Source organism: Bradyrhizobium yuanmingense, assembly GCF_029167105.1.
In the GTDB taxonomy this organism is placed as follows: Bacteria; Pseudomonadota; Alphaproteobacteria; order Rhizobiales; family Xanthobacteraceae; genus Bradyrhizobium; species Bradyrhizobium yuanmingense_A.
The window spans coordinates 55,039-278,429 of sequence record NZ_JARFML010000005.1; the positions used below are offsets into that span (position 1 = coordinate 55,039).

211 protein-coding genes, 3 tRNA genes, 2 pseudogenes and 1 riboswitch (2 of these 217 only partly in view) are annotated in these 223,391 nt (G+C 65.3%); of the genes and pseudogenes, 111 read left to right on the forward strand and 105 right to left on the reverse strand.

The window, feature by feature from the left end; all coding sequences use genetic code 11:
• Positions 1–1,185: the 3' portion of an acetate--CoA ligase gene (gene acs / locus P0R31_RS08370; protein WP_275513668.1), read on the forward strand. Its footprint begins 762 nt before the window's first position; 1,185 of the gene's 1,947 nt are visible here — the last part of the coding sequence; its start codon lies beyond the left edge, outside the window; the stop codon is at positions 1,183–1,185.
• A gap of 425 nt (positions 1,186–1,610) precedes the next feature.
• Positions 1,611–2,126: a L,D-transpeptidase gene (locus P0R31_RS08375; RefSeq protein ID WP_275513669.1), complete on the forward strand. Its 516-nt coding sequence runs from the start codon at positions 1,611–1,613 to the stop codon at positions 2,124–2,126.
• 53 nt (positions 2,127–2,179) lie between these two features.
• On the opposite strand, the gene P0R31_RS08380 is transcribed toward P0R31_RS08375, so the two are convergent.
• A complete protein-coding gene (locus P0R31_RS08380; protein WP_275513670.1) occupies positions 2,180–2,764 on the reverse strand; it encodes a thermonuclease family protein in 585 nt (194 codons plus the stop codon).
• 201 nt (positions 2,765–2,965) lie between these two features.
• Between P0R31_RS08380 and P0R31_RS08385 the strand changes: the two genes are divergently transcribed.
• The 4 genes from P0R31_RS08385 (at position 2,966) to cysN (ending at position 8,720) form a co-directional block, all read left to right on the forward strand.
• Positions 2,966–4,684: a methyl-accepting chemotaxis protein gene (locus tag P0R31_RS08385; RefSeq protein ID WP_275511779.1), complete on the forward strand. Its 1,719-nt coding sequence runs from the start codon at positions 2,966–2,968 to the stop codon at positions 4,682–4,684.
• Positions 4,685–4,837: 153 nt separating this feature from the next.
• Positions 4,838–5,857 (forward strand): sulfotransferase family protein, encoded by a 1,020-nt coding sequence (locus P0R31_RS08390; protein WP_275513671.1) that lies wholly within the window; start codon positions 4,838–4,840, stop codon positions 5,855–5,857.
• Positions 5,858–5,862: 5 nt separating this feature from the next.
• Positions 5,863–6,825 carry a sulfate adenylyltransferase subunit CysD gene (gene cysD / locus P0R31_RS08395; protein WP_275513672.1) on the forward strand — a complete coding sequence of 321 codons (963 nt, stop codon included), beginning with the start codon at positions 5,863–5,865 and terminating at the stop codon, positions 6,823–6,825.
• Entirely contained in the window at positions 6,825–8,720 is a 1,896-nt protein-coding gene (gene cysN / locus P0R31_RS08400) for a sulfate adenylyltransferase subunit CysN (protein ID WP_275513673.1), read from the forward strand. The genes cysD and cysN overlap by 1 nt, the downstream gene beginning before the upstream one ends.
• Positions 8,721–8,875: 155 nt before the next feature.
• Here the strand turns inward: cysN and P0R31_RS08405 are convergent, their stop codons facing one another.
• Complete coding sequence (locus tag P0R31_RS08405) at positions 8,876–9,085, reverse strand: DUF1674 domain-containing protein (RefSeq protein ID WP_275513674.1); 210 nt, start codon at positions 9,083–9,085, stop codon at positions 8,876–8,878.
• Positions 9,086–9,273: 188 nt separating this feature from the next.
• Between P0R31_RS08405 and P0R31_RS08410 the strand changes: the two genes are divergently transcribed.
• From P0R31_RS08410 to purH, 3 genes are all read left to right on the forward strand, one after another.
• On the forward strand, positions 9,274–10,620 hold the full coding sequence (locus P0R31_RS08410) for an RsmB/NOP family class I SAM-dependent RNA methyltransferase (RefSeq protein ID WP_275513675.1): 1,347 nt from the start codon (positions 9,274–9,276) through the stop codon (positions 10,618–10,620).
• Positions 10,621–10,777: 157 nt separating this feature from the next.
• Entirely contained in the window at positions 10,778–12,496 is a 1,719-nt protein-coding gene (locus tag P0R31_RS08415; protein ID WP_275513676.1) for a heparinase II/III family protein, read from the forward strand.
• Between the two features lie 59 nt (positions 12,497–12,555).
• Positions 12,556–12,637: riboswitch (ZMP/ZTP riboswitch) on the forward strand.
• A gap of 24 nt (positions 12,638–12,661) precedes the next feature.
• Positions 12,662–14,254, forward strand: a complete 1,593-nt coding sequence (purH, locus tag P0R31_RS08420; protein WP_275513677.1) for a bifunctional phosphoribosylaminoimidazolecarboxamide formyltransferase/IMP cyclohydrolase — start codon at positions 12,662–12,664, stop codon at positions 14,252–14,254.
• A gap of 61 nt (positions 14,255–14,315) precedes the next feature.
• Here purH and P0R31_RS08425 read toward each other — a convergent pair whose 3' ends face one another.
• Entirely contained in the window at positions 14,316–15,704 is a 1,389-nt protein-coding gene (locus P0R31_RS08425) for an MFS transporter (protein ID WP_275513678.1), read from the reverse strand.
• A 100-nt stretch (positions 15,705–15,804) separates the two neighbouring features.
• Here P0R31_RS08425 and ggt point away from each other — a divergent pair, with 100 nt between their 5' ends.
• Positions 15,805–17,556 carry a gamma-glutamyltransferase gene (gene ggt / locus P0R31_RS08430; protein ID WP_275513679.1) on the forward strand — a complete coding sequence of 584 codons (1,752 nt, stop codon included), beginning with the start codon at positions 15,805–15,807 and terminating at the stop codon, positions 17,554–17,556.
• Between the two features lie 29 nt (positions 17,557–17,585).
• On the opposite strand, the gene P0R31_RS08435 is transcribed toward ggt, so the two are convergent.
• Positions 17,586–18,251, reverse strand: a complete 666-nt coding sequence (locus P0R31_RS08435; RefSeq protein ID WP_275513680.1) for a glutathione S-transferase family protein — start codon at positions 18,249–18,251, stop codon at positions 17,586–17,588.
• 150 nt (positions 18,252–18,401) lie between these two features.
• On the opposite strand from P0R31_RS08435, the gene P0R31_RS08440 reads away from it, so the two are divergent.
• The 4 genes from P0R31_RS08440 (at position 18,402) to panE (ending at position 22,167) form a co-directional block, all read left to right on the forward strand.
• Entirely contained in the window at positions 18,402–18,995 is a 594-nt protein-coding gene (locus P0R31_RS08440) for a DUF2239 family protein (RefSeq protein ID WP_275513681.1), read from the forward strand.
• Positions 18,996–19,083: 88 nt separating this feature from the next.
• Positions 19,084–20,433: an MATE family efflux transporter gene (locus P0R31_RS08445; protein ID WP_275513682.1), complete on the forward strand. Its 1,350-nt coding sequence runs from the start codon at positions 19,084–19,086 to the stop codon at positions 20,431–20,433.
• A gap of 102 nt (positions 20,434–20,535) precedes the next feature.
• Positions 20,536–21,144 (forward strand): 2-hydroxychromene-2-carboxylate isomerase, encoded by a 609-nt coding sequence (locus P0R31_RS08450; RefSeq protein WP_275513683.1) that lies wholly within the window; start codon positions 20,536–20,538, stop codon positions 21,142–21,144.
• 99 nt (positions 21,145–21,243) lie between these two features.
• Positions 21,244–22,167, forward strand: a complete 924-nt coding sequence (gene panE / locus P0R31_RS08455; RefSeq protein WP_275513684.1) for a 2-dehydropantoate 2-reductase — start codon at positions 21,244–21,246, stop codon at positions 22,165–22,167.
• Between the two features lie 194 nt (positions 22,168–22,361).
• Here panE and P0R31_RS08460 read toward each other — a convergent pair whose 3' ends face one another.
• The 4 genes from P0R31_RS08460 to P0R31_RS08475 form a co-directional block, all read right to left on the reverse strand.
• On the reverse strand, positions 22,362–22,943 hold the full coding sequence (locus P0R31_RS08460; protein WP_275513685.1) for a c-type cytochrome: 582 nt from the start codon (positions 22,941–22,943) through the stop codon (positions 22,362–22,364).
• 182 nt (positions 22,944–23,125) lie between these two features.
• Positions 23,126–24,400 carry a PQQ-dependent sugar dehydrogenase gene (locus P0R31_RS08465; protein ID WP_275513686.1) on the reverse strand — a complete coding sequence of 425 codons (1,275 nt, stop codon included), beginning with the start codon at positions 24,398–24,400 and terminating at the stop codon, positions 23,126–23,128.
• 340 nt (positions 24,401–24,740) lie between these two features.
• Complete coding sequence (locus P0R31_RS08470) at positions 24,741–25,727, reverse strand: NAD-dependent epimerase/dehydratase family protein (protein ID WP_275513687.1); 987 nt, start codon at positions 25,725–25,727, stop codon at positions 24,741–24,743.
• Between the two features lie 75 nt (positions 25,728–25,802).
• Positions 25,803–25,877: transfer RNA gene (locus tag P0R31_RS08475), tRNA-Gly, on the reverse strand.
• 272 nt (positions 25,878–26,149) lie between these two features.
• On the opposite strand from P0R31_RS08475, the gene trxA (P0R31_RS08480) reads away from it, so the two are divergent.
• Together trxA (P0R31_RS08480) and P0R31_RS08485 are read left to right on the forward strand one after the other, a co-directional pair.
• The gene (gene trxA, locus P0R31_RS08480; protein WP_275513688.1) at positions 26,150–27,073 is read left to right on the forward strand and encodes a thioredoxin; all 924 of its coding nucleotides are present in this window, start codon (positions 26,150–26,152) and stop codon (positions 27,071–27,073) included.
• Positions 27,074–27,158: 85 nt separating this feature from the next.
• Positions 27,159–27,836 carry an LON peptidase substrate-binding domain-containing protein gene (locus P0R31_RS08485; protein ID WP_275513689.1) on the forward strand — a complete coding sequence of 226 codons (678 nt, stop codon included), beginning with the start codon at positions 27,159–27,161 and terminating at the stop codon, positions 27,834–27,836.
• A gap of 14 nt (positions 27,837–27,850) precedes the next feature.
• On the opposite strand, the gene P0R31_RS08490 is transcribed toward P0R31_RS08485, so the two are convergent.
• Together P0R31_RS08490 and P0R31_RS08495 are read right to left on the reverse strand one after the other, a co-directional pair.
• The gene (locus tag P0R31_RS08490) at positions 27,851–30,352 is read right to left on the reverse strand and encodes an EAL domain-containing protein (protein ID WP_275513690.1); all 2,502 of its coding nucleotides are present in this window, start codon (positions 30,350–30,352) and stop codon (positions 27,851–27,853) included.
• 208 nt (positions 30,353–30,560) lie between these two features.
• A complete protein-coding gene (locus tag P0R31_RS08495) occupies positions 30,561–30,911 on the reverse strand; it encodes a hypothetical protein (RefSeq protein WP_036003036.1) in 351 nt (116 codons plus the stop codon).
• Between the two features lie 86 nt (positions 30,912–30,997).
• Between P0R31_RS08495 and P0R31_RS08500 the strand changes: the two genes are divergently transcribed.
• Together P0R31_RS08500 and P0R31_RS08505 are read left to right on the forward strand one after the other, a co-directional pair.
• Complete coding sequence (locus tag P0R31_RS08500) at positions 30,998–31,528, forward strand: TetR/AcrR family transcriptional regulator (protein ID WP_275513691.1); 531 nt, start codon at positions 30,998–31,000, stop codon at positions 31,526–31,528.
• A 134-nt stretch (positions 31,529–31,662) separates the two neighbouring features.
• Positions 31,663–31,860, forward strand: coding sequence for a Trm112 family protein (locus P0R31_RS08505; RefSeq protein WP_036003042.1), 198 nt, complete (start codon positions 31,663–31,665; stop codon positions 31,858–31,860).
• Positions 31,861–32,049: 189 nt separating this feature from the next.
• Here the strand turns inward: P0R31_RS08505 and P0R31_RS08510 are convergent, their stop codons facing one another.
• Positions 32,050–33,270 (reverse strand): ubiquinone biosynthesis hydroxylase, encoded by a 1,221-nt coding sequence (locus P0R31_RS08510; RefSeq protein WP_275513692.1) that lies wholly within the window; start codon positions 33,268–33,270, stop codon positions 32,050–32,052.
• Between the two features lie 204 nt (positions 33,271–33,474).
• Here P0R31_RS08510 and tesB point away from each other — a divergent pair, with 204 nt between their 5' ends.
• Positions 33,475–34,338: an acyl-CoA thioesterase II gene (gene tesB / locus P0R31_RS08515; protein WP_036003028.1), complete on the forward strand. Its 864-nt coding sequence runs from the start codon at positions 33,475–33,477 to the stop codon at positions 34,336–34,338.
• 39 nt (positions 34,339–34,377) lie between these two features.
• On the opposite strand, the gene P0R31_RS08520 is transcribed toward tesB, so the two are convergent.
• Complete coding sequence (locus tag P0R31_RS08520) at positions 34,378–35,256, reverse strand: DUF4339 domain-containing protein (RefSeq protein WP_275513693.1); 879 nt, start codon at positions 35,254–35,256, stop codon at positions 34,378–34,380.
• Between the two features lie 260 nt (positions 35,257–35,516).
• Between P0R31_RS08520 and P0R31_RS08525 the strand changes: the two genes are divergently transcribed.
• The 8 genes from P0R31_RS08525 (at position 35,517) to P0R31_RS08560 (ending at position 45,370) form a co-directional block, all read left to right on the forward strand.
• Complete coding sequence (locus tag P0R31_RS08525) at positions 35,517–35,855, forward strand: P-II family nitrogen regulator (protein WP_008142802.1); 339 nt, start codon at positions 35,517–35,519, stop codon at positions 35,853–35,855.
• Positions 35,856–35,989: 134 nt separating this feature from the next.
• A complete protein-coding gene (locus P0R31_RS08530) occupies positions 35,990–37,291 on the forward strand; it encodes an ammonium transporter (RefSeq protein ID WP_275513694.1) in 1,302 nt (433 codons plus the stop codon).
• 309 nt (positions 37,292–37,600) lie between these two features.
• Positions 37,601–37,939 (forward strand): P-II family nitrogen regulator, encoded by a 339-nt coding sequence (locus P0R31_RS08535; RefSeq protein WP_008142813.1) that lies wholly within the window; start codon positions 37,601–37,603, stop codon positions 37,937–37,939.
• Between the two features lie 37 nt (positions 37,940–37,976).
• A complete protein-coding gene (locus P0R31_RS08540) occupies positions 37,977–39,425 on the forward strand; it encodes an ammonium transporter (RefSeq protein ID WP_275513695.1) in 1,449 nt (482 codons plus the stop codon).
• Positions 39,426–39,749: 324 nt separating this feature from the next.
• The gene (locus tag P0R31_RS08545; protein ID WP_275513696.1) at positions 39,750–40,964 is read left to right on the forward strand and encodes an aminotransferase class I/II-fold pyridoxal phosphate-dependent enzyme; all 1,215 of its coding nucleotides are present in this window, start codon (positions 39,750–39,752) and stop codon (positions 40,962–40,964) included.
• 9 nt (positions 40,965–40,973) lie between these two features.
• A complete protein-coding gene (locus tag P0R31_RS08550) occupies positions 40,974–43,454 on the forward strand; it encodes a DNA translocase FtsK (protein WP_275513697.1) in 2,481 nt (826 codons plus the stop codon).
• Between the two features lie 152 nt (positions 43,455–43,606).
• On the forward strand, positions 43,607–44,365 hold the full coding sequence (locus P0R31_RS08555) for an outer membrane lipoprotein carrier protein LolA (RefSeq protein WP_275513868.1): 759 nt from the start codon (positions 43,607–43,609) through the stop codon (positions 44,363–44,365).
• Between the two features lie 189 nt (positions 44,366–44,554).
• Positions 44,555–45,370 carry an exodeoxyribonuclease III gene (locus P0R31_RS08560; RefSeq protein WP_275513698.1) on the forward strand — a complete coding sequence of 272 codons (816 nt, stop codon included), beginning with the start codon at positions 44,555–44,557 and terminating at the stop codon, positions 45,368–45,370.
• Between the two features lie 121 nt (positions 45,371–45,491).
• Here P0R31_RS08560 and P0R31_RS08565 read toward each other — a convergent pair whose 3' ends face one another.
• Both P0R31_RS08565 and P0R31_RS08570 read right to left on the reverse strand, forming a co-directional pair.
• Positions 45,492–45,935 carry a Crp/Fnr family transcriptional regulator gene (locus tag P0R31_RS08565; RefSeq protein ID WP_275513699.1) on the reverse strand — a complete coding sequence of 148 codons (444 nt, stop codon included), beginning with the start codon at positions 45,933–45,935 and terminating at the stop codon, positions 45,492–45,494.
• A 58-nt stretch (positions 45,936–45,993) separates the two neighbouring features.
• Complete coding sequence (locus tag P0R31_RS08570) at positions 45,994–46,680, reverse strand: response regulator transcription factor (RefSeq protein ID WP_008142830.1); 687 nt, start codon at positions 46,678–46,680, stop codon at positions 45,994–45,996.
• A 207-nt stretch (positions 46,681–46,887) separates the two neighbouring features.
• Between P0R31_RS08570 and P0R31_RS08575 the strand changes: the two genes are divergently transcribed.
• Complete coding sequence (locus P0R31_RS08575) at positions 46,888–47,457, forward strand: L,D-transpeptidase family protein (protein ID WP_275513700.1); 570 nt, start codon at positions 46,888–46,890, stop codon at positions 47,455–47,457.
• A gap of 79 nt (positions 47,458–47,536) precedes the next feature.
• On the opposite strand, the gene P0R31_RS08580 is transcribed toward P0R31_RS08575, so the two are convergent.
• Positions 47,537–48,226, reverse strand: coding sequence for a YggS family pyridoxal phosphate-dependent enzyme (locus P0R31_RS08580; protein ID WP_275513701.1), 690 nt, complete (start codon positions 48,224–48,226; stop codon positions 47,537–47,539).
• A 109-nt stretch (positions 48,227–48,335) separates the two neighbouring features.
• Here P0R31_RS08580 and P0R31_RS08585 point away from each other — a divergent pair, with 109 nt between their 5' ends.
• Positions 48,336–50,039 (forward strand): sensor domain-containing diguanylate cyclase, encoded by a 1,704-nt coding sequence (locus P0R31_RS08585; RefSeq protein WP_275513702.1) that lies wholly within the window; start codon positions 48,336–48,338, stop codon positions 50,037–50,039.
• A gap of 170 nt (positions 50,040–50,209) precedes the next feature.
• Here the strand turns inward: P0R31_RS08585 and P0R31_RS08590 are convergent, their stop codons facing one another.
• A complete protein-coding gene (locus P0R31_RS08590) occupies positions 50,210–51,256 on the reverse strand; it encodes a GGDEF domain-containing protein (RefSeq protein WP_275513703.1) in 1,047 nt (348 codons plus the stop codon).
• A 192-nt stretch (positions 51,257–51,448) separates the two neighbouring features.
• On the opposite strand from P0R31_RS08590, the gene leuS reads away from it, so the two are divergent.
• The 3 genes from leuS (at position 51,449) to holA (ending at position 55,716) form a co-directional block, all read left to right on the forward strand.
• Entirely contained in the window at positions 51,449–54,085 is a 2,637-nt protein-coding gene (gene leuS / locus P0R31_RS08595) for a leucine--tRNA ligase (RefSeq protein WP_275513704.1), read from the forward strand.
• The gene (gene lptE, locus P0R31_RS08600) at positions 54,072–54,623 is read left to right on the forward strand and encodes an LPS assembly lipoprotein LptE (RefSeq protein WP_275513705.1); all 552 of its coding nucleotides are present in this window, start codon (positions 54,072–54,074) and stop codon (positions 54,621–54,623) included. Before leuS ends, lptE begins: the two co-directional genes overlap by 14 nt.
• A gap of 64 nt (positions 54,624–54,687) precedes the next feature.
• Positions 54,688–55,716: a DNA polymerase III subunit delta gene (gene holA, locus P0R31_RS08605; protein WP_036024285.1), complete on the forward strand. Its 1,029-nt coding sequence runs from the start codon at positions 54,688–54,690 to the stop codon at positions 55,714–55,716.
• A gap of 135 nt (positions 55,717–55,851) precedes the next feature.
• Here the strand turns inward: holA and P0R31_RS08610 are convergent, their stop codons facing one another.
• The 7 genes from P0R31_RS08610 to hemJ form a co-directional block, all read right to left on the reverse strand.
• Entirely contained in the window at positions 55,852–56,739 is an 888-nt protein-coding gene (locus P0R31_RS08610) for a ParB/RepB/Spo0J family partition protein (RefSeq protein ID WP_275513706.1), read from the reverse strand.
• 148 nt (positions 56,740–56,887) lie between these two features.
• Positions 56,888–57,754, reverse strand: a complete 867-nt coding sequence (locus tag P0R31_RS08615; RefSeq protein ID WP_025033064.1) for a ParA family protein — start codon at positions 57,752–57,754, stop codon at positions 56,888–56,890.
• A 28-nt stretch (positions 57,755–57,782) separates the two neighbouring features.
• On the reverse strand, positions 57,783–58,454 hold the full coding sequence (rsmG, locus tag P0R31_RS08620; RefSeq protein ID WP_275513869.1) for a 16S rRNA (guanine(527)-N(7))-methyltransferase RsmG: 672 nt from the start codon (positions 58,452–58,454) through the stop codon (positions 57,783–57,785).
• 122 nt (positions 58,455–58,576) lie between these two features.
• Positions 58,577–60,457 (reverse strand): tRNA uridine-5-carboxymethylaminomethyl(34) synthesis enzyme MnmG, encoded by a 1,881-nt coding sequence (gene mnmG, locus P0R31_RS08625; RefSeq protein WP_275513707.1) that lies wholly within the window; start codon positions 60,455–60,457, stop codon positions 58,577–58,579.
• A gap of 535 nt (positions 60,458–60,992) precedes the next feature.
• Entirely contained in the window at positions 60,993–62,348 is a 1,356-nt protein-coding gene (gene mnmE, locus P0R31_RS08630) for a tRNA uridine-5-carboxymethylaminomethyl(34) synthesis GTPase MnmE (protein ID WP_275513708.1), read from the reverse strand.
• A 315-nt stretch (positions 62,349–62,663) separates the two neighbouring features.
• Positions 62,664–63,929 (reverse strand): transcription termination factor Rho, encoded by a 1,266-nt coding sequence (gene rho / locus P0R31_RS08635; protein ID WP_008133567.1) that lies wholly within the window; start codon positions 63,927–63,929, stop codon positions 62,664–62,666.
• 254 nt (positions 63,930–64,183) lie between these two features.
• On the reverse strand, positions 64,184–64,618 hold the full coding sequence (gene hemJ, locus P0R31_RS08640; RefSeq protein WP_275513709.1) for a protoporphyrinogen oxidase HemJ: 435 nt from the start codon (positions 64,616–64,618) through the stop codon (positions 64,184–64,186).
• A 461-nt stretch (positions 64,619–65,079) separates the two neighbouring features.
• On the opposite strand from hemJ, the gene P0R31_RS08645 reads away from it, so the two are divergent.
• From P0R31_RS08645 to dnaQ, 4 genes are read left to right on the forward strand one after another with little or no spacing between them, the layout of a single operon-like run.
• A complete protein-coding gene (locus tag P0R31_RS08645; protein ID WP_225151926.1) occupies positions 65,080–65,925 on the forward strand; it encodes a pyruvate, water dikinase regulatory protein in 846 nt (281 codons plus the stop codon).
• A 9-nt stretch (positions 65,926–65,934) separates the two neighbouring features.
• A complete protein-coding gene (locus tag P0R31_RS08650) occupies positions 65,935–66,543 on the forward strand; it encodes a Maf family nucleotide pyrophosphatase (RefSeq protein ID WP_275513710.1) in 609 nt (202 codons plus the stop codon).
• A gap of 23 nt (positions 66,544–66,566) precedes the next feature.
• Positions 66,567–67,166, forward strand: coding sequence for a dephospho-CoA kinase (coaE, locus tag P0R31_RS08655; RefSeq protein ID WP_275513870.1), 600 nt, complete (start codon positions 66,567–66,569; stop codon positions 67,164–67,166).
• A 29-nt stretch (positions 67,167–67,195) separates the two neighbouring features.
• On the forward strand, positions 67,196–67,918 hold the full coding sequence (dnaQ, locus tag P0R31_RS08660; RefSeq protein WP_275513711.1) for a DNA polymerase III subunit epsilon: 723 nt from the start codon (positions 67,196–67,198) through the stop codon (positions 67,916–67,918).
• On the opposite strand, the gene secB is transcribed toward dnaQ, so the two are convergent.
• Positions 67,909–68,397 (reverse strand): protein-export chaperone SecB, encoded by a 489-nt coding sequence (gene secB / locus P0R31_RS08665; RefSeq protein ID WP_275513712.1) that lies wholly within the window; start codon positions 68,395–68,397, stop codon positions 67,909–67,911. The genes dnaQ and secB overlap by 10 nt on opposite strands.
• Before the next feature lie 397 nt (positions 68,398–68,794).
• Here secB and P0R31_RS08670 point away from each other — a divergent pair, with 397 nt between their 5' ends.
• From P0R31_RS08670 to P0R31_RS08680, 3 genes are read left to right on the forward strand one after another with little or no spacing between them, the layout of a single operon-like run.
• Positions 68,795–69,502 carry a Tim44/TimA family putative adaptor protein gene (locus P0R31_RS08670; protein WP_275513713.1) on the forward strand — a complete coding sequence of 236 codons (708 nt, stop codon included), beginning with the start codon at positions 68,795–68,797 and terminating at the stop codon, positions 69,500–69,502.
• Positions 69,480–71,015 carry a murein transglycosylase A gene (locus tag P0R31_RS08675; protein WP_275513714.1) on the forward strand — a complete coding sequence of 512 codons (1,536 nt, stop codon included), beginning with the start codon at positions 69,480–69,482 and terminating at the stop codon, positions 71,013–71,015. Before P0R31_RS08670 ends, P0R31_RS08675 begins: the two co-directional genes overlap by 23 nt.
• Positions 71,012–71,602, forward strand: a complete 591-nt coding sequence (locus P0R31_RS08680) for a Smr/MutS family protein (RefSeq protein WP_275513715.1) — start codon at positions 71,012–71,014, stop codon at positions 71,600–71,602. Before P0R31_RS08675 ends, P0R31_RS08680 begins: the two co-directional genes overlap by 4 nt.
• A gap of 146 nt (positions 71,603–71,748) precedes the next feature.
• Here P0R31_RS08680 and P0R31_RS08685 read toward each other — a convergent pair whose 3' ends face one another.
• From P0R31_RS08685 to hslV, 5 genes are all read right to left on the reverse strand, one after another.
• Positions 71,749–72,873 carry a hypothetical protein gene (locus P0R31_RS08685; RefSeq protein WP_275513716.1) on the reverse strand — a complete coding sequence of 375 codons (1,125 nt, stop codon included), beginning with the start codon at positions 72,871–72,873 and terminating at the stop codon, positions 71,749–71,751.
• Between the two features lie 28 nt (positions 72,874–72,901).
• Entirely contained in the window at positions 72,902–74,206 is a 1,305-nt protein-coding gene (hslU, locus tag P0R31_RS08690; protein ID WP_275513717.1) for an ATP-dependent protease ATPase subunit HslU, read from the reverse strand.
• 49 nt (positions 74,207–74,255) lie between these two features.
• Positions 74,256–74,873 carry a DUF2585 domain-containing protein gene (locus tag P0R31_RS08695; protein WP_275513718.1) on the reverse strand — a complete coding sequence of 206 codons (618 nt, stop codon included), beginning with the start codon at positions 74,871–74,873 and terminating at the stop codon, positions 74,256–74,258.
• Positions 74,870–75,352, reverse strand: coding sequence for a GNAT family N-acetyltransferase (locus P0R31_RS08700; protein ID WP_275513719.1), 483 nt, complete (start codon positions 75,350–75,352; stop codon positions 74,870–74,872). The genes P0R31_RS08695 and P0R31_RS08700 overlap by 4 nt, the downstream gene beginning before the upstream one ends.
• Positions 75,353–75,539: 187 nt before the next feature.
• The gene (gene hslV, locus P0R31_RS08705) at positions 75,540–76,100 is read right to left on the reverse strand and encodes an ATP-dependent protease subunit HslV (RefSeq protein WP_275513720.1); all 561 of its coding nucleotides are present in this window, start codon (positions 76,098–76,100) and stop codon (positions 75,540–75,542) included.
• Between the two features lie 193 nt (positions 76,101–76,293).
• On the opposite strand from hslV, the gene hisB reads away from it, so the two are divergent.
• The 8 genes from hisB (at position 76,294) to P0R31_RS08745 (ending at position 81,403) form a co-directional block, all read left to right on the forward strand.
• On the forward strand, positions 76,294–76,887 hold the full coding sequence (gene hisB, locus P0R31_RS08710; RefSeq protein ID WP_036003156.1) for an imidazoleglycerol-phosphate dehydratase HisB: 594 nt from the start codon (positions 76,294–76,296) through the stop codon (positions 76,885–76,887).
• Positions 76,888–76,951: 64 nt separating this feature from the next.
• The gene (locus P0R31_RS08715; RefSeq protein WP_275513721.1) at positions 76,952–77,482 is read left to right on the forward strand and encodes a DUF2628 domain-containing protein; all 531 of its coding nucleotides are present in this window, start codon (positions 76,952–76,954) and stop codon (positions 77,480–77,482) included.
• Positions 77,479–78,129: an imidazole glycerol phosphate synthase subunit HisH gene (gene hisH, locus P0R31_RS08720; protein WP_036003163.1), complete on the forward strand. Its 651-nt coding sequence runs from the start codon at positions 77,479–77,481 to the stop codon at positions 78,127–78,129. Before P0R31_RS08715 ends, hisH begins: the two co-directional genes overlap by 4 nt.
• Complete coding sequence (gene hisA, locus P0R31_RS08725) at positions 78,126–78,863, forward strand: 1-(5-phosphoribosyl)-5-[(5-phosphoribosylamino)methylideneamino]imidazole-4-carboxamide isomerase (protein WP_275513871.1); 738 nt, start codon at positions 78,126–78,128, stop codon at positions 78,861–78,863. Before hisH ends, hisA begins: the two co-directional genes overlap by 4 nt.
• Positions 78,864–78,866: 3 nt before the next feature.
• Complete coding sequence (gene hisF / locus P0R31_RS08730; RefSeq protein ID WP_018646048.1) at positions 78,867–79,640, forward strand: imidazole glycerol phosphate synthase subunit HisF; 774 nt, start codon at positions 78,867–78,869, stop codon at positions 79,638–79,640.
• A gap of 102 nt (positions 79,641–79,742) precedes the next feature.
• Complete coding sequence (locus tag P0R31_RS08735) at positions 79,743–80,066, forward strand: phosphoribosyl-ATP diphosphatase (RefSeq protein WP_275513722.1); 324 nt, start codon at positions 79,743–79,745, stop codon at positions 80,064–80,066.
• A gap of 36 nt (positions 80,067–80,102) precedes the next feature.
• Entirely contained in the window at positions 80,103–81,059 is a 957-nt protein-coding gene (coaA, locus tag P0R31_RS08740) for a type I pantothenate kinase (RefSeq protein WP_036003185.1), read from the forward strand.
• Between the two features lie 104 nt (positions 81,060–81,163).
• Positions 81,164–81,403 (forward strand): hypothetical protein, encoded by a 240-nt coding sequence (locus P0R31_RS08745; protein ID WP_275513723.1) that lies wholly within the window; start codon positions 81,164–81,166, stop codon positions 81,401–81,403.
• Between the two features lie 45 nt (positions 81,404–81,448).
• On the opposite strand, the gene P0R31_RS08750 is transcribed toward P0R31_RS08745, so the two are convergent.
• The 5 genes from P0R31_RS08750 to P0R31_RS08770 form a co-directional block, all read right to left on the reverse strand.
• Positions 81,449–82,507, reverse strand: a complete 1,059-nt coding sequence (locus P0R31_RS08750) for an AI-2E family transporter (protein WP_275513724.1) — start codon at positions 82,505–82,507, stop codon at positions 81,449–81,451.
• Positions 82,508–82,578: 71 nt separating this feature from the next.
• Positions 82,579–83,208 (reverse strand): histidine phosphatase family protein, encoded by a 630-nt coding sequence (locus P0R31_RS08755; protein ID WP_275513725.1) that lies wholly within the window; start codon positions 83,206–83,208, stop codon positions 82,579–82,581.
• 63 nt (positions 83,209–83,271) lie between these two features.
• Positions 83,272–85,533, reverse strand: coding sequence for a PAS domain-containing hybrid sensor histidine kinase/response regulator (locus P0R31_RS08760; RefSeq protein ID WP_275513726.1), 2,262 nt, complete (start codon positions 85,531–85,533; stop codon positions 83,272–83,274).
• Between the two features lie 117 nt (positions 85,534–85,650).
• The gene (locus tag P0R31_RS08765; RefSeq protein WP_275513727.1) at positions 85,651–86,118 is read right to left on the reverse strand and encodes a hypothetical protein; all 468 of its coding nucleotides are present in this window, start codon (positions 86,116–86,118) and stop codon (positions 85,651–85,653) included.
• Positions 86,119–86,226: 108 nt separating this feature from the next.
• Entirely contained in the window at positions 86,227–87,765 is a 1,539-nt protein-coding gene (locus P0R31_RS08770) for a YifB family Mg chelatase-like AAA ATPase (protein ID WP_275513728.1), read from the reverse strand.
• A 227-nt stretch (positions 87,766–87,992) separates the two neighbouring features.
• Here P0R31_RS08770 and P0R31_RS08775 point away from each other — a divergent pair, with 227 nt between their 5' ends.
• A complete protein-coding gene (locus P0R31_RS08775; protein WP_018644993.1) occupies positions 87,993–88,238 on the forward strand; it encodes a PilZ domain-containing protein in 246 nt (81 codons plus the stop codon).
• 79 nt (positions 88,239–88,317) lie between these two features.
• Positions 88,318–89,115: a tetratricopeptide repeat protein gene (locus tag P0R31_RS08780; RefSeq protein ID WP_275513729.1), complete on the forward strand. Its 798-nt coding sequence runs from the start codon at positions 88,318–88,320 to the stop codon at positions 89,113–89,115.
• Between the two features lie 92 nt (positions 89,116–89,207).
• Here P0R31_RS08780 and P0R31_RS08785 read toward each other — a convergent pair whose 3' ends face one another.
• The 7 genes from P0R31_RS08785 to rsmI form a co-directional block, all read right to left on the reverse strand.
• Positions 89,208–90,494: an AAA family ATPase gene (locus P0R31_RS08785; protein WP_275513730.1), complete on the reverse strand. Its 1,287-nt coding sequence runs from the start codon at positions 90,492–90,494 to the stop codon at positions 89,208–89,210.
• On the reverse strand, positions 90,491–91,222 hold the full coding sequence (locus tag P0R31_RS08790; RefSeq protein WP_275513731.1) for a CpaD family pilus assembly protein: 732 nt from the start codon (positions 91,220–91,222) through the stop codon (positions 90,491–90,493). The genes P0R31_RS08785 and P0R31_RS08790 overlap by 4 nt, the downstream gene beginning before the upstream one ends.
• Positions 91,223–91,271: 49 nt before the next feature.
• The gene (locus P0R31_RS08795; protein ID WP_275513732.1) at positions 91,272–92,789 is read right to left on the reverse strand and encodes a type II and III secretion system protein family protein; all 1,518 of its coding nucleotides are present in this window, start codon (positions 92,787–92,789) and stop codon (positions 91,272–91,274) included.
• A gap of 10 nt (positions 92,790–92,799) precedes the next feature.
• A complete protein-coding gene (cpaB, locus tag P0R31_RS08800; protein WP_036024324.1) occupies positions 92,800–93,621 on the reverse strand; it encodes a Flp pilus assembly protein CpaB in 822 nt (273 codons plus the stop codon).
• Between the two features lie 360 nt (positions 93,622–93,981).
• Complete coding sequence (gshB, locus tag P0R31_RS08805; protein WP_275513733.1) at positions 93,982–94,926, reverse strand: glutathione synthase; 945 nt, start codon at positions 94,924–94,926, stop codon at positions 93,982–93,984.
• Positions 94,927–94,936: 10 nt separating this feature from the next.
• Positions 94,937–95,338, reverse strand: coding sequence for a YraN family protein (locus tag P0R31_RS08810; RefSeq protein ID WP_275513734.1), 402 nt, complete (start codon positions 95,336–95,338; stop codon positions 94,937–94,939).
• On the reverse strand, positions 95,325–96,275 hold the full coding sequence (gene rsmI / locus P0R31_RS08815; protein WP_275513735.1) for a 16S rRNA (cytidine(1402)-2'-O)-methyltransferase: 951 nt from the start codon (positions 96,273–96,275) through the stop codon (positions 95,325–95,327). Before rsmI ends, P0R31_RS08810 begins: the two co-directional genes overlap by 14 nt.
• A 354-nt stretch (positions 96,276–96,629) precedes the next feature.
• On the opposite strand from rsmI, the gene P0R31_RS08820 reads away from it, so the two are divergent.
• The gene (locus tag P0R31_RS08820; RefSeq protein ID WP_275513736.1) at positions 96,630–97,862 is read left to right on the forward strand and encodes a penicillin-binding protein activator; all 1,233 of its coding nucleotides are present in this window, start codon (positions 96,630–96,632) and stop codon (positions 97,860–97,862) included.
• A 192-nt stretch (positions 97,863–98,054) separates the two neighbouring features.
• On the opposite strand, the gene P0R31_RS08825 is transcribed toward P0R31_RS08820, so the two are convergent.
• Positions 98,055–98,195 (reverse strand): hypothetical protein, encoded by a 141-nt coding sequence (locus tag P0R31_RS08825; RefSeq protein ID WP_275513737.1) that lies wholly within the window; start codon positions 98,193–98,195, stop codon positions 98,055–98,057.
• 99 nt (positions 98,196–98,294) lie between these two features.
• Between P0R31_RS08825 and P0R31_RS08830 the strand changes: the two genes are divergently transcribed.
• On the forward strand, positions 98,295–99,827 hold the full coding sequence (locus P0R31_RS08830) for a ComEC/Rec2 family competence protein (RefSeq protein WP_275513738.1): 1,533 nt from the start codon (positions 98,295–98,297) through the stop codon (positions 99,825–99,827).
• Positions 99,828–99,950: 123 nt separating this feature from the next.
• Here the strand turns inward: P0R31_RS08830 and hemW are convergent, their stop codons facing one another.
• Genes hemW through rph form a run of 3 tightly spaced genes read right to left on the reverse strand, consistent with a single transcriptional unit; the run spans position 99,951 to position 102,455 of the window.
• Positions 99,951–101,108, reverse strand: a complete 1,158-nt coding sequence (gene hemW, locus P0R31_RS08835; RefSeq protein ID WP_275513739.1) for a radical SAM family heme chaperone HemW — start codon at positions 101,106–101,108, stop codon at positions 99,951–99,953.
• Entirely contained in the window at positions 101,095–101,730 is a 636-nt protein-coding gene (rdgB, locus tag P0R31_RS08840; protein ID WP_275513740.1) for an RdgB/HAM1 family non-canonical purine NTP pyrophosphatase, read from the reverse strand. The genes hemW and rdgB overlap by 14 nt, the downstream gene beginning before the upstream one ends.
• An 11-nt stretch (positions 101,731–101,741) precedes the next feature.
• Positions 101,742–102,455, reverse strand: a complete 714-nt coding sequence (gene rph, locus P0R31_RS08845) for a ribonuclease PH (protein ID WP_036024340.1) — start codon at positions 102,453–102,455, stop codon at positions 101,742–101,744.
• 168 nt (positions 102,456–102,623) lie between these two features.
• Here rph and hrcA point away from each other — a divergent pair, with 168 nt between their 5' ends.
• Positions 102,624–103,712 carry a heat-inducible transcriptional repressor HrcA gene (gene hrcA / locus P0R31_RS08850; protein WP_036003234.1) on the forward strand — a complete coding sequence of 363 codons (1,089 nt, stop codon included), beginning with the start codon at positions 102,624–102,626 and terminating at the stop codon, positions 103,710–103,712.
• 94 nt (positions 103,713–103,806) lie between these two features.
• Complete coding sequence (grpE, locus tag P0R31_RS08855; RefSeq protein ID WP_275513741.1) at positions 103,807–104,424, forward strand: nucleotide exchange factor GrpE; 618 nt, start codon at positions 103,807–103,809, stop codon at positions 104,422–104,424.
• Positions 104,425–104,481: 57 nt separating this feature from the next.
• Here the strand turns inward: grpE and pncA are convergent, their stop codons facing one another.
• On the reverse strand, positions 104,482–105,204 hold the full coding sequence (gene pncA / locus P0R31_RS08860) for a bifunctional nicotinamidase/pyrazinamidase (RefSeq protein WP_275513742.1): 723 nt from the start codon (positions 105,202–105,204) through the stop codon (positions 104,482–104,484).
• Positions 105,205–105,531: 327 nt separating this feature from the next.
• A complete protein-coding gene (locus tag P0R31_RS08865; RefSeq protein ID WP_275513743.1) occupies positions 105,532–106,473 on the reverse strand; it encodes a hypothetical protein in 942 nt (313 codons plus the stop codon).
• Between the two features lie 394 nt (positions 106,474–106,867).
• Between P0R31_RS08865 and dnaK the strand changes: the two genes are divergently transcribed.
• The 8 genes from dnaK to P0R31_RS08905 all read left to right on the forward strand — a co-directional run bounded on the left by dnaK (position 106,868) and on the right by P0R31_RS08905 (position 114,132).
• Complete coding sequence (gene dnaK, locus P0R31_RS08870) at positions 106,868–108,769, forward strand: molecular chaperone DnaK (RefSeq protein WP_275513744.1); 1,902 nt, start codon at positions 106,868–106,870, stop codon at positions 108,767–108,769.
• Positions 108,770–109,041: 272 nt separating this feature from the next.
• Positions 109,042–110,178: a molecular chaperone DnaJ gene (dnaJ, locus tag P0R31_RS08875; protein ID WP_036024343.1), complete on the forward strand. Its 1,137-nt coding sequence runs from the start codon at positions 109,042–109,044 to the stop codon at positions 110,176–110,178.
• A gap of 88 nt (positions 110,179–110,266) precedes the next feature.
• Positions 110,267–110,866 carry a class I SAM-dependent methyltransferase gene (locus P0R31_RS08880; protein ID WP_225144152.1) on the forward strand — a complete coding sequence of 200 codons (600 nt, stop codon included), beginning with the start codon at positions 110,267–110,269 and terminating at the stop codon, positions 110,864–110,866.
• A 55-nt stretch (positions 110,867–110,921) separates the two neighbouring features.
• Entirely contained in the window at positions 110,922–111,500 is a 579-nt protein-coding gene (locus tag P0R31_RS08885; protein WP_036024345.1) for an NADPH-dependent FMN reductase, read from the forward strand.
• A 6-nt stretch (positions 111,501–111,506) separates the two neighbouring features.
• A complete protein-coding gene (gene pyrF / locus P0R31_RS08890; protein WP_275513745.1) occupies positions 111,507–112,217 on the forward strand; it encodes an orotidine-5'-phosphate decarboxylase in 711 nt (236 codons plus the stop codon).
• A gap of 21 nt (positions 112,218–112,238) precedes the next feature.
• Positions 112,239–112,550, forward strand: coding sequence for a DUF1330 domain-containing protein (locus P0R31_RS08895; protein WP_036046075.1), 312 nt, complete (start codon positions 112,239–112,241; stop codon positions 112,548–112,550).
• 118 nt (positions 112,551–112,668) lie between these two features.
• A complete protein-coding gene (gene dapB, locus P0R31_RS08900; RefSeq protein WP_275513746.1) occupies positions 112,669–113,484 on the forward strand; it encodes a 4-hydroxy-tetrahydrodipicolinate reductase in 816 nt (271 codons plus the stop codon).
• A gap of 24 nt (positions 113,485–113,508) precedes the next feature.
• Complete coding sequence (locus tag P0R31_RS08905; RefSeq protein WP_275513747.1) at positions 113,509–114,132, forward strand: 2,3-bisphosphoglycerate-dependent phosphoglycerate mutase; 624 nt, start codon at positions 113,509–113,511, stop codon at positions 114,130–114,132.
• 151 nt (positions 114,133–114,283) lie between these two features.
• Here the strand turns inward: P0R31_RS08905 and P0R31_RS08910 are convergent, their stop codons facing one another.
• Together P0R31_RS08910 and P0R31_RS08915 are read right to left on the reverse strand one after the other, a co-directional pair.
• Complete coding sequence (locus tag P0R31_RS08910) at positions 114,284–115,180, reverse strand: bifunctional helix-turn-helix domain-containing protein/methylated-DNA--[protein]-cysteine S-methyltransferase (protein WP_275513748.1); 897 nt, start codon at positions 115,178–115,180, stop codon at positions 114,284–114,286.
• A 54-nt stretch (positions 115,181–115,234) separates the two neighbouring features.
• Positions 115,235–115,768, reverse strand: a complete 534-nt coding sequence (locus tag P0R31_RS08915) for a DUF2244 domain-containing protein (protein WP_275513749.1) — start codon at positions 115,766–115,768, stop codon at positions 115,235–115,237.
• Positions 115,769–115,790: 22 nt separating this feature from the next.
• Here P0R31_RS08915 and nth point away from each other — a divergent pair, with 22 nt between their 5' ends.
• The gene (nth, locus tag P0R31_RS08920) at positions 115,791–116,543 is read left to right on the forward strand and encodes an endonuclease III (protein ID WP_275513750.1); all 753 of its coding nucleotides are present in this window, start codon (positions 115,791–115,793) and stop codon (positions 116,541–116,543) included.
• Positions 116,544–116,564: 21 nt separating this feature from the next.
• Here nth and P0R31_RS08925 read toward each other — a convergent pair whose 3' ends face one another.
• From P0R31_RS08925 to P0R31_RS08935, 3 genes are all read right to left on the reverse strand, one after another.
• Positions 116,565–117,305 carry a sulfate transporter family protein gene (locus P0R31_RS08925; protein ID WP_275513751.1) on the reverse strand — a complete coding sequence of 247 codons (741 nt, stop codon included), beginning with the start codon at positions 117,303–117,305 and terminating at the stop codon, positions 116,565–116,567.
• Positions 117,306–117,467: 162 nt separating this feature from the next.
• On the reverse strand, positions 117,468–117,914 hold the full coding sequence (gene nikR, locus P0R31_RS08930; RefSeq protein WP_275513752.1) for a nickel-responsive transcriptional regulator NikR: 447 nt from the start codon (positions 117,912–117,914) through the stop codon (positions 117,468–117,470).
• A 202-nt stretch (positions 117,915–118,116) separates the two neighbouring features.
• Positions 118,117–120,567, reverse strand: a complete 2,451-nt coding sequence (locus P0R31_RS08935) for a heavy metal translocating P-type ATPase (RefSeq protein ID WP_275513753.1) — start codon at positions 120,565–120,567, stop codon at positions 118,117–118,119.
• 63 nt (positions 120,568–120,630) lie between these two features.
• Here P0R31_RS08935 and P0R31_RS08940 point away from each other — a divergent pair, with 63 nt between their 5' ends.
• Positions 120,631–120,906 carry a metal-sensitive transcriptional regulator gene (locus P0R31_RS08940; protein ID WP_275513754.1) on the forward strand — a complete coding sequence of 92 codons (276 nt, stop codon included), beginning with the start codon at positions 120,631–120,633 and terminating at the stop codon, positions 120,904–120,906.
• Positions 120,907–121,116: 210 nt separating this feature from the next.
• Here the strand turns inward: P0R31_RS08940 and P0R31_RS08945 are convergent, their stop codons facing one another.
• The gene (locus P0R31_RS08945) at positions 121,117–122,073 is read right to left on the reverse strand and encodes a YiiX/YebB-like N1pC/P60 family cysteine hydrolase (protein WP_275513755.1); all 957 of its coding nucleotides are present in this window, start codon (positions 122,071–122,073) and stop codon (positions 121,117–121,119) included.
• Positions 122,074–122,262: 189 nt separating this feature from the next.
• Between P0R31_RS08945 and P0R31_RS08950 the strand changes: the two genes are divergently transcribed.
• Positions 122,263–123,651 (forward strand): flavin monoamine oxidase family protein, encoded by a 1,389-nt coding sequence (locus P0R31_RS08950; protein WP_275513756.1) that lies wholly within the window; start codon positions 122,263–122,265, stop codon positions 123,649–123,651.
• Between the two features lie 191 nt (positions 123,652–123,842).
• On the opposite strand, the gene P0R31_RS08955 is transcribed toward P0R31_RS08950, so the two are convergent.
• From P0R31_RS08955 to pheS, 4 genes are all read right to left on the reverse strand, one after another.
• Positions 123,843–124,613 carry a sulfite exporter TauE/SafE family protein gene (locus tag P0R31_RS08955; protein ID WP_275513757.1) on the reverse strand — a complete coding sequence of 257 codons (771 nt, stop codon included), beginning with the start codon at positions 124,611–124,613 and terminating at the stop codon, positions 123,843–123,845.
• A complete protein-coding gene (gene pheT, locus P0R31_RS08960) occupies positions 124,610–127,018 on the reverse strand; it encodes a phenylalanine--tRNA ligase subunit beta (RefSeq protein ID WP_275513758.1) in 2,409 nt (802 codons plus the stop codon). The genes P0R31_RS08955 and pheT overlap by 4 nt, the downstream gene beginning before the upstream one ends.
• Positions 127,015–127,485, reverse strand: coding sequence for an endonuclease domain-containing protein (locus P0R31_RS08965; RefSeq protein WP_275513759.1), 471 nt, complete (start codon positions 127,483–127,485; stop codon positions 127,015–127,017). The genes pheT and P0R31_RS08965 overlap by 4 nt, the downstream gene beginning before the upstream one ends.
• A gap of 80 nt (positions 127,486–127,565) precedes the next feature.
• A complete protein-coding gene (gene pheS, locus P0R31_RS08970; RefSeq protein ID WP_275513760.1) occupies positions 127,566–128,648 on the reverse strand; it encodes a phenylalanine--tRNA ligase subunit alpha in 1,083 nt (360 codons plus the stop codon).
• Between the two features lie 151 nt (positions 128,649–128,799).
• On the opposite strand from pheS, the gene P0R31_RS08975 reads away from it, so the two are divergent.
• Complete coding sequence (locus P0R31_RS08975) at positions 128,800–129,219, forward strand: hypothetical protein (protein ID WP_275513761.1); 420 nt, start codon at positions 128,800–128,802, stop codon at positions 129,217–129,219.
• Positions 129,220–129,227: 8 nt separating this feature from the next.
• Here the strand turns inward: P0R31_RS08975 and rplT are convergent, their stop codons facing one another.
• Together rplT and rpmI are read right to left on the reverse strand one after the other, a co-directional pair.
• Complete coding sequence (gene rplT / locus P0R31_RS08980) at positions 129,228–129,587, reverse strand: 50S ribosomal protein L20 (protein WP_027561620.1); 360 nt, start codon at positions 129,585–129,587, stop codon at positions 129,228–129,230.
• An 80-nt stretch (positions 129,588–129,667) separates the two neighbouring features.
• Positions 129,668–129,868 carry a 50S ribosomal protein L35 gene (rpmI, locus tag P0R31_RS08985; RefSeq protein WP_008539890.1) on the reverse strand — a complete coding sequence of 67 codons (201 nt, stop codon included), beginning with the start codon at positions 129,866–129,868 and terminating at the stop codon, positions 129,668–129,670.
• Between the two features lie 276 nt (positions 129,869–130,144).
• Between rpmI and P0R31_RS08990 the strand changes: the two genes are divergently transcribed.
• A complete protein-coding gene (locus tag P0R31_RS08990; RefSeq protein WP_275513762.1) occupies positions 130,145–130,540 on the forward strand; it encodes a hypothetical protein in 396 nt (131 codons plus the stop codon).
• Positions 130,541–130,604: 64 nt separating this feature from the next.
• Here the strand turns inward: P0R31_RS08990 and infC are convergent, their stop codons facing one another.
• Positions 130,605–131,144, reverse strand: coding sequence for a translation initiation factor IF-3 (infC, locus tag P0R31_RS08995; RefSeq protein ID WP_074447655.1), 540 nt, complete (start codon positions 131,142–131,144; stop codon positions 130,605–130,607).
• Positions 131,145–131,395: 251 nt separating this feature from the next.
• Here infC and P0R31_RS09000 point away from each other — a divergent pair, with 251 nt between their 5' ends.
• Positions 131,396–132,184 (forward strand): alpha/beta hydrolase, encoded by a 789-nt coding sequence (locus P0R31_RS09000; protein WP_275513763.1) that lies wholly within the window; start codon positions 131,396–131,398, stop codon positions 132,182–132,184.
• 201 nt (positions 132,185–132,385) lie between these two features.
• Positions 132,386–132,853 carry a nuclear transport factor 2 family protein gene (locus P0R31_RS09005; RefSeq protein ID WP_275513764.1) on the forward strand — a complete coding sequence of 156 codons (468 nt, stop codon included), beginning with the start codon at positions 132,386–132,388 and terminating at the stop codon, positions 132,851–132,853.
• A 122-nt stretch (positions 132,854–132,975) separates the two neighbouring features.
• Here the strand turns inward: P0R31_RS09005 and P0R31_RS09010 are convergent, their stop codons facing one another.
• Both P0R31_RS09010 and P0R31_RS40850 read right to left on the reverse strand, forming a co-directional pair.
• Positions 132,976–133,359 carry an acyl-CoA thioesterase domain-containing protein gene (locus tag P0R31_RS09010; protein WP_275513765.1) on the reverse strand — a complete coding sequence of 128 codons (384 nt, stop codon included), beginning with the start codon at positions 133,357–133,359 and terminating at the stop codon, positions 132,976–132,978.
• Positions 133,360–133,528: 169 nt separating this feature from the next.
• Positions 133,529–133,690: pseudogene (locus tag P0R31_RS40850) on the reverse strand (acyl-CoA thioesterase domain-containing protein); the annotation flags it as partial.
• On the opposite strand from P0R31_RS40850, the gene P0R31_RS09015 reads away from it, so the two are divergent.
• Entirely contained in the window at positions 133,637–133,924 is a 288-nt protein-coding gene (locus tag P0R31_RS09015; RefSeq protein ID WP_275513766.1) for a hypothetical protein, read from the forward strand. The pseudogene P0R31_RS40850 and the gene P0R31_RS09015 sit on opposite strands and share 54 nt — an antisense overlap.
• Here the strand turns inward: P0R31_RS09015 and queG are convergent.
• Both queG and P0R31_RS09025 read right to left on the reverse strand, forming a co-directional pair.
• Positions 133,916–135,109: a tRNA epoxyqueuosine(34) reductase QueG gene (gene queG / locus P0R31_RS09020; RefSeq protein ID WP_275513767.1), complete on the reverse strand. Its 1,194-nt coding sequence runs from the start codon at positions 135,107–135,109 to the stop codon at positions 133,916–133,918. The two genes, P0R31_RS09015 and queG, sit on opposite strands and share 9 nt — an antisense overlap.
• On the reverse strand, positions 135,058–135,750 hold the full coding sequence (locus P0R31_RS09025; RefSeq protein ID WP_275513768.1) for a glutathione S-transferase family protein: 693 nt from the start codon (positions 135,748–135,750) through the stop codon (positions 135,058–135,060). The genes queG and P0R31_RS09025 overlap by 52 nt, the downstream gene beginning before the upstream one ends.
• A gap of 169 nt (positions 135,751–135,919) precedes the next feature.
• Between P0R31_RS09025 and P0R31_RS09030 the strand changes: the two genes are divergently transcribed.
• The 3 genes from P0R31_RS09030 to P0R31_RS09040 all read left to right on the forward strand — a co-directional run bounded on the left by P0R31_RS09030 (position 135,920) and on the right by P0R31_RS09040 (position 138,903).
• Complete coding sequence (locus tag P0R31_RS09030) at positions 135,920–136,726, forward strand: undecaprenyl-diphosphate phosphatase (protein WP_271543361.1); 807 nt, start codon at positions 135,920–135,922, stop codon at positions 136,724–136,726.
• Between the two features lie 107 nt (positions 136,727–136,833).
• Positions 136,834–138,159: an FAD-binding oxidoreductase gene (locus P0R31_RS09035; RefSeq protein WP_275513769.1), complete on the forward strand. Its 1,326-nt coding sequence runs from the start codon at positions 136,834–136,836 to the stop codon at positions 138,157–138,159.
• A gap of 3 nt (positions 138,160–138,162) precedes the next feature.
• The gene (locus tag P0R31_RS09040) at positions 138,163–138,903 is read left to right on the forward strand and encodes an SDR family oxidoreductase (protein WP_275513770.1); all 741 of its coding nucleotides are present in this window, start codon (positions 138,163–138,165) and stop codon (positions 138,901–138,903) included.
• Positions 138,904–139,083: 180 nt separating this feature from the next.
• On the opposite strand, the gene P0R31_RS09045 is transcribed toward P0R31_RS09040, so the two are convergent.
• The gene (locus P0R31_RS09045; protein WP_275513771.1) at positions 139,084–140,049 is read right to left on the reverse strand and encodes a complex I NDUFA9 subunit family protein; all 966 of its coding nucleotides are present in this window, start codon (positions 140,047–140,049) and stop codon (positions 139,084–139,086) included.
• A 151-nt stretch (positions 140,050–140,200) separates the two neighbouring features.
• On the opposite strand from P0R31_RS09045, the gene P0R31_RS09050 reads away from it, so the two are divergent.
• A tRNA-Leu gene (locus P0R31_RS09050) sits at positions 140,201–140,287 on the forward strand.
• A gap of 209 nt (positions 140,288–140,496) precedes the next feature.
• Here P0R31_RS09050 and P0R31_RS09055 read toward each other — a convergent pair.
• Positions 140,497–141,366 (reverse strand): Bug family tripartite tricarboxylate transporter substrate binding protein, encoded by an 870-nt coding sequence (locus P0R31_RS09055; protein WP_275513772.1) that lies wholly within the window; start codon positions 141,364–141,366, stop codon positions 140,497–140,499.
• A gap of 1 nt (position 141,367) precedes the next feature.
• Here P0R31_RS09055 and P0R31_RS09060 point away from each other — a divergent pair, with 1 nt between their 5' ends.
• The gene (locus P0R31_RS09060) at positions 141,368–141,763 is read left to right on the forward strand and encodes a hypothetical protein (protein ID WP_275513773.1); all 396 of its coding nucleotides are present in this window, start codon (positions 141,368–141,370) and stop codon (positions 141,761–141,763) included.
• A gap of 90 nt (positions 141,764–141,853) precedes the next feature.
• Here the strand turns inward: P0R31_RS09060 and P0R31_RS09065 are convergent.
• Positions 141,854–143,118, reverse strand: a pseudogene (locus tag P0R31_RS09065) (MFS transporter).
• 304 nt (positions 143,119–143,422) lie between these two features.
• Here P0R31_RS09065 and P0R31_RS09070 point away from each other — a divergent pair.
• The 11 genes from P0R31_RS09070 to P0R31_RS09120 all read left to right on the forward strand — a co-directional run bounded on the left by P0R31_RS09070 (position 143,423) and on the right by P0R31_RS09120 (position 155,076).
• Complete coding sequence (locus P0R31_RS09070) at positions 143,423–144,700, forward strand: UbiA family prenyltransferase (protein ID WP_275513775.1); 1,278 nt, start codon at positions 143,423–143,425, stop codon at positions 144,698–144,700.
• 109 nt (positions 144,701–144,809) lie between these two features.
• Positions 144,810–145,424 (forward strand): ribonuclease D, encoded by a 615-nt coding sequence (locus tag P0R31_RS09075; protein ID WP_271543393.1) that lies wholly within the window; start codon positions 144,810–144,812, stop codon positions 145,422–145,424.
• Positions 145,425–145,586: 162 nt separating this feature from the next.
• A complete protein-coding gene (gene lptC, locus P0R31_RS09080) occupies positions 145,587–146,318 on the forward strand; it encodes an LPS export ABC transporter periplasmic protein LptC (RefSeq protein ID WP_275513776.1) in 732 nt (243 codons plus the stop codon).
• A gap of 5 nt (positions 146,319–146,323) precedes the next feature.
• Positions 146,324–147,028: an LptA/OstA family protein gene (locus P0R31_RS09085; RefSeq protein ID WP_275513777.1), complete on the forward strand. Its 705-nt coding sequence runs from the start codon at positions 146,324–146,326 to the stop codon at positions 147,026–147,028.
• A gap of 223 nt (positions 147,029–147,251) precedes the next feature.
• Positions 147,252–148,253, forward strand: coding sequence for an LPS export ABC transporter ATP-binding protein (gene lptB, locus P0R31_RS09090; protein WP_275513778.1), 1,002 nt, complete (start codon positions 147,252–147,254; stop codon positions 148,251–148,253).
• 90 nt (positions 148,254–148,343) lie between these two features.
• Entirely contained in the window at positions 148,344–149,981 is a 1,638-nt protein-coding gene (rpoN, locus tag P0R31_RS09095; RefSeq protein ID WP_275513779.1) for an RNA polymerase factor sigma-54, read from the forward strand.
• Positions 149,982–150,062: 81 nt separating this feature from the next.
• On the forward strand, positions 150,063–150,668 hold the full coding sequence (hpf, locus tag P0R31_RS09100) for a ribosome hibernation-promoting factor, HPF/YfiA family (RefSeq protein WP_275513780.1): 606 nt from the start codon (positions 150,063–150,065) through the stop codon (positions 150,666–150,668).
• A 229-nt stretch (positions 150,669–150,897) separates the two neighbouring features.
• The gene (gene ptsN, locus P0R31_RS09105) at positions 150,898–151,359 is read left to right on the forward strand and encodes a PTS IIA-like nitrogen regulatory protein PtsN (RefSeq protein WP_063681444.1); all 462 of its coding nucleotides are present in this window, start codon (positions 150,898–150,900) and stop codon (positions 151,357–151,359) included.
• Positions 151,360–151,689: 330 nt separating this feature from the next.
• On the forward strand, positions 151,690–152,991 hold the full coding sequence (locus P0R31_RS09110) for an O-antigen ligase family protein (protein WP_275513781.1): 1,302 nt from the start codon (positions 151,690–151,692) through the stop codon (positions 152,989–152,991).
• Positions 152,988–154,007: a glycoside hydrolase family 5 protein gene (locus P0R31_RS09115; RefSeq protein ID WP_275513782.1), complete on the forward strand. Its 1,020-nt coding sequence runs from the start codon at positions 152,988–152,990 to the stop codon at positions 154,005–154,007. The genes P0R31_RS09110 and P0R31_RS09115 overlap by 4 nt, the downstream gene beginning before the upstream one ends.
• 229 nt (positions 154,008–154,236) lie before the next feature.
• On the forward strand, positions 154,237–155,076 hold the full coding sequence (locus P0R31_RS09120) for an outer membrane protein (protein WP_275513783.1): 840 nt from the start codon (positions 154,237–154,239) through the stop codon (positions 155,074–155,076).
• A gap of 36 nt (positions 155,077–155,112) precedes the next feature.
• On the opposite strand, the gene P0R31_RS09125 is transcribed toward P0R31_RS09120, so the two are convergent.
• A complete protein-coding gene (locus tag P0R31_RS09125) occupies positions 155,113–155,739 on the reverse strand; it encodes a GNAT family N-acetyltransferase (protein WP_036009173.1) in 627 nt (208 codons plus the stop codon).
• A 96-nt stretch (positions 155,740–155,835) separates the two neighbouring features.
• Entirely contained in the window at positions 155,836–156,519 is a 684-nt protein-coding gene (locus P0R31_RS09130; RefSeq protein WP_275513784.1) for a TetR/AcrR family transcriptional regulator, read from the reverse strand.
• Positions 156,520–156,786: 267 nt separating this feature from the next.
• Here P0R31_RS09130 and P0R31_RS09135 point away from each other — a divergent pair, with 267 nt between their 5' ends.
• From P0R31_RS09135 to P0R31_RS09145, 3 genes are read left to right on the forward strand one after another with little or no spacing between them, the layout of a single operon-like run.
• Positions 156,787–157,590 (forward strand): SDR family NAD(P)-dependent oxidoreductase, encoded by an 804-nt coding sequence (locus tag P0R31_RS09135; protein ID WP_275513785.1) that lies wholly within the window; start codon positions 156,787–156,789, stop codon positions 157,588–157,590.
• A gap of 38 nt (positions 157,591–157,628) precedes the next feature.
• Positions 157,629–158,759, forward strand: a complete 1,131-nt coding sequence (locus P0R31_RS09140) for a DUF5938 domain-containing protein (RefSeq protein ID WP_036009171.1) — start codon at positions 157,629–157,631, stop codon at positions 158,757–158,759.
• A 57-nt stretch (positions 158,760–158,816) separates the two neighbouring features.
• Positions 158,817–160,355 (forward strand): AMP-binding protein, encoded by a 1,539-nt coding sequence (locus tag P0R31_RS09145; RefSeq protein WP_275513786.1) that lies wholly within the window; start codon positions 158,817–158,819, stop codon positions 160,353–160,355.
• A 112-nt stretch (positions 160,356–160,467) separates the two neighbouring features.
• On the opposite strand, the gene P0R31_RS09150 is transcribed toward P0R31_RS09145, so the two are convergent.
• From P0R31_RS09150 to P0R31_RS09200, 11 genes are all read right to left on the reverse strand, one after another.
• Entirely contained in the window at positions 160,468–161,388 is a 921-nt protein-coding gene (locus P0R31_RS09150; protein WP_275513787.1) for an FAD binding domain-containing protein, read from the reverse strand.
• A complete protein-coding gene (locus P0R31_RS09155) occupies positions 161,385–164,072 on the reverse strand; it encodes a molybdopterin-dependent oxidoreductase (RefSeq protein WP_275513788.1) in 2,688 nt (895 codons plus the stop codon). The genes P0R31_RS09150 and P0R31_RS09155 overlap by 4 nt, the downstream gene beginning before the upstream one ends.
• Positions 164,069–164,731, reverse strand: coding sequence for a TetR/AcrR family transcriptional regulator (locus tag P0R31_RS09160; RefSeq protein WP_275513789.1), 663 nt, complete (start codon positions 164,729–164,731; stop codon positions 164,069–164,071). The genes P0R31_RS09155 and P0R31_RS09160 overlap by 4 nt, the downstream gene beginning before the upstream one ends.
• Before the next feature lie 454 nt (positions 164,732–165,185).
• Positions 165,186–165,458 (reverse strand): DUF1150 family protein, encoded by a 273-nt coding sequence (locus P0R31_RS09165; protein WP_007598581.1) that lies wholly within the window; start codon positions 165,456–165,458, stop codon positions 165,186–165,188.
• A 50-nt stretch (positions 165,459–165,508) separates the two neighbouring features.
• Complete coding sequence (locus tag P0R31_RS09170) at positions 165,509–165,934, reverse strand: Hsp20 family protein (protein ID WP_035704151.1); 426 nt, start codon at positions 165,932–165,934, stop codon at positions 165,509–165,511.
• Positions 165,935–166,202: 268 nt separating this feature from the next.
• Entirely contained in the window at positions 166,203–167,291 is a 1,089-nt protein-coding gene (locus P0R31_RS09175; RefSeq protein WP_275513790.1) for a sn-glycerol-3-phosphate import ATP-binding protein UgpC, read from the reverse strand.
• Between the two features lie 6 nt (positions 167,292–167,297).
• Positions 167,298–168,146, reverse strand: a complete 849-nt coding sequence (gene ugpE / locus P0R31_RS09180; RefSeq protein WP_275513791.1) for a sn-glycerol-3-phosphate ABC transporter permease UgpE — start codon at positions 168,144–168,146, stop codon at positions 167,298–167,300.
• Positions 168,146–169,027: a sn-glycerol-3-phosphate ABC transporter permease UgpA gene (ugpA, locus tag P0R31_RS09185; protein WP_275513792.1), complete on the reverse strand. Its 882-nt coding sequence runs from the start codon at positions 169,025–169,027 to the stop codon at positions 168,146–168,148. The genes ugpE and ugpA overlap by 1 nt, the downstream gene beginning before the upstream one ends.
• 47 nt (positions 169,028–169,074) lie before the next feature.
• Positions 169,075–170,391 (reverse strand): sn-glycerol-3-phosphate ABC transporter substrate-binding protein UgpB, encoded by a 1,317-nt coding sequence (ugpB, locus tag P0R31_RS09190; protein WP_275513793.1) that lies wholly within the window; start codon positions 170,389–170,391, stop codon positions 169,075–169,077.
• 393 nt (positions 170,392–170,784) lie between these two features.
• Positions 170,785–171,987 carry a CaiB/BaiF CoA transferase family protein gene (locus P0R31_RS09195; RefSeq protein WP_275513794.1) on the reverse strand — a complete coding sequence of 401 codons (1,203 nt, stop codon included), beginning with the start codon at positions 171,985–171,987 and terminating at the stop codon, positions 170,785–170,787.
• 178 nt (positions 171,988–172,165) lie between these two features.
• A complete protein-coding gene (locus P0R31_RS09200; protein WP_036009140.1) occupies positions 172,166–172,591 on the reverse strand; it encodes an organic hydroperoxide resistance protein in 426 nt (141 codons plus the stop codon).
• 155 nt (positions 172,592–172,746) lie between these two features.
• Between P0R31_RS09200 and P0R31_RS09205 the strand changes: the two genes are divergently transcribed.
• Complete coding sequence (locus P0R31_RS09205) at positions 172,747–173,205, forward strand: MarR family winged helix-turn-helix transcriptional regulator (protein ID WP_275513795.1); 459 nt, start codon at positions 172,747–172,749, stop codon at positions 173,203–173,205.
• 4 nt (positions 173,206–173,209) lie between these two features.
• On the opposite strand, the gene P0R31_RS09210 is transcribed toward P0R31_RS09205, so the two are convergent.
• The 3 genes from P0R31_RS09210 to P0R31_RS09220 form a co-directional block, all read right to left on the reverse strand.
• On the reverse strand, positions 173,210–173,446 hold the full coding sequence (locus P0R31_RS09210; protein WP_275513796.1) for a GIY-YIG nuclease family protein: 237 nt from the start codon (positions 173,444–173,446) through the stop codon (positions 173,210–173,212).
• A 157-nt stretch (positions 173,447–173,603) separates the two neighbouring features.
• Positions 173,604–173,679 (reverse strand) — tRNA-Ala (locus P0R31_RS09215).
• A 97-nt stretch (positions 173,680–173,776) separates the two neighbouring features.
• Entirely contained in the window at positions 173,777–174,184 is a 408-nt protein-coding gene (locus tag P0R31_RS09220; RefSeq protein WP_036024433.1) for a TIGR02300 family protein, read from the reverse strand.
• A gap of 158 nt (positions 174,185–174,342) precedes the next feature.
• Here P0R31_RS09220 and aroA point away from each other — a divergent pair, with 158 nt between their 5' ends.
• The 14 genes from aroA to P0R31_RS09290 all read left to right on the forward strand — a co-directional run bounded on the left by aroA (position 174,343) and on the right by P0R31_RS09290 (position 187,636).
• Positions 174,343–175,680, forward strand: coding sequence for a 3-phosphoshikimate 1-carboxyvinyltransferase (gene aroA / locus P0R31_RS09225; protein WP_275513797.1), 1,338 nt, complete (start codon positions 174,343–174,345; stop codon positions 175,678–175,680).
• A gap of 10 nt (positions 175,681–175,690) precedes the next feature.
• Positions 175,691–176,296 carry a hypothetical protein gene (locus P0R31_RS09230; RefSeq protein WP_275513799.1) on the forward strand — a complete coding sequence of 202 codons (606 nt, stop codon included), beginning with the start codon at positions 175,691–175,693 and terminating at the stop codon, positions 176,294–176,296.
• Complete coding sequence (locus P0R31_RS09235; RefSeq protein ID WP_275513800.1) at positions 176,274–176,681, forward strand: hypothetical protein; 408 nt, start codon at positions 176,274–176,276, stop codon at positions 176,679–176,681. Before P0R31_RS09230 ends, P0R31_RS09235 begins: the two co-directional genes overlap by 23 nt.
• A 5-nt stretch (positions 176,682–176,686) precedes the next feature.
• Entirely contained in the window at positions 176,687–177,325 is a 639-nt protein-coding gene (gene cmk, locus P0R31_RS09240; protein ID WP_275513801.1) for a (d)CMP kinase, read from the forward strand.
• A 267-nt stretch (positions 177,326–177,592) separates the two neighbouring features.
• Positions 177,593–179,299 carry a 30S ribosomal protein S1 gene (gene rpsA / locus P0R31_RS09245; protein ID WP_036009120.1) on the forward strand — a complete coding sequence of 569 codons (1,707 nt, stop codon included), beginning with the start codon at positions 177,593–177,595 and terminating at the stop codon, positions 179,297–179,299.
• Positions 179,300–179,661: 362 nt separating this feature from the next.
• Positions 179,662–180,642, forward strand: coding sequence for a signal peptide peptidase SppA (gene sppA / locus P0R31_RS09250; RefSeq protein WP_275513802.1), 981 nt, complete (start codon positions 179,662–179,664; stop codon positions 180,640–180,642).
• 172 nt (positions 180,643–180,814) lie between these two features.
• On the forward strand, positions 180,815–181,120 hold the full coding sequence (locus P0R31_RS09255) for an integration host factor subunit beta (RefSeq protein WP_124162406.1): 306 nt from the start codon (positions 180,815–180,817) through the stop codon (positions 181,118–181,120).
• 82 nt (positions 181,121–181,202) lie between these two features.
• A complete protein-coding gene (locus P0R31_RS09260; RefSeq protein WP_275513803.1) occupies positions 181,203–181,595 on the forward strand; it encodes a lipopolysaccharide assembly protein LapA domain-containing protein in 393 nt (130 codons plus the stop codon).
• A gap of 67 nt (positions 181,596–181,662) precedes the next feature.
• Entirely contained in the window at positions 181,663–182,334 is a 672-nt protein-coding gene (locus P0R31_RS09265; protein WP_275513804.1) for a phosphoribosylanthranilate isomerase, read from the forward strand.
• Positions 182,331–183,545, forward strand: coding sequence for a tryptophan synthase subunit beta (trpB, locus tag P0R31_RS09270; protein ID WP_275513805.1), 1,215 nt, complete (start codon positions 182,331–182,333; stop codon positions 183,543–183,545). Before P0R31_RS09265 ends, trpB begins: the two co-directional genes overlap by 4 nt.
• Positions 183,542–184,378: a tryptophan synthase subunit alpha gene (gene trpA, locus P0R31_RS09275; RefSeq protein WP_275513806.1), complete on the forward strand. Its 837-nt coding sequence runs from the start codon at positions 183,542–183,544 to the stop codon at positions 184,376–184,378. The genes trpB and trpA overlap by 4 nt, the downstream gene beginning before the upstream one ends.
• A 109-nt stretch (positions 184,379–184,487) precedes the next feature.
• Positions 184,488–185,429: an acetyl-CoA carboxylase, carboxyltransferase subunit beta gene (gene accD / locus P0R31_RS09280; protein WP_225144105.1), complete on the forward strand. Its 942-nt coding sequence runs from the start codon at positions 184,488–184,490 to the stop codon at positions 185,427–185,429.
• The gene (locus P0R31_RS09285; RefSeq protein ID WP_275513807.1) at positions 185,426–186,769 is read left to right on the forward strand and encodes a bifunctional folylpolyglutamate synthase/dihydrofolate synthase; all 1,344 of its coding nucleotides are present in this window, start codon (positions 185,426–185,428) and stop codon (positions 186,767–186,769) included. The genes accD and P0R31_RS09285 overlap by 4 nt, the downstream gene beginning before the upstream one ends.
• A 126-nt stretch (positions 186,770–186,895) precedes the next feature.
• Positions 186,896–187,636, forward strand: coding sequence for a metallophosphoesterase family protein (locus P0R31_RS09290; RefSeq protein ID WP_275513872.1), 741 nt, complete (start codon positions 186,896–186,898; stop codon positions 187,634–187,636).
• Between the two features lie 58 nt (positions 187,637–187,694).
• Here P0R31_RS09290 and P0R31_RS09295 read toward each other — a convergent pair whose 3' ends face one another.
• From P0R31_RS09295 to ubiE, 12 genes are all read right to left on the reverse strand, one after another.
• The gene (locus P0R31_RS09295) at positions 187,695–188,702 is read right to left on the reverse strand and encodes an ATP-dependent DNA ligase (protein WP_275513873.1); all 1,008 of its coding nucleotides are present in this window, start codon (positions 188,700–188,702) and stop codon (positions 187,695–187,697) included.
• Positions 188,703–188,846: 144 nt separating this feature from the next.
• Positions 188,847–189,167, reverse strand: coding sequence for a thioredoxin (gene trxA, locus P0R31_RS09300; RefSeq protein WP_008540017.1), 321 nt, complete (start codon positions 189,165–189,167; stop codon positions 188,847–188,849).
• 70 nt (positions 189,168–189,237) lie between these two features.
• Positions 189,238–192,747, reverse strand: coding sequence for a double-strand break repair helicase AddA (addA, locus tag P0R31_RS09305; RefSeq protein WP_275513808.1), 3,510 nt, complete (start codon positions 192,745–192,747; stop codon positions 189,238–189,240).
• Positions 192,741–195,887 carry a double-strand break repair protein AddB gene (gene addB / locus P0R31_RS09310; RefSeq protein WP_275513809.1) on the reverse strand — a complete coding sequence of 1,049 codons (3,147 nt, stop codon included), beginning with the start codon at positions 195,885–195,887 and terminating at the stop codon, positions 192,741–192,743. The genes addA and addB overlap by 7 nt, the downstream gene beginning before the upstream one ends.
• Before the next feature lie 209 nt (positions 195,888–196,096).
• Positions 196,097–196,819, reverse strand: coding sequence for a nucleotidyltransferase family protein (locus P0R31_RS09315; protein WP_275513810.1), 723 nt, complete (start codon positions 196,817–196,819; stop codon positions 196,097–196,099).
• A 118-nt stretch (positions 196,820–196,937) separates the two neighbouring features.
• Positions 196,938–197,255, reverse strand: coding sequence for a PilZ domain-containing protein (locus P0R31_RS09320; protein ID WP_225129558.1), 318 nt, complete (start codon positions 197,253–197,255; stop codon positions 196,938–196,940).
• An 87-nt stretch (positions 197,256–197,342) separates the two neighbouring features.
• Positions 197,343–198,860 carry a tRNA (adenosine(37)-N6)-threonylcarbamoyltransferase complex ATPase subunit type 1 TsaE gene (gene tsaE, locus P0R31_RS09325; RefSeq protein ID WP_275513811.1) on the reverse strand — a complete coding sequence of 506 codons (1,518 nt, stop codon included), beginning with the start codon at positions 198,858–198,860 and terminating at the stop codon, positions 197,343–197,345.
• Positions 198,857–201,361 (reverse strand): sensor histidine kinase, encoded by a 2,505-nt coding sequence (locus P0R31_RS09330; RefSeq protein WP_275513812.1) that lies wholly within the window; start codon positions 201,359–201,361, stop codon positions 198,857–198,859. Before P0R31_RS09330 ends, tsaE begins: the two co-directional genes overlap by 4 nt.
• Before the next feature lie 207 nt (positions 201,362–201,568).
• Positions 201,569–202,027, reverse strand: coding sequence for a dUTP diphosphatase (gene dut / locus P0R31_RS09335; protein ID WP_275513813.1), 459 nt, complete (start codon positions 202,025–202,027; stop codon positions 201,569–201,571).
• On the reverse strand, positions 202,024–203,466 hold the full coding sequence (gene coaBC / locus P0R31_RS09340; protein ID WP_275513814.1) for a bifunctional phosphopantothenoylcysteine decarboxylase/phosphopantothenate--cysteine ligase CoaBC: 1,443 nt from the start codon (positions 203,464–203,466) through the stop codon (positions 202,024–202,026). Before coaBC ends, dut begins: the two co-directional genes overlap by 4 nt.
• Before the next feature lie 71 nt (positions 203,467–203,537).
• On the reverse strand, positions 203,538–205,112 hold the full coding sequence (gene ubiB, locus P0R31_RS09345) for a 2-polyprenylphenol 6-hydroxylase (RefSeq protein WP_275513815.1): 1,575 nt from the start codon (positions 205,110–205,112) through the stop codon (positions 203,538–203,540).
• Positions 205,109–205,870, reverse strand: coding sequence for a bifunctional demethylmenaquinone methyltransferase/2-methoxy-6-polyprenyl-1,4-benzoquinol methylase UbiE (gene ubiE, locus P0R31_RS09350; protein ID WP_260373446.1), 762 nt, complete (start codon positions 205,868–205,870; stop codon positions 205,109–205,111). Before ubiE ends, ubiB begins: the two co-directional genes overlap by 4 nt.
• Positions 205,871–205,951: 81 nt before the next feature.
• Between ubiE and mutM the strand changes: the two genes are divergently transcribed.
• On the forward strand, positions 205,952–206,833 hold the full coding sequence (mutM, locus tag P0R31_RS09355) for a bifunctional DNA-formamidopyrimidine glycosylase/DNA-(apurinic or apyrimidinic site) lyase (RefSeq protein ID WP_275513816.1): 882 nt from the start codon (positions 205,952–205,954) through the stop codon (positions 206,831–206,833).
• A 175-nt stretch (positions 206,834–207,008) separates the two neighbouring features.
• Here mutM and P0R31_RS09360 read toward each other — a convergent pair whose 3' ends face one another.
• Positions 207,009–207,752 carry a ParA family protein gene (locus P0R31_RS09360; protein ID WP_275513817.1) on the reverse strand — a complete coding sequence of 248 codons (744 nt, stop codon included), beginning with the start codon at positions 207,750–207,752 and terminating at the stop codon, positions 207,009–207,011.
• Positions 207,753–208,122: 370 nt separating this feature from the next.
• On the reverse strand, positions 208,123–209,481 hold the full coding sequence (locus P0R31_RS09365; RefSeq protein ID WP_275513818.1) for a serine protease: 1,359 nt from the start codon (positions 209,479–209,481) through the stop codon (positions 208,123–208,125).
• Positions 209,482–209,742: 261 nt separating this feature from the next.
• Here P0R31_RS09365 and P0R31_RS09370 point away from each other — a divergent pair, with 261 nt between their 5' ends.
• Entirely contained in the window at positions 209,743–210,546 is an 804-nt protein-coding gene (locus tag P0R31_RS09370; RefSeq protein ID WP_275513819.1) for a HesA/MoeB/ThiF family protein, read from the forward strand.
• A gap of 9 nt (positions 210,547–210,555) precedes the next feature.
• On the opposite strand, the gene P0R31_RS09375 is transcribed toward P0R31_RS09370, so the two are convergent.
• Positions 210,556–211,563: an aldo/keto reductase gene (locus P0R31_RS09375; protein ID WP_275513820.1), complete on the reverse strand. Its 1,008-nt coding sequence runs from the start codon at positions 211,561–211,563 to the stop codon at positions 210,556–210,558.
• Positions 211,564–211,676: 113 nt separating this feature from the next.
• On the opposite strand from P0R31_RS09375, the gene P0R31_RS09380 reads away from it, so the two are divergent.
• On the forward strand, positions 211,677–212,588 hold the full coding sequence (locus P0R31_RS09380; RefSeq protein ID WP_275513821.1) for a LysR family transcriptional regulator: 912 nt from the start codon (positions 211,677–211,679) through the stop codon (positions 212,586–212,588).
• A 3-nt stretch (positions 212,589–212,591) separates the two neighbouring features.
• Here P0R31_RS09380 and P0R31_RS09385 read toward each other — a convergent pair whose 3' ends face one another.
• The gene (locus P0R31_RS09385) at positions 212,592–213,593 is read right to left on the reverse strand and encodes a 2-hydroxyacid dehydrogenase (protein WP_225129577.1); all 1,002 of its coding nucleotides are present in this window, start codon (positions 213,591–213,593) and stop codon (positions 212,592–212,594) included.
• A gap of 319 nt (positions 213,594–213,912) precedes the next feature.
• Between P0R31_RS09385 and P0R31_RS09390 the strand changes: the two genes are divergently transcribed.
• Positions 213,913–214,440: an SH3 domain-containing protein gene (locus P0R31_RS09390; RefSeq protein WP_275513822.1), complete on the forward strand. Its 528-nt coding sequence runs from the start codon at positions 213,913–213,915 to the stop codon at positions 214,438–214,440.
• Positions 214,441–214,613: 173 nt separating this feature from the next.
• Here P0R31_RS09390 and irrA read toward each other — a convergent pair whose 3' ends face one another.
• Positions 214,614–215,102 carry an iron response transcriptional regulator IrrA gene (gene irrA / locus P0R31_RS09395; protein WP_036009037.1) on the reverse strand — a complete coding sequence of 163 codons (489 nt, stop codon included), beginning with the start codon at positions 215,100–215,102 and terminating at the stop codon, positions 214,614–214,616.
• A 347-nt stretch (positions 215,103–215,449) separates the two neighbouring features.
• Between irrA and fabA the strand changes: the two genes are divergently transcribed.
• The 3 genes from fabA (at position 215,450) to fabI (ending at position 218,207) form a co-directional block, all read left to right on the forward strand.
• Positions 215,450–215,971: a bifunctional 3-hydroxydecanoyl-ACP dehydratase/trans-2-decenoyl-ACP isomerase gene (fabA, locus tag P0R31_RS09400; protein ID WP_275513823.1), complete on the forward strand. Its 522-nt coding sequence runs from the start codon at positions 215,450–215,452 to the stop codon at positions 215,969–215,971.
• Positions 215,972–216,010: 39 nt separating this feature from the next.
• A complete protein-coding gene (gene fabB / locus P0R31_RS09405; protein ID WP_275513824.1) occupies positions 216,011–217,234 on the forward strand; it encodes a beta-ketoacyl-ACP synthase I in 1,224 nt (407 codons plus the stop codon).
• A gap of 175 nt (positions 217,235–217,409) precedes the next feature.
• The gene (gene fabI / locus P0R31_RS09410; RefSeq protein ID WP_275513825.1) at positions 217,410–218,207 is read left to right on the forward strand and encodes an enoyl-ACP reductase FabI; all 798 of its coding nucleotides are present in this window, start codon (positions 217,410–217,412) and stop codon (positions 218,205–218,207) included.
• Between the two features lie 129 nt (positions 218,208–218,336).
• Here the strand turns inward: fabI and P0R31_RS09415 are convergent, their stop codons facing one another.
• The 5 genes from P0R31_RS09415 to P0R31_RS09435 all read right to left on the reverse strand — a co-directional run bounded on the left by P0R31_RS09415 (position 218,337) and on the right by P0R31_RS09435 (position 222,198).
• Positions 218,337–218,933 carry a glutathione S-transferase family protein gene (locus P0R31_RS09415; RefSeq protein ID WP_275513826.1) on the reverse strand — a complete coding sequence of 199 codons (597 nt, stop codon included), beginning with the start codon at positions 218,931–218,933 and terminating at the stop codon, positions 218,337–218,339.
• 113 nt (positions 218,934–219,046) lie between these two features.
• Entirely contained in the window at positions 219,047–219,694 is a 648-nt protein-coding gene (locus P0R31_RS09420) for a hypothetical protein (protein ID WP_275513827.1), read from the reverse strand.
• Between the two features lie 180 nt (positions 219,695–219,874).
• The gene (locus P0R31_RS09425; RefSeq protein ID WP_275513828.1) at positions 219,875–220,708 is read right to left on the reverse strand and encodes a hypothetical protein; all 834 of its coding nucleotides are present in this window, start codon (positions 220,706–220,708) and stop codon (positions 219,875–219,877) included.
• Positions 220,709–220,799: 91 nt separating this feature from the next.
• Positions 220,800–221,264: a GNAT family N-acetyltransferase gene (locus P0R31_RS09430; protein WP_275513829.1), complete on the reverse strand. Its 465-nt coding sequence runs from the start codon at positions 221,262–221,264 to the stop codon at positions 220,800–220,802.
• Between the two features lie 7 nt (positions 221,265–221,271).
• Positions 221,272–222,198 carry a hydrogen peroxide-inducible genes activator gene (locus tag P0R31_RS09435; protein WP_271543488.1) on the reverse strand — a complete coding sequence of 309 codons (927 nt, stop codon included), beginning with the start codon at positions 222,196–222,198 and terminating at the stop codon, positions 221,272–221,274.
• 114 nt (positions 222,199–222,312) lie between these two features.
• Here P0R31_RS09435 and katG point away from each other — a divergent pair, with 114 nt between their 5' ends.
• On the forward strand, positions 222,313–223,391 hold the beginning of the coding sequence (gene katG / locus P0R31_RS09440; RefSeq protein ID WP_275513830.1) for a catalase/peroxidase HPI. It continues 1,087 nt past the right edge of the window; the window shows 1,079 of its 2,166 coding nt (coding positions 1–1,079); the start codon lies at positions 222,313–222,315; its stop codon lies beyond the right edge, outside the window.

Sequence of the window (223,391 nt, forward strand, 5' to 3'; positions counted from 1 at the left end):
CCGCTGTTCATCCTCTACACGTCGGGCTCGACCGGCCAGCCCAAGGGCGTGCTGCACACCTCCGGCGGCTATCTCGTGTTCGCCTCGATGACGCATCAATACGTCTTCGACTATCACGACGGCGACATCTACTGGTGCACCGCCGACGTCGGCTGGGTCACCGGCCACAGCTACATCCTCTATGGGCCGCTCGCCAACGGCGCGACCACGCTGATGTTCGAGGGCGTGCCCAATTATCCGGATAATTCGCGGTTCTGGAACGTCATCGACAAGCACAAGGTCAACATCTTCTACACCGCGCCGACCGCGATCCGCGCGCTGATGCAGTCCGGCGACGAACCGGTGAAGAAGACCTCGCGCGCCTCGCTCCGTCTGCTCGGCTCGGTCGGCGAGCCCATCAATCCCGAAGCCTGGGAGTGGTATCACCGCGTCGTCGGCGACGACCGCTGCCCGATCGTCGACACGTGGTGGCAGACCGAGACCGGCGGCATTCTGATCACGCCGCTGCCGGGCGCGACCAAGCTGAAGCCCGGCTCGGCGACGCAACCGTTCTTCGGCGTGGTGCCTGAGATCGTCGATGCCGACGGCAAGGTGCTGGAAGGCGAGACATCAGGCAATCTCTGCCTGACGCGCTCGTGGCCGGGCCAGATGCGCACGGTCTACGGCGACCATGCCCGCTTCGAGCAGACCTATTTCTCGACCTATAAGGGTAAGTACTTCACCGGCGACGGCTGCCGCCGCGACGCCGACGGCTATTACTGGATCACCGGCCGCGTCGACGACGTCATCAACGTCTCCGGCCACCGCATGGGCACCGCCGAAGTCGAGAGCGCGCTGGTCGCGCATGAGAAGGTGTCGGAAGCCGCCGTCGTCGGCTTCCCGCACGACATCAAGGGTCAGGGCATCTACGCCTATGTCACCCTGATGGCCGGCGTGCAGCCGAGCGACGAGCTGCGCAAGGAGCTCGTGACCTGGGTGCGCAAGGAGATCGGCCCGATCGCCTCGCCCGACCAGATCCAGTTCGCCCCGGGCCTGCCCAAGACCCGCTCCGGCAAGATCATGCGCCGCATCCTGCGCAAGATCGCCGAGGACGAGCCGGGCAGCCTCGGCGACACTTCGACGCTCGCCGATCCCGCCGTTGTCGATGATCTCGTCAAGAACCGGCAGAACAAGAAGTCGGCGTAAGGCGAGTTCGTGCCCCGGACGCAGCGCAGCGCTCCTTCAGCGGTGCGCTGCTGAGCCGGGGCCCAGCGATCGACCGAAAGAAAGAACTGGGTCCCGGATCGGCGCTCCGCTTCGCTGCGGTTGTCCGGGACACGAGAGCGCGTGTCGCGCCCCTCTCAACCAACGGCCAGTCACACCCTCACGCTGTTGTCAGCGGGCGCGGCAGCGCGCCTGCATCTTTCCCGTCGAGTGTTGTTTTCTGGTCATTTACTTTATTTCGAACATTTCCTTTGTTCCCCCTGCTGGCCTGCCCTCGGCAGCCGCGCGCGGAAACCATTGGGTTAACGGGCGCGGTTAAGAATGAGCATCGACGAGGGCTTGGTGCGGCGACGATTGCCGGTTCTGCGTCATTTTGGACGATCCGATTTGGGCAAGGGGAAGCATCGATGTCGATGAGGATTGCGGTGGCGCTGGCCGCCACCATCGCGGCTGGGGCCTTGACGTCGACGGCGGCGCAGGCGCGGCCGGAAATGGTGGGGGCGCACCTGGCCGACTATTCGCCGGGCACCATCGTGGTCAAAACCAGCGAGCGGCGGCTTTATCTCATCCTCGGGAACGGCCAGGCCGTGCGCTATCCGGTCGGCGTCGGCAAAGCCGGCAAGCAGTGGGCCGGCACCACGAAGATCGACGGCAAATATCTCAATCCGGCCTGGGCGCCGCCCGCCGAGGTGAAGCGCGACAAGCCTGGTATCCCCGACGTCATTCCGGGCGGCTCGCCGCGCAACCCGATGGGCGTTGCGGCGATGACGCTCGCCGGCGGCGAATATGCGATCCACGGCACCAACGTGCCGGGCTCGATCGGGGGCTTCGTCTCCTATGGCTGCATCCGCATGCTCAACGACGACATCACCGATCTCTACCGCCGCGTCTCCGTCGGCACGACGGTGGTCGTGACGCGCTGATCGCCTGAATCAGCCGAGATGAAATGAAAGGCCGCGTCTTCGACGCGGCCTTTTTATTGCCAGAACCGCCAGCCGCGCGCGCACCAGCCGTCGCGATGGCCGCCATTGTAGCTGCGCACGAAGCCGCCGGCGAGCAGTGCCGCCGAAACGTTCGCAGTCCGCCGGGTCGCGACGTCGGCGAGGACTCGGCCGTATTTGTCGGGAGCGAGATTGGTAATGGTCACGCCGCCCTGGCCGAGCAGATCGCGCAAGGCACGGGCCGCCGCTTCGGCCTTGTCCAGCTCCTCCTGGCAGGATGCTTTCAATTCGGGTGCATCGATGCCGCGCAGCCGAATGCGGACCACGGGATCGCGTCCCTCGTGCAAACGAACACGGGCGAGAAAAGTGTCGCCATCGATGGCGCGGATGAATTCGACGGGACGCACATCCGCGTGGCCGGTCTGCTGAAGAACGATCTCGGCATCTCCAGTGCGATCGGTATCGGGAACAAGCCAGTGCGTTCCATGGCGGAATGTGAGCACGACGGCCAGCCCGATGCCCACTACGAACATCCAGGGCAATAGGCCGGAGAAGCGGCGGCCGAACGGCGAGCCGCTGAACTGCGGCCGATAGGAATTGGGGCGATCCTGGAAACGCATCAGCTCACGCTATGACTGAGTCGGGGGAACTCACAAGCATGAGCGCGTCCATGAACGAAGCCGAATGCGCCCGGAGGCCATGCACGAAAGTTCCGTCTCTCAGAAGTCAGCCGTAGTTCTACTGGGGATTCGCGAATATTTTCCAATTCTCAATCATTGGTTGCGAATAGCTGTTATACGACAAACCGAGGGGAGATCGCCGTGAGGTCATTCAGGTTTCGCATTGGAACAAAGCTCGGCATCGTGACAGGCGTGAGCGTCGTGCTGGTCGGCGGCATGCTGACCAATCAGATGCTCGGCAACCGCTCCATTGCCGAATCCAATCGCCTCGTCACGATCAACTATCTCAACAAGGGCAATGCGCAGGCGGCTCAGACGGCGATGGCACGCGCGCAGCTCGCCGCTCTCGAACTCGGCTCGGCACCGTCAGCCGGAGAGGTGGACAGGCTCCTTGAGCTTCTCCGTACCCGGGCCGGCGAGGCCGGCACCGAAATCGATGCCGCGAGAGAGCGGGCGACCCGCAAGGTCACACAGGACGCTTACCGCGAGACCAAGAAATTCGTCGATGCGTATCTGGCCAGCGGCGTCGAGCTCGCCGCGGCGCAAAAGGCGGTCATCGCCGCCCCCGCGGGTGGCGCCAAGCTTGCAGCAGAGTCGGCCAGGGCAAGCATTCTCGCAGAGCATATGCGTCCGGCAGCGCAGGAAGTCAGCAAGCGCATCGACGATCTCGTCGGCGTCGCCAACGAATTCGCCGCGCGCCGCAAGGGCGAGATGCTGGCCGAGCTGGACCGCGTCGCCAATTTCGCTTTGATCGTCGGCCTATTCGTCGTCCTGACGTTGGTCGGCTCCGCAGTCTTTTCCGTCTTGAACGTCGCCCGTCCGATCCGTCGCATTGGCGATGTGCTCCTGCAGCTCGCCGGAGGCAACAAGGCGATCGAAATTCCCTACACCCGCCGTGGCGACGAGGTCGGCGATAACGCCCGCGCGGCACAGGCCTTCAAGGACAATCTGATCCGCATCGAGCAGATGGAAGCCGAGCAGAAGAACCATCAAGCCGCTGCGGCCGCTCAGCGCAAGCAGGAGATGACGCGGCTTGCCAACGCGTTCGAAACTGCGGTCGGCGGCATCATCAACTCGGTGTCGGCTGCATCCCAGGAGCTCGAATCCGCTGCCGGCACGTTGTCGGGTACGGCCGAACAGACCCAGCAGCTCTCCGGAATGGTCGCCGCCGCCTCGGAGGAAGCTTCGACCAATGTCGGGGCGGTGGCGTCTGCGGCCGAGGAAATGAGCACGTCGGTCGTCGAGATCGGCCGCCAGGTGCACGATTCCAGCCGTATCGCCGGCGATGCGGTCAAGCAGGCCGAGCGCACCGATGCCCGAATCAACGAGCTGCTCAAGGCGGCGGGCCGCATCGGCGACGTCGTCAAATTGATCACGGCGATCGCCGAACAGACCAACCTCCTGGCGCTAAACGCAACGATCGAGGCGGCCCGCGCCGGCGAGTCCGGCCGCGGCTTTGCGGTCGTGGCGAGCGAGGTCAAGGCGCTCGCGGCGCAAACCGCGCGAGCGACCGAGGAAATCAGCGCGCAGATCGCCGGCATGCAATCGGCAACGCAGGACTCCGTCGGAGCGATCAAGGAAATCGGGACGACCATCGGCCGCATCTCCGACATTTCGACGACCATTGCCGCGACGATCGAACAGCAGGGCGCAGCGACGGCCGAGATTGCGCGAAACGTCAGCGAAGCCGCCAAGGGAACGGTCGAAGTCGCGGACAAGATCGCCCAGGTCAGCCATGGCGCGAGCGCGACCGGCGCGGCGTCGGGACAAGTATTGGCGTCGGCGCGTTCGCTGTCGAGCGAAAGCAGCCTCCTGAAGACGGAGGTCGAGAAGTTCCTCAGCACAGTGCGCGCCGCGTAATGCGCAACGAAGCCGCGAGCACGATTGCCGTGCTCGCCGGACATTCATGAAGCCCCCGGGATTGCCCGGGTTTGACCGGGGTCGTAATCAACAATAGGTTGAATACTGAGCCGTAAGCAACTCGCTTGCGGAACCTGTTCAGCGAGTCCCGCCATGAATATCGATGCGTCGTCCCCCGATTCGCTCGAGCGAATCGCCGAACTCGTTCGTCAGCAAGATAGTTCTCTCGACACCACGCTGCTTCCGCCGGTGGAGGGGTTCCAAACCAGGACCGCCGCGCTCGAAACGCTGATGCGCGAGGTGACGGAGTGCCTGGCGGACGGCTTCCGGCATCGCTCGCCGCAAGACTTTCCCATGCTCTATTTTGCATGCGGCAAGGCGCGCGTCGGATCGACGGCCCTGAGCAATCTGTTCGGCATGACCGGGATGCCTTCCTATTATCAGCCTTTGAAGGCCATGCTGCGCGATGCGCTCGTCGGCAAGAGGCCGGCGCCGTGGACCGTGCCGTCGGCAGACGACGAGCCGCACATCTTCAGCAAGGAAACGATCGGGCCCTACGTGCTCGCCGAGAGCCTGTTCAATCCGCTCAAGCTGCTGATCGAGGCGGGCTATCCGCGGCACCGGCTGCATCTCATCATGCTCGACCGTGAGCCGGCGAGTTCACTGGCGTCGTGGCTCGACAAGCTGATCTCGCGCGCGCCTGAAGATGTATTGCTGCGGCACTATGTCGTCGCCGCGCTCAGCGCGGCTCAAGTCGCAAGCTACGCCCAGCGACAGGGCGTTGCCGTCACTCACTACGTCTACGAGGTGAGCAAGGAGGCCGTGACCTCGGTTCGTGTCCTGTTCGAACGGATCGGCCTTTCGGGCAGCTTCAACGAGAATGCCGTCACGTCCTGGCGTGAGCCGGGAGACTCGCACGCGAACAATGCGCGCGTCATCTTCCCGAGCGAAGCGACGATCTACAAGGTGCCCAATTTGCACACCTCCGACAGTGCCTATCGCTACCAGCGCCGTGCGACGGCCTCTCTGAGCGAAGCGCAACGCGAGGCTCTGGAGCGCTGCGGGGTCAATGATGCGTATCGCGCCGCGGTCGCCGCCTGCGTTCGCGATCTCGGCCTGAATGCGGCACTGTCGCAACGTCTGTTCGGCGACTGGTTTGCTGCGGCCGCGTGATCGTCATGCTGGACATTCCCACCGGAGCCGATTCCGCACTCCGTGAAGGTGCTGGCGGCAAGCAGCGTCACGTCGCCAGCCATCTCCGCCGGCTGGAGGCGGAAAGCATCCACATTCTGCGAGAGACGGCGGCCGAGTTCCGCAAGCCGGTCATGCTGTATTCCATCGGGAAGGATTCGTCGGTGCTGCTGCATCTAGCGATGAAGGCCTTCGATCCCGGCAAGCCGCCGTTTCCGCTGCTGCATGTCGATACGACCTGGAAGTTTCGCGAGATGATCGCGTTTCGGGACCGACGCGCGCGCGAGCTCGGTCTCGACCTGATCGTCCATACCAACAATGACGGATTGAGCCAGGGCATCGACCCTTTCACCCACGGCTCGGCCCGCTACACCGACGTCATGAAGACGCAAGCGCTGCGACAGGCGCTGGACTTCCACGGCTTCGACGCCGCGATCGGAGGCGCGCGGCGCGACGAGGAGAAGTCGCGCGCCAAGGAGCGCGTGTTCTCGCACCGCAGCGCCGCGCATCGCTGGGATCCGAAGAACCAGCGGCCGGAGCTGTGGGGCCTGTACAACACGAGGCTCGCGCCCGGTGAGAGCATGCGGGTGTTTCCGCTGTCGAACTGGACCGAGATCGACGTATGGGACTACATCCTGCTCGAGGACATCCCGATCGTTCCGCTCTATCTCGCAGCGTCGCGCCCGGTGGTCGAGCGCGACGGCGCGCTGATCATGGTGGACGACGACCGGATGCCGCTGCAGCCCGGCGAAGCGCCGCAATGGCGCTCCGTCAGGTTTCGCACCCTCGGCTGCTATCCCCTCACCGGCGCAACGAGCTCGACGGCGGCAACCCTGCCCGAGATCGTGCAGGAGATGATGGCGTCACGCACCTCCGAACGACAGGGACGCATGATCGACCGGGACAGTCCCGCATCGATGGAGCGCAAGAAGGCGGAAGGTTATTTCTGATGTCCTATCACGAGGCATCGACGATCGCCGCCGCCGATGCGCCGCGGCTCGAGCAAGACGATCGCCCGACGTTGCGTTTCGTCACCTGCGGCAGCGTCGACGACGGCAAGAGCACGCTGGTCGGCCGGCTGCTCTATGATTCGAAGACGCTGCTCGACGACCAGCTCGACGCGCTCGCCTCGGAGAGCAAGACCGCCGGCACCACCGGCGGCGACCTGGACTTCGCGCTGCTGGTCGACGGGTTGCAGGCCGAGCGCGAGCAGGGCATCACCATCGACGTGGCCTACCGCTTCTTCGCCACGAAGCTGCGCCGCTTCATCGTCGCCGACACGCCGGGGCATGCGCAGTATACGCGCAACATGGCGACCGGCGCCTCCAATGCCGATCTCGCCGTGGTGCTGGTCGACGCGCGCAAGGGCGTGATCACGCAGACGCGCCGCCACAGCCACATCCTGTCGCTGCTCGGCATCCGCCACGTCGTGCTCGCCGTGAACAAGATGGACCTGATCGGATTTGACGGCGATCGCTTCGCTTGCATCACCGCCGAATACCTGACTCTGGCCGGCCAGCTCGGGATCTCCCAGGTTCAGTGCATCCCGGTCGTTGCGCCCGACGGCGACAACATCGTCGCTGCGAGCACGCGCATGCCCTGGTACGAGGGGCCGACCATTACGGCCTATCTGGAATCCGTGGACGTCGCCGGCGACGCCTCGCAGCAGCCGTTCCGGCTGCCGGTGCAGTGGGTGAGCCGGCCGCATGCGAATTTTCGCGGCTTCTGCGGACGGATCGCGAGCGGAACGATCGCGGTGGGCGATGCCGTTCGCGCGCAACCGTCGGGACACCAGACCCGCATCGCGCGCATTCTCACGCCCGCCGGCGAGCGCAATCACGCAAGGTCGGGCGAGTCCATCACCCTAACGCTCGCCGATGAGATCGACGTCAGCCGCGGCGACGTGCTGACCGCCGCATCTGCAGCGCCGGTGTCGGATCAGCTCGCGGCCCATCTCGTCTGGTTCGATGGCGAGGCCATGGTCGCCGGCCGGCGCTATCTGCTCCGGTGCGGCACCGCCTCGACGGGCGCGGTGATCACGGAACTCAAGCACCGGATCGCCATCGACACCATGGCGCGGGAAAGCGCCACCACGCTCGACGTCAACGAGATCGGCTATGTCCATCTCGATCTCGACCGCCCGCTGGTGTTCGAGGCCTACCGCGACAACCGCGAGATGGGCAGTTTCATCCTGATCGACCCGATCAGCCATCGCACTGCCGCGGCGGGAATGATCGACATGTCGCTCCGCCGCGCCACCAACGTTCATTGGCAGCGGCTTGCGGTCGACAAATCCGTGCGAGCCCGGCTGAAGCAGCAACGTCCCTGCGTGCTCTGGTTCACGGGGCTGAGCGGCGCCGGCAAATCGACCATCGCCAATCTCGTCGACAGCCGGCTTGCCGAGCTCGGGCGCCATGCCGCGTTGCTCGACGGCGACAATCTTCGTCACGGCATCAACCGCGACCTCGGCTTTTCCAACGCGGAGAGAACGGAGAACGTCCGGCGCGTCGCGGAGATCGCGGGGCTGTTCGTCGAGGCCGGCTTGATCGCGCTGGTGGCGCTGATCTCGCCGTTCCGCAGCGAGCGCGAGCTGGCGCGCCAGCGGCTCGCAACGGGCGAGTTCATCGAGATCCATGTCGCGACGCCGCTTGCCGAATGCGAGCGCCGCGATCCCAAGGGGCTCTATCGCAAGGCTAGGTCGGGCCAGCTGCCGGCATTCACCGGCATCGATCATCCCTATGAAGCGCCGCTGGCGCCCGACATCACCATCGACACCTCGGAAATGTCGAGCGAGGCGGCCTGCGAGCGCATCATCCGCTACTTGCGAGCGCACAATTACCTGTAGCGACCGGGACGAGTTCTGCCTCGGATGCAACGGCGTCATGGCCGGGCTTGTCCCGGCCATCCACGCCGCCGCAATCGGGTACCCCGAGAGGATAGAGCCCTCACCGGCGCCGTCGGCGCGACCTCTCCCGCAAGCGGAGAGGTTAAGTAAGCGCCTCAGAAGTCGGAAGCGATGCCCTTGCGCTCCCAATCGCCGTAGCGGGTGGGCTCGGGCCCCTGCGGCCCCTGCAGCTCCTTCGCCTTGGTCTCGTTCTTGGCCTCATCCTTGGCCTTGGCGGCAGCAGCCTGCCGGCGCGCCTCGGCCTCGGCCAGCGCGCGCTGGGCGGCCGGCGACAGCGACTTGCGATCGGGAACGGGGTCACTCATCGCCGCGCTTTCTAGCGCAGGACCGGACACAACGCGATGCCCAATAACGCATTCCTGAAATCGGCTCGGAGCGCTGAAAAACTCGCAAGCGATTCTTACATTTGGCATATTCGCGTGTCAGAGATCGCCTTCTCAAGGCATGCGCCCATCGCGGCGGAACTGCCGCTCGTTCAGAACCTTGCTTCCGCATGCCATCTCAACGTTTCGTCCCTCCGTCCGAAGTGCCCGGCCTTGCGGCGCGACGGATTGCCGCCGACATCGTCGACGGCGTGCTGCACAAGCACCGCACGCTCGACGACCAGCTCGACGGCGGCGGTGCCCATCCCGGACTGAAGACGCTGGCCGACCGCGACCGCGCGCTGATGCGGCGCCTGGTCGCCACCGTGCTGCGCCGGCTCGGCACGCTCGGCCATGTGCTGTCCCGCCTGCTCGACAAGGGCGTTCCCTCCGACGCGCCACGCGCGCAGAGCGCACTCTTGATCGGCGCCGCCCAGATCCTCTGGATGGACGTGCCGGATCACGCCGCGGTCGATCTCTCCGTCCGCCTCGTGCAATCCGACCGCCGCGCCGCGCGCTATGCCGGGCTCGTCAACGCCGTGCTGCGTCGCTGCGCGCGCGAGGGCAAGGCGCTGGTCGAGGAGGTCGCGACGCAATCGCTGGATCTGCCGCCATGGCTGCTCGCGCGCTGGAGCGCGCATTATGGCGAGGCGACCGCACGAGACATGGCATCGGCGCTCGGCCACGAGCCCTCGCTCGATCTCACGGTGAAATCGGATCCCGCCCAATGGGCAAGCCGCCTGCATGGTGAGACGCTGCCGACGGGAACGGTGCGGATGCTGCTGCATGGTTCGGTGACCATGCTGCCCGGCTTCGCCGAAGGACAATGGTGGGTACAGGATGCCGCCGCCGCGTTGCCCGCCCGGCTGTTCGGCGATGTCAAAGGCAAGTCCATTGCCGATCTCTGCGCCGCCCCTGGCGGCAAGACCGCGCAGCTGGCGCTCTCGGGCGCGCAGGTCACGGCGATCGACCGCTCGCCGGCACGGGTGGCGCGTTTGCGCGAAAACCTGGCGCGGCTGTCGCTGCAGGCCGAGACCGTCGTCGCTGACGCCGTGGAATGGGCTGGCCCGGCGGAGGCGTTCGACGGTATTTTGATCGATGCTCCCTGCACCTCCACCGGCACGATCCGCCGGCATCCCGACGTCGCATGGCTGCGGCAGGACTCCGACATCGCTACCCTGGCCGCGCTACAGCAGCGGCTGCTGCGCAAGTCGGTGTCGCTGCTCAAGCCGGGCGGGACGCTGGTCTATTGCACCTGTTCGCTGGAACCCGAGGAGGGCGAGCAGGCGGTGGCGGCACTGCTCGCCACCGAGCCCGCGCTTCGCCGCGCTCCGATCGTGGCATCGGAGGTTGCGGGCCTCGACGAAATCCTCAACCGGGACGGCGACCTGCGCACCCTGCCCTGCCATCTGCCGAACGCCGATCCCAGGCTCGGCGGGCTCGACGGATTTTTCGCGGCCCGGCTCGTTAAATCCTGATTTTGCACTGGATTTTGCGACCACGACCCTGATTCGCGCCGTTCAAGGTGGTGTCAGGCGTCCGATTTTGGGATTAATAAGGATTCGTCGCTGATCCTCTCCCCCATCAAGGCAAGGCGTGTCGGTCGCTCAACGCAGACGTATCTCGACGCTGGTCATGAACCGCTTCGCGCGGAACATGCTGGCGCGCGCGGGCGGCGGTTCCGTTGTGCTGTCGCGGGTCTGGCCCGGTCGCACCGACCGGCTGATCATCGCGCCGCATGACCTGCGGACCGCGGATGCGACTCGCGCCGCCGAGATCTATGCCGGCCGCTTCGTCTTCGCCGGCAAGATCGTCAATTGCCACGGCCGCTCGATCTTCGATCTCGAGCCGCCGTCGGAGGATTGGGAGGTTGCGCTGCTCGGCTTCGGCTGGCTGCGGCACTTGCGCGCCGCCGATACGGCGCTGACGCGGGCGAATGCGCGCGCGCTCATCGAGGACTGGATCGCCAACCCCGCCAACAAGCGCCGCCCCGTCGCACGCCGTGCCGACGTGCTGGCGCGGCGCGTGATCTCGCTGCTGTCGCAGGCGCCGCTGGTGCTGAGCGAGACCGACAACAAGTTCTACCGCCGTTACTTGCGGGCGCTGGCGCGCGAGATCCGCTTCCTGCGCTACACCATGGTCGACATTCCGGACGGGGTGCCGAAGCTGCAGGTGCTGATCGCGCTGTGCTATTCGTCCCTCTGCCTCGCCAACCAGACGCGTCACATCCGCAGCGCCTCCAAGAAGCTGTCCGACGAATTGCAGCGGCAGATCCTGCCCGATGGCGGCCACATCTCGCGCAATCCGGGCGCGCTGATCGAGCTCCTGATCGACCTCTTGCCGCTGCGGCAGACGTTTGCCGCGCGCAATATCGCGCCGCCGCCGGCGCTGCTCAATGCGATCGACCGCATGATGCCGATGCTGCGCTTCTTCCGGCACGGCGACGGCAATTTCGCCCTGTTCAACGGCATGAGCGCGACCTCGTCCGACCTGCTCGCCACGCTGCTCGCCTATGACGACACCCACGGTGCGCCGATGGCGAACATGCCGCATACCGGCTTTCAGCGCCTCGATGCTGGCCAGACCACTGTGATCATCGACACCGGCCCGCCGCCGCCGGCCGGCGTCAGTCACGACGCCCATGCCGGCTGCCTGTCGTTCGAATTGTCGTCCGGCATCAGCCGTATCGTCACCAATTGCGGCATGCCGACCACCGGCCGCGACAATTGGCGGCCGTTCGCGCGCAGCACGGCGGCGCATTCGACCCTGACCTATCACGAGACGTCGTCATGCCAGTTCGTCGAGATGTCGGCGATGAAGCGGCTCCTGCACGGCGCGCCCGTCACCAGTGGCCCCGTCGAGGTCGAGAGCTATCGCGAGGTCGTGCAGAACGGCACGCTGCTCACGACCTCGCATGACGGCTATCTCGCCAAGTTCGGCGCGATCCACCGCCGCGTGCTGATGATCGCCAATGACGGCGCGCGCATCGACGGCGAGGACGCGCTGTCGCCGCCGCAGGGCGGACGCTTCAAGGGCGCCGATGCCGATTTCGCGCTGCGCTTCCATCTGCATCCGGCGGTGAAGGCAAGCCGGCTGTCGGATGCGCGCGGCGTCATGCTGGTGCTGCCGAACCGCGACGTCTGGACCTTCGAGGCATTGGACGACAAGGTCGATCTCGAGGACAGCGTATTCCTGGCCGGCAATGACGGCCCGCGCCGCACCGCCCAGATCGTGATCCGTCAGAACGCCCGCCAGGCGCCGTCGATCCGCTGGAGCTTTGTCCGCTCCACCGCCTCGCCCGCAGTGACCAATGCCCGCCGCAACGCCCGGCGCGAGCCGGAACTTCCGTTGTAAACAGGCGCGATCCGGCCCTATCTACCCGTTGAGAGCGACGCCAAAAGCTGCTATCGAGCGCTCGCTCGCGCGACTGGCGACCTTGGATGGAGCACCATCGGGAAGCGCGGGACATATAAGCCGCGCGCCTGGGCATAGACACTCCCTGAACAGAGGATCTTGCTCATGACTGACCATCCCCGCCGCGTCACACGCGCCCTTCTCTCCGTCTCCGACAAGACCGGCCTGATCGAGTTCGCCAAGGCGCTCGCCGCGCACGATGTCGAGCTGGTCTCGACCGGCGGCACCGCGAAAGCGATCGCCGCGGCCGGCCTTAAGGTGAAGGACGTCTCCGACCTCACCGGCTTCCCCGAGATGATGGACGGCCGCGTCAAGACGCTGCATCCGAAGGTGCATGGCGGCTTGCTCGCGATCCGCGACAACAAGGAGCACGCGGAGGCGATGAAGGCGCACGGCATCGCGCCAATCGACCTGCTCGTCGTCAATCTCTATCCGTTCGAAGCGACCGTCGACACAGGCGCGGGCTTCGAGGATTGCATCGAGAACATCGACATCGGCGGCCCCGCGATGATCCGCGCCGCTGCCAAGAACCACGACGATGTTGCCGTCGTCGTCGAGGCGCAGGACTATCAGGACGTGCTCGACGAGCTCGCCGCCAACAAGGGCGCGACCACGCTGAAGCTGCGCCGGCGGCTCGCCGCGAAGGCCTATGCCCGCACTGCGGCCTATGACGCCGCGATCTCGAACTGGTTCAACCGTCAGGTCGAGATCGACGCGCCCGACTTCCGCGCTTTCGGCGGCCGACTGATCCAGTCGCTGCGCTACGGCGAGAACCCGCACCAGACCGCCGCCTTCTACGCGACGCCGGACAAGCGCCCCGGCGTCTCCACCGCGCGGCAGCTCCAGGGCAAGGAGCTCTCCTACAACAACATCAACGACACCGACGCGGCCTATGAATGCATCGGCGAGTTCGACGCCAAGCGCACCGCGGCCTGCGTCATCGTCAAGCATGCCAATCCCTGCGGCGTCGCCGAAGGGCCGAACCTCGTCGAGGCCTATCGCAGGGCGCTGGCCTGCGATTCCACCTCGGCCTTCGGCGGCATCATCGCGATGAACCGCGCCCTCGACGCCGACACCGCGCGCGAGATCACCAAGATCTTCACCGAGGTCATCATCGCGCCCGACGCCAGCGAAGAGGCGATCGCCATCATCGGCGGCAAGAAGAACCTGCGCCTGCTGCTCGCCGGCAGCCTGCCCGATCCGCGTGCGCCGGGCCTGACCGCCAAGACGGTGGCCGGCGGCCTCTTGGTGCAAAGCCGCGACAACGCCGTGGTCGACGACATGACGTTCAAGGTCGTCACCAAGCGCGCGCCGACGGATGCGGAGATGCGTGATCTGAAGTTTGCGTTCCGGGTGGCAAAACACGTCAAGTCCAACACCATCATCTACGCCAAGGATCTCGCCACCGTCGGTATCGGCGCGGGTCAGATGAGCCGGGTGGATTCAGCGCGGATCGCCGCACGCAAGGCGCAGGATGCGGCGGCCGAGCTGAAGCTCGCCGAACCGCTCACCAAGGGTTCGGTGGTGGCCTCGGATGCGTTCTTCCCGTTCGCCGACGGCATGCTCGCCTGCATCGAAGCCGGCGCCACCGCCGTGGTGCAGCCCGGCGGCTCCATGCGCGACGACGAGGTGATCAAGGCCGCCGACGGGCACGGCATCGCCATGGTGTTCACGGGGACGCGGCACTTCAGGCATTGACGCGATTTGCGTAGCCCGGATGGAGCGCAGCGCAATCCGGGCTACAGGACAACGGCGGGAGTTACGACTCCCGCACCCGCATCAACAGGCCCAATCCCGCGACAAAGAACACGACGAGCACGGCCATGCCGGCCTTCTGGCTGGCGGTCATCGCGGTGACCGTGCCGATCAGGAGCGGGCCGATGAAGGACGTCACCTTCCCGGTCAGCGCAAACAGGCCGAAATATTGCGCGATGCGATCCTTCGGCGCGAGATGGATCAGCAGCGTGCGGGAGGCGGCCTGGAGCGGGCCGCCGGCTGCACCGATCAGGCAGCCCAGCACGAGATAGGCGCGCTCGGCCGCACTCGAGAACAGGGCAGCGCCCGCTTGCGGCGGCGCGGTCTTGACGAACAGGACGCTGTCCTTGTCGACCAGAAGAATCGCGGCCACCGACAGCAGCAGGACCAGCAGGCTGCCGGCGATGACGCGCTTCGGCCCGAGACGATCATCCAGCTTGCCGCCGAGCCATGCGCCGAGCGCGCCGGCGATCGCGAGCATGATGCCGAACGTCCCGATCTGGATGGTGTGCCAGCCGAAGGTGCCCGCGGCATAGATGCCGCCGAAGGCGAACAGCGACACCAGACCGTCGGTGTAGATCATGTTGGCGAGCAGGAATGCCGCGAGCGATTTCTGCCTCGGCAGACTCTTGATCGACTGCTTCAGCTCCGACAGGCCCTCGCGCAACGCCTCGCCCAGCGGGCGCTTCGCCGGATAATCCGGCGTGAACAGGAACATCGGCGTCACGAAGATGATGAACCACAGCGCGGTCAGCGGCCCCGCGGCACGATCGCCCTGACGTGTGAGGGGATCGAGGCCGAAGAGCGGCGTGACGCCAAGCAGCGTGCGGCCGGTCTCGGGATTGGCGGCGAGCAGGCCGAGCACGATGATCAGGCTGACGATGCCGCCAATGTAGCCCGTGGCCCAGCCGGTGCCGGAGAGACGGCCGATCCGCTCCGGCGGCACCAGGGTCGGCATCATCGCGTTGTTGAAGAGGGTGGCAAATTCCGCACCAACGCTGGCGAGCGCAACTGCGGTGAGCACCAGCGGAATGACTGCATGATCGCCGGGCTTGCCGATCCAGAGCGTGCAGGACGCCAGCACCAGCACCGTACCGAAACCTGCGATCCACGGTTTCCTGCGGCCCGAAGCGTCGGCGATGGCGCCGAGCACCGGCGACAACAGCGCGATCGCAAGGCCCGCGGCCGCCATCGCAAAGCCCCACAAGGATTGACCGGTGGCGGGATTTGGCGCAATGGCCGTCGCGAAATAGGGCGCGAACACGAAGGTCGTGATCAGCGTGAAATATGGCTGCGCGGCCCAATCGAAGAAGATCCAACTCACGACGGCGGCTCGCGGCGGATAGGTCCGCGCCATGCCGGCCATGCGCGCATCCGGGGCGATTGTCGTCATCACGCAGTACCCATCACGAACAGTTTTGCCTCTCTTAGAGCAAACGGTATAGCATTACGGTGACGGGTGTGAACCGGTTCAACGCCACGGCGGGAATTTGATGATGTCGTCATATTCGACACGGCGGAGATTTTTAGCCGCCATTGCCGTCCTGGTGCTCGGTCTCGCCCCTGCGACCGCTCAGGATGCACGGCAGGGCTATGTTCCGCCCGCACGCGAGGCGGTGCGCGCCGTCGCCGCCGAGCACGGCATGGTGGTAGCGCAGGAGAAGATCTCCGCGCAGATCGGCGCCGACATCCTGCGGCGCGGCGGCAATGCCATCGACGCTGCGGTCGCGACCGGCTTCGCGATGGCCGTGACCTATCCGCGTGCCGGCAATATCGGCGGCGGCGGCTTCATGGTGATCCATTCCGCCGATCGCAATGAAGACATCACGATCGACTATCGCGAAACCGCGCCGGCCGCCACCACGCCGCAGATCTTCCTCGGCACCGACGGCAAGCCTGACGCGGCGAAGTCACGGGATTCCGCGCTGGGCATCGGCGTGCCCGGTACCGTCGCCGGCCTCGCGCTCGCGCTCGAGAAATACGGCTCGGGTCAGTTCACGCTGGCGCAACTGCTGGCGCCCGCGATTGGGCTCGCACGCGATGGCTTCATCGTCAGCGACGACATGGCCGATACGCTGCCGAGCTGGCACCGGCGGCTGGCACGCTGGCCTTCTTCGGCCAGGATCTTCTCGCGTCCGGATGGCACGCCGCTGGGCGAAGGCGATCGGCTGGTGCAGGGCGATCTCGCCGAAACGCTGACGGCCGTCGCTGCACAGGGGCCGCGGGGATTCTACGAGGGGCCGGTCGCCGAGAAACTCGCCAAGGCCGTGACCGATGCCGGCGGCATCATGACGCCGGCCGACCTCAAGGCCTATCAGCCGGTCATCCGCACGCCGGTGCGCGGCAGCTACCGCGGCTATGACATCGTGTCGATGCAGCTGCCCTCATCGGGCGGCGTCGTGCTGATGGAGACGCTCAACATCCTCGAGGGCTTCCCTCTGGCCGATCTGAAGCAGGGATCGGCGGCGTCGCTGCATCTCTTGATCGAAGCCATGAAGCGCGCTTACGCCGACCGCGCCCGCTATCTCGGTGATCCCGCCTTCGTCAACGCACCGATCGAGACGCTCATCGCGAAGGACTATGCCGCCAAGCTGCGCGCGAACATTTCCCCCGAACGCGCCACGCCGTCAAAGGAGCTCGTGTCTGCTCCTGCCGCGCCCCGTGAGGGCAGCAACACCACGCATTTTTCTGTCGTCGACGCCCGCGGCAACGCCGTCAGCAACACTTACACGCTGAACTTCAGCTACGGCGTCGGCCTCGTCGCCGACGGCACCGGCGTGCTGCTCAACAACGAGCTCGACGATTTTACCGCGGCAATCGGCGCCTCCAACGCCTATGGCCTGGTCGGATTCGAAGCGAATCTTCCCGGTCCCGGTAAGCGGCCGCTGTCGTCGATGTCGCCGACCATCGTGCTGAAGGATGGCAAGCCGGTGCTGGTGACCGGCTCGCCCGGCGGCAGCCGCATCATCTCGACCGTTCTTCAGGTGATCGTGAACGTGCTCGACTACAAGATGGATGTTGCGGCCGCCGTCGCAACGCCGCGGCTGCACCACCAATGGCTGCCGGATGAAGTGCGCGTCGAGCGCGGCTTCCCCGAGGGCGTGCTGCTCGAGCTGAAGGCGATGGGGCACCTCGTCCTCGAGCCGATGGGGCAGACATCTGCCAACTCGATTCTGGTGACGCCGAACGGAACGCTGGGCGCAGCCGATCCGCGCACGCGCGGCGCGGAGGCGGCGGGGCAGTAACCTGCTCCCGGAATGACGGGGTAAGGAGCTTACCGCCCGACCTGATACGGCCCGCCCTTCTCCAGCGCGCGCGCATATGCAGGCCGGGCGTGGATGCGCTCCAGGAACGCCATCGCCCTGGGATGGCCCTGCTCGAGGCCGCCGCGAGCTTGGGCAGCTTCGAGCGGAAAGCTCATCTGGATGTCGGCCGCGGTGAAGTCGCTGCCGGCGAACCATTCGCTCTTGCCGAGCTCGCCTTCCCAATAGTCCATGTGTTGCTTGAGCTGCGGATTGACCAGCGCGGTCAGCGCCTGGTTGCAGACCTTGCGCACCAGTGGGCGCAGCAAGGCCGGCGCACGCTTCGGCATCAGCGTGAACAGCAGCTTGAGGAGCAGCGGCTGCATCGCGGATCCTTCCGCATAGTGCAGCCAATAGATGTAGCGCAGCCGCTCCGGCGTGTTCGGCGGCGGGATCAGCCGCCCGTTGCCATAGGTGGCGATGAGATATTCGATGATCGCGCCTGATTCGGCGATGGTGTTGCCGTTGTCGGTGATGACGGGCGATTTGCCGAGCGGATGGATGGCGCGCAGCTCCTTCGGCGCGCGCATGTCCGGCTGACGCTGATAGCGCACGATCTCGTAGGGAACGCCCAGCTCCTCGAGCAGCCACAGCACGCGCTGCGAGCGGGAATTGTTGAGGTGGTGAACGGTCAGCATCGCGGAGTCCTCAAGGCTTGGTCGTGGTCATCGGCCGCGCCGTTGGTGCCAGCCCGGGAACACATTGTCGAGCCGTCGCCGCAGACATTTTCACCCGGGTATATTGACGCGGATAATTTACCCGGGTATTAAACCCGTAACGCGATCAATATGGCAATGATTCCAATGCAAGGGACCTACACAGCCTTCGCCGGCCAGCGCCGGCTTGCCTCCGGCAGTGCGGGCGATGTTGCGCTTGCCGTCAAGCGTGCGACGCAGCCGCTGGCCGAGCCGATCATCATCTTCGACGACGGCACGGGCCGGTCGATCGATTTCGACCTTCGCGGTGACGACCGCGAGGTGCTGGCCCGGCTGGCAACGCTCATGCCGCAGGCCGAGACGGCCGAAGCACCCGCCGAGCCGCGCGGGCGCGGCCGGCCGAAGCTCGGCGTGGTCGCGCGCGAGGTGACCTTGCTGCCGCGGCACTGGGAGTGGCTCAACGCACAGGCCGGCGGCGCTTCGGTCGCGCTGCGCAAGCTCGTCGACGAAGCCAGGCGCGCCGGCGGCGACAAGGACCGCGAGCGGCAGGCGCGCGATGCGGCCTACCACTTCATGTCGACCATGGCAGGCGATCTGCCGCAGTTCGAGGAAGCCTCGCGCGCCCTGTTCGCGGATGACCGGCGACGCTTCACCGGCCTGATCGCCGACTGGCCGACCGACATCCGCGACCACGTCGTCAAGCTCGCCTACAGCGACCGCGCTTAAACCGCGCGCCGCTTCTCACGACCCATCGACGGCCGAGCCGCGCATTGCGCGGCAACGGCTTCGCACGCCCTGATGAAAGGCCAATGCCATGTCTGCCGCAAAGCCGCTCTGGACCACATTCCTCCGCTTTCTCGCACCCCTGATGCTGAGCAACGCGCTGCAATCGCTGTTCGGCACCGTCAGCAACGTCTATCTCGGCCAGATGATCGGCGTCGACGCGCTCGCCGCGGTCTCGGCGTTCTTCCCCGTGATGTTCTTCCTGTTCGCATTCGTCATGGGCCTGAGCACCGGCGCCACCGTGCTGATCGGCCAGGCCTTCGGCGCCGGCGAGCATGGCCGGATCAAGATCATCGTCGGCACGACACTCGCCGTCGGCCTGCTGCTCTCGATAGCGATTGCACTCGTCGGCGGGATCTTCAGCCGGCCCCTGATGGTCATGCTCGCCACGCCCGCGGACATTCTCGATGAAGCCAGCGCCTATGCGCGCATCATGCTGTTGACGATGCCGCTCGGCTTCATCTTCCTGCTGATGACGGCGATGATCCGCGGCGTCGGCGATGGACTGACGCCGCTGCTGGCGCTGGCCTTGTCGACGGCGATCGGCCTGATCCTGACACCGATGTTGATCCGCGGCACGTTCGGATTGCCGGCCGTCGGCATCACCAGTCCCGCTTGGGCGGCTGCGATCGCGAACACGCTCACGCTGATCTTGCTGGCCGCCCATCTGCTGCGGAGAAAGCACGCGCTCGCACCGGACGCGATGCTGCTGCGTCACCTGCGGCTGAACGGCGCCGTGCTCGGCAAAGTCCTCGGCATCGGCCTGCCCAGCGCGATCGGCATGGTGGTGATGGCGATCGCCGAGCTCGTGCTGCTCGGTCTGGTCAACGGCTTCGGCTCGAATGCCACCGCAGCCTATGGCGCCGTCAACCAGGTGATGGGCTACACCCAGTTCACGGCGATGTCGATCTCGATCGCGGTCTCGATCCTCGGCGCCCAGGCCGTCGGCAGCGGCGACCGGGCCCGGCTCGATGGCATCGTGCGGATGGGCCTTGCGTTCAATATCGTCCTGACCGGCGGGTTGGTGGCGCTGATCTACCTCGCGCCGCGCGCGGTGCTCGGCATCTTCATCACTGACGGCGCCGTGCTGGATCTGGCGAAGGGATTGCTCGACATCGCCTTGTGGAGCTCGGTGCCGTTCGGGCTCGCCACCGTGTTCTCGGGCGCGATGCGCGGCGCCGGGGTCGCATTGACGCCGATGCTGCTGTCGATCTTCGCCATTGTCGCAATCGAGCTGCCGGCCGCCATCATCCTCAGCCGCACCGTCGGCCTGACCGGCGTGTGGGCCGCCTATCCAATCGTGTTCTGCGCCATGTTGATTCTGCAGATGGGCTATTACCATCTGGTGTGGCGCAAGCGGGCAATCCGGCGCCTGGTCTGACCGTCAAAGTATTATGACCGTCATTATACGATGGACCTGTGGCGCGCCCTGCGCCACAATGGAAGAAAGCCAACTCGAAAAGCCCGGTCAGGGAGAATGATCTTGACGCGCACCGCTCCGCAATTCCTGTTCGATTTCGGCAGCCCCAACGCCTATCTCAGCCATCTGGCGATTCCGGCCATCGAGCAGCGGATCGGCGTCAAGTTCGAATATGTGCCCATCCTGCTCGGCGGCATCTTCAAGTCGACCAACAACAAGTCGCCGGCCGAGACGCTCGCCGGTATCAAGAACAAGCGAGAGTTCCAGCAGGTCGAAACCGAGCGCTTCATCAAGCGCTTCCATGTCCAGCCCTATGTCTGGAATCCGCACTTTCCCGTCAACACGCTGAACCTGATGCGCGCGGCGATCGCGGCGCAGCTCGAGGGTGTATTCGAGACATATGTCGAGGCCGCCTTCCACCACATGTGGCGCGAGCCGAAGAAGATGGATGATCCCGAGACCGCGGCGAAGGCGCTGGCGTCGTCCGGGCTCGATGCGCAAAAGCTGTTCGCCCGCGTCGGGGAACCCGAGGTCAAGGCCAAACTGATCAAGAACACCGAGGAGGCGGTCGCCCGCGGCGCGTTCGGCTCGCCGACCTTCTTCGTCGGCAGCGAGATGTTCTTCGGCAAGGAGCAGCTGCGCGAGGTCGAGGAGATGGTGTCGGGAAAGTGAAGCATGCCAATGGCGAGTAGCGAATAGCGAGTGGAAATCACACCCACTATTCGCTACTCCCTGTTCGCCATTCGCCAATAATAAAAGCGGAGTTCTCCCATGCGCATCCTCGTGGTCGGCGCCGGCGCCATCGGCGGCTATTTTGGTGGCAGGCTGTTGCAGGCCGGCCGCGACGTCACCTTCCTGGTTAGGCCTCGCCGCGCCGGCGAACTCGCGAGCGCCGGTCTTGTCATCAAGAGCCCGAACGGCGATGTGACATTGAAGAACCCGCCGACGGCTCAGGCCGACGCGATCAAGGACACGTTCGACGTCGTGCTGCTCAGCTGCAAGGCATTCGACCTCGACGATGCCATCAAGTCGTTCGCCCCCGCGGTGGGGCCGAACACCGCAATCATCCCGATGCTCAACGGCATGAAGCATCTCGACACGCTGGATGCGAGGTTCGGCAAGGAGCGTGTTCTCGGCGGCCTCTGCGCCATCGCAGCCACGCTGAACGAGAAGCGCGAGGTCGTGCAGCTCCAGCCGATGCAGTCGATCAGCTACGGCGAGCGCGACGGCACGATGTCGGACCGGGTGAAGGCGATCGACGAGGCCTTCAGGAGCGGCATCAATGGCGCCAGCGCGAGCCAGAACATCATGCAGGACATGTGGGAAAAGTGGGTGTTCCTGTCCTCGCTCGCGGCAAGCACCAGCCTGATGCGGACGTCCGTCGGCAATATCCTCGCCGCGCCCGGCGGCCAGGATTTCCTGCTCGGCATGCTGGATGAGACCAGCGCGGTTGCCACGGCATCGGGCTATCCGCCAGGCGGCCCGTTCTTCGAGCGCGTCAAAGGCAATCTCACCACCGAGGGCTCGCCGCTGACGGCATCGATGTTCCGCGACATCAAGGCCGGCCTGCCTGTCGAGGCCGATCACGTCATTGGCGATCTCATCGCGCGCGCCGACGCCGCCAAGGTGCCGGTGCCGAAGCTGCGCATCGCCTATACGCATCTGAAGGCGTATGAGAGGCAGCGGGCGGGGTAGGGCGCAGCCACACATTCGGTGTCGTCCCGGGGCGCGCGCCGCGCCAGCCCGGGACCCATAACCACAGGGAGTGGTTATGGGGCGAAGTGGTGATTCCAAAGTCTTCGCAAAACTCTTGCCTGTGACTATGGATCCCGGGCTCGCGACTTCGTCGCGCCCCGGGATGACGGCCGTGCTTGCCGCAGCATCCCACGCTATTTCAGATGCGCGAGATAGTGCGAGACGGCGGTGATTTCCTCATCGCTCATGTGATAGGCGACGTCGGCCATCGCGGCGACGCCGCCGCCGACACGCTGGCCGGCCTTGTAATCGTGCAGAGCCTTGACGAGATATTCCTCGCGCTGGCCGGCGAGCCGCGCCACCGCCTTGGTGCCGGCATAGCTGTCGGTATGGCATGAGGCGCAGCGGCGGCCGGCGGCAACCTGCGCGCCCTTCTTCGACAGGTCGGGATCGTTGTCCTCGGGTCCCTTCGGCGGCGTCAGCGAGGCGAAGTAAGCGCCGAAATTGCGGATGTCCTCGTTGGTGATCCCTTCCACGATCGGCTGCATCTGATCGTTCTTGCGCGCGCCGGCGCGGAAGAACACCAGCTGCCATTGCAGGAATTGATCGGGCTGGCCGGCGAGCGAGGGGATGTTCTCGGTCTGCGAAATGCCGTTCTCGCCGTGGCAGCCGGAGCAGGCGGCGGCCTTCTCCTTGATCGCGGCATTGTCGGCGGCCGTAGCAGCCGGCGCCAGCAGGAGCGCCGCAGATAGAATTCCAAACCCAACGACCCGCATGTCTCGATCTCTCTGATCGTCATTGCCGGGCTTGACCCGGCAATCCATCCCTTTTTGCAGAAAGTTTCTCGTTGATGGATGCCCGGATCAAGTCCGGGCATGACGAACGTGTTCCATCGCAAGACTCACAAGCAAACGAAGCTGCGGCCGTCACGCGGTCGCAGCCTCTGCGCCAGGTCGCGCTACTTCTTGCTGTAGCTGATGCGATAGATCGCGCCGGCCCAATCGTCGGCAACGAGGATCGATCCGTCCTTGGCGATGATGATGTCGTTGGGACGGCCGAGATAGCCCTGGTCGCCCTCGAGCCAGCCGGAGGCGAAGACCTCCCGCTTCGGGTTCTTGCCGTCAGGTCCGACGATCACGCGCACGATCCGCGCGCCTTGGTACTTGTGGCGATTCCAGGAGCCGTGCTCCGCGATCAGGATGTTGTTCTTGTAGTCGGCGGGGAACTGGTCGCCAGTGTAGAACTTCATGCCGAGCGGCGCGACATGGGCACCGAGGTTCAGCACGGGCGGCGTGAACTCGGAGCATTTGTGGCCCATCGCGAACTTGTCGTCAGGCAGATTGCCCTGATGGCAATAGGGATAGCCGAAATGCTCGCCGATCCGGTTGATCATGTTCAGCTTGTCCGAGGGCAGATCATCGCTGATCCAGTCGCGGGCATTCTCGGTGAACCAGAGCTTGCCGGTGCGCGGATCAACGTCGCCGCCGACCGAGTTGCGGACGCCAAGCGCCCAGATTTCGGCGTTGCCGGTCTTGGGATCGACGCGCCGGATCTGCGACACGCTGGTCGGCGGAATGCCGATGTTGAAGGGCGGTCCGAACGGCAGGAAGAACCAGCCTTCCTTGTCGACCGCGATGTACTTCCAGCCATGCGCGGCATAGGACGGCATGTCGTCATAGACGACCTTGCCCTGGCCGAGATTGTCGAGATTGGCTTCGGCGTTGTCGTAGCGGATCAGCTTGTCGACGGCGATGACATAGAGCGCGCCGTCCCTGAAGGCGAGACCGGTGGGCATGTTCAGGCCCTTGAGGACGGTCTTGACCTCCTTCTTTCCGTTGTTGTCCTTGATGGCATAGACGTTGCCGAGACCGAACGAGCCGACGAACAACGTGCCCTTGTCACCCCAGGCCATCTGCCGCGCGGCCAGCACGCCGGAGGCGTAGACCTCGATCTTGAAGCCCGGCGGCAGCTTGATCTTCTTGACGATGTTGGCGAGCTCGGCGTCGGAGGCGCCGGTCGGCGGGCCCGACGGCGGCGCGAGGCCCTTCTGCGCCTCGGTCTCGTCGCCGAGGAACCAGTCGTCCGGCGGATGGGTCCAGAACTCCTTGGTGCTGGAATCGTATTTCTTGAGCGGCTTGCTCTTGTCCTGCTGCTGCGCGTTGCCGGCGGCGGCCCCCGCGAGAAGGGCCACGGCCGCAAGCGCCAACACGGATCGATGGAACATCGATGTCATCGCATCACTCCCCTAAGGCAGCCGTCAGGGCTGCGCGTTATTTTGTTTTGCTAGTCGAGAGGCGAAGTCTTGAGCCCGTCGGGACGACAGACGCGAAAAGGTTAGCACATCTGCAAATCGTGAGAAGCGCGACTGATGCAGCGCGGCTGCGCGCATCAAAAATTGAGACGGAATGTCAATGAACGGATGAATGCTGCGACGACTGCGTTCGCGCTGCAACGCGGAATCAGGGGTGAACATACAAAAGCGCGAAAACAACCCCATGCACAGTAGAACGGCGCAAATTGGTCCGCTCGCGGTGACGCCGGACAGTCATTTGAAGCGTCGAGTAAAATAGCGATTACGACGCGACGGGATAGGGTCCGTCGTCGAACAGCGTGTCGTGATAGCCTTTCGATCCGACCTCGCGCGCCAGCGTGCTGCGGAAGTCGCGGCCATCGCGCAGGCTGCGCAGCACATGCGCGAAGTCGAATTCGGGCCGCCAGCCGAGCTCCCGCCGCGCCCGCGCGTTGACATAGACCCGGTCGATCGCGGGGAAGAGCCGCCAGCCCCGCGCCGCATAGAGCTGCGCGCACTCCGGGTAGAGCTCGCGCACGACGCCGGCGGCATCGCGCGCCAGCGCTCCGAGATGACGTTGCTCGAACGGGCTCGTCGCCGAGACGATGTAGCGGGCGAAGCCGATGCCGGGCGCGCGCTCGACGGCAGCGAGATGCGCGCTCACGGCGTCCGCGATATCGAGCCGGCGGTAGAGCAGCTCGTTGGCCTGCGCGTTCTCCGGCGTGTAGGCCGACCGCACCGAGGGATCGTCGTCGTCCTCCGGAAAGAAGCGCGAGGTCCGCAAGGCAACGACCGGCAGGGCGCGCTCGCGAAAGAACAGCTCGCAGAGGTTCTCGGCCATCAGCTTGGTCGTGCCGTAGATGTTCTTCGGCATCGACGGCAGCTCCTCGGTGACCCACACCGCCACCTGTCCCGCCTCGGGCCGCAGCTGCGAGCCGAACGTGCTGGTGGTGCTGGTGAAGACGAAGCTGTTCACGCCGGCCGCCGCGGCCGCCTCGAGCAGGTTCAGCGTGCCTGACACGTTGGTATCGACAAAATCCTGCTTGGAATGGGTCGCGACATGCGGCTTGTGCAACGTCGCGGTGTGGATCACGGCGGTGACGCCGTCCATCTGGCGCCGCACGAAGGTGGGATCGACGATGGAGCCGACGGCATCGGTGAAGGGAGAGGGCTTGAGGTCAAGCCCTCTCGCAGGCAAGCCGCGCCCACGCAGCGTTCGCAGGATGGCCTCGCCAAGGTGACCTGCGCTGCCTGTGACCAGAATTGTCATGTGAGACCCGAACAGCCCCCAGCAGCGCGGAAAACCACGGCCCGATCCGGTTTGGCTGGATGCTTTGGAGAAAACTGGAGCGGGCGAAGGGGCTCGAACCCTCGACCCCGACCTTGGCAAGGTCGTGCTCTACCACTGAGCTACACCCGCATCCTGTGTCGGTCGCGTGACGCGCCGGCAACGGCTGTCGTATGCCAAAAGCGGGAGGGGAATGCAACAGCTACGGGCGGCCTCAATTCGCAATTCGGACCCCGTATGGAGCCCGAAGCCGGCCCAAATCGACCGGAAACGCCCCGGAACCGGCGAATCGGGGTGCCTGGATTGAAATTCGGCCCATTCGGCCCAATTTAGGAGCCGACCACAAGCATATGACGCGGCGGCGTGCTAAAGAGCCGCCATTCCAGACACGACGAGGGAATCCCGTGACGATCATCGACCAGGGTAACGGAGCGGCGGGCCCGGCTGCGGCCGACCTGATCAAGGACACCACCACCCAGACCTTCGTGAAGGACGTCATCGAGGAATCGAAGCGCCAGCCCGTGCTGATCGATTTCTGGGCGGAATGGTGCGGCCCCTGCAAGCAGCTCACCCCCGTCCTGGAGAAGGCGGTGAAGGCGGCCAAGGGCAAGGTCAAGCTGGTCAAGATGAACATCGACCATCATCCGGCGATCCCGGGCCAGATGGGCATCCAATCGATCCCGGCCGTGATCGCCTTCGTCAACGGCCAGCCGGCCGACGGCTTCATGGGCGCGGTGCCGGAGAGCCAGGTCAACGCCTTCATCGAGCGGCTGACCAAGGGCGTCACCGCGCCGGGCGAGGTCAACGTCGCCGAGATCGTGCAGGAGGCCGACGCGGTGCTCGCCGAGGGCGACGCGGCGGCGGCGGCGCAGATCTATGCCGAGGCGCTGCAGCATGATTCGACCAACATCGCGGCGCTCGCGGGCCTTGCGAAGTGCTACGCCGTTTCGGGCGCGATGGAGCAGGCCAAGCAGACGCTGGCCATGGTGCCGGAATCCAAGCGCAACGACCCAGCCGTGAAGGCCGTGCAGACCGCGATCGATCTCGCCGAGCAGGCGAAATCGCTCGGACCGGTTGCCGAGCTGGAACAGAAAGTCGCCGCAAACCCGCTCGATTATCAGGCCCGGTTCGACCTCGCCACCGCGCTCAACGCCCAAGGCAACCGCGCGGCGGCGACCGAGCAACTGCTCGAGATCATCAAGCGCGACCGCAAATGGAACGACGACGGCGCCCGCAAGCAGCTGGTGCAGTTCTTCGAGGCCTGGGGCGGCACGGATGATGCAACCGTCGAAGGCCGCAAACGTTTGTCGACGATCCTGTTTTCGTAACGGCCTTTTTTGAGCATGATCTGTTCGGAAAACCACTCCACACTTTTCCGGATCATGCGCTAGCAACGCCAGTGGGACCGGGCAGATGCCGATCAACATCGAATATCGCGGGCCCGCCGACCTCCCGGAGATCATCCCGGTCTTTCCGCTGCCGGGCGCGCTGCTGCTGCCGCGCGGCCAGATGCCGCTCAACATCTTCGAGCCGCGCTACCTTTCGATGGTCGACGATTCCTTCCGCGACGGCCATCGCCTGATCGGCATGATCCAGCCCGACATCGCGCACTCGCGGAAGGATTCCGACAAGCCGGCGCTGTTCAGCGTCGGCTGCGTCGGCCGCATCACCCAGCTCGCCGAGTCCGGCGACGGCCGCTACATCCTCGAGCTCACCGGCGTTTCGCGCTTCAAGGTGGTCGAGGAGCTCGAGGTGCTCACCCCCTATCGGCAGTGCAAGGTGGACTTCTTCGCCTACGTCGACGACTTCACCGCGCGCATGGGCGAGGAGGAGGTCGACCGCGAGGCGCTGCTGGCGGTGCTGGCGGACTTCCTGAAGGCCAACAACCTCAAGGTCGACTGGGAGGGCGTCGAGAGCGCGCCCAATGAAGCCCTCGTCAACGCGCTGGCGATGATGTCGCCCTATGGCCCCGCGGAGAAGCAGGCCATGCTGGAGGCGCCCGACCTGAAGACCCGCGCCGAGATCCTGATCGCCGTCACCGAAATGGACCTCGCCAAGAAGCGCACCAGCGGCGATCCGCCGCTGCAGTGATCGTCGCGGGCGAGCTATGCGGCATATTCGTCCGCCTCGGCCTTTCGGTCCGCCAACCGTGCGATCGTCGAGGCCCGTATCGGCGGACTGAGGTGGAAGCCCTGGGCCTCGACGCAGCCCTCCTGGCGCAGGATGTCCAGCTGCTCGGCGGTTTCTACGCCTTCGGCGGTGGACGTCTTGCCGAGACTCGTGGCGAACTGGACCACGGCCCGCGCGATGCGATGGGGCTCCTCCATCGGATTGGACAGCTCGCTGACGAAGCTGCGATCGATCTTGATCTTGTCGAAGGGAAACTTCTGCAGAAAGCTGAGCGACGAATAGCCGGTGCCGAAATCGTCGAGGGCGATCCGCACCCCGAGCTCGCGCAGCTGGCCGAGTGCTGCGAATACGGTCCCGCTGTCATGCATGATGACGGTTTCGGTGACCTCGAGCTCGAGCCGGTCTGAAGCAATCCCCGACGCCGCCAGTGCGCTCACGATTGTCGACACGAGCTCCTTGCTCCTGAATTGCGCTGGAGACAGGTTGATCGCGATCTTCAGGTCGGAACGCCATTTCGCCGCTTCGGCACAGGCGGTTCTCAACACCCAGTCCCCCAGCGGCAGGATCAAGCCGGTTTCCTCCGCGACGGGAATGAATTCGCCGGGCGAGACCAGACCCCGCTCGGGATGATGCCAACGCAGCAACGCCTCGAAGCCACAGGTCTCGCCGCTCTTCAAGTTGACGAACGGCTGGTAATGGAGCTCGAATTCGCTCCTCGCAAGCGCCTTCCGCAGATCCCGCTCCAGGTTGCGGCGCGCCTGCAGGAGCTGGTCCAGCTCCGGCTCGAAGAAGCGGAATGCGCCACGTCCGCCGCTCTTGGCCGAGTAGAGGGCAAGATCCGCGCTCTTGAGGATCGTGTCGGAATCGGCGCCGTCTCGAGGCGCAAGGGCGATCCCGATGCTGGTGCCTACAACGACCTGATGATCGCCGAGATCGAACGGCTCGCTGAGCGCGCCATGGATCGTCTCGGCGAGAGAGGCCGCGTCCGCAGCCGGATTGGTCACGTAGTCCACGATTGCGAATTCGTCGCCGCCCAGTCGGGCGACGAATGTCGTCTCCCTGATGCAATCCAGCAAGCGCGCCGCGACCGAGCGCAGCAGCAGGTCGCCCGCCGGATGTCCGAGCGTGTCGTTGACCTCCTTGAAGCGGTCAAGATCGAGCAAGAGAACCGCCAGATGGAGATTTCCGCCACGCGTATCGGCAAGTGCAGGCTCCAGACGCGCCTTGAGCAGCACGCGGTTCGGCAGCTCGGTCAGCGCGTCGTGTTGCGCCATGTAGGTGATCTTCGCTTCGGACCGGCGTTGCTCGGTGACATCCAGGTGCGTGGCCACCCAGCCGCCGCCGGCCATCGGCTGCCGCGTCACGCAGATCAGCCGCCCATCGGCGAACGCATCGATGCGGCTCGAGACGGCATGGATCGGCAGTGCGTCGAGCCTGGCAATCTGCCGTTCGGCGGCGAAATCGCTGGCCTCGCCTTCGAGTATGCCGCTCGTGACGCGATGTCTGATGATGTCGCGGTGCGGAGTTCCCGCACGCAGCAATTCCGGCGGCAGCCGGTACAACCGGACGTAACGCTCGTTGCAGATGACGAGCCGCTTCTCGGCGTCGAACATGCAAAGGCCCTCGACCATGTTGTTGATGGCCGTGTCCAGCCTCAGCTTCTGTTCCTTGAGCTCGTTCTGCGACCCTTCGAGCTGTTGCCGGGCGATGGAGAGCTGGCTGATGATCTCCTCGAACCTCGCAGTTCTGGTCGCCAGACGACGATCGGCCTGCACGCCGATCAGGCTCATGCCCAGCACGGACAATGCGACGCCGGCGATGGCGAGCGCGAGGACGGCCGGAGACAGCGCAAGCGTACCGGTCGCGAGCGCCGGATCCGGTGTGATCTGCACCGCCCCCATCGCCGTGAAGTGATGCGACACGATGGCGAGCGTCAGCAGGGTGGCGGCTGCCAGCGTGCCGCGATAGCCCTGACGGGTAAGCGCTGCCGCCAGCGCAGCGTATCCGAAACACATGCCCAGAACGATGGAGAGGAGCACGAGGTCCACGGACCAGGACACTCGGCCCGGCACTTCAAGCGCCCACATTCCGAGATAGTGCATGCTGGCAATGCCGCCGCCGATGATGACGCCGCCAGCCGCCGCGCGCCAGCGGCCGGACGTGACGACCGCGACGCCGAAGCCGACCGAGGTCAGCAGCATTGCCGCCGCGAGAGAGGACGCCGTCAACACGACGCCATAGCCCGTCGGGACCCCGGGCTCGTAGGCGAGCATCGCGACGAAGTGCGTGGCCCAGATGCCGTATCCGATGGCCGCGCCGGCAATGGCGATCCAGATCCACCGGGTTCTCGCGGCCGTCGCGATCGCGCGGTGAAAGATGCTGACCGCGACGATGCTGGCAACGAAGCAGACCAAGGCAGCGAGCACAACGAGCCGCCAATCGTGCTCGGCCGTAAGGCAGGAGAAAACGCGGAACATCCAGTCTCGCCTCATCATCGATATTGTCGATGCTGGACCGGCTAACCGCCCTTCGCGTTAATTTTGTGCCGCGCCTGATTGCGTGCTTAGCGGCATGCCAACACCGTCCGTAAAATTTGATCTGTCGGGCTAACGCGCCGCGTTGGTCGCGTCGGAAACCGGATTTGCGCCGCCGCTGCGGCCTTCCGCCTTACAGGTGGAAGCGCAGCTAGTACCCGGCAACCGACATCACGACGACCGCACTGAGCGCCATCCAGCCGAAATGCCGGCCCCGCGTCGCCCATGCGTTGGCCAGCGCGGAGCAGCCGAACACGCAGGCCATGGTGGCGACGATCCAGTGGCGAGCCGGTTCCGATTGCATCCACGGCGCCGCGATCAGCAGCACGCCACCGCCGATCCAGGCCACGGTCGAGGCCTGCCACACCAGCCGGATCAAGGTGCGGAGCCGCTCCGGCTCGATGCGCGCGCGGGCGAAGACCTTGGCCTCGCCGAGATAGCCGTGAACGAGCGCAACGGCGATGGTCACGACGCCCGCACACTGGAGCAGCAGATCCCGCATCGACGCCTCCATACACTAATGTATGGATAACGCCTGGCCAAGCGCCTGTCAATACACTAGTGTATGGTGCACTTCCGGGAAACGACATGAACCAGCAGCTCTCCGCCGACGACTGGACTGGCCAGGGCCTCAAGGCCCTGGCGGAGAGCGGTTTCACGGCCTTGAAGGCCGAGCCGCTCGCCAAGGCCATGGGCGTGTCGCGCGGCAGCTTCTATTGGCATTTCGCCGATCTCGCCGCGTTTCACGCCGCAGTGCTGAAGCGCTGGCGCGAGATCGCAGCCGAGCGGATCATCGCCGACGTCGAAGCCGCCGGCGACGAGCCGCTCAAGACGCTGCTGCGGAGATCGTTCGGCGCGCGGCTCGACCTCGAGCGCGCCGTGCGCAATTGGGCGGCGTTCGATGCGAGCGCACAAGCGGCGGTGCGTGCAATCGACCGCCGCAGGCTCGACTATATCGAGGAGCTGCTGCGAAAGCGGGGGCTCGCCCCGGCAACGGCGCAGGCCCGCGCGCAGATCCTGTACTGGACATTTCTCGGTTTCGCCCTGTCAGGCCCGTCAATCACAGCCGCGCGGCTGCGGACCATGCTCGACGAGCTCCTGGCGATGGTCTCCGCCTGAAGCGCGATGCAATCAGGACGAATCGTCATCGCGCTTTAGCTTTTGTTCGAGCATGATCTTTTCGGATCATGCTCCAGGCCGTGCTGGCGAGCGCGAATTTCTATGCTAAAGGCAGGCGAGTGCCGGAGACTCCCATGAACGCGCCCACCGAACGTCCCGAAGCCAGCGTCGATCCAAAATTGCTGGAGATCCTGGTCTGCCCGCTGACCAAGGGCCCGCTGGAATTCGATGCTGAGCGGCAGGAGCTGATCTCGCGCAGCGCCAAGCTCGCTTATCCCATTCGCGACGGCATCCCGATCATGCTGCCGGAAGAGGCGCGCAAGATCGATTGAGGATGGCCGTATTGCGCGACGGCCATTGCAACACGCTCGTTGTCGTCCCGGGGCGCGAAGCGAGCCCGGGACCACAGGGAGTGGTTATGACGCGAGCTGGTAACTCCGGGTCTTCGTCAAACGACATCCTGTAGCTATGGATCCCGGGCTCGCGCTATGCGCGCCCCGGGATGACAGGAGAGGTTGCCCTTACAACGCCTCGCCCTTCAACAGCCGCGGCACCTCGCCGGTGAGGCCTGCGGCCTGGCGGATGAAGAGGTTCTTCAGCGGCGGGGCGCGGTCGACGAGGCCGAGGCCGATGTCGCGCACCGTGCGCAACAGCGTCGACTGGTTGGAGAACAGGAAGTTCAGCGAGTTGGTGGCGACGCCCATCGCCATGGTGTCGAACCGGCGCCAGCGCTGGTAGCGTTCGAGCACGTCCGCCCCGCCGATATCCAGGCCGAGCCGCGCGGCATCGACCACCACTTCCGCCAGCGCAGCGACGTCCTTCAGGCCCATGTTGAGGCCCTGGCCCGCGATGGGGTGGATGACATGGGCGGCGTCGCCGACCAGCGCGAGGCGCTCGGCGATGAAGGACCGCGCGACGAAATAAGACAGCGGAAACGCCCGCGGCTTGTCGAGCACCTTGACCTCGCCGAGATGCAGGCCGAAGCGCTGCTCGAGCTCGGCGTGGAATTCCTCGTCGCCGAGGGCAATGATGCGCGCGGCCTCAGTGCGGCGCTCGGTCCACACCAGCGAGGAGCGTTTGCCGGTGAGCGGCAGGATCGCGAACGGGCCGGCCGGCAGGAAGTGTTCCTCGGCGCGGCCCTCGTGATCGCGCTCGTGGCCGACGGTGACGACGATGCCGGACTGGTCGTACTCCCAGCCATGGGTGACGATGCCGGCGCGCTCGCGCAGCTTCGACCGCGCGCCATCGGCGGCGACCAAGAGGCCCGCCGCGATCACGCTGCCGTCGCCGAGCGTCACGTCGATGCCGTCAGTCCGCGCATCGTAGGACGCGACCGGGGTGGCGCGAAGGTCGATGCCAGCGGCCTCGGCGCGCACCACCAGCGCATCGATCAGGCGGCGATTCTCTACCATGTGGGCGAAAGGCTCGCCCGGCGCGACATCGCCAGCGAAGTTCAGGAACACCGGGCGGGTGGCGTCCTCGAGCTTGGAATCAGTGACGACCATGTCGAGGATCGGCTGGGCCTCGTCCCGGACGTCGTCCCAGGCGCCGATCGTCTCGAACAGGCGGCGGCACGCGGCGACGATCGCGGTGGCGCGGGGATCGCGGCTCGGCCGCGTGCCGAGCGCGGGATCGGCGACGACGATTGGGATCTCGGGCCCGAGCCCCTGGCGTAGCGCCAAGGCCAGCGCAAGGCCGGCAAACGCGCCGCCACCGATGACAATGCTACCCTGTACCGACATACCAAAGCTTCCCGGACAATTCTCGGTCTTGCTAGCAGACTTGAGCTGGGCGAAACAGTGCGGTGAAACGAGGGCCGCTAGCCCTTCGTTCCGTCATTCCGGGGCGCGCAACGCGCGAACCCGGAATCCAGAGGTTTATCAGCTCGAGATTCCGGGTTCGCACCGCGTGCGCCCCGGAATGAGGCATCACTGGAAAGCACCATCATGTCTAAAGGACTGATCGACCTCATCGGGATCCTCGACCTCGAGCAGCTCGAGGTGAACCTGTTCCGCGGCAACAGCCCGAAGACGAGCTGGCAGCGGGTGTTCGGCGGCCAGGTGATCGGGCAGGCGATGGTCGCGGCCTGCCGCACCGTGGAGGGCCGGCTGCCGCATTCGCTGCATTGCTATTTCATCCTGCCGGGCGATCCACAGATCCCGATCATCTACCAGGTCGAGCGCCTGCGCGACGGCAAGAGCTACTCGACCCGCCGCGTCACCGCGATCCAGCACGGCAACGCGATCTTCTCGATCATGGTGTCGTTCCACGCCGAGGAGGAGACTGCGTTCGACCACCAGGACAAGATGCCGGACGTGCCGCCGCCGGAAAAGCTCACGGCGGAGGAGGTGGCCAAGCAGCCGATGTTCAAGGAGATGCCGGACTTCATCCGCCGCTATTACGAATCCGATCGTCCGATCGAGCTGCGCCCCGTCGAGCTCGGCCGTTACTTCGGCCAGAAGATCGACGACGGCCGCATCCACGTCTGGATCAAGACCGCCGCCAAGCTGCCCGACGATCCGGCGCTGCACATGTGCGCGCTCGCTTACGCCTCGGACTTCTCACTGCTCGACGCGATCATGGCGCGCTATGGCCGCACGCTGTTCGACAAGCGCATGATGCCGGCGAGTCTCGACCACGCGATGTGGTTCCATCGCCCGTTCCGCGCCGACGAATGGCTGCTCTATGCGCAGGATTCGCCGAGTGCGCAATCGGGCCGGGGCCTGACCCGCGGCTCGATCTTCAAGCCGGACGGCACGCTGGTCGCCTCCGTCGCGCAGGAAGGCTCGGTGCGCGAACGGAAGGCCTGATCGCTTCAAGCACGACCAGCAGCGCCTGAAGCGTTCAGATCATGCCCCGAGCGAGCCGCGCGGCGCGAGCTCGGTCTGCGAGGCGAACCAGTTCATGATCCAGCGGTACACCCACGGGATCGGGATGATGAAGCACATCAGGATGGCGGCCACGATGCCGCGCCAGAGGATATCGAGGCCGCTGCCCTTGAAGACGATCTCGCGCCGGGTGCCCTCGATGTTGCGGCAGAACCAGCGCATCTGGGCCGCGGCCACCCAAGCCCAGCCGATGATGGTGATGATGGAAATCGCGAACAGCAGATTCCAGCCGATATAGGCCCAGACCGAACCGGTGAAGCTGAGGCCCAGCGGCTGCCCGTTGGAGGCGAGGTTCGCGACCATCCATTTGATCAGCAGCCAGTAGAGCACGATCTGCACGATGAACAGCAGATTGCTCAATATCTCGCTGCCGACGAAGCCGAGCGCGATGGCGAGAACGATGAAGCCGAAATACCACGGCACCAATGTCATCGCATTGCCGGTGAAGCTGAGGTTCGGCCGCCCAGGGACCTTCACGCAGGAGACGATCCATCTGGTGTACCAGACCAAGGCCCAGGGCGCCGGGATGACGAAGATCATTCCGATCAGCAGGACGATGCTGCGCCAGGTGAATTCGAGGATGCTGAAATCGACCGAGAGCGATCCGCCGCTTGCATAGCCGGCAGCGCCGCCATAGCCACTGCCGCCCGTCGGGACCATCGGCGGCGCACCGCCGCCGATCAGGCCGGGAATTTCGGCGGCCTTCTGCCAGCCGGCCATGCCCTCGGTCCAGACCAAGGTGTCCGGACGCACGACGCCCTGGGCAACGAGGTCGCGGAATTGCCCTTCCGGAAAGGGCCCCTGCTGCTTGCCCTCGGATGCGTAAAACCAACTCGCCATGGAACGTCCCCCTCGAACTTACGTATGTACCGGCCGGGACGCTTCGGTTCACGCCTCGGTTCACCGCATCCATGCCAAAAATGCATTGTGAATGATGAACAGCTGCCCTGTACAGAGGCGGCCGTTCACATGACCGCCCTTGGTCAAACGTTTTTCCGCTTCAATCTGCAACTTTTTTGTGCCATTTGCCCGGAAAGATGCCAGATTGACGCAGCGCCGGGGACATGCGGCGCGGCGCATCCCGGGGAATAGGCCTGACCATGAAACTCGTCGTCGCGATCATCAAACCCTTCAAGCTCGATGAGGTCCGCCAGGCCCTGACGGCGATCGGCGTGCACGGCATGACCGTGACCGAGGTGAAAGGCTATGGCCGGCAGAAGGGCCACACCGAGATCTATCGCGGCGCCGAATATGTCGTGAACTTCCTGCCGAAGCTGCGCATCGAGATCGCGGTCGCTTCCGACGTCGCCGACAAGGCGGTCGCCGTGATCACCGCGACGGCGCGCACCGGCCAGATCGGCGACGGCAAGATCTTCGTCACGCCGATCGACCACGCGCTGCGCATCCGCACCGGCGAGACCGACAGCGACGCGCTCTGACTTTTTGTTTCGATGCGTTTTCTTCATGCGAACCGGTATCCACTTCGCTCGAAAACGCTTTGACACGACTGCTTCGATCGCACCGGGCAAATACGCCACAGCGTGCGACGCCAATTGATGCCGGGGGGAACGATATGGCGGGATTGTCGCGCCGCGCAGCTGCCATGGCTGCGCCAATCGGATTTGTGTCCGTCCTGGCTGCGCCGGCGCACGCGGCGGCAAACGAGATCAGCACCGCCGACACCGCCTGGATGATCGTCGCGACAGCGCTGGTGCTGATGATGACGATCCCGGGGCTTGCGCTGTTCTATTCCGGCATGGTGCGCAAGAAGAACGTGCTCGCCACCATGGCGCAGAGCCTGGCCGCGGTGACGTTGATCTCCATTCTCTGGGTGGCGTTCGGCTACTCGCTGTGCTTCGTCGGCGACGGCCCCTGGATCGGCACGCTCGATCGCTGGTTTCTCGCCGGCATGACCATGGACAGCGTCAACCCTGCGGCGAAGACGATCCCGGAATCGCTGTTCATGCTGTACCAGATGACGTTCGCCATCATCACGGTGGCGCTGGTCGCGGGCTCGGTCGCCGACCGCATACGGTTCTCGGCCTATCTGCTGTTCTCGGTCGCCTGGTTCATCTTCGTCTACATTCCGCTGGCGCATTGGGTGTGGGGCGGCGGCTTCCTCGCCAGCATGGGCGTGCTCGATTTCGCCGGCGGTCTCGTCGTGCATCTGTCGGCCGGCACCGGCGGCCTCGTTGCCGCCAAGGTGATGGGACGCCGTCACGGCTATGGCACCGAGAATCTCTCGCCGTTCGATCTGTCGCTCGCGGTGATGGGGACCGGCCTGTTGTGGGTCGGCTGGTTCGGCTTCAACGGCGGCTCGGCAGGCGCGGCCAATTCGCGCGCGGTGATGGCGATCATCGCCACCCATCTGGCCGCCTGCGCCGGCGCGCTGACCTGGGGCGCGATCGAATGGTCGACGCGGCGCAAGCCCTCGGTGCTCGGCATGATCTCCGGCGCGGTCGCCGGTCTCGGCACCATCACGCCGGCCTCGGGCTTCGTCGCGCCATGGCACGGCATCGTCATCGGCATCATCGCCGGTGCGGCCTGCTATTGGGCCTGTACCTGGCTGAAGCACCGCTTCGACTACGACGATTCGCTCGACGTCTTCGGCGTCCACGGCATCGGCGGCCTGACCGGCACCCTGCTCGCTGGTGTGTTCGCGACCAGCGCCATCGGCGGCACCGCCGGCCTGCTGGAGGGCCATCCGCAGCAGCTCCTGATCCAGTTCTACGGGGTCGCCGTGACCTTGGTCTGGTCGGCGGGCGTCAGCTTCATCCTGCTCAAGCTGGTCGGCCTGTTCGTGCCCTTGCGCGTATCCCGTGAGCACGAGCTCGAGGGCCTGGATATTTCGCAGCACGGAGAAGCCCTGCAATAGGCGCTGATACTACGTAAATACCGTCCTGCTGCTCGACGCGTGAGCAACATTGTGTCGAGAGCCTGTCCTGCCCATGTTTTGCGCAGGCGTGACCACGTTTTGAGCGCGACGTAATAGCGCACTGCATCGCAACACCCGCCGAAGGCGAAAACCCCCGTCTTCATAATCCGTTAGGCAATCCGCCTGATCTGGCACGGCATTTGATTCTAGGGGTCCGGCTGTGCCCGCGTAGTGAAACTTCTCCCTCGTGGCGAACCAGTCGAGAACGCCCGGCCACGTCCGGACCGGGCCCAAGCGGGGATAGGACCCATGAAAATTGTTATGGCGATCATCAAGCCATTCAAGCTTGAAGAAGTCCGTGACGCCCTGACCGCCATCGGCGTTCACGGTCTCACGGTGACGGAAGTCAAGGGGTATGGCCGCCAGAAGGGCCATACGGAAATCTATCGCGGCGCCGAATATGCCGTGAGCTTCCTGCCCAAGATCAAGATCGAGGTCGCTGTCGCCTCCGACCAGGTCGACAAGACCATCGACGCGATCACGTCCGCGGCGAAAACCGGACAGATCGGCGACGGCAAGATCTTCGTCATCAACCTCGACCACGCGGTGCGCATCCGCACCGGCGAGGCCGATGCCGCGGCCCTCTGATTTCGCGCTCAACCTTATCCAAGCAGGAGTAAACAATATGACGTTCAAGCGTCCCTATGGCGCGGGACTGGCGGCTCTCGCAGTCGGCCTGTTCGCTGCGACCGCAGCCTACGCCGAGCCAACGGTCAACAAGGGAGACAACGCCTGGATGCTGACATCGACAGTGCTGGTGCTGTTGATGACGATCCCCGGCCTCGCGCTGTTCTACGGCGGTCTCGTTCGTTCCAAGAACATGCTCTCGGTCCTGATGCAGGTGTTCTACAGCGTCTGCGTCGTCACCGTGATCTGGGCCGTGTACGGCTACAGCCTCGCCTTCACCGGCGGCTCCGACTTCATCGGCGGCTTCTCCAAGGCCTTCATGATGGGCGTCACCACCGAGACGAAGGTCGCGACCTTCTCGGTCGATGCCAACGTCACGGAGCTCATCTACATGTGCTTCCAGATGACCTTCGCGGCGATCACGCCCGCCCTCATCGTCGGCGCCTTCGCCGAGCGCATGAAGTTCTCGGCCATCGCGCTCTTCATTCCGCTCTGGGTCACGCTGATCTACTTCCCGATCGCGCACATGGTCTGGTACTGGCCCGGCCCGGATCTGATCCAGGACGCGGCCAAGGCGCTCGCTGCAGCGGGTGATGCGGCGGCGAAGACCGCGGCGCAGGCCAAGCTCGACGAGATCAACGCCGATGCGGGCTGGATCTTCAAGATGGGCGCCATCGACTTCGCAGGCGGCACCGTGGTGCACATCAACGCCGGCATCGCAGGCCTCGTCGGCGCTCTCCTGATCGGCAAGCGCGTCGGCTACGGCAAGGAGCTGATGGCTCCGCACTCGCTGACGATGTCGATGATCGGTGCCTCGCTGCTCTGGGTTGGCTGGTTCGGCTTCAACGCCGGCTCCAACCTCGAAGCCAGCGGCGGCGCTGCACTCGCCATGACCAACTCCTTCGTCGCCACCGCGGCCGCTGCGCTGTCGTGGATGTTCGCGGAGTGGATCATCAAGGGCCATCCCTCCGTGCTCGGCGTCATCTCCGGCGCGATCGCGGGCCTCGTGGCGGTCACGCCTGCGGCCGGCTTCGCCGGCGTCATGGGCGCGATCGTCCTCGGCCTCGTGGTCGGCGTGGTCTGCCTGTTCTTCTGCACGGTCGTGAAGAACGCGCTCGGCTACGACGACTCGCTCGACGTGTTCGGCGTGCACTGCATCGGCGGCATCGTCGGCGCCATCGGCACCGGCATTCTCGTCAACCCCGCGCTGGGCGGCGCCGGCATCATCGACTACACGGCGATTCCGCCGAAGGTCGCCGATTACGACTTCGCCACGCAGATGCTCGCCCAGATCAAGGCCGTCGTCACCACGCTGGTGTGGTCGGGCGTCGGTTCGGCGATCATCTTCAAGGTCGTCGATGTGATCGTTGGCCTGCGCGCCAATGTCGAGAGCGAGCGTGAAGGCCTCGACATCACCGAGCACACCGAGCGCGCCTACAACATGTAACCCTCTCCTCCCGGGCGCGGTCTTTTCGGGGACCGCGTCCACAACTACGGTTCGGGCACATACCCGGCAATGCCCTGACCGTTGAGGGGCTCCAGCGCAAGCTGGAGCCCCTTTCTTTTGATGGCTCCGCCTGCAGACACCTCCAGGGGCGGGTGGACCGTCCATGCACGCTGCTATCTCCGGCCCCATTATTCCCGCTCTGGACGCGGGCGGCGGCCGATGGTTAATCGCGTCTTAACCTCGCCCTATCTATGGTGAACTGAACCGCTTCCCGCCGGCGCCTTTGGTGCGACCGGCCGTTCCAAGAGTACTGGCGCCCAACGAATGGCTCTGACCGCTTCATCCCGTGCGCCGCAGGGCGGTAATGGCTCCGATTCCGAACGCTCGCCCTTCGTCCGGCTGAACGAGCTGCTGGCCCCGCATCAGCCGGGCAAGCCCTTGATTTCGCTTGCCGTCGGCGAGCCCCAGCATCCCGTGCCCGACTTCGTCGGCCCGGTGCTGGCCAAGCACATCGCCGATTTCGGCCGTTATCCCGCGAACAAGGGTACCGACCCGTTCCGCAACGCCGCGGGGGCCTGGCTGTCGACGCGGTTCAAGCTGCCGCGGCCGCTCGACCCCGAGAGCGAGATTCTCGTCCTCAATGGCAGCCGCGAGGGGCTGTTCCTCGCCGCGATCGCGGCCGCGCGCTATGTCGGCCCGCGTCCGGGCAAGCCCGCGATCCTGATGCCGAACCCGTTCTATCCGGTCTACGGCGCCGGTGCTCTTGCGGCCGCTTGCGAGCCGGTGCATCTGCCGACCACGGTCGAGAACGGCTTCCTGCCCGACCTCGACGCCATCAATGAGGCGACGCTGGCGCGCACGGTGGCGTTCTACCTGGCTTCGCCCGCCAATCCGCAGGGCTCGGTCGCGAGGCCCGGCTATTTCAAGCGCTTAAAGCAGCTCGCCGACCGCTATGGCTTCGTGATCCTCAGCGACGAGTGCTATTCCGAGATCTACACCCGCGAGGCACCCGGCAGCGCGCTGGAATGCGCCGGCCCCGACTTCACGCGCGTGGTCGCGTTCCAGTCGCTGTCGAAACGCTCCAACCTGCCGGGCCTGCGTGTCGGCTTTGCCGCCGGCGACAAGAAGTTCATCGGCATGTTCCTCGAGCTGCGCAACATCGCAGCGCCCCAGGTGCCGGTGCCGCTGCAGCATGTCGCGACGGTCGCCTATGGCGATGAGGCGCATGTCGAGGAGAATCGGCGGCTCTACCGCATCAAGTTCGACCTCGCCGACCAGATCATCGGCAATCGTTACGGCTATGGCCGCCCCGATGGCGGCTTCTGCGTCTGGCTCAACACCTCCGAGATCGGCGACGACGTGTCGGTGACGCTCAAGCTGTTCAGGGAAGCCGGCGTGCGCGTGGTGCCCGGCAGCTTCCTGGCGCGACAGCAGCCTGACGGATTCAATCCCGGCGCAGGCTATATCCGCCTCGCGCTGGTGCAGGACGGCGAGACCACGGCGCAGGCGCTGCACCGGCTGGTCGAGACTCTGGGTTAGGCGGGGCCCGTGAGCATGTCGGCAATCGAACGCGTCATTCCTCTGGTCGGCCATCTGCCGCCCTCGATCCGCGAGGGGCTGGCGCGGCGCATGCGCGAGCTCGCCGGCCTCGGCCTGATCGCGCTGGCGGGCGTCGCCACCGCGGCGCTGATGACGTGGTCGGTGCAGGATCCCAGTCTCAGCCATGCCACCTCGCGGCCGATCCGCAACATCCTCGGCTATGCCGGCGCGATCGGCGCCGATCTCGCCATGCAGATCCTGGGGCTCGGCGCGATCATGCTGGTCCTGACCGTTGCGGTCTGGGGCTGGCGCATGATGACGCACCGCCCGTTCGACCGCGAGGCGCTGCGGCTCGGCTCCTGGATTCTCTGCACGGTGATCGCGGCAGGCTTCGTCAGTTGCTTTCAGCATGGCGGGGCCTGGCCGCTGCCGACCGGCCTCGGCGGCGTGGTCGGCGATGCGCTGGTGCGCGCGCCCGCGGTGATCTTCGGGCCGGCCGGTACGATCTATCGCATCGTGCTGGGCACGATCCTGTTCGCCGCGATGACAGCGACCTTCCTGATCGCCTGCGGCTACGGCGCGCGTGAGCAGGACGACGAAATCGCTGAGGTCGCCGATGACGACAAGCCGCTCGACGAAGACGAGGAGAGCGATCGGGGTTCGGTCTCGCTGGGCTGGCTGTTCCATGCATTGATGAGCACCAAGGCGCGGCTGATCTGGCTGTGCGGTGCCGCCTACCGCTCGCTGGTCTCGAGCGGACCGAAGACCAAGGCCGCCCAGTTCAGCCGGCAGGAGCCGAATCTCGGCGGCGGCCGCGCGGCGCCGTCGATCTCGCCGCAATCTCAAGACGAGGACTACGAGGACGAGCACGAAGACGAATTGGAGGACGAGGAGGAGGAAGAGGAGGAGCCCGCCGCGCGCGCCCCGAAGAAGAAAGCCGCGCCGAAGCCAGCTTCCAAGAAATCCTCCGACAAGTTCGATCTTCCCTCCGTCTCGATGCTGGCCGCACCGAAGGCCGGCGATCGCCAGCCGCTCAGCAAGGCCGAGCTGGAGACCAATTCCCGTTCGCTCGAAGGCGTGCTGCAGGATTTCGGCGTGCGCGGCGAGATCGTGAAGGCCAATCCGGGTCCGGTGGTCACGCTGTACGAGCTGGAGCCGGCGCCCGGCATCAAGTCCTCGCGCGTGATCGGGCTCGCCGACGACATCGCCCGCTCGATGAGCGCGCTGTCGGCGCGCGTCGCCGTCGTGCCCGGCCGCAACGCGATCGGCATCGAGCTGCCGAACGCGCATCGCGAGAAAGTCTATTTGCGCGAATTGCTGGTGGCGAAGGAGGCGACCGACACGGTGGCGAAGCTGCCGCTCTGTCTCGGCAAGACCATCGGCGGCGACCCCGTCATCATCGACCTCGCGCGCACCCCGCACATGCTGATCGCCGGCACCACCGGCTCGGGCAAGTCGGTCGCGATCAACACCATGATCCTCAGCCTGGTCTACCGGCTGCGGCCGGACCAGTGCCGCCTGATCATGGTCGATCCGAAGATGCTCGAGCTCTCCGTCTATGACGGCATTCCCCATCTGCTCACGCCTGTTGTGACCGACCCGAAGAAGGCGGTGGTCGCGCTGAAATGGGCCGTGCGCGAGATGGAAGAGCGCTACAAGAACATGGCCAAGCTCGGTGTGCGCAACATCGATGGTTACAACACGCGCCTGCTCGAATTGAAGGCCAAGGGCGAGGAGCCGACGCGCACGGTGCATACCGGCTTCGACAAGGAAACCGGCAAGGCGATCTACGAGGAAGAGAAGCTCTCGCTCGACCCGCTGCCCTACATCGTCATCATCGTCGACGAAATGGCCGACCTGATGATGGTCGCCGGCAAGGACATCGAAGGCGCGGTGCAGCGTCTGGCGCAGATGGCGCGCGCCGCCGGCCTGCACGTGATCCTGGCGACGCAGCGTCCGTCGGTCGACGTCATCACCGGCACCATCAAGGCGAACTTCCCGACCCGCATCGCCTTCCAGGTCACCTCCAAGATCGACAGCCGCACCATCCTCGGCGAGATGGGTGCCGAACAGCTCCTCGGCCAGGGCGACATGCTCTACATGGCGGGCGGCGGCCGCATCAGCCGCGTGCACGGACCGTTCGCCTCCGACGAGGAAGTCGAGAAGGTGGTGCGTCACCTCAAGACGCAGGGACAGCCGGAATATCTCGAAGCCGTCACCGCCGAAGAGCCGACCGAGGACGAGGACGGTGCCGTGTTCGACGCCACCGGCATGGGCGGCGATGGCGGCGGCGATCTCTTCCAGCAGGCGGTTGCGATCGTCAAACGCGATCGCAAGGCCTCGACCAGCTACATCCAGCGCCGTCTGCAAATCGGCTACAACCGCGCCGCATCGCTGATGGAGCGCATGGAACTGGAGGGCATCGTCGGTCCCGCCAACCATGCCGGCAAGCGCGAGATTCTGGTCGAGGAAGAAGACAGCCATATGTGAGGCGAGGAGCCTCTGAGCAACATTTCACGCAAATTCGATATCTGCTTTTGCCCGAAATCACGGTAAAAGGGCGCCCAGCCACACAGGACGACGCGTTGATCAGACATCCGGACATTCGATTCGCTGCCACGATCGCCGCGCGAAGCGCGCGCATGGCCGGCGTGCTTCTCGTCACCGCCGCGATGGTGACCGCTGCGTCGTTCGCTCAGACCGTTCCGGTGCCGAAGCCCGCGCCGAAGGGGCGTGACGGCGGCGCGTCCGCCGGCGGGCCGGCCGTCACCGGCGCGACGCAGGCGCCGCCCAATCCGGTGATCCCGGATCCGCGGCGCAACGTTCCGAGCAGCATCTTCCAGACCTTCGACGCCAACCAGAAAGCGCAGGCGGCCAAGGTCAGTGCCTATCTGTCGTCGCTGCAGACGTTGGTCGGGAATTTCGTCCAGGTCGGTCCCGACGGCAGCAAGACGCAGGGCGATTTCTACATCCAGAAACCCGGCAAGGTACGCTTCGAATATGACGCGCCGAGCCCGATCGACATCGTCGCCGACGGATCCTCGCTCGTTGTGCGCGACCGCAAGCTCGCGACTCAGGACGTCTATCCGCTGTCACAGACGCCGCTGCGCTTTCTCCTGTCCGACCGCATCGACCTGATGAAGGACACCAATGTCGTTGGCGTCTCGGCCGACGACGTCTTCGTCAGCGTCACCATCGAGGAGAAGCAGGCCCTGGTCGGCACCAGCCGTCTGCTGCTGATGTTCGGCGCCAAGGACGGCCAGCTCAAGCAGTGGACCGTCACCGATCCCCAAGGCTACGACACGACGATCGCGGTGTACAATCTGGACTCGAGCAAGAAGCTCGACCCCAACATGTTCAAGATCGATTTCACCAATTACAACACGCCATCTCGGGGTTGATGGTGCGTAGGGTGGGCAAAGGCGCTCTTGCGCCGTGCCCACCACCTCTCCTCTTCACGGCCATCACGGTGGGCACGCTTCCGCCTTCGCTCTTCGAGCTACGGCGGACAAGTCGCTAACCCACCCTACGATTCCACGCCTGTGGACAAGCATTTTCCCCGCGTCAATCCATGCTAAGACGCATTTCCCATGCGTCTTTCCCTGACAACCTGGAACATCAATTCGGTGCGGCTGCGCATCGACCTGGTCGCGAAGTTTCTCAAGAGCGCGCGGCCGGAGGTGCTGTGTCTGCAGGAGACCAAATGCATCGACGAAGCCTTTCCGCTTAAGCGCTTCAAGCGGCTCGGCTACGAGCACGTCGCACTGAACGGGCAGAAGGGCTATCACGGGGTCGCCATCGTCTCGAAGATCCCGTTCGAATCGAAGGACATCCGCACCTTCTGCGACAAGGTGGATTCGCGCCACATCTCGGTGTCGTTCGGTGAAAAGGCGGGCATCGCAAAACCGCTGGTGCTGCATAATTTCTACGTGCCCGCCGGCGGCGACATTCCCGATCCCGCCCTGAACGAGAAATTCGATCACAAGCTCCGCTTCCTCGACGAGATGACGGCCTGCGAGCCGCTGCATCCGCGCGGTGAGGACCGCCACATCCTGGTCGGCGATCTCAACGTCGCCCCGCACGAGAACGACGTGTGGTCGCACAAGCAGCTGCTGAAAGTGGTCTCGCACACGCCGATCGAAACCGAGAAGCTGAAGGCGGCGCTCGAGGCCGGCGAATGGGTCGACGTCGCGCGCGATCGCATTCCGATGTCGGAGAAGGTCTATACGTGGTGGAGCTACCGCTCCGCCGACTGGACCGTCGGCGATCGCGGCCGCCGGCTCGACCACATCTGGGTCTCGCGCGCGCTGAAGCATGCAGTCAGCGATTTCAAGATTCTGCGCGATGCCCGCAGCTGGGAGCGGCCGTCGGACCACGTGCCCGTCACGGTGACGCTGGAGGTGTGAGCCGCGATCGTCATTCCGGGGCGCGCCACTTGGCGCGAGCCCGGAATCCATCGTGCGTCAGCGACGGTGGATGAATGGATTCCGGGCTCGCGACTTCGTCGCGCCTCGGAATGACGAGAGCTCAGCCCGTCAGCTTCGCACCGGCCATCAGGATATCACTGGCGATCTGGCTGGAGCGCACCGCGAACTCGTCGCGCAGGCGCACCGCCGCAGCGGGATCGCTTTCGAGCACGCGCTGGAACAGGCTGCGGGCGACGCGGATGACGGAGGAATGCTCCAGCGCGATCGCGCTCGACGGCCGCTTCATCGGCACCACCAGCGCGAGCTCGCCGATCAGCGCGCCGGGGCCGGCGATCATTTCCGCGCCGGCGCCGTCCTCGACCCGGAAGGCGCCGCGCTGGACCACGAAGCCGGCATCGGCATCGTCGCCGAGATTGAACAGCACGTCGCCGCGGACGAAGTCACGCTGCTCGGAGCCGATCGCCAGCATGCGCAACGAGGCGTCTCCCAACAGGCGCAGTGTCGGGACACGCTCGAGAAGCGCTACATCATCGTCGATTGACATTCAGGTCCGAGGCTCGAAGGCGTGCGATCTAAAACGATTCGCACGCCATCGAAGCGTATCACGGCACCAGCTTGTAGCCACCGGCTTCCGTCACCAGGATCTCCGGGTTGGCGGCGTCCTTCTCGATCTTCTGGCGGAGGCGGTAGATGTGGGTTTCCAGCGTGTGGGTGGTGACGCCGGAATTATAGCCCCAGACCTCCTGGAGCAGGGTCTCGCGCGACACCGGCATCTGGCCGGCCCGGTAGAGGAAGCGGAGAATCGCGGTTTCCTTCTCGGTGAGGCGAACCTTGCGGGCATTGGCCGCGGTCAGCATCTTCGATCCGGGGCGGAAGGAGTAGGGTCCGACCGAGAACACCGCGTCCTCGCTGGCTTCATGCTGGCGGAGCTGGGCGCGGATGCGGGCCAGCAGCACGGCGAAGCGGAAGGGCTTTGCCACATAATCGTTGGCGCCGGATTCCAGGCCCAGGATCGTGTCGGAATCGGTGTCGTGCCCGGTCAGCATGATGATCGGGGCCTTGAAGCCGCCCTTCCGCAGCGAGCGGACAACCTCGCGGCCGTCTGTGTCGGGCAGGCCGACATCCATCAGAACCAGATCGGGGGAGTTGGCCTTCGCGGCGCTGGCGCCCTTGGCGCCGGTATCGACGGCAGAGGCTTCGAATTCTTCGTGTAGCGATAATTGCTCCACCAACGTGTCGCGCAGATCGGTATCGTCATCCACGATCAGGATCTTGCGGGCATTGGCCATGGGGGGTCATCCTTTTGGGGTCCGGCTCGGCGGCACATCCATGCTGCACCCAGCCGCGAGGGGAAGTTTAAGGTCGTTCGTCATTATTATTGTTGTTCGTGTTGAAGTAGTGGGCTGTTACCGATTCACAAGCCGGAAGCACTCTAACCCAAGATAGCAGGACGTTTGGATGAATGTCCTGTAATGAATTCGACATTGCACGTTCACATGAAAAACAAAGCAGCTTCAGTCAGTTACACCAGGAATCGAGGCACCGGTCCGCTCTCGGCGATCCGCGTTAAGCCTGCTGCCGGCAATCCGCGCCGGGGCTGGCTGACGGCGGGAGCGCTGACCATTCCGGTTGCGCTGGGGCGAGGCGGCATTCTCGCCAACAAGCGCGAGGGCGATGGCGGCACCCCCAGAGGCAGCTTCCGGCCCAGGCAATTGTGGTGGCGGGGCGACCGGCACAGCCGTCCCCGGACGTTCCTGCCGGCTCGGGTGATCACCGGCGTGGACGCCTGGTGCGAGGATCCGCGGGACCGCCGTTACAACCAGAGCATCCGGCTCGGCGAGGGGCAGGGCGGTGACCGGCTCCAGCGCGCCGATCATCTCTACGACTTCATCATCGAGATCGACCACAACACCCGCCCTCGCATCGCCGGCCGCGGCAGCGCGGTGTTCCTGCACCTTGCCCGCGACAATTTCGGCCCGACCGCCGGCTGCGTCTCCATGACGAAATCGGCGATGCTGCAATTGCTGCGGCGCCTGGGCCCGCAAACAAAGATCATCATCGGGTGAGGTACACCGCCGTCATTGCGAGGAGCCCCTGCGACGATATTGACAGCGTTCGGGCGGCATCGGCCCTCGCCAACGGCAATTACCGATGCCCGAAGATCGCGCTGCCGACGCGCACATGGGTGGCGCCGAGCATGATCGCGGTCGCGAAATCGGCGCTCATGCCCATCGAGAGATTCGTCAAGCCATTGCGCGCGGCGATCTTGGCGGTGAGCGCAAAGTGCGCGGCGGGCGGCTCGTCGACCGGCGGGATACACATCAATCCGGAGATCGTCAGCCCGTAGGTGTCGCGGCAGCTTGCAATGAAGGCATCGGCCTCGCCCGGGGCAATCCCGGCCTTCTGCGGCTCCTCGCCGGTGTTGATCTGGACGAACAGCTGCGGGTGCCTGTTCTGGGATTCGATTTCCTTGGCTAACGCTTGGCAAATGCTCGGACGGTCGACCGAATGGATGGCGTCGAACAGCGCAACCGCCTCTTTCGCCTTGTTGGATTGCAGCGGCCCGATCAGATGCAGCGCGACATCGGGGTAAGCAGACGTTAACGCCGGCCACTTGGCTTTGGCCTCCTGCACCCGATTCTCGCCAAATACGCGCTGTCCGGCGGCGATAACCGGGATAATTGCATCCGCCGCGAAGGTCTTGGATACGGCGATCAGCGTGACCGAGGCGCGATCACGCTGCGCGTCCCTGCAGGCACGCGCAATTTCGGCTTCGACCGCGGCGAGCGCGTCTGGTGAACGGCCGGTTACCGGCGCGACGTTGGCTTTCGTCATGACGTCTCTTGGTTGTGACCTTAGCCCGAGTTAGGTCCAATTTTACCGAGTTCAAGAAACAGTTTTTGAACCCTTCGCTTTACCTTAGCCCGCGGGGTGGGTAGCGAAAATGGCAAGCGTCAGTCTCAACCGCAAGCGCGCGAAACTCAAGCAGGTTCTCGGTATCCGGGCGCGGCTTGCGTTGCTCGCGGTGATTCTCGTGACGCCCTTGATGATCGAGCGCATCCGTTCCCTCGAAGACACGCGCGCGCGGCAAATTGCGCAGGCCGCGGCCGAATTCATCACGGTGGCAAGGCACAGCGCCGATGCGCAGCGCCAGGTGATCTCGTCGGTCGAGACCATTCTGAAATCGGAGGCCTTCATCCGCGCCTCCGCCGGCGGCATCAGCAAGAGCTGCGACGTGCTGCGCGCGAGCCTGCCGTCAAGCCTGCCCTGGATCCGCACGCTTCTGATCGCCGGCCAGGACGGCCGCATCCAATGCGCCACCAACAACATGTATGTCGGCCTCGATCTCAGTGACCGGCCGTACTTCCAGCAGGCCCAGGAAACCGGCCGCTTCGTGCTGAGCGACTTCATCATGTCGCGACCGGTACCGTCGCCAACGGTGATGGCGGTCTATCCGGTCTCCGCCTTCAGCGGCGTGGCGGATGCCGTCGTGCTCGCCACCGTCAATCTCGACTGGATGTCGAAGGTCATGAACAATCTGGGCGGTCGCGCCGGCATCACTGCGGTGCTGGTCGACAGCGCGGGCACCGTGCTGGCGGCCCCGGCCGATCAGCACAGCGCGGTCGGCCGTCCGCTCGACAACATGCCGCTGATGTCCGCGATCGCCGACAAGGCGCTGCGCTCCGATCAGGATGAGGGCTCGCTGTCCTTCCTCGCCGCCGACGGCTCCCGCCGCGCGGTCAGCTATATCCGCATCGCCGGCACCAATGCCCGCCTGATCGCCAGCATCGACGAAGACAAGGTGTCCGCAGCGGTCAGCCGCGACATCCGCACCGCCTATCTGCAGCTCGCCTTCGTGCTCATGTTCGTCCTGCTCGGCGCGCTGATCGCCGCCGAAAAACTCGTGATCAAGCCGATCGAGATGCTCGCCGACATGGCCAAGCGGCTCGGCGAGGGCGACCTGTCGGCGCGCGCCGCGCGCAATCGCCTGCCCGCCGAGTTCGTGCCGCTGGCCCGCGCGTTCAACGCGATGGCCGCGCAGCTGAGCCAGCGCGAGCGCGAGCTTATCGCAAGCAACGACCGCCTGACGGTGATGGCTTCGATCGACATGCTGTCCGGTCTCGCCAACCGCCGCGGCTTCCAGAGCCGGCTGGATTTCGAATGGATGCGCGCGCAGCAATATGGCAGCGAGCTGGCGCTTCTGATGATCGACGTCGACCATTTCAAGCTGTTCAACGACACCTACGGCCATCTCGAAGGCGATTCCTGCCTGACGCGGCTCGGCGAATCACTGTCCGGCATCGCCGCCGACACGATGGGCTTCGCGGCCCGCTACGGCGGCGAGGAATTCTGCCTGCTGCTGCCGAACACCGACGTGACGCGCGCCGTCGCGATCGGCGAGCAGGTGCGTTCGGCCGTGCTGAGGCTCTGCCTGCCTCACATCACCTCGAACCACATGATCGTCACGGTCTCGATCGGCGTCGCCGCGACCAAGCCGAACGAGTCCTTGCGTCCCGGCGACCTGATCGAAGCCGCCGACGCCGCGCTCTACGCCGCCAAGCATCGTGGCCGCAACAATGTCGTCGAGCACGGCGTGCAGGCGATCGCGACCGGCACGGCCGAGATGATGATGGTGGCGAGCGCCTAAAGCGCTGGTTCTTCACCTCGCCCCGCTTGCGGCGGGGCTATCGCATATGAGATGTGGGCCATGGGCACCGACTCTCTCCACGTCGTCATGGCCGAGCTTGACGCCTCTCGAAAATTCAAATGCGATTGCCCTGCCGCAAGCGGGGCGAGGGAGCATACCGTCGCTGACCGCTAGCCCGCAGCTCCGGCGCGATCGAGCTCGATCTCCGTCACCACACGATTGCGGCCGCCGCCCTTGGCGAGATAGAGCGCGCGGTCGCAGCGTTCGATCAGATCCGTGATCGCCTCGCCGGTCCGGTATTGCGCCACGCCGATCGACACGCTGATGCCGGGCAGGGTCTCGCCGGTCGAACGACGCGTGATCGTGGCTTCGGCGATCGCGCGCCTGATGCGTTCGGCGATCTCGGCGCAGGCGGCCAGATCGGCGTCCGGCAGCACCGCGATCAGCTCCTCGCCGCCATAACGGGCCGGCAGATCCTGCGCGCGAACCTTCTCGCGCAGCACCTTGGCCATCAGGCGCAGCACCTGGTCGCCGACACCGTGGCCGAAATTGTCGTTGAACGACTTGAAGTGGTCGATGTCGAGCATCAGCACGCTGAGCGGCTCGCCCCATTCCGCCGTCGTCTGCGCCTTGCGCAGGAATTCGTCGAGGGCCCGCCGGTTTGCAAGGCCAGTCAGCGTATCGGTCCGGGCGCGCTGCTCGGACCGCGACAGCGAATCGCGGATCACGTCGAGCTCGCGGGTCTTTTCGGCAAAGCCCGCCTCCAGCCGCGTTGCCCTTGTGGCGGCCCGCGCCAGCTCGTTCATGAGCTGGGCAACCAGCAGCTTTGGATCGACGCCGGCCTTGCCCTGGTCGGCCACCTGGCTGATGACCTGCATCTGCGAATGATTGTCGGCGATCGCCGTCGCCAGAAACTCCTTCGCCGTCCCCATCAGCGCCTGCAGCCGCTCGGAGGTGTCGACCACGACGGCACTCACCTGGGGCGCGACGTAGGTCTCGAACAGATCCTGATTGGTTTGGGCGTCGAACGGACGATTGTGGTCGATCAAAAGATCGATCGCGTTGCGCAGATCGTCATGGCTGCCCGCGAAATACTGGAACCAGACGGCAAAGTTGGCGGGGGTCGGTGCAATCCGCTGTTCGGCCATGCTCCGCATCGCCCGGCCGGCGACGGACGCGGCATAGTCGTAATCGGGATCGTCGAAGCTGGAATCCATGTGCGGTAATGCGGGCCCTGTCAGACCGCAACTTGGCATCGACGCCTTAATCACACCCCAACACGGACCCTCGTAGTTATGCGGAGGGCATCGTCAAGGTTCCAAAACGCGGCAACCCATTGACCCCTTAAGGGCTTCTATGGCCTAGTCCGCCGTCTTGAGACGGCCGAACCACGAAAACCCAACGATTCCATGACCTCCGAACGCTATAACGCCCGCGACGCCGAACCGCGCTGGCAACGCCTCTGGGACGAGCAGGCGATCTTCGTCTCCAAGAACGACGATGCGCGGCCGAAATATTACGTGCTCGAGATGTTCCCCTATCCGTCCGGGCGCATCCATATCGGCCATGTCCGGAATTACACGCTCGGTGACGTGCTGGCCCGCTTCATGCGCGCCAAGGGGTTCAACGTACTGCATCCGATGGGCTGGGACGCCTTCGGCCTGCCGGCCGAGAACGCCGCGATCGAGCGTAAGGTCGCCCCGAAGGCCTGGACCTACGACAACATCGCCGCGATGAAGAAGCAGCTCCGCTCGATCGGGCTGTCGCTGGACTGGTCCAGGGAGATCGCGACCTGCGACCCCTCCTACTACAAGCACCAGCAGAAGATGTTCCTGGACTTCCTGCGCGCAGGGCTTGCCGAGCGCGAGAAGCGCAAGGTGAACTGGGACCCGGTCGACATGACCGTGCTCGCCAACGAGCAGGTGATCGACGGCCGCGGCTGGCGCTCGGGCGCCGTGGTCGAGCAGCGCGAGATGAACCAGTGGGTCTTCAAGATCACGAAGTACTCGCAGGAGCTGCTGTCGGCGCTCGACGGGCTGGACCGCTGGCCCGACAAGGTGCGGCTGATGCAGCGCAACTGGATCGGCCGCTCCGAGGGCCTGTTGATCCGCTTCGCGCTGGATGCAGCGACGACGCCGGCCGGCGAGAGCGAGCTGAAGATCTTCACGACGCGGCCGGATACGCTGTTCGGCGCGAAGTTCATGGCGATCTCGGCGGATCATCCGCTGGCGCAGGCCGCCGCCGCAAAGAACCCTGAGCTTGCGGAGTTCATCGCAGAGATCAAGAAGATCGGCACCGCGCAGGAGATCATCGACACTGCGGAGAAGCAGGGTTTCGACACCGGCATCCGCGCGGTGCACCCGTTCGATCCCTCCTGGAAGCTGCCGGTCTATGTCGCCAATTTCGTGCTGATGGAATACGGCACCGGCGCCATCTTCGGCTGCCCGGCGCACGACCAGCGCGACCTCGACTTCGTCAACAAGTACGCTCTCGGCAACACGCCCGTCGTATGCCCGGAAGGCCAGGACCCGAAGAGCTTCGTCATCACCGACACCGCCTATGACGGCGACGGCCGCATGATCAATTCGCGCTTCCTCGACGGCATGACCATCGAGCAGGCCAAGGAAGAGGTGGCGAAGCGGCTCGAGACGGAGCTGCGCGGCAATGCGCCGGTCGGCGAGCGCCAGGTGAATTTCCGTCTGCGCGACTGGGGCATTTCGCGCCAGCGCTATTGGGGCTGCCCGATTCCCGTCATTCACTGTCCGAAGTGCGACGTGGTGCCGGTGCCGGATGCCGACCTGCCCGTGAAGCTGCCTGACGATGCGACCTTCGACAAGCCGGGCAACGCGCTCGACCATCATCCGAGCTGGAAGCACGTCACCTGCCCCAAATGCGGCGGCAAGGCCCAGCGTGAGACCGACACCATGGACACCTTCGTGGATTCGTCCTGGTACTTTGCGCGCTTCACCGATCCCTGGAACGAGACCGCTCCGACCACGCCTGCGGTCGCCAACCGGATGCTGCCGGTCGACCAATATATCGGCGGCGTCGAGCACGCGATCCTGCATCTGCTCTACAGCCGCTTCTTCACCCGTGCGATGAAAGCGACGGGGCATATCGCGCTGGACGAGCCGTTCGCCGGCATGTTCACGCAAGGCATGGTGGTGCACGAGACCTACCAGAAGGCCGACGGCAGCTATGTGCAGCCGGCCGAGGTGAAGGTCGAGGTCGGCGGCAACGGACGCCGCGCCACGCTGCTGACGACGGGCGAAGACATCGCGATCGGCCCGATCGAGAAGATGTCCAAGTCGAAGAAGAACACGGTCGACCCCGACGACATCATCGAGACCTATGGCGCCGACGTCGCCCGCTGGTTCATGCTGTCGGACTCCCCGCCCGACCGCGACGTGATCTGGAGCGACGAGCGCGTCCAGGGTGCCTCGCGCTTCGTGCAGCGGCTGTGGCGGCTGGTGAACGATGCCGTCGAGCTCGGCAAGGCTGCGCCGGCGGCCCGGCCGGCCAGCTTCGGCCCGGACGCCACGGCGTTGCGCAAGGCCGCCCACGGCGCGCTGGACAAGGTCACCGCCGGCATCGAGCGGCTGCACTTCAACGTTTGCCTCGCCCATATCCGCGAATTCACCAATGCATTCTCGGAGGTGCTCCAGCGCCCCGGCCAACCTGCCCCGGATCTCGCTCCAGATTTGGCTTGGGCGATCCAGGAGGCCAGCCAGATCCTGGTCCAGCTGTTCTCGCCGATGATGCCGCACCTCGCCGAGGAGTGCTGGCAGGTTCTGGGCCGAAAGGGGCTGGTTTCGGAGGCCGATTGGCCGCAAATCGAACGCGATTTGCTGGTTGAAGACAGCGTGACCCTGGTGGTGCAGGTCAACGGCAAGAAGCGGGGTGAGGTCACAGTTGCAACAGCGGCCCAAAATCCGGAAATCGAGGCTGCCGTTTTGGCCCTCGATGCGGTAAAGCTGGCCCTGGACGGCAAGCCCGTCCGCAAGGTGATCATCGTCCCCAAGAGGATCGTGAATGTTGTCGGCTAGGACCCGTATCGCAGCCCGCTTGCTGGCAGTTGCCGCGCTCGCGGCGCTGACGGCCGGCTGCTTCCAGCCGATGTATGCCGAGCGCAGCGACGGCACCCCGGGCCTGCGCGAAAAGCTGATGGGGGTCGAGCTGCCCCCGATCAGCAAGCCCAATGCTTCCCGCGAGGCCCGCGTCGGCGTCGAAATCCGCAACGCGCTGGCCTTCAAGCTTTACGGCACGGCGACGGGCATGCCGCCGACCCACCGGCTCGACATCCGCTTCACCACCAGCCGCTCCTCCCTGATCGTCAGCTCCACGACGGGATTGCCGACCAGCGAAAATCTCGGCATCGACGCCCAGTACAATCTCGTCGAGGTCGCCACCGGCCGCTCGGTGATGACCGGCTCGACCTTCTCGCGCGTGTCCTATGACATGCCGGGGTCCTATCAGCGCTTCTCGCGCACCCGCGCCGTGCGCGATGCCGAGGATCGCGCCGCCAACGAGATCGCCGAGAACATCACCACCCGGCTCGCCTCGTACTTCACCGCGGGGACGTAGTACCCTTCCGTCCTTCCAGGTTCGCCTCTGACGAGGCATTCCGGAATGACGAGTATCGGACAATATGGTCGCACTACGCGGAAAAGAGATCGACGCCTTCCTCGCCCGCCCGGATGCGGGCCGTCCGATCATCCTGCTCTATGGTCCCGACGCCGGCCTGGTGCGCGAGCGCGCCGATGCGCTGATCGCGTCCGGCGTCGACGATCCCAACGATCCGTTCTCGCTGGTCAAGCTCGACGGCGACGAGCTCTCCGCCGAGCCTTCGCGCCTCGTCGACGAAGCCATGACGGTGCCGCTGTTCGGTGGCCGACGCGCCATCCGCGTTCGCGCCGGCTCGCGCAGCTTTGCCTCCGGCATCGAGACTCTGGCCGAGATGAACGTGAAGGATTGCCGCATCGTGATCGAGGCCGGCGAGCTCCGCCCGGAATCGCCGCTGCGCAAGACCTGCGAGAAAGCCAAGACCGCCGTGGCGATCGGCTGTTATCCCGACACCGAGCGCGATCTTGCCAAGCTGATGGATGACGAACTGCGGATCGCGAATTTGCGCATCGCGCCGGACGCCCGCGCGGCGCTGATGTCGTTCCTCGGCGGCGACCGTCAGGCCTCGCGGAACGAGCTGCGCAAGCTGACGCTCTACGCCCACGGCAAGGGCGAGGTCACGCTGGATGACGTCATGGCCGTGGTCGCCGATGCCTCGGAGCTGAAGCTCGATCCGATCGTCGACGGTGCCTTCGCCGGGCGGCCCGACATCGTCGAGACCGAGTTCGCAAAGGCGATGATCGCCGGGACATATCCCGGCGTGATCATCTCGGCCGCGCAGCGCCAGGCCGCGTGGCTGCACAAATCCGCGCTGGCGATTGCCGACGGCACGCCTGCCTCCGCCGTGCTCGACGGCGGCTTTCCGCGCCTGCATTTTTCACGAAAGCCCGCGGTCGAAACCGCGCTGCGCAATTTCAGCCCGGCGCGGCTCGCCGCTGTGATCGAGCAGCTGGCGACCGCCGCCCTCGACACGCGCAAGCAGTCCACCCTCGCCGCTGCCATCGCCCAACGCGCGCTGATGGCGATCGCCGCGAATGCGAAACGGCGGGGCTAGTCTAGGCCCCCGCTCTGTCCCCGTCATTGCGAGCGCAGCGAAGCAATCCCGAGTCCCTCCGCGGAAAGATTCTGGATTGCTTCGTCGCTGGCGCTCCTCGCAATGACGCGGTGAGAGAGTGGCGTGAAAATGGCTCTACAGCGCGCCCTTGGCCAGCCGCTTCATCACCTCGTCGAGCTGATCGAGGTTGCGGTAGCTGATCTGCACGGAGCCGCCGGGATCGCGGTGATTGACGGTGACCTTGAGGCCGAGCGCGTCGCTGACGCGCTTCTCCAGATCGATCGTGTCGGGGTCCTTCTCCTTGCCCCCGCTGGCGCGCGCCTTCTGCGGCTTGCGCTCCGGCACGCCCTCTTCATGCGCAAGCGCCTCGGCCTGGCGGACATTGAGACCTTCCTCGACGATGCGCTTGGCGGCGGCGAGTGGATCGGGCACGCCGACCAGCGCGCGGGCGTGGCCGGCCGTCAGCTCGCCGGTCGCGATGAAGGCCTGCACTTCCGCCGGCAGCTTGGTCAGCCGCATCATGTTGGCGACGTGACTGCGGCTCTTGCCGACGACCTTGGCGATGTCCTCCTGGCTGCGTTTGAACTCGTTGGCGAGCGCATGATAGCCCTGCGCCTCTTCCATCGGATTGAGGTCCTCGCGCTGCACGTTCTCGACGATCGCGAATTCCAGCGCATCGCTGTCGCTGATGTCGACCGGGACGACCGGCACCTCGTGCAGGCCGGCCATCTGCGAGGCGCGCCAGCGTCGTTCGCCGGCAATGATCTCGAAGCGGTCCTGCGCGCCCTTCACCGGACGCACCACGATCGGCTGGATCACGCCATGCTGCTTGATGGACTCCGAGAGCTCCTTCAGCTCGGTGTCCGAAAAGGTGCGGCGCGGGTTGCGCGGATTGGCCTTGATGAATTCGATCGGCACCTTGCGCTGCGCGCGCGGACGATCGACATGCTGAGCCTCGCCGCCGACGTCACCGATCAGACTTGCAAGACCCCGGCCCAGTCGCGAACGCGCTTCGTCGGCCATCGCCAGCTCCCTTGGATTCACGGTGCAGCACTCCAGAACTGAATTTCTAATCGTAGGGTGGGTTAGCGAAGCGTAACCCACCTCTTCTGCTTTCGTGGAGATAGTCGGTGGTGGGTTGCGCCTCCGGCTAACCCACCCTACGACAACGTCAATGCGTGGTGCGCAACTCGCGCTCGCGCTGGATCACTTCGGTGGCGAGGCGCAAGTAAGCTTCGCTGCCGACGCATTTGAGATCGTAGACCAGCACCGGCTTGCCGTAGGACGGCGCTTCCGAGATGCGCACGTTGCGCGGGATCATGGTCTTGTAGACCTTCTCGCCCATGAACTGGCGGACGTCGGCGACGACCTGGTTCGACAGGTTGTTGCGCGAGTCGAACATGGTCAGCACGATGCCGTGGATCGACAGGTTCGGATTGAGCGTCGAGCGCACCTGCTCCACCGTCTGCAACAATTGCGACAGACCTTCGAGCGCGAAGAACTCGCATTGCAGCGGCACCAGGATCGCATCCGAGGCCGCCATGGCGTTGACCGTGAGCAGGTTGAGCGAGGGCGGGCAGTCGATCAGCACGTAGGTGTAGTCGGCGTCCGGGGAGACGTTGTTGTTGAGCGCGCCGATCGCATCGCGCAACTTGAAGGCGCGGCCGGGCGTGGTGCCGAGTTCGAGCTCGAGGCCAGAGAGATCCATGGTCGATGGTGCGATGTGCAGCCGCGGCACCGCGGTCGAGACCACCGCCTCGCGCAAGGCGGCTTCGCCGATCAGCACGTCATAGGTCGAGCAGGAGCGGTTGCGGCGATCGATGCCGAGGCCGGTCGAGGCGTTGCCCTGGGGATCGAGATCGACGATCAGGACGCGCTCGCCGATCGCCGCGAGCGCCGTGCCAAGATTGATCGCTGTGGTTGTTTTCCCCACCCCGCCCTTTTGATTCGCCAGCGCGAGGATGCGCGGATGGCCGTGGGGGACCTCGTCGGTCTTTTGGGCCGTCTGTTCTTGCTGCGGTTCGTCAATCACGCTCATCGCAATTCCCCACTCACCCCTCAACGCCTCAGCTGCGCCGGTCGGCGGCATTGAGCTCCACGATCCAACCGTCGCCCGTGCGGCTTTGGTGGAGCTGCGGCCGAATATTCCAATATTTAGCGGCTTCGGTCAATTCAGCCTCTACATCTTGACCCTTGAGAAACAGCGCTTTTGCGCCCTGACGCATCAGCGGCTCCGCAAAGCCAATGAGTTGATGTAGCGGAGCCAGCGCACGCGCGGTGACGCAATCGACGGGGCCGGTGATTCTATCCACATTATCCCCGATCTCAGCGAGATGTACGACTCCCGGAGATGTAGTGACGCGGATCGCTTCGCGCAAAAAGGCGGCCTTCTTGGCGATTCGCTCGACCAGATGGACGCTCGCGCCAGGCGTGCCGGCCATGGCACAGGCGAGCACGACGCCGGGAAATCCTCCGCCGCTCCCGAGATCAGCCCAGCGTTTTGCAGCCGGTGCGAGATCGACCAGCTGGAGCGAGTCAGCGATGTGCCGGGTCCAAAGGTTTGGCAAGGTCGACGGCGCGACGAGATTGGTCTTGGCCTGCCACTCCCGGAGCAGCGCGATGTAGCGATCAAGCCGCTCCTCGGTTTCACGTGAAACGGGAGCGAGCTTGAGGGCGGCGGTCTTGTCCGCGGCGATGATGGAATCGAGCGCCTTGTCGTTGGCCTCAGCTTTGCTGATCTTTGGGCTGGCCGCTCCAGGTTCAGTTCGCCGCCCGGCACCCTCGCCCGCCCCGGGTCGTCGCGATGGCGGCCGATCCCCGCCCGATCCGCGCTGTTTCACGTGAAACGCCTATGGTTGGCTTATGCGATTGCTTTGGAAGTCTTCCGTGCCTCACGGCGGAGATAGGCCGCGAGAATGCCGAGCGCCGCCGGCGTCATCCCGTCGATCCGGCCGGCCTGGCCGACGGTGAACGGTCGTGCCTTCTCCAGCTTGGCGCGCACTTCATTGGAGAGACCGGGAACGAGCTGGTAATCGACGTCCGCCAGCACCATGCCCTCGTCACGCCTGAAGGCTTCGACGTCGGCACTCTGGCGCTCCAGGTAGACGTCGTACTTGGCGTCGATCTCGAGATGGGTCGCGATGACGGGATCGATGGCCGACAGCTCCGGCCAGATCGCACGGACCTGGCTCCAGCCGATCTCCGGATAGGCCATCAGCTCGAACGCCGAGCGGCGTTGGCCGTCCCGGTTCAGCGACAGCCCATGCTTGATGGCTTCGTTCGGGGTGATGGTCAGGGACTTCGACAACGTCCGGGCAGCATTCAGGGCGTCCATCTTGGCGCGATGATGCTTGATCCGGGCGCTGCCGACACATCCCAGAGCGATCCCTTTCTCGGTCAAACGCTGGTCGGCATTGTCGGCCCGCAGGGTCAGCCGGTACTCGGCCCTGGAGGTGAACATGCGATAGGGCTCGCTGATCCCGCGGGTGACCAGGTCGTCGATCATCACACCGAGATAGCCGTCGGCACGGTCGAGCACGGTGAGCGCGGCACCGCTGGCGGAGAGCGCGGCATTCAGGCCGGCGACGATGCCCTGCCCGGCGGCTTCCTCATATCCGGTGGTGCCATTGATTTGCCCGGCCAGGAAGAGACCGCGTAGACGCTTGGTCTGGAGGGTCGGATCGAGCTCGCGAGGATCGATGTGGTCGTACTCGATGGCGTAGCCGGGGCGGACCATCCTCACCCGCTCCAGGCCGGGGATGCTGGCGAGGATCGCGAGCTGGACCTCTTCGGGGAGCGAGGTCGAGATGCCGTTGGGATAGACGGTCGTGTCGTCGAGCCCTTCCGGCTCCAGGAAGATCTGGTGACCGTCGCGGTCGCCGAAGCGGACGATCTTGTCCTCGATCGAGGGGCAATAGCGCGGACCGGAGCTCTTGATCTGGCCGGAGTACATCGGGGAGCGATGGACATTGGCCCGGATCACCTCATGGGTGATGGGCGTGGTCCGGGTAATCCCGCACTGGATCTGCGGCGTCGTGATCCGCTCGGTCATCACCGAGAACGGCTCCGGCGGCTCGTCGCCGGGCTGCATCTCGACTGCGGACCAGTCGATGGTGGTGCCGTCGAGACGCGGCGGCGTCCCGGTCTTGAGACGTCCAAGAGTGAAGCCGGCGCGCTCGAAGGAGCTGGAAAGGCCCATCGCAGGCGCCTCGCCGACGCGTCCGGCGGGCCAGTTCTTCTCGCCGAGATGGATGAGACCGCGGAGGAAGGTGCCGGTGGTCACGACAACGGCCCCTGCCCGGAGCTCCCGGCCGTCGGCCAGGCGAAGCCCGGTCACCCGGCCATCGACTACGACCAGCTCGTCGGCTTCGCCCTCGATGACGGAAAGACCTTCGGTCTGGCGGATCGCGGCCTGCATCGCCGCCGCATAGAGCTTGCGGTCGGCCTGGGCCCGCGGGCCGCGGACGGCAGGACCTTTCCGGCGATTGAGAACGCGAAACTGGATGCCGCCGGCATCGCCGACACGGCCCATCAGGCCGTCGAGCGCATCGACCTCGCGGACCAGATGCCCTTTGCCGAGCCCGCCGATGGCGGGATTGCAGGACATCGCGCCAACGGTGGAGAAACGGTGCGTTACCAGAGCGGTCGTTGCACCCATCCGGGCAGAAGCAGCCGCGGCCTCACAGCCGGCGTGGCCGCCGCCGATGACGATGACGTCGAAGCTCTCTCGCTCTGTTCGCATGGACGGACTTCTAGCTTACAGGCGGACGGGTCGGAAGTGGAAACTCGAGGGCGGGTGTTTCACGTGAAACAAGCGCGGCCCAGGTGCAAAGCACTTTCGCGAAAACAACCCCATGCACAGTAGGAGGGGCATTGAGCCATACGGTGTTTCACGTGAAACAAGATCGGGGAGCTCACGGCGTCGAGATGGCCAAGCACACAAGCCCTACCACGTGCCCCTTGCCTGGTTACCCGAGCTGCCAGTCGAACGCGGGCAACCGCATCCTACTCCGTCATTGCGAGCGCAGCGAAGCAATCCAGAATTGCGCGGCGGAGACAGTCTGGATTGCTTCCGCCTTCGCCAAAAGGCTTCGGCGGACAAGTCACGGCCGTCGCCTTGACGCCCTCTCCGGAGTTCGGAACGGCCGACGACATTCGCCCCCGCGCTGTTTCACGTGAAACAACCGGAAAACCACCGCGCGGGAACCAAAGTCCCCTGTTTTCACGTGAAACAGAAGAAATGGAACAAGCGCTAGTTCTACAATGAAGAACTAGCGCTACTTTCCGATGCAGAACTTCTGAAAGATGGCCCCGAGAACGTCCTCGACGTCTACCCGGCCCAAGAGCCGGCCCAGGGCATAGGCGGCCGCCCGCAGCTCTTCGGCAGCGAGCTCCTCGCCGTGTTCTACAAGGTCCAGACTCCGGCGCAAGCTGTCTGAGGCACGGCTCAACAATTCGCGCTGGCGGACCCGGGTCACCATGGCGCCCTCGCTTGTTCCGAAGAACTCCGAAGCGAATTTCACCAGCGCCTCGACCAGCTCGGGGATGCCGTCGCCGCGGCCTGCCGAGATCCCGAACTCGCTCGGCCTGGCTCCTTCGCCACCGCCCAGATCGATCTTGTTGCGCACGATCCAAACTGAGCCGCCGGGCGAAGCAGCACCGTCCGCCGATGCCCAGCGCGAGCGCATTGTATCCGGATCGACGGTTTGCCCGCCCTCCACCAGCCACAGCACCAGATCGGCGCCCTCGGCGCGCGCGCGGGCGCGGCGCACGCCTTCCTGCTCGACCGGATCGTCGGTCTCGCGGATGCCGGCGGTGTCGATCACCGTGACGGGATAACCGTCGAGATCGAGCTGCACCTCGATCACGTCGCGCGTGGTGCCGGCATGCGGCGAGACGATCGCGACCTCGCGGCGCGCGAGCTGGTTGATCAGCATCGACTTGCCGACATTCGGCTCGCCGGCGATGGCCACCACGAGGCCCTCGCGCAGCCGTTCAGAATGCCCCTGTGCCGCAAGCACTTTCGTGATTTCATCGTGAAGCGCTCTGATCGCTTTCACCGCCGGTGCCCTCAGCTCCGCCGGCACGTCGCCTTCATCGGAAAAATCGATGCCGGCCTCGATCAGCGCGGAGGCCTCGATGATGCGCTCGCGCCAGTCACGTGCGCGGTCGCCGAGCAGGCCCTGCAATTGGCGCAGCGCCTGGCGGCGCTGGCGGTCGGTGTCGGCGTGGATGAGGTCGTCTAGCCCCTCGGCCTCGGTCAGGTCGAGCTTGCCGTTCTCGAAGGCGCGGCGCGTGAACTCGCCGGGGTCGGCCGCACGCGTATTCGGGATATCGGAAATTGCAGCGAAGAGCGCCGCCAGTACCGCCCGACCGCCATGGACGTGAAATTCGGCGATGTCCTCGCCGGTCGCGCTGGCCGGTCCTGGAAACCAGAGCACGACCGCATCGTCGATCGGCTGGCCCGCGCCGTCCCGCAGCAGCCGGCGGCTCGCCTGTCGCGGCGCCGGCAGCCGGCCCGCAAGCGTCGTCAGCGCCGCTCCGGCTTGCGCGCCGGAGATGCGGACCACGGCGATCGCGCTGGGCGCCCGCCCCGATGACAGCGCAAAGATAGTCTGGTCTCGCGGATGCATGGCCTATTTGTCCGGCTGGGGCCAAAAACGCAAACGTCCGTTCTTCGCGATCGAGCCAACCGGGTTTTGCTGCACCAGATTCTGCAGCAAATCTATTTTGCACTGCAATATAACCGCAGCTTTTTTGCTGCGGTTTTGCCTGATCGCAGGCGGGAGGCCGACCAGAATTTCAAGTATTACTTTTGGATATCCAACAACTTAAGGAGAAACGCGAGGTCAAGCACTGGCTGCCGCTCATGCTGCACATTCGCTGCAGCAAAACCGCAGCAAAAAGGGGCGCCCGAAGGCGCCCCGGAAGTCTTTGTTGCAGTGCACTCAGGTATTCATGGAGTCGAAGAACTCCGAATTGCTCTTGGTCGAGCGCAGCTTGTCGAGCAGGAAGTCGATCGCGTCCATCGTCCCCATCGGATTGAGGATGCGGCGGAGCACGTACATCTTCTTGAGCACCTGCGGATCGGTGATGAGCTCCTCCTTGCGGGTGCCGGAGCGCGAGATATCGATCGCCGGGAAGGTGCGCTTGTCCGAGACCTTGCGGTCCAGGATCAGCTCCGAGTTACCGGTGCCCTTGAACTCTTCGAAGATGACTTCATCCATGCGGCTGCCGGTATCGACCAGCGCGGTCGCGATGATGGTCAGCGAGCCGCCCTCCTCAATGTTGCGGGCCGCGCCGAAGAAGCGCTTCGGACGCTGCAGCGCGTTGGCGTCGACACCGCCGGTCAGCACCTTGCCGGATGACGGCACCACCGTGTTGTAGGCGCGGCCGAGGCGCGTGATCGAATCGAGCAGGATCACGACGTCGCGGCCGTGCTCGACCAGGCGTTTTGCCTTCTCGATCACCATCTCGGCGACCTGGACGTGACGCACCGCCGGCTCGTCGAAGGTCGACGACACGACCTCGCCCTTCACCGAACGCTGCATGTCCGTGACTTCTTCTGGACGCTCGTCGATCAAGAGCACGATCAAATAGCATTCGGGGTGATTGTGCGTGATCGAATGCGCGATGTTCTGCATCAGCACGGTTTTACCGGTGCGCGGCGGCGCCACGATCAAGGCGCGCTGGCCCTTGCCGATGGGTGCAACGATGTCGATCACGCGTGCAGACAGGTCTTTCCGCGTGGGATCGTCGATCTCCATGCGGAAACGCTGATTCGGAAACAGCGGCGTGAGGTTGTCGAAATTGACCTTGTGCTTGGCCTTTTCCGGATCCTCGAAATTGAGCGTGTTGACCTTCAGCAGCGCGAAGTAGCGTTCGCCCTCTTTCGGGCTGCGAATATGACCTTCGATGGTGTCGCCGGTGCGCAGGCCGAAACGGCGGATCTGCGAGGGCGACACGTAGATGTCGTCGGGGCCCGGCAGATAATTCGCGTCGGGCGAGCGGAGAAAGCCGAAGCCGTCGGAGAGAACTTCGACGACGCCCTGGCCGACAATATCGGTCTCGGCGAGCGCCAGCTGCTTGAGGATGGCGAACAGCAGCTCCTGCTTGCGCATGGTGCTGGCATTCTCGACCCCATTCTCCTCCGCGAACGAGACGAGCTCGGCCGGCGTTTTGGACTTGAGGTCTTCGAGTTTGATTTCCCGCATTGGGGTGGTCCTGTGGGGTAACCTGAAAGAGGGGGTGCGAGGAGGCTCTGAAATGCGGACGCGAGCAGGTGCAGGTAAGGTCCGCAGGTCTGGCAAGGTGAACGCCGGTGAGGCTTCAATCCTGATGCGGTGTCCGGCCTCTGGAAGGCTCGGACACAACCACATCCGCCTGCGTTGGGTGGGATATCGATAATATAGAAAATCGCTCAACGCTCCGCAAGCCGAAGCGCTGAGCTAATCGCCGCGCGCTCTGCCTAGAACGGCTTCACGATCACCATGATGACGATGACAATCATCAGGACGGTCGGCACCTCGTTGATTATTCGATAGAATTTCTGGCTCCGCGGGCGCCGGTCCGCGGCGAAATCCTTGACCCAACGGGAAAAAAAGCCGTGGACCGCCGAGAGCGCCAGGACCAGTGCCAGTTTTACGTGCAGCCAGCCGAACGAGAACCAATGGCCGGACCAGGCGAGATAGAGCCCGGCGAGCCAGGTGACCATCATCGCGGGGTTGATGATCGCCTTGAGCAGCCGGCGTTCCATGACCTTGAACGTCTCCGACTGCTTCGAGCCGATTTCGGCCTCGCAGTGATAGACGAACAGCCGCGGCAGGTAGAGCATGCCGGCCATCCAGGAGATGACGGCGATCACGTGCAGCGCCTTGATCCAGAGATAGACGTCTTCGAACATTTTCGGGGGTCCGGCTTGCTGACCAGCGCGGGGAACGCTGGGGATAGTAAGAACCCGTTAAGGTCTTACCCCGCACACATATCCCTCCGTAGCGCCTTCCTCAAATCTAGAATCTTAGATTCTTAAGGTTTGAGTCTATGTGACCGTGGATTGGACTCACGCAATTCCGTCCGCGCGTTCACGCGCGCTTGTTCACATCCATCCACATATTCCGGACAGCCTTTGTCGACTTCCGATAAGTCAGCCGGCTTCAAAGGCTTGCGCGATTGTATCGGCAGCTTATCAAGGGACTTGTCCGTGCAATCCCGCTTCCCTCTCGGCGGGGCGTCGGATTTGTCCTGACCGGCAGCGGTGTGAAGAAAATCACGCCTTGTCCCGCCCCTGGTGTCGCGCATCCCTTTCCGAGGGGTTAAGCTCCACAGAAATCCACAAACCACCCCAACGAAATTCAAAGGGTTTTTGTGCCGACCTCGAACAATTATTTCCATCTCCACCTGGTCTCGGACTCCACGGGTGAGACGCTCATCACCGTGGCGCGCGCGGTCGCGGCCCAATACGCCAACGTGACGCCGGTCGAGCACGTCTATCCGCTGGTGCGCAGCCAGAAGCAGCTCGACCGCGTGCTCGACGAGATCGAGGAAGCGCCGGGGATCGTGCTGTTCACGCTGCTCGAGAAGGATCTGGTCGCCAGACTCGAGGACAAGTGCAAGCAGATCAACGTTCCGAGCCTCTCGATCATTGGGCCGGTGATGCAGCTGTTCGAGGCCTATCTGGGAGCAGCGACCACCGGCCGTGTCGGCGCCCAGCACGTGCTCAACGCGGAATATTTCAAGCGCATCGATGCCTTGAACTACACGATGATTCATGACGACGGTCAGCATGTCGAAGGTCTCGACGAGGCCGACGTGGTACTGGTCGGAGTGTCCCGGACATCGAAGACGCCGACATCGATCTATCTCGCCAATCGCGGCATTCGCACCGCCAACGTGCCGCTGGTGCCGGGCATTCCGGTGCCGGCGCAATTGGAGACGCTGACGCGGCCGCTGGTGGTCAGCCTGCACGCGACGCCGGAACGCCTGATTCAGATCCGGCAGAACCGCCTTCTGTCCATGGGCGCCGAGTCCAGCAGCGGCAGCGACAGCTACACCGACAAGCAGTCGGTCACGGAGGAAGTCGCGTTCGCGCGCAAGCTCAGCGCCAAGCATGACTGGCCGCTGCTGGACGTCACGCGCCGCTCCATCGAGGAAACCGCGGCGGCGATCATGAAGCTGTATAGCGACCGCCAGCGCAACCGGCCGTCCGAGTAAGTGTCGCCGATGAGCCTGTGGCGCGGCAAACGTGCGTTGATCCTGGCCTCGCAAAGCAGCGCGCGCAAAATGCTGCTGGGCAATGCCGGGCTCGAATTCGAAGCCGTCACCGCCGATATCGACGAGCGTGGCATCCAGGCCGCGTCAAAGCTCTCCAACCCGCGCGAGATCGCCCTGCTGCTGGCCCGCGAAAAGGCCAAGGCTGTTTCTGCCTGTTATCTCGGACATTATGTGATCGGCGCCGACCAGACGCTGGCGCTCGGGAGGCGTCTCTTCAACAAGCCGGCTGGGCGCGCCCAGGCGCTGGTCCAATTGCGCGATCTCGCCGGTCAGACGCACGACCTGAATTCAGCCGTCGCCGTGGCGCAGGATGGCAGGATTCTCTTCGAGCACGTTTCCGTGGCGCGCATGACCATGCGGCCCATGAGCGAAGCCGAGCTTTCGGCCTATCTCGACGCCGCCGGCGATGCCGTGACCGGAAGCGTCGGCGCCTATCAGCTCGAGGGCCTCGGCATCCATCTGTTCCAGAGCATCGAGGGCGACCATTTCACCATTCTCGGCCTGCCGCTGCTGCCGCTGCTTGCGTATCTGCGCAGCGAGCAGCTAATTGCGGTGTAGATGCGAGAGAAGGCTGGGTGCTGATGCGAATTCTCGGACTGACCGGATCGATCGGGATGGGCAAATCCACCACCGCGACATTGTTCGCGGAGGCCGGCGTCCCCGTCTACGACGCCGATGCCGCCGTGCATCAGCTCTATGAGGGCGAGGCCGCCCCCGCGATCGAGGCCGCCTTCCCCGGTACCACCGCGAATGGCAAGGTCGACCGGCAAAAGCTGTCGGCGCGCGTCGTGCACGATCCCGCCGCGATCAAGCAGCTCGAGCAGATCGTTCATCCCATGCTCGGCGCTTCCCGGCAGAAATTCTTTGCCGACGCCGAGGCCGCCAAGGCGCCGGTCGTGGTGCTGGACATCCCGCTGTTGTTCGAGACCGGCGGCGAGAAGCGGGTCGATGCCGTGGTCGTGGTCTCGACCTCGTCCGAGCTGCAGCGCCAGCGGGTGCTGGCGCGCGGCACGATGGACGAGGCCAAGCTCGATGCCATCATCGCCAAGCAGATGCCGGATGCCGAGAAGCGCAAGCGGGCCGATTTCGTGGTGGATACCTCGCACGGACTTGACCCCGTGCGGGCCCAAATCGCGCACATCCTGGCCGAGGTCGTTAAGATGCCGCAGCGGCGGACCTGATTCGCCGCCTCACACGGCTTCCAAGAGACATGCGCGAAATCGTCCTCGACACCGAAACCACCGGCCTCGATCCGCTGCGCGGCGATCGGTTGGTCGAGATCGGCTGCGTCGAGATCTTCAACCGCATGCCGACCGGACAGACGTATCACGTCTACATCAACCCCGAGCGGGACATGCCGGCGGAAGCGTTTGCGGTGCACGGATTGTCGTCCGAGTTCCTGGCGACCAAGCCGTTGTTCCACGAGGTCGCCGACGAATTTCTGGCGTTCATCGGCGACGCCCCGCTGGTGATCCACAACGCCTCGTTCGACATCGGCTTCATCAATGCCGAGCTCGACCGCATCAAGCGCGCTGCGATCCCGCGCGAGCGCCTGGTCGATACGCTGCTGCTGGCGCGTCGCAAGCATCCCGGCGTGTCCAACCGGCTCGACGATCTCTGCTCGCGCTATTCGATCGACAATTCACACCGTACCAAGCACGGCGCGCTGCTGGACGCCGAGCTGCTCGCCGAGGTCTATGTCGATCTGGTTGGAGCGCGGCAGTCGCAGCTGCTGCTGGCCTCGGACGCCGAGGAGATCAGGGTCAGTAGCGCCGGCGATGCGCCGCGGCGGCAACGCCCTGTGCCACTCGCGCCGCGGATTTCCGAAGCCGAGCGCGAGGCCCATCGGGCCTTCATCGCAACGCTCGGCGACAAGGCGATCTGGAACGAGTACCTGCCCGCTCCAGCCGCGCTGGCGGCGGCTCAGGCCTGACCGACCTGTCCACCCTGAGCGGCCATTTGCCGCTCCATGTTCTGGCGGTAGAGGCCGACGAAGTCGACCGGATCCAGCATCAGCGGCGGGAACCCGCCATCGCGCACCGCCGTCGCAATGATCTCGCGTGCGAACGGGAACAACAGGCGCGGGCACTCGATCATGACCAGCGGGTGCAGGTTCTCCTTGGGCACGTTGACGATCCGGAACACGCCGGCATAGGCGAGCTCGAACGAGAACATCACTTTACCGGCGGTCTCGGCCCTGCCCTCGACCGACAACGTCACCTCGAATTCCTGTTCACTGAGATTGTTGGCGTTGACGTTGATCTGGATGTTGATCTGCGGCGGCTGGCTCTGCGGCTGCAGCGAGCTCGGCGCGTTGGGATTTTCGAACGAGAGGTCCTTGGTGTATTGCGCCAGCACGTTGAGCTGGGGAGCCTGGGCCGCCTCGGGAGGGATGCCGTTACCGTTGGTCATGAAAGTGTCTCCTTACCCGATTGGGGCTGAATTTCGCGGCGGTTGGCTAACATAGGGCCGGCTCGTTCCACAAGGACGAACGGTCCCGGACCGGGAATTCGGGCTGCGCCCGCGCCTTTGACGTTCCTCCTGCCTTTTCCGCGAAATTTCGCCTTAAACGATTGAAGATGCGCCATTTCCAGGCAGGATCGGGTTTCCCCTTAAGCATAAAACGCGCTACACTTGGCGCTGTGCCAAAAGGCGCCATTGGCCGGGCCAGATTTCGTGCCTACATCCCACGGACCTGACGTGGACCCAAAATGGTGATGTAGACTTGCCGTTTACGTAAGGAACGGTCTACTGGCCGGATTGATTTTCCCGGCAACGAGCCCTGCAAAGACCAGAAAGCGAATACGACGTGGACATCTACACCATCATATTCCTGGCGCTGGCCGTGTTCATCTTCTTGCGGCTGCGTAGCGTGCTGGGGCAGCGTACCGGCAACGAGCGGCCGCCGTTCGATCGCACCGCCGCCCGCAACGCGCTCGGAGGCGCCCAGGACAACAACGTCGTGACCATGCCGGGCAAGGTGATCGACCAGGCCCCGCTGGCGCCGACGGCTGAGCCGACCGCGGCGGCCGATCGCTGGAAGGGGCTGACCGAGCCGGGCACGCCGCTGGCGCAGGGTCTCGATGCCATCGTCGAGAAGGATTCCAGCTTCGACCCGCGCCATTTCCTCTCGGGCGCCCGCGGCGCCTACGAGATGATCGTGCTGGCTTTTGCCAATGGCGACCGCCGTGCGCTGCGCGATCTGTTGTCGTCGGACGTCTATGACAGCTTCGACGCCGCGATCAAGGAGCGCGAGAAGAACGAGCAGAAGACCGAAACGCGGTTCGTGTCGATCGACAAGGCCGAGCTCGTCGGCGCCGAGTTGCGCGATCGCAGTGCGCAGCTCACCGTACGCTTCGTCTCGCAGATGATCTCGGCCACCCGAGACAAGGCCGGCAACATCGTCGACGGCAGCGCCGACACGGTCGCCGACATCACCGATATCTGGACTTTCGCCCGCGACACCTCCTCTCGCGATCCGAACTGGAAGCTGGTTGGCACCGGAAGCGCGAATTAAGATCTTCCTGAAGAACGGCGCGACGGCGCTTTGCGCAGCCGCCGTCGCGCTGTCGTCGTTTTCGCTCGGTGCCGAGGCGGCGCGGCGCCACCACCGCAGCCACCACCACCATCTGCCGCGAACGCCTGCCGCTCCGCCGAGGGCCTTGCCCTATCCGCAGCTCACCCTGCCGTTCGAAATTCCCGGCGCGCAATATCTGCCGCTGGCCTGGGCGGACGTGAAGGGGTGGGGCGACGACAATCATCTCGCGGCCTACAAGACCTTCCGCGCCAGCTGCAAGCCGATCAATGCGCAGAACGGCGAAGCCAAGGCCGAGCCCAAAGCTTTGGGCACCTCGCTAGGCGAGCCCTGCCGGGTTGCCAAAACCCTCGAGCTCGTCGACGACGGCAAGGCGAAGAGCTTCTTCGAGGAGAATTTCACGCCGCTGCGGATCTCGCGGCTCGGCGAGCCCGAAGGCTTCGTCACCGGCTATTACGAGCCGGTGCTGGAGGGATCGCGTACGCAGACCGATGTCTACAACGTGCCGGTCTATCGCCGTCCCTCGAACCTGTTCGTGCGCGGCTACAAGCAGGATTCGCTCAGCCTGCCCAACAAGGGCCCGGTCTATCGCAAGATCGGCCGCCGCAAGCTGGTGCCCTATTACGACCGCGGCGAGATCGAGGACGGCAAGATCGCCGGCCGCGGGCTCGAGATTGCCTGGCTGAAGGATCCGACCGATCTGTTGTTCGCGCAGATCCAGGGCTCGGCCCGCATCAAGTTCGACGACGGCAGCTCGGTCCGGCTCAATTACGACGCCTATAACGGCTATCCCTACACGGCGGTCGGTCGCATCCTGATCGAGCGCGGCATCATCCCGAGAGAGGAGATGTCGATGCAGAAGATCAGGGAGTGGATGGCGCAGAACCCCGACGGCGCCAAGGAGCTGCGCCGCGCGAACCGCGCCTACATCTTCTTCCGCGAGGTCAACCTCTCCGACAAGGAGGAGGCAGTCGGCGCGCAAGGCATTCCCTTGACCGCGGGGCGCTCAATCGCGGTCGACAAATCGCTGCATGTCTACGGCACGCCGTTCTTCATCGAGGGCGAGCTTCCGATCGAGTCGGAACGCGCCAAGACGCCGTTCCGCCGGCTGATGATCGCGCAGGACACCGGCTCTGCCATCATCGGGCCCGCACGGGCCGATCTGTTTTTCGGCGCCGGCGCGGATGCCGGCCGTGTCTCCGGCCGGCTGCGCCACCCCATGCAATTCGTGATGCTGGTGCCGAAGAGTCTCGATCCCGCCCCGCGCGCCGCAAAGCTGCCGATCCCGGACCCAAGGCCCGCCGAGAAGATCGCAAAGCTGTTTCCGCAGACCGATCCGGCGAAGACCGGCACGCCCGTCGCCGCGGCAACGCAAGGCAAGACCGAAACGATTGCCGCCGCCGGCCCGGTTCCGCTGCCGGTGCCGCGTCCCGCGATCGAGCCCGTCCCTGAGCCGCGCCGTCCGGCAAAGAATCGTCCTCATCGCCCGCAATGAAACGGCCGTCCCGTCCGCCCGTGCTGGAGCCTCGCCCCTCGCCGCGCCGTCGCGCGCTGAGCGAGGAGGAGCGCGAGCTGTGGAATCTCGTCGCAAAGCATGTCAAGCCGCTGCGAAAGCATCGCGCGGCCAAGGCGCATGCTACCCCGCGCGCCGAATCTTCGCCCGGGCCCCAGGTGACGAGGACTTCGCCACCGCCAAGGCCGGTTGCCGCTGCACCGGCGCCGCGCCCCGCAAAGCCGTCGATTCCGCCGCTTGCGCCGCTCGGCAAGCGCGAGCGGACCAAGCTGTCGCGCGGCCGCAGCGAGATCGAGGCGCGGCTCGACCTGCACGGCATGACCCAGATGCGCGCCCATCGCGCGCTCGCCGGCTTCCTGCACCGCGCCCACCAGGACGGCCTCACCTTCGTGCTCGTCATCACCGGCAAGGGACGCAGCGGCGGCGAAAGCGGCGTGCTCCGCCGCCAAGTGCCGGAATGGCTCAGCCTGCCGGAATTCCGCGCCTTCGTGGTCGGCTTCGAGGAAGCCGCGATCGGCCACGGCGGAGAGGGGGCGCTGTATGTGCGGATCAGGCGGGCGAGAGGATAGTGGCTCTACACCTCTCCCGCTTGCGGGAGAGGTCGTCGCGAAGCGACGGGCGAGGGTTCTCTCCTCCTGGGGGTTCTCGCTCGAGGAGAAAGCCCTCTCCCGCAAGCGGGAGAGGGAGCGCACCCTCTTCGAGGTTGCGGCTGAATCTAGAACGGCCGGATGATTCCGACGCGTGGGATCAGCGTGAGGATCAAACCGAAAATGTTGGTCTTGCGATCCTCGGCCGGAATCGGCGCAGCATCCCCTTTGGCCGGCAGCATCTTCACCGCATGCAGGATCAGGAACATGCAGACCGCCCAGTTCGAGATCCAGCGCGAATAGTCGAACACCATCGCGAACATCACGAGATAGGCGACACTGATGCCGACCAGTGCTGCGATGACGAGCCGCTTGTGCAGATCGCTGGCGAGCGCGCCGATCAGGCTGGCAAAGAAGCGCCACAGCGGCGCGTGCAGCCAGATCAGAAGCGCGAACACGGGCACGCCGAGGATATTGTGCGGCAGGCGGCCCCAGGTGTCGGCAACCTCCTTCGCCAGCGGCTGGTACCAGATGTAGGCGAATTGCAAGAGGTCGATGCGCGCAGGATCGGCCATCCGGCTCTTGAGATAGGCGACGAAGTCCGCTTCGGGGACCGGCATCGTTCCCAGAAACTGCGCGGCAAAGAACAGCGCGGAGACGACGGCGAGGGCGACCCCGCCGAAGACGACATTGCTGCGGTCCCAACCGTAAGCAAGGTAATGCCGGATCACGACGATGGTGATGATCGTCGGCACATACATCAAGAGATGAATGTGATGGATCAGCACGAGAACGATCGAAAACAGCGCAGCCGTCGCCACGAAGACCAGCGAGCCCGCCGGCATCAGCAGCAGGATGACCGCCAGCGCGCAGCCATAGATGTCGAAATGGCCGAGCGTGTGCATGAAGTTCTTCAGGAAGAACGGCGAGCCCGCGGTGAAGACGAACAGCGGCAGCGTTTTCGCAGAGAAGCCGAACGTGTTCTGGAAGAGCCTGGCATAGAGGCCCAGCGTTGCAAGCCACGTCGCCCCGCCGAGCGCGAACACTGGCCATACCGGCACCTTGTCGGTGAACAGCGCGAAGACTGCCCCGATCAGCGCGCGCTTGATGAAGCCGAAATGATAATCGACCAGGAGATGGATGTAGGGGACGTAAGGCGGCAGCTGGATCTTGTGGACGAAGACGCCAACGATGACCGCGGCGTTGATCGCGAGCAGCAGTCGCCAGGGATTTTGCAGGATGCGTACGGTCACGCCGCATCAATAGCGTGACCGCTCCGAATCACAAAATGAAGCGGCTCAGATCTGCATTCTTGGCGAGGTCGCCGATGTGCTTTTGCACGTAATCCGCGTCGAGCCGGACCGTCTCGCCGTTGCGGTCGGGGGCGGTGAAGGAGATCTCGTCCAGCACCCGCTCCATCACGGTCTGCAGCCGCCGGGCGCCGATGTTCTCGACCGTTGAATTGACCGCGACCGCAATGTCGGCGAGCGCGTCGATGGCGCTGTCGGTGATGTCGAGGGTCACGCCCTCGGTCTGCATCAGGGCGACATATTGCTTGATCAGCGAGGCCTCGGGCTCGGTCAGGATGCGGCGCATGTCGTCGCGGGTCAGCGCCTGCAATTCGACCCGGATCGGCAGGCGGCCCTGCAATTCCGGCAACAGGTCGGACGGCTTGGCGACGTGGAAGGCGCCCGACGCAATGAACAGGATGTGGTCGGTCTTCACCGCGCCGTGCTTGGTCGAGACCGTGGTGCCTTCGATCAGCGGCAGCAGATCGCGCTGCACGCCCTCGCGCGAGACGTCGCCGCCGACGCGGCCGTCGCGGGCGCAGATCTTGTCGATCTCGTCCAGGAACACGATGCCGTTGTTCTCGACCGCGCTGATCGCCTCCAGCGTCAGTTGCTCGGTGTCCAAGAGCTTGTCGGATTCCTCATTGACGAGGATCTCGTGCGAGCCTTCCACCGTCAGCCGCCGCGTCTTGCTGCGGCCGCCGAGCTTTCCGAAGATGTCGCCGATCGAGATCGCGCCCATCTGGGCGCCCGGCATGCCCGGGATCTCGAACATTGGCATGCCGCCGCCCGACGACTGCGTCTCGATCTCGATTTCCTTGTCGTTCAATTCGCCGGCGCGCAGCTTCTTGCGGAAGGATTCCCGCGTGGCCGAGCTCGCATTGGCGCCGACCAGCGCATCGAGCACGCGCTCCTCGGCGGCAAGCTGGGCGCGCGCCTGCACGTCCTTGCGCTTTCGCTCGCGCATCTGCGCGATTGCGACCTCGACGAGATCGCGGATGATCTGCTCGACGTCGCGGCCGACATAGCCGACCTCGGTGAACTTGGTCGCTTCCACCTTCAGGAACGGGGCATTTGCGAGCTTGGCGAGCCGCCGCGCGATTTCCGTCTTGCCGACGCCGGTGGGGCCGATCATCAGGATGTTCTTCGGCAGCACCTCCTCGCGCAAGGAGCCGGTGAGCTGCTGCCGGCGCCAGCGGTTGCGCAGCGCGATCGAGACGGCGCGCTTGGCGTCGCCCTGGCCGACGATGAAACGGTCGAGTTCGGAAACGATTTCGCGGGGAGAGAAGTCTGTCATGTCTGATTAGCTAGGGCGGGAGACGGCCAAGGACAAGCCGCATTTTGGGTCAGATGATCGGCGGGCCGGATTGCCATTGCTTCACGGCCTCGATCGGATGGATCAGCATCAGGATATTGAGCGTCAGATTGTCGCGAATGTGGAGCGCCAGCACGATTTCGAAGGCGATGCCCAGCAGCACGGTCGTGGTGACAGGCAGCGCGCGAGCGGCCAGGAACCCCAGGATCATGGCCAGATTGTCCGAGACCGAATTGAGGATGCTGTCGCCGTAATAATCCAGCGAGATGGTGCCGGCGCGGTAGCGCTCGATGATGAAGGGCGAGTTCTCGACGATCTCCCAGGCGCCTTCGATCAGCATCGCGATGATCAGCCGCGCGGGCCAGGAGAGACGCAGGAACGGCAATCGTGCGAACAGCAGCCAGGTCAGGCCGTAGAACAGGAAGCCGTGCAGCACGTGCGAGAACGTGTACCAGTCGGCGATCTGCTGGGAATTCTCCGAGCTGTTCACCACGCCGTGCCACAGCTTGATGGTGCCGCAGGCGCAGATCGGCACGCGTCCCATCGCAAGCAGGATCGCGGCTTGCAGCGCGAGCAGCAGCAGCGCGATGCCGACCCAGCCGAGTGCCGGAAACGCGGTCTTGACGGTGGGAGTTGCGGCAAGCGTCATGGCTCTCGGATCATCAGGAGTGCGGGACCGTCGGGCGTGACGATCTCGTGCTGCGGCACGAAACCAGCTTTCTCATAGGCACGAATCGCGCGCGCATTGGAAGGACTCGGGTCTATCACGATGCGCGGCACACCGCGCGCGAAGAGCTGGTCGATGAAGGCGCGGATGAAAGCGGAGCCGTGGCCGCATCCGAGCATGTCAGCCTCGCCGATGAACTGATCGAGGCCGCGCGTGCCCACGGGCTGCGGGCCGAAGCTGACGTGCCATTCGCCGAGCCGGTAGCACTGCAGATAGGCGAAAGACCGGCCGTCAAGGCTGACAATGAACTGAGCCAGGTCGGGATGGTCGAGGTCGCCGCCGACGAATTCCAGCGTCTCGGGATCATGCCACCACTCGGCGACATGCGGGGCGTCCAGCCAGCGCCGGATCAGCGGCATGTCGGCCGTACTCATCGGGCGGAAGGTGTAGGTGGGGGTCATCGCGCGCCGACGGTGGTGCGCTCCCTCTCCCGCTTGCGGGAGAGGGCTGGGGAGAGGGTGTTTCCGCAATGGGACAGCGCCCGAGAGGGAAGAGCCCCTACCCGGCGCTTCGCGCCGACCTCCCCCGCAAGCGGGAGAGGTTGCACCGAGCGTAAAGCTAGGCCTTCGGACAAATGACCCCTCCGCCCTACCCCGCCGCCAGGGTCTCGATGGTCACATTCCGGTTGGTGTAGACGCAGATGTCCGCGGCGATGTCGAGGGAGCGGCGGACGATGGTCTCGGCGTCCTTGTCGGTGTCGAGCAGCGCCCGGGCGGCGGCCAGCGCGTAATTGCCGCCGGAGCCGATCGCCATCACGCCGGCCTCGGGTTCGAGCACGTCGCCGGTGCCTGTGAGCACCAGGGAGACGTCCTTGTCGGCCACGATCATCATGGCCTCCAGCCGACGCAGATAGCGGTCGGTGCGCCAGTCCTTGGCGAGCTCCACCGCCGCCCGGGTCAGCTGCCCCGGATATTGCTCGAGCTTGGATTCGAGCCGCTCGAACAGCGTGAAGGCGTCAGCGGTGGCGCCGGCGAAGCCGCCGATCACGTCGCCCTTGCCGAGCTTGCGGACCTTCTTGGCATTGGACTTGATGACGGTCTGGCCGATCGAGACCTGGCCGTCGCCGCCGACCACCACCTTGCCGCCCTTGCGGACCGTTAGAATCGTGGTGCCGTGCCAGCGTGGGGAGCTGTTCTGGGAGTCCTGCATGAATGATCCTCGTTGTCCGGCCTGATTTAGGCGGTCGGGACCAAGGGCACAACGGGCCGTTCCGGGCCGAATTTCGCTCACCATAGGCAGAAGTAGAGGCCCGGCCAGCCGTTCCCGCAGTAGCGAAGGTGTCATTTGGCTGTTAAGAGACTGGCGTTTTCGGCTCCCTAGCTAGGATGAAAGCCAGCTTTCAATGCGCACCGCGACGATCAAGCGCAAGACCAAGGAAACCGACATCGAGGTCTCCGTGAACCTCGATGGCACCGGCGTGGCCAATATCGCGACCGGCATCGGCTTTTTCGACCATATGCTCGATCTCCTCGCCCGCCATTCCCGCATCGACCTCACGGTCAAGGCGGTGGGCGACCTGCACATTGATTATCACCATACCACCGAAGACACCGGCATCGCGCTTGGCCAGGCGGTCAAGCAGGCGCTCGGCAACATGGCGGGCATCACCCGTTATGCCGGCGTGCACATGCCCATGGACGAGACGCTGACGCGCGTGGTGATCGACATCTCGGGCCGCCCGTTCCTGGTGTTCAAGGCCGACTTCCCCCGGCACAAGATCGGCGAGTTCGACACCGAGCTGGTGCGCGAGTGGTTCCAGGCTTTTGCCATCAACGCCGGCGTGACTCTCCACGTCGAGACCCTATATGGCGATAACAGCCATCATATCGCCGAGTCCTGCTTCAAGGGTCTGGCGCGGGCGCTCCGCGCGGCCGTGGCGATCGATCCGAAGGCGGCGGGCGAAATCCCGTCCACCAAGGGCTCGCTCGGCGGCTGACATCTTCCGTCTTGCGGCGAACGCTGCTGGCGGCATCACTGATTTTCGAGAACGGGGCATCACCATGCCTGTCTACACAGTTCACGCTCCCTCACCCGCAGGAGCCGACCCGCGCGCGACCGACAAGTTCGTGTTCGTGCGCGACGGCTTCCATTTCTGGGCGATGATCTTCGGTCCGTTCTGGCTGTTGTGGAATCGGCTGTGGCTGGCGCTGATCGGCTATCTGATCTTCCTGGCCGCGTTCAACGCGGGGCTGTCGAGCCTCGGCGTCGGGCGCTCCTCTATCTTTTTCGCCGATTGCATCGTCGCGCTGCTGATAGGCCTCGAGGCCTCGAGCCTGCGCCGCTGGACCTTGTCGCGCGGCAAATGGCGGCAGCTCGACATCGTCGTCGCCGACGACAGCGATACTGCGGAGCGCCGCTTCTTCGAACGCTGGAGCCAGAAGCAGAACGGCATCGCTGGCGATCAATGGGCCGTCGATCGCGGCGGCCCGCCGCCGACCCGCAATGTGCCGGGTCAGCCATTCTCGAGCCCGCCGCCGCTTCCGGCCGGCGGCATCATTGGATTGTTTCCAGAACCGGGAGGGTCAAGATGAGCGTCGCCATCATCGATTACGGTTCCGGCAATCTGCATTCCGCCGCCAAGGCCTTCGAGCGCGCCGCGCGCAGCCTGGAGAGCCCGCAAAAGGTCTTTGTTACCAGTGATCCCGATCAGGCTTACGAGGCCGACCGCCTGGTGCTGCCGGGTGTCGGTGCCTTCGCCGATTGCCGGCGCGGGCTGGACGCCGTCAACGGCATGGTCGAGGCGATCACTGAAGCGGTGCGCGTCAAGGCGCGGCCGTTCTTCGGCATCTGCGTCGGCATGCAGCTGATGGCGAGCCGCGGCAAGGAACACGTCGTCACCGAAGGCCTGAACTGGATCGGCGGCGACGTCGAGAAGATCACGCCGCGCGATGAAAGCCTGAAGATTCCGCATATGGGCTGGAATACGCTGGACCTGCTGCAGGAACATCCGGTGTTGAACAAGCTGCCGCTTGGTCCGAAGGGCCAGCACGCTTATTTCGTGCACTCCTACCATCTTAACGCCGCCAGCGAGGCGGACGTGCTCGCGCGCGCCGATTACGGCGGGCCCGTCACCGCGATCGTCGGCAAGGACACCGCCATCGGCACGCAGTTTCACCCCGAGAAGAGCCAGCGTTTCGGCTTGGCCCTGATCTCGAACTTCTTGCGATGGAAACCGTGATTCTCTTTCCCGCGATCGACCTCAAGAACGGCCAGTGCGTGCGCCTCGAGCAAGGCGACATGGCGCGCGCGACCGTGTTCAACCTCAATCCCGCAGCCCAGGCGCATAGCTTTGCCGCGCAGGGTTTTGAATATCTCCACGTCGTCGACCTCGATGGTGCCTTCGCCGGCAAGCCGGTGAATGCTGCGGCTGTCGAGGCGATGCTGAAGACGATCAAGATCCCGGTGCAGCTCGGTGGCGGCATTCGCGATCTCGCGACCGTCGAAGCCTGGCTCGACAAGGGCATCACGCGCGTCATCATCGGCACCGCTGCGGTGCGCGACCCGGAACTGGTGAAATCCGCCGCGAGAAAATTCCCCGGCCGCGTGGCCGTGGGCCTCGATGCCCGCGACGGCAAGGTCGCGGTCGAAGGCTGGGCCGAGACCTCTGAGGTCACGGTGCTCGAGATCGCCAAGCGTTTTGAGGATGCCGGCGTTGCCGCCATCATCTTCACCGACATCGCGCGCGACGGCCTGCTCAAGGGCTTGAACTTGGAGGCGACGATTGCGCTGGCCGACGCCATCTCCATTCCCGTGATCGCCTCCGGGGGCCTCGCCTCGATCGAGGACGTGAAAGCCATGCTGACGCCGCGCGCGAAAAAGCTCGCCGGCGCGATCGCGGGCCGTGCGCTTTATGACGGCCGGCTAGATCCGGCTGCGGCCCTCACCTTGATCCGCGACGCGCGCAGGAGCTGACCCATGTTCAAGGTGCGCGTGATCCCCTGCCTCGACGTCAAGGACGGCCGCGTCGTCAAGGGCGTCAACTTCGTCGATCTCAGGGATGCCGGCGATCCCGTCGAAGCCGCCATCGCCTACGACGCCGCCGGCGCCGACGAGCTCACCTTCCTCGACATCACCGCGACCCATGAGAACCGCGGCATCATGCTGGACGTGGTTCGGCGCACGGCGGAAGCCTGCTTCATGCCAGTCACCGTCGGCGGCGGCGTGCGCGAGGTCAACGACATCAAGACGCTGCTGCGCGCCGGCGCCGACAAGGTCTCGATCAACAGTGCCGCGGTATCCCGCCGCGAATTCGTCAAGGAAGCGGCCGAAAAATTCGGCGAGCAGTGCGTGGTGGTCGCGATCGACGCCAAGCGCGTCAAGCGTCCGGGCGGCGACCGCTGGGAGATCTTCACCCATGGCGGTCGCAACTCGACCGGCATCGACGCGATCGAATACGCCCAGGAGGTGGTTTCACTCGGCGCCGGGGAGATCCTGCTCACCTCGATGGACCGCGACGGCACGCGGCAGGGATTCGACATTCCGCTGACCCGCGCGATCGCCGACAGCGTTCCCGTTCCCGTGATCGCTTCGGGCGGCGTCGGCAATCTCGACCATCTCGTCGACGGGATCCGCGACGGGCACGCCACGGCGGTGCTGGCGGCTTCGATCTTCCATTTCGGGGAATTCACCATCCGCGAAGCCAAGGAGCACATGGCCCGGCGTGGGCTGCCGATGCGCCTGGATGCCTGACGACTCCGGTTTGTAACGATGCTAACATTGGCGGACGGGGATGGCCGCCGTGGCCAAATCTGTTGCCAAGCTTGCTTTCAAGCGTGTTTCCGAGTGAGTCCGATGCCGCGTTTCACGATCCATGATCTGGCCGACACCATCGACGCCCGCGCGGCGTCCGGCGGCGAAGCGTCCTATACCCGCAAGCTGCTCGACAAAGGCCCCGAGCATTGCGCCAAGAAGTTCGGCGAGGAAGCAGTCGAAACCGTAATCGCTGCAGTCGAAAACGATCGCGCGCATCTGATCGCTGAAAGTGCCGACCTGCTCTATCATTTCCTTGTGCTGCTGAAGGCACGCGGCATAAAGCTGGAAGAGGTCGAGGCCGCGCTGGACAAGCGGACCTCGATGTCGGGGCTGGAAGAGAAGGCGTCGCGCAAGGGCGGCTAGGCAAGGGCGAATAGATCGCAACGGAAAGGCGGCGTCATGGATATCCGCGCACCCGAGCAACAGTACAATCCCTACCGCGTTTATACGCGCGAGGAATGGGCGCGACTGCGCGACGATACGCCGATGACGCTGGAGCCGGGCGAGTTCGACCGGCTGCGCTCGCTGCACGACCGCCTCGACCTGCAGGAGGTCGAGGACATTTATCTGCCGCTGTCACGTCTGTTGTCGATCTACGTCGATGCGATGCAGCGCCTGTATTACGCCGAGCGCCAGTTCCTCAACATCAGGGACCGCAAGGTACCCTACATCATCGGCGTCGCCGGCTCGGTGGCGGTCGGGAAGTCCACCACGGCGCGCGTGCTCCAGGCGCTCTTGGCGCGCTGGTCGCCGCGACCGAAGGTCGAGCTGATCACCACGGACGGATTTCTCTATCCCAATGCGGTGCTCGAGCGGCACGGCATCATGCAGAAGAAAGGTTTTCCGGAGAGCTATGATCTGCCGATGCTGCTCAACTTCCTCTCCGACATCAAGGCCGGCCGTCGCCACGTCCGTGCGCCGGTCTATTCGCATCTGACCTACGACATCGTGCCGAACCAATGGGCCGAGATCGACCAGCCCGACATCCTGATCGTCGAAGGTGTCAACGTGCTGCAGACCGGCAAGCTGCCGCGCGATGGCAAGGCGGTGCCGGTGGTTTCCGACTTCTTCGATTTCTCGGTCTATATCGACGCCGACGAGGCGGCGCTGCGGCAATGGTACATCAAGCGCTTCCTGGCGCTGCGCGACACCGCGTTCACCAATCCGAAATCATACTTCAACCGCTATGCGCTGTTGTCGGACGAGGAAGCGACCGCGACCGCGATCGCGATCTGGGAGCGTACCAACCTCGCCAATCTCGAGGACAACATCCTGCCGACCCGGCCCCGTGCGACCCTGATCCTCAAGAAGGGCGCTGACCACACGGTGGAGAGCGTGGCGCTCAGGCGGCTATAGGCGCGCCGGTGAGCGTGCCTTCATGGCCGTTCGGGCGGAGTGTCTTTTGATGCAGACCAACGATGGGTATTTCGCTATTCCTTGGAAAACGGCGGGGGCACACCATGGTTGATCGTCTCAGGAGCGCTGCGGAGCAGCTGGAAGCTCCGGTCTGCCCGGACTGCCACGTCGAGATGAAGTGGTTCCGCTCGGAACTGCTCGCGGACGAGCCGACCCCGGTCATCGCGCATCTCTTCGTGTGCCCGCATTGCAAGCGCGCCGCGCAGGCAAATACCGTCTTCCGGGGCGGCCAGACGACGCCCGACAGGCTGTCTGCACCGCGCTTCATTGTCTCTGCTGCATGAGAGACCGCGTCGGCCGGATCGCCCGCTCGAGGCCCGGCATGACGATCATTTCGGGGCCCCCTGTCGCCACTTCGAGCCGACGAAGATGTGCCACGTCGTCAGAAACATCGCGGCGACGAGCGGGCCGATGACGAACCCGTTCGCTCCGAACGTCGCAAGGCCGCCCAGCGTGGCAAGCAGCACGACATAGCTCGGCATCTGGATCGACTGGCCGACCAGGATCGGGCGGAGAAAATTGTCCGCAAGGCCGATCACGAAGGTGCCGAAAGCGAGCAGGATGAGGCCCTTCGTGACCGAACCTGCAACAAGCAGGTAAAGCGCAACCGGAACCCAGACCAGCGCGGAGCCGAGCACCGGCAGCAGCGAGAGCAGCGCCATCAGCGCGCCCGCCAGCAGCGGCGCTGTGAGGCCGAGCAGCCAGAAGATGAGCCCGCCGAGCGCTCCCTGTATCAAAGCGACGAGAACGATCCCCTTGATCGTTCCACGAACCGCCAGGGTGAAGACATCGAGAATTTCGGCGGTATGGTTCGGGCTCAGCGGGAGCGCCTCGCGAATGCGGGCATTGAGCTCGTCACCGTCGCGCAGCAGGAAGAACAGCAGGTACAGCATCACGAGCAGGCTTGCGACGAACTCCAGCGTCACCTGACCGATGTTGATCGCATGCCCGGCCAGCTGTTGGCCGGCAGGGACGACCAGACCCGACAGGCGTTCCCTCAGGGCCGAAAGATCGATGCCGGCCAGACGGTCCCCGAGCGACGCAGCCCAGGCGGGCAGCGCGGATTTCAGCTGCTGCAGGGGATGAGCGAGGCTGATCTCCCCGCTCTGAACGCGCTGATACAGCTCCCCGCCCTGGTCGATCAGCGACGCGATGATGATCGCTACGGGGATCAGGACCATGACGATCACAACGATGACGGTGACGAGGGCGGCAAGGTTGTGCTTTTCGGGCACGGATTTCAGGACCCGCCGATAGAACGGGGCGAAGATGATGGCCAGCAGCGTGGCCCACAACACGGCACCGGAGAACGGCCAAAGCACCCAGACGAACGCGACGGAGATCGCGCCGAGCAGGATGAGGAATGAACGATTCTCCGATGTTCTCACGTGTTCGCCAGCTCTTCGCTCGTTCGCCAGATGATGTCCGTAGCACAACATCGTGGCGGAGCGGCAGGTCCTCACCTGCCCGCTTTCGCGATCCAATCCGCAAGCGTGATGCGCCCTGCGAAGGTGGCGGGGCCCGAGCTGCCGGCCTTATAGACGAAGGCCTCGCCTTCCCCGACGTTGCCGGCGTCCTTGCCGAAGGCATCGGCGATGTTGGTCTTGTGGGTGACCAGGACGGTGTTGGTGCCGGCCTGCGGCGGGGCATCGACGAGCTGACGCACGGCCTGCCCGGCCTTGGCATTGGCGCCGGTCGGGTTTGCCATTCCCGATGCGCTGGCGTTGCTGCTGTCGGTCAGGGCATCGACCGGCTTGACCTCACGGCCGGAGATCAGCTTGCCGGCCTCGGCCGCGCGGTTCAGGCGGCTGGTGTAGACGTCGCCGATCGGGATCGCGAGGTCCTTGATCGCCGTCCCGATCTGGCGCGCCGCCTCCCTGCCCTTCTCGCTGAGTTGACGCTGGGCGCTCATGTCGTCGAACTTGAAGGGGTAGACATCCTTCTGGCTGTCGTCGGTCGCGGTGTGTCGGAAGATCAGGACGTAGCCGCCTTGCTTGAGGGACGAGATGAGGTCCGGTGTGTCGGCGGCTGCGTGGCGGGAGATTCCAGCCAGGAGAACAATCAGGGCGAGGCGGCAAAGCACGTTCATGCGCAAAATCCTTTTGGTTGCAAAATGCCCCCTTTGGGATCGTGACGCGCAACACGCTCGATTTCAATTGCGATCGTCGGACGAGATCAGGTTCCCGTGAGATCCGGAACCGTCTGGTGCCCGGGCCGCGGCGAGGCCCGCCAGCGCCTCCTCGAGCTTCTCACGGTCGACCGGCTTGATCAGAAATCCGTTCATGCCTGCCTCGAAGCAGGCATAACGATCCTCCACCAGCGTGTTGGCGGTGAGCGCCAGGATCGGCGTCTGGGAATCGCCCAGCGCGGCCTCGTGCGCGCGGATGCGCTTTGTCGCCTCGATGCCGTCGAGCTGCGGCATCTGGATGTCCATCAGCACGAGATCGTAGGGCGTGCCGGCCGATGAGGCGGCGAGCCAGGATTCCAGTGCGGCCTCGCCATGGACGGCAATGACGACGCGATGGCCGAGCTTGGTCAGCAGCGAGCGCATCAGCAAGGCGTTGATTTCGTTGTCCTCGGCGACGAGGATCGACAGGCCTGTCGCCGGCGCGGGGCCGGCGGAGGCCGGCTCCGGCGCGAGATCGGGCGAGGCGACCTCCGGCGTCAAAGCGAGGCGTGCGGCGAGCGAGGCCGCGCGCAGCGGCTTCACCAGAAAGCCGGTGAAAGCCGGCGACAGCTTCTCGTGGCGCGAGCTCGACGTCAGCAGCACGAGACGCTGCAAGGCATGCGCGCGGGCTGCCTCACCGAGCTGATCGGCCGCGGCGGGACCGATCGCACGATCGATCAGCACCGCGTGCCAAGAGCGTTCCGGCAGCAATGCTTCGGCGACCGCCGCATCTGCAACCAGGCAGGTCTGGCTGCCCCAGCGTTCGAGGCGCCGCGCGATGAGCGAGGCTTCGATGCCGTCGGCGACGAGGAGCATCGACTTGCCGGTGAGGTCGGGGCTCGGAAATGCGGTCTGCCCGGCGCCGCCTTGCGACGGCGGAAGCGGCACCGCGACCTCGAAGGTCGAGCCTTTCCCCGGCTCGCTCGTGAGCGTGATCCGGCCGCCCATGCGCTTGACGATGCGCTCGCTGATGGAAAGGCCGAGTCCGGTGCCGCCATAGGTGCGGGCGACGCGCTCGTCGGCCTGCTCGAACTCGCGGAAGATGCGCTGCTGGGCTTCGGCTGCGATGCCGATGCCGGTGTCGCGAACCAGGAAGCTGATCTCGTTCGGCCAGATGCCGGGCTCGACGATCAGCGCCACGCCGCCGTTGCTCGTGAACTTGATGGCGTTGCCGGCGAGGTTGAGCAGGACCTGGCGCAGCCGCGCGGCGTCGCCGACCACTTCGAGCGGCAAGCGCTCGTCGACATAGGCGGCGATCTCGAGCGACTTCGCCTGCGCGCGCGGCGCGAGCAGCTCGGTGATCTCCTCGACCAGGGTCGAGAGCGCGAAGGGACGCTGATCGAGGTCGAGCTTGCCGGCCTCGATCTTGGAATAGTCGAGCAGCTCCTCGATTAGCGCCATCAAGGCTTCGCCCGAGGTCTTCACCGCCCTGGCATAGGTCGCCTGCTCCGGCGTCAGATCGGTGTCGAGCAACAGGCCGCCCATGCCGATGATGCCGTTCAGGGGGGTGCGGATCTCGTGCGAGGCCATCGCCAGGAAGCGCGACTTGGCGCGGTTGGCGGCGTCGGCCTGGTCGCGCGCGTCGGACAATGCGCGCTCGGTCTCGGTGCGGTCGGTGACGTCGCGTCCGACGCTCTGCAACTCGGCGGGCTGGCCGGCATCGAGGCGGACATAGCCCTCGCGCCAGGCGATCCAGCGCGCGCCGAGCGGGGTTGCGATCTTCTGGTCGTGGATGCGCGTGCCGCTGCTCTCGCGGGCACTGTCGCCCTGCTCCAGCACGTCGAAATCGAAGCGCGTGCTGACCAGCGCGCTGCGCGGCTGTCCTGCGAGCGCGCAATAGGCCTCGTTGGCAAAGGTGATGCGGCCGTCGGTAGCGCGCAGCACGATCAGGTCGCCCTGCTGCTCGAACAGGCTGCGGGCGCGCTCTTCCGCTTCCTTCAGCTCCCAATTGCGGTCGATCAGGGCCTCATTGTGGGCGGCGAGCGTCCGCAGCCGCTTATTGACGAAGCGCAGGCGCATGCTCAGCGTCGCAAGGCCGAGGCAGGCGAGCGCGAACAGGAAGCTGGCGCCGATCGCAAAGGTATGGGGATCGTAGCCGGAATTGTCGGACCGGCTGCCGGAGACGAAACCATAGGCGCCGCCGAACGTCGCCGAGAAGATCATGAAGGAGCGGATCGCGAAAGCGAGCCTCGGATGCCGTCGCCTGAAACGACGCATGCGCACCTTGATCCGGAACGTCCGACCCATCGCAACCGACCCTTGCCTGAAACCCCCGCCGCCGCGTGCGACGATGGCCCGCCGACCTTGCGAACAAATTGCGGCGGTGGCGCCGCCTCCGAACAGGGTTGACGAGATGTTAACGGGTCAGAGCGAGGCCGCCTGGAAGCGGCCATGGCCGCCGCGGGCGCCGACGATCAGCGCCGCCGCCTCGCGCGGCGAGAACGTCTTCGAGCGCACATAGATGCGGTAATCCGCCGGTCCTTCGCTGGAGAGATAGACTACTTGGCCGCCGTCGACCGGCTGCGCGGCGATCGAGACGAGACGCGTCGAGGAGCTGGCCTGGCAGGTGTCGGGCTCGGAGCCGAGGCCGTCGTCGACCACGGCAAAATCCGCGGCGTCGGCATTGTCGGTGATCTGGACCCGCACCGTGGCCTGCGCGGGATCGTCGGTGAAGGCGACATGCACACCGGCGGTCCAGAACAACGAGGTGAGCTCGACTGATGTGTCGCCCAGCGCGATGCAGGGATGCGACACCGATCCGATCTCGGCGCGGGCGAACACCGCAGCCGCCAACAGGGGAACAGCCGAGGCCAGGAACTTGAAACGCAACATGACGCTCTACTCGCTAGGCCCCGGGAACTCACAACCGAAACGCGTCGGGCCTTATGGTTTGCAGAGCGTAAAGGAAAGTCGTTACCGCCGGGTTGATGCGTGGAATGATCACGCCAGCTGGCGCACATCCTCCGCGAGTGCGCGGTAGGACAGCGCCTCGGCGAGGTGCAGCCGGCCGATCTTGTCGGCATGGTCGAGGTCGGCCAGCGTGCGCGCCACGCGCAGCACGCGGTGATAGCCGCGCGCCGACAGGCGCATGGTCTCGGCGGCATCGCGCAGCAGCTTCTGACCCTGTGCATCCGGCTTTGCGATCTCCTCCAGCACGGAAGCGGGGGCCTCGGCATTGGTGCGGACATGGGGCAGGCCCGCAGCCGCAAAGCGCGCCAGCTGGATGTCGCGCGCCGCGGCGACGCGGGCGGCGACCTCGGCTGATCCTTCCGACGGCGGCGGCAGGATCAGGTCGGCGGCCGTCACCGCCGGCACTTCGATGCGCAGATCGATGCGGTCCATCAAAGGACCCGAGATGCGCGCCTGGTAATCGCCGGTGCAGCGGTCGATGCGGCCGCGCTTGCAGGCATAGCCGGGCTCGAACGCATTGCCGCAGCGGCACGGATTCATCGCCGCGACCAGCATGAAGCGGGCAGGGTAGGTGACGCGGTGATTGGCGCGCGATACCGCGACCTCGCCGTTCTCGAGCGGCTGGCGCAGCGAATCCAGCACGCGCGGATCGAACTCCGGCAATTCGTCGAGGAACAGCACGCCCTGATGCGCCAGCGAGATCTCGCCGGGCTTGGCGCGCGCCCCGCCGCCGGTGAGCGCGGCCATGCTGGCGGAATGATGCGGCGAGCGGAACGGGCGCCGCGCCGTCAGCGCGCCGCCTTCGATCTCGCCGGCGACGGAGGCGATCATCGAGACCTCGAGCAGCTCGCTCGGCGACAGCGGCGGCAGGATCGAGGGCAGGCGCGCGGCCAGCATCGATTTGCCCGCTCCGGGCGCGCCGATCATGAGCAGATGATGCCCGCCGGCGGCCGCGATCTCCAGCGCGCGCTTGGCGCTTTCCTGGCCCTTGATGTCGCGCAGGTCGAGCGTCGAGGCGGCGGCCTCGTGCACCTTCGGCGTCGGCCGCGACAGCACCTGGGTGCCCTTGAAGTGGTTGGCGATCTGGATCAGCGAGTGTGCGGCAATGATCTGGATGTCCGGGCTCGCCCACGCCGCCTCGGAGCCGCAGGACGCCGGGCAGATCAGGCCTTCCTCGCGCATATTGGCGCCGATCGCGGCGGGAAGGACGCCGGCCACCGGCGCGATCGAGCCGTCGAGGCCGAGCTCGCCGAGCACGGTGAAGCCGGTCAGCGCATCCGGCGGGATCGCGCCGATCGCCGCCATCAGCCCGAGCGCGATCGGCAGGTCGTAATGGCTGCCCTCCTTGGGTAGGTCGGCCGGGGCCAGATTGACGATGATCCGCCGCGCCGGCAGCGCCAGCCCCGAGGCGATCAGCGCCGAGCGCACCCGCTCGCGCGCCTCCGACACCGCCTTGTCCGGCAGGCCGACGATGGCAAAGGCCGGCAGGCCGGGCGCGACCTGCACCTGCACGTCGACCGCGCGGGCCTCGATCCCCTCAAAGGCGACGGTAGAAACCCGCTGAACCATGCCGAACCAGCCTGCCCATTGCTGCAATTAGGGGTAGCAGAGCGCGGCCGGTTCCGCAAGAACAATACGGGAACAATCGCTCGGGGCCGGTCAAATCCTAACCAGGCGTAACCGCGGTCCCGACACTACGTCTCGAATGCCACCTTCTCTCCTCAGCACATTCCAACGAATGTCCGCTACTCCTAGGGCTGCGGGATGGGCCGTGGTCTAACGGGTGAACAGTTCAAATGCTTGCAAATCGCCGGAGAAGCGAACGTCGGGTGTGCAGCCGCCTCGCCAAGATCCATTTTGGCGCGGGCTCGCTGCCGCGGGATTGCACGATCACGGACATTTCGGATGGCGGCGTGAAAGTGGTGGCGGAATTTCTGGAAGTGCCGCCGCAATTCACCATCATCTTCGCGCCTGATTATTCCCGCCAATGCCGCCTGCGCTGGCGCATCGGCTGCGAATTCGGCGCCGAGTTCGTCGACTGAACCTGAACACGCGCTCTCCTTAACGGGACTTTAGCGTTAATCGGTAAGCATCTCTGATCAGTTGCCGAGTGATCAGAGTATGCCCAAGCGTTCGTTCCTCGCCTTTTCCCCGGCGGGATATCTGTGTTCCGCCGTCCTGATCCTCGCCCTCGGCGGCTGTCAGACGGCCGGCATCGACGACGTCACCGGTGCGCTCGGCGGCAAGCGGGAGTCCGCCGCCAAGCTTGACGGCAAGTCCGACAGCAAGGCCGACCCCACGCCGGAGATGGACGCACTTCGCGAGCGTTATCGCGCTAAGCCCGGCGATCCCGCCATTGCTCTCGAATACGGCAAAGCGCTGCGTGGCAGCGGCCAGCGCGCGCAGGCGGTCGCGGTGCTGGAGCAGGCCGTGCTCGCCCGTCCCGGCAACAAGGCGCTGCTCGCCGGCTACGGCCGCGCGCTCGCCGACAACGGCAATTTCCAGCAGGCCTTCGACGTCCTCGGCCGGGCGCATTCGCCTGAGGATCCCGATTGGCGCATCCTGTCGGCGCAGGGCGCTGTGCTCGATCAGCTCGGCCGCAACGAGGAAGCCCAGCAATATTACGCCGCGGCGTTGAAGGTTGTGCCGAACGAGCCGACCGTGCTGTCCAATCTCGGCCTGTCCTACATGCTGCAAAATAATCTATCGAAGGCCGAACAGATGCTCGGCCGCGCCCATCAGCGCAATCAGAACGATGCGCGGGTCCGCGCCAATCTGGCGCTCGTGCTGGGATTGCAGGGTCGCGAGGCCGAGGCCGAAATCCTCGTCAAGGCAGACTTGCCGCCGGACCAGGCCGCGGCCAAGGTCGCGGCGCTGAAGCAGTTGCTGGCGAAAAAGCAGCAGCGGGCGGACAGGTAGTCCGCTCTAGAGCATGATCCGGACCCGAAGGGCCGCACTAGCGCAAAGTGTGAAGCGGTTTTCCGAAAAGCTCATGCTCAAATAAGCCACGCCTACGACGCCTTGCGATGCGGGGCCGAGCTGCGTCCCGACTTGCCCTTCAGCTTCTTCAAAAGCGGCTCGAGCAGCGAGCGCTTTGGCTTCTTCATCTCGCCGCGGCCGGCGAGGCGGTTCGCCATATTCTGGAACAGAACGGTGGTGCGGTGGGTCCTGGAGACCTCCGCGATCATCTGGCCGTTATTGGCCGCGGTCGAGAACAGTTTCGAATCGAACGGGATCACCGCGATCGGCTGGCTCTCCATGGTCTTGGCGAAAGCCTTGACCTCGATCTCCGCGCGCTTGTGCATGCCGACCTGGTTGAGGCAATACAGCGGCGGCCGGTCGTTCGGTCGCGCCGCCTTCAGCACGCTCAGCATATTTTTGGTGTTGCGCAAGTTGGCAAGATCGGGCTCGGCGACGACCACGATGTCGTCGGCGTTCACCAGCGCGCGCCGAGTCCAGCCGGACCATTGATGGGGCACGTCGAGCACGATGCAGGGCGTCGTCATGCGCAGCGTGTCGAACACCGCGTCAAAGGCTTCGGCACCGAAATCGTAGACGCGATCGAGCGTGGCGGGCGCCGCCAGCAGGCTCAGGCGATCGGTGCACTTGGCGAGCAAGCGCTCCATCAGCGCCGTGTCCGGCCGGTCCTGCGACAGCACCGCATTGGCGATGCCCTGCACCGGATCCTGATTGTAGTCGAGGCCCGCGGTGCCGAAGGCGAGGTCGAGATCGATCACGACGGAATCGAGCGAAAGGTCGCGGGCGATGGTCCAGGCCAGATTATGCGCGACGGTGGACGCGCCGACGCCGCCCTTGGCGCCGACCACCGCGACGACGCGGCCGGTGATGATGGCCTCGGAGGCCGAGAACAGGCTGCAGATCGAGCGGACCACGTCGAGGGTTTCGACCGGTCCGACCACGTAATCGTTGACGCCGCGGCGCACCAGCTCGCGATAGGGCGCGGTGTCGTTGGGGCTGCCGATCACGACCACGCGGGTGCCGGGATCGCAGACGCCCGCGAGGTCGTCCAGCCCCTCCAGGATGTCGCGCGTGCCGTCGGACTCGATGACGATCACGTTCGGCGTCGGCATCGATTCATAGGCTTCGATCGCCGCGGCGAGGCCGCCGTCCTTGGCGCTGAGATGGGCCTTGGCGAGCCGGCGGTCCTGGCCAGCCGCGGTCACCGCCTTGAGCGTCTGCTCGGTCTCGCAGAAGGCTTGCACCGAAATGCGAGGAACCGGCGCGATGTGTTCCTCGGGGTGCTGCGGATCGTCGCCGTCGTCTTGAATGCCGGTCATTTGGCGGTATCGCTGAGTTTGGCCTTGTCGGATTCGGGATAGCTCGTCGTCGTCGTCGTGCCCTTGCGATAGCGCTCGAACGCGATGTCGCGCCGTGCGGTATAGGCGGGCGTCTCGGCGCGCGGTTGCTCGAGGTCGGCCGGGTTGTCGATCATCGCGGCGAGATTGCGCTGGCTGGCGCAGCCCAGATTGAAATAGGGGCGGTTCTCGGTGTAGCCGGGGTTGAGGATGTTGGGGCCGACGTCTTCGGGCCACAGCCCGCAGGGGCCGGCGACCGCAGTGATCTTGGAATAGCTCAGGCGGATGGTGGGCAGCAGCCCGGGATCATCAGGGCGATAGGGCCGCTGGACGATGGCGCGCGACGGCACGCCGCCGGACGTGAGCACCGAGCGGATCTCCTGATAGGTCGCGGCGGCCGCGCGCGAATTGGCGGTGTCGACCGGCACATCGACGACGACCGAGCCGGTGCCTTCGCGCATCCAGTCCCGCGCGATGCCCGCGACGTCCGAATGCTGCGCAGCCGAGAGGCCGCCTCTGCTCTTGCCGACGAAGATCACGATCGACTTCTTGCCTTCCTGCACCGCAATCGGATGGCGCTGGCGATAATCGGTCGGCACCGTCTGGGTGACGATCTCGGTGGTGTTGCAGGCGCCGAGCATGACGGAGAGGCCCGTCAGTGCCAGTGCGAGCCGCAAATTGCGACGTCGATCGGCTGATGTTGTCGTCATCCCCTGATCCCTCCTGCCCCTGCCTTGCCCGGTCCCCAAACCGTTCGTCTCAGTCGATGATGAAGCCGAAATCGCCCGGCGTGCCGGCCACCGGATCGACACGGCTCGCGATGCCATAGAGGCGGTTGACCCTGCCGAGCAGCGCCCTCTGTGCGTCCGAGGCCGGCGCGAAGCCGTCGTCGGGCCGCGACAATTCCTTCTGGGCAACCGCGCGCACCACGTAAGGCGTCACGATCACCATCAGCTCGGTCTCGTTGTTGACGAAGTCCTGGCTGCGGAATAGCGCGCCGATGATCGGCACCTGGTCGACACCAGGCAGTCCGTTGATCGCCTGCTTGGTCTGCTGCTGGATCAGGCCAGCCATCGCCATCGAGCCGCCCGAGGGAATTTCCAGCGTCGTTTCGGCGCGGCGGGTCTGGATCGATGGAATGGTAATCGAGTTGGTCGAGGACCCGGTCACGGCCTGCGTCAACGTGATCGAGTTGGTGTTCGACAGCTCCGAGACCTCGGTCATCACGCGCAGGCTGATGCGGCCTTCGCTGAGCACGACCGGGGTGAAGTTCAGGGAGATGCCGAACTTCTTGTAGGTGACCTGGGTGGTACAGACGTGAGTGACCGGATCGCAGGCGTAGCCGCCGGGAATCGGGAATTCGCCGCCGGCGATGAAAGTGGCGGATTCGCCCGAGATCGCGGTCAGGCTCGGTTCGGCCAGGGTCCGCATGACGCCGGCGCTTTCCATTGCCCGCATCGTGGCGTTGACGGTGGCGACGCCCTTGGCGAGGCCGGTGACGCCGAGCCCATTGCTGCTGACGATCGGTCCGCCAGAGACCGAGAATGGGTTCGAATTGTTGAAATTCACCACCGCCGTGCCGGCATTCAGGCTGGCGCTGAGATCGACGCCGAGCTGCTTGACGATGTCGCGGCGGACTTCGCCGACCACGACCTTGAGCATGACCTGGTCGCGGCCGCGCACGACGATGTTGTTGACGACCTTGTCCGCGCCGCCGACCAGCTTTGCGGCGACGTCGCCGGCCTGCTGGGCCTCGACCGGGCTCGACACCGAGCCGGTCAGCATCACGCTGTCGCCGACGCCTTCGATCTGCACGCCCGGCAGCGCCTGGCGCAGCGCCGCACGCATGCCGTTGAGGTCGCGCTTCACCGCGATGTCATAGGAGGCGACCTGCTGGCCGTCCGCCGCGAAGAACACGACGTTGGTCTGGCCGACCTGGCCGCCGATGATATAGGCGCGCTGGGCCGAGCGGATCACCGCATTGGCGATCTTGGGATCGGCCACCAGCACGTCCTTGACCTCGCGCGGCAGGTCGATGACGACGGACTTGCCGATGCCGAGCGACAGAAAGCGCGACCGCGCCGGTGCGATCGTCCCAACCGACGATAAGCCGAGATCCGACGCCTGCATCGGCGCCTGGTCGCCGACCGGCGCCTCCGCAGCACTGAGGACACCGGAAGCCGCGAGCAGCCCCAGCACCAACATCGTCCCCGCCAGGACCGAGCGCGCGCGCTTCCCCCGAATGCGCAAGCCGGTCCGATTACCCCCGTAGTTCATGCTCTCCCCATCACTTCTGTGACGTCAGTTGCCGTGCCTGGACGCCGTAACGGATCACGTTCACGCCGCCCGGGCGCTTGATCGCCTGGTCCTCGGGCGTGCCGTCGACTGCGTTGGCATCGACGATGCTGCGCAGCGCGAGTGTCAGAGTGCCGCCCTGGCGTGCGGCCGAAAGCGTGGCGATCTGGTCGGGCCGCAGCTCGAGCGTGACGGTCTTGCCGACCACCGCGTTCTGGCCCTCCTTTTCCTTCGGGGCCTGGTCGATCGCGAGCACGCGGATGTTGGTGAGAATGACCTCGGACAGGATAAGGTCGTTGCCGCCGGTCGGGCCGTTGGTGTTGCCGCCGTCCGGATTCTTCAGCCGGCGGGTCAGGACGATGTCGACGCGGTCATTCGGCAGGATGAAGCCGCCGGCGCCGGTTTCGGCTGAAATCTCGGTGGAGACGGCACGCATCCCGGACGGCAGGATCGCGGCCATGAAGCCGGAGCCTTCGGCCTTGACCAGCTTCTGCTCGCGGATCGGCTCGCCCTGCATCAACGGCACGCGCGCGATCGAGCCCGCGATCTGGGTCGGTGCCTCGGGCCTGCTGTCGCGGCGGATGAAGGCGCTGCTGGCGGTTGCCGCGGGCCAGGCCTGCCATTGCAGGTCCTCGGGCTTGACGGCCTGGCCGAGCTGGATGTCGTTCTTGGCGATGAGGACCTCGACCGTCGGCAGCTTCTCGGCGACGGGCAGGACGGCCGCGGGCGGATTCTGATAGCCGCTCGCCAGATATGCAGCGACGCCGCCGGCGCCGAGAGCGATGACGAGAACGACAATGCGTGCGGTATTCATACGCTTCTACTCTTACGCGGGGCACTCGAACCGCACCTGGCGTGTTCCCCCGCATCGATGAGTAGGGAGCAAAAGTATAAGGGGTGTTGCGGGGCCGAACGCGATCGCCGGCCGCGATGCTGGTTTTCGGCAGATGGTGAACGCGGCGTTATTGGGTCGGCCGGCGGCTCCGTAGTTTCACGTAAGGCGGCGCGTGCGTTCGGACGGGGCGCGCGCCGTTATGGTGAATACGTCGTTAGCGCACGAGGTGGCCGCGAGCGTCGTCCGTAGCCGGGATGGAGCGCAAGCGTAATCCGGGGCCGGTACAAGTGGGGAGCGTCCCGGATTCGCTAACGCTCCATCCGGGCTGCGCGCAGAGCTCTACTTCTTCCGTTTCGCTTCGATCACGTCCCAGATCTTCGCGGCCACGTCAGGCCCACCGAGCCGCGCGATGGCGCGGATGCCGGTCGGTGAGGTCACGTTGATCTCGGTGAGATTGCCGTTGATGACGTCGATGCCGACAAACAACAGGCCGCGCTCGCGCAGCGCAGGTCCAACGGTGGCGCAGATCTCGCGCTCGCGCGGGGTGAGCTCGGTCTCCTGCGCCGCGCCGCCGCGCACCATGTTGGAGCGGAGGTCGTCGGCGGCCGGCACGCGGTTCACCGCGCCGGCGAACTCGCCGTCGACCAGGATGATGCGCTTGTCGCCGTGCTTCACCTCGGGGATGAATTGCTGGATCACCCAGGGCTCCCTGAACGTCACCGAGAACATGTCGAACAGCGAGCCGAAATTCATGTCCTGCGGCATCACGCGGAACACCGCCGCGCCGCCGTGGCCGTGCAGCGGCTTCATGACCACGGCGCCGTGCTTGTCGCGGAACGCGTTGATCTCGTCGAGGTCGCGCGAGATCAGCGTCGGCGGCATCAGCTGCGGAAAATTCATCACGAACAGCTTCTCCGGCGCGTTGCGCACGGAGGCGGGATCGTTGACGACCAGCGTCTTCGGATGGATGCGCTCCAGGAAATGCGTCGAGGTGATATAGGCGAGGTCGAACGGCGGATCCTGGCGCAGCAGCACCACGTCGAACCCGTTCAGCGCCTCGCGCCTGGGCTCGCCAAGGGAGAAATGGTCGCCGGGCTCGTCGCGCACGGTCAAGAGCTGAACCGGCGCGACCAGCTCCTCGCCGACCATCGAGAGCTTGTCGGGCGTGTAATAGGACAGGCCATGGCCGCGCTTCTGCGCCTCCAGGAGCAGCGCGAAGGTGGAATCGCCCTTGATGTTGATGCGGGCGATGGGGTCCATCTGGACGGCGACGTTCAGTTTCATGGGCTGCCTTTCAGGTCGAGGCGTCGAATGCCGCCAACACATGGCGCGGAAGCGAGCGCGGCGCAATCAGCATGGCGTCGAATCGCAATTCGAATTCGGCATGCTCGGGATGCGCTGCGAGCCAGCCTTGCGCGGCGTCGATGATGCGCTGCTGCTGGCGCGGCGTCACGGCGAAAGCGGCCTCGTCCAGCGTGGCGCGGGCCTTGACCTCGACGAAGGCGATCAGGTTGCGGCGCCGCGCCACGATGTCGATCTCGCCATGCGGCGTGCGGTAACGTTTGGCGAGAATGCGGTAGCCCTTGGCCATGAGGTAGGCGGCGGCACGGCTCTCCGCGGAAATACCGGTCTGGAACGCTGCGACGCGATCGGGCGAGGGGACCTTCGGTTCCGCAGGAATCTCAGTCTTCGCCATCGCTGCCCCGCGAATCCTTTGCGAGCGCGAGCGCGCGGGCATAAACCTCGCGGCGCGGCCGGCCCGACAACGCGACCGCGTGCGCCACGGCATCCTTGACGCTGTGCACGGCAAGCTGCTCGCGCAACAGACCATCGAGCGCGTCCGATGTCAGAACCTCGGCGTCGGCGGCGGGCGGAGCGATCACCAGCACGAATTCGCCGCGTGTCTCCAGCGTTGCAGCCTCGCGCGCCAGCTCGCTCAGCGTTGCGCGCGAAACCTCCTCATGCAGCTTGGTCAGCTCGCGGCAGATCGCGGCCTCGCGCGGTCCCATGATCTCGGCGAGATCGGCCAGCGTATCCTGCACGCGGTTGCCGGATTCGAACATCACCAGCGTCGCGTCGATGCGGGCGAGCTCGGTAAGACGGCTGCGCCGCGCGGCTGATTTCGCCGGCAAGAAGCCTTCGAAGAAAAAGCGGTCGGTCGGCAGCGCGGCGACCGACAGCGCGGCCAGCACCGAGGACGGGCCGGGCAGCGCATACACGGCATGGCCGGCGGCGCAGACCTCGCGCACCAGCTTGAAGCCGGGATCGGAGATCAGCGGCGTGCCGGCGTCCGACACCAGCGCGACCGAGCCGCCCTGTCCAAGGGCTTCCAGGATTTTGGGACGCGCGGCCTCCGCATTGTGCTCGTGATATGGCTTGAGCTGGGCCGTGATCGCATAGCGCTCGGTCAGGCGCCGCGTGATGCGGGTGTCCTCACAGGCGATGATGTCGACGCCGGCGAGCGTCTGCAGCGCCCGCAGGGTGATGTCGCCGAGATTGCCGATCGGTGTCGCGACCAGATGGAGGCCCGGCGCGGCCTTCGGCGCCGCGAGCCGATAGGCATCGATGGAGAAACCGCGCGAGGCGGCGTCTTGAGCTTCAGGCGTATTTATGGGGGCCGGCTTTGCGCGCATAATGGAGCCAACTTAGGCACGATCGCTAAGGCTGGGAACCGGCTGGCCGAAAAAGATCGGGCCCAAAGATCGTACCCAGGCGAGGGGCGAGGAACGGGCGGGAATGTGATCGGTCGAGATCGCGCCGGGAGGGAGTGAGGGCCCTCGCGCCATATTCGCGACGGAAACGCCGCCTTGATGAGTGAATATGTGACGGCGAAGAGCTGCCGGGACGGGATTGCGGCCGCGTTAAGCGATTGTTATCCTTTTGTTTTGGTTAACTATTTGCCGACACACTGCCTGAATCCGCGGCCTGTGTCGCGGAAAGCAATGTCGTGATCGGCCGGCGAACGGCGGGTCGGAAGAGAAGCTGCCATGGTCGGCCCGCGTCATCCAAAGTCTCACCCTCCGGGGTCCCGATCGCCAGGGGCGACCCGGCGGACTGCGCTCGGCCTGTTGCTCGGCGCGCCCGCGCTGTCGGCCTGCGCCGGCGTGCAGCAAAGCCTCAGCCAGTTCTCCAACCCGTTCTCGAGCTCCGCACCGCCGGCCCAGCCGGCAGGACCGCAGCAGCAGGCGACGACCGCCGGCACCGGCGGCGTGAAGGTCGGTCTGATCCTGCCGCTCTCGGCTGCCGGCAATGCCGGGCTCGCCGCGCAATCGATGCGCAATGCCGCCGAGATGGCGCTGGCCGAGTTCCAGAACCCGAACATCCAGCTCCTGATCAAGGACGACAATGGCAGCCCGCAAGGCGCGCAGGCGGGCGCGCAGCAGGCGGTCGACGAGGGCGCCGAGATCATCCTCGGGCCGCTGTTTGCGCAATCGGTGCCAGCCGTGGCGCAGGTCGCGCGCACGCGCGGCATCCCGGTGATCGCATTCTCGACCGATTCCAGCATCGCCGGCCGCGGCGTCTATCTGCTCTCGTTCCTGCCGGAATCCGACGTCAATCGCATCGTCGAATATTCCGCCGGCATCGGAAAGCGCTCCGTCGCCGTGCTGGTGCCCGACAACGCCTACGGCAATGTCGTCGAGGCCGCGGTGAAGGCGGCGGTGCCGCGGCGGGGCGGGCGCATCGTTGCGTTCGAGAAATACGGCGCCGATCGCGCCACGCCCGCGCGCACCGTGGCGCAGCAGCTCGGCAGTGCGGACGCGCTGTTCATTGCCGATGACGGCGATGCCGTCGTGTCAGTCGCGGACGCCATGACGGCCGCGGGCGCGAACCTGCGCAACATCCAGCTGCTCGGCACCGGCCTGTGGGACAATCCGCGCGTCTATGCCAGCGCCGCGCTGCAGGGCGGCCTTTACGCCGCGCCCGATCCGGCCGGCTTCCGCGCCTTCTCCGGCCGCTACCGCACTAGATACGGTGCCGAGCCGATCCGCACGGCGACCCTTTCCTACGACGCGGTCGCCCTCGTCGCCGCGCTGGCCCGCACGCAAGGCGGCCAGCGTTTCTCCTCCGACGTGCTCACCAACCCCTCCGGCTTTGCCGGCATCGACGGCCTGTTCCGCTTCCGCGCGGATGGCACCAATGAACGCGGGCTTGCCGTGATGAAGGTGACGCAAGGCGGCGGCGTTGCGGTGGCGGGCTCGCCGAAGAGCTTTGGGGCGTAGCTGGTTCACCTCTCCCGCTTGCGAGAGAGGTCCGCGCATCGTTCGTCTCCGGAGGCGGCAAGCTCGATAGGGCAGTAGGCCGGCTGGTGACAAAGCCAATCCTGTGGGCCACCCAACTCGGCACTTGACTTGTAGTTAGGCAGGCGATCAACTTTGGGTGACGCAACCATATGTTGCGTCTGTTTTTTAGGGTTAGCCGAGCAGAATCTTTTCAGCAGTCGCCGGTATCCCGGCATTCAAGACGTAGACCTGGCCGTTTTCGCGCATCGCCTGACGCGGCTGCAAAATGCGTAGATCATCGAGACCACCACGCGTGTCGATCCCGATGAACACCGCATACGCACAGTCTGATAAACCCGCAGCGGGAGACGTAAACGGCCTTCATGCGTCGCGCTTTCCATTGCAACGCAACCTCGATGAGGGATCGTCATCATGGCAAAGAAGTACGTGATCAACGTCGATCTTGCTGATGTCTGGCAGGAGAAGAACCGCAAAAGCCTCCTGAGGACGTTGGCCTGGGGTGATGAGGTCAGCGTTGTGAAGATGGGCCGGGACTATGCTGAGATCGAAACGGTCGAATTCGTGGAACGCCAGGATGGCAGCATTCTGCCGGAAAAGAGGGTTGGTTACATCCAGCCGAAGAAGACGTCGGGCTTGAAGCTGGCCGATGTACTCATCCCCCGGAATCGCAACCAGGTCCTCAAGGTAAATTTCGTCGATGTTCAGCAGGGCGACGGCTCCGTGATCGAATCGCCGCAAGGTAAGGTGATGCTTGTCGATGGTGGCGACAATCAGCTCTTTGCCCGTTATCTCGCCTCCAGGTTTCGTGGCACGTCGCTCGATAGGCCGAAGGAAATCGAGTGCATTCTCGTCACGCATGGAGACGCCGACCATTTCGTCGGCCTGCCCGCGATCCAAAAATCTGAGCAAAATGAGACGATTCGAAAGCGCCTCTTCATCGCGCCGAAACGAGTCTACCACAACGGAATTGTGAAGCGGCCCGAAAAGAAGGCCAACGATAAGCGACGGAAAGAAACAGAGCTGCTGGGTCCAACAAGGAAGGTGGGTAAGGACCTCTATCTTGTCGGATTGGTGGATAACCTCCTCAAAGTAGCCGACCAGGAGATGAACAAGCCCTTCAAGGATTGGAAGGATACCCTGGCGGAGTACAACAAGAGGTCAAAGATCGAGTTCAGGCGACTTGAGATTGGTGATGACGATGCCTTCGACTTCTTCGCCGAGGAGAACATCAAGGTCGAAGTGCTCGGACCGCTGACGACCGAGGTAGCAGGCAAGCCTGCCCTCAAATTCCTGGGCAAGCCGCCTAAAGGGCCCAGGGTAGGCCACGAGTCGTTGGAAACAGACGATCTTAAGAGCAGCGGCTTTTCGGCCTCACATACGATCAATGGCCACTCAATCGTATTCCGGCTGACCTATGGAAGAATGAGCTACCTGTTCACCGGCGATCTCAACGATGAGTCCAGCCGCTTCCTCACGCGTGAACACAATAGCGGGGCAATCAATCTCAAGGCGGAGGTGTTCAAGGTGCCTCACCATGGCTCGGCGGACTTTTCAGGAGCCTTCATCCAGGCGGTGGCTCCGATCGTCAGCGTGATCTCCAGCGGCGACGAGAATGCCCGCAAGGAATACATTCACCCCAGGGCGACCTTGGTCGGGGCCTTGGGAAAGTGGTCGCGCGTGCCGGAGCCCCTGGTTCTGGTGACGGAGCTTGTAGCGTTCTTTAACGTCGAGGGGCCCTCTAGGGTGACCGACCCCAAGAAGGACAAGAAGCGCGGCGAGTTCTTCGGCTTCAGTCGTACGGCATTCGGCATGGTTAAGACCCGTACCGACGGCAAGAGATTGCTCGTCTACACCGACAGCGGGAATCTCAAGATGAAAGAGGCGTACGCCTACGCACTGGATAAGGCCGGATTGCTAGAACCGTCTGAAGTCGTCCGCGCTTGACTGCGCTGCGCTGAGCTTTGGGACACCGGGTGACGGTTGGGGGATTGTCCCATTGTGGAGATACCCTATCCCAACTCCTCTCCCGCAAGCGGGTGAGGGAGCGCACCGCCAGTTTGGCTGAGACTACGCTGCCAGATCCGCGACCACCGCATCCAGCACCGGAAATCCGCTGCTGGTCACGCGCAGCCGTCCCGTGCCATCCACCGTAATCGCGCCTTCCTCGCGCAAGAGCGCGATGCGGCGGGGGTCGAGTGGGCGGCCGGCGAGGGCCCTGTAGCGCTCGGGATCGATGCCTTCGGCGAGCCGCAATCCCATCAGCAGGAATTCGTCGGCGCGTTCCTCGCTGTTGAGGGGCTCGTCGCTGACGACACCGTCGCCGTTGGTCTCGACCCGGATCAGCCAGGCCTCGGGACGCTTCTCGGTGGCGGTGGCATGGCGCACGCCGTCGATGTCGAGACGACCATGTGCGCCGGGGCCGATGCCGGCATATTCCTCGCCGCGCCAGTACACCAGATTGTGCCGGCATTCGGCGCCGCGCCGCGCATGATTGGAGATCTCGTAGGCGGGCAGCCCGAGCTTGTCGCAGGTCTCCTGCGTGACGTCGTAGAGCGCGCGTGCGACCGCTTCGTCCGGCGTCTTCAGCTTGCCGGCCTGGTGCAGGCCGAAGAAGGGCGTGCCTTCCTCGATCGTCAATTGATAGAGCGACAGATGCTCGGCCGCTTCATCGATGGCGTGCCGCAGCTCGCCAGCCCACATCGCCGGCGTCTGGTCGGGGCGGGCGTAGATCAGGTCGAACGAATAGCGGTCGAACGCGCGGCGCGCGATGGCGACGGCATCGAGCGCTTCGCGCGCGCTGTGCATGCGGCCGAGCGCTTTGAGCGAGGCGTCGTCGAGCGCCTGCACGCCGAGCGAGACGCGGTTGACGCCGGCGATGCGATAACCGGCAAAGCGCGTGGCTTCGACGCTGGTCGGGTTCGCTTCCAGCGTTACCTCGACGTCGCCTGCGACGGTCCAGTGCTTGCCGATCGCGTCTAACACCGCGCCGACGGTGGCGGGCTGCATCAGTGACGGCGTGCCGCCGCCGAGGAAGATCGAGGTGACCTTGCGGCCGGGCGCGCGCTCGGCGGTCGTTGCGATCTCGCGCGCGAAGGCGGAGGCGAAGCGCGCCTCGTCGATCGCGGCGTGGCGGACATGGCTGTTGAAGTCGCAATAGGGGCACTTCGACAGGCAGAACGGCCAGTGCACATAGACGCCAAACGCATCCTTGTTAGCGCGGCTCAAGGCAGATCTCCGCCAGTTTCCGAAAAGCGCGGGCGCGGTGCGACAGGCCGAGGCCAAGCGGCGGCAGGCCGTGCTTCTCGATGCTGGTCATCTCGCCGAAGGTGCGGCTGTGCCCGTCCGGCAGGAACATCGGGTCGTAGCCGAAGCCGGCCGTGCCGCGCGGTGGCCAGATCAGCGTGCCGTCGACGCGCGCCTCGACCTCCTCGCGATGATCGTCGGGCCAGGCCACGCAAAGCGCGGAGACGAAGTGGGCCTTGCGCTTGTCCGGCGTGGTGGCGCCGCGCTCCTGCAGCAGGCGCTCGATCTGCGCCATCGCCGCGTTGAAATCCTTGGTCGGGCCGGCCCAGCGCGCGCTGTAGATTCCCGGCGCACCGTCGAGTGCGTCGACGACGATGCCGGAATCGTCGGCGAAGGCGGGAAGCTTGCTCGCCTGCGCCGCGGCGATCGCCTTGATCGCGGCGTTGCTGCGGAAATCGTTGCCGGTTTCCTCGGGCTCGGGGAGGCCGAGCTCGCCGGCCGACACCGCCTCGATCCCGTACGGCGCGAGTAGCTCCCTCATCTCGGCGAGCTTGCCGGGATTGTGGGTGGCGATGACGAGCTTGTCGGTGATTCGGCGGTGCATGGGCCTATTGACTACGCGACGGCCAGTTTCTGCAAGTCCACCAGACGCGCAATGCCCTTCTGCGCCAGGGCGATCAGCTTCAGGAACTCGTCCTGCGTGAACGGCTCGCGTTCCGCGGTGCCCTGCACCTCGATGATGCGGCCATCGCCCGTCATGACGAAATTGGCGTCGGTCTCCGCTTCCGAATCCTCAGCATAGTCGAGATCGAGCACCGGCGTGCCGTTGTAGATGCCGCAGGAGATCGCGGCGACGTTGTCGCGCATCACGTTGGCCTTCACCATGTTGCGCGCCTTCATCCAGTTGAGGCAATCGGCAAGCGCGACCCAGGCGCCGGTGATCGAGGCCGTGCGCGTGCCGCCGTCGGCCTGGAGCACGTCGCAATCGACCGTGATCTGGCGCTCGCCGAGCGCTTCGAGATCGACGATGGTGCGAAGCGAGCGGCCGATCAGGCGCTGGATCTCGACCGTGCGGCCGCTCTGCTTGCCGGCGGAGGCCTCGCGGCGGGTGCGTTCGGAGGTCGCGCGCGGCAGCATGCCGTATTCGGCGGTGACCCAGCCGCGGCCCTGGCCCTTCAGCCACGGCGGCAGGCGGTCCTCCAGTGTGGCGGTGACCAGCACATGGGTGTCGCCGAATTTCACCAGGCAGGAGCCTTCCGCATATTTGACCACGCCGCGCTCCAGCGTCACGGGGCGCAATTCGTCGGGCGCACGGCGGCTTGGCCGCATGGGAAATCTCCAAAACTCGCGGGAATAGGCTGTTCGCGGTGCTTGTAGGTGGGGCGGGGGTGGGCGGCAAGGGCTTATTCACCCCCTGACCGCCGGCCTGCAAACGCCACGCTTGTCAGAAGCGTCCCGGATGGACAAATTATAAGTATCTGAGAGGAGTTACCGTCTGTGGCCCATCACGATCCGATCCATCTGATCGCGCCGCGCGCAGGCCTTGCCCAGCTCAACGAGCGTTCCCGCGACATCTTTCGACAAATTGTCGAAAGCTATCTCGCGACCGGTGAGCCGGTCGGCTCGCGCAACATTTCCCGCCTGATTGCGATGCCGCTGTCGCCGGCATCTGTGCGCAACGTCATGGCCGATCTGGAACAGCTCGGCCTGATCTATGCCCCGCACACCTCCGCCGGCCGGCTGCCGACGGAACTGGGCCTGCGCTTCTTCGTCGATGCCCTGATGCAGGTCGGCGACCTCAACGAGGCCGAGCGGCAGGCGATCCAGAGCCAGCTCTCGTCCGTCGGCGAGGCGCAATCGGTCGAGGCGGCGCTGGACCAGGCCTTGATGCGGCTCTCCGGCCTGACCCGGGCCGCCGCTGTCGTGCTGACGCCGAAATCCAATGCGCGGCTGAAGCACATCGAATTCGTCCGCCTGGAACCGGAAAAAGCGCTGGTGATCCTGGTCGGCGAGGACGGCCAGGTCGAAAACCGCGTGCTGACGCTGCCGCCCGGAGTTCCCTCTTCGGCGCTGACGGAGGCCGGTAATTTCCTCAATGCGCGGATCCGAGGCCGTACCCTGGCCGAGGCGCGGCTCGAGCTCGAGACCGCACTCGGCGAGGCCCGTGCCGAACTCGATCAACTGACACAGAAAGTGATCTCGGCCGGCATCGCCAGCTGGTCCGGCGGCGAGAGCGAGGACCGTCAGCTCATCGTCCGCGGCCACGCCAATCTGCTCGAAGATCTGCACGCGCTGGAGGATCTGGAGCGGGTTCGCCTGTTGTTCGACGACCTCGAGACCAAGCGCGGCGTGATCGATCTGCTCGGCCGGGCCGAGACGGCCGAAGGCGTGCGCATCTTCATCGGCAGTGAGAACAAGCTGTTCTCGCTGTCGGGGTCGTCCACCATCATCTCGCCCTATCGGGATGCCGCCGGCCACATCGTCGGCGTTCTCGGCGTGATCGGCCCGACGCGGCTGAATTATGCCCGCGTGATCCCGACCGTGGACTACGCCGCCCGCATCGTCAGCCGCCTCTTGGGGGGCTGACCGGCCTTTCCGCCGATCACGGGCGCTTGATTTTCGCGGGCTTAAGCACGATATCCGGGCCAACATCCCTGAAACGAGTTCGAGATCAGAGCCGATGAGCGAGCAAGACCGGCAACCCCAAGACACGAGTACTGCGACCGGCGAGCCCGTGGTGTCGAAACCCTACATCATGCCCGACGATCCCGAGCCGGGTTCGGTCGAAACCCTGCAAAAGGAAGCGGCTGAAGCGCGCGACCGCATGCTGCGGACGCTGGCCGAGATGGAGAATTTGCGCAAGCGCACCGCCAAGGAAGTCGCCGACGCCCGCCTCTACGGCATCACCGGCTTCGCGCGCGACGTGCTCGACATCGCCGACAATCTCCAGCGCGCGCTCGATGCCGTTCCGGCCGAGGCGCGTGCCGCGGCCGATCCCGGCCTGATCGCGCTGATCGAGGGCGTCGAGCTCACCGAGCGTTCGCTACTCAACGCGCTGGAAAAACACGGCGTGAAGAAGCTCGATCCGCAGGGCCAGAAGTTCGACCCGAACTTCCATCAGGCGATGTACGAAGTGCCCGATGCGTCGGTGCCGTCGGGCACCGTGGTGCAGGTCATGCAGGCCGGCTACACCATCGGCGAGCGCGTGCTGCGCCCGGCGCTGGTCGGTGTCGCCAAGGGCGGCGCGAAGGCCGCGCCGGCGGCGAACAACAACGAGTCGAGTAGCGCGGCGAACTGATTGCTGTGTCATTCCGGGTTCGATGCTGCGCATCGCCCCGGAATGACTGATTGGCACCTACGTGCTCACCGCGATATCCGCAGACTGAATCCGCTTCACGCCCGCCTTGGCCATGTCGGCCCAGGCCTTGGCGAGCGAGCCCTGCGTGTCGATGCCGCGGCAGGCGTCTTCCACCACATAGACTTCGAAGCCCGCCTTGCGCCCGTCGAGCGCGGTCCAGGCGACGCAGAAGTCTGTCGCAAGACCAGCGACGAAGACGCGCTTGATCTTGCGGCCCCTCAGGTAGCCGGCGAGCCCGGTCGAGGTCTTGCCGTCGGCCTCGAGGAAGGCCGAATAGCTGTCGACGTTCTTGTGAAAACCCTTGCGGATGATGAGCTCGGCGTGCGGGATCGACAGGTCCTTCGACAGCGCCGCGCCCTCGGTGCCCTGCACGCAATGGTCCGGCCACAGCACCTGCTTGCCGTAGGGCAGGTCGACCGTTTCGAACGGCTTCTTGCCGGAATGAACCGACGCAAACGAAACGTGGCCCGGCGTGTGCCAGTCCTGCGTCAGCACCACATTCGCAAATGCCTTCGAGATCTTGTTGATGACCGGCACCACCTGCTCGCCTTCCTTCACTGCGAGGCTGCCGCCGGGCAGGAAGCAGTTCTGCACGTCGATCACGAGCAGCGCGGACGCTTCGTCCGGCTTGATCGGTGCGGCCGCGAACAGCGCGCTTGGCGCGAGCGTCGCCAGCGCCGTCGTTCCAAGCATTGCCAAGACTTGTCGTCGATCCAGCATTGCACGCCTCCCCTCCAGGATGATCCAACGGGAGGGGAGCCTAGTTCCGTTCGTATACGAACAGAAGCCTGAAAATGCAGCCGGGCTTGATGAGCGGTTGGGCTCTCGCGGCGTGCTCGGTGCACCTCTCCCGCGTGCGGGAGAGCATAGGCCGCCTTCGGCGGCCGTCCTTCAAAAGGACGCCGAAGCGTAGCCTCGGCTATCGCGCTCGCAGAGCGCGGCGGGTGAGGGTTTTCTCCTCTTGGGGGCTCTCGATTGCGGAGACACCCTCTCCCCAACCCTCGCCCGCAGACGGGGGAGGGAGCGCACCTCGCGCGTGGATGCGCCCTACCCCTTCGGCTGAATCCCGTCGCGCACGGCGCGGAAGCGGCTGAAGGCGGCTTGCCATTGGTCGCGCGGGGCGCTGGCGATGATGCGCAACGATGCGCCGCCGCTCGAGAAGCGGATCCACTGCACCACCGTCACCGGGACCTTGTCCTTGCCGCTGACGCCGTCGATCCGGGTCTCGAAGCCTTGCTGGCCGTTGATGCGGATCGGCTCGGACATGGTGATGCGCGACTCGCGCACGCCGGGAATCTGGAGCGCCGCCTCCTGGGCGAAGCGGGCGCGGTCGTCGGCGGCTTGCGGGGTGGCGCCGATCAGGCCGAGGATCATGAACGGCCTCGCCTCGTAGCCCACGCTCTCATCGCCGTCGGCCAGGATGATGCTCGAGCCCGGTGCCAGGGTCTTGATGTCCTTGAAGTCGGCGAGATCGGTGATCTTGAACGGCAGCAGCGCGATCTGCTCCTCGGCCGAGACCTGCCTGCGGGTGGTGGCGCTCGCGAACATCTGTCGCACCGCCTCGTCCGTGTAGATCTTGGTCGCATTCTCCGGGATCTGTACCGCGACATAGCCGGAGAAGCCGGCGCCGGGCACGATCATCGAATAGCGCTTCACCGGGGTATCGCCGGCCTTGCCGCTTTCGGTGGTGAAATAGGCAAGGCCAGCGGGGGTCTCGACCTTGTCCTGCTTGACGCCGCCCGTCCCGCCGGGATTGGAATTGAAGGCGCTCACGACCTCGCCATAGGCGGCCGGCGGCAGCTCGGTGACCAGCACCTTGACGTTGCCGTCCTCGCTCTCGAAGCCCGGAAAGGTCTTGGCCGTGCTGAGGCCGATCAGCGGCACCATGCCGAGACGCAAGCCGGGTGGGAAAACGACGTCGGCGGCGAAGGCCGGAAGCGCTGTTACGGCGAGGAGGGCGAGCGCGGCGAGGGGGCGGATCAGCTTCATGGCCACTCTGATTGGTTCACATTGAGGCCGTTCGATGGTCGGCCGCCGGGCCGCTTTGTCGCGCGAAACAGCTGCGCCGGCTGTGCGGTCGGTCCGCCTTTTAGCCGGTTTGGCCTCGCCGCAACAGGGCGGGCGGGCTTGCGGGTGCGGGGGCTTGCCGAGGCCCGGACCTGTTAATAATTCCTCACCCGCAAGGGCGGTTGAGCCCGGATATCACCTTCCAAAACCCGATGTTTTAGCGGCAGAAACCTAGCTTCGGTCCTTGCGGGCCCCTCCCCCCCTCCTATATGAGCCTCAATCATCGCAATATCGCGGATGTTTGATCTTAGGGGGTTTCGGTTCGGGTGCCTCTTGGGCCCAGCCAACCTGCCGCAAAAAGAAGGATATCAGGACCATGGGAAAGGTCATTGGGATCGACCTCGGCACCACGAATTCGTGCGTCGCCGTGATGGATGGCAAGAACGCCAAAGTCATCGAGAATTCCGAAGGCATGCGCACGACGCCTTCGATCGTCGCCGTCACGGATGACGGTGAGCGCCTCGTCGGCCAGCCCGCCAAGCGCCAGGCCGTCACCAATCCCGAGCGCACCTTCTTCGCAGTGAAGCGCCTCATCGGCCGCCGCTACGACGACCCGATGGTCGAGAAGGACAAGAAGCTCGTTCCCTACAAGATCGTGAAGGCTTCCAACGGCGACGCCTGGGTCGAGGCCGACGGCCAGACCTACTCGCCCTCGCAGGTCTCGGCTTTCATCCTGCAGAAGATGAAGGAGACCGCGGAAGCCCATCTCGGCCAGAAGGTCGAGCAGGCCGTCATCACCGTTCCCGCCTACTTCAACGACGCTCAGCGCCAGGCGACCAAGGACGCCGGCAAGATCGCGGGCCTCGAAGTGCTGCGCATCATCAACGAGCCGACCGCGGCCGCGCTCGCCTATGGCCTCGACAAGACCAAGGCCGGCACCATCGCGGTGTATGACCTCGGCGGCGGTACGTTCGATATCTCCATTCTCGAAATCGGCGACGGCGTGTTCGAGGTGAAGTCGACCAACGGCGACACCTTCCTCGGCGGCGAAGACTTCGACATGCGCCTCGTGGGTTATCTCGCCGACGAGTTCCAGAAGGAGCAGGGCATCAACCTGCGCAACGACAAGCTCGCGCTGCAGCGCCTGAAGGAAGCCGCTGAAAAGGCCAAGATCGAGCTGTCCTCGACGACGCAGACCGAGATCAACCTTCCCTTCATCACCGCGGACCAGACCGGCCCGAAGCATCTGACGATGAAGCTCACCCGCGCCAAGTTCGAGGCGCTGGTCGACGACCTCATCCAGAAGACCGTCGAGCCCTGCCGCAAGGCGCTGAAGGACGCCGGCGTCACCGCCGGTGAGATCGGCGAGGTCGTGCTGGTCGGCGGCATGTCGCGCATGCCGAAGGTCCAGGAAGTCGTGAAGCAGCTGTTCGGCAAGGAGCCGCACAAGGGTGTCAACCCGGACGAAGTCGTGGCGATCGGCGCTGCGATCCAGGCCGGCGTGCTCCAGGGCGACGTCAAGGACGTGCTGCTGCTCGACGTCACCCCGCTGTCGCTGGGCATCGAGACGCTGGGCGGCGTGTTCACCCGCATCATCGACCGCAACACCACGATCCCGACCAAGAAGAGCCAGGTGTTCTCGACGGCTGAAGACAATCAGAATGCCGTCACCATCCGCGTCTTCCAGGGCGAGCGTGAAATGGCGGCCGACAACAAGATGCTCGGTCAGTTCGACCTGATGGGCATTCCGCCGGCGCCGCGCGGCATGCCGCAGATCGAGGTGACCTTCGACATCGACGCCAACGGCATCGTCAACGTCTCGGCCAGGGACAAGGCCACCGGCAAGGAGCAGCAGATCCGCATCCAGGCCTCGGGCGGCCTGTCGGAAGCCGACATCGAGAAGATGGTCAAGGACGCCGAGGCCAATGCCGAGGCGGACAAGAAGCGCCGCGAGGCCGTCACCGCCAAGAACGAGGCGGATGGCCTGGTGCATTCGACCGAGAAGGCTTTGGCCGAGCACGGCTCGAAGGTTGCCGAGAGCGAGCGCCGTGCCATCGAGGATGCCGTCAGCGACCTCAAGGAAGCGCTGAAGGGCGACGATGCCGAGGCGATCAAGGCGAAGACCCAGACGCTGGCGCAGGCTTCGATGAAGCTCGGCGAGGCCATGTACAAGCAGCAGGCCGAGGCCGACGCCAAGAAGGATGCAGCCAAGGACGACGTCGTCGACGCGGAATTCACCGAGGTCGACGACGACAAGAACAACAAGAAGTCCGCTTAAGCCCCGAGAGGGTGACGATGCGGACGGCTTGGACCCCACACACGCTACCGGCCTCCTCCCTCGCGGGGGAGGCCGTCGTGTCGGGACAGGCGGGCCAAGACTTCTTTCATGACTCCTTCAAAGTCGGCCCCGTTACGATCGATCAATTCCCAGCCGTTATTCTCAGCGCTGCCAGGCTGCCCTCTGCCGCAAGGTCGAAGGGCGCTCATTCCGCCGCATGTCAGCGTTGTTCCGCGCCAACTTGAATCGCGATTGGATAGACCGAGCTCATCATGTCCACGTCCACCAAGCGCTGCTATTACGAGACCCTCGAAGTCGAACGCGACGCCGACGAAGGCAAGCTGAAGTCGTCGTTCCGCAAGCTGGCGATGAAATTCCATCCCGACCGCAATCCCGGGGATGAGACCAGCGAAGTCAAGTTCAAGGAAATCAACGAGGCCTACGAGGTCCTGAAGGACAAGGACAAGCGCGCCGCCTATGATCGTTACGGCCACGCCGCGTTCGAGCAGGGCGGCGGCTTCGGCGGCGGCGCCGGTTTCGGCGCGGGCTTCGCCTCCTCTTTCTCCGACATCTTCGAGGACTTGTTCGGCATGGCCGGACAGCGCGGCCGCGGCGGCCGTGAGCGCGGCGCCGATCTGCGCTACAACATGGAAATCACCCTCGAGGAAGCCTTTGGCGGCAAGACCGCGCAGATTGAGATTCCGGTGTCGGTCACCTGCGAGGCCTGCTCGGGCATCGGTGCCAAGGCCGGCACCAAGCCGAAGACCTGCTCGACCTGCGGCGGCGCCGGCCGCGTGCGGCAGTCGCAGGGCTTCTTCACGCTGGAGCGAACCTGCCCGGGTTGTCAGGGCCGCGGCCAGATGATCGAGGACGCCTGCCCGTCCTGCGCGGGACAAGGGCGGGTCACCCGCGAGCGGACGCTCTCGGTCAACATTCCGCAAGGTGTCGAGGACGGCACACGGATCAGGCTCGCAGGCGAGGGCGAGGCTGGCGTCCGCGGCGGGCCGCCGGGCGACCTCTACATCTTCCTCTCGCTGGCCCAGCACCAGTTCTTCCAGCGCGACGGCGCGGACCTGCATTGCCGTGTGCCGATCTCGATGGTGACCGCCGCGCTCGGCGGCGAATTCGAGGTGCCGACCATCGACAAGGGCAAGACCAAGGTGAAGGTGCCCGCGGGCACCCAGTCGGGCCGCCGATTCCGCATTGCATCAAAGGGTATGCCGGTGCTGCGGTCGCGCCAGATGGGCGACATGTACGTTCAGGTCATGGTCGAGACCCCGCAGAACCTCACCAAGAAGCAGCAGGAATTGCTGGCCGAGTTCGAGAAGCTTTCCTCCGGCAACACCCAGCCGGAAGCCGAGGGCTTCTTCGCCAAGGTCAAGGACTTCTTCGGCAATCGGGCGAATTGACTCGTCTTGACCGTACCGCCTCCGGCCTATACGTCTTTATGACCATTTTCTGACACGCCGCGGTCCCGCGGTTCCGTCCGGTCCCGACATGCCATTGCCATCGTCCGCGCGTGCGTTGAAGAAGCCTCGTCTCGATGACGAGGTGCGCTTTCTCAGGTCGTGGATCGAAAAGCCCTTGCACATGGGCGCGGTGATGCCGTCCGGCAAGCTGCTGGCGCGGACCATGGCTCATTATGTCGATCCCGATTCCGACGCACCGGTGGTCGAGCTCGGACCCGGCACCGGTGCCATCACGTCCGCGCTGATCGAGCGCGGGATCGACCAGAAGCGTCTCGTTCTCGTCGAATACAATCCCGGCTTCTGCGCGCTGCTGCGCGATCGCTACCCGCAAGCCAAGGTGGTGCAGGGCGATGCCTACCGCCTGCGCGATACGCTCTGGAACGTCTTGAGCGCGCCGGCCAGCGCGGTCGTCTCCGGCCTGCCGCTCGTCACCAAACCGATGCTGACGCGGCTGCGGCTCATCCGCGATGCCTTCACCGCGCTCGCGCCCGGTGCGCCCTTCATCCAGTTCACCTATGCGGTGGTGCCGCCGATCCCGAAATCGCTGTCCGGCGTGTCCACAGAGGCCTCGGAACGGATCTGGATGAACCTTCCGCCGGCCCGCGTCTGGGTGTATCGCAAGCATTAATTCCGCCGGCTCCTCCTTGCGCGGCGGGCTCGTTTCGCCGAACGCATGGGATTGGATGCCAGCTCCCAAGATCCTGATCATTCCCGGCTCGCTGCGCACCGGCTCGCATAATGCGAAGCTGGCGGCGGTGGCGGCCTACGAATTCGTTCAGGCCGGCGTCGACGTCACCCGCATCTCGCTCGCCGATTTTCCACTGCCGATCTATGACGGCGATCTCCAGGCCAAATCCGGCGTGCCCAAGCACGCGATCAATCTGAAGCGCATGATCGGCGCGCATCACGGCGTCCTCATCGTCTCGCCCGAATACAACGCCTCGGTGCCGCCGCTGCTGAAGAACGCGATCGACTGGGTCAGCCGCGTGCACGAGCTGCACGAGGCGCGCGGAGAGGTGTTCCGCAACCGGGTCTTCGCGCTTGCCGGCGCGTCCCAGAGCCGGTTAGGTGCCGCCCGCGCGCTGCAGGCGCTGCGGCTGATCCTCTCCGCCTGCCACGCCAACGTGATTGCCAGCCAGCTCACGCTCGCTTTTGCCGACCAGGCCTATGACGACAGGGACAGGCTGAAGAACGAGGGCGATATCGCCGCGCTGAAGGAGCTGGTGACGCAGTTGATCGACGTTTCCCAACGCATGATGTGAGGTGACATGACGCCAGCCGAGATCGCCCCGAAGGACCGCCTGATCGTTGCGCTCGATCTGCCGAGCGTTGATGCCGCGGAGGCGATGATCGCGAAGCTCGGCGACAGCGTCACGTTCTACAAGATCGGCTATCAACTCGCTTATGCCGGCGGCCTGCCGCTGATCGGCAAGCTTGCCGACAGGGGCAAGAAGGTGTTCGCCGATCTCAAGATGCACGACATCGGCAATACGGTCGCGCGCGGCACCGAGAGCGTCGCCAAATTGGGCGCGACCTTCGTCACCGTGCACGCCTATCCGCAGACCATGAAGGGCGCCGTCGAAGGCCGCGGCAGCGCCAGCCTGAAGATCCTCGCCGTGACGGTGCTGACGTCCTACGACGACGACGATTTGCATGCGGCCGGTTATCGGCTCAGCGTGTCGGAGCTGGTCGAGGCGCGTGCGCAGCAGGCGCAGGTGCTCGGTGTCGACGGCCTCGTGTCCTCGCCGGAGGAGGTCGGGGCCTTGCGCAAGATCGTCGGCCACCAGATGAGCCTCGTCACCCCCGGAATTCGTCCGGCGGGCGCGGCCAGCGGCGACCAGAAGCGCATCATGACGCCTGGCCGTGCGATCGCCGCCGGCGCGGATTATCTGGTCGTCGGGCGTCCGATCGTGGAAGCCGCCGATCCGAGGGCCGTCGCAGAGGCCATTCAGGTCGAGATCGCAAAGGCGCTTGGCTAATCAGCAACAGGGAGAAGAACAATGGCAAAGGGTTACTGGATCGGGCGGGTCGACGTCAGCAATGACGAGGGCTACAAGCCCTATGCGATCGCCAACGGCCCGATCTTCAAGAAATGGGGCGGCCGTTTCGTCGTCCGCGCCGGCAAGTTCACCACCGTCGAAGGCGCCAGCCGCAACCGCAACGTCGTGATCGAATTCCCTGACTACGAGACCGCGCTCGCCTGCTACAACTCGCCGGAATACCAGGCCAACATCAAGGTGCGCCAGCCGCACTCGATCGCCGACCTCATCGTCATCGAAGGCTACGACGGCCCGCAGCCGCAGGACGGCTGAGGCTCGATCCCGTCTTAGCCTCCCCTGGAGGGGAGGGTAAAGGCACGCGTCGCGCGCGTGGGCCTCGGTTGCCGGAACTGCCTCCCCCCGCTACAACGGCCTCGAAGAGGATCACACCATGTCCGACATGCGCTTGATTGTTGCGGGAGCCGGCGGCCGGATGGGCCGGGCGCTGGTGCGGGCGATTGCCGAAAGCGAGGGCGCCGTGCTGGCGGGCGCGCTGGAGGCGCCGGGCTCCGAGCTGCTCGGCAAGGATGCCGGCGTGCTCGCCGGCCTGCCGGCCAACGACATCAAGCTCTCCGCCGATCTCTGGGCGATGTGCAAGGAGGCCGACGGCATTCTCGATTTCACGGTGCCGGCGGCGACCATCGCCAATGTCGCCATCGCCGCCGAGCGCGGCCTCGTGCACGTCATCGGCACGACCGGCCTGTCCGGCTCCGACAATGCCGTGATCAAGAGCGTCACCAACCGCGCCGTCGTGGTTCAGTCGGGCAATATGAGCCTCGGCGTCAATCTGCTCGCCGCCGTGGTCAAGCGCGTCGCCAAGGCGCTCGACCAGAGTTTTGACATCGAGATCGTCGAGACCCATCACCGCATGAAGGTCGATGCGCCCTCGGGCACCGCGCTGATGCTGGGCCAGGCCGCAGCGAGCGGCCGCGGCGTCACCCTCGATGACCATTCCGAGCGCGGCCGCGACGGCATCACCGGTGCCCGTCGGCCCGGCAATATCGGCTTCGCCTCCTTGCGCGGCGGCACCGTGGCCGGCGACCACAGCGTGACCTTCCTCGGCCCGTTCGAGCGCCTGACGCTGTCGCATCAGGCCGAGGACCGCATGCTGTTCGCCCATGGTGCGCTCAAGGCGGCGCTGTGGGCGCACGGCAAGAAGCCGGGGCACTACACCATGGCCGACGTGCTCGGCCTGTCCGACATCTGAACTGAACAACACGGAAAGCAGTTGATGAGCGAACGTCTTCTCGTGCTCGTGCGCCACGGCCAGAGCGAATGGAATCTGAAGAACCTGTTCACGGGCTGGAAGGACCCTGATCTCACCGAGCTCGGCGTGAACGAAGCCAAGGAGGCCGGCCGCAAGCTGAAGGCACAGGGCCTGGTGTTCGACGTCGCCTTCACCTCGGTCCTGACGCGCGCGCAGCACACGCTGGATCTCATCCTCGGCGAGCTCGGGCAGGAGGGTCTGCCGACTTCGAAGAACCTCGCGCTCAACGAGCGCGACTACGGCGATCTCTCCGGGCTCAACAAGGACGACGCCCGCAAGAAATGGGGCGAGGAGCAGGTGCTGATCTGGCGCCGCTCCTACGACGTGCCGCCGCCCGGCGGCGAAAGCCTGAAGGATACGCTCGCGCGCGCGCTGCCGTACTACGTGCAGGAGATCCTGCCCAGCGTGCTCAACGGCAAGCGCACGCTGGTTGCCGCCCACGGCAACTCGCTGCGCGCGCTGATCATGGTGCTGGAAAAGCTCTCCCCCGAAGGCATTTTGAAGCGCGAGCTCGCGACGGGTGTGCCGATCATCTACCGCCTCAACGCGGATTCGACCGTGGCCTCGAAGCTGGATCTGGCGGGGTAGACTTTGCCGCAAGCGCGGTGCCGTAGGGTGGGTTAGACGGCGACTGCGAAAAGCGCAGTCGCTGGCGTAACTCACCACTTCTGTTCTGCGGAAACCAAAGAGGTGGGTTACGCTGCGCTAACCCACCCTACGAAATCCTACTGCATCTTGCCTACTGCAGCCCCAGCTGCCCGGCCTCCCAGCCCAGCATCGCCTGCTTGCGGGTGATGCCCCAATGATAGCCGGTGAGCGTGCCGCTCTTGCCGAGCGCGCGGTGGCAGGGCACGACGAACGAGACCGGGTTCTTGCCGACCGCAGCACCGACGGCGCGCGAAGCCTTGGGATTGCTGATGTTGCATGCGATGTCGGAATAGGACACCGCGCGGCCCATCGGAATCTTCAAGAGCGTCTCCCACACCCGCACCTCGAAATCGGTGCCGATCAGCACCACGCGCAGCGGCTGATCCGGCCGCCACAGTTTTGGATCGAAGATGCGCGCTGCGAGCGGCGCGGTGCCTTCGTGATCTTCCACATAGGTGGCGTTCGGCCAGCGCCGCGTCATGTCGGCGAGCGCGATCTTCTCCTCGCCGTGATCGGCGAAGGCGAGGCCCGACAGGCCGCGGTCGGTGGCGATCACGATCGCGGTGCCGAACGGCGAAGGGTGGAAGCCGTAGCGCAGGGTGAGGCCGGCACCGCCGTTCTTCCATTCGCCCGGCGACATCGCTTCATGGGTGACGAAGAGATCGTGCAGCCGGCCCGGCCCGGACAGGCCGGAGTCGAGCGCCGCATCAAGGATGCTGGCGGAATCCCTGAGCAGGTTCTTGGCGTGGTCGAGGGTGAGCGCCTGCATGAAGGCCTTCGGCGTGATCGAAGCCCAGCGGCGGAACAGATGGTGTAGCTCGTCCGGCGTTACCCCGGCGGCATCCGCCATCGCCTCGATGGTCGGCTGCGCGCGCCAGTTCGCCGAGATGAAGGCGATCGCCCGTCGCACCGAATCATAGTCGCGCAACGCGGCGTTCTGGGTGCCCGGCCTGGCCAGGCGCTGGTCATGTATCGCAAGGGTCATCATGACCGGAAATGTAGGGGAGCGGCCGGCGCGAAACCACCCGATTTCCGACTGCGCTCAGGTCGCCGGATGATAGGTCGGGCCACGCCGAGCGGCGTTGAGAGCCCCGACCAAAGCATTGTAAAAGCTCGCCTTTTCTTCAGGGCCGAGAAAGCCTGCGATGAGCAGGCGGCGGCCGCGGGAGATCAGATAGAGGTGCTCGATGCCGTATTCCTCATCGACCTCCTGGTCGAGCCGGACCCAGAGCGGATTGAAGGTCCATTCGGCAACCTGGCCACGATGGCTGACGCGCCGCACCCGCAATTCCGACGTCGTCACCACGATTTCCTCGCTGGCCCGTGCGGCGCGAAAATTGACCTTGAAGGCCCACCAGATCACGAGCACGTCGAGACCGAAGAAACCGAGCACCGGCCAAGCGCCCATCATCAGGAAAGCGAGGCCCGTGACGAAGCCGACGGCGCTCAGGAACAGCATCACGGCGAGAAAGCCGGTGCGGTTCAGCGAGCGGTGCGGCGTCAGCAGCGCAGAGAAGATCTGAGGCTCATCCTCGCTCTCTGATCGCGGCCGCGCAATTTCGTTGCCTGTGCTCATCGTCCATCAGTATATCCCGATCATGGCGAAAATCACCCGCAAGCCGGTGCCGCGCAAAGCGGCGGTGCCGAAGAAAACGGCAAGACCGGTCGCGACCAAGCCGAGAGCACCCGCAAAGAAATCACTCAAAGCCACAAAGCCGTGGACGCCGGCCGAGGTCCACGAGGTCTTCAGCCGCTTCCGCAAGGCCAATCCGGAGCCCAAGGGCGAGCTCGAGCACGTCAACCCGTTCACGCTGCTGGTCGCGGTGGTGCTGTCGGCACAGGCGACCGATGCCGGCGTCAACAAGGCGACGCGTGCGCTGTTCGAGGTTGCCGACACCCCGCAGAAGATGCTCGATCTCGGCGAGGAGCGCTTGCGCGACTACATCAAGACGATCGGTCTCTACCGCACCAAGGCCAGGAACGTGATCGCGCTGTCGGCCAAGCTGCTCAATGAATTCGGCGGCGAGGTGCCGCGCACGCGCACGGAGATCGAGTCATTGCCCGGCGCAGGTCGCAAGACCGCCAACGTCGTGCTCAACATGGCCTTCGGCGAGCACACCATGGCGGTCGACACCCATGTCTTCCGCGTCGGCAATCGCACGGAGCTTGCGCCCGGCAAGACGCCGCTGGAGGTCGAGCTTGGCCTCGAAAAGGTGATCCCGGCCGAGTTCATGCTGCACGCGCATCATTGGCTGATCCTGCACGGCCGCTATACCTGCCTCGCCCGCAAGCCGCGCTGCGAGGTCTGCCTGATCAACGATCTCTGCCGCTGGCCGGAGAAGACGGTCTGAGACAGCGCTGCCTCGGCGCCGTTATCGCACCTGCCGCGCCGGCTCGATCAGCTCGGGCCGCGAGCCTGACAGGCGCTTGTGCATGTGGACCATGAAGGCCATGCCGAAGATCGGTGTCGCCAGGTTCACGATCGGGATCGAGACGAAGGCGGCGATGAACAGGCCGGCGGTGAAGACGGTTGCGGCATTGTCGCGCCGCATCGCCTTGGCTTCCTCGGGCGGGCGGAAGCGCATCGCGGCGAGCTCGAAATATTCGCGGCCGAGCAGCCAGGCGGCGGCGAGGAAGAAGATCAGGAAACCGGCGCCGGCGAACAGCACCAGCGGCAGCGCAGCGAGATAGACCAGGATGGCCACGAGCGCGGTCTTGATGCCCTCGAGCATCGCCCGGCTGAACGGCAGTGCGGTGCCCGGCCGCTCGGCCGGATAATGCTCGCGCTCGACGATGTCGGCGACGTCGTCGACGAACAGGCTCGCCACCACCGAGGTGATGGCCGGCATCAGGAAGATGCCGCCGAACACGACGCCGAGACCCGTCGCGATCGAGACGATCCAGGAGAGAACCTCGATCGAGGAATGCCAGCCCGGCCCGAGCAGGCCTTCCAGCCACACCTCGCCGGAGGTCGCAAACCAGCTGAGCAGCCGCTGCAAGCCGATCGCCAGCACGACGATCAGCACCAGCGCCAGCCCGATCGACCGCCACAGGATCGAGCGCATCGGCGGCGAGATCAATTGCGACAGCGCCTTGATGGCGGCATCCAGCATGGGGGACCCTCTGAGGTAAACACCTCGCGAGAGGTAGACACCCAATGCGGCTTCGGCAAGGGCGCGGGGGCTGCCCTCGGCCGCGAACGCGGCGCGAGCTCTTGCTTACCCTCCCCCTCCAGGGGAGGGTAAGAGCCGCTACTCTTCCGAGAGCAGCCTAGACTAATCGTGTCTATGCCCGTGCTTGCGCGTCTTCGCTTGTTTGCTGTCGCCGGTCGGGATCATCACCACGCGGCCGTAGCGCACGCCGCGCTCGGCGATGATGTGGTCGGCGAAGTGCCTGACCTCCGAGGCCGCGCCGCGCAGCGCCGTCATCTCCATGCAATTGTTGTCGTCGAGGTGGACATGCAGCGTCGCCAGCGCGAGGTCGTGGTGGCCGTGGAATTCCTGCACCAGCCGTTTCGACAGATCGCGCGCCGCGTGGTCATAGACGTAGACGAGGCCGGCGACGCATTGGCCGGCCTGCGCGGTGTCCTCGGCGCTCTGCTGCAGGCCGGCGCGCGCGAGGTCGCGGATGATCTCGGAGCGGTTCTGGTAGCCGCGCGCTTCCGCCGCCGCATCGATCTCCGCCAGGAGATCGTCCTCGATCGTGATGGTAATCCGCTGCATCAGGTCCTCTCCGCGGGCGCCGCTCGCTCTCACCTCGCCCCGCTTGCGGGGAGAGGTCGGAATTTAAGCGTAGCTTGAATTCCGGGTGAGGGGGACTCTCCGCGACTCCAATTCTCACCGTGATTGCGGAGACAGCCCCTCACCCCAACCCTCTCCCCGTAAGAACGGGGCGAGGGAGCGCACCTTCCTTGCCGCGGTACATTCACAGCCGCGTCGCACGCAGCCGCAGCGCGTTGCCGACCACGCTGACCGAGGACAGCGCCATCGCCGCCGCGGCGATGATCGGGGAGAGCAACAGACCGAACGCCGGATAGAGGACGCCGGCGGCAATCGGAATCCCGGCGGCGTTGTAGATGAAGGCGAAGAACAGGTTCTGCCGGATATTGCTCATCGTCGCCTGCGACAGTTTTCGCGCGCGGACGATGCCGACGAGGTCGCCCTTGAGCAGCGTCACGCCGGCGCTCTCCATCGCAACGTCGGTGCCGGTGCCCATGGCGATGCCGACCTCGGCCGCCGCCAGCGCCGGCGCGTCGTTGACGCCGTCGCCGGCCATGGCGACGCTGCGGCCGGCCTTCTGCAGTTTTGTCACCACCGCGCTCTTCTGGTCCGGCAGCACTTCGGCCTCGACCTCGGCAATGCCGAGCCGGCGCGCTACGGCCTCGGCCGTGGTGCGGTTGTCGCCGGTCAGCATGATCACCTTGATGCCCTCCGCCGCGAGCGCCTTCAGCGCCTCCGGCGTCGAGGCCTTGACCGGATCTGCGATCGCGAACAGGCCGGCGAGCCGGCCGTCGACCGCCATGTTGATCACGGTGGCGCCGTCGCCGCGCAGCCGCTCGGCCTCGGCGTCGAGCGTCGTGGTGTCGATGCCGATCGTCGACAGATATCTGGCATTGCCGAGCACGACGGTCTTGCCGTCGACCTTGCCGGTCGCGCCCTTGCCCGTCGGCGAATCGAACTGCTCGACCTGGCCGAGCGGGAGCTGCTTCTCCTTCGCCGCGCGCACGATGGCGTCGGCCAGCGGATGCTCGCTGGCGCGCTCGACGGTGGCCGCCAGCCGGAGGATATCGTCTTCCGCAAAGCCGGAGGCCGGCGCGATCGAGACCACCTTGGGCTTGCCTTCGGTCAGCGTGCCGGTCTTGTCGACCACCAGCGTGTCGATCTTCTCCATCCGCTCCAGCGCTTCGGCGTTCTTGATCAGGACGCCACCTTGCGCGCCGCGGCCGACGCCGACCATGATCGACATCGGGGTGGCCAGGCCCAGCGCACAGGGGCAGGCGATGATCAGCACGCTCACGGCGGCGACGAGGCCGAAGGCGAGCCGCGGCTCCGGTCCGAACCAGGCCCAGGCGGCAAAGGCCGCGACGGCGATGACGATCACCAGCGGCACGAACCAGCCGGAGACCTGGTCGGCCAGGCGCTGGATCGGCGCGCGCGAGCGCTGCGCATCCGCGACCATCTGCACGATCTGCGACAGCAGCGTCTCGCGCCCGACCTTGTCGGCGCGCATGATGAAGCTGCCGGACTGGTTCAGCGTGCCGGCGATGACCTTTGCGCCAGCCTCCTTGGTGACCGGCATGGATTCACCCGTCACCAGCGATTCATCGAGCGACGAGCGGCCCTCGAGGATGATGCCGTCGACCGGCACCTTCTCGCCGGGACGGACGCGCAGGCGATCGCCGGCGTGGAGCGTGTCGATCTCGACCTCGTGCTCGCTGCCATCGGCATCGACGCGGCGCGCGGTCTTCGGCGCGAGCTGCAGCAGCGCCTTGATCGCACCCGACGTTGCATCGCGGGCGCGCAGCTCCAGCACCTGGCCGAGCAGCACCAGCACGGTGATGACGGCGGCCGCCTCGAAATAGACCGCGACCGCGCCCTCATGGCCGCGGAACGTGGGGGGGAAGATCTGCGGCGTGACCGTGCCGAGCACGCTGTAGACATACGCAACCCCGGTGCCCATCGCGATCAGCGTGAACATGTTGAGATTGCGCGTCAGCAGCGACTGCCAGCCGCGGACGAAGAACGGCCAGCCGGCCCAGAGCACCACGGGCGTTGCGAAGGCGAGCTGGATCCAATTCGACAGGGTCGGATCGATCCAGCTGTGGGGGCTTGCGAGATGGCCGCCCATCTCCAGCGCGATCGGCGGCAGCGACAGCACGCCGCCGATCCAGAACCGCCGCGTCATGTCGGCGAGCTCCGGATTGGGGCCGGTCTCAAGGCTCGCGACCTCAGGCTCCAGCGCCATGCCGCAGATCGGGCACGTGCCCGGGCCGACCTGGCGGATCTGCGGGTGCATCGGACAGGTGTAGATCGTGCCCGCGGGCATCTCCGGTTCGGGCGCCCCGTCCTTGGCAAGATACTTGGCGGGATCGGCGGCGAACTTGGTGCGGCAGCCGGCCGAGCAGAAATGGAAGGTCTCGCCGTGATGCTCGAAGCAATGCTTCGAGGTCGCGGGATCGACCATCATGCCGCAGACGGGATCTTTGACCTTGGTTGCGGCGTCGCCGTGATGATGGCCGTGGCCGGCATGATCTCCGTGGCCGCCGCAGCACGAGGAAGCCTCGGGTTTCGCCGCCGGCGCTGCAGCTTTCGTGGAACAGCCGCATCCGGAATGCGTTGCCGCGCTGTGACGATGCTCGTGCTCGTTGTTGTTCATTGCCATGTTCCGGCCTTTGCGCCTGGTCTTGAAACCTATACCCGGTAGGGGTATATAGGCCCCATGCGCAAGGACATCAAGGCATCCGTCGGAAAACGACTCGGCCGGATCGAGGGCCAGGTTCGTGGCCTCTCGAAAATGGTAGAGGAAGACCGCTACTGCATCGACATCGTGACGCAAATCGCGGCGGTGCGCGCCGCGCTGCGCCGGGTCGAGGAAGAGGTTTTGAAGGATCACGTCGCCCATTGCGTCGAGCACGCCATCGCGACCGGCGACAAGGCCGACCAGCGCGCCAAGATCGCGGAGCTGATGGCGGTGATCGGGCGGGCGGAGCGGTAGCGCGCTCTACGTCGTTGCGAGCGCAGCGAAGCAATCCAGGCTGTTGCTGCGGCGGCAGTCTGGATTGCTTCGTCGCAAAAGCTCCTCGCAATCACGGTGGAGGCAGTCTCGTAGGGTGGGCAAAGCGCAGTGTGCCCACCTCGATCAGGGGTCGCAGAAGAACGTGGGCACGGCGCTTCGCGCCTTTGCCCACCCTACGAGACGGCGAACCTACGCTGCCATCTCCCGCGCCCGCGCGCGATATATCGCGAGCTCGCTGAGCTGCACGAAATGTTCGGAGAACGCCACGCTGGCTTGCGCGCTCACTTCTTCAGCCGGAATTTCAGCCGGCGTCTCTTTGTCAATCGCCTCAGGAACGAGCGGCGGCGCACGGAGCGTTTCTGGAAACACACTGAAAGTGCCCGCCACCTCCTCGAGCGGCTTTTGCTTGTCGGCCCAATGCAGGGCGGTGTAGTCGAATCCATTGACGATGGTGGGTTTGACGACCTCGAAATAGGGCGAGATGTCGAAGTCGCGGGGCATGTAGAGCGAGGAATCGCGGATGTGCAGGATCTCGCGCCGTGCGGCGCGGCTGCCCGCCTTGGTGATCTTCGGCAGGATCGGGTAGCGCACGGCGTCGAAGGCCTGCGCGATCAGCGCGGAACAGATGATCTTGGTCGGGTCGCCCGAGCCGATCGCGATCATGCGCCGGCGCCAGCGCTGCGGTATCGGCAGCGGGAACAGATAGCGCATGAGGTCGACGATGTTCTTGGTGTCGTAGCCAAAGCCGATGCGGTTGATCGCATAGCGGCACACCGTGGTGCGGTCCTCATAGGACAGCCCGACCGGGCGGCAGAGGCGGGTGTGGTAGGGGAAATATTTCGACAGCGGCGCCGAGGTGACGCCTTCGCCGATATTGGCCTCGATCAGAACATGCGGCTCGCCGTTGGGCTCCTCTGCTCCCTCGATCGGACCGACATAGAGCGCGGCATGCGACCAGGTCGACTGCGTCAGGTATTTGATGATGCCGGAGATGCGGTTGTTGCCCTCGACCAGCAGAACGTCGCCGGGCTCGATGATACCGCGCAGATGCTCGGGGTCGCTCGGCGTGAACGGCTCATAGCCCGGCACCTCCTTCGAGAGGTACGCGGCAATCACCTTGCCGACAGAATCCAGGACCGTCCCCATCTCAACCCCCCACGGCCTTTTCCGGCCGTCTTTTTCCCTTCTCTATCATGGTCGAAACGTGTTGCAATTCGGTTCATCACTCTGTGAGATCAAGCATGATTGATTCACCATGATGGTTGCTGCGCAACATTGGATACGGCAAGGTTCGCGGGCTGTTCACGTTCGCCGCAAGTCCCCGGAAACCATGCCATGACAATCACGCGCCGCGGCTTTCTTTCGGCGTCGGCGGCCCTTGCGGCGATGCCGGTGCTGCGCGCATCCGCCGCGCCCCTGCCGCGCGAGGCCGACATCGTCGTGATCGGTGCGGGGGCGGCGGGAATTGCCGCGGCGCGGCGCATCATGGCGACGGGCCGCAAGGTCATCGTGGTGGAGGCGGCCGCACAGGTCGGCGGGCGCTGCATCACCGACAGCACGACCTTCGACACGCCGTTCGACCGCGGCGCCCGCTGGATGCACAATCCCGACACCAACCCGATGATCCGGCTGGCGCGCAACGCCGGGCTGGACGTGCTGCCGGCGCCCTCGGGCCAGAAGATGCGCATCGGCCGCCGCAATGCCCGCGCGGGCGAGACCGAGCAATTCCTGGCCGCCCTGGTGCGCGCCAACCGTGCCATCGACGAGGCCGGGCGGGGCAAGCTCGACACCTCCTGCGCATCGGTGCTGCCGAAGGATCTCGGCGACTGGGCCGGCGCGGCCGAGTTCATGCTGGGCGCGAGCTTCGCCGGCAAGGACCTGAAGGAGCTGTCCGCCATCGACAAGGGACGCGCGCAGGACCGCAACGCGGCGATCGCCTGCCGCCAGGGCCTGGGCACGCTGATCGCCAAGCTCGCCGAGCAGGCGCCGGTGGCGCTGTCCACCCCGGCGAACCGCATCGCCTGGAGCAACCGCGACGTCAGCGTCGAGACGCAGTCCGGCAAGATCGCGGCGCGCGCCGCCATCGTCACGGTCTCGACCAATGTGCTGACATCGGGCGCGATCAAGTTCGCACCCGACATTCCCAAGCGGACACTGGATGCGGCATCGAAGCTCAGCCTCGGCAGCTACGATCGTATCGTGCTGCAGCTGCCCGGCAATCCGCTCGGCCTGTCGCGCGACGACATCCTCATCGAGCAGAGCAATTCGACCCGCACGGCGCTGATGTTCGCCAATATCGGCGGCTCCTCGCTGTGCTCGATCGATGTCGGCGGCTCGTTCGGCCGCGATCTCGCCGAGCAGGGCGAGAAGGCGATGGCTGCCTTTGCCCGGGAGTGGATCACAAAGCTGTTCGGCAGCGAGGCCGCTTCCGTGGTGCAAAAAACCAGCGCCACGCGCTGGAACGCCTCGCCTTACGTGATGGGCGCAATGTCGGCGTCTGCGCCCGGCGGCCAGCTCTCGCGAAGAACCTTGGGCGAGCCGATCGGCAATGTGTTCCTCGCCGGCGAAGCCACCCACGAGACCTTGTGGGGCACCGTCGACGGCGCCTGGGAAAGTGGCGAACGCGCCGCCGATGCAGCCCTGCGCAAGATCGGTGCGCTGAAGGAGGAGCCGGCCGACGTGCCGACGCAGTCGACGAAGAAACGGCGTGTGCCGCGGCAGTAAGGCAATCAAGCCGCAACAAATTCCAATGTCGTCCCGGACAAGCGCAGCGAGGCGGAGCGCAGATCCGGGACCCATACTCACAGGGCGTGGTTTGGCGAAGACTCGGAGTTGCCACCCTGCCCCATAACCACTCCCCGGGGTTATGGGTCCCGGGCTCGCGCTACGCGCGTCCCGGGACGACAGCGGAGATGTTACCGCAGCACGCCATCCAGCACCGGCAATCCGAAGATCACCGCCATCGCAATCAGCGCGTAGCAGATGCCGCGAAACACCTTCTCGCTGGCGCGGCCGAACAATGAGCTGCCGAACGCAACGCCAACCGCATAGACCGGGCCGACGATCAGCGACAGCACCAGCGATTCGCGGCTGATCAGGCCGGTCGTCGCATAGCTGACCATCGAGAAGAAATCCGAGGCGCCGAAGAACAGCACGATATTGGCGCGCGCGACCATCGGCGCGATCGGGCGGCCGAGCCAGTAGCCGACGATCGGCGGGCCGCCGGTCTGCGCGAGCCCGCTGCAGAAGCCTGAGAGGCCGCCGATGCCGACCGAGAGCCAGGCGTGGTCCTTGCCGCGATAGCGCCATCCGGACAGCAACAGCAGCAACAGCGCCGCGACGAAGCAGGAGATGATCCAGCGCGTGGTGACGGGTTCGAGCACGCTGAGGAAATAGGTACCGATGGGGACGCCGATCAGTGCGCCCAGCACGATCACGGCGGTGGCCTTGCGATCGGCCTTCCGCCACGCATCCGGCAGCAGCGGCACGGCCGCGACGAAATCGATGACGAGCAGCAGGGCAGCAACGAGCCGCGGCGCCGCGATGCTGCTTGCCAACGGCATGAAGATCAGCGCCGAGCCGAAGCCGGAGAAGCCGCGCGCGGTGCCCGAAACAAAAGCGACGGCGCAGAGCGCCACCGCAATCGAGAGGCTGACGTCCTTCGGAAGGAAGTCCGCAGGACTCATCCGCGCAACGTGCCGCCGGTCTTCTTGGTGACCTCGGCCACGATCTTCGTGGCGACCGCCTCGATCTCCTGATCAGTCAGGGTTTTCTCGCGCGGTTGCAGCGTGACCGCGATCGCGATCGACTTCTTGGCCTCGTCGAAGCCCTTGCCTTCGTAGACGTCGAAGACATTGACGCCGGTGATCAGCTTCTTGTCGACGCCTTGCGCGGCGCGAACGATGTCGCCGGCCTTGACGGCGCGGTCGACGATGAAAGCGAAGTCGCGCGACACCGGCTGGAACGCCGAGAGTTCGATCAAGGGTTTGGCGCGCGTCGGCTTCTTCTTCGCCTCGGGAATGCGGTCGAGGATCACCTCGAACACGACAAGCGGCCCGTCGGCGCCGAGCGCCTCGAGCGCCCTGGGGTGCACTTCGCCGAAGTAGCCGAGCACGTTCTGCGGCCCGATCTGGATCGTGCCGGAGCGGCCCGGATGCAGCCAGCCGGGACCACCCGCCACGATCTGCAGCGCCTGCATCGGCGCGCCGGCCGCCGCCAGCACCGCCAGTGCATCGGCCTTGGCATCGAATACGTCGGCCTGCGCCGAGCCGGTCCAGTGCCGTCCAATACCTTCGGACGAAGCAAGGCCGCGGCGCACGCCGCTCGCCGCCATGAACTGGTCCTGCGGGCGATCGCCTTTGAACACCTGGCCGACTTCGAACAGCGCGACATCGCCGAAGCCGCGATCGGCATTGGCCTGCGCCGCCGCGATCAGGCCGGCGAGCAGGGTCGGGCGCATGTCGGAGAGATCCGAGGCGATCGGGTTGGCCACCTCGAGCTCGCGCTGTCCGCCGCCGAACAATTCGGCCGCAGGTTTTGCGATGAACGACCAGGTCACGGCTTCGACCATGCCGCGGCTCGCGAGCGCGCGCCGTGCGCGGCGGATGCGCAGCTGCAGCGGCGTCAGCACCGGCTTGCGCGGCTCGTCGCCGCGCTCGAACGGCGTCATCGGCACCTTGTCGACGCCGACGATGCGGACGATCTCCTCAACGATGTCGGCCTTGCCGTGCACGTCGGAGCGCCACGACGGGACCGCGACCTTCACCACCGGGCCGGGACCCGCCATCATGAAGCCGAGATGGGTCAGGATGCGCTTCATCTCGACCTGCGGCACCTCGATGCCGGAGAGGCGCTTCACCTCCGTGACCGGGAAGTCGATCAGGCGGTCGTCGCCGAAGGTCTTGCCGACCACGATCGTTTCGGACGGCGTGCCGCCGCACATCTCCATCACCAGCTTGGTCGCGAGCTCGATGCCGGGCACCATGAAGGCCGGATCGACGCCGCGCTCGAAGCGGTAGCGCGCGTCAGAATTGATGCCGAGCTTGCGGCCGGTCTGGGCGATGTTGATCTCGTTCCACAGCGCCGATTCGATCAGCACGTCTGTGGTGTTCTCGTCGCAGCCCGACCCTTCGCCGCCCATGATGCCGGCGAGCGATTCGACGCCGTGCTCGTCCGCGATCACGCAAATGGCGGGATCGAGATTGTAGGTGCGGCCGTCGAGCGCCAGCAGGCTCTCGCCCTCGCGCGCGCGGCGCACGACGAGATTGCCCTTCACCTTCTTGGCGTCGAACACGTGCAGCGGGCGCGCGCGGTCGTAGGTGATGAAGTTGGTGATGTCGACCAGCGCGTTGATCGGGCGCAGCCCGATCGCGGTCAGCCGCTTCTGCAGCCATTCCGGCGACGGCCCGTTCTTGACCCCGCGCACGAGACGGAGCGCAAAGCCCGGGCAGAGCGTGGCATCCTCGACCGTGACCTTCACGGGACAGGGGAATTCGCCCTTGATCGGCTTGATCGTGGGGTCCTTGAACTTGCCCATGTCGGCGGCGGCGAGATCGCGCGCGATGCCGTGCACGCCGGTGCAGTCCTGCCGGTTCGGCGTCAGATTGATCTCGACCACGGGATCCCCAAGGCCGGCCCATTCGGCGTAAGCCGTGCCAATGGGCGCGTCCGCCGGCAATTCCATGATGCCGTCATGGTCGTTGGAGATCTGCAGCTCGGCCGCCGAGCACAGCATGCCGCGGCTCTCGACGCCGCGGATGGTGCCAACGCCAAGCGTGATATCCTTGCCGGGAATGTAGGTGCCGGGCGGCGAAAACACGCTGACGAGCCCGGCGCGCGCATTTGGCGCCCCGCACACGACCTGCACCGGCGCACCACCGTCGCCAGTGTCGACCATGCAGACGCGCAGACGGTCCGCGTTGGGATGCTGCTCGGCCGAGATCACCTTCGCAATGGTGAACGGCTTCAGCGCCTTCGCCTTGTCCTCGATGCTCTCGACCTCGAGCCCGATCATGGTGAGCTTGTCGGCGAGCTTTTCGAGCGGCTCGTCGGTCTCGAGATGATCCTTCAGCCAGGAGAGTGTGAATTTCATGGCTGTGTGCCTCGGTTCTTATCGGTATCGACGAATTGATTTTGGTCGGTGTCAGCGTTCCCTCCCCCCTTGTGGGGGAGGGTCAGGGAGGGGGGTGAGCCGCGGGCGCCGGCGGAGGCTGCCTGGCGGATTGCCTCAACAACTCCCTCGAGGTTCGTCATCACTTGATCGTTAGTGAAGCGCAGAACCTGAAAACCCTCGGCGGCGAAGAAGGCGTCGCGACGCTCATCCTTCTTCTGACGTTCCTCGAAATCATGGGATTCTCCGTCGAGCTCAATGATGAGCTTCGAGGAGAAGCACACAAAGTCAGCGATGTAGTTTCCGATCGGCGTTTGGCGTCGGATGCCAACACCATCCATGCGATTGGCTTTCAGGTACCGCCACAGCAGTGTTTCAGCGCGCGTCATCGCCCGGCGAAGCTGCTTCGCCTTGCTGCGCTGACGCTCGCTCACAACTGCGTGCGGCATCCGCGGCTACCCCCCTCCCTGGCCCTCCCCCACAAGGGGGGAGGGAACGGAGAGAGTCTTGGTGTGTGTGGGCACAGACATCACGTGCTCAGCCCTCCCGCCAGCGTCGGCACCTCCAGCGGCTTGAAGCCGTAATGGGAGAGCCAGCGGACGTCGCTGTCGAATAGCTGGCGCAAATCGGCGATGCCGTATTTCAGCATGGCGATGCGGTCGATGCCCATGCCCCAGGCGAAGCCCTGGTACTCGTCGGGATCGATGCCGCAGGCGCGCAGCACGTTCGGGTGCACCATGCCGCAGCCGAGAATCTCGAGCCAATCCTCGCCCTCGCCGAAGCGGATCTCGCCCTTGTCGCGACGGCACTGGATGTCGACTTCCAGCGACGGCTCGGTGAACGGGAAGAACGAGGGCCGGAAACGCATGTTGATGTGGTCGACCTCGAAGAACGCCTTGCAGAACTCGTGCAGGATCCATTTGAGGTGGCCGAGATGCGAGCTCTTGTCGATGACGAGGCCCTCAACCTGGTGGAATTGCGGCGTATGGGTCGCGTCCGAATCGATGCGGTAGGTGCGGCCCGGGCAGATCACGCGGATCGGCGGCTTCTGGCTCAGCATGGTGCGCACCTGCACCGGCGAAGTGTGGGTTCGCAGCAGCATGCGCGAGCCGTCCTGCTTCGGATGGAAGAAGAACGTGTCGTGCATCTCGCGCGCCGGATGGCCTTCCGGAAAATTCAGCTTGGTGAAATTGTAGTCGTCGGTCTCGATGTCGGGACCTTCGGCCACCGAGAATCCCATGTCGGCGAAGATGGTGGTGAGCTCGTCCCACACCTGGCTCAGCGGATGGATGCGGCCGGCTTCCGCCGCCGCATCGCGCAGCGGCAAGGTGACGTCGACGGTCTCGGCGGCGAGCCGCGCATCGAGCGCGGCCGATTTCAGAACGTCGCGCCTTGCCGCGAGCGCCTCGGTGACCTTGTCCTTGGCCTGGTTGATGGCCGCACCTTGGGTCTTGCGCTCGTCGGGTGACATCTTGCCGAGCGTGGCGAGCAGCGCGGAGATTGAGCCCTTCTTGCCGAGGGCTGCGACGCGCACGGCTTCGAGCGAGGCTTCATCGCCGGCGGCGGCGATCTGGTCGAGGATGGATGTTTCGAGCGTTGCGAGGTCGGACACAGTCAAATCCTTGGCTCTAAATTCGGCTGGGTTGTCGCCGCCCGAAGGCCGTAACGTCAAGCGAAAAGCCGGTCATTTCGGGCACATGGCCGGCTGGGTTGAACCCTGCGCGGGGACCCGGCACCAACGGGGGTACGAGGAGAGTTTTGCGATGCTTTCGAGATCCTGCCTGGTCGGCCTAGTCCTGCTTCTTTTGCAAGGTGTTTTGGGTGGCGCGGCCTACGCCGAGGAGTGCCCGGCCAAATCGACTTCGATGGACGACGTCATCGCAGTCCTCAATGCGGCGCCTGGCTGCAGCCGTGCCATGAAGCTGTTCGAGGTCTGCGCATATGGCGCCAGCGGCGACGTGCAGTTCGGCGAAGTTGTCGAGAAGAAATGCGAAGCTGATTTCGGCGGCCAACTGAAGCCGCCGCAGAAGCTCAGCTATCAGCGCGAGTTGCAGGCGTGCGATCGCAAGTACCGGAACAAGTCCGGCACCATGTATCTCTCGTTCACAGCCTTTTGCCGGGCGCAGGTCGCCCAGCGTTACTCGCAGCGCGCGTTGAAGGCTGCGGGCCAAAAGGCCCGCTAGCGCTGGTCTCAGGCAGCCAGCGCGGCTTTGGCCTTCTCGGCGATCGCCTGGAACGCGGCGGGCTCGCTGATCGCGAGATCCGACAGCACCTTGCGGTCCACGGTGATCCCGGACTTGGCCATGCCGTCGATAAATCGGCTGTAGGTCAGGCCGAATGGGCGGACCGCGGCGTTGATGCGCTGGATCCAGAGCGCGCGGAACGTCCGCTTCTTACGCTTGCGGTCGCGGAAGGCGTATTGCTGCGCCTTCTCCACGGCCGGCTTGGCGGCGCGGATGGTGTTCTTGCGGCGGCCGTAGAAGCCCTTGGCGGCCTTGTAGACTTTCTTGTGCTTGGCGTGGGCGGTCACACCGCGTTTGACGCGAGACATGACGAAATCCTTCAGAGATGACTTTGGTTATCGGATCGCCGCGGGATGCGCGGCACGGATGGCAATGATCGTGGACGCGATCAGGCGTTCGGCAAGAAGTACTTCTTGACGTTGTCGCCGTCGGTCTTGAACAGCACGCGGGTGCCGCGGAGCTGACGGATCTGCTTCTTCGTCCGCTTGATCATGCCGTGACGCTTGCCGCGCTGGGCGTGCATCACTTTGCCGGTGGCAGTCACCTTGAAGCGCTTTTTGGCGCCCGATTTGGTCTTCAGCTTGGGCATTTGGCTCTCCTAATGGCCACAGAGATCCGCCCGCGAAGGCGGCTGGACCGTCAAAAATGCTCGTTAGAGCGTTGATTGTGCTCAAGTTTTGCGAACAAGCGCGAAACCCGCACGAGACACCGCCACGGCAGCCCGTAAATCAGCCGGGCGGTGAAGGTTGGGCTTATGACAGAGGAGAGGCCAATTGGCAACGATGAACCGCCGCGACCTGCCCGCCGACTATTGAACGCTGCCACCCCTCATGTCCAAGCCTTCTCGCCCGAAGCAGGTCCAAAAATGGCTCATTTTCCGCAACTTCTGATTTCATTCGCCCACCAGCGCCCTCTGGCGCTGTTCGCCGTGCTCGCCGCGGCTGCGCTGCCACAGGCGGCTGACGCCCACGCCGGCGGCTATGACGGCATCTGGAATGTCACCTTCGCCACCACCCGCGGCAATTGCAGCTCGGGCTACAGCGTTCCCTTCACCGTGACCGGCACCCGCGTCTCCTCCGCCGGGGGCGGCCGGGTCTCGGGCCGGGTCAAGCGCTCCGGCGCTGTCGCCGTCCAGGTCTCGGTCGGCGCCTCCCACGCCAGCGGCGGCGGCCGGCTCGCCGGCGTGAACGGCGCCGGGTCGTGGAAGGGAATTATCTCCGGCGACCAGTGCAGCGGAACCTGGCAGGCGACGAAGACCTGACACACAAAACGGCCCGCCGGAGATCCGGACGGGCCGCTGAATTCTCAGTCCTGACAAGCCGGCGTCAGCGCGGCGCCAGCACCATCACCACCTGGCGACCTTCGAATCGCGCGTCCTGCTCGACCTTGGCGAGCTCGGCGACGTCGGTCTTGATCTTGTCAAGCAGCTTGGTGCCGATCTCCTGGTGCGCCATTTCGCGGCCGCGATAGCGCAGCGTGATCTTGACCTTGTCGCCCTCTTCGAAGAAGCGCTGCATCGCGCGCATCTTCACGTCGTAATCGTGGTCGTCGATCATCGGACGGAGCTTGATCTCCTTGATCTCGACGGTCTTCTGCCGTTTGCGGGCTTCCGCGGCTTTCTTCTGGGCGGAATACTTGTACTTCCCGTAATCCATGATCTTGCAGACGGGAGGGCTGGTATTCGGCGAAATCTCGACCAGATCCATGCCGACTTCCTGCGCCATGCGGATGGCGACGACGGTCTCGACCGTGCCTTTGTTGTCACCGGTCTGGTCGATCAGCTGGATCTGCGCATTGCGGATATCATCATTGATGCGCGGCCCGTCTTTGCTGGCAGCGGGCGGAGCTTTATTAGGACGGCGAATGGGTGGTTCTCCAAAGTTGTGAAAGAAGCGGCTATTTTGAAGGAAGAAGCGTTTGCCGGCAAGCAAGTCGCTGATGCGAGGTGCGAAAAACCCTCAAATGCGAGGCATTTTGGTCACGGCCCTCGGCACGCTGACCGACATAGACACCTTGCCTCTGTTCCGCAAGCGTCCCAAAGGACCAATAGCAATGCCGGTCGTGCTTTCGGAACAGGTCCGGACAGCTCAAACCGCACAGCCAGAGTAAACGTTCCATGACCGACGCAATTTCCGATGCCGTGCTTGAGTTCATCGAGGTGGGCGAGGGGCCGTCCGCACGCAGGATCGCGGTGCGCCGCCGTCCCGGAAAAGGCCCCGGCCTGGTCTGGCTCGGCGGATTCAAGTCGGACATGCAGGGCGGCAAGGCCGTGGCGCTGGATGCCTGGGCCCACGAGCGCGGCCGCGCAATCGTCCGGTTTGACTATTCCGGCCACGGCGAATCCAGCGGCGATTTCGCCATTGGGACCATCGGCAGCTGGCTCGAGGACAGTGTTGCGGTGTTCGAACGCTTCTGCGACGGCCCGCAAATCCTGATCGGCTCCTCCATGGGCGGCTGGATGGCGCTGCTGCTCGCGCGCGAGATCAAGAGACGTGCCGGCAAAGCGTCGCTTGCGGGCCTGGTGCTGATCGCGCCGGCGCCTGATTTCACCGAAGAGCTGATGTGGAAGAATTTTTCGCCCGCGGTGAAGAAGGAGATCGAGACCAAGGGCTTCTGGCTGCGCCCGTCGGAATATGGCGACGGCTCGCCCTATCCGATCACGCGGAACCTGATCGAGGAGGGGCGCAATCACCTCGTGCTCGGCAGCGCCATCGATCTCGGCTGCCCCGTCCGCATCCTGCAAGGCGCGAAGGACCCTGATGTGCCGTGGCAGCACGCGTTCAAGCTGACCCATCGGCTGCCGGCCGACGACGTCGTGCTGACCATGATCCAGGACGGCGATCATCGCCTGTCACGGCCGCAGGACATCGCGCGCCTTCTTGCCGCGGTGGCGGAGTTTGGGTGAGGATGTTTCTCTTCCTTCCCCCCCTTGTGGGAGAAGGTGGCTTCGCGAAGCGAAGCCGGATGAGGGGTTCTATCCACGAGCCCGAATGACAGTTGGTCTCGCGGAGACAGACCCCTCACCCAAGTGAATGCGCGTCAACGAGCGGAGGCTGCCCTCTCCCACAACAAGGGGGGAGGGCACAACAACCGGGAGGCAACGCCAATGACCACCATCGCCATGCTGCGCGCCTTCTGCGACGCGGTCGAGCAGCGCAACGGCAAAGCCTTCGCAGAGCTGTTCACCGAGGACGGTGTCTATCACGATGTCTTCTACGGCGCCTTCGCCGGCCGCGCTAAGATCGCCGCGATGATCGACGACTGGTTCTACCGCACCGCGACCGATTTCCGCTGGGACATGCATGACCCCGTCACCGAGGGCACCACGCTCTATGCGCGCTACACGTTCAGCTACAGATCGACATTGCCGGAAGCGAACGGCGCGCGGGCGATGTTCGAGGGCGTTGCGATCATGACGCTGAAGGAGGGCAGGATCGCCTGTTATCACGAGGTCGCCAACACCGCGCCGGCATTCGTCGATTTGAAGTTCGCGCCGGAACGCATCGCCAAGATCGTCGCCAAGCAGGGCGCCGAGCTGAAGGCGCGGCCGGAGATGCAGCGGCATTTGGGGTAGCTGCATCCTCCTCGTCATTCCGGGGCGTGCGAAGCACGAGCCCGGAATCCATAACCACCATCGGGAGTATGGATTCCGGGCTCACGCTTCGCGTGCCCCGGAATGACAGGTGGAAAAAGTCCCTACCGCTTCGACGGATTCACCATCGGCTTGCGCTGCGCCAGCGCGGCCACGGTCGCGGTGCCGATCGGACCCTGCTCGTCATAGAGCCAGCATTCGCCGATCGCGACGCCGTCGGTGGCGTGGTGGTTCACCACCTCGAAGCCGATCCACTCCGTCACCGGCAGGCGGTGTAGATAGATGGTGACGTCGCTGTTGATGTAGCCGAGCCCCTGGTCGCCGGCATTGGCGAACGGGCTGGCGAAGTCGGCGCCGCTGGCGACGCGGACGAACGGCGTCATCGGGGCGCCCGCGACAAGCTCGCGCACCTCGCTCATCCACAATCTGCGCGGGCCGAGCGAGCCCATATGGCCGACGATCGGGCGCGTCGCCCATTTGCCGTTCATGCCGAGCCTGGGGATCGGTCGGCTTGGGGATCTCGGCAGGCTTCGGTGCGTCCCAGTTCGGCGGCGACCAGACATTGCCATCGGGATTTTGCGTCTTGCGCAGCAGCTGGCACGAGGCGCGCGCCATGCTGACCCCGCCGGAATAGAACTCCGCTTCCACCACGCGGATGCGCATGCCGTCGCGCACCAGCCGCGCCGTCACCTCGATCGGCTTGTCGATCGTCGGCAGCCGAAACATGTCGACCGTGAGCCGCGCCGGCACGAATTCGGGCCCGGAATGGCGCTCCTCGATGACGAAACCGAGCAGGCCGATGATGACGCGCCCGTGCAGCGATTTCGGATCCCATGGACCGCTCGCGACTTCCGTCGGATGGAATTTATCGCCGTCGCGGGTGAAGAAAGGCATGTTTGTCATGCGCGCGAGATTGCGGGAATGGATGGGGAAATCAAGGTCCACGATCCTCGTGGTGAGGAGGCGCAAAGCGCCGTCTCGAACCATGCAGGCCCCGCTGCGGCAGCTCGGCCTCGATCCTTCGAGACGCCGCAGCGCGGCTCCTCAGGATGAGGTGCAAACAGTGCTGTCTGCTTCCCACTCTTCACGAACGCTCTCGTCGGGCTCGCGATCGAGAGCATGCAGCCTCATAGCCGCGAACTCCTCCCCCTCCACCAACTGCCCCAGCGCCCATACCGCCGCGCCGCGCACCAGCGGGCTTGCGTCATCCAGCAATCGCCTCGCTTCGTCCGCCAGCGCCAATTCGCCCGAATTGCCGATCGCGATCAGCACATTGCGCAAGAACCGGTCGCGGCCGATGCGCTTCACCGCCGACTTCGTGAACAGCGCACGGAATGCCGCGTCGTCCAGCCGTGCCAGCTCAGCGAGCGAAGGCGCGCGCAACTCGTCGCGCGCGGCGAGTTTTGCCTCACGCCCCTCTTGCGCAAACTTGTTCCAGGGGCAGGCGGCAAGGCAATCATCGCAGCCATAGATGCGGTTGCCGATGCTCTTGCGAAACTCGTGCGGGATCGGGCCCTTGTTCTCGATGGTGAGATAGGAGATGCAGCGCCGCGCATCGAGCTTGTAGGGCGCTGGAAACGCCGCGGTCGGGCAGATGTCGAGGCAGGCCCGGCACGAGCCGCAATGGTCGATCTCGGCGGCGTCGCGCGGCAGCTGCAGCGTAGTGTAGATCGCGCCGAGAAACAGCCACGAGCCGAACTCGCGCGAGACGAGGTTGGTGTGCTTGCCCTGCCAGCCCAGATGCGCGGCCTGCGCCAAGGGCTTCTCCATCACCGCCGCTGTGTCGACGAACACCTTCACCTCGCTCGGCGCGGTCGCGACCAGCCAGCGCGCCAGCGCCTTCAGCCGCTTTTTGATCAGGTCATGATAGTCGTCGCCTTGCGCATAGACCGAGATCGCCGCGCACGTGCGCTGCTTCAGGATCGCGAGCGGATCGGAATCGGGACCGTAATTGACGCCGAGCATGATCACGCTGCGCACGTCGGCCCACAGCCCGCGCGGGTCGACGCGGCGCTCCGGCTGGTTCGCGAGCCAATCCATGTCGCCATGGCCGCCCGAGGCGATGAATTCGAGGAAGTGTTGTCCGGCCGCATCGATCGAGCCCGGCGCGGTGACGCCGATGCAGTCGAAGCCGAGCGCGTGCGCTTCGCGCGCAAGCGCCGCCTTCAGTTCAATCGGATCGGAGCTCAGAAATCCAGGTCCACATAGGTCCGCGACGCCGGCACGCCGGCTAGCCATTCGCTGAGGAGCGGACGGAACGACGGGCGGGATTTCACCCGCGCGTACCACGCCTTTGCTGCGTCGTCCTCGCTCCATGGCACGTCGCCCAGATAGTCGATCGCCGAAAGATGCGCCGCGGCGGCGAGATCCGCGTAGGTGAGCCGGTCGCCGGCGAGGAAGTTGCGGGTCTGCGCCAGCCAGCCGATATAGGCCAGATGATAGCGCACGTTGGCCTTTGCTGCGCGCATCACGTCGGCCGAAGGCGCCCCGCCCCCGTTCTCCTCGCTCATGAAGCGCTTGTAGATGCGCTCGGTGACGAGTGGATGCGAGACCTCCTCGAAGAATTTTTCGTTGAACCAGGCCATCAGCCGGCGCACCTCGACACGCTCGGCAAGCGTCTCCGGCATCAGGCGCTTGGGGCCCATCCCGGCACCATAGGCCTCATCGACATATTCGGCGATGATCGCCGCGCCCGGAACGGGCGGCTGCTCGTCGTCCACCAGCACGGGCGTGGAGCCCGCTGCATTGAGCAGCAGAAACGCCTCGCGCCGCTCCCAGCTACGCTCTTCGATCAGCTTCAGGTCGAGCCCGTATTCACCCGCGATCAGGCGAATGAAGCGCGAATGCGGACAGAACGGATGATGAAACAGCGTAAACATGAAGCCTTTGACTATGTGATGGTGCTTAAGAATCCATCAATGTTTGTGCGGCGCCACACTAGCCCCTCAAAACCGCGAAGCAAGGGCGTGATTTGGCATTTTGCGATTGCGGCATGGGGTCTAATAGGCGAGAAGAGCCCCGCTTTTCCAGCCGAAATGGACCGTAAATATGTCAGACGCAGTACGGGCAGTGATCCTCGGCATCATCGAGGGCGTGACCGAGTTCCTTCCCGTATCCTCGACCGGCCACCTCCTGATCGCCGAGCGCTTCTTTCATCTCGGCGAAGGCGCGTTCTGGGATTCGTTTACGGTTCTGATCCAGCTGGGCGCGATTCTCGCGATCGTGGGGCTGTACTTTCGCAAGCTGTGGGACGTCGTGATCGGCCTGTTCACGGGCGATGCCTATGCTCGCCGCTTCGTGATCGGCGTGCTGGTCGCATTCCTGCCCGCTGTCATCGTCGGCCTCGTCGCCGGTAAGTACATCAAGCTCCTGCTGTTCAATCCGTGGGTCATCTGCTTCACACTGATCGTCGGCGGCGCCATCCTGCTCTGGGTCGACAAGCTCGAGCTCAAGCCGCGCGAGCATGATGCCACCAGATTTCCGCTCTTGATGTATCTCTATATCGGCATCGCGCAGTGCGTGGCCATGATCCCGGGCGTATCGCGCTCCGGCGCCAGCATCGTCGCCGCGATGCTGCTCGGAGCCGACAAGCGCGCGGCGGCGGAATTCTCGTTCTTTCTGGCGATCCCCACCATGATCGGCGCGTTCGCCTACGACTTCTACAAGAGCCGCGCCGAGATGACGATGGACCACATCAACATCGTCGCGATCGGCTTCGTGGTGTCCTTTATCACCGCGATCATCGTGGTGAAGACGTTTTTGACCTATGTCACCCGGCACGGTTTCCTGCTGTTCGCCTGGTGGCGCGTCATCGTCGGCACCCTCGGCCTGATCGCGCTGGCGCTGGGACGGTAGGCCCATTGCCCCATCTGCGTGCCAACCGCGCTTTCAACGCAATGTAAGCTTTTGATCGGTACTCAGTTTGCCATGCCGGGCGGCACGCCCGGCGCAGGAGCTGAGCCATGACCCTCGTCAGCGGCTGGGGGCGCTTCCCGGTCGTCGATACCGAGATGCTGCGTCCGCGCGCGTTCGCGGCGGTTGCCGACGCCGTCGTGTCCGGCACCGTGGCGCGCGGCAATGGCCGTGCCTATGGCGATGCCGCGATCGGGGCCGTCAGGACCGTCGCGATGACGGGCTTCGACCGCATCAGGTGGTTCGATCCGGCGACCGGCCGCATCCGCCTCGAGGCCGGCGTGCTGCTCTCGGACCTGATCGAGACCTTCGGCCCGCGCGGCTTCCTGCCCTTCGTGCTGCCCGGCACGCGTTTCGTGTCGATCGGCGGCGCCATCGCCGCCGACGTGCACGGCAAGAACCACCATTGCGAAGGCGGCTTCGGCCGCTATGTCGACAGCATCCTGCTGCGCACGGGCGAGGGCGAATTGATCGAAGCCTCGCGCGAGCAGAACTCCGACGCATTCTTTGCGACAATCGGCGGCATGGGCCTGACCGGTGTCATCCTCGAAGCGACCCTGCGGCTGCGCAAGGTCGAAACGGGATGGATCCGCGAACGCGTGATCTCGGCATCCGATCTCGATGCGGCGATGCGCGCGCTCGATGCAGGCGATGCCGCGACCTATTCGGTGGCGTGGATCGATTGCGCCGCGCGCGGCAAGGATCTCGGCCGCTCGCTGATCTATCTCGGCGAGCACGCCGGCAAGGACAAGCTTCCTGCCGGCGCCGCGGCGTTTCCCGCCGGCAAGCATCCCGGTCTCGGCGTGCCCATCGATTTGCCCCCGATGACGCTGAACCGCTTCAGCATCCGCGCCTTCAACGAGCTGTATTATCGCATGGGCGCCCGCCGCGCCGGCGGCACCCATGTGGTCTCGCTCTATCCCTATTTCTTTCCGCTCGACAGCATTGCCGACTGGAATCGTATCTACGGCAAGCGCGGCTTTCTGCAGCATCAATGCGTGATACCCGAGAACGGCGCGCGCGACGTGCTCGGCGAGATCCTGGGTCGCGTCGCGCGGCGCGGCGATGCCTCCTTCCTCGCGGTGCTGAAGAAGCTCGGCCAGGGCGAGGGCATCCTGTCGTTTCCGCTGCCCGGCTACACGCTGGCGCTGGATTTCCCCGTGCGCGGCGACATTCTGAATTTTCTCGACGAGATCGACCGTCTCGTTGTCGCGGCTGGTGGCCGGCTCTATCTCGCCAAGGATGCGCGCCAGTCGCGCGAGACGCTCGAAGCCGGCTATCCCGCCGTGCCGCGCTTCAACGCGATCCGCAAAGCGCTCGACCCTGCCGGCAACATCCGCTCCAAGCTTTCACAACGTCTGTTCGATGGGGTCTAGGCCGTGACGTCGCGCAAGTCTGTACTGGTGCTGGGCGGCTCATCCGACATCGGCCGCGCCACGGCGCGCGCCTTTGCCGAAGCGGGATACGATGTAGCGCTCGCCGGCCGCGACGTCGCCGCGCTGGAGCCTGACGCCGCCGATCTTCGTGCGCGCTACAATGTCGAGCTCGGTGTCCACACATTCGACGTGCTCGACACCGCCTCGTTCGAGGGCTTCGTCGCCGGCCTGCCCGCGCTGCCCGATGTCGTCATCTCGATCGTCGGCCTGCTTGGCGTGCAAGAGAGCGCGCAGAGCGATCTCGCCCACGCCACCGCGATCATGCGCTCCAACTACGAGGGGCCGTCGTTGATCCTCGGCCTGTTCGCGGAGAAGTTCTTGGACCGCGGCAGCGGCACGCTGGTCGGCGTGTCCTCGGTTGCCGGCGATCGCGGCCGCGCCTCCAACTATGTCTATGGCTCCGCCAAGGCCGGCTTCTCCGCCTTCCTGTCCGGCCTGCGCGCCCGCGCCAGCCGGGGCAGCGTTCACGTTGTCACGGTCAAGCCCGGCTTCGTCCGCACCAGGATGACGGAAGGCATGAAGCTGATCGGCCCGCTCACCGTCGAAGCCCCCGTCGTCGGCGCTGCGATCCTTCGCGCCGTCGAGGCCAAGAGCGACATCGTCTATGTCAGCGGCAAATGGCGCCTCGTGATGCTTGTCATCAAGACGCTGCCGGAGGCGGTGTTCAAGAAGCTGAGGTTTTGAAAGTCGTGTGACGGGCCCTCAGCGACGATGCGCCCCCGCGCCCCGTTCTTACGGGGAGAGGCCGGGGTGAGGGGCCTCTCTCCACGAGCGCGGTCTTTGTGAGACCTGTACCCCCTCACCCGGATCGCAAGCGCGATCCGACCTCTCCCCGCAAGCGGGGAGAGGTTAAGGCAGAAACTCTCACACACTCATGCGCTGGAACTGGCCCTGCGGGCGGAAGCGCCAGAGATATTGCGGGGCGATCGCCTCCAGCGAATCGGGCGTGATGCCGAGGCCTTCCAGCGTCAGCCCGGACGCCTTCGCCGCCTCCGACACGATATTGTCGCGCTCGAGCAGGGTGACCTGGTCCGGCGTCAGCTTGAACGCGCCCGGTGCGAATTGCAGGAAGTTGGCCTGGAAGCGGGCGAGGCCGAACGGCAGCGGCGCCAGCATGCGCTTGCGGTCGGTGATCTCGAGGATCGCCTCGATGATCTCGCGCATGGTCAGCACTTCCGGCCCGCCGAGCTCGTAAGTGGCGCCCGCCTTGGCCTTGCCGTCGGCCGCATCCGCGATCGCGCTGGCGACGTCGCCGACATAGACCGGCTGCATCTTGGTCTCGCCGCCGACCAGGGGCAGCACCGGCGAGATCCGGGCCAGCGCAGCAAAGCGGTTGGTGAACTGGTCCTCGGGGCCGAACATCACGGAGGGGCGGAAGATCGTGGCGGAGGGAACCGCGGCCAGGACCGCGGCTTCGCCGGCCGCCTTGGCCCTGGCATAGCGTGAGGGCGACTGCGCATCGGCCCCGATCGCCGAGACATGCACCAGCGCGCTACCTGCGGCGGCCGCCGCCTTGGCGACGGTCTCGGCGCCCCTGGCCTGGACGGCGTCAAACGTCTGCCCGCCGCTCTCGGTGAGCACGCCGACCAGATTGATCACGACATGCGAATCACGCAGCGCCGCCTCGACCGAGGCCGGAAAGCGCAAATTCGCCTGCACGGTGTGGACCTGCCCGACCCGGCCGGAGGGCTGGAGGTATCCGGCCAGTTCCGGCCGCCGCACCGCGACCCGGACCCGGTAATCGCGCTTGCACAGGGCACGGACGACATTCCGGCCCAAAAATCCCGAACCGCCGAAAACCGTGACCAGCGTGTCCAGATTCGATGCCATGGGAGCCGTTCCTGCGGAAAAGAGTGCGTCTTGTCAGGCTTGTATCGGGCCGGTTTGCGATGCGCAATCGGCATCCCGAGCCCGGCCTCACGCATGAATTGACAACGGCGTCACCGAACCGTAGTAACCGCCTCCGTGCCCCAAACGGCATGCCCAGGTGGTGGAATTGGTAGACGCGCTGGCTTCAGGTGCCAGTGGCTTAACGGCCGTGAAGGTTCGAGTCCTTTCCTGGGCACCATGCTTTTCTGGATCGCAAACAAATCCAGATAGATAAGCCCTCTCAGAGTGTTGCGTTCGCCCCGACTGTGTAACAATGGGGTGTAACATTGCTGTTCAGGGTTGCTCGGCCAGTGTCGCCATGGTCCACACGCTCGATGTCGGCTGGGCGCCGAATACGGAGAGCCACGCGGAGCAGGAAGCGCACTGGGCTGCTAGGCCGCGACGCGGCTAATCCGACGGCTTGACGCCGAGATCGCCCAGGATGCGGAGCATCACGTCGCTGTCGCGCTTGAAGATCCGATTCGTCGTTTCGAAATCGGCCGGCGATGACAGGATGAAGTTGTTCAGCATCTGCTGAACTTTCGGATCGGTTCCGGCTTGGATCAGCAGCGGCGAGAGGCGATCGACGATATCCCGCGGCGTGCCGGACGGCACCGCAAACGTGGTGAAGGGACGCAGATTGTAGAAGTCGCCGACGGCGCCTTGCTCGGTCATGGTCGGCGTGTCCGGATGGGGCGGCAGACGGGTGCCGACCACGCCGATTAGGTTGCCGGTGCCGGCCTGGATGACGGGCGCGGCTGCGGCATAGCTCCCGGCGGCGCCATCAAGCGTCTGTCCGGCGACGTCATTCCACATCGGCGCCTCGCCGCGATACTGGATGACCTGAACCTTTATGCCGTATTGCTTGGCGATCGTCTCGATCAGGACGTGCGGCGTCGAGCCCACGCCGTAGGATCCCCAGTTCACGCTGCCGACTTTCTTGCAGTATTCGATGAACTCGCGCAGGTTGGTCGCACCGGTCTTCTTCGCCGCCACGACCGGACCGCCAGCGCCGATGACCATCGTCAGATAGGTAAAATCATTTTCGGGATCGTAGGGCAGGTCTCTTACCGTGACGCGGTTCTGGATCAGCGACGACGAGATCGTGCACAGGATGGTGGTGCCGTCCGGATCGGCGCGTTTCGCTTCTGCCACGCCGATGACGCCGCCGGCGCCGCCCTTGTTCTCGACGATGACCGGCTTGCTCACCTGCCGCGCCAGGAAGTCGCCGAACGCGCGCGCGATGCCGTCGGTCTGGCCGCCCGGTGGATAGGGCACGATGATCCTGATCGATTTGGACGGCCACGCGGATTGCGCCTCGGTCCTTACAGCCGGCGCGCACAACGCGACGGCCGAACCCATCACGAATGTTCGTCGTGTCAGCTTTCTCATTTCCCGTCCTTGGTCTTGTTGTTTCTTGTCGAGTCGCGAGGACCGATCGGATAAAACTAGCGAAGAACGTGGCTGCGTGACGTGTGGCACTGTGTCCACCACAAAGCAGGTGACTTCCGTCGCGCGGAAAACGAATTCGCACGGCGGCTTCCTGCGCTATTGGGAATTGCAGGGCGTGGTGATCGCTCGAGGGACGGCTGAAAACGACCTGCAAATACAGGCTCTTTCGGTGATGGCGATCCAATCCTTCCAGGGCACCATTTTGGGGTCCGGATCCGAATAGAGCGATCTCAGATCGGTAGGGATGGCAGGCGGCAATCGCCGCGTCGCCGCGCGTGGGTCCTGTGGCGCTAGATCGGTCTTCTCGTGCCCCTCACACCACGCTCTTCCCCGTCCGCTCCGCCACCGCCTTCTGCACGAAATACATCATCACCAGGGTGACGATCGTCGTGGTCACGACACGTAGCCGATCCGGTCGAAATGGAGCAGCGCGCCGTCCGCGCCTTGCGCGATGATCGCGCTGGCGAGCACCGAGCCGAGGCCGCCGGAGAGCTGCTGCAGCGAGGCGCTGACCGCGCTGAACGAGCCGCGCTGGCCGGGCTCCGGGATCGCCGACATCAGCGCCTGGGACGGGATCATGCGCGAGAAGATGCCGACGAACATCAGCACGTTGACGATGATTGCGGTCGCGAGCGAGACGTGGCCGAGATGGGTGTAGATCAGCACCATGAGGACGGTCATGGCGCAGCCGAACACGAAGGTCGGATATTTGCCGAATGCGTCGCTGGCGCGGCCGACCAACGGCCCGGTGACGATGCTGAACAGGCCGGAGACGAGATAGATCGTCGGCAGATGCGTGATGTCGATGCCGAGATTATGCACGGTGTAGGCGCTGGAGAACGGCATCAGCATGTAGCCGCCGGTCGCCAGCAGCGTCGTGACGGCGAAGGCGAGCGTGTAGCGCGGCTCGGTGACCGTCGCGACCAGGTGGTGGAACGGGTTTCTGTCCTGCCTCAGCTTCAGATGCGAATCGACCGGCTGCATCGCGAAGGCGATGATGGCGATCGTGGCGATCGACAGCACGACGATGGCGATGAAGCAGACATGCCAGCTCCAGTGATTGGCGAGAAACAGGCCGGCGGGAATGCCGAGCACCTGGCTGGCGGCGAACGCCGTCTGGATGATTCCCATCACGCGGCCGCGCATCTGCAACGAGAACAGGTCGGTGATGATGGCGAGCACGACCGCGCCGATCACGCCGCCGAACAATCCGGTCACGATCCGGCCGATCAGCAGCACATGGTAGTTCGGCGCCACCGCGCACAGCAGCGTGCCCAGCGTGAAGCCGACATAGAAGAACAGCAGGAGGCGCTTGCGATCGAAACGATCGGCAAAGCCGGCGGCGAGGATGCCCGATAGCCCCGCGCTGAAGGCGTAGGCCGACACCGCGACGCCGAACTGCCCCGCCGTGATGCCGAGCGACGGCATCAGGATGGCGCCGAGCGGCGACATGATGATGAAGTCAAGGATGATCGTGAACTGCGTCAGCGCCAGCAGCGCGATGAGGAGCACCTGGTAGCGCGAGAATCCGCGCGGGCGCTGGTCGTCGATCGGCGCAGCGAGCGTTGGTTCGGTCATGGCACCTGATTCAGGAGTGGGGCCCGGGGAGGGAAACTGGCAGATAGGGTGGGCCGGAGCGATGTCCACGGCGCACCAAGCAAAAGTTCTGTCGGAACAGGAAGCTCGCGCTGGGTTGTGGGACTCGGGCAACAGCGCGCGGGTAGAAGCCGTCCCCCTTCCGACCGCATTAATCCGCCTTTAGTGAATGTTCCCATAGGGTTGCTCGGTCCATTTCCTGCTCCCCCCGGCCGAATGCCGGTCATGTCACGGCAAGTCAGAGCGTTTTCGGATGGAGCAGCGTGCCTCCCAGTATGATCCTGGCGTGTCCGAGCCGTCGGCGGCCCGGACCCTCGTCATCGACCTCGAAGGCGCGCTGCTGCGTTCCGAGCTGCTGATGGAGGCGCTGTTCTCCAGCCCCGGCCGCATGCTGGCGCGCTTCGGCGCGGGCGGACGGGCGGGCATGGCGGCGCTCACGGCGATCCTGGCGCGGGCCGAGATCGACTACGCCCATCTGCCCTATGATTCCGATGTGATGAACCGGGCGCTGGCGGCACGGGCGCGCGGCGAGAAGATCTATCTCGTCGCGGATCGGCTCGCCGCTCATGCCGCGGCGATCTCAGCGCATCTCGGCTTCGATGGCGTTGTCACGGCGGCCGATCTCGCGGCGGGCCGCGTGCCGTTCGATCGCGCCTCCATCACGCGCATCGAAAATCGCGAGGTCCGCAGAGCCGACCTCGCCACCTGGGTGAAGGCGCTGCGGGTCCATCAATACGCCAAGAACACGCTGGTGTTCGTGCCCGCGCTCACGGCGCATCAGATCAACCTTTCGACGCTCGGCTACGCACTGCTCGCGTTCCTGGCGTTCTCGGCCTGCGCTTCGGGCGCCTATCTGATGAACGATCTGATCGATCTCGCCGCCGACCGGCAGCATCCGAGCAAGCGCCACCGCGCGCTCGCGGCGGGCGATTTGCCGATCTCCTCGGCGCTGTCGGCCATTCCTGCATTGTGGTTGCTCGCGCTCGCCGCCAGCCTCTGCATCTCGCCGCTGTTTCTCGGCGTGCTCGGCCTCTACCTCGCCACCACGATCGCCTATTCGCTCGTGCTCAAGCGCAAGATGCTGGTCGACATCGTCACGCTCGCCGGCCTCTACACGCTTCGCATCGTCGCCGGCGCGGTCGGCGTCGGCGTGGTGCTGTCGGAATGGCTGTTGATCTTCTCGCTGTTCGTGTTCACCTCGCTCGCCCTGATCAAGCGCTTCAGCGAGCTCAGCATGCGCGAGAGCGAGGGTCTCGCCGATCCCTCCAACCGCGACTACCGCGTCACCGACCTCAACGTCATCGCCGCGATGGCGGCGGCAAGCGCCATGAATGCGGTGACCGTGTTCTCGCTCTACGTCTCGTCCTCGGCGGTGACGCCGCTCTACAGCCGCCCCTGGATGCTGTGGCTGCTCACGCCGCTGCTGCTGTACTGGTTCGGCCGTGCGCTGATGATGGCGCATCGCCGCGAGATGCCGGACGATCCGCTCCTGTACGCGTTCCGGGACGGCCCCAGCCGCACCGCGGTCGCGGCGATGATCTGCATCATGCTCGCCGCGATCTGACCGGCCGTAAGGTCACGGCCGCCGCTTGCGTGACCTGTCGCGACTGGCTACATCGCGATCCATTCGACTAGCCTATGATATCGAGCTACCGATTCGACCCGAGGTTTTCATGACCGTACGCCTGCACCGCGGCGACCTGCCCGACCTGTCCCGCTACACCGGAGCGGTCGCGATCGACACCGAGACCATGGGGCTGAACCCGCACCGCGACCGGCTCTGCGTGGTGCAGCTCTCGCCGGGCGACGGCAGCGCCGACGTGGTGCAGATCCCCAAGGGCCACACCGACGCGCCGAACCTGAAGGCGCTGCTCGCCAATCCGGCGGTCACGAAGATCTTCCATTTCGCGCGGTTCGATATCGCGGTGCTGTACCAGACCTTCGGCGTCATGACCGGGCCGATTTATTGCACCAAGATTGCGTCCCGCCTGACCCGCACCTACACCGACCGCCACGGTCTCAAGGACCTCGTCCGCGAGGTGCTCAACATCGACCTCTCCAAGCAGCAGCAGTCCAGCGACTGGGGTTCCGACAGCCTGAGCGAGCCGCAGCTCGCCTACGCCGCCTCCGACGTGCTGCATCTGCATGCCTTGCGCGAGCGGCTGGACGCCATGCTGGTGCGGGAAGGCCGCAGCCAGCTGGCGCAGGCCTGTTTCGACTTCCTGCCGACCCGCGCCCTGCTCGACCTCCAGGGCTGGGCGGAGGAGGACATTTTCGCGCACTCCTGAAGGCGCCGCGGCGGTTCGCCCCGGGGTTGCCGCCCCGTTTCGGACACTTTCGTAACGGCCTGTCGCCGGCTGCATATTTGGGCGGCACCGGATAGAATGGGGTGCCCCCCTCGACCGGACAAGGCGAGCGATACGTCAGGAGACAGGTAAGCAGGAACCCCGGTGAATTCGGCCCAGAACCCCACCTACGACGCCGCGCTTGCGGCGAAGTTCGCCAGCGCGGCGCGCCACAGCCGCCTGGTGCGGATTCTGCGCATCGCGGTCCCGGGTGCTGTGGTGCTGTCCATGGCTGTCATCATCGGCGTCTCGATCTTCAATCCGTTCCGCATGCTGATGCCGAAGCTGCCGCTCGACTCCGGAAATCTCGTGGTGTCGGGCACCAAGATCACGATGGAATCGCCGCACCTCGCCGGATACACGCCGGACCAGCGGCCCTACGAGCTCTGGGCCAAGACCGCGACGCAGGACATCACCGATCCCGATCACGTCGATCTCAATGACCTGCGTGCGAAAGTGCTGATGGAGGATCAATCGACCCTGTTCCTCGATGCCCGCACCGGCCGCTTCGACAACAAGCAGCAGCAGCTCGATCTGCGCAAGGATATCTTGCTGCGCACCTCGACCGGCTACGAGGCCCGGCTGAACTCAGCCTTCGTCGACATGGGCAAGGGCACGGTCTCCTCGGACGAGCGCGTCGACGTCAAGCTGACCAATGGCACGCTGAGTGCGGATCGGCTGCGAATTACCGAAGGCGGTGACGTCATCCGCTTCGAGGGCAATGTGGTGATGCACCTCGACAAGCTCGACGAGCCCGCCGCGACGCAGCCTGCACCACCCGAAGCGGCGCCGACGAAGACACGCACGCCTCAGAACAAGTCTGCCAATTCGAAGTGATCTTCATGATGACCTGTTTTCCGCGTGACGTTTCTGTCAGCAAGGCCGCGCTCGCTATCGGCCTCGCGCTGCTCGTCACGGGTGCGGCCCTTGCGCAGAGCACGATGCAGGGTGTGCCCAACGCGATGCAGGGTTTTTCGCAGAACCGCGATCAGCCGATCCAGATCGAAGCCGCCTCGCTCGAGATGCGCGACAAGAAGAAGGAGGCGACCTTCGCCGGCAATGTGAAGGTCGTGCAGGGCGACACCACCATGACCTCGAAGACGCTGGTGGTGTTCTACGAGTCCGGCGGCGACAAGCCGGCCGCGCCGCAGCCCGCGGCGAAAGGCGCGAAATCGGTGCCGATGCAGTCGGCGCAGCCGGGTCCGGGCGGCAGCTCCTCGATCAAGCGGCTGGAGGCGCGCGGCAATGTCGTGGTCACCCAGAAAGACCAGGTGGTGACGGGCGAGACCGCTGTGTTCGACACCAAGACCAACCTCATCACCATGCTCGGCGGCGCGGGCGGCCAGGTGGTCCTGACGCAGTGCAAGAACGTGCTGCGCGGTGATCGTTTGATGGTCGACATGACCACCGGCGTGTCCCGCGTGGAATCCGACAACGGGCGGGTGCAGGCGCTGCTGCCGCAGGGCGGCAGCAATGATTGCGGCCAGGGGGGCAAACCCGGCGCGGCGCCGCCCTTGCAATTGCCCGGCGCAAGCAAACAAAAGTGAATTCAACAACTTGGATCGGGTGCTCCCGATCCGAGGTTGAAGCTTGGCGAGCGAGCCTGTATCTAGCGCACAGGGCTTTCGAAGCGGGGTCCGCCGCTTTTCGGGCGTGTTTCACTGGGCATGAGACATTCCTTCACCCATGCTGCGTCGGCCAATCGCTCAGGCTGGCGCGACAGATCGCGCGGATTTCGCGCAAGACGACGCCAAAGGCTAGAAGGCGGGGATGGTCGATCTCTTCAGCATGTTCCGTCGGCGCCCCGCCAAGCGCGGCCGGCCAGGATTTGCGCGTCAGGACATCACTGCGCTCGGTGACAGCGTCGGCGGCCTCGTGCCCAGCCCTGTCAGGGACGCGCCGATTGCCCGCGACCAGCCCCGCGCCCCCGACCAGTTCCAAGGCGACTATGAGGCCGACTATCAGGCCGAGCCGCGTCCGCAGGCGGCTCATCCCGTCCGCACGGCTGCCAGGTCCAACGGTGCCGGCGGACCGCAGCTGTTAAAGCGGCCCGGATTCCTGGCTGTGCATAGCGTGGAAAAGGCCTTCGGCAGCCGGCAAGTGGTGCGCGGCGTCAGCATCTATGTTCGCCGCGGCGAGGCCGTCGGCCTGCTCGGCCCGAACGGCGCTGGCAAGACCACCGTGTTCTACATGATCACCGGCTTGATCAAGGCCGATCGCGGCGCGATCGAGCTCGACGGCCACGACGTCACCAAGCTGCCGATGTATCAGCGCGCCCGGCTCGGCATCGGCTATCTGCCGCAGGAAGCCTCGATCTTCCGCGGCCTCACCGTCGAGCAGAACATCCGCGCCGTGCTCGAAGTGGTCGAGCCCTCGCGCAAGAAGCGCGAGCAGCAGCTCGACTCGCTGCTCGACGAGTTCAACATCACGCGGCTGCGCAAATCACCGTCGATCGCTCTGTCCGGAGGTGAGCGCCGCCGCGTCGAGATCGCGCGGGCGCTGGCGACGCGGCCGAATTACATGCTGCTCGACGAGCCCTTCGCCGGCATCGACCCGATCGCGGTCGGCGACATCCAGGATCTCGTCCGCCATCTCACCAACCGCGGCATCGGCGTGCTGATCACCGACCACAATGTCCGCGAGACGCTCGGCCTCACCGACCGTGCCTATATCGTCTATGCCGGGGAAATCTTGACGGAGGGAACTCCGGATGAGATCGTTGCCGATCCGGACGTGCGCCGCCTTTACCTTGGCGAGGAATTCCGCCTCTAGCCCTTTTTTCCAATTCGTCAAGACGTGTACATCGGGCTGAGACTAGGATAAGCAAAAATCGGACCAACTTTTGGGATCGGTTCTTGCTTCATGGCGCTTACGCAGAGATTAGAGTTCCGGCAATCGCAGTCGCTGGTCATGACGCCGCAGCTGATGCAGGCGATCAAGCTGCTGCAATTGTCCAATCTCGATCTCACGACCTTCGTGGAAGAGGAGCTCGAGCGAAACCCGCTGCTGGAACGGGCCAGTGACGAGGTCCCCGCGGGCGAAGCTCCGGCCGAGGCCGGCAGTTACGGCGATTCCGGGGGCGGCCAAGGTGACGGTCATGGCGATGGCCAGGGCGAGGACGGCTTCGGCGGCAACGCGGAAGGCTTCGAGCCGGGCCAGGAAGAATGGATGAGCAAGGATCTCGGCACCCGCGCCGAGATCGAGCAGACCCTGGACACCGGCCTCGACAACGTCTTCTCCGAGGAGCCGGCCGAGGCGGCCGCGCGCAACGCCCAGGATGCCGCGCCGACCACCTATACCGAATGGGGCGGCGGCGCCTCCGGTGACGAAGACTACAATCTCGAAGCTTTTGTCGCGGCCGAGACGACGTTGTCGGGCCATCTCGCCGAGCAGCTCTCGGTTGCCTTCACCGCGCCCGCGCAACGCATGATCGGCCAGTACCTGATCGACCTCGTCGACGAGGCCGGCTATCTGCCGCCCGATCTCGGCCAAGCCGCCGAGCGTCTCGGCGCGTCGCAAGCCGAGGTCGAAAGCGTCCTCGCCGTGCTGCAAAAATTCGATCCGCCCGGGGTCTGCGCGCGCTCCTTGAGCGAATGCCTGGCGATCCAGCTGCGCGAGCTCGACCGCTACGACCCCGCGATGCAGGCGCTGGTCGAGCATCTCGATCTGCTCGCCAAGCGCGACATCGCGGCTCTTCGCAAGATCTGCGGCGTCGACGACGAAGACATCGCCGACATGATCGGCGAGATCCGCCGCCTCAATCCCAAGCCCGGCATGAAGTTCGGCTCTGCGCGCCTGCAGACCATGGTGCCCGACGTCTATGTCCGCCCGGGTCCCGACGGCGGCTGGCATGTCGAGCTCAACAGCGACACCTTGCCGCGCGTGCTGGTCAACCAGACCTATTATTCCGAGCTGTCGAAGAAGATCGGCAAGGACGGCGACAAGTCCTATTTCACCGATGCCTTGCAGAACGCGACCTGGCTCGTGCGCGCGCTCGACCAGCGCGCCCGCACCATCCTGAAAGTGGCGACCGAGATCGTGCGCCAGCAGGACGGGTTCTTCACCCATGGTGTCGCCCATTTGCGCCCGCTCAACCTGAAGGCCGTCGCCGACGCCATCCAGATGCACGAATCCACGGTGTCGCGCGTCACCGCCAACAAATACATGGCGACCAACCGCGGCACGTTCGAGCTGAAATATTTCTTCACGGCCTCGATCGCCTCGGCCGACGGGGGCGAAGCGCATTCGGCGGAAGCGGTGCGTCACCACATCAAGCAGCTGATCGATTCGGAGGAGCCCTCCGCGATTCTGTCGGACGACACCATCGTGGAACGCTTGCGCGCCTCGGGCATTGATATTGCCCGCCGCACGGTCGCGAAGTACCGCGAAGCCATGCGCATACCTTCCTCGGTGCAACGCCGCCGCGACAAGCAGAGCGCTCTTGGCAACGTCCTCTCTACCGCCTTGTCCGATCGCTCCCGCAATCCCGAACCGGCCTGATTGCGCTGGCGCCAAATCGCGCTACTCTCGATGCCCCATCGAGACCGATCCAAGCTGGGCACCAACCAAGCGAGGCATCACATGACTCTCAGAATCTCGGGAAAGAGCATCAGCGTCGGCGAGGCGCTGCGCGGCCGCGTTGCCGAGCGCACCGACGAGGTGCTGCGCAAATATTTCGACGGCAATTATTCCGGCCACATCACGCTGAGCAAGGACGGCTTCGGCTTTCGCACCGATTGCGCCCTGCATCTCGATTCGGGAATCACGCTGGAAGCCGATTCGAACGCACCGGATGCCTATGCCAGTGCCGACCAGGCGCTGGTGATGATCGAGAAGCGGCTGCGGCGCTACAAGAACCGGCTCAAGGACCGCTCCGCGCGCAAGGCCCATGCCGCCTCCGAGGCGATGGCCGCGCTCGACGCCACCAGCTATGTGCTGGAAGCGCCCGGAGAGGGCGAAGAGGAAGTCGCCGGCTACAGCCCCGTCATCATCGCGGAGCAAACCACGTCGCTGAAGCGGCTCTCGGTCAGCGAAGCCGTCATGGAACTCGACCTCAGCGGGGCACCCTGCCTGGTATTCCAGCATGGCTCGTCCGGCCGGGTGAACATCATTTACCGCAGGGCGGACGGAAATGTGGGCTGGATCGACCCGCCGGGCGCCAAGGTGGACGGCCAGGCCGGTGGCTAGGCCCGTCAGCCGGCGCCCGTACCATCCCGTCCTTAACAATGACGGGGGCAAAGCTGCACGCGGGAGTTGGCACCGGGATTGCGTTGGAGTAGAAGCCCCCCACATCTGGGCCTGGCGGGGTTTCGGGCTAAGTCCCCCTCCTGCTTCATGTTATTGACGCCGGCCGGGCTTGGTCTATCAAGCCGGCCAAATCGGAACCTGACGGTTTAATTCACCTCGGAAAGCTTCCATGCCGATTACCGATCTGGTCGCACCCGAGGCGATTCTCCCGGCATTGAAAGTCAACAGCAAGAAGCAGGCCTTGCAGGAGCTTGCGGCCAAGGCCGCTGAGCTGACTGGGCAGAACGAGCGCGCGGTGTTCGAGGTGCTGCTGCAGCGGGAGAAGCTCGGCACCACCGCGGTCGGCTATGGCGTCGCCATTCCGCACGGCAAGCTGCCCAAGCTGGAGAAGATCTTCGGCCTGTTCGCGCGGCTCGATCGTCCGATCGACTTCGAGGCAATGGACGGCCAGCCGGTCGATCTCGTCTTCCTGTTGCTCGCCCCCGAAGGCGCCGGCGCCGATCACCTCAAGGCGCTCGCCCGCATCGCCCGCCTGCTGCGCGACCAGGACATCGCCAAGAAGCTCCGCGCCTCGCGCGATGCGCAGGCGATCTATTCGGTGCTGGCGCTGCCGCCGGCAACGGCGGCGTAACCTTCCGTCCTTCGATCGTGTCTGGCACCTGATTGTGAGGGCAGCGTCCCGTCATGCCACCTTGATCTCAAAGGTAGAAGGTAGGACAATCTTCCCGCTTGAGACGCACGGCACATTGGGCGGCGCCAACATCCGCTGAGAGCCGTTCGAAGCTGTGGACTGAGCGGACGTGACTGGGAATGGAATGACGCCGTTGCGCCTCGCGGCCACGGCGGGAGAACGGCCCTGGGAATCAGGCCTCGACCGGCCGATGCCCGCGGCAGGCGCGCGTGCGAAGGCGCCCGTGGTGCGCGGTGAGGCAAGATTCGCCGTGCGTCAGGCGGTCAGTTCATGACCAGCCTGCACGATTCCGAGGAGGACGACAGCGCGATCTGGCAAGCGCCCGGCGTCGGCGTGGAAAAGCTCGCCAGAATCGTGATGCGCGGCTCGATCACCGTCAACGTGATCGCGTCGATGGGTGTCTTCAACCCCGCGCTGCTGCCCGCAGAATGGAGCTTCGTGCAACAGGCCGTTGCGCTCCTGATGTGGGTCATCCTGATCTACGCCAGTGCCTTCGTGCGTCCCTGCCTGCGCGTGCAGCCCAATCCCGATTTCATCGCGCTGGTCGCATTCTACGCTCTCGCCGCTGTTTCCGTGCTCTGGAGCGGCCTCGCCACCGCGGCGATCATGAAGAGCGCGGCCCTCGTGATGACGACCTTCGGTGCGTACTGCCTCATCACGCGGATCGACATCGACGAGATCGTCGGAGCGACGGCGCTGGGGCTCTTCATCTTGGTCGCCGCCTCGGCCCTGTGTGCGGTTCTCGTGCCCGAGATCGGCGTCGATCAGAGCTGGATGCACAACGGCCAGTGGCAGGGAATCTACGAATCGAAGCAGACCCTCGGCTTCATCAGCGCCTATCTGATGTTCTTTGCCTGCTATCAGAAGATGACAGGCCAGGGCTGGACGGTTTTTCTGCTGACGTTTCTCCTGGCATCGACATGCGTCATCGCCTCGGAATCCCGTGGTGCCGGTGCCGTTGCAATTGCCGCCGGTGCACTGCTTATGACCTCGCTATGGTCGATCCGCTGCATGAGGATTTACGCGGCGCTGCCGGTCGTCATGTGCATCCTGGCTGCGCTCCTGATCCTGTATTTCTATGTCACGGGCTACGATTCCATCCATCTCGGCGAATCGACCATCAATCTGACCGAGCGAACCTTCATCTGGCAGTACGCCATCAGCCATTTCGACGATGCGCCGCTGCTGGGCTTCGGCATCAACGGGTTCTGGACTCGCCCTGCGATTTACGACTATTTCAACCAGAACCACGGCTGGGTGCTGGACAATTATCATAGCGGCTACATCGCGGTGGCGATGGAAACGGGATTCCTGGGATACGTGCTGTTCGTGGCGAGCGTCTATCTGTTCTCGGAAAAGGTCCTGTACCTGATCGCCACGCGGTCGATCGACCGTCGCCACTGCGCTCTCATCATCGGATTCGTCGTCCTCAGCTTTCAGTCGAATTTCACGGAGACGATGTTCCTTCGCTCGACGATGTTCACCTCGGTGCTGCTCGTCGCATTCTTCTTCGCGGTGTGCAGGCCGGTGTCGCAGCAAAGGCCTGCAGCAATGATGGGGCAGTCAGGATGAATGCCATCTGCGTCCGCTGGGCTGTAACTCTCGGTCTCGCATTGACGCTCTCCGTGCTTGCAATCTGCTCCCCGGCAGTGGCAGCCGGACAGGCCGCGTCCGCTCCCCCAAAATTGGGACGCGGCATCAACATCCTCGGCTATGACGGCATTTGGGAGGGAGGCCGGAACGCGCCATTTCGTCTCGACAACCTCACCGCGATCAGGCGCGCCGGGTTCTCGCACGTCCGGATCAATTTCTTCGGCTTCAAGTTCATGGACCCGGAGAATGCGCTGGATGAGATCGTCTTGAGGCGGCTCGATGCCGTGATCGAGGAGGTGCTCGCCCGAAATCTCATCCCCATCCTGGACGAGCACGATACCCATATCTGTCAACGCGACGTCTCCGAGTGCGCCGGGAAGCTGAAAGCGTTCTGGACGCAAATCGCCGCGCGCTATGCCGGAAAATATCCGAGGCTCGTCTTCGAGGTGCTCAATGAGCCGGGCGGGCAGATGACGTCCGCCGCCTGGAACGCCCTTCTGAACGAATGTCTCGGCATCATCCGCGCCACCAACCCCCGGCGGACGGTGATCGCCGCGGTTCTCAACGTCGACGAGATGCCCGTCGAGGACCTGGTCCTGCCGTCAGATGACCGAAGCATCATCGTCACGTTTCACTATTACGCGCCGATCCGCTTCACCCATCAGGGCGCACCGTGGTCGCCGACGTTCTCGCAAATAGGCCCGCTTGATTGGGGCACGCCGGAGGACGAACGGAAGGCGCGCGCCGATTTCGACAAGATCCGGTCCTGGTCCGAACGGGAAAAGCGTCCGATCTATCTCGGCGAGTTCGGCGTGTACGAGGCCGCGCCAGCGGAAGCACGGACGAGGTATCTGTCGTTCGTGGCGCGAAGCGCGGAGCGGCTCGGCTGGGCCTGGGCCTATTGGCAATTCGACCACGATTTCGCAGCCTTCGACAGCGCGCGTCAAAGCTGGAAGCCGGAGATCATTCGGGCGCTGATCCCGGCGGCGCGTTGAGGCGGGGGCGTGACCTGAACTCAGCCGCGCCGGCGTGAAGCCATCCGACGATCGGATAGTTCAGCCTGGAGCGCCGTCATCAAGCCTGAGGCGCCGTGTTGCGGCGCGTTGTGTTCAAACAGTACCGAATTACCAAATGTGTTGGAGTGTTGCTGCCCGAATACAGCGTGCGGAAGCCGGCCAATGTACCTTGCCGGAGATTTCTATGCTGATTTGCTTTGGGTGATGAATGAAACGACTGCTGCTGGCGACGTCGGCTCTGATTATCGCAGGCTCTGCTCAAGGTGCCGATCTGGGAGGTCGTCCCTACACGAAAGCGCCGGTTGCGGCGGCCGCGCCTTTCAGTTGGACCGGCTGCTATATCGGGGGTCACGTCGGCGGCGGTGCGAGCCGAACGGGCTTCACGGATCCCGGCATCGGAACGGGGGCGGTCATCGCGCCTGCAATGACCATAGGCAATGTGCCTGGTGATCGCATTGGGGTAAACGGAGACGTCGGAGTTGTCGGAGGCATTCAGGCTGGTTGCGACTACCAATTTGCCAGCAACTGGGTGATCGGGATTGCCGGCGATTTCACGGCCACCGATCTTCACGGCACCGCCAACGATCCCTTCTTTGCCGGAAAGGCCGGTGCGCCCGCCACTCTGTCGAGCCGCACCGACTGGGTCGCCAGCGTCACGGGTCGAATCGGCTACACATGGGATCGCTTCCTCGTTTATGGCAAGGGCGGCGTCGGGTTTGCGCATGACCGGTACAATCTGAACAATTTCGCAACGATTGGCGGCTTCGCTTGTCCTGGTGTGGGATTCCTCGTTTTTGAGCCGTGTAATTCCAGCGCCAGCACCGATCGTGTCGGCTGGGTGGCAGGTGCCGGTGTCGAGTGGGCCTTCGCCCCGAACTGGTCGGCCTTGATCGAGTACACTCACTACGGCTTCGACAGCAAGCGCGTGGGGTTCACCAATCCAGTCGCCGCCACCACCGCGTTGATCGATATTCGTCAGGACATCGATATCGTGAAGGTAGGCATCAATTATCGGTTCGGCGGGTCACCCGTCGTCGCGAAGTACTGATTGATCGCTTAAGCAGACAAAGGGAGCGGCCGGGGCTCAACCTCGCGCCGCTTCCATGCGATTCACGATCCGCTGCCCGATCGGGCTCTTCAACCAGGCCTGGAAACCGGGCCGGTCCCAGATCATCCGACGCAATACCAGAAGCGATCCATCCGTATGCGATCGCACCGGTTTTTCGGGTTCGGGCTCGAGCGTCCATCCGAGCTTCGACAGATATTGAATGGTCGTCTGATTGCGCTCCAGCACGAACGCGCGGATGCGGCTCAGCTTGAGATCGTCGAACACGAACCTGAGCAGCGGAATGAAGGTGTTCACCGTCGCTCCGGCATTGCGGTGTTCCTTTTCTCCGATCACGGCGCTGACGAGCGCCTCGCTCGCCGCCGCGTTGATGTCGAGGCGGATGAAGCCGACATGGATGCGGCTGCCGCGCTCGAATATCCCGAGCAGGAGCCGTTCGCGCTGATCGAAGGATTTGATGTAGTCGGCGATCTCCGCCTTGGTCATCGCGCGCGGTGACGTGTTGAGGACATGCACCGTCCAGGGATCGGACAACCAGTCCGCCCAGCGCTGCGAGGCGTCATCGCGCTTGATGGTGCGCAGAAAATAGCGCCCGGCCGGAAACCACAATTGCTGCTTGGGCAGACGTTCGACTTTCGGCGGCATGCCGCATCTAAGCAGTTTCGAGTCGGACGATCAATTTGGATGGCGCAACGTGCAGGTCTCGAGCGGCGACGTCGTCGTGAGCGCCGCTTCCGCGCTTCAGCAGATCGTCGGCAGCAGGCGCCGGACTTCGTCGAGCAGTTCGGGAACCGCCCTCTTGTCACCCGCGAGGTGCTTGAGCAGCGCGCTCTGGAACAGACCGTCAAACAGCGCGTAGAGCGCGCCTGGCGACGACGCCGGCCGCTTGCCGCCGAGCTCGGCATAGCGCGAGGCAATGCGCCAGATCATCGCTTCCAGGCTCTTGTCGATCTCGAGGACATCCTTGCGAAACGCCGCCTCGAACATCGCCTGCGAACGCAAATCGTACCAAAGCCGGTGCATGCGGGCTTCGTTCTGCAGCGTTGCTGCGAGCTTGGCGAGGAAGCCCTCCGTCAATTCGTCGCGGCTCGTCGCTGTCGCGACGACCTCGTCATAGCGCGTCACGCACTTGGCCTTGTAGTGGCGAACGCAGCAGCAGATCAGGTCGAGCTTGTCGCTGAAATAATAGTGGAACACGCCGTGCGTGAACGCCGAGTTCTGCGCGATCTCTCGCAGGCTGGTCCGGGCGAAGCCGAGCTCTCCAAGCGTTTCGAGCGCGGCCTCGGCAAGCTCGATGCGTCGCGCGTTGAACTTGTCGTCCCGCACGATCTCCGCCACGGCCTCTCGCTTCGCCGCCCCTGTCGCTTGCCGCGCCATCGTCGCGCTGTCTCCCGTCTCTTGGTCACCGATCACGTCGTCGGTCATCGTCTACAGACCATCCTCTTTGACAACTGTCAAATTTTTTCCTTGACAACTGTCAAGTTCCGGGAGGAGTGTGCGCGCCAAGAAATTTGGACAGTCGTCAAGACGTCAGCAAATGGAGGAAATGCACCCACCGGCGCCGCGCCGCCGGAACGGACTCGCATGCCGTTGCGCATGCCGCGCCGGCACCGTGCTGCCAACGCAGCACGCACCGATCATCAGCGAACAGATCAGTCCAACAGATCAGTCCAAGCAAAGGGAGGACGTGCGATGAGTGAGAAGAGTCTTGATGGCCGCAAAGCCCTGGTCACCGGCGGAGCCCGCGGGATAGGAGCCGCTATTGCAGAAGCATTGGCGCACTCCGGTGCGGCGGTCATGATCGGCGACATTCTCGATGACGTCGGCAAGGACAGCGCCGGCCAGATCGCCAGGCTCGGTGCGAAGACCGGCTTCGTGCATCTCGACGTCACCGACGATGCGCAGTGGGAGAAAGCGACTGCTGCGACGATAGCCACCCTCGGCGGCTACGACATCCTCGTCAACAATGCCGGCATCGAGATCACGTCGCTGGTCAGCGAGATCAGGGCCGAGGATGCCCGGCGGATGTGCGACGTCAACATCGTCGGCACCGTGCTCGGCATGAAGCACGCCTTCCGCGCGATGCGGCCGGGCGGAGCGGCGGGCAAAGGCGGCGCGATCGTCAACATCGCTTCCGTCGCGGCGACGATCGCCTTCCCGAGCATCGCGGTCTATTCCGGCACGAAATCCGCGGTCGATCGCATGACACGGGTCGCTGCGATGGAGGCCGGCAAGCTCGGCTATGGCGTGCGCGTCAACTGCATCTATCCCGGCTTGATCCCGACCGACATGGGCCTGCAGCTGGCCAACGACATCGTCAAGATCGGTCTCGCGCCCGACGTCAACGCCGCAGTCGCCTCGGTGGTGGAGCAGACGCCTCTCGGCAAGCTCGCGGAGGTCGGCGACATCGCCAATGCTGCGGTGTTCCTGTGCTCGAACGAAGCGCGCTTCATCACCGGCATCGGACTGCCGGTCGATGGCGGCATGGGAATGTGAGCTGCAAACCCGACAACGAACATTTCGGAGGAACGAGAATGAGCGCGAAGAAGCCCGTCATCGTCTATGGCGCGTCCGGCTACACCGGCCGGCTGGTCTGCGAATACTTACGCGAGTACAACATCCCCTTCATCGCCGCAGGGCGCAGCGCGGAGAAACTCAACGCCGCAATGAAAGCGAACGTGGCCGGTATCGAGACCGCCGACTACGAGGTGGTGGAAGTGCCGCACACCGTGAGCGCACTGACGGAGTTGTTCAACGGCGCCTCGGTGGTGCTCAACACCGTGGGCCCCTTCGCCCGGTTCGGTGCCGAGGTGGTGCAGGCCTGCTGGGCGTCCCGATGCCACTACACCGACACCACCGGCGAGCAGGACTGGCTGATCACGCTCGAGCAGGAATGGGGCACGAAGTTCGCCAATGCCGGCCTGCTGCTCGCGCCGGGCATCGCGCAGATGTACACCACCGGCGAGATCGCCGCGCAGCTGTGCCTGGAGACGCCCGGCCTCGACACGCTCGATATCGCCGTGTTCTGGGGCGGCAGCCCGACCATCGCCTCGACGCAGACCATCCTGGTCAACGCCGCGATGGCCAAGGCCTACTATCTGGAGCAGAACAAGTATGTCGAGCATCAGGTGGATGCCGGTCTCTACAACCTCGCCATCCCCGGCCAGCATGAGCTCGCACTGGCGCTGCCCTGGGGCGGCACCTCGCATCCGGTGTGGTTCAAGCGCGATCCGCGCGTCGCCAACGTGAAGGTGCTGGGCGGCGTGTTCAACCGCGCGCTGATGCTGGGCGTGCCGCAGATCGTCGCGGCTGCGCTGGACGCGACCAAGGACATGAACCCCGACGACCGCTACGCCGCATTGGCGCAGACCGCCGCCGGCGTGATGAACACCATGCCGCCGCGCGAGAACCCGCGCGTCAACAAGTCGCTGGATTCGGTGCATGCCTCTGGCCCGCTCGGGCGCGCGCACTGCGTCATCAACGGCAACAGCAATTACAAGCAGACCGGCTTGCTGCAGGCCTATGCCGCGGCGCACCTGCTGCAGCAGCCGCCCAAGCGCGTGGGTTTCGCCTCCGGTTGCCAGGCGTTCGGTCACCACGAGCTGCTCGGCCAGCTGCGCAGTTTCGGGCTCGTCAGCAGACCGATCCTCACCGTGCACGACTGAGCAAGATCGCGGGTGGCGCGGTCGCGTGCCACCCGCCAGCCGTTTCGGGGATTGGCCATGCGCTTAATCGATTACCTCGACAAAGGTGCCTCGCTCGGCGCTGATGCGCCGTGCCTGACCATGGACGGTCGCGATCTCAGCTATCGCGAGGTGCAGCAGCTGAGCTACCGCGTCGCGCGCGGGCTCGCGCGATCGGGTATTGCTGCCGGGGAGAAGGTCGCAATCCTGTCCGGCAACGATCCGGTCGCGTTCGCATGCGTGTTCGGCATTTCCCGTGCGGGGTCGGTCTGGTGCCCGATCAATCCGCGCAACGAAGCCGCCGAAAACCGGCTCATCCTCGATCAATTCGACTGCAGCCTGCTGCTGTTTCATTCCAGCTTCGCGCCGATGGTCGAGGCGGTGCGCGCCGAGCTGCCCAAGCTGCGCGTCCTCGTCTGCCTCGATGCCGAGTTGCCTTTCGCGCCCTCGCTCGACAGCTGGCTCGCGGGCCTCCCCGACGACCGGTATCAACGCGAGACGGTCGACGATCTCGCGATGCTTCCCGGCACCGGCGGCACCACCGGAAAGCCGAAGGGAGTCATGCTGTCGGGCCGCAACATCGAGGCCATGACGGCGCTGACGCTGATGGGCTATCCCTTCAGGGGTCGTCCGGTCTATCTCGCGCTCGCGCCGTTGACTCATGCGGCCGGTGTGCTGTGTTTCCCGATCATGACGCTCGGCGGTCGCATCGTGATCATGCATCGCCCCGACATCGCCGAATTCCTCGATTTGATCGAGTGCTACCATGTCACGCACACCTTCCTGCCGCCGACATTGATCTACATGCTGCTCGATCATCCCAGGCTCGACGCCGCGAAGCTCGGGTCTCTGCAATGCTTCTGGTACGGCGCGGCGCCGATCTCGGCCGCGCGGCTTGCGGAGGCGCTTCGACGCATCGGGCCCATGGCGCAGTTGTTCGGTCAGACTGAAGCGCCGATGATGATCTCGATGATGGCACCGGATGAGCATTACAATGCCGATGGCACGATCGCGATGGAGCGCCTCGCCTCGACGGGGCGGATCAGCCCGTTGGTGCAGGCCGGCATCATGGATAGCGACGGCAATTTGCTGCCGACCGGTTCACGCGGCGAGATCGTGGTTCGCGGCTCGCTGGTGATGCAAGGCTATTACAAGAATCCCGAGGCCACGGCGGAGGCCTCCGCGCATGGCTGGCACCACACCGGCGATATCGGCTACATCGACGACGATGGCTACCTCTATATCGTCGATCGCGCCAAGGACATGATCATCACCGGCGGGTTCAACGTCTACTCGATCGAGGTGGAGAACGCGCTGCGAGCGCATGAGGCGGTGCAGGATTGCGCCGTGATCGGCCTCGCCGACGAGAAATGGGGTGAGCGGATCGTTGCCGTGGTGCAGCCCCGTGCCGGCCAGAGCGTCGATGCGACGGCGCTGGCGGCCTTCGTCAAGCGGCGGATCGGCAGCGTCAAGACACCGAAGCAGATCGAAGTCTGGGACGATCTGCCGCGCTCCAAGGTCGGCAAGGTGCTGAAGCCGGATATCCGTGCGCGGCTGGCAGGTCGCTCAGGCGGCTAGAGCGTGATGGGTGTAGGTCGAAATGATCGCCACGGGCTTGGTGCAACCTCTCCCGCTTGCGGGAGAGGGAGTGCACTTATGTTGCAGCAATCAAACCAAATCTCATCAGGCTCTAGTCCGAAAGCCGCTCCAGCACGTCGCGCACCAGCCCTTGCAGGAGATCGAGCTTGTAGGCCGTCATCGGCAATGGCTTGGCACCCGAGCTCGCCGCTTTCGCCGCTTCTGCGATCGATGCCGCATTGGCAGTCTTGCCACTGAGCAGGGCTTCCACGGCGGTGAGGCGAAGCGGCACGGGCGCGACGCCGCCTGCAGCGAGACGCACGAAGTGAAACTTGCCGCCGGCGATCACGACGCGGGCGCAGAGTTCCACCAGCGGCCATTCCGCATGGGTCCGGCTGATCGCCCGCTTGTAGGACGCGCGTTCGCCATCGAGCGGAGCAGGAAGCGCAATGCTCTTGATCATCTCGCCTGCTGCGAGTGTATGATCGGCGTGCGAGACCGAGCCGTCGCCGAGCAGGCCGGCAATCGTCAATCCGCTGCGCCGGTCCGTGGTGATGGTCGCGTCATAGGCGAGCAGAGCCGCCGCCATGGTCGAGGGATGCGGCGCGACGCAGTCGCCGAGATCGAAGGCAACGCCATAGAGATGATTACCGGAACGGGCAGGGCAGGTGCTGCCGCCTTTCTTAAGGCAATCGATGTCGGCCCGGCGGAAATACCAGCAGCGTGAACGCTGCGCGAGATTGCCGCCGAGCGTTGCAACCTGGCGCACCTGTGGCGTGGCGAGCCCTTGCGCGCTCGCCGCAAGTCCGGGATAGGCGGCGGCGATGCGCGCGTCCGTCGCGATCATGGCGATGGTGGTCAGCGCGCCGATCTGGGCTGCTCCGTCGGCGCCCCAGGCGATCGTCTTGTCGCCGGTGGCCGAGATATCGATCAGCATTCCCTGCGACACGCCGCTGCGGCGGCGTTCGCTGAAGTCGGTGCCTCCGGCGCGGAATTCAGGCGTGGGATTGGCGGTCATGACGGCGACACTCATGCTGCAGCCCTCCCTTTCAGCGCGGCCACAAGACGATCGGGCCGGAACGGAATTTCGGTCAGTCTCACGCCGATCGCATCGCGGATGGCGTTGGCGATCGCGGGCGAGGTCGGCACGGTGGCGACTTCGCCGATGCCGACGCTGCCGCCCGGCACATGCTCGAAACCGGCCTCGTCGAAATGCACGTCCAGTTTCGGCATGTCGGCAATTCCCGGAATGCGGTAATCCTCCATGCTGCCGCTCAGGACGTGGCCGCTCGAAGGATCGGTCTCCCGCGACTCATAGAGTGCGTAGCCGATGCCCTGGATCACCGCGCCCGCGGCCTGGCTTCGCGCCAGCGCAGGCGCGGCGAGCTTGCCGACCGCGAGGCCCGTATAGGCGTTGAGCACGCGCACATGGCCGAGCCAGGTATCGACCTCGACTTCCATCACCTGCACCGAGCTCGGCACGCCGGCGCCGACCACCATGTGGTTCATCAGACGCAGCACCCAACCGAACACCCGGCCCATGATGCCCGCCTCGTGCAGCGCGGGCCTGACGCCGGGCGGCGGCTTGCCGTCCTCCTGGCGTTTCGCCGACACTGAGATGTCGGGAGAAGCCGCGATCATCTCGCGCCACGGCGCGTTCGAGCCCGGAGCAGGTGTGCGAGACGCGGTGCGCCTGATTTCCGCTTTCAGCTTGTCGATGGCGAGCAAGGTCGGCGGCACCACCGAGGCGGTGACGCGGCTGCCGCCGGAGCCCGGTCCGCGGGGCAGGCTGGAGCGGCCGATGCGAACGTCCACATCCTGCGGCTCGAGATCGAACGCCCTCGCGACCGTGTTCGCGATCACACTGCGCGTGCCCGTGCCGATATCCTGTACCGCGCAGCTGGCGACGATGCGGCCGCCCTTGATCGCGAGTTCGACCGAGGAGCCGGTCTGCCAGAGATAGAGCCAGTAGCCGGTGGCGACGCCGACGCCGCGCCGGTAGCGGCCGGTCTGCGCGGCGGCCGGCTTGCGGCTCTTCCAGACGTCGAGGCCGGCGGCCCAGTCGTACAATCGCTGGCGGTTGGGATCGGGGTCCCAGAGCTTGCGCAGCTGAATCGGATCCATCTTCATGCGCAGCGCCGCTTCGTCGACTGCCTGCTCCAGCGCAAACGACATCGGCGGACCGCCGGGGCCGCGGAACGGCGCGCCGGGCGGCAAATTGCTGAGCACGTCGAAGTCGACGAGCTCCTTTGCTTCGGCCGGATAGATCAGCCGCGCCAGGCCCGCGATCAGCGAGTTGACGGCGGCGCCGGTATCGGCATGGGCGGTGAGCGACAGCGCCTTGAGGCGGCCTTCCGCCGAGGGCAGCAAGGACAGCTTCAGCTCGGCGGCCGGACGATAGCCGGCGACGGAAAGCTCCTCTTCACGATCGAAGGCGACACGCACCGGCGCCTTCGCGGCGCGCGCAAGCTCGATCGCGGCGATGGTCTCCAGCCCAACGCTGCCCTTGGAGCCGAACCCGCCGCCGACATGATCGGCGATCACACGCACCTTGTCGTGCGGAAGGCCATAACGCTTGGCGATCTTCTCCATGCTCTCGTGAATGGCCTGGGTCGAGATGTGCACAATGAGCTGATCGCCGTCGAACCTGGCCACGGCGGCATGTGGTTCGAGGCTTGCGTGCTGTTGCGTCGAGACGCGGAAGGTTTCCTCGACCAGCAGCGGATTGCGTTGCGCCCGCGCCTCGTCAAGCCAGCTCCTGGCCTGCTTGGCCTTTTGCGAGAACGGCGCCGAAGGCCCGCGCACATTGCCCTTCCACGACACCGGAGCGCCGCCGGCGCCCTCGGACACGTTGCCGGCACGCTTGCGGTCCTTCTTTTCGAACACGATTGGCGCATCATCGCGTCGCGCTGCATCGAGCCCGATCACCGCGGGCAAAGGCTCGGGCTTGAAGGTGATCGCGGCGATCGCCTTCAGGGCGGTGCGGCGATCCTTGGCCGCGACGGCTGCAATCGGCGCGCCGACGAAGCGGACCATGTTGTCATCGTCGAGCAGCGGAACGACCGCGGCAACACCGGCAATGGCGCGCGCCGGCGCCAGATCAAGCCCGGTGATCCTCGCATGCGCGACGTGCGCGCGCAGGATGACGCCTTCGAGCTGGCCGTCATGGTGGATGTCGACTGTGTAGCGGGCGAGGCCCGTCACCTTGTCGCGGGCTTCCAGCCGCGGCGCGATCGGCTCGTTGCCGTCGAAGCGGCCTGAACAAGCCTCCGCCACCGCGCGAAAAATGCCTTCATAGGCGCCGCAGCGGCAGAGGTGTCCCGACAGCGCGGCGGCGATGTCCTCGCGCGAGGGTGTCGCCGCGCCCCTGGTCGCGCGCCAGTCGTCGTGGAAGGCGGCGGCTTCGACGACGAAGCCGGGCGTGCAGAAGCCGCATTGCAGGGCGTCGTGCGCCATGAACGCCTTCTGCACCGGATGCAATCCGGCCGCTCCGACGCCCTCGATGGTCGTCAGCGATTTGTCGGCGGCCGCCTGCGCCGGCAACAGGCAGCTCACGACGGGCGTGCCGTCGAGCAGCACGGTGCAGGCGCCGCAGACGCCGGAGCCGCAGACGAGTTTGGTGCCGGTGAGGCCGCCATCGCGGATCACGTCGATCAGGAGCGCATCCGGATCGTCGGGTAGCGCCAGAGGCCGTCCATTGATGGTCGTAGCGGTCATTTTCGAACTCCCGTTTTGCGGTGGGACTTCTTTGCGGACGGCGCCATCGCGCCGGCGATCAGCATGCGCAGCATGGTCTCGAGCTGTTTCAGGAACGCGTCGACCGGCTGCAGGGCAGGGAAAGCGGATTTGGTGCCGTGGACCGCCATCTCGACGCAGCGCGCGAGCTCGCGCACCCTGACGCCGCTTTCGAGGTTGAGCTTTCGCTTGCGGCACACTCGCGCGATCGTGGCTGCGATCTCCTCAGTGAAACGGTTGGAATAGCTCTGGTAGAGGTCGCGCGCCTGCGCGAGGTGCTCGGAAAACAGCTCTTCGGTGTGGGGCGAGTCCTTGAGCGAAGCGAGCAGCGACTGCATTCGCGCGCCGATCTCGGCGACCAGGATGTCGGCAAGCTCGAGGCCCGCCTCTTCCGCCGCCTTCGCGGCCGCGATTTCGGCAGCGAGCCCCTGCGCGTAGATCCGCTCGAGCACGGCGCGAAACAACGCCTCCTTGGAGGCGAAGTGATGATAGAGCGCTTGCCGAGTCAGTCCGGCTTCCTCCGCCGCCTGCTCGATCGAGGAGCGGCGGAAACCGTGGCGACGGAACACGCGCAAGGCGGCGTCGAGGATCCGGTCCTGGGGAGGGGCCTTGGCCTGCATTTTGTCAGATTTGACAAACACGACTGAAATGTCAAATCACGGATTGATGACGGCCTGGTGTGCGCATGAGCCAAGGGCGCCCCGCGCGCACGGGCGGGGGCATCGCATATGGATTTCAAGATTACCGTGGGCTTGCTCCGCCTCTCCCGCTTGCGGGAGAGGCCGACGCGCTCGCAGAGCGCGGCGGGTGAGGGCTCCCACCGCGCAGGGACATGCTCGGCAAACTCTCGACAACCCCACCGTGGAGACACCCTCTCCCCCAACCCTCCCCCGCAAGCGGGGGAGGGAGCCGAGTGCCGATGCCGCCGGATCGTGGATGCCATATGCGAGTGCATGCCCGCACGCGGGCGGGGACATCGCCGAATTTCCGTTGGCTGGCGATGGCGACGCGAAAACATCACGTCTCAAACGAAAACGGGCACGCCTTCTTGCGAAGGCATGCCCGCTTGAAACCCTATTCGTGCGACGCGCGCGCTTAGTGCACGCTCACCGCTTGCAGCTCGTTGCTCCAGGCGTTGGCGATTGCAGCCTCGCGGCTGTCGGTCAGCATGATCGGCGTGCCGTCGGCGGCGTGGAGCGCGAAAAGCTTGAGGCCCGGCGCGATCTTGGGCGCCTCGGGGAACAGGCCCGGCACGTCCTCGGAGCGGATCTGCTTCACATAGGCGATATGGCCTTCGCCCAGGGTTGCCAGCGTCTCCGGAGAGACGTTCTTGGCTTCGTATTCGAACGCAACGTGACCTTCACTCATGGTCTCGACTCCTCTGGAACACTAAGCGGTCGAGTCCGCTACTCGTTCCATTATTCGTGCTCATTGATAGCGATTGTCTTAACGATCCTCTCCGGTTCTGGCCGGGCCAGATCGATCGACAACAGCCCGTTCTTCAGATCCGCACCCAGCACCAGCATCCCCTCCGCCAGCACGAAGGTGCGCTGGAAGTGGCGCGCGGCGATGCCGCGATGGATGTATTGCCGGGTCTTGTCGTCCTGCTGCCGCCCGCGGATCACGAGCTGGTTTTCCTCAATGGTTACATCGAGTTGGTCGCGGGTGAATCCGGCGACTGCCAGCGTGATGCGCAAACGCTCGGGCTGGCCGTCCGAACCGCCGCACCTCTCGATATTGTAGGGAGGGTAGCCGTCGGCGCCTTTGACGACGCGGTCGAGCACGCGCTCGATCTCGTCGAAGCCCAGCAGAAAGGGACTGGAGAGCGTTGGAACACGAGACATAGTTTACAAAGTCCTCTCGAAGCGACTTTGGTGCATCAGGGCCCGCGAGCGGCACCCCTTGATCAGCAATATGGGCATGTTCCCCTGTGGGTTCAAGCAGGTAGCGGGGGAGGCTGTGGACGGGCCACTTTCCGCCATCGCCCGAATGCCTGGTTCGTCATGGTTGGCATGACGCTTCGTGAGAGGCGATTTATCCCAACAAAAACAAGCCCCCCTTCTACTGTGCATGGGGTTGTTTTCGCACTTTTGTCGTCGGGCCCGGAGCCGCTCAGCCATTAAGCCGCGTCCGCCCGTCGTCACTGAACAGATGCAGCTTGGCCCGCACCGCCGCGACCCGGATTCTCGCGCCGATGGCGGGCGCTTGGGTTCCGGGAATGCGGACGATGACCTCGCCGGGCGGCAGCTCGCCGGGCGTGGCGGCGACGCGCTGGTCCTCCTGCTCGCGCGAGCCGTAGACGAAGGTTTCGGCGCCGACGCGCTCGATGGCTTCGACGGTGAGCGGCAGCGCGACGCCCCCGGCCGGCGTCTCGTCGGTGATGACGAAATCCTCCGGGCGGATGCCGACGATACCGGCGTCGGCAGCATTGCTGCCGGCGAGCTGCGACCGGATCTCCTCGGGTCGCGTCGACATCAGGTTCATCGGCGGTGCACCGATGAAGGAGGCCACAAAAGTCGTCGCCGGCTTCTCGTAGATATCAAGCGGATTGCCGACCTGCTCGACCTGGCCACCGTTCATCACCACGAGAATGTCGGCCAGCGTCATCGCCTCGAGCTGGTCGTGGGTGACGTAGATCGACGTCGTGTTGAGCCGGCGCTGCAATTTGCGAATCTCGACCCGCATCGCGATGCGCAGCTTGGCGTCGAGGTTGGAGAGCGGCTCGTCGAACAGGAACACCTTCGGCTGGCGCACGATGGCGCGGCCCATGGCGACGCGCTGGCGCTGGCCGCCGGAGAGCTGGCGCGGCTTGCGCTCCAGCATCGATGTGAGCTCGAGGATGCGTGCGGCCTCGTCGACGCGGGTCCTGATCTCGGCTTCCGCCATGCCACGGTTGCGCAGGCCATAGGCCATGTTGTTGTAGACGCTCATATGCGGATAGAGCGCGTAGTTCTGGAACACCATCGCGATGTCGCGGTCGGCGGGCTCTACTCCGTTGACGATTCGGCCGCCGATGTCGATCTCGCCGCCGGTGACGGTCTCCAGCCCCGCGACCATGCGCAGCAGCGTGGACTTGCCGCAGCCGGAAGGGCCCACCAGCACGCAGAACTGTCCGTCGCCGACATCGACGTCGACGCCCTTGATGGCCTCGAAGCCGCCGGGATAGGTCTTGCGGACGCTGCGCAGGGTGACGTTAGCCATAAGTCTCTACTTCTCCGTCTCGACCAGGCCGCGCACGAACAATTTCTGCATCACGACGACGACGAACACCGGCGGCAGCATGGCCAGCACGGCGGTTGCCATCACGATCGGCCATTCGGTCAGCGCGTCGGTGGTGGTGATCATCTTGCGGATGCCGATCTGGATGGTCTGCATGTCGTCGCGCGTGGTGATCAAGAGCGGCCAGAGATATTGATTCCAGCCGAGAATGAACAGGATCACGAACAGCGCCGCCATGTTGGTGCGCGACAGCGGCAGCAGCGTATCCCAGAAGAAGCGGAAGGGGCCGGCGCCGTCGATGCGCGAGGCTTCCAGCAGTTCGTCCGGCACGGTCATGAAGAACTGGCGGAACAGCAGCGTCGCGGTGGCCGATGCGATCAGCGGCAGCGACAGGCCGGCATAGCTGTCGAGCATGTGCAGATCGGCGACGATCTTGTAGGTCGGATAGATACGGACCTCGACCGGCAGCATCAAGGTGATGAAGATGAGCCAGAAGATCGACATCCGGAACGGGAAGCGGAAGTACACGATCGCATAGGCCGAGATGATCGAGATCGCGATCTTGCCGAGCGCGATCAGCAGCGCCATCACCAGCGAGTTCAGCATCATGTTGCCGACCGGCTCGCGGGTCGAGCCGCTCGTGCCGACGAAGATCGTCTGGTAGTAGGTCTGGAAGAAATGACCGCCGGGCAGCAGCGACATCTGCCCGTTGGCGATCACCGCGTTGTCCTGGGTCGACGCCACGAAAGCGAGATAGACCGGGAAGGCGACGATCGCGATCCCGATCCAGAGGATGACATGGGCAATGTAGCGCCGAAAGCCTTCTTCCTCGACCATCAGTAGGTCACCTTGCGTTCGACGAAGCGGAACTGGATGCCCGTCAGCACGATCACCATGATCATCAGGATCACCGATTGCGCCGCGGAGCTGCCGAGGTTTCCGCCGAGCAGTCCGTCGGTATAGACCTTGTAGACCAGCGTCTCCGTGGACTTGCCCGGACCGCCGCGGGTCATGGTGTCGATGATGCCGAACGTGTCGAAGAAGGCGTAGACGATGTTGACGACCAGGAGGAAGAAGATGGTCGGCGACAGCAGCGGGAAGATCACGGTCCAGAACCTGCGCATCGGGCGGGCGCCGTCGATCGCAGCCGCCTCGATCACGCTTCTGGGGATGCTCTGCAGGCCGGCAAGGAAGAACAGGAAGTTGTAGGAGATCTGTTTCCAGGCGGCGGCCAGGATGATCAGCGCTGCGGCCTGGTCGCCGTCGAGCAGCGGATTCCAGTCGATGCCGGCTGCGCGCAGGTAGCGCGAGAGCACGCCGAGCGAGGGATGCAGCATGAAGATCCAGAGCACGCCGACGACCGGCGGCGCCACCGCATAGGGCCAGATCAGCAGCGTGCGGTAGAGCATCGAGCCGCGTAGCGGCTTGTCCGCCATCACGGCCAGCAGCAGCGCGAAAGACAGCGACGAGACCGCGATCGCGAACGAGAAGAAGAAGGTGCGCAGGATCGCCTCGAAATAGGCGCGCTCCCTGAACAGCTCGATGTAATTCTCGAACCAGACGAAGCTGGTCGACAGGCCGAAGGCGTCCTGGAGCAGGAAGGACTGGATCATCGCCTGCAAGGCGGGCCAGTAGAAGAAAATCAGGACGATCGCGAGCTGCGGCGCAACCAGCGCGTAGGGCAACAGCTTCGATTGGAAAATGGCTTGCTTTTGCATGATGCCTGGGGGCGGCAGGCCGGTTGACCGGCCTGCCGCTTGTCGCCTTACTTCACGGCGGTCTTTTCGAACTGGCGCAGCATGGTGTTGCCGCGCTCGACGGCCGCGTCCAGCGCCTGCTTGGCGGTCTTCTTGCCGGCCAGGGCCTGCTCGATCTCCTCCGCCCAGACGTCACGGAGCTGCACCATGTTGCCGAGGCGCAGGCCGCGCGAGTTCTGGGTCGGCTCCTTGTTGGTCAGCTCGAGCAGCGGGGTCTCGAGATAGGGCTGGTCCTTGTAGAAGCCATCCGCCTTGGCCTTCTCATAGGCCGCCTTGGTGATCGGCAGATAGCCCGAGGCCTTGTGGATGTAGACCTGGCGATCGGTGTCCGAGAGGAAACCGAAGAATTTGGCGACGCCCTTGTACTCGTCGGCCGACTTGCCGCCCATCACCCAGAGCGAGGCACCGCCGATGATCGAGTTCTGCGGCGCGCCCTTGGCGTCCGGGTAATAGGGCATCGGCACCGCAGTGAAGGCGAACTTGGCCTGCGCCTTGACGTTGCCGAAGAACGCGGACGAGGTCAGATAGAGCGGGCATTCGCCCGACGTGAAGCGGCCTTCGCCGGTGTTGGTGCGGCCGGCATAGTCGTAGGTCTTGTCCTTCTGGAGCTCGACCAGGTTTTCGAGATGCTTGACCTGGAGCGGCCCGTTGAATTCCAGCACGGTGTCGAAGCCGTCGAGGCCGTTGGCCTTGCTGGCGAGCGGCACGTTGTGCCAGGCGGAGAGCTGCTCGAGATTGACCCAGGTGACCCAGGAGTTGGAGAAGCCGCAGGTGGCGTGCCCGGCCGCCTTCAGCTTCTTGGCGGCGTCGAACACTTCGGGCCAGGTCTTCGGGATCTCGACATTCGCTTTCTTCAGCGCGTCGAGATTGACCCACATCACCGTCGAGGACGAGTTGAACGGGAAGGACAGCATCTCGCCCTTCGAGGTCGAGTAATAGCCGGTGATCGCGGGCAAGTAAGCCTTCGGATCGAACTTCTCGCCGGTCTCGGCCATCAGCTTGTAGACCGGCTTCACGGCGCCGGTCGCCGCCATCATGGTGGCGGTGCCGACCTCGAACACCTGCATGATGTGCGGCGCGTTGCCGGCGCGGAACGCGGCGATGCCGGCGTTCATCGTGTCGGCGTAGTTGCCCTTGTAGGTCGGGATCACCTTGTAGTCGCTCTGCGTGGCGTTGAAGTCGTTGGCGAGCCTGACGATGACGTCGTTGTTGGCGCCGGTCATCGCGTGCCACCACTGGATTTCGGTCACCGCGAGTGCCGGCGAGGCGCCGAGACCAACCGTGAGTGCGACAGCCGCCGCTGCGCCATAATGTCGAAGAGCCATCAAGAAAACCTCCCTTGCCCGTCACTAAAGAAGCGCTTGCGCTAGCAGCGCCATATGACGTTCACATGACTGTGTAAGCGGGAGAAACGAAAGCAGCAAGCGCGGCCAAATGGGAAGTCGTCAAATAGGCCAAGACCGGAGCGGTCAGCCAACTCCGTTCGCGCTGCACATGCGTGCGCGCGCCGCAGTGCGGCATTGGTTGATGTGAAGCTGGCGATTAGCCGCGGGCTCAGAAACCTCTCCCGCTTGCGGGAGAGGTCGCGCCGCAGGCGCGGGTGAGGGCTTTCTCCTCTGGGGGACTTTCCCGTCGCGGAGAGACCCTCTCCCCAACCCTCCCACGCAAGCGGGGGAGGGAGCTGCACCTGAACTGCCGCTTGATTACGTCCGATGATTTCAGCGCTTCCGCTCGGGACCGCAGACCGTGCCCTTTTCGACCATCGCGTCGATCTCGGCCTTGGAGTAGCCGAACTCGCCCAGCACTTCGGCCGCGTGCTGGCTGAATTTCGGCGGCACGCGGCGCAGGCTGGGCTTGCTGCGGTCGAGCCGGATCGGCGAGGCCACGCCCTTGTACCAGTCCTTCTCGATAATATCGCCACGCGCGATCGTGTGCGGGTTGGTCAACGCCTGGTCGATCTTCTGCACCGGCCCCGCGGGCAGGCCGGCCGCGAGCAGGCGGTTGCACAGCGGCTCGGCCTCGTGCTGGCTGAACACGGCGGCAAGCTCGGCGCGCAGCGCCTCGCGATTGGCGATGCGGTCCTTGTTGCGGGCAAAGCGCGGATCGGTGCCGAGCTCGGGCTTGCCGATCTCCTTCGCCAGCTTGCGGAAGGTGCCGTCATTGCCGACGCCGATGAAGATGTTGTCGGTCTTGGTCGGGAAGATCGCGTAGGGCACGAGGTTCGGATGCTCGTTGCCAGTGAGGCTCGGCGGCTTGCCATGCATGAAATAATTCGCCGTGTGCGGATGCATGATGGCAAGGCCGGTCTCGTACAGCGTCGTCTCCAGGAACTGGCCCTTGCCCGACCGCTGACGCTCCGACAGTGCCATCAGGATGCCGATCGCCGCATAAAGTCCGGTGGTGATGTCGACCAGCGGAACGCCGATCCGCATTGGCCCGCTCTCGGGCGAGCCGGTCGCCGCGATCATGCCGGTCATGGCCTGGATGATGGCATCATAGCCGGGGTTGCCGCCGCGCGGGCCGTCGGCGCCGAAGCCGCAGATCCGGCAATGCACGAGGCGCGGAAATTTCTTGCTGAGGATTTCGTTGCCGATGCCCCATTTCTCCAGCGTGCCCGGCTTGAAATTCTCGATCAGGACGTCGGCGGTTTCCAGCATCTTGAGCAGCACGATTCGGCCGCCCTCGGAGGCGAGGTCGAGGCCGATCGAGCGCTTGTTGCGGTTGATGCCGACGAAATAGGCCGCATCCTCCTCGTGGAACGGAGGGCCCCATTCGCGCACCTCGTCGCCCGCGGGCGGCTCGACCTTGATCACGTCGGCGCCGTGGTCGGCGAGGATCTGGGTGCAGTAGGGACCGCCGAGCACGCGCGTGAGATCGATGACGCGCAGTCCGCTCATGGCGCCCGTTGCTGCTTCAGTCATGCCTTCGCTTCCCTGTGTCGATCACTGGATCACAGGCCTAGCGAGGTTTGTTTGCGCCAGCAATGGCGCCGAGCGTGGAGCCGTATGCGCCGCCGTGCAGCCATGCCGCGGGGTGGCAAATTCCCTCGTAAGCGGCCGGCCCGAGGGGGACCCCGGGCCAGCCGATCCGCGCTGCCGATCAGACCACCGTCAGGCGAACGTCGACATTGCCGCGCGTGGCATTGGAGTACGGGCACACCTGGTGCGCCTTCGCCACCAGCGCCTCGGCATCTGCGCGGGCGAGACCCGGCAGCGAGACCGCGAGGTCGATATCGAGGCCGAAGCCGCCTTCGGAGCGCGGGCCGATGCCGACGGTCGAGGTGACGGAGGCGTCGGCGGGCACCTTCGGGCCGCCCTGCGAGGCCACGAACTTCATCGCGCCGATGAAGCAGGCGGCATAGCCGGCCGCGAACAGCTGCTCGGGATTGTTGCCGGCGCCGCCGCCGCCGCCGAGCTCCTTCGGCGTGGTGAGCTTGACGTCGAGCGCGCCGTCGAGGGTCGCAGCATGGCCGTCGCGGCCGCCGGTGGCCTTGGCGCTGGTCTTGTAGAGGACGTTCACAGACATTGTCGTCTCCTCGGGTCTTTCCGGGTTGGGGCGTAAGCTTTATCGCAGACAATTAGATTGCGCGCAATCTAATTTGGCGCGCCTCACATTTAATTGTTCGCAATTGAATGTGGCGCCGGCCGGGCCCAGAATGGGAGAAACGCGCAGGATTCTTCATGGCCCGGAAATCAACGGCGGTAGACCCGCTTCGTCTCGACAACCAGATCTGCTTCGCGGTCTATTCCGCTACGCACGCCTTCAACCGCGTCTACAAGCCGCTGCTCGATCGGCTCGGCCTGACCTATCCGCAATATCTGGTCATGCTGGTGCTGTGGGAGCGCGACGACGTGCCGGTCAAGGAGATCGGCGAGAAGCTGTTCCTGGATTCGGGCACGCTGACGCCGCTGCTGAAGCGCCTCGAGGCCGCCCATCTCGTCAGGCGCACCCGCTCGCGTGAGGACGAGCGCCAGGTTCTGATCGCCCTGACGCCGCAGGGCCATGCGCTGAAGGAAAAGGCCCGCAGCGTGCCGCAATCGATCCTGGCGGCATCGGAATGCTCGGTGTCGGAGCTGGTCGCGATGAAAGACGAGATCGTCGCGCTGAGGGATCGGCTGAATGCGGTGATCGGGGAGTAGGGGCTTACAGGCGTTTCTTGGCGAAGGCGCGGCCGGACGCTGACTTCAGGTACTTCTCGAATGCGACGGCCTGCCTCTCGTTGTTGAACGCAATGTAGGTCTTGAGACGCCAGGGTCCGTATTTCGAGGTGTGAGGGACCTCACCAGCATTGTGCTTTGTCAGTCGGGCTCGCAGGTCGTCGGTGATCCCGACATAGAAGTGGAGGGAATCGAGGCTCTCAAGGATGTAGACGTACTTCACGGCACGCTCCCCAGTTGTCGAGGAGAGCTTACACCCGCGTTCTATCTGATGGAGCCCGGCTTCGCCCTTCGGGCTACGCCGCGGCAGCCTTCGCTCGCTTCGCTACGATGGAGCGGGGCTGGCTTGCCGAGCCGTAGCTCGCGAAGCGAGCGAAGGCTGGTGGAGCCAGGCGGGATCGAACCGCCGACCTCTTGCATGCCATGCAAGCGCTCTCCCAGCTGAGCTATGGCCCCTTAGTCCAGATGGGAGGATCCTGGGGGACCCGTCCCGGCCGGCGAGCGCTCCAGACGACTCGCGCGGTGCACCCTTTTTCACAGATCAGGGCTGATCTCAAGTCTCTTCATCACCGCCGACATCACCAATGATGTCGGTCACGTCCTCATCGCCCTCTTCCTCGTCGGCAATGAAGGTCGAATCGTCGTCATCATCGTCGTCGAGGGTCTCGTCGACCTCGATATCGTCCTCCGATTCCGGCACGACCGCCTTGACCTTGCCGGTGTTCTCCTCGGCATCGGCCTCCTCGAGCGAGACCAACTCCTCGGCCTCCGCCGGCTCCGGCGCGTTGTCCTGGGCCATGTTGCGGGCCTCGGCGGCACGGGGGCCGCGGGCAGGAGCGACCGGGGCGATCGGCACCACTTCGCCGGTATAGGGCGAGATCACCGGATTCTTGTTGAGGTCATAGAACTTCTTGCCCGTGGTCGGGCAAATACGTTTGGTTCCGAGTTCGGACTTGGCCACGGCAGGAATCCTGGGAATGTCTGAAAAGCGGTGCTTCACTTGGCTAGTTGGCGGCCCGCTGTCAATAGCGCATTGCGGGAGAACGACATGCCCGTGACGGGGCGCGGACCATGTGGTACCTGCGCGCCAGTCCACCGGGCCTATTCAAGGACACAATCTTGACCCATTCCGACCAACCGAGGCCGCTCCAGTCTCGCGCCAGCGGTCCCCTGACCGGGAAAGTACGGGTGCCCGGCGACAAGTCGATCTCCCACCGCGCCCTGATCCTGGGCGCGCTCGCGGTCGGCGAGACCAGGATTTCGGGCCTGCTCGAGGGCGAGGACGTCCTCAACACCGCCAAATCGATGCAGGCGCTGGGCGCCAGGGTCGAGCGCACCGGCGATTTCGCCTGGACCGTCAACGGCGTCGGGGTCGGAGGCTTCGCCCAGCCCAAGGCAGCTCTGGATTTCGGCAATTCCGGCACCGGCTGCCGGCTGGTCATGGGCGCCGTCGCCGGCTGCCCGATTTCGGCGGTGTTCGACGGCGACGCCTCGCTGCGCAGCCGTCCGATGCGCCGGATCCTCGATCCCCTGGAAAAGATGGGTGCCCGGGTCACCGCCGTCCGCGAGGGCGGGCGCCTGCCGCTGACCCTCCAAGGCGCGCGGGACCCCCTGCCGATCGTCTACAAGACCCCGGTCGCCTCGGCCCAGATCAAATCCGCCGTGCTGCTGGCGGGCCTCGCCGCTCCCGGCACCACCACGGTCATCGAGACCGAGGCCAGCCGCGACCACACCGAGCTGATGCTGAAGCATTTCGGCGCCGACATCACCTCGGTCCAGGAAGGCCGGCACGGCCGCCGCATCACGCTGGTGGGCCAGCCCGAGCTGCATGGCGCCAATGTCGTGGTGCCCGCCGATCCCTCTTCAGCCGCCTTCCCGATCGTCGCGGCGCTGATCGTCGAGGGCTCCGACGTCGTGCTGTCCGACGTCATGACCAATCCGCTGCGCACCGGCCTGTTCACCACGCTGCGCGAAATGGGCGCCTCCATCGAGGAGAGCGAGGTGCGCGGCGACGCCGGCGAGCCGATGGCGCGCTTGCGCGTGCGCGCCTCGAAGCTGCGCGGCGTCGAGGTGCCGCCGGAGCGCGCGCCGTCGATGATCGACGAATATCTGGTGCTGGCGGTGGCGGCCTCGTTCGCCGAGGGCACCACGATCATGCGCGGCCTGCAGGAGCTGCGCGTCAAGGAATCCGACCGGCTTGAAGCCACCGCCGCCATGCTTCGCGTCAACGGCGTCAAGGTCGAGGTCTCCGGCGACGACCTGATCGTGGAGGGCCGCGGCCACGTCCCGGGCGGCGGCACCGTCGCCACCCACATGGACCATCGCATCGCGATGTCGGCGCTGGTGATGGGCTGCGCCTCCGATCAGCCCGTCACCGTCGACGACACCGCCTTCATCGCCACCAGCTTTCCCGATTTCATTCCGATGATGCGTTCGCTAGGGGCCGAGTTTTCATGAGGTCGCGGCTATGAGCGTAGCCTTCGATCGCGACGCCTTGCTGGATGCTTTCGATTCGATCGGCCGTGCTGCGGCCGACGCCGGAACAAAGCTTCAGATCGCGGTCTATGGCGGCTCGGCCCTCATGTTGGCCAGCAATTTCCGCTTCGCGACCGAAGATGTCGACGTCTCGAAGCTCGAGCGCCCGCTGCCGGATTGGCTGGAAAGAACAACGGCCGATATTGCCGCAAGGAATGGATGGGGTGCCGACTGGTTCAACGACCACGTCGTATTTCATCTCAGTCCACTTGCAGATCGCGCCGCGGATCATCTGGAATTTGGGACCTTCCCCCGCGATGGCACGCCGCCGGGGCTTGAGGTTTGGGTGCCGTCCGCTGAATATCTTCTGGCACTGAAATTGAAGGCGTTCCGCATTACGGATCCCGTTCGAGGGGAGACGGAACGGCTGGATATCTTGAACTTGATGAAAGTGGTTGGAATCTCGACCGTTGAGGAAGCCATCGCTCTGCTTGGCCGGTATTTTCCCGTCAGCGCGGCATCCTCGGAGAAGCAACGCTTCTTGCTGAAGAACATGGATCTCGGGGGAGGAGCGGATGCGCCCGAATACCCTCGCTGAAGCCGTCGATCGCATTCGGGCCGGCGCGCCGCGGGACGCGGTCCTGACCGAATTCGTGGACACGTTCGATCTGGCAGGGACCGCCCGCGCTCAATACGAGACGATCGAGGACGAGCCGGCGCTGACGCAGGACGATCGGCTCGACGCTCTGGTCGGCGCGATCGCCGAGTATCTGGCCAAGCAACGGCGTCTTGGTCGGGTGCCGGCGTGGGTCTGCGATCCGGCGCGGCGCCTTGCCGAGCCATGGTTCACGACGTCATCGCCGTCCGACGCGATGCGCGAATATCTTACTTTTGCGAGCCCCGCGGAGTTCGCGTCTCGCAACATTTTTACGGAAGAGCGGCCATTGCGACGAGCGCGCGGGCCCCAGACAGCCAAGGTTTGAGTGACATGATCATCGCCATTGACGGGCCCGCGGCTTCGGGGAAGGGGACGCTCGGCAAGCGTCTCGCCCACCATTACGGCTATCGTCATCTCGATACCGGCGTGATCTATCGCGCGGTCGCCTATGCCCTGATGCAGTCGGGGCACGATCTCAACGACGAGGCGGCCGCGGTGCAGGCCGCGTTGGAGCTCGATCCCGAAAAGTTCGGCAATCCTGCGCTGAAGACCCAGAAGGCCGGCGAGGGTGCCTCGATCGTCTCGGCCATCCCCAGGGTTCGCGAGGTCCTGGTCAATTTCCAGCGTCAGTTCGCGGCCGATCCGCCCGGCGCCGTGCTCGACGGCCGCGATATTGGAACCGTGATCTGCCCCCATGCCGACGTGAAGATCTTCGTGGTCGCCGACCCCAGGGTCCGCGCCCGCCGCCGCACCATGGAGGCCAGGGCGCGGGGCGAGGAGGCGGACGAGGCGGCCGTGCTCGCCGACATCCTCCAGCGTGACGAACGTGACAAGAATCGGCCGATTGCGCCTTTGAAACCGGCCCCGGATGCTTACTTGCTAGATAACTCCCAACTGGATATAGAAGGCGGCGTCCGGGCCGCCATCGACATTATCGAGGCTGTCCGAGCGGGCCGGTCGCGGGGTTAAGCCGCCGCCGTCATTGGAGGAAGTGCCCGCTCCCGCTCTTTGAGGTCGATACGCTTCGTCCCGGTTTCGGGACCGGCGCGATCCAGGTTCCGGACAAAGCTTTCAACGTATCGAACGCGCGGGCCTCAGCCGGCCCGCTTCCGCTGTTCTGGTCGCTGGATCGGGGCAACGAGCGGTCGCTCGAAGGTCTTGCGGACCTTCCGACACTGCGCGCGCGATGCGCCCATGAACCCAACGGCCGGCAAGACATCCGCAACTGGAGAACAAATGGCTTCGACTTCCGCTGATACCTATAGCCCGTCGCGCGACGATTTCGCCGCGATGCTCGACGAGTCCTTCGCAGGCGGCAACCTGCAGGAAAGCTCCGTCGTCAAGGGCAAGGTGGTTGCAATTGAAAAGGACATGGCCGTCATCGACGTCGGCCTGAAGACCGAGGGCCGCGTCGCGCTGCGCGAATTTTCCGGCCCCGGCCGTGAGAGCGACCTCAAGGTCGGCGACGAGGTGGAAGTGTTCCTCGATCGCATCGAAAACGCCCTCGGCGAAGCCGTGCTGTCGCGCGACAAGGCGCGCCGCGAAGAGAGCTGGGGCAAGCTGGAGAAGGCATTCCAGAACAACGAGAAGGTCAACGGCGTCATCTTCAACCAGGTCAAGGGCGGCTTCACCGTCGACCTCGACGGTGCCGTGGCCTTCCTGCCGCGCTCGCAGGTCGACATCCGTCCGATCCGCGACGTTGCGCCGCTGATGAACAACTCGCAGCCGTTCCAGATCCTGAAGATGGACCGCCGCCGCGGCAACATCGTCGTGTCCCGCCGCACGGTTCTGGAAGAGACCCGCGCCGAGCAGCGCCAGGAGCTGGTGCAGAACCTCGAAGAGGGTCAGGTCATCGACGGCGTGGTCAAGAACATCACCGATTACGGTGCGTTCGTTGACCTCGGCGGCATCGACGGCCTCCTGCACGTCACCGACATCGCGTGGCGCCGCGTCAACCACCCGACCGAGGTGCTCTCGATCGGCCAGACCGTGAAGGTCAAGATCATCAAGATCAACCACGAGACGCACCGCATCTCGCTGGGCATGAAGCAGCTGCTGGACGATCCGTGGCAGGGCATCGAAGCCAAGTACCCGCTGGGTGCCCGCTTTACCGGCCGCGTCACCAACATCACCGACTACGGTGCGTTCGTCGAGCTCGAGCCGGGCATCGAAGGCCTGATCCACGTCTCCGAGATGTCGTGGACCAAGAAGAACATGCACCCCGGCAAGATCGTGTCGACCTCGCAGGAAGTCGATGTGCAGGTGCTGGAAGTCGATTCCGTCAAGCGCCGCATCTCGCTCGGCCTCAAGCAGACCATGCGCAACCCCTGGGAGGTCTTCGTCGAGAAGCACCCGACCGGTTCGGTGGTCGAGGGCGAGGTCAAGAACAAGACCGAGTTCGGTCTGTTCCTGGGCCTCGAGGGCGACGTCGACGGCATGGTCCACCTCTCCGATCTCGACTGGAAGCTTCCGGGCGAGCAGGTGATCGACAACTACAAAAAGGGCGACATGGTGAAGGCCGTGGTGCTCGATGTGGACGTCGAGAAGGAGCGCATCTCGCTCGGCATCAAGCAGCTCGAAGGCGACCCCTTCGCCGAGCCGGGCGATGTCAAGAAGGGCGCGGTCGTGACCTGCGAAGTGCTCGAAGTGAAGGAGAGCGGTATCGAGGTGAAGATCGCCGGTACCGACTTCACCACCTTCATCAAGCGCTCGGAGCTCGCCCGTGACCGCAACGACCAGCGCGCCGAACGCTTCGCCGTCGGCGAGAAGGTCGATGCCCGCGTGATCCAGTTCGACAAGAAGGCCCGCAAGGTCCAGGTGTCGATCAAGGCGCTCGAAGTCGCCGAAGAGAAGGAAGCCATCGCGCAGTACGGCTCCTCGGATTCGGGTGCGACGCTGGGCGACATCCTCGGCACCGCGCTCAAGAACCGCGACAGCAAGTAAGCGAAACGTACGTTTCGCTGCATCAAGGCCCCGGCGCAAGCCGGGGCTTTTTTGTTGTGGCATACTCGACTGTCGTCCCGGGGCGCGCGAAGCGCGAGCCCGGGACCCATAACCACAGGATCAAGTTCGACGAAGACTTGGAGTTGCCAGCTCGCTCGACGACTCCTCCTTGGGGTTATGGATCCCCGCCCCCGTGCGCAATTGCGCACTAGGCGGGGATGACGACTGAGTTTGCGGCGACTTTCTCGCCCCGCTCACAGCCTTGTTTTCTTCAAATTGGCCCGCAATTGATGTATCGAGATAAGCCGATGGTCACGCCGTGACGGCACAACGCGCCTGATCTTTCATTTGGAGATATTCCGATGTCGCTCGATTCGGACATCATCGTCGATCGCCGCAGGATCCGCCGCAAGCTGACGTTCTGGCGTGTGATGGCGGCGCTGATCGCGATCGCGGCGATTGCAAGCTTCGCGCTGATTGCGACGCCCGGTGCACGCGGCACCCTCGCATCCGCCGGCTCGATCGCGCGCGTCCAGATCGAGGGATTGATCCGCAGCGATTCCGACCGCACGCAGGCGCTGGAGCGGCTCGAGAACTCGCAGGCGGCCGCCGTCATCGTTCACATCAACTCGCCGGGCGGCACCACCGCCGGCTCCGAGCAGCTCTATGACTCGCTGGTCCGTCTCAAGGCGAAAAAGCCGCTGGTGGTGGTGGTCGAGGGGCTAGCTGCCTCCGGGGGCTACATCACCGCGATTGCGAGCGACCACATCGTCGCCCAGCAAAGCTCGCTGGTCGGCTCCATCGGGGTGCTGTTCCAGTACCCCAACGTCTCCGAGCTCATGAAGACCATCGGCGTCAAGGTCGAGGAGGTGAAGTCCTCGCCGCTGAAGGCCGCGCCCAACGGTTTCGAGCCGACCAGTCCCGAGGCGCGCGCCGCGCTCGATGCGCTGGTGAAGGATTCCTATGCCTGGTTCAAGGGGATGGTGAAGGAGCGGCGTGGCATGGATGACACGCAGCTCGAAAAAGTCGCGGACGGCCGGGTCTTCACCGGGCGCCAGGCGATCGATCTCAAGCTGATCGACCAGATCGGCGACGAGAAGACGGCCGTGACCTGGCTGGTTGAGCAGAAAGGCGTCAAGAAGGGCCTTCCCGTGCGCGATTACAAGCTTCAGCCGCGCTTCGGCGACCTGCCGTTCCTGAAGACCGCGGCCGCATTGACGCTGGAAGCGCTCGGTTTGGGCTCGATCGCGCACCAGATCGGGCAAACCGGCGTCGCGCAGGCGGTGGACCGGCTCGGAATGGATGGAATGCTGGCCCTGTGGCAGCCGGCCGCGTCCAACTGACCGTCGGCAAGCGAGTTTCAGAGCTTTTTCCCGTCTGACGCGTGTCGGCGCAGCCTGCTTTTTCGGCATTTGTCACGCATTTTCACGACGCCCATCCTTGATTTAGCGTCTTGACAGATCACGGTATTTTCACGGAAATGGTCATCCGCACGCTTCCGGGTCCTATCTCTCGATGATCAAATCCGAACTTGTTCAGCGTATCGCCGAGCACAACCCGCATCTGTACCAGCGGGATGTCGAGAACATTGTGAATGCGATTCTCGAAGAGATCGTAGCGGCGCTTGCACGCGGTGATCGCGTCGAGCTGCGCGGCTTCGGTGCCTTCTCGGTCAAGCATCGCCCTGCGCGCGCAGGGCGCAATCCACGCACCGGCGCCCATGTGCCCGTCGATCAGAAGAGTGTTCCGTTCTTCAAGACCGGCAAGGAAATGCGCGAGCGGCTGAACCGCGACCATCCGGATCCCGGCGGCGCAGACTGAAGCGCGATGTGAGCGCGCTTTAGGGTTTTTCGCGGTCGCACAAGATGCGGCTGCAAGCTTGATTCGAAGCGAGCGAAGCGAGATGCGAAAGTTCCTGACCGCGCTGATCGTGCTTCCGCTGGGCCTGATCCTGGCGGCGTTCGCCGTCGCCAACAGGCATTTCGTCACCGTCTCCTTCGACCCCTTCATTGCGGACGACCCCGCGCTGTCGATCACCCTGCCGCTGTTCCTGCTGCTGATCTTGGTGGCGGCCTTGGGCGTTGTCGCGGGCGGCTCTGCCGTCTGGTTCGGCCAGCGGCGCTGGCGGCGCGCGGCGCGCCGGAACGATGCGGAGGCCCGGGCCGTCAGGGCCGAACTGGCCGATCTGCGCGCCCAGGCGGCCGCAGCGAAAGCGGAGCCCCAGCGCCTTCCCGTTCCCTCCGGGATGGGCCTGTACGGGCCCGTCGGGCGAGACAAGCAGCGCGCGACGTTGTAGAAGCGGCCCCGACCGAAAAGCCCCGTTTTCCGGCCGCGGACCCGCGGCCTTCACCTGCTTTGAGACCATGTCCCTGCTCGTCAAGATCTGCGGCCTGTCCACGCCCGAGACGCTCGAAACGGCGCTCGAGGCGGGCGCCGACATGGTCGGGTTCGTGTTCTTTCCGCCGTCGCCCCGGCACCTGTCCCTGGAGCTCGGCCGTGACCTCGGCCGTCAGGTGCAGCGGCGCGCGCTCAAGGTGGCGCTCACGGTCGATGCCGATGACGCAACGCTCGACAACATCATGGACGCGCTGTCGCCGGACATTTTCCAGCTGCATGGCAAAGAGAGCGTCGCGCGGCTGCGCGACATCAAGCAACGCTTCGGCCGCCCGGTGATGAAGGCGGTCCCGGTCGCGACATCAGCCGATCTCGCGGTGCTGCCCGGCTACGCCGCGGTCGCCGACCGCATCCTGTTCGATGCGCGCGCGCCGAAGGATGCGACGCGGCCCGGAGGATTGGGCGCGCCGTTCGACTGGCGCCTCCTGGACAATCTCGATCTGAAACTGCCCTACATGGTCTCGGGCGGGCTGCACGCCGACAATCTGGCCGAGGCGCTCCGCGTCACCCGCGCCGGCGGCGTCGACGTGTCCTCGGGTGTCGAGAGCGCTCCCGGTGTCAAGGATCCCGACATGATCAAGGCCTTCATCCGCGCCGCGCGCGCAAGCAAAGATGCAAGTCAAGAGTTGAGCGTCCGATGAACATCGCCAAGCCAAACTCCTACCGCAGCGGCCCCGACGAGCGCGGCCATTTCGGCATCTTCGGCGGGCGCTTCGTCGCCGAAACCTTGATGCCGCTGATCCTCGACTTGGAGAAGGCCTACACCGCGGCCAAGGCCGATCCGGCGTTTCAGGCCGAGATGAACGGCTACCTCAAGAACTACGTCGGCCGTCCCTCGCCGCTCTATTTCGCCGAGCGCCTGACCGAACATCTCCGCGGCGCCAAGATCTACTTGAAGCGTGAGGAGCTCAACCACACCGGCTCGCACAAGGTGAACAACGTGCTCGGCCAGATCATGCTGGCACGGCGCATGGGCAAGAAGCGCATCATCGCCGAGACCGGCGCGGGCCAGCACGGCGTTGCCACCGCGACGCTGTGCGCGCGCTTTGGCCTTGAATGCGTGGTCTATATGGGCGCCGTCGACGTCGAGCGGCAGCAGCCCAACGTCATCCGCATGGAGATGCTGGGTGCCAAGGTGATGCCGGTGCAGTCGGGCACGCGCACGCTGAAGGACGCCATGAACGAGGCGCTGCGCGACTGGGTCACCAACGTGCACAACACCTTCTATTGCATCGGCACGGTGGCGGGTCCGCATCCCTATCCGACCTTGGTGCGCGATTTCCAGTCGGTCATCGGCAACGAGACCAAGGCGCAGATGCAGGAGATCGAGGGCCGCCTGCCGGATTCGCTGGTGGCCTGCATCGGCGGCGGCTCCAACGCGATGGGCCTGTTCCATCCGTTCCTCGATGATCCCTCCGTCGAGATCTTCGGCGTCGAAGCCGCCGGCCATGGCCTGACGCAGCTGCATGCGGCCTCGATCGCGGGCGGCCGTCCCGGCGTGCTTCACGGCAACCGTACCTATCTCTTGATGGATGCCGACGGCCAGATCCAGGACGCGCATTCGATCTCGGCCGGTCTCGATTATCCCGGCATCGGCCCCGAGCATTCCTGGCTGCACGAGGTCGGCCGCGTCAATTATCTCTCCGCAACCGATGACGAGGCGCTCGCCGCGTTCCAGCTGCTGTCGAAGCTCGAAGGCATCATCCCCGCGCTCGAGCCCGCGCATGCCATCGCCAAGGTGATGGAGCTCGCGCCGAAGCGGCCGAGGGACCACCTGATGGTCGTCAACCTCTCCGGCCGCGGCGACAAGGACGTCCCGCAGGTCGGCGATATCCTGAGGGGCAAGAAGTGACCACGCGTATCGATACCCGTTTTGCCGAGCTGAAGAGCCAAGGCCGCGCGGCCTTTGTCACCTATGTGATGGCCGGCGATCCCGATCCCGCGACCTCGCTCGAGATCGTCAAGGCGCTGCCGAAGTCCGGCGCCGACGTCATCGAACTCGGCATTCCCTTCACCGATCCGATGGCGGACGGTCCTTCGATCCAGGCTGCCGGCCTGCGTGCGCTCAAGGTCGGCATGACCTTGAAGAAGACGCTGGAGCTGGTGCGCGACTTCCGCAAGGACGACAATGTCACGCCGCTGGTGCTGATGGGCTATTACAATCCGATCTACATCTACGGTGTCGACAAGTTCTTGGCTGATGCCAAGACGGCCGGCGTCGACGGCCTGATCATCGTCGATTTGCCGCCGGAGGAAGACGACGAGCTCTGCATTCCTGCGCTGAAGGCGGGGCTCAACTTCATTCGCCTGGCGACCCCGACCACCGACGACAAGCGCTTACCTGCGGTACTCGCGAACACGTCAGGCTTTGTCTATTACGTCTCGATCGCCGGCATCACCGGTGCGGCGGCGGCGGACGCCAATGCCGTTGGCGAAGCTGTCGCGCGTATCAAGCGGCATACCAGGCTGCCGATCTGCGTCGGTTTTGGCATCCGCACGCCGGAGGCGGCGCGCGCCATTGCCGAGAAGGCCGATGGTTCGGTGGTCGGCACCGCGCTGGTCGATGCGCTCAAGAACAGCCTCGATGCCGAGGGACGGGCGACCGCCAAAACCGTTAACGCCGTCGCCGAATTGACGGCCGCCCTGGCCCAGGGCGTCAAGGGCGCGCAGCAGGCGGCGGAATAGGCCATAATTCCGCTGTTGGGACGGGCGACACGGCGGCTTGCCGGGCAGATGTCCGGCCGCCATATATCCTTCAGGCGATTCCCAGCGGGATCGCACATCGGAGCAAACCATGAACTGGCTTACCAATGTGGTCCGGCCGAAGATCCGCAACATGCTGCGGCGGGAGACGCCGGAGAATCTGTGGATCAAGTGCCCGGATTCCGGACAGCTCGTGTTCTACAAGGACGTCGAGGCCAACCAGTTCGTCATCCCCGGCTCGAACTATCACATGCGCATGGGCGCGGTGGCGCGTCTCAAGTCGATCTTCGACAACGAGACCTGGTTCGACGTGGCGCTGCCCGAGGTCACGCCTGACCCGCTCAAGTTCCGTGATGAGAAGAAATATGTCGATCGCATCAAGGATGCGCGGGCGCGGACCAATCTGAACGATGCGGTCAAGGTCGGCTACGGCAAGCTCGAAGGCGCCGCCGTCGTCGTCGCCGTGCAGGATTTCGACTTCATGGGAGGCTCGCTCGGCATGGCCGCGGGCGAAGCCATCGTGCGCGGGATGGAGCTTGCGGTCGAGAAGAAGTCGCCGTTCATCGTGTTCGCCGCGAGCGGCGGCGCACGCATGCAAGAAGGCATTTTGTCCCTGATGCAGATGCCGCGCACCACCGTTGCGGTACAGATGCTGCGCGAGGCAAAGCTGCCCTACATCGTCGTGCTGACCAATCCCACCACCGGCGGCGTCACCGCGTCCTATGCGATGCTCGGTGACGTGCAGATCGCCGAGCCCGGCGCGCTGATCGGCTTTGCCGGTGCGCGCGTGATCGAGCAGACCATCCGCGAGAAGCTGCCTGAAGGTTTCCAGCGCGCCGAGTACCTCAAGGAGCACGGCATGGTCGACATGGTCGTGCATCGCCACGAGCTGCGTCCGACCCTGGCGCGGCTCTGCCGCCTCTTGACCAAGGCGCCGGCGCAGGAAGGTGCATCGAAGTCCGTGCAGCCGGTCGCCAGCCCGGCGCAGATCGTATCCGCCGCCGAGACGGCGCCGGCAGCGCCGCACGCGTGAACGCCTCCCCTGACAGTGCAAAGACACCGCTCGGTGAGTTGATCGGGCGGCTGTCGGCCCTGCATCAGAAGCGCATCGATCTCGGACTGGAGCGGATGCTCCGTCTGCTCGAACGGCTCGGCCACCCCGAGCGTAAGCTGCCGCCGGTGATCCACATTGCCGGCACCAACGGCAAGGGCTCGACGCTTGCTTACCTTCGCGCGACGCTGGAGGCTTCAGGTCTGCGCGTCCACGCCTATACGTCCCCCTATCTCGTCCGTATCAACGAATGCTTCCGGCTTGGATGCGTTGGCGGCGGCGTGCTCGTCGGCGACGACGAGCTGCGCGCGGCGTTGGAAGCGGTCGAGCGCGTCAATGCCGGCGAGCCCGCGACATTGTTCGAGCTGAAGACCGCGGCTGCCTTCCGGCTGTTCGCGCAGAACCCGGCCGACATCGTGCTGCTCGAAGTCGGGCTCGGCGGCCGGCTGGATTCGACCAACGTGGTCGATCAGCCGGCGGCCTCTGTGATCACGCCCGTCAGCATGGATCACATGGATTTCCTCGGCGATACGCTGGCATCGATTGCCGGCGAGAAGGCCGCGATCATCAAGCGCGGCGTGCCCGTGATTTGCGCCGAGCAGATGCCGGAGGCGATGGCCGTGATCGAAGCGCAGGCGAGGCGCATGCGTGCGCCGCTGTTCGCCGCAGGCGAGAGCTGGCACGTCAATGTCGAGCGCGGACGTCTGGTCTATTCCGACGATCGCGGCTTGATGGACCTGCCGGCGCCGCGTCTGTTCGGCCGCCACCAATTCGCCAATGCCGGGCTTGCGATCGCGACGCTGCGCGCGCTGCCGACCATCAAGGTCAACCACGCCGCGTTCGAGGCCGGAATCGTCGGCGCCGAATGGCCGGCGCGGATGCAGCGCCTCACCTCGGGCGAGTTGCTGTCCTGGGGTCCGCAGGGCTCGGAGATCTGGCTCGACGGCGGCCACAATGCCGAGGGCGGCCGCGTGGCGGCGGCCGCCCTCGGCGATCTCGAAGAGCGGGTGTCGCGACCGCTGGTGATCATCGCCGGGATGATGGCCAACAAGGACGCGCACGCCTTCCTCGCCAATTTCGCCGGCCTCACCCGTCACATCATCGCAGTGCCGATTCCCGACACCGAGAATGCGATGCCGGTCGACCGTCTCGCCGACGCCGCACGCAGCCTCGGCATGCGCGTCGAGCCCGCCCCTGGCGTCGAAGCCGCCCTGCGCGCGCTGGCGCAGCTTGCCTACGACCTGCCGCCGCGCATCCTGATCACCGGCTCGCTGTATCTCGCCGGCCACGTGCTGGCCATCAACGGCACGCCGCCTGCATGAGTTTCGTGTCCCGGACGCGCGAAGCGCGAGCCGGGACCCAGAATGCCGCGACATAGGCCCCGGCTCTGCAGCGCACCGCGGAAGCCGCGCCGCGCCGCGTCCGGGGCACGAAAGAGAGAAATGCCAATGCGTTTTGCCGCGATTGCCGACATCCACGGAAACTATCTCGCGCTGGAGGCCGTGCTCGCCGACATCCGCGCGCTCGGTATTGCCGACATCGTCAATCTCGGCGACATGCTGAGTGGCCCGCTGGATGCGCGCCGCACCATCGAGACCCTGATGCCGCTCGATGCCGTGCACGTCCTCGGCAATCACGATCGCTATCTGCTCGACCGTCCGCCGCAGAAGATGGGCTCGTGGGATCGCCCCGCCTACGAACAGCTCGACGCCGCGCAACTCGACTGGCTGCGCACGCAGCCGATGACGCGCGTCTTCCGTGAGCAGGTGTTCCTGTGTCACGCGACGCCCGGCAGCGACGAGGTGTACTGGCTCGACACCGTCCATCCCGACGGCACGGTGGCGCTGTCGCCGCTCGACCGGATCGAGCAACTCGCCCAAGGCATCACGCAATCGCTGATCCTGTGCGCCCACACCCATCTCGCTCGCTCGGTGCGCCTGCGCGACGGCCGGCTGATCGTCAATCCCGGCAGCGTCGGCAGCCCCGGCTATCGCGACAAGCATCCGTTCCCGCATGTCGTCGAGGCCGGCACGCCGCACGCGCGCTATGCGATCCTCGAACGCGTCGATGGTTCCTGGCAGGTGACGTTCCGCCACGTCGTGTATGATCACGAGGCCATGGCCGCGCTTGCACGGCGCAATGGGCAACCTGAGCTGGCGAACGCGCTCGCGACGGGGTGGATCGGGTAAATCCTCTCGTGTCCCGGCCCTGCAGCGCTTCGCGCTGCGTCCGGGGCACGAGGCGGCCTCACTTCAACAGCTTCATCGGATCGGCCGCCTTCTGCTTCAGCTGCTCGAATGTGCATTGCCGCGGCGCCTTGTCGGGACGCCAACGCAGGATCGAGGTGCCGTGGCGGAAGCGTTCGCCGCTGAAATGGTCGTAGCAGACCTCGATCACCAGCTTCGGCTTCATCGGACACCACTTTGCGGAACGCTCGGTCGACCAGCGGCTCGGCCCGCCCGGCGCGTTGCCGGTGAAGCCGGGCTCGCCGATCAGTGCTTCGAGCCGATCGGTCAAGGCCGGCTTCTCGTCCGCCTTGATCGCCGAGGTGAAGCCGACATGGTGCAGTCGGCCATCATCGTCGTAGAGCCCGAGCAGCAGCGAGCCGACGACGTTCCGGCCGGCGATCTTGTTGGTGGCGTAGCGGAAGCCACCGACTACGCAATCGGCGCTGCGGAATTTCTTGATCTTCTGCATGCCGTCGCGATTTCCCGCCTGGTAGGGCAGGTCGATACGCTTGGCGATGACACCGTCCGAGCCGCCGCCGGATTGCGCCAGCCACTTTTTTGCCGTGGCGTAGCTCGTCGTCGCCGGTGAGAGGCGGAACAGGCTGTTCTTGAGGTTGGCTTTCGCGAAGGCCTCCAGCGCCCGCCGCCGTTCGCGCAGCGTCTTCTCGGCCAGATCTTTCTCCCGGGATGTCGCGAGCAGATCGAAAACGAGATAGAGCGCCGGTGTCTCCACCGAGAGTTTCTTCACGCGGCTTGCCGCCGGATGAATGCGTTGCAGCAGCGCGTCGAAGGAAAAGCTCTTGCCGTGCGGCACGACGATTTCGCCGTCGAGCGTGAAGCGGTCGGGCTTCAGCTCCAAGGCAGCAGTGACGACTTCCGGGAAATAGCGCGCGAGGTCCTCGCCGGATTTGGAGCGCAGATCGACGTTGCTGCCGTTGCGCGCCAGCAGGCAGCGGAAGCCGTCCCACTTGGGCTCATATTGCCATTCACCGCCGCGCGGGATCGCGTCGACCGAACGCGCCTCCATTGCGGCCAAAGACGTGGGCTTGCGGTCGCGCTTTCGGGGAGGAGCAGGCAAGGGCGGGACTCGTCATACGCTGAACACGTCCCACCAACGCAAAACGGCCGGCTTTCGCCGGCCGTTGTCGAAAAGAATCTTGGGCGAGGCGGATCAGACCGCGGAGGTGATCCACTGCTGCAGCTTCGCCTTCGGCGCGGCGCCGACCTGGCGCGAGGCCATCTCGCCGCCCTTGAAGATCATCAGGGTCGGAATCGACATCACGCCGTACTTCGAGGCGGTCTTCGGGCTCTCGTCGACATTGAGCTTCACGATCTTGACCTTGTCGCCCATCGCGCCGGCGATCTCGTCGAGAGCGGGTGCGATCATGCGGCAGGGGCCGCACCATTCGGCCCAGAAATCGACGACCACGGGGCCGTTCGCCTTGAGCACTTCGGCTTCGAAATCGGCGTCGGAAACCTTGCTAACGGCCATTGGGAGTACCTCACTCGGTTGAAAGAGAATCGGCGCGACCTGGAATCGCGCCCGGGATCATGTGGTGAACCTATGAACGGCCCCTTGCCGGGTCAAGGACGCTCACACCGAGATGAAGGGATGCCAGCGCCGCGTCCAGCGCGGGGGCCGAAATCTCCATATATTCAAGGGTCTCGGTCCAGAGCAGGACGGCCCTGACCGGCTTTTGGGGATAAAGCCGCGACAGCACCGCCCGGTACAGCGCAAGCTGGCGGACATAGGTCGCCGGCGCCTCGGCCGCGCTTTTGGGCGCTGCCTGGTTGGTCTTGAAGTCGACGATCAGGACCTCCTCGGGGCGCACGACCAGCCGGTCAATCTGCCCCGACACCAGGGCCGGGGCGCGGCCCGGCCGCTCCAGCCGCCCGGCGATGGCGACCTCTGCCCGGCTGCCGGCGGCAAAGACGGGCGCGAAACGCGGGTCCGTGATCAGGGCGAGCACCTTGTCGGCCAGTGCGATGCGATCGGCCTCCGGCCAGTCCGCGGCGTTGCGCGCCATGAAGCCGAGCGCGGCCTCGCGCCGGCGCTCGCCGGCGATCTCGGGCAGCGATTGCAACAGCCGATGCACCAGCGTGCCGCGCTGCAGCGCCAGCGCGCGCGACTGCACCGATTCGCCCGATCGGACGCTGCGGCCCTCCTCGGCAGACTGGCCCGAGGGGCGCACCGGATCCTCGTCAATGGTCTCGCGCGGTGCCGGTGTCCGCAGCCAGTCCGGGAGCGCGATGATCTGGTGCACGGAGGCCGCCGGCGCGCCCAGCGCCGCGACGTCCTCCGGACGGGCGAACCGCGTCACCTTGCCGAGCGGGGTCTCGATCACCTGCTGGTCGAGGCCCGAGCCTTTGAGCCCGGTGTCGACGAGGTCGTACCAGCTCAGCTTGCGCACCGTCTTCATGTTGCCGGGCATGCAGCCGCCGACGATCAGCCGATCGGCCGCGCGCGTCATCGCGACATAGAGCAGGCGGCGATATTCGTCCTCGGTCTCCTCCAGCATCGCCTTGCGCGCCTCGGCGACAGGCTTGGGATCGTCAGCCTTGCGGCCGGCCCAGACCACGACCTCGCCGCCATTGCCGCGCGGCACCTGGATCAGCCGCAGCCGCTGCGAGTCCGCGGGCGAGGACGTGGTGTCGACCATGAACACGACCGAGGCCTCGAGGCCCTTGGCGCCGTGCACGGTCATCACGCGGACCTCGTCGCGCGAGATCTCCATGTCGCGCTTCACCTCGGTGTCGGCCGAGCGCAGCCAGGCCATGAAGCCCTGCAGCGAGGCCGGCGCCTTGCGCTCGTAGTTCAGCGCAAGCTCCAGGAATTCGTCGAGCGCGTCATTGGCCTCGTGGCCGAGCCGGCGCAGGATGCGCGCCCGCCCGCCGTCGCCGCCCAGCAGCCAGGCGTAGAAGGCGAACGGCGTCTCCTCTCGGGCGCGGATCTCGCAGGCTTCCAGGCGTTGCAATACCGTGGCGAATGTCTCGCTTGTGGCCGCGTGTTCGGCTAGCGCGCGGCGCAGCGAGCCCTTGCGGTCATGGGCCAACGTGAACAAATCGTCGTCGTCGAGGCCGAACAACGGGCTCTTCAGCGCCACTGCGAGCGCGAGATCGTCCTGCGGCAGCAGCAGCGCGTCGGCCAGGTTCATCAGGTCGATGATGGCGATGTGCTCGGTCAGCTTGAGGCGGTCGGCGCCGGCGACCGGAACGCCGGCGTGCTTCAGCGCCTGGATCACGGCGTCGAATGCGTTGCCGCGCCGGCGCACCAGGATCAGCATGTCGCCATAGCGCAAGGGACGGCGCTCGCCCTCGTGCCCTGTCAGCGTGCCGCTCTCGACCAGCCGCTTGATCTCGGCCTGGATGCGGCGCGCCAGCTTGACCTCGGGGCTGGTCACGGCGACGCCGTCGAACGGCGCGCGCCAGCCCTCGATGTCCTGCCGATCGTCGGCCTCCGCGAGATCCCACAGTTCGATCACGCTCGGGCCGGCATCGCCGAGCGCGTTGTGCAGGGGATGGCCGATCTCGACAGAATGGATGCTCTTGTAGATCGCGGGATCGCGGAAGACGTGGTCGACCGAATGCAGGATCGTCGCGCCCGAGCGGAACGAATAGGTGAAGGCGACCGGATCGAACTTCAGCCCGGCCGCCGTGAACTTGCGGTGCAGCTCGCGCCGTCGCGCGTCGAATTCGTGCGGCGCCGCGCCCTGGAACGAGAAGATCGACTGCTTCTCGTCGCCGACCGCAAACACCGTGCGGTTCAGCCCCTCGCGCGCGCCTTCGCCGGCCGTGAACTCGGAGATGATGTGCGCGATGATGTCCCATTGCCGCGGGCTGGTATCCTGGGCTTCGTCGATCAGCACGTGATCGACGCCGCGGTCGAGCTTGTAATGCACCCAGCCCGAGGCGATCCGGTCCAGCATCGCCAGCGTCTTGTCGATCAGGTCGTCGTAGTCGAGCAGCCCCCGCTCCTGCTTCTCGCGGCGGTAATTCGCGGCAGCCGCGGTCGCGATATGCAGCAGGGCCGCGGTGCGGTCCCGAACCGTCACGGCGCGGCGCTTCTCGATCAGCCCGGCCAGCCGCAGCGACTCGGCTTCGAACAGGCGGGCGACGGACGGATTGTGATCGCAGAACTTCTTGGTCAGCACCGCCTTGCGCGGCAGCTTGTCGTCGGTGAGGAACACGGACAGATAGGCGTCGACCTGATCGCTGCCGGAAAACGCCTTCGCCGCACGCAGCCGCCCGGCCTGGTCATTGTCGGATTTGCTGCCGTCCTCCAGCGCGAAGGCGATCTCGTCCCACCGCGCGTGCGGCAGGAACGGGCCGTCGAGAATCTCCGTCTCGACGGCCTCGATACGGTCTGCGACGTCAACGCCCAGCACCGCAGCCATCTGCGCGGCAGCGGCTTCCGCGTTGCCGGCCTCGTCGGTCCAGGCCATGAAATGATCGCGGCTGAGGCACGCCTCGCGCACGACCTCCTTGAAGGTGACATCGGCGGCGCTCGCCATCGCCGTCAGCAGCGCGCGGCCGGTAACGCTCTCCGGATCGCGCGCGGCTTCCAGCAGCACCTTCAGATTGGCGCGCTCCATCATGTCGGTCTGGTCGCGCTCGTCGATCACGGCAAAGCGCGCGGGAACGTTGGCCTCGAACGGAAATTGCTGGAGCAGGCGGGTGCACAGCGCGTGGATGGTCTGCACCTTTAGCCCACCCGGCGTCTCCAGCGCGCAGGCGAACAGTTTTCTGGCGTCGCGGCGCAGTTTTGCGCCGGGATGCGGGATGCCGACTGCGCGGATCGCCGCGTCGAGCGCATCATCGTCGAGCGTCACCCAATGACCGAGCGTGGTGAACACGCGCTCGGCCATGTTGGCGGCGGCAGCCTTGGTGAAGGTGATGCAGAGGATCTTCTCCGGCGGCACGCCTGATAGCAACAGGCGGATCACGCGCTGCACCAGCACATGCGTCTTGCCCGAGCCGGCATTGGCCGAGACGAAAGCCGATGCAGTCGGATCGGAGGCACGCGCCTGCCGCGCGCGAACCTCATCGGGGATGGGGCGCGGCGCCTTCACCATTCCTCGATCCCCAATCCGCCGGCCGCAGACCATTCCTTGATCCGGGCGAGATCGTCATAGGTGCCGTAGCGGTTCGCCCACATCGGCAGGTTCAGCGAGGTATAGGCCTGGTTCTCGTCCTCGAAGGCGCGGATCAGCGCTTCCAGCTTGGCTCTTGCCTCGGCCGCCGCGGTGTCCGGCGGCTGCGGCTCCTCGCCCGGCTTGTACTTGAGCTCGAGGATGCGCTCCTCGCCCGGTGGGTTGTTGCCGCTGAGGCGGACATAGACGAGCTGGCTCACGGAGGCGCCGGCATCGATACCGGGAAAGCCGCCCTCGCGCAGGATCGCGGCTTCCAGCGTCAGCTGCGGCGACAGGCCCATGCGGACCTGCTTGCCGGTCGGCGGCTGGCCGGTCTTGTAGTCGAGGATGGCATAGCCGCCGCCCTTGCGGCGTTCGATGCGGTCGGCGCGCGCAGAAAGGCGGAAGCTGCGCTGAGGATCCAGCATGATCGAGATCTCGCCGCGGGTCTCCGCGACGATCGCCTCGATCACATCGCGCCGCGCTGCCTCCCATTCGCCGAACCAGCGCGCGATGCGCTGGAAGCGCGGCCACCACAGCGCCCGTGCCTCGGGCCGCTCCATCAGCGGTGCAAAGTGCTTCTCGCCGATCGCGCGCAGAACACGCGCGGGATCGTCCGGCAAACGCGTCGCATAGCTTTCCGTGAATTCGCCGATGGCATCGTGAATCGCCGAACCGCGATCGGCGGCCGAGAGCGGCATGTCGACCGGGTCGAGCGCATCGAGCCGCAAGATGCGTTTGGCGTAGATCGTGTAGGGATCGCGCAGCCAGTCTTCGATCTCGGTGACCGACATCTTGAGCGGCCGTGTCGCGCGTGGCGGTCGCGGTTCCGGCTGCTTGATCGGCTTGACGTCGTCGGGCTGGTCGAGCGCCGCGGCGAACTGCACGTATGTCTCGCCGGCGCGAACGGCCGCCTTCCAGAGCTCGTCGCCGGCGACCGCCTCGAGCCGATGCAGGAAGCGCGAGGCCACCGCCGGCGCGCCGCCGGCCTTGGCGGAGTGGGTGAGAATCACCTCGTCGCCGCCAAGCAATTGCGCGAAGTCATGGGCGGACAGGCCGATACGGCGCTCCGGCAGATCGAGCCCGAGCTCGTGCCGCATCGGCCGGCTGAGCCAGGGATCGATGCGCGGTGCCGGCGGCCAGACGCCTTCGATCAGGCCGCCGACGATGATGCGGTCGGACTGCATCAGTCGCGATTCCAGCGGGCCGTAGATTTGCAGCCGTGCGCCCGGCCTGTCCCGCCGCCGCACCGCGCGATCGCCGAAGGCGGTCTGGAACACGTCCGCGTAGTCCGCTAGCTGCACCATCAATCCGCTGGTCGTGCCGCCGCGCAAGAGATCGTCGAAGGCGCCGGCGAGCGCGAGACCATCGCGATCCTCGAAAGCGAGCGGAATGCCCTGCTCGTCGCGCGACAGCTCGATCATGATCTCGCGATGGCGATGCGCGAGCTCGGCGAAATCATAGGATTTCGAGGGCGGCAGGCTCTCGATCGGGGCCAATGCCTTTTGCAGGGCATCGATCAGAGCCTGGATGCGATCGAGATCCTCGGCCTTGAGACGCGCCCGCGGCTCGGCGCGATGCAGCGCGGAGACCTCGCTGCGCCACAGCTTTGCCAGCTCCTCGCGGAAGCGGCTGAACTCGCGCAGGAGGCCGGCCGTGCTCGCAGGCGGACGCGTGCCGCGCAGCACCGCAAGCTCCAGGCTCTCGATTGCCATCTTCCATGCGCCCGGCGCGCGGCCGAGCCGGCACAGCGGATGCTTCAGCATCGCCAGCAGCGTCGGCGGCTCCAGGCCCTTGGTGGCGGCCTCTGCCGCAAGGCGCGCAAACGTGCCGGCGGAGGTTTCCATCAAGACGTCGCCGCCGGAATCGTCGAAGGCGAGATCCCATCGGGTTAGCGCCGCCATCACCCGCCGCGCCAGCGCGCGGTCGGGCGTCACCAGGGCAGCCGACTTGTCGAGATGGCGCGCCTCGCGCATGGCGATGGCGATGGCGAGCGCTTCCATTTCAGGGTTGGGCGCTTCGACCACCGTGAGGTTCTTCATGCCGCCCGCGATCTTCGCGGCGACATCGGGATGTTTCAGCCGGTCGTGCCAGACCTCGGTCTTGGCGGACGGCCGCATCGATTCCGACGCGAGCAGGTCGCGGCCGTCTTCCGCTGGCGGCTGCAAAATCTCGACGTCGCTGCGCTTGATGCCTAAGCGTTGCAGCAGCGCATTCATGGCGTATTGCGGATGGTTCGAGGCCGGATGCTCCGCGAACTTGCCAAGCGCGTCGCGCACGCCGCCGATGCTGCGCCAGGCGTCGTCGTCGAGATCGGTATCGAGGCCCGGCAGCACCACGGCGCCATGCGGCAGCAACGCGACCGCATGGAGAAATTTTGCGGTGGCCGGCATCGAACCGGTCGAACCCGCCGCAACCACGGGGCCATTTGGATGCGCGGTCAAGCGCCTCGCTTCCGCGGCGATCAGAAGATCGCGCCGCGCGGCCGGCTCGATCCGATTGATCTCGGCGAGATGATCGGGCCAGGCGATGCGGGCGATGCGCAGGAATTCGAGCGAGTGCTGCCAGTAGCGGTCGAGATTATCGGGCACGAGGCCGTCGAGCGCGCTCCAGTCGACGCCGCGCGTCACCATGTCGTCGATCAGGCGCGCGAGATCGGAAGCCAGCGCCAGCGTCGAGGCGGGACCGCCCACCACCAGCGGCGCCAGCACCGGGCCCTTGGCCCAGGCGGCGACGAGCTGCGCCAGCGTCAGGCGCCGTTCGAGCTCGCCCAGGCGCGGCGGAATGTCCAGCGGCGCGGTCCCGGAAAACTGCTCGCTCTCGCCCGCGAAAGCGAGCTCGTCCTCGTCGATGTCGCCGAGCGCAACGATGCGCGGCAGCACGACGGCATCCGCCTTCATCTCGTCGAGGAAGATCTCGCGCACGACCCGCATGGCACGCCGCGTCGGCAGATACAGCGTGGCATCCGCCAGCCGCGCCGGTTCCTTGCGCGCTTCGAATCCCTCGACCAGCCGGCCATCGAGCAGGGCCGAGACCACCGTGCGCAGGAACGGAACTGAGATGGGAACGCTGAAGACGCGCATGGGCTGCCTGATTCGAAGGATCAGGCAATATAGGGAGACGGGGTCAAATGGTCATGGGTGGAGGAGGAGTCGTCCCCACTGTTCGCCGGACCGTTACAGGTCTCGTAGGGTGGGCAAAGCGAAGCGTGCCCGCGCATTTTGGAGAGAGATGGTGGGCACGGCGCAAGAGCGCCTTTGCCCACCCTACCGCACCGTCTTCGAGGCAGCCCCTACGCCACGCTCTCCAGAAACGCCTCTTCCGCGGCGTGCACGGCATCGGGCGTGCCGACATGCATCCAGACGCCGTCGAGGCGCAAGCCGAACAGCCGTTCCTGCTCGCCCGCGCGATCGAACATCTTCGTCAGCGAGAATTCGCCCTTGGGTGCGTCCACGAAGATCGCGGGCGACATGATCGCGGCGCCGGCATAGACGAACGGGACGACCTCCTTCTCCTTGCGCTTGCGCAAGGCGCCGTCGGGCAGCATGCCGTAATCGCCGCGGCCGCCATAGCCGATGCTGGTCGCGGTCGGCGCCATCAGCAGCAGGATATCCATTCGATCGGGATCGAAGTTTTCAGCGAGCCGCAAAAGGTTGGAGCGCACACCGTCGATCCACAGCGTGTCGGAATTGACGTGGAAGAACGGCGCATCGCCGAGCAGCGGCAGTGCCTTGACGACGCCGCCGCCGGTGCCGAGCACCTGGTCGCGCTCGTCGGAGATTGTCACGCGCGGAAGCTGGCGTGATGCGACGTGGTCAATGATCTGGTCCGGCAAATAGTGCACGTTGACCACCGCCTCGGTCACGCCGGCCTGGCCGAGCTTGTCGAGCACGTGGTCGAGCAACGGCTGGCCTGCGACCGGCACCATCGGCTTCGGCATCTTGTCCGTCAGGGGGCGCATGCGCAGGCCAAACCCTGCGGCGAGCACCATGGCTTTGGTCGGTTTGACGGACATCCTTCCCCTTTTCAGACCTTTCGCGTTCGCAGCAATCCTAACACGAGGCTCGATCTGCCGCACCGCATCTCAACCGCCTTAACCACCCGCCGTGACGGTTGTACGACGGGTGTTGCCGTCACGCCCCAACGGCTGTGGAACGTACCTTCTTCTTCTTGTCGCCGATCTTGAGGAAATTGACGCCGATCTGGTCGCCATTGACCCAGGCCAGCTCGCAACGCCGGTAGGCGAGCCCTGTGGACGACAGCAGGAGAAAGAATTCCTTCAGATGCAGGCCTTCGACCGAGCCGTCGATGGTCAGCTTGGCGCCGGTCTCGGAGACGTCCTCCATGGTGCAGTCGCGCCGCCAGGTGCCGTCGATTCCCATCATCTGGGCCGAAAACCCGCGCTCAAAAATAACCCGGCTATTTCCGCGCTGATCCGCTTTCGCTGCCATCTGCCCCGCTCCAGCCCCGCAATGTTCCGGCTCCCTCGGCGCCAGAATAGCGACATCTTGGCTAACGGCCGGTAAATCGGTCCTGAATCAGCCCGGCGGCGGGACGTTGGCGAGATACCAGTCGCGCAGATGGGCGAGCGCGGGATGCGCCAGCGAGCGCTGGAGATAGGTCCAGATCCGCGGCTGATGGCGCAGGTAATGCGGCTTGCCGTCGCGGCGGTTGAGCCGGGCGAAGGTGCCGAGCAGGCGCGTGTTCCGCTGCGCCGACATGATCGCGTAGAGCTCGGCGAAGCCGGCGGCGTCGAAGCTCGTGTCCTGCGCCCGCCGCGCCTTGATGTAGCGCGACAGCAGCGTCAGCTCGATGGTCTCGGGTACGTCGATGCGGGCGTCCTGGAGCAGCGACACCACGTCGTAGGATTGCGGCCCCAGCACGGCGTCCTGGAAATCGATCACGCCGACGCGTTCGACACCGTTGCGCTCGCCGAGCCAGATCAGATTGGGCGAGTGATAATCGCGGATGATCCACGTCCTCGGCGCCGCCAGCGGCCTCTTCAGCAATTCGCGCCACATCGCAAAAAATTCCGCGCGCGCCTCGTCGCTCAGCGGCGCGTTGCGATCGGGCAAATACCATTCCGGCATCAACCCGATCTCGATCAGCAGCGCTTCGACGTCGAAGACGGGGATCGCGTAGGTCTGCCCGTCTAGCGGCAGCGTCTCCGGTAGCGTCTTGCCGTGCAGCATCGCCAGCACGTCGGTGGCGGCTTCGTAGCGCTCGAGAATCGGCCGCGGCGGATCGCCCTCGATCACGCCCTCGCTGCCGAAATCCTCGGAGATCAGAAAGCCCTGGTCGAGATCGAAATGATGGATCGCAGGCGCGGAGATCCCCTGCGCCCGCAGCCCTTCGTCGATGGCGACGAAGGGTTTTACGTTCTCGGCCAGATGCACCGCGGCGCTGTAGGATTTTCCGTGGTAGAGCGCCGCGCCGTCGGGCCGCTGCGGGAAGTTCATGAGGATGACGATTTCCTCGTCGCGCACGAGCCGCGCATAGGAGCGCGTCGAGGCGTCGCCCGGCATGCGCTTGCGCGTGGCATCGATGTAACCGGATGCGTCGAGGAATTCGCGCAGCGCCTTCAGCCGCGCAACTGTAGCTGCGCCCTTGCCGTGACCGGTGATGTCGGCGGCGCGCGCACTCGAGCCCAGCGCCGGCCGGTGCGTCAGCGCGATGTCGATGCGGTCCTCGGGCATTGCGGACGGTGCGCGCTCCGGCCATTCGATCAGCACCAGCGTGGCATCGGGCAGCGGCGACAGCCCGATCTCCTCGAGCTCGCTCTCGTCCTCGACACGGTAGAGATCGGCATGCAGCACCGGGAAGGGCGGCAGCTCGTAGCCCTGCACCAGCGTGAAGGTCGGGCTCGGCACTTCCAGCGCATCGTCACCGGCGAGATAGCGGATCAGGCTGCGCGCCGCCGCGGTCTTGCCGGCGCCGAGATCGCCGGTGAGGGTGATGACGTCCCCGGGGCCGACCAGCAGCGCGAGGTCGGCCATCAATTGCGCCGTGGCCGTCTCGTTGTGAAGCGCGACGGAGAATGTGGTTGTTTCCGTCATTCGGCGGCGTCGCGATGCGCCGCCTGGTCGGTCGGGAAATCGCAGATCACGACCGTGCCGCGGCCGACGATCGAATCCACCCGCACCTTGCCGCCATGCAGCTCGACGAAGGAGCGCACCAGCGACAGGCCGAGCCCGGCGCCGCGGTGACGCGAGCCCTGCGAGCGGCTTTCGAACCAGTTGAACACCTTGTCCTTCATGTCGGCAGGTATTCCAGGGCCCGAATCTGTCACGGTGAAGACCACGCTGCGTTCGGTGCGCCGCGCGCTGATGCCGACGGTGGAATCCTGTGGAGAAAACCCGACGGCGTTGGCGAGAAGGTTATAGAGCACCTGCACCACGCGCTTCTCGTCGCCGACGAAGCTGCCGACGTCGGGCGCGATCTCGACCTTGAGGCGGATGCGGTCGGTGGCGAGCCGGTCCTGGATACCCTCGGCGGCAAGCTCGATGGCCTTGCTGACGTCGACCTGCCCGAGTTCCAGCTTCATCGCGCCGGCGTCGATGGTGGCGAGATCCAGGATGTTGTTGGTGAGCGCGAGCAGCGCGTTGGTCGATTTGGTGACGTAGTCGAGATATTCGGCCTGCTTCGGCGTCAGCGGTCCGGTCGAGGGATCGCTGAGGAAATGCGCAAAGCCGATGATGGTGGTGAGCGGCGAGCGCAGCTCGTAGGAGACGTGGTGGACGAAATCCACCTTCATCTGGTCGGCCGCCTCCAGCGCCTCGTTGCGCTCGCGTAGCGCGCGCTCGACATTCTCGGTGTCGGTGATGTCCTGGAACGTCAGCATGGTGGCGCCGTCCGGCAGCGGCCGGATCATGCCGTCGAGCACGCTGCCGTCCTTGCGCTCCAGCTTCAGCGGCACGTCGGCGCGGTTCTCGATCGCGGTGATGGCCTCGCGGATCTGGCGCCAGACTTGCGGATCGTCGAACAGCTGATGGCACCAGCCTTCCACCGTCTGGATATGCGGCTCGTCGCGCATGGCATCGCTCGACAGCTTCCACATCCGCACGAAGGCCGGATTGAACAGCTGCGCCTTGCCGTTGCTGCCGAACACCGCGACGCCCTCGGCGAGGCTGTCCAGCGTCTCGCGCTGGACGCGGATCAGGCCGTCGAAGCGGCGGGCGAGGTCGAGGCTTTCGGTGACGTCGTCGAACAGGTAGGTGACGCCGCCTTCCGGGTTCGGCGTGGTGACGACCGAGAGCGCGCGGCCGTCAGGCAGGAACCAGGTGTCCTTGGCAGTCTCGACCGCGCGATAGGCCTCGTGCAGCTTGGCCTTCCAGGCGCGGAAATCCGGCTGCTCCGGCAATTTGCGCGCGGCGCGGAGCTGGTCGAGCACGCTGGAATCGTCCGGATGGGCGTCGAGGAAGTTGCGATCCAGATCCCACAGCCGGCGATAGGAATCGTTGTAGAAGGCAAGGCGCCGCTGGCCGTCGAACACGGCGACGCCGGAGGAGAGCTGGTCGAGCGTGCGGCGGTGCGCTTCCGCCATGCGCACCAGCGCCGAGCTCAGCGCATCCGCCTCGCTGGCATCGATGGCGACGCCGACGCTGCCGCTGCCGACATTGACGGCGCGCACGTCGTAGATGCGCCGTTCGCCGCCGACGACGATCGGCAGCCGCGAGGTGAAATTGGCGGCGTCCTTGAGCCCCCGCTCCATCGCATTGCGGTCGTCGCTGTCGAGCAGCTCGAGCTTGCGCTCCTGGGCATCGATGGCGCTGGTCGCCTCGGTGGCGCGCACATAGGCCGGGTTGGCGTAGGTCAGGGCGCCGTTCTCCCCCTTCGCCCAGATCGGCCACGGTGCGGCCGCGGCAAAGCCGCGAAGCATCTCGGTCTCGTCGGAGAGCGCCTTGTAGCGCAGATGGGTCTCGGCCAGATCGCGGCGGAGGCCCGAGAGCTCGCGAATGCGGACGATGGCCTGGCCGCCGATGGCGCGCCCGATCGCTTCCAGCATATGGCCGTGCGCGGTGGTCAGCGTCAGCTGGAACCCGTCGCCGCGCTCGCGCAGTGCGTCGACCGCATGGTCCATCAGCAGCGCCGGCTCCGGCGGCAGCCAGGTTCCAAACGCCAGCACGCGCTGCGGCGAGGAATCGCGCGGCAGCACCAACGCGATATCGCCGGAAATCTGCGCGCGGTTGTCGCCCGCCGGCCACGAGATCAGGATCTGCGGCTCGGCGAACAGCAGCGCGCCGAAGCGGTCGGCCTGGAGCTGAAGTTCCCCGATCCGCGCGCGCAGCCGCGCCTCGTTCTTCGCCGTGCGCACCCGCGTCCGCATCAACAGGATCGCGGCCATCACCGAGAAGCCGAGCAGGGCCAGCGCGGTGGCGAGCACCGCGAGTTCCTGCCGGTTGAAATCCATCACGAGGGAGAGGGTGTCGATGAGGTCGGCGGCCTTGGCCGGCGCAGCCGGCAGCAGCGCTGCGAGAGCGCCTCCCACCAAGCCGTTGCGCGCCAGCGATGTGCACGACAACAGCGTCCGACGCATCGACACGATCACGCCTGACATAGTTGCCCCAAGACGCGGAAATTCAAGACCGCACGAATTTGCGCGCGGCGACCCCCCGTCGCGCGCGAATCAAAAGACAATACCCTCACCGCGACTCCGCCGGTAAGAGTCCAGATCGTGAACGCAAAGGCGGCCCCAAAAAAATGCGGGGCGTGCGGTTCCAAGGCGCGTGGTTCCGCGGATGATTTCGGCTGGAGTTGTCTTGGGTTAGCGCCCCGTCGAGCCAAAACCGCCGGCGCCGCGACCGGTCGCCGACAAGGTGACGACGGGAACCAGCGCGGCCTGCAGCACCGGCGCGATCACCATCTGCGCGATGCGCTCGCCGCGCTTGATCACGAAAGGCGCGGTGCCGTGATTGATCAGGATCACCTTGATCTCGCCGCGGTAGTCCGCATCGATCGTGCCCGGCGAATTCAGCACGGTGACGCCGTGCTTGGCCGCCAGCCCCGAACGCGGCCGCACCTGCGCCTCGTGTCCGGGCGGCAAGGCGATGGCAAGGCCCGTCGGCACCAGCGCGTATTGGCCTGGTGCGAGCGTCATGGGCTCGTTGTCCGGCACCGCCGCCATCAAATCCAGGCCGGCGGCCTCGCTGGTCTGATAGGTCGGCAGCGGCAGGCCCTCAGCGTGGGCGAGGCGTTGCAGCTCGACGGTAATCTCGGTGCTCAAGATGCGGACTCCAGGGATTTGCCGGTCACGCTCTTCGCGATCTGCGCGACCAGTTCGATGGCGACCTGTTCCTTGGTCATCGCCGGCCAGGAATCAACTGCAATCTCGCCGTCCTGCGCACCGGTCTTGCGGCTGAGCAGGTGGACCGTGTTGCGGTCGCCGCCCATCACGCCGGTGGCGGGCGAGACGTCGTTGGCGACGATCCAGTCGCAGCCCTTGCGCGCGAATTTTGCTTTGGCGTTGTCGATGAGGTGCTCGGTCTCGGCGGCAAAACCGATCACGAGCCTCGGGCGCTTGTCGGTGAGCTTGGAGATGGTGGCGAGAATGTCGGGGTTCTCGACCAATTGCAGCGGCGGCATGCCGGCCGCGGTCTTCTTCAGCTTTTGCTCGCCTTCATTGGCGACGCGCCAATCGGCGACCGCGGCGGCGAAGATCGCAACGTCAGCGGGGAGTGCGGCCTCGACCTGCTCCAGCATCTGCCGCGCCGATTCGACATGCTTCACCGTCACGCCCGGGGGATCGTCGAGGTCGACCGGACCGCTCACCAGAGTAACCTCGGCGCCCGCGGCCTGCGCAGCGGCGGCAATGGCAAAGCCCTGCTTGCCGGAGGAACGGTTGGCGATATAGCGCACGGGGTCGATCGCCTCGTGGGTGGGACCGGCGGTGATCAGCACGCGCTTGCCGGCGAGGGGCTTCGGCGTCGGCGGCCGCAGCAGGCGCTCGGCGGCATTGGCGATCTCGATGGCTTCCGACATACGGCCCGTTCCGGCTTCGCCGGCTTCGGCCATCTCGCCTGCATTCGGGCCGATCAGCACAACGCCGTCGCGCTGGAGCTGCGCGACGTTGCGGCGCGTCGCCGCGTTGCTCCACATCAGCGGATTCATCGCCGGGGCCAGCAGCACCTTGCGGTTGGTCGCGAGCAGGATGGCGCTGGCGAGATCGTCGGCATGACCGTTCGCCATCTTCGCCATCAGGTCGGCCGTGGCCGGCGCCACCACGATCAGGTCGCAGTCGCGCGCGAGGCGAATATGGCCGGCATCGAACTCGCTCTGCGGGTCGAACAGGTCGGTATAAACGCGCTCATGCGACAGGGCGCTCGCGGCCAGCGGCGTCACGAATTGCTGCGCCGCCTTGGTCAGCACGCAGCGGACCTCGATACGGCGCTCCTTCAGCCTGCGGATCAGGTCGAGCGACTTATAGGCCGCGATCCCGCCGCCGATGATCAGGGTGACGCTGGCCTCGGGAAGGGCGCCGGTGCGCTGCGGCGTCGGGGCGGCGTAGGGCACCGCAAACGGCGTCAGCGGCTCCTCGCGGCCCTCGATCAGCTCCCGCAGGATGACCCGGACCTCCTCCTCGACCGACCTGTGGTTCTTGGCCGATCGCAGCCGCAGATAGGTTTTGACGGCGTCGTCGAGCTTGCGGATGGTCAGGCTTGCCATGACGCCCTCCGGCATGGAATGATAGCGATGCTATCACTCACGTGATTGCAATGCAATCAAGCTTTTGGCCATCATAGGTTCCGGACGGCAATCAGAATCCCGATGAAGGTCGCGGCAATGATCCAGAGCGCCACGGTGCGCCAGCGGTTCTTGCGGCCTTCGCTGCGTCCCATCGCCGCGATGCTCTCCGGCGACAACCTGATGCCCTCCCGCGTCATGGTCTCGAGCTGCTCGAGCACCTTCACCGACCGCTCGGCGATCTCAGGCAGGCGCATCAAGACCCGCGCGATGTCCCCGGTGCCGGCGAGCGCGCCCTCGATGCGGCCGATGGGTCCGAGATTGCGCTCGATCCATTCGCGCACCACGGGGTCGGCGATCCGCCAGATGTCGAGCTTGGGATCGAAGCCGCGCGCCACGCCCTCGACCACCACCATGGTCTTCTGCAGCAGGATCAGCTCGGGCCGCGTCGTCATGTCGAACAGGCCGGTGACCTCGAGCAGCAGCGTGAGCAGCCGCGCCATCGAGATCTCTTCCGCCGTGCGGTTGTGGATCGGCTCGCCGATGGCGCGGATGGCTTGCGCAAAATTCTCGACCGAATGATGCGCGGGCACATAGCCGGCCTCGAAATGCACCTCGGCCACGCGGCGATAATCGCGGGTGATGAAGCCGAGCAGGATCTCGGCGAGGAAGCGCCTCTCCTTCATGCCGAGCCGGCCCATGATGCCGAAATCGACCGCGACGAGGCGGCCGGCGTCATCGAGGAACAGATTGCCCGGATGCATGTCGGCGTGGAAGAAGCCGTCACGCAGCGCGTGGCGCAGGAAGCTCTGGATCACCTTGCGGCCGAGATCGGGCAGATCGACCCGGGCCTCGGCGAGGCGCTTGTGATCGTTCAGCGCGATGCCGTCGATCCATTCCATCGTCAGCACGTTGTGCGTGGTGCGGTCCCAGTCGACGGCGGGCACGCGGAAATCGGGATCGTCGCGCGTGTTCTCCGCCATCTCCGACAGCGCGGCAGCCTCTAACCGCAGGTCCATCTCCATCGCGACCGAGCGCGACATGGTGTTGATGACCTCGATCAGGCGCAGGCGCCGCGCCTCGGCCGAATAGGCCTCTGCCTTGTGCGCGACGTAGAAGAAATCGGAGAGATCGCGGCGGAAGCGCGCGGCGACGTTGGGTCTCAGCACCTTGATCGCGACGGACTTGCGGATGCCGTCGCGCACCACCTCGCCGCGATGCACCTGCGCGATCGAGGCCGCCGCGACCGGCGGGCCGAAGCTCACAAAGATGTCCGTCAGCGGCCGTTCCAGCGAGGTCGCGATCGTGGCCTCGGCTTCCTGCTGCGGAAACGGCGGCAGGCGGTCCTGCAGGCTTTCGAGATCGCGCGCAATGATGACGCCGACCACGTCGGGGCGCGTGGCCAGGAACTGGCCGAGCTTGAGATAGGCCGGGCCCATCCGCGTCAGCGCGCGCGAGATCCGCGGTCCCTGCTTGGCGCCACGGCGCTCGATGATGCGCGCCAGCTTCAGCGCGAGCTGTCCCGGCGGCGGCACCAGGCTCGGATCGACCGCGCCGAACACGCCTTCGTGCGCAAACACGAACGCGGCGCGGATCAGGCGCGCAATGTGGGTGACGGCAGAGATCACAAACGCCAGCCCGAATGCAGTGCGACGATGCCGCCGGAGAGCGTCTGCCAGCTGACGCGGGCAAAGCCGGCCTCGCGGATCATGTCGGCGAAGGCGGCCGGCTTTGGAAATTTGCGAATGGACTCGACGAGATATTGGTATGATTCGGCGTCGCCCGTGACCATGCGCCCGAGCGGCGGGATCACTTTGAACGAGAACAGATCATAGAGCTTGTCGAGGCCGGGCATCTCGACGGTGGAGAATTCCAAACACAGGAAGCGGCTGCCGGGCCTCAGCACGCGATAGGCCTCGCGCAGCGCAAGGTCGATCCGCGGCACGTTGCGGATGCCGAAAGCGATCGTGTAGGCATCGAAGCTGCGGTCGGCGAAGCCGAGCGCCTCGGCGTTGCCTTCGACGAAATCGACCTGGGTGTCCAAATGACGCTTGGCGGCGCGTTCGCGCCCCACGGCCAGCATGTCCGGGTTGATGTCGCACACCGTGGCGTGGAAGCCGGGGCCGGCTGCCTTGGCGGCGCGGAACGAGATGTCGCCGGTGCCGCCGGCGACGTCAAGCAGCGCGAACGGCCGGTCGCCCCTCGGCGGATCCAGCGCGGTGATCATGATGTCTTTCCAGACCCGGTGCAGGCCGCCGGACATCAGGTCGTTCATCAGATCATAGCGCGACGCCACGCTGTGAAACACATCGTTCACCAGCGTCTGCTTGTCCCCGAGGGGAACGTCCCTGAAGCCAAAATGCGTGGTTTCGCCCGGCCGATCCATTACTCTACTCCACTCGGCGGACCATAGCCTGCCCGCCGCAATGGCGCTATCACACCGCCCTCATAAGGTGAATGCCCGACCATGCCTGAATTGCCCGAAGTCGAGACCGTCCGCCGCGGCCTTCAGCCCGTGATGGAGGGTGCGAAAATCCTCGACGCTGAGGCCCGCCGGCCGGATTTGCGCTTTCCGTTCCAGCCCGACTTCGTGGCCCGGCTCAAGGGGCAGGTCGTCACGGGCCTCGGGCGCCGTGCAAAATATCTCGTGGCCGATCTCGCCTCCGGCGACGTGCTCCTGATGCATCTGGGCATGTCGGGCTCGTTCCGCGTCATCAAGCCGGACAACGAGGCTCAGCCCGGCGAGTTTCACTATCCAAAGGCCAAGGATTCCGCCCACGACCACGTGCTGTTTCGGATGTCCTCGGGCGCCGACATCGTCTTCAACGATCCGCGCCGCTTCGGATACATGAAAGTGATTGCGCGTGGCGCGCTCGAAGACGAGCCGCTGCTGCGCGGCCTCGGCCCCGAGCCGCTCGGCAACGAATTCGACGCCGCGATGCTGGCGCGCTCCTGCCAAGGCAAGACCACGAGCCTGAAGGCCGCGCTGCTCGACCAGCGCGTGGTGGCCGGGCTCGGCAACATCTATGTCTGCGAGGCGCTGCACCGCTCGCATCTGTCGCCGCGGCGCATTGCTGCGACGCTATCCACCAAGAAGGGCGAGCCGACGGATCATGCCAAGCGCTTGGTCGGTGCGATCCACACCGTGCTGAACGATGCCATCAAGGCCGGCGGCTCCAGCCTGCGCGATCACCGCCAGACCACCGGCGAGCTCGGCTATTTCCAGCACTCGTTCAAGGTCTACGACCGCGAAGGCGAAAAATGCACGACGCCGCGTTGCGGCGGCACGGTGAAGCGCTTCACGCAGAACGGCCGGTCGACGTTCTGGTGCCCGAAATGTCAGAAGTGACCATCGGGATTGCCGCAGAGAGACCGTGAGTCTCGGCGAGGGCGACGATCTCACCCCGCCGTCATTGCGAGCGCAGCGAAGCAATCCGGCCGGGCTGGTGGCCGGACTGCTTCGTCGCTCGGGCTCTTTCACCGGATGGCGAAGAGCCCGGCTGTCGTCCGAGCGATCGCTCCGCTCAGGACGCCAGTGTCGTGGTCTCGTCCGCGGCCTGTTCTGCGGCGATCTGCAGCATGCCGTGCGCAGCCGAGATGACCTGGTCGATCAGGACATTGGTGGTGGCTTCGAGCTCGAGCCGGGTCTCGATCCAGCGCCACAGGCCGCGGATCTCGTCCGCCGATTTTCCGTTCGGGGCGAATTCACTCACGGCAAGGCCGCTCGCAAGCGCGTCCTGGTGATCGTTGCGCATCACGATCAGCGGACGCGCGAGCACATCAGCAAGATCGAGCGCGGCTTCCTCGGCGAGCGCGGTCGCGGCGTTGTCGATGCGCTGGCCGCGGATCGGCGTCTGGTTGAGCACGAAGCTGTAAGGCCGCTTCCAAGCGCGGGCGACGCTGAGCGTCGAGACGGTCGCCTCGATGTCGGCGACGCTGGGACGGGCCGGGATCAGGCAGAGGTCGGAATGGCGGATCGCGGCCGTGGTGGCGGCGCTGAGGCCGGCCGCGGTGTCGATGATCGCGATCTGGAGGCCGCTATCGGCAAGCATCTTGAGACGCGGCGCGATGTCGGCGGCGTGATAGATCGGCTCGACGACGAGATCGTCGGTCAAGCGGCGGCGCTGCCAGTTGGAGAGGGTGCCCTGCGGGTCGGTCTCGATCAGGCGGACGGTGAAGCCGGCCTGCTTGGCAGCCACTGCGAGTCCGACGGCGAGCGTGCTCTTGCCGCTGCCCCCCTTTTGGGTGGCCAGTACGATCGTGTGCATTGAAGATCAATCCTTTGGAGTGCTGGGTCAGGAAAACGCCACGCGAACGTGCATCGCTTCTGGATGCTGAGCGCTTCTCGCTCAGGACGTGCCGGCCCGATCCAAAGGGGATCGCGGAGGTCCGAATCAACGGTAATGATGGTGGCGGAATCGCGAATGCCAGCGAATCCGTACCACTACCGGCTCCGTAGTCGTACGTAAGGCGCATGTGCAACCGTGCCCCGGACAAAGCGCAGCGCGATAGCGATGCGCTGCAGAGCCGGGGCCCCGAAGCCGCTTGCTCGGAATTTGAGGACGCACGGGTCTCAGCGGGGCGGCATTTCATGCCGCACCGCGTCCGGGACACGAGGATGGAGACGTCGGCAGCGCCCTACTTCCGCACGCAGATCACGCGCACGACGGCGGCCTTGGCATCGGTGGACGTGCCATTCGCGGCGACCCCGTTCGCCTTCAGAAATCCGCGCACCGCCTCGGCGGAGACCATCAAAGCCTGTGACGCCGGGATCGAGGTCGCAGGTCCTGCGACCATGGCCGGCTTCAGCAGCGCGACGCCGGCGAACTTGCCGTCGGCGTCGACGGCCGGGCTGCCGGAGAAGCCGACCGCCGGCGGCGGCGAGAGCGTGGAATTGCTGCTCATCGCCGGCGTCAACGCGGCCTTGAGGCTCGACACCGCGGCCGCGCCACCCTGGCTTTGCGGGTCGGCGATGCCGACGACATCGACATTGGTCTTCGCGGCCCCTCCGGCGAGGCTGAGCGGCTTCAGGTCGCGCGCGCCGTAGACATGCAGCAGCGCGAGATCGCGCTCCTTGTCCTCGGCGAGACGGTCGGCGCTGCCATGGCCGGCGATCGTGATCGCAAGGCAGCCGTCGGTGACGAGGCGGTCGGTGACGATCGCGCCGTCCTCGCTGACGACGATGCCGGTGCCGTATTCGACGTTCCGGCGCGGCGGCGGCCCGGCCAGCGGCCCCGACGGAAACGCGTTGAACGCGCTCGACATCGCGATCACGACCGGCTCGACAGTATTCTCCGTCGCCTGGTCGTAGAGGATCGTCATGGTGCGGACCTCGTCGCCCTTGAAGCTGCCGCGGACGTAGAACTTCTTCAGGCCCTGCAAGCCCGACAGCACGAAGAAGTCGGGCTTCACCACGGTGTACTCGACCTTGCGCCCGGACGGCTCCTTTTCGAGATCGGCGAGCTTGGCCGAGGTTGGGTTCGTCTCCTTGCGCCGGCTGAGAACCACCTGCACCGTCCCTGTCGGCGAGGTCCATTTCGAGCCGTTGGCGTCGCTTGCCTGCTGCGGCACCAGCTTGCCGGGAATGCCGAGCCGGGCGCCGCTGGTCGGCTCCGTCACGATCTTCCAGCCGACGCTCTCCTGCTTCTTGCGTGCCGCATCGGCGAGCGCGGTGCGCTCCTGCGGATTGAGCACGCCGGTCGGCTTGCCGCCCTTGGCCTTCTGGTACTCCTTGATGGCGTTGACCATGCGTTCGCTGACGTCGCCGGTGATGGCGCCGTTATATTGTCCGACCCAGGCGAGGTCGGACTGCAGCGCCAGCCGCTCGGCTTTTGCCATGGCATCGGCGGTCGCCGACGGGGTCTGCATTGCGGGAGGTTGGACCGGGACGGTCTGTACCGTTTTCGGCTTGGTGCCGGCGACGGGCGATGTGGTCATCTGGGCGTTCGCGCCCGTGGCGGCCGTAAACATCAAGGTTGCCGCAAGCATCGATCTCATGACAAATCCAGCCAGCCCATTGAACGCCAAAACATTGAAAAGCGTGCCATTCAAGCACATCTCGTTGGTCGCGAACAACGTAGTGGTGGTTCAGGGCCGTAGAGGCCGCGAACTGAGATCCTCATCCTGAGGAGCGGCCTCAAGGCCGCGTCTCGAAGGATGGCCGCGGCGAAATCGGGGCCCGCATGGTTCGAGACGGCGCTTTGCGCCTCCTCACCATGAGGGTTGAGAGCGGCGGCTTGGTAGGAGAGGCGTACGACGATGCTGAGCCCGGACGAACTCGAACGCTATGCCCGCCACATCGTCCTGCGCGACGTCGGCGGCCCCGGCCAGGCCGCGCTGAAGCGGGCCTCGGTGCTGGTGATCGGCGCCGGCGGGCTCGGCGCGCCTGCGTTGATGTATCTGGCCGCCGCCGGCGTCGGCACGCTCGGCGTGGTCGACGACGACGTGGTGTCGCTGTCCAATCTGCAGCGCCAGGTGATCCATACGACGCCCGACATCGGCCGGCACAAGGTCGAGAGTGCGGCCGAGCGGATCGCAGCGCTCAACCCACATGTCCGCTTCATCGGTCACGCCACCTGGCTCAACGCGGATAACGCGCTCAGCCTGATCGGCGATTACGACCTCGTGCTCGACGGCTCCGACAATTTCTCGACGCGCTATCTCGTCTCCGACGCCTGCTTCTTCGCCAAGCGGCCGCTGATCACTGCGGCGCTCGGCACCTTCGACGGCTCGCTCACCACCATCCGCGCGCATGAGACCAACGAGCAGGGCGAATTCAATCCGACCTACCGCTGCCTGTTTCCGGAAGCGCCGCCGCCCGGCACGGTGCCGGCCTGTGCGGAGGCCGGCGTCATGGGCGCGCTCGCGGGCGTGCTCGGCTCGATGATGGCGCTGGAGGCGATCCGTGAGATCGTCGGCTTCGGCGACGGCCTCGTCGGCCGCCTCCTGATGATCGATACGCGCGCGATGCGCTTCGAGACGCTGCGCTATTCACGCGATCCCGCCAATCCGCTCAACGGCGACGGGCCCGTGTTCGAGGATCTCAGCGTCCATCGCAGCTGATTGCCGCGGTTACGCCGTCGCCGGCTTCTCGCTGTCGAGATGCGCCATCTGCTCGGCGGCGTAGCGCGTTCCGGCCGCGATGTTGGGCGGAAATGCCTTGGCCAGCGCCGCAAGATGCACCGGCGTCAGCTTCACCTTCGTTGCGCCGAGCGCTTCGGTGAGACGGTTGCGGGTGCGGGCGCCAACCAGCGGCACGATCGCGTTGTCCTGTGCAGCGACCCACGCGATCGCAACCTGTGCCGGCGTTGCGCCGATCTCGTTCGCGATTGCGCGCAGCTGCTCCACCAGCGTGAGATTGGTGTCGAGGTTCGCACCCTGGAAACGCGGCGTCATCAGCCGGTAGTCACGGCCGGCCTTGCCTGAGTCCTTCGACCAGTGGCCGCTGATCAGGCCGCGCGCGAGCACGCCGTAAGCGGTGATGCCAATGCCGAGCTCGCGGCAGGTCTTCAGGATGTCGCGTTCGATGCCGCGCTCGATCAGCGAATATTCGATCTGGAGATCGGCGATCGGATGCACCGCATGCGCGCGGCGGATGGTGTCGGAGCCGACCTCGGACAGGCCGATATGCCTGACATAGCCGGCCTTCACGAGCTCGGCGAGACCGCCGATGGTCTCCTCGATCGGCACGTTGGGATCGAGACGCGCCGGGCGGTAGATGTCGACATAGTCGGTGCCGAGGCGCTGCAGCGAATAGGCGAGGAAGTTATTTGTCGCGGCGGGCCTCGTGTCGATTCCCGCGAATTCACCGGCGGGGCCGCGCAGCGCGCCGTACTTCACGCTGAGCTGCACCTTTTCGCGCGGCACCTCCTTCAGGGCGTCCCGCAACAGCATCTCGTTGTGCCCCATGGCGTAGAAATCGCCGGTGTCGAGCAGGGTGATGCCGGCATCGAGCGCCGCACGCACGGTGGCGATGGCCTCGCCGCGATCGGCGGGGCCGTAGACCTCCGACATGCCCATGCAGCCGAGGCCGAATGCGGAGACGGTCGGGCCGGTTGAACCGAGTTTGCGCTGTTCCATGATGATCATCCTCGAAAAGGCGGCCTGCGCCGCGTCACGAGGCCAGATATGAGTAGGTCCGATTGCGCCGATAAGCTGGACAATCCAGAATGCCTTGTTCACAGTGATGAACAATGGCTGAGCCCGATTTGCGCGATCTCGATGTCTTCGTGGCGGTTGCCCGCACCCGCAATTTCCGGCGGGCCGCGGTCGAAATTCGCGTGTCTGTATCGAGCCTTAGCCAGCGGTTGCGAGACCTGGAGGAACGTCTCGGCGTGCGCCTGATGAACCGCACCACCCGCAGCGTCGCGCTGACCGAGGCGGGCGAGCTGCTGCTGTCGCGCGTCGCGCCGGCGCTGCGCGATGTCGGCGATGCCCTGGATCAGGTCCGCGGCCTGCGCGGGGTCGCCTCGGGGCGCCTGCGCATCAACGCGCCGCCGCCGGCGGTCGATCTGGTGCTGGCGCCGATGGCCGGGCCGTTCCTGAGCGCTCATCCGCAGGTCGATCTCGACATCGTCAGCGAAAGCGGCTTCGTCGACATCGTGAGCGGGGGCTATGACGCCGGCGTGCGCTATGGCGAGCATCTCGCGCAGGACATGGTGGCGATCCCGCTGAGCGGCCCGCAGCGCTATGTCGCGGTCGCTTCGCCCGGTTACATCGCGCGGCGCGGCAGGCCGCTTCATCCGAAGGACCTGCTCGACCATGATTGCATCCGCGCACGCTATTCGAGTGGCGTCATGCACGATCTGGAATTCGAGAGAGCCGGGCAGGTCGTGAAGGTCAATCCGCCGGCGAAGCTGATCTCGACCAATATGAACCTTGCGATGCGCGCTGCGCTCGACGGCGTCGGCATCTGGGCCACGCTCGACGGCTATGTCGGCGATGCCGTGAAGTCGGGCGCTCTGATCAGCCTGATGGAGGAATGGTGCGAGCCATTTCCGGGCCCGTTCTTGTACTATCCGAGCCGGCGCCAGACACCGCCGGCGCTGCGCGCGTTCATCGATTTCGTCGCGGATTGGCGCAAGCGCGAAGGGCGCGGGACGTAAACCTCACAGCATGCTCGGCAGCACGCGGTCCGGCGGCTTATGGGCATCGAGGAAGGTGCGGATGTTGATGATCACCTTCTCGCCCATCTCGACGCGGCCTTCGATTGTGGCCGAGCCCATATGCGGCAGCAGCGTCACCTTGCCGGCTCTGGCGAGCCGCACCAGCTTCGGGTTGACCGCGGGCTCGTGCTCGTAGACGTCGAGGCCGGCGCCGCCGATCTCGCCGCCTTCGATCAGCTTGATCAGCGTGTCCTCGTCGGTGACCTCGCCGCGCGCGGTGTTGACGATATAGGCGTCTTTTCGGATCAGCTTCAGTCGCCGCGCCGAGAGCAGGTGATAGGTCGCCGGCGTGTGCGGACAATTCACCGAGATGATGTCCATCCGCGCCAGCATCTGGTCGAGGCTTTCCCAATAGGTGGCCCCTAACTCCTCGGCGATCACGGGGGCGACGGGACGGCGGTTGTGATAGTGGATCTGCAGGCCGAAGGCGCGGGCGCGGCGCGCCACCGCCTGGCCGATGCGGCCCATGCCGATGATGCCGAGGCGTTTGCCCCCGATGCGGTGACCGAGCATCCAGGTCGGCGACCAGCCGGGCCAGGGCTTGCCTTCGGTCAGGATCGAGGCGCCTTCGATCATTCGCCGCGGCACCGCCAGGATCAGCGCCATGGTCATGTCGGCGGTGTCTTCGGTCAGCACCTTCGGCGTGTTGGTGACGGTGATGCCGCGGGCATGGGCGGCTGCGACGTCAATATTGTCGACGCCGTTGCCGAAATTTGCGATCAGGCGGAGCTTGCAGTCGGGCTGGTTCACCACCTCGGCGCTGATGTGATCGGTCACGGTCGGAACCAGCACGTCGGCGGTGCGAGCGGCTTCCGCGATCTGCTCGGGCGACATCGGCGTGTCGTCGAGATTGATCCGCGCATCGAACAGCTCGCGCATCCGCGTCTCGATCGAATCCGGCAGCTTGCGCGTCACCACGACGAGGGGCTTTTTCTTCACCGACATGTCCTGCTCTCATGAGACATCGCAGGCCGCCTCTGTCGCCAAAGGCCGGTCGTTGAGGCCTCATTAACCCGGTTGTTCGACACTGCCCTTGCCGTGTCCGTCCCCGGCGTTTCCTCCAAGCTCACCCGACATTTCCGGCCGGAAAATCGGGGCCAATTGGTTGCTCAAGTGCCCGTTCTCTCTAGCAGAAGGCCGGGCCAAGACAAGAACCACGGCTCAAGGCTTGGAACCCGCGTGGGGCGGGAGAAGGAGCGGGTGCGGCAGGGTTTGAAGTTGGGGTGAAGGTCCGGTCTGCCGGGTCCTTGAAGGAGACGGGTTGATGGCGTTGGGGCGTTTTTGTTGGGTGATGGCGCTCGTTTGCATGTGGTTGAGCGCCTCGGTCGACCCCTCGCATTCGAAGGACAATACCCCGCAGGCCAGCAGCGGCTTGCCGGTGCCGCGCTATGTCAGCCTCAAATCGGATCACGTGAACGTCCGCGCCGGCCCGACCAAGGACAACGACGTCGCCTGGGTCTACACCCGCGCCGGCCTGCCGGTCGAAATTACCGCCGAGTTCGAGAACTGGCGCCGGGTGCGCGATTCCGAGGGCGCCGAGGGCTGGGTCTATCATTCGCTGCTGTCGGGCCGCCGCACCGCCGTCGTCACCATGAAGCACAAGGACGACCTCGCCCCGATCTATGACCGGCCCGATCCCGACAGCGCGGTTGCGGCCAAGCTCCAGGCCGGCGTCGTCACCCAGGTCAAGAAATGCGCCGCAGGCTGGTGCCGCGTCATCGGCAATGGCTTCGACGGCTGGATCCAGCAGGAGCGCCTCTGGGGCGTCTATTCGGACGAGCAGGTCAACTGACGCAATTGGAGGGAGCTGTTGCTCCAGCGTCACGCCCGGGCTTGTCCCGGGCATCCACGACCTTTGCGCCTAGCCAAAAACGTGGATGGCCGGGACACAGGCGAGCACAAGCGACGCCGTCCTTTGGACGGCTATGCCCGGCCATGACGATCTCAGATCGATTTCAGTAAATCTCAGCGCTTCTTGCGCAGGCGCACGACCATGTCGATGCGGGAGATCTCGTAGCCCTCGGGCACCTCCGGCATCTTGGACAGCGCCAGATGCGGATCCTCGATGTCGACCAGCTCGTGGCTGTTCTCGAGATAATAGTGGTGGTGGGTGGTGACGTTGGTGTCGAAATAGGTCTTGGTGCCGTCGACGCTGACCTGGCGCAGCAGGCCGGCATCGGTGAGCTGGTTCAGCGTGTTGTAGACGGTCGCCAGCGACACCGGGACCTTGGCGAGGGTGGCTTCCTCGTAGAGCATTTCAGCCGTGAGGTGGCGTGCGCCCTTGCCGAACAGCAGCCAGCCCAGCGCCATGCGCTGGCGCGTCGGCCGCAACCCCGCGGACTGCAGCATTTCGTTGACGTCGTGCCAAGGACACCCGGTCAGCGCCGGCTGGCGGCCGGACAGGAGGGCCGCGGCATGGTCGTCGTCGTGTTGGGACGCGGTATTCTCGTTCATTTCCAAGATTTCGGGCACGCGTGAACAATATCTCTCTGTAACATAAGAAGAGAAAGATGCAGATGCAAGTTTCTCGCAACTAGAGACGTTCTAATCAGGCTTGGAACCGGTTGGGGAGCGCGTCATTTTACCTTCATCTCTGCGCTTTGCCACCCGAAATGGCCTGTGTTAGAGAGCGCGCGGTTCCGCTTAGCCGATTTTGGCGCAGCCGGGCATGGAGGCCCGGTCGGCAATCCATGCGAAGCTTGCGCAAGTCGCGGCCGGCGGTGGCGATTGGCGGTCCGATCGAGACGGGCCCATTTTCGCCAGGAACGCCGCTCAATCGGGATTTGAACAGAGGCTCGTGAATGCTGAACAGGCGCAACGGTTACGACTATGAAGATCTGCTGGCCTGTGCCCGCGGCGAGATGTTCGGCCCAGGCAACGCCCAGCTGCCGCTGCCGCCGATGCTGATGTTCGACCGCATCACCGACATCAACGACAATGGCGGCGAGTTCGGCAAGGGTCTGGTGCGCGCCGAGCTCGACGTGAAGCCCGACCTCTGGTTCTTCGGCTGCCATTTCAAGAACGATCCCGTCATGCCCGGCTGCCTCGGACTCGATGCGCTGTGGCAGATGGTCGGCTTCTACCTCGGCTGGAGCGGGGGGGAAGGCCGCGGCCGGGCGCTTGGCCTGAGCGAGCTGAAGTTCGGCGGCCAGGTGCTGACCGAGGCCCGCAAGGTTGTGTACAACGTCGACATCAAGCGCGTGATGCGTTCGAAGCTCGTGCTCGGCATCGCCGACGGGTGGCTTTCGGTCGATGACCAGATTATCTATCGCGCCAAGGATCTGAAGGTCGGCCTGTTCAAGCAGGGCACGAGCCTGGGCTGAGCGCATCACCACGAAGACAACGATTGAGGCGAGGCTGTCATGAGGCGGGTTGTGGTCACCGGGATGGGCATCGTCTCGTCGATCGGAAACAACACCCAGGAAGTGCTTGCGAGCCTTCACGAGGCGAAGTCGGGCATTTCGCGGGCTGAGAAATATGCCGAGCTCGGCTTCCGTTCGCAGGTGCAAGGCGAGCCGTCGCTCGATCCGTCGACGGTGGTCGACCGCCGCGCGATGCGCTTCCTCGGCCAGGGCGCGGCGTGGAATCACATCGCCATGGAGCAGGCGATCCAGGATTCCGGCCTGTCGCCCGACGAAGTCTCCAACATCCGCACCGGCATCATCATGGGCTCCGGCGGCCCCTCTGCGCGCACCATCGTCGAAGCCGCCGACATTACCCGCTCCAAGGGACCGAAGCGCGTCGGCCCGTTTGCGGTGCCGAAGGCGATGTCGTCCACGGCATCCGCGACGCTCGCGACCTGGTTCAAGATCAAGGGCGTGAACTATTCGATCTCCTCGGCCTGCGCGACCTCGAACCATTGCGTCGGCAATGCTTATGAGACCATCCAGATCGGCAAGCAGGACGTCATCTTCGCCGGCGGCTGCGAGGAGCTGGACTGGTCGCTGTCGGTGCTGTTCGACGCCATGGGCGCGATGTCCTCGAAGTACAACGACACGCCGGCCACAGCCTCGCGTCCCTACGATCTCAATCGCGACGGCTTCGTCATCGCCGGCGGCGCCGGCGTGCTGGTGCTGGAAGAGCTCGAGCATGCCAAGGCGCGCGGCGCGCGCATCTATGGCGAGGTGGTCGGCTATGGCGCGACCTCGGACGGCCACGACATGGTGGCGCCGTCGGGCGAAGGCGCCGAGCGCTGCATGCGCATGGCGATGTCGACGGTGAAGACCAAGGTCGACTACATCAACCCACACGCGACCTCGACGCCGGCCGGCGACCCGCCGGAGATCGAGGCGATCCGCAAAGTATTCGGCGTCGGCGAGAAGTGCCCGCCGATCTCGGCGACCAAGGCGCTGACCGGCCATTCGCTCGGCGCCACCGGCGTGCAGGAAGCGATCTATTCGCTGCTGATGATGAACAACGGCTTCGTCTGCGAGAGCGCGCACATCCAGGAGCTCGACCCGGTGTTCGCCGACATGCCGATCGTGCGCAAGCGCATCGACAATGCCAAGATCGGCACCGTGCTGTCGAACTCCTTCGGTTTCGGCGGCACCAATGCCACGCTGGTGTTCAGCCGGCTGGATGCGTGAGGCGTCGTCGACGCCTTCGTGATTTCTCGTCATGGCCGGGCTTGTCCCGCCTGCGCGGCCGAAGCCGCTTCGGCGAGGCGAAGGCCCGGCCATCCACGTCTTAGGTTCTGGCTGCAAAGGGCGTGGATGCCCGGGACGAGCCCGGGCATGACGAAGAGCGGAGAGTAATTTCGCAATGGACGGTTTGATGAAGGGCAAGCGCGGTCTGATCATGGGCATCGCCAATGATCATTCCATCGCGTGGGGCATGGCGCGGACGCTGCATGCCCACGGCGCCGAGCTTGCCTTCACCTTCCAGGGCGAGGCGCTCGGCAAGCGCGTCAAGCCGCTGGCGGAGCAGCTCGGCGTCGATCTGGTGCTGCCTTGCGATGTCGAGGACATCGCCAGCGTCGATGCCACCTTCGCGGTGCTCCGCGAAAAGTGGGGCGGGCTCGACTTCGTGATCCATGCGATCGGCTTTGCCGACAAGAACGAGCTGAAGGGCCGCTACGCCGACACCAGCCGCGAGAATTTTTCGCGCACCATGGTGATCTCCTGCTTCTCGTTCACGGAGGTCGCAAAGCGCGCCGCCGAGTTGATGACGGAAGGCGGCAGCATGATCACGCTGACCTTCGGCGCCTCGGAGCGCGCGATGCCGAACTACAACGTGATGGGCGTGGCCAAGGCGGCGCTGGAGGCTTCCGTGCGCTATCTCGCCGCCGATTTCGGACCGCGCGGCATCCGCGTCAATGCGATCTCCGCCGGCCCCATCCGCACCCTCGCCGGCTCCGGCATCGGCGAGGCCCGCGCCATGTTCGGCTTCATGCAGAAGCACGCGCCGCTCCGCCGCGGCGTCACGCTCGACGAGCTCGGCGGCTCGGCGCTGTATCTGCTGTCGGATCTGTCCGGCGGCGTGACCGGCGAGATCCATTATGTGGATTCGGGCTACAACGTCATCCTCATGCCGCGGCCGGATGATCTGAAGTCGGAATAGGATGCTTTCGTAGCTCGTGTAGGGTGGGCAAAGGCGCGCCCTTCGCGCCGTGCCCACGAGCTCTCAAGGATCGCCACGCAAGGTGGTGGGCACGCTTCGCTTTGCCCACCCTACAAATCCTGAGCTTGTCTATCCCGCCGCGATCTTTTCCGCGCGCTGGAACGCCGGCCGCGCCGTGCAGCGCGCGAGATAGGCGTCGAACGCGGGGCGGGACGGCACCATCTTGAACAGGCGTACCGCGAAATTCAGGCCGGCGCCGATCACGACGTCGGCGGCGGAAAATTCCTCGCCGAGAATCCATGGACCCTTCTCGAGCGCGGCTTCCAGCACGTCGAACACCTGCGTGGCGCTGCCCCAGGCCGCCGTCGAGGTCGGGATCTCGATCTTGGTGAAGATCTGGATGATGGCCGGCTCGATACAGCCTGGCGAGAAGAACAGCCATTGCAGATAGCGCGCGCGGCGCGGGTCGGTCACGGCGGGCGCGAGCTTGGTCTCGGGATAACGATCGGCGATGTAAGCGCAGATCGCGGCGGCTTCGCCGAGCGCCGCGTCGCCGTCGATCAGCGCCGGCACCTTGCCCATCGGGTTGATCCTCAGATAGTCCGGCGTCTTCTGCGCGCCGGTCGAGATGTCGGTCAGCACGCGCTCATAGGGCAGGCCGCTCTCCTCCATCAGCCAGAGCGTCGTGAACGAGCGCGAACGGGGCGACCAATAGAGCTTGATCATGGCGCGGACCTTTCATCGGCAGGAGCGAACAGGGCGGATTCATGCCGCGTTTGCTGCGCATCCGCAACGCACTACGCCTAGAGGGAAGGAACCTTCCGCGAGCGATATCTTGGTTAACGCGACGACGGCGATGGCGGACGTTGCAGCAGGGCCGGAAGCGTCTTGTCGAGGCTCTTGATCAGCATCGTCCGCACACCGTCGCGCAGCACAGTATTGTTGACAACTTCCGCAGGCTTTTCCGGAAACATCGCAGGATCCAGCTGCATCGAGGGGCCGCCAAGAAAATTGTGCGTCATCCGCTCGATATAGGTGTCCTCGGTCATCAAGGCCGGTGCCTCCTTGACGAGCTCGAAAGTCCGGCCGTCATAGATCCGGATGAGCATCATGGCGAAGAGATGCACGGGCCCGCCATAGGGGTATTGCGAGATGCCGATGCCGTATTCGCGCTGCGTTCCGCCGTGCCGGTGGACGACGAGGTAACGATCACAGCGGATCTTTGGCGCTAGAAATTGAACAAAGCCCTTCACGTCGGCTTCGGCGCGATAGAACCATGGATTCTGCTTCTGTCGGCCCCCGGACCTGAGTTCCTCGAGGGTGTAGGGGATCCTGCGGACGGCAATGCCGGGTGCGGCGGCACGAACGCGGGAGACGACGAGGTCGTCGAGCGCCCACGCCGCGACCGAAGTGCGCGTGTACTTGTCGAGAAACTTCAGGGGACCGAACTTCTCGACCATGAAGAGGTCGCCGGCGATCGGAATCACACCGATTTGGCACGGGCCACTTTCGGCAGGCTTGGTCGGGGCGACAGTTGCAGGTTTCCTTATGGCAGGCTTCGCTACCTCCGGCTTCGACGCAGGCTGTACCTGTCCGCCCGCCGGCGACAGCAGCGCATACGATACCAGAGCCGCAGCGAGAACGTTCATCGTCGCCCCCAGCGCGTTTCACTGCGCGAAGTAGGGCGGCAAGATCTTGTCGAGCCGCTCCGTCAGAAACTCGCGAATGTTGTCGCGTAGCGTGGTGCTGCTGGAGGCCTCGGCTGCCGCGGCCGGAAACAGGGAATTGTCTACTCTGCGAAGATGCTCGTCCTGCACGAAATTGTCGGCCATGCGCTTCATGACGCCTTCCAACGTCACACCGGGTCCCTTCCTGATTTCAAAGGTCTTGCCGTCGAATACGGTCACGCCGAGATAGGCGTACAGAAACGAATAATTGATGGGGCCTACGCCCCGGTTGAGAATGCCGAGTCCCCGGAGCGGGAGATTGGTTCCCGGCAGCATCCCCTCGCCGCGCGTGACGACGACATAGCGCTCGCAACCGGCATTGCCCGCGATCTGGCGGATCAGGTTCGAAAGCTCCTCGCGCTCGTTGCGAAACAGGCTGGGCTTCGGGTGGTAATAGGCATCGAACGCGCCATTGGCGTAGGTAATTCGCCGGAGCGGCGTGGCGCCCGCGGCGGCACGGACACGTGCGAAAACGAGATCATCAAGGCCCCAGGAAACCGGCACCTCCGCATATTCGTTGCCGAACACGGTGAGGCCGATCTTCTCGACGACGAACGGGTCCTGCGTCGCCGCAATCACGCCGATGCCGCAAGGGCCACTGCTTGCGGATTCCGCGGGCTTGGCCGGTGCCTTCGGCTTCGCCGCGGCCTTCTTGGCCGGCTTGGCCGGTGGTGCAGCTTGAGCCGAGGGCTGGGTCGTTGCGGGCGGGGTTTGTGCTGCCGCCGGAGTCAGAAAGGGCAGCAGGAGGAGCACCGAGGCAGCAATTCGAAACATGGATTCCAGGAGATCAGAGGCGGGAGGTCATCGGTCTCGCCACACTAGGTGGGGATCGTGACAACCGCAAGCTGCAGCGTGGGAACGGCGTCTATCCGGCAGGCTGCTGCCGCTTCCACCGATAACACTTCATCACGAACCCGTTCGACGGCTCGATCTCTTCCTTCTCGAGCAAAAAGCCTTCGCGCTCGTACCAGCGCCAGGCCTTCTCGTTCTCGCGGACGCAGCGCAGATACATCTCGTCGGGCATTTGCGTGCGCGTGAAGGCGAGCAATTGCCGGCCGATCGATTGGCCCTGATGGGCGGGTGCGACGAACAGCATGTCGAGATAGCGCTTCGGCAGATGCAGCGCCAGCATCGCGGCGATCGTGCCGCGATCGTCGGCGACGAACAGGCTCCAGCCGTTCTCGATCTCGCGCCTGATGCGCGCACGCAGGTTTGCCAGCAGGAAGTCGCTGGCTTCGGCGAGCCCGGTCGAGACCCAGCTCTCCATCCAGACGCGCCCGATCTCGTCATATTCATCCGCACGGGCGGGGCGGATGATCGGATGCGACATCAGCCGGTCAAGCCTTCTGGCTGCGCAGGGATTGCCGCGCGCGCACCTTGCCGGCCGACAGGCACACCACCTCGGAAATCTGCAGCAGCTGCCGCGCCAGCGGGCTGGTCTTGCGCCAGACCATGCCGATGGTGCGCGACGGCTCGGGGTCGCGGAAGCGCGCCAGCGAGACCGAGGCGGACCGCGTCTCCACCGGCACCGCCATCTCCGGGATCAGGGTGACGCCGATGCCGGCGCTGACCATCTGCACCAGCGTCGACAGCGAATTCGCATCCAGCATCTCGCGCGGCGGCGCGGCCTGCATGTTGCAGAACGACAGCGCCTGGTCGCGGAAACAGTGCCCCTCCTCGAGCAGCAGAAGCCGCATCTCGCGCATCATCTCGCGTGACGGCACCGGTGTGCCTTCATCGGCGCCCGGCCGCACCAGCAGAAATTTCTCCTCGAACAGCGCGACCTCGGTGAGCGATGGCTCCGACACCGGCAGCGCCACGATGGCGGTGTCGAGCCGTCCCTCCACCAGTTCCTGGATTAGCCGCGGCGTCATGGTCTCGCGCACGCGGATGTCGAGCTCCGGATGCATGCGCGTGAGATTCTTGGTGATCTTGGGCAGCAGGTAGGGCGCGATGGTCGGGATCATGCCGATGCGCAGGCGGCCGGCGAAGCGGTCCTGCGAAGCGCGCGCGAAATCGCCGAGCTCGTCGACCGAGCGCAGGATATCGCGGACCCGTTGCGCCAGCTCCTCGCCGAACCGGGTCAGCGCGACCTGGCGCGCGCTGCGCTCCAGCAGCAGGCCGCCCAGCGCCTCCTCCAGCTCCTTGATTTGCATCGACAGGGCCGGCTGCGAGATCGAGCAGGACTCGGCCGCGCGGCCGAAATGGCCGTGACGGGCCAGCGCATCGAAATACCGGAGCTGGCGCAGCGTCAGATTGATCATCAGAAAATCCTATCGCAGCGATCACTAAAGTCAACTTCCCCTGATAGGAGGCGGCGCTTAGAGTGGTTCTACCTGGTCAAGGGCGCGAGTTCGACGCCGCCAGAGGAGGTATTCATGGACGACACTTCGAAGTGCCCGTTTTCGGGCGGAAAACCCACGCGCACAAACCGCGATTGGTGGCCGACGCAGCTCAACATCGAGGTGCTGCACAAGAATTCGGACAAGTCCGATCCGATGGACAAGGACTTCGATTACGCCAAGGAGTTCAAGTCGCTCGACCTGAATGCGGTCATCAAGGACCTGACCGCCCTGATGACGGATTCGCAGGAATGGTGGCCGGCCGACTTCGGTCATTACGGCGGCCTGATGATCCGCATGGCCTGGCACAGCGCGGGCACCTACCGCATCACCGACGGCCGCGGTGGCGCCGGCGCCGGTCAGCAGCGCTTCGCCCCGCTCAACTCCTGGCCCGACAACGCCAACCTCGACAAGGCCCGCCGTCTGCTGTGGCCGATCAAGCAGAAATATGGCCGCAAGATTTCCTGGGCCGATCTGATGGTGCTCGCCGGCAACGTCGCGCTGGAATCGATGGGCTTCAAGACCTTCGGTTTTGCGGGCGGCCGCGCCGACGTCTGGGAGCCGGAAGAGCTCTATTGGGGCCCGGAAGGCACCTGGCTCGGCGATGAGCGCTACAGCGGCGAACGCCAGCTCGCCGAGCCGCTCGGCGCGGTGCAGATGGGCCTCATCTACGTCAATCCGGAAGGTCCGAACGGCAAGCCGGATCCGGTCGCCGCGGCCAAGGACATCCGCGAGACCTTCTTCCGCATGGCGATGAACGACGAGGAGACCGTCGCGCTGATCGCCGGCGGCCACACTTTCGGCAAGACCCATGGCGCAGGCGATCCCTCGCTGGTCGGCCCGGAGCCGGAAGCCGGCGCACTGGAAGATCAGGGCCTCGGCTGGAAGAGCAAGCACGCTTCGGGCCTTGCGGGTGATTCCATCACCAGCGGCCTCGAGGTGACCTGGACGACGACGCCGACGAAGTGGAGCAACAACTTCTTCGAAAACCTGTTCAAGTACGAATGGGAGCTGACCAAGAGCCCGGGCGGTGCGAACCAGTGGACGGCGAAGGATGCCGACGCCGTCATTCCTGACGCCTTCGACAAGTCGAAGAAGCATCGGCCGACCATGCT

What these genes read in the sequence shown, in the direction of transcription:
- P0R31_RS08375 (WP_275513669.1), top strand. Translation starts at nt 1,611, where the DNA reads ATGTCGATGAGGATTGCGGTGGCGCTGGCCGCCACCATCGCGGCTGGG.
- P0R31_RS08380 (WP_275513670.1), bottom strand. Translation starts at nt 2,764, where the DNA reads ATGCGTTTCCAGGATCGCCCCAATTCCTATCGGCCGCAGTTCAGCGGC.
- P0R31_RS08390 (WP_275513671.1), top strand. Translation starts at nt 4,838, where the DNA reads ATGAATATCGATGCGTCGTCCCCCGATTCGCTCGAGCGAATCGCCGAA.
- cysD (WP_275513672.1), top strand. Translation starts at nt 5,863, where the DNA reads ATGCTGGACATTCCCACCGGAGCCGATTCCGCACTCCGTGAAGGTGCT.
- cysN (WP_275513673.1), top strand. Translation starts at nt 6,825, where the DNA reads ATGTCCTATCACGAGGCATCGACGATCGCCGCCGCCGATGCGCCGCGG.
- P0R31_RS08405 (WP_275513674.1), bottom strand. Translation starts at nt 9,085, where the DNA reads ATGAGTGACCCCGTTCCCGATCGCAAGTCGCTGTCGCCGGCCGCCCAG.
- P0R31_RS08410 (WP_275513675.1), top strand. Translation starts at nt 9,274, where the DNA reads ATGCCATCTCAACGTTTCGTCCCTCCGTCCGAAGTGCCCGGCCTTGCG.
- P0R31_RS08415 (WP_275513676.1), top strand. Translation starts at nt 10,778, where the DNA reads ATGAACCGCTTCGCGCGGAACATGCTGGCGCGCGCGGGCGGCGGTTCC.
- purH (WP_275513677.1), top strand. Translation starts at nt 12,662, where the DNA reads ATGACTGACCATCCCCGCCGCGTCACACGCGCCCTTCTCTCCGTCTCC.
- P0R31_RS08425 (WP_275513678.1), bottom strand. Translation starts at nt 15,704, where the DNA reads ATGACGACAATCGCCCCGGATGCGCGCATGGCCGGCATGGCGCGGACC.
- ggt (WP_275513679.1), top strand. Translation starts at nt 15,805, where the DNA reads ATGATGTCGTCATATTCGACACGGCGGAGATTTTTAGCCGCCATTGCC.
- P0R31_RS08435 (WP_275513680.1), bottom strand. Translation starts at nt 18,251, where the DNA reads ATGCTGACCGTTCACCACCTCAACAATTCCCGCTCGCAGCGCGTGCTG.
- P0R31_RS08440 (WP_275513681.1), top strand. Translation starts at nt 18,402, where the DNA reads ATGGCAATGATTCCAATGCAAGGGACCTACACAGCCTTCGCCGGCCAG.
- P0R31_RS08445 (WP_275513682.1), top strand. Translation starts at nt 19,084, where the DNA reads ATGTCTGCCGCAAAGCCGCTCTGGACCACATTCCTCCGCTTTCTCGCA.
- panE (WP_275513684.1), top strand. Translation starts at nt 21,244, where the DNA reads ATGCGCATCCTCGTGGTCGGCGCCGGCGCCATCGGCGGCTATTTTGGT.
- P0R31_RS08460 (WP_275513685.1), bottom strand. Translation starts at nt 22,943, where the DNA reads ATGCGGGTCGTTGGGTTTGGAATTCTATCTGCGGCGCTCCTGCTGGCG.
- P0R31_RS08465 (WP_275513686.1), bottom strand. Translation starts at nt 24,400, where the DNA reads ATGACATCGATGTTCCATCGATCCGTGTTGGCGCTTGCGGCCGTGGCC.
- P0R31_RS08470 (WP_275513687.1), bottom strand. Translation starts at nt 25,727, where the DNA reads ATGACAATTCTGGTCACAGGCAGCGCAGGTCACCTTGGCGAGGCCATC.
- P0R31_RS08485 (WP_275513689.1), top strand. Translation starts at nt 27,159, where the DNA reads ATGCCGATCAACATCGAATATCGCGGGCCCGCCGACCTCCCGGAGATC.
- P0R31_RS08490 (WP_275513690.1), bottom strand. Translation starts at nt 30,352, where the DNA reads ATGTTCCGCGTTTTCTCCTGCCTTACGGCCGAGCACGATTGGCGGCTC.
- P0R31_RS08495 (WP_036003036.1), bottom strand. Translation starts at nt 30,911, where the DNA reads ATGCGGGATCTGCTGCTCCAGTGTGCGGGCGTCGTGACCATCGCCGTT.
- P0R31_RS08500 (WP_275513691.1), top strand. Translation starts at nt 30,998, where the DNA reads ATGAACCAGCAGCTCTCCGCCGACGACTGGACTGGCCAGGGCCTCAAG.
- P0R31_RS08505 (WP_036003042.1), top strand. Translation starts at nt 31,663, where the DNA reads ATGAACGCGCCCACCGAACGTCCCGAAGCCAGCGTCGATCCAAAATTG.
- P0R31_RS08510 (WP_275513692.1), bottom strand. Translation starts at nt 33,270, where the DNA reads ATGTCGGTACAGGGTAGCATTGTCATCGGTGGCGGCGCGTTTGCCGGC.
- tesB (WP_036003028.1), top strand. Translation starts at nt 33,475, where the DNA reads ATGTCTAAAGGACTGATCGACCTCATCGGGATCCTCGACCTCGAGCAG.
- P0R31_RS08520 (WP_275513693.1), bottom strand. Translation starts at nt 35,256, where the DNA reads ATGGCGAGTTGGTTTTACGCATCCGAGGGCAAGCAGCAGGGGCCCTTT.
- P0R31_RS08525 (WP_008142802.1), top strand. Translation starts at nt 35,517, where the DNA reads ATGAAACTCGTCGTCGCGATCATCAAACCCTTCAAGCTCGATGAGGTC.
- P0R31_RS08530 (WP_275513694.1), top strand. Translation starts at nt 35,990, where the DNA reads ATGGCGGGATTGTCGCGCCGCGCAGCTGCCATGGCTGCGCCAATCGGA.
- P0R31_RS08535 (WP_008142813.1), top strand. Translation starts at nt 37,601, where the DNA reads ATGAAAATTGTTATGGCGATCATCAAGCCATTCAAGCTTGAAGAAGTC.
- P0R31_RS08540 (WP_275513695.1), top strand. Translation starts at nt 37,977, where the DNA reads ATGACGTTCAAGCGTCCCTATGGCGCGGGACTGGCGGCTCTCGCAGTC.
- P0R31_RS08545 (WP_275513696.1), top strand. Translation starts at nt 39,750, where the DNA reads ATGGCTCTGACCGCTTCATCCCGTGCGCCGCAGGGCGGTAATGGCTCC.
- P0R31_RS08555 (WP_275513868.1), top strand. Translation starts at nt 43,607, where the DNA reads ATGGCCGGCGTGCTTCTCGTCACCGCCGCGATGGTGACCGCTGCGTCG.
- P0R31_RS08560 (WP_275513698.1), top strand. Translation starts at nt 44,555, where the DNA reads ATGCGTCTTTCCCTGACAACCTGGAACATCAATTCGGTGCGGCTGCGC.
- P0R31_RS08565 (WP_275513699.1), bottom strand. Translation starts at nt 45,935, where the DNA reads ATGTCAATCGACGATGATGTAGCGCTTCTCGAGCGTGTCCCGACACTG.
- P0R31_RS08570 (WP_008142830.1), bottom strand. Translation starts at nt 46,680, where the DNA reads ATGGCCAATGCCCGCAAGATCCTGATCGTGGATGACGATACCGATCTG.
- P0R31_RS08575 (WP_275513700.1), top strand. Translation starts at nt 46,888, where the DNA reads ATGAAAAACAAAGCAGCTTCAGTCAGTTACACCAGGAATCGAGGCACC.
- P0R31_RS08580 (WP_275513701.1), bottom strand. Translation starts at nt 48,226, where the DNA reads ATGACGAAAGCCAACGTCGCGCCGGTAACCGGCCGTTCACCAGACGCG.
- P0R31_RS08585 (WP_275513702.1), top strand. Translation starts at nt 48,336, where the DNA reads ATGGCAAGCGTCAGTCTCAACCGCAAGCGCGCGAAACTCAAGCAGGTT.
- P0R31_RS08590 (WP_275513703.1), bottom strand. Translation starts at nt 51,256, where the DNA reads ATGGATTCCAGCTTCGACGATCCCGATTACGACTATGCCGCGTCCGTC.
- leuS (WP_275513704.1), top strand. Translation starts at nt 51,449, where the DNA reads ATGACCTCCGAACGCTATAACGCCCGCGACGCCGAACCGCGCTGGCAA.
- lptE (WP_275513705.1), top strand. Translation starts at nt 54,072, where the DNA reads ATGTTGTCGGCTAGGACCCGTATCGCAGCCCGCTTGCTGGCAGTTGCC.
- holA (WP_036024285.1), top strand. Translation starts at nt 54,688, where the DNA reads ATGGTCGCACTACGCGGAAAAGAGATCGACGCCTTCCTCGCCCGCCCG.
- P0R31_RS08610 (WP_275513706.1), bottom strand. Translation starts at nt 56,739, where the DNA reads ATGGCCGACGAAGCGCGTTCGCGACTGGGCCGGGGTCTTGCAAGTCTG.
- P0R31_RS08615 (WP_025033064.1), bottom strand. Translation starts at nt 57,754, where the DNA reads ATGAGCGTGATTGACGAACCGCAGCAAGAACAGACGGCCCAAAAGACC.
- mnmG (WP_275513707.1), bottom strand. Translation starts at nt 60,457, where the DNA reads ATGCGAACAGAGCGAGAGAGCTTCGACGTCATCGTCATCGGCGGCGGC.
- mnmE (WP_275513708.1), bottom strand. Translation starts at nt 62,348, where the DNA reads ATGCATCCGCGAGACCAGACTATCTTTGCGCTGTCATCGGGGCGGGCG.
- rho (WP_008133567.1), bottom strand. Translation starts at nt 63,929, where the DNA reads ATGCGGGAAATCAAACTCGAAGACCTCAAGTCCAAAACGCCGGCCGAG.
- hemJ (WP_275513709.1), bottom strand. Translation starts at nt 64,618, where the DNA reads ATGTTCGAAGACGTCTATCTCTGGATCAAGGCGCTGCACGTGATCGCC.
- P0R31_RS08650 (WP_275513710.1), top strand. Translation starts at nt 65,935, where the DNA reads ATGAGCCTGTGGCGCGGCAAACGTGCGTTGATCCTGGCCTCGCAAAGC.
- coaE (WP_275513870.1), top strand. Translation starts at nt 66,567, where the DNA reads ATGCGAATTCTCGGACTGACCGGATCGATCGGGATGGGCAAATCCACC.
- dnaQ (WP_275513711.1), top strand. Translation starts at nt 67,196, where the DNA reads ATGCGCGAAATCGTCCTCGACACCGAAACCACCGGCCTCGATCCGCTG.
- secB (WP_275513712.1), bottom strand. Translation starts at nt 68,397, where the DNA reads ATGACCAACGGTAACGGCATCCCTCCCGAGGCGGCCCAGGCTCCCCAG.
- P0R31_RS08680 (WP_275513715.1), top strand. Translation starts at nt 71,012, where the DNA reads ATGAAACGGCCGTCCCGTCCGCCCGTGCTGGAGCCTCGCCCCTCGCCG.
- hslU (WP_275513717.1), bottom strand. Translation starts at nt 74,206, where the DNA reads ATGACAGACTTCTCTCCCCGCGAAATCGTTTCCGAACTCGACCGTTTC.
- P0R31_RS08695 (WP_275513718.1), bottom strand. Translation starts at nt 74,873, where the DNA reads ATGACGCTTGCCGCAACTCCCACCGTCAAGACCGCGTTTCCGGCACTC.
- P0R31_RS08700 (WP_275513719.1), bottom strand. Translation starts at nt 75,352, where the DNA reads ATGACCCCCACCTACACCTTCCGCCCGATGAGTACGGCCGACATGCCG.
- hslV (WP_275513720.1), bottom strand. Translation starts at nt 76,100, where the DNA reads ATGCAGGACTCCCAGAACAGCTCCCCACGCTGGCACGGCACCACGATT.
- hisB (WP_036003156.1), top strand. Translation starts at nt 76,294, where the DNA reads ATGCGCACCGCGACGATCAAGCGCAAGACCAAGGAAACCGACATCGAG.
- P0R31_RS08715 (WP_275513721.1), top strand. Translation starts at nt 76,952, where the DNA reads ATGCCTGTCTACACAGTTCACGCTCCCTCACCCGCAGGAGCCGACCCG.
- hisH (WP_036003163.1), top strand. Translation starts at nt 77,479, where the DNA reads ATGAGCGTCGCCATCATCGATTACGGTTCCGGCAATCTGCATTCCGCC.
- hisF (WP_018646048.1), top strand. Translation starts at nt 78,867, where the DNA reads ATGTTCAAGGTGCGCGTGATCCCCTGCCTCGACGTCAAGGACGGCCGC.
- P0R31_RS08735 (WP_275513722.1), top strand. Translation starts at nt 79,743, where the DNA reads ATGCCGCGTTTCACGATCCATGATCTGGCCGACACCATCGACGCCCGC.
- coaA (WP_036003185.1), top strand. Translation starts at nt 80,103, where the DNA reads ATGGATATCCGCGCACCCGAGCAACAGTACAATCCCTACCGCGTTTAT.
- P0R31_RS08745 (WP_275513723.1), top strand. Translation starts at nt 81,164, where the DNA reads ATGGTTGATCGTCTCAGGAGCGCTGCGGAGCAGCTGGAAGCTCCGGTC.
- P0R31_RS08755 (WP_275513725.1), bottom strand. Translation starts at nt 83,208, where the DNA reads ATGAACGTGCTTTGCCGCCTCGCCCTGATTGTTCTCCTGGCTGGAATC.
- P0R31_RS08760 (WP_275513726.1), bottom strand. Translation starts at nt 85,533, where the DNA reads ATGGGTCGGACGTTCCGGATCAAGGTGCGCATGCGTCGTTTCAGGCGA.
- P0R31_RS08765 (WP_275513727.1), bottom strand. Translation starts at nt 86,118, where the DNA reads ATGTTGCGTTTCAAGTTCCTGGCCTCGGCTGTTCCCCTGTTGGCGGCT.
- P0R31_RS08770 (WP_275513728.1), bottom strand. Translation starts at nt 87,765, where the DNA reads ATGGTTCAGCGGGTTTCTACCGTCGCCTTTGAGGGGATCGAGGCCCGC.
- P0R31_RS08775 (WP_018644993.1), top strand. Translation starts at nt 87,993, where the DNA reads ATGCTTGCAAATCGCCGGAGAAGCGAACGTCGGGTGTGCAGCCGCCTC.
- P0R31_RS08780 (WP_275513729.1), top strand. Translation starts at nt 88,318, where the DNA reads ATGCCCAAGCGTTCGTTCCTCGCCTTTTCCCCGGCGGGATATCTGTGT.
- P0R31_RS08785 (WP_275513730.1), bottom strand. Translation starts at nt 90,494, where the DNA reads ATGACCGGCATTCAAGACGACGGCGACGATCCGCAGCACCCCGAGGAA.
- P0R31_RS08790 (WP_275513731.1), bottom strand. Translation starts at nt 91,222, where the DNA reads ATGACGACAACATCAGCCGATCGACGTCGCAATTTGCGGCTCGCACTG.
- P0R31_RS08795 (WP_275513732.1), bottom strand. Translation starts at nt 92,789, where the DNA reads ATGAACTACGGGGGTAATCGGACCGGCTTGCGCATTCGGGGGAAGCGC.
- cpaB (WP_036024324.1), bottom strand. Translation starts at nt 93,621, where the DNA reads ATGAATACCGCACGCATTGTCGTTCTCGTCATCGCTCTCGGCGCCGGC.
- gshB (WP_275513733.1), bottom strand. Translation starts at nt 94,926, where the DNA reads ATGAAACTGAACGTCGCCGTCCAGATGGACCCCATCGCCCGCATCAAC.
- P0R31_RS08810 (WP_275513734.1), bottom strand. Translation starts at nt 95,338, where the DNA reads ATGGCGAAGACTGAGATTCCTGCGGAACCGAAGGTCCCCTCGCCCGAT.
- rsmI (WP_275513735.1), bottom strand. Translation starts at nt 96,275, where the DNA reads ATGCGCGCAAAGCCGGCCCCCATAAATACGCCTGAAGCTCAAGACGCC.
- P0R31_RS08820 (WP_275513736.1), top strand. Translation starts at nt 96,630, where the DNA reads ATGGTCGGCCCGCGTCATCCAAAGTCTCACCCTCCGGGGTCCCGATCG.
- P0R31_RS08830 (WP_275513738.1), top strand. Translation starts at nt 98,295, where the DNA reads ATGGCAAAGAAGTACGTGATCAACGTCGATCTTGCTGATGTCTGGCAG.
- rdgB (WP_275513740.1), bottom strand. Translation starts at nt 101,730, where the DNA reads ATGCACCGCCGAATCACCGACAAGCTCGTCATCGCCACCCACAATCCC.
- rph (WP_036024340.1), bottom strand. Translation starts at nt 102,455, where the DNA reads ATGCGGCCAAGCCGCCGTGCGCCCGACGAATTGCGCCCCGTGACGCTG.
- grpE (WP_275513741.1), top strand. Translation starts at nt 103,807, where the DNA reads ATGAGCGAGCAAGACCGGCAACCCCAAGACACGAGTACTGCGACCGGC.
- pncA (WP_275513742.1), bottom strand. Translation starts at nt 105,204, where the DNA reads ATGCTGGATCGACGACAAGTCTTGGCAATGCTTGGAACGACGGCGCTG.
- P0R31_RS08865 (WP_275513743.1), bottom strand. Translation starts at nt 106,473, where the DNA reads ATGAAGCTGATCCGCCCCCTCGCCGCGCTCGCCCTCCTCGCCGTAACA.
- dnaK (WP_275513744.1), top strand. Translation starts at nt 106,868, where the DNA reads ATGGGAAAGGTCATTGGGATCGACCTCGGCACCACGAATTCGTGCGTC.
- dnaJ (WP_036024343.1), top strand. Translation starts at nt 109,042, where the DNA reads ATGTCCACGTCCACCAAGCGCTGCTATTACGAGACCCTCGAAGTCGAA.
- P0R31_RS08880 (WP_225144152.1), top strand. Translation starts at nt 110,267, where the DNA reads ATGCCATTGCCATCGTCCGCGCGTGCGTTGAAGAAGCCTCGTCTCGAT.
- P0R31_RS08885 (WP_036024345.1), top strand. Translation starts at nt 110,922, where the DNA reads ATGCCAGCTCCCAAGATCCTGATCATTCCCGGCTCGCTGCGCACCGGC.
- pyrF (WP_275513745.1), top strand. Translation starts at nt 111,507, where the DNA reads ATGACGCCAGCCGAGATCGCCCCGAAGGACCGCCTGATCGTTGCGCTC.
- P0R31_RS08895 (WP_036046075.1), top strand. Translation starts at nt 112,239, where the DNA reads ATGGCAAAGGGTTACTGGATCGGGCGGGTCGACGTCAGCAATGACGAG.
- dapB (WP_275513746.1), top strand. Translation starts at nt 112,669, where the DNA reads ATGTCCGACATGCGCTTGATTGTTGCGGGAGCCGGCGGCCGGATGGGC.
- P0R31_RS08905 (WP_275513747.1), top strand. Translation starts at nt 113,509, where the DNA reads ATGAGCGAACGTCTTCTCGTGCTCGTGCGCCACGGCCAGAGCGAATGG.
- P0R31_RS08910 (WP_275513748.1), bottom strand. Translation starts at nt 115,180, where the DNA reads ATGATGACCCTTGCGATACATGACCAGCGCCTGGCCAGGCCGGGCACC.
- P0R31_RS08915 (WP_275513749.1), bottom strand. Translation starts at nt 115,768, where the DNA reads ATGAGCACAGGCAACGAAATTGCGCGGCCGCGATCAGAGAGCGAGGAT.
- nth (WP_275513750.1), top strand. Translation starts at nt 115,791, where the DNA reads ATGGCGAAAATCACCCGCAAGCCGGTGCCGCGCAAAGCGGCGGTGCCG.
- P0R31_RS08925 (WP_275513751.1), bottom strand. Translation starts at nt 117,305, where the DNA reads ATGCTGGATGCCGCCATCAAGGCGCTGTCGCAATTGATCTCGCCGCCG.
- nikR (WP_275513752.1), bottom strand. Translation starts at nt 117,914, where the DNA reads ATGCAGCGGATTACCATCACGATCGAGGACGATCTCCTGGCGGAGATC.
- P0R31_RS08935 (WP_275513753.1), bottom strand. Translation starts at nt 120,567, where the DNA reads ATGAACAACAACGAGCACGAGCATCGTCACAGCGCGGCAACGCATTCC.
- P0R31_RS08940 (WP_275513754.1), top strand. Translation starts at nt 120,631, where the DNA reads ATGCGCAAGGACATCAAGGCATCCGTCGGAAAACGACTCGGCCGGATC.
- P0R31_RS08945 (WP_275513755.1), bottom strand. Translation starts at nt 122,073, where the DNA reads ATGGGGACGGTCCTGGATTCTGTCGGCAAGGTGATTGCCGCGTACCTC.
- P0R31_RS08950 (WP_275513756.1), top strand. Translation starts at nt 122,263, where the DNA reads ATGACAATCACGCGCCGCGGCTTTCTTTCGGCGTCGGCGGCCCTTGCG.
- P0R31_RS08955 (WP_275513757.1), bottom strand. Translation starts at nt 124,613, where the DNA reads ATGAGTCCTGCGGACTTCCTTCCGAAGGACGTCAGCCTCTCGATTGCG.
- pheT (WP_275513758.1), bottom strand. Translation starts at nt 127,018, where the DNA reads ATGAAATTCACACTCTCCTGGCTGAAGGATCATCTCGAGACCGACGAG.
- P0R31_RS08965 (WP_275513759.1), bottom strand. Translation starts at nt 127,485, where the DNA reads ATGCCGCACGCAGTTGTGAGCGAGCGTCAGCGCAGCAAGGCGAAGCAG.
- P0R31_RS08975 (WP_275513761.1), top strand. Translation starts at nt 128,800, where the DNA reads ATGCTTTCGAGATCCTGCCTGGTCGGCCTAGTCCTGCTTCTTTTGCAA.
- rplT (WP_027561620.1), bottom strand. Translation starts at nt 129,587, where the DNA reads ATGTCTCGCGTCAAACGCGGTGTGACCGCCCACGCCAAGCACAAGAAA.
- rpmI (WP_008539890.1), bottom strand. Translation starts at nt 129,868, where the DNA reads ATGCCCAAGCTGAAGACCAAATCGGGCGCCAAAAAGCGCTTCAAGGTG.
- P0R31_RS08990 (WP_275513762.1), top strand. Translation starts at nt 130,145, where the DNA reads ATGGCTCATTTTCCGCAACTTCTGATTTCATTCGCCCACCAGCGCCCT.
- P0R31_RS09000 (WP_275513763.1), top strand. Translation starts at nt 131,396, where the DNA reads ATGACCGACGCAATTTCCGATGCCGTGCTTGAGTTCATCGAGGTGGGC.
- P0R31_RS09005 (WP_275513764.1), top strand. Translation starts at nt 132,386, where the DNA reads ATGACCACCATCGCCATGCTGCGCGCCTTCTGCGACGCGGTCGAGCAG.
- P0R31_RS09010 (WP_275513765.1), bottom strand. Translation starts at nt 133,359, where the DNA reads ATGAACGGCAAATGGGCGACGCGCCCGATCGTCGGCCATATGGGCTCG.
- P0R31_RS09015 (WP_275513766.1), top strand. Translation starts at nt 133,637, where the DNA reads ATGGCGCTCCTCGATGACGAAACCGAGCAGGCCGATGATGACGCGCCC.
- queG (WP_275513767.1), bottom strand. Translation starts at nt 135,109, where the DNA reads ATGGCTAGCCGGCGTGCCGGCGTCGCGGACCTATGTGGACCTGGATTT.
- P0R31_RS09025 (WP_275513768.1), bottom strand. Translation starts at nt 135,750, where the DNA reads ATGTTTACGCTGTTTCATCATCCGTTCTGTCCGCATTCGCGCTTCATT.
- P0R31_RS09030 (WP_271543361.1), top strand. Translation starts at nt 135,920, where the DNA reads ATGTCAGACGCAGTACGGGCAGTGATCCTCGGCATCATCGAGGGCGTG.
- P0R31_RS09035 (WP_275513769.1), top strand. Translation starts at nt 136,834, where the DNA reads ATGACCCTCGTCAGCGGCTGGGGGCGCTTCCCGGTCGTCGATACCGAG.
- P0R31_RS09045 (WP_275513771.1), bottom strand. Translation starts at nt 140,049, where the DNA reads ATGGCATCGAATCTGGACACGCTGGTCACGGTTTTCGGCGGTTCGGGA.
- P0R31_RS09060 (WP_275513773.1), top strand. Translation starts at nt 141,368, where the DNA reads ATGATCCTGATCGATTTGGACGGCCACGCGGATTGCGCCTCGGTCCTT.
- P0R31_RS09075 (WP_271543393.1), top strand. Translation starts at nt 144,810, where the DNA reads ATGACCGTACGCCTGCACCGCGGCGACCTGCCCGACCTGTCCCGCTAC.
- P0R31_RS09085 (WP_275513777.1), top strand. Translation starts at nt 146,324, where the DNA reads ATGATGACCTGTTTTCCGCGTGACGTTTCTGTCAGCAAGGCCGCGCTC.
- lptB (WP_275513778.1), top strand. Translation starts at nt 147,252, where the DNA reads ATGGTCGATCTCTTCAGCATGTTCCGTCGGCGCCCCGCCAAGCGCGGC.
- rpoN (WP_275513779.1), top strand. Translation starts at nt 148,344, where the DNA reads ATGGCGCTTACGCAGAGATTAGAGTTCCGGCAATCGCAGTCGCTGGTC.
- hpf (WP_275513780.1), top strand. Translation starts at nt 150,063, where the DNA reads ATGACTCTCAGAATCTCGGGAAAGAGCATCAGCGTCGGCGAGGCGCTG.
- ptsN (WP_063681444.1), top strand. Translation starts at nt 150,898, where the DNA reads ATGCCGATTACCGATCTGGTCGCACCCGAGGCGATTCTCCCGGCATTG.
- P0R31_RS09110 (WP_275513781.1), top strand. Translation starts at nt 151,690, where the DNA reads ATGACCAGCCTGCACGATTCCGAGGAGGACGACAGCGCGATCTGGCAA.
- P0R31_RS09115 (WP_275513782.1), top strand. Translation starts at nt 152,988, where the DNA reads ATGAATGCCATCTGCGTCCGCTGGGCTGTAACTCTCGGTCTCGCATTG.
- P0R31_RS09120 (WP_275513783.1), top strand. Translation starts at nt 154,237, where the DNA reads ATGAAACGACTGCTGCTGGCGACGTCGGCTCTGATTATCGCAGGCTCT.
- P0R31_RS09125 (WP_036009173.1), bottom strand. Translation starts at nt 155,739, where the DNA reads ATGCCGCCGAAAGTCGAACGTCTGCCCAAGCAGCAATTGTGGTTTCCG.
- P0R31_RS09130 (WP_275513784.1), bottom strand. Translation starts at nt 156,519, where the DNA reads ATGACCGACGACGTGATCGGTGACCAAGAGACGGGAGACAGCGCGACG.
- P0R31_RS09135 (WP_275513785.1), top strand. Translation starts at nt 156,787, where the DNA reads ATGAGTGAGAAGAGTCTTGATGGCCGCAAAGCCCTGGTCACCGGCGGA.
- P0R31_RS09140 (WP_036009171.1), top strand. Translation starts at nt 157,629, where the DNA reads ATGAGCGCGAAGAAGCCCGTCATCGTCTATGGCGCGTCCGGCTACACC.
- P0R31_RS09145 (WP_275513786.1), top strand. Translation starts at nt 158,817, where the DNA reads ATGCGCTTAATCGATTACCTCGACAAAGGTGCCTCGCTCGGCGCTGAT.
- P0R31_RS09150 (WP_275513787.1), bottom strand. Translation starts at nt 161,388, where the DNA reads ATGAGTGTCGCCGTCATGACCGCCAATCCCACGCCTGAATTCCGCGCC.
- P0R31_RS09155 (WP_275513788.1), bottom strand. Translation starts at nt 164,072, where the DNA reads ATGACCGCTACGACCATCAATGGACGGCCTCTGGCGCTACCCGACGAT.
- P0R31_RS09165 (WP_007598581.1), bottom strand. Translation starts at nt 165,458, where the DNA reads ATGAGTGAAGGTCACGTTGCGTTCGAATACGAAGCCAAGAACGTCTCT.
- P0R31_RS09170 (WP_035704151.1), bottom strand. Translation starts at nt 165,934, where the DNA reads ATGTCTCGTGTTCCAACGCTCTCCAGTCCCTTTCTGCTGGGCTTCGAC.
- P0R31_RS09175 (WP_275513790.1), bottom strand. Translation starts at nt 167,291, where the DNA reads ATGGCTAACGTCACCCTGCGCAGCGTCCGCAAGACCTATCCCGGCGGC.
- ugpE (WP_275513791.1), bottom strand. Translation starts at nt 168,146, where the DNA reads ATGGTCGAGGAAGAAGGCTTTCGGCGCTACATTGCCCATGTCATCCTC.
- ugpA (WP_275513792.1), bottom strand. Translation starts at nt 169,027, where the DNA reads ATGCAAAAGCAAGCCATTTTCCAATCGAAGCTGTTGCCCTACGCGCTG.
- ugpB (WP_275513793.1), bottom strand. Translation starts at nt 170,391, where the DNA reads ATGGCTCTTCGACATTATGGCGCAGCGGCGGCTGTCGCACTCACGGTT.
- P0R31_RS09195 (WP_275513794.1), bottom strand. Translation starts at nt 171,987, where the DNA reads ATGACTGAAGCAGCAACGGGCGCCATGAGCGGACTGCGCGTCATCGAT.
- P0R31_RS09200 (WP_036009140.1), bottom strand. Translation starts at nt 172,591, where the DNA reads ATGTCTGTGAACGTCCTCTACAAGACCAGCGCCAAGGCCACCGGCGGC.
- P0R31_RS09205 (WP_275513795.1), top strand. Translation starts at nt 172,747, where the DNA reads ATGGCCCGGAAATCAACGGCGGTAGACCCGCTTCGTCTCGACAACCAG.
- P0R31_RS09230 (WP_275513799.1), top strand. Translation starts at nt 175,691, where the DNA reads ATGAGCGTAGCCTTCGATCGCGACGCCTTGCTGGATGCTTTCGATTCG.
- P0R31_RS09235 (WP_275513800.1), top strand. Translation starts at nt 176,274, where the DNA reads ATGCGCCCGAATACCCTCGCTGAAGCCGTCGATCGCATTCGGGCCGGC.
- cmk (WP_275513801.1), top strand. Translation starts at nt 176,687, where the DNA reads ATGATCATCGCCATTGACGGGCCCGCGGCTTCGGGGAAGGGGACGCTC.
- rpsA (WP_036009120.1), top strand. Translation starts at nt 177,593, where the DNA reads ATGGCTTCGACTTCCGCTGATACCTATAGCCCGTCGCGCGACGATTTC.
- sppA (WP_275513802.1), top strand. Translation starts at nt 179,662, where the DNA reads ATGTCGCTCGATTCGGACATCATCGTCGATCGCCGCAGGATCCGCCGC.
- P0R31_RS09255 (WP_124162406.1), top strand. Translation starts at nt 180,815, where the DNA reads ATGATCAAATCCGAACTTGTTCAGCGTATCGCCGAGCACAACCCGCAT.
- P0R31_RS09260 (WP_275513803.1), top strand. Translation starts at nt 181,203, where the DNA reads ATGCGAAAGTTCCTGACCGCGCTGATCGTGCTTCCGCTGGGCCTGATC.
- P0R31_RS09265 (WP_275513804.1), top strand. Translation starts at nt 181,663, where the DNA reads ATGTCCCTGCTCGTCAAGATCTGCGGCCTGTCCACGCCCGAGACGCTC.
- trpB (WP_275513805.1), top strand. Translation starts at nt 182,331, where the DNA reads ATGAACATCGCCAAGCCAAACTCCTACCGCAGCGGCCCCGACGAGCGC.
- accD (WP_225144105.1), top strand. Translation starts at nt 184,488, where the DNA reads ATGAACTGGCTTACCAATGTGGTCCGGCCGAAGATCCGCAACATGCTG.
- P0R31_RS09290 (WP_275513872.1), top strand. Translation starts at nt 186,896, where the DNA reads ATGCGTTTTGCCGCGATTGCCGACATCCACGGAAACTATCTCGCGCTG.
- P0R31_RS09295 (WP_275513873.1), bottom strand. Translation starts at nt 188,702, where the DNA reads ATGGAGGCGCGTTCGGTCGACGCGATCCCGCGCGGCGGTGAATGGCAA.
- trxA (WP_008540017.1), bottom strand. Translation starts at nt 189,167, where the DNA reads ATGGCCGTTAGCAAGGTTTCCGACGCCGATTTCGAAGCCGAAGTGCTC.
- addA (WP_275513808.1), bottom strand. Translation starts at nt 192,747, where the DNA reads ATGGTGAAGGCGCCGCGCCCCATCCCCGATGAGGTTCGCGCGCGGCAG.
- addB (WP_275513809.1), bottom strand. Translation starts at nt 195,887, where the DNA reads ATGCGCGTCTTCAGCGTTCCCATCTCAGTTCCGTTCCTGCGCACGGTG.
- P0R31_RS09315 (WP_275513810.1), bottom strand. Translation starts at nt 196,819, where the DNA reads ATGTCCGTCAAACCGACCAAAGCCATGGTGCTCGCCGCAGGGTTTGGC.
- P0R31_RS09320 (WP_225129558.1), bottom strand. Translation starts at nt 197,255, where the DNA reads ATGGCAGCGAAAGCGGATCAGCGCGGAAATAGCCGGGTTATTTTTGAG.
- tsaE (WP_275513811.1), bottom strand. Translation starts at nt 198,860, where the DNA reads ATGACGGAAACAACCACATTCTCCGTCGCGCTTCACAACGAGACGGCC.
- P0R31_RS09330 (WP_275513812.1), bottom strand. Translation starts at nt 201,361, where the DNA reads ATGTCAGGCGTGATCGTGTCGATGCGTCGGACGCTGTTGTCGTGCACA.
- coaBC (WP_275513814.1), bottom strand. Translation starts at nt 203,466, where the DNA reads ATGGCAAGCCTGACCATCCGCAAGCTCGACGACGCCGTCAAAACCTAT.
- ubiE (WP_260373446.1), bottom strand. Translation starts at nt 205,870, where the DNA reads ATGGATCGGCCGGGCGAAACCACGCATTTTGGCTTCAGGGACGTTCCC.
- mutM (WP_275513816.1), top strand. Translation starts at nt 205,952, where the DNA reads ATGCCTGAATTGCCCGAAGTCGAGACCGTCCGCCGCGGCCTTCAGCCC.
- P0R31_RS09360 (WP_275513817.1), bottom strand. Translation starts at nt 207,752, where the DNA reads ATGCACACGATCGTACTGGCCACCCAAAAGGGGGGCAGCGGCAAGAGC.
- P0R31_RS09365 (WP_275513818.1), bottom strand. Translation starts at nt 209,481, where the DNA reads ATGAGATCGATGCTTGCGGCAACCTTGATGTTTACGGCCGCCACGGGC.
- P0R31_RS09370 (WP_275513819.1), top strand. Translation starts at nt 209,743, where the DNA reads ATGCTGAGCCCGGACGAACTCGAACGCTATGCCCGCCACATCGTCCTG.
- P0R31_RS09375 (WP_275513820.1), bottom strand. Translation starts at nt 211,563, where the DNA reads ATGGAACAGCGCAAACTCGGTTCAACCGGCCCGACCGTCTCCGCATTC.
- P0R31_RS09380 (WP_275513821.1), top strand. Translation starts at nt 211,677, where the DNA reads ATGGCTGAGCCCGATTTGCGCGATCTCGATGTCTTCGTGGCGGTTGCC.
- P0R31_RS09385 (WP_225129577.1), bottom strand. Translation starts at nt 213,593, where the DNA reads ATGTCGGTGAAGAAAAAGCCCCTCGTCGTGGTGACGCGCAAGCTGCCG.
- P0R31_RS09390 (WP_275513822.1), top strand. Translation starts at nt 213,913, where the DNA reads ATGGCGTTGGGGCGTTTTTGTTGGGTGATGGCGCTCGTTTGCATGTGG.
- irrA (WP_036009037.1), bottom strand. Translation starts at nt 215,102, where the DNA reads ATGAACGAGAATACCGCGTCCCAACACGACGACGACCATGCCGCGGCC.
- fabA (WP_275513823.1), top strand. Translation starts at nt 215,450, where the DNA reads ATGCTGAACAGGCGCAACGGTTACGACTATGAAGATCTGCTGGCCTGT.
- fabB (WP_275513824.1), top strand. Translation starts at nt 216,011, where the DNA reads ATGAGGCGGGTTGTGGTCACCGGGATGGGCATCGTCTCGTCGATCGGA.
- fabI (WP_275513825.1), top strand. Translation starts at nt 217,410, where the DNA reads ATGGACGGTTTGATGAAGGGCAAGCGCGGTCTGATCATGGGCATCGCC.
- P0R31_RS09415 (WP_275513826.1), bottom strand. Translation starts at nt 218,933, where the DNA reads ATGATCAAGCTCTATTGGTCGCCCCGTTCGCGCTCGTTCACGACGCTC.
- P0R31_RS09425 (WP_275513828.1), bottom strand. Translation starts at nt 220,708, where the DNA reads ATGTTTCGAATTGCTGCCTCGGTGCTCCTCCTGCTGCCCTTTCTGACT.
- P0R31_RS09430 (WP_275513829.1), bottom strand. Translation starts at nt 221,264, where the DNA reads ATGTCGCATCCGATCATCCGCCCCGCCCGTGCGGATGAATATGACGAG.
- P0R31_RS09435 (WP_271543488.1), bottom strand. Translation starts at nt 222,198, where the DNA reads ATGATCAATCTGACGCTGCGCCAGCTCCGGTATTTCGATGCGCTGGCC.